This window comes from Slackia exigua ATCC 700122 (genome assembly GCF_000162875.1).
Taxonomy (GTDB): Bacteria; Actinomycetota; Coriobacteriia; order Coriobacteriales; family Eggerthellaceae; genus Slackia; species Slackia exigua.
The window spans coordinates 384,325-573,914 of the sequence record NZ_GG700630.1 but is presented as its reverse complement, the minus strand read 5'-3'; the positions used below and the strand labels follow the sequence as shown (position 1 = coordinate 573,914).

Below are 189,590 nucleotides of genomic sequence, written 5' to 3'. Positions count from 1 at the left end.
CGTTTCAGCCGAACCGGGCTCGCCTGAGCGTCTCCTTCGTTTCAGGGGGGGCGAGAGTTCTCGAGTGAAGGGGGAGGGGGGGGCGGATCGGCGATGCTCTCTGGCGACAAGCGCATATTCGATGCGGTCTTTCCCGGGCAAGAGTTTATGGAGGATGTCCATAAGCTCTTATAAGCGGTTTACCTGGCATGATATTCAGGTAGCGCAACGGATCGAAAGAAATTTCCCTCGATCCGAAACTTTCCATTGACGCGGCCCGGCCCGGCGCGTAACATAACCGTTCGCGCCGAGGGCGAGCCCCGAGGCGCGGGGAACCTTGAAAGCCGGATACTGTGACGCAAGCGAATTCATGGAATCCTAGACATTCGGACCACATTTCCGAAAACGAGACGGACCCGTCTCACGGGAGCCCGGCCCCTGAGGGGGCCGGCCCCGAAGATGAGAAGGGCCGGGTCGACGGGACGTCACGGAAGCGTCTTACCCGGGCTCTCGGGCCCGGGCTTCCGAACGGAGAGTTTGATCCTGGCTCAGGATGAACGCTGGCGGCGCGCCTAACACATGCAAGTCGAACGGTTAAGGCCCCCTTTAGGGGGCGCATAGAGTGGCGAACGGGTGAGTAACACGTGACCAACCCGCCCCCCCCACCGGGACAACCTCGGGAAACCGAGGCTAATACCGGATACGCCGGGGCCCCCGCATGGGGGCTCCGGGAAAGCCTTGGCGGGAGGGGACGGGGTCGCGGCCCATCAGGTAGACGGCGGGGCGAAGGCCCGCCGTGCCGACGACGGGTAGCCGGGCTGAGAGGCCGATCGGCCACATTGGGACTGAGACACGGCCCAGACTCCTACGGGAGGCAGCAGTGGGGAATATTGCGCAATGGGGGGAACCCTGACGCAGCGACGCCGCGTGCGGGAAGGAGGCCTTCGGGTCGTAAACCGCTTTCAGCAGGGAAGAAGCCTGACGGTACCTGCAGAAGAAGCCCCGGCTAACTACGTGCCAGCAGCCGCGGTAATACGTAGGGGGCGAGCGTTATCCGGATTCATTGGGCGTAAAGCGCGCGCAGGCGGCCCGCCAAGCGGCCTCGTCGAAGCCGGGGGCTCAACCCCCGGAAGCGACCCGAACTGGCGGGCTCGAGTGGGGCAGGGGAGGATGGAATTCCCGGTGTAGCGGTGAAATGCGCAGATATCGGGAGGAACACCGACGGCGAAGGCAGCCCTCTGGGCCTTCACTGACGCTGAGGCGCGAAAGCTGGGGGAGCGAACAGGATTAGATACCCTGGTAGTCCCAGCCGTAAACGATGGGCGCTAGGTGCGGGGGGACACGACCCTCCGTGCCGCAGCCAACGCATTAAGCGCCCCGCCTGGGGAGTACGGCCGCAAGGCTAAAACTCAAAGGAATTGACGGGGGCCCGCACAAGCAGCGGAGCATGTGGCTTAATTCGAAGCAACGCGAAGAACCTTACCAGGGCTTGACATGCGGGTGAAGCGGCGGAGACGCCGTGGCCGGAAGGAGCCCGCGCAGGTGGTGCATGGCTGTCGTCAGCTCGTGTCGTGAGATGTTGGGTTAAGTCCCGCAACGAGCGCAACCCCCGCCGCATGTTGCCAGCATTCAGTTGGGCACTCATGCGGGACCGCCGGCGCCAAGCCGGAGGAAGGCGGGGACGACGTCAAGTCATCATGCCCCATGCCCTGGGCCGCACACGTGCTACAATGGCCGGCACAGCGGGCAGCGGACCCGCGAGGGCGAGCGAATCCCTTAAAGCCGGCCCCAGTTCGGATCGGAGGCTGCAACCCGCCTCCGTGAAGCCGGAGTTGCTAGTAATCGCGGATCAGCACGCCGCGGTGAATGCGTTCCCGGGCCTTGTACACACCGCCCGTCACACCACCCGAGTCGTCTGCACCCGAAGCCGCCGGCCCAACCCGCAAGGGAGGCGTCGAAGGTGTGGAGGGTGAGGGGGGTGAAGTCGTAACAAGGTAGCCGTACCGGAAGGTGCGGCTGGATCACCTCCTTTCTAGGGAGACCTAGCGGATTCACACAGAGAACCGAGCCGCCCCCGCCCGCCGTCCCGCGGGCGGGGCGCGGCGGCCCGAGTCCGGGGCACCATCGCGAAGCGTCGCGGCATCCGGCCTCCAGGGGTCCCCCTGGGGGCACCTTGAAAGCCGCATAGCGTCGATTTCACTATGCGAAATCACCATCTCCATCAGATCCCGCGCCGCGAGGCGCGGTGACTGCGCGAGGGTGATCCGCATCGTAAGATCGCGAAGATGCAACAACCAACGCTTCATGAGACATGAAGCTCTATCCGTAACGAAGACTTACGTCAGTTACTGCATGTGGACCTTAATTTAGATATCCCTTCGGCGGATTCCGGGGAACCGGAAGATGTCGAGGGCGCACGGTGGATGCCTTGGCATCCGGAGCCGAAGAAGGACGTGGCAAGCTGCGATAAGCCGCGGGGAGGCGCAAACGGCCCTCGATCCGCGGATCTCCGAATGGGGGAAACCCGCCCGGGGCCATGCCCGGGCGCGCCCGCCCGAACGCATAGGGCGGGACGGGGCAACCGGGGGAACCGAAACATCCAAGTACCCCGAGGAAGAGAAATCAAACGAGAACGCGCGAGTAGCGGCGAGCGAAAGCGCGCGAGCCCAAACCGGCGGCGCCGTCGAGCCTCGACGCGCTGGCCCGCCGGGGTTGCGGGGCATGCGAGGGGAGGGGTCGAGCCCTCCCGGGAGGTTGCAAACCGCACGCGCAGCGGAACGGCATGGGAAGGCCGGCGATACCGGGTGAGAGCCCCGTACGCGAAGCGCATGCGGCCTCCCCGGCATGTCCCCGAGTAGGCCCGGGCACGTGAAACCCGGGCCGAAGCTGGGGGGACCGCCCTCCAAGGCTGAACACTCCCGGATGACCGATAGTGGACGAGTACCGTGAGGGAAAGGTGAAAAGCACCCCGAGAGGGGAGTGAAACAGCGCCTGAAACCGTGCGCCCACAAGCAGTCGGAGCGCCCCTTATGCAGGCGGCGTGACGGCGTGCCTTTTGTAGAATGAGCCTGCGAGTTGCGGCGCGCGGCGAGGCCAAGCGATTGGCGAGCCGCAGCGAAAGCGAGTCTGAACAGGGCGACCCTTCCAGTCGCGCGCCGCAGACGCGAAGCCGGGTGATCTACCCGCGGCCAGGCTGAAGCAGGGGTAAGACCCTGTGGAGGGCCGAACCCACTTCGGTTGAAAACGGAGGGGATGAGCCGCGGGTAGGGGTGAAAGGCCAATCAAACCCGGAGATATCTCGTTCTCCCCGAAATAGCTTTAGGGCTAGCCTCGGGAGGTGGATCGCGGAGGTAGGGCGCCGGACGGCCGAGGGGGCTTCACCGCCTACCGAAGCCGACCGAACTGCGAATGCCGCGACCTAGCACCCCGGGAGTCAGGCCGCGCGGGCTAAGCCGCGCGGCCGAGAGGGGAACAGCCCAGACCGCCCGCTAAGGCCCCCAATTCCGCGCTGAGTGGCAAAGGATGTGCGTTTGCCTAGACAACCAGGATGTTGGCTTAGAAGCAGCCATGCATTCAAAGAGTGCGTAACAGCTCACTGGTCGAGTGGACATGCGCCGACAATACACGGGGCTAAGCGCGGAGCCGAAGCGGCGGGGCCGCGCCGTAGAAGGCGCGGCCGGTAGGGGAGCGTTCCGCGCAGGGGCGAAGCCGCCGGGGCGACCGGCGGTGGACCGCGCGGAAGCGAGAATGCAGGCATGAGTAACGAGAGAGGGGCGGGAAACCCCTCCGCCGTAAGCGCGAGGTTTCCTGGGCGAGGCTAATCCCCCCAGGGTCAGTCGGGCGCTAAGGCGAGGCCGGAAGGCGTAGCCGATGCCCAGCAGGCGGACATTCCTGCACCGCCGCCGGACCGCTAGGACCGACGGGGCGACGAAGGAGGATAGGCGGGCGGGGTTCTGGACGTCCCCGTGAAAGCGCGTAGGGCGGGCCGCAGGCAAATCCGCGGCCCACGGAGCCTGAGACGCGAGACGAAGCCCTCGAGGCGAAGCCGCTCATTCCATGCTTCCGAGAACCCCTAGGCAGGGCCGGCGGCGCCCGTACCTAAACCGACACAGGTGCGCGGGTAGAGCATACCGAGGCGTTCGGGAGAACCATGGCCAAGGAACTCGGCAAAACCGCCCCGTAACTTCGGGAGAAGGGGCGCCGCCGGGGGTGGAGGGGCGAGCCCCCCGAGCCCGCGGCGGCCGCAGCGAATAGGCCCAGGCGACTGTTTACCAAAAACACAGGACTCTGCCAAGCCGCAAGGCGACGTATAGGGTCTGACGCCTGCCCGGTGCCGGAAGGTCACGCGGAAGGGTCAGCGAAAGCGAAGCCCCGAAGCCAAGCCCCGGTAAACGGCGGCCGTAACTATAACGGTCCTAAGGTAGCGAAATTCCTTGTCGGGTAAGTTCCGACCTGCACGAAAGGCGTAACGACCTGGGCGCTGTCTCGGCCATGGACCCGGTGAAATTGCATTATTCGTGAAGATGCGAATTACCCGCGGAAGGACGGAAAGACCCCGTGAACCTTCACTGCAGCTTGGCATTGGCCGACGGTTCGGTGCGTAGAGGATAGGCAGGAGCCCGCGAAGCGGGGGCGCAAGCCCCCGCGGAGGCGCCCTTGGAATACTGCCCCCATCGCTCCGGCGGCCTAACGCGCGGCCGCCATCCGGCGCGCGGACCGTGCCAGGCGGGCAGTTTGACTGGGGCGGTCGCCTCCCAAAAGGTAACGGAGGCGCGCGCAAGGTCCGCTCGGGACGGTCGGCAACCGTCCTGTGAGCGCAAGAGCACAAGCGGGCCTGACTGCGAGACCCACGAGTCGAGCAGGGACGAAAGTCGGCTCTAGTGATCCGGCGGCCCCACGTGGGAGGGCCGTCGCTCAACGGATAAAAGGTACTCCGGGGATAACAGGCTGATCTTGCCCAAGAGTCCACATCGACGGCAAGGTTTGGCACCTCGATGTCGGCTCATCGCATCCTGGGGCTGTAGTCGGTCCCAAGGGTATGGCTGTTCGCCATTCAAAGCGGTACGCGAGCTGGGTTCAGAACGTCGTGAGACAGTTCGGTCCCTATCCTCCGCGGGCGCAGGAGAACTGAGGGGAGCCGCCCCTAGTACGAGAGGACCGGGGCGGACGCACCTCTGGTGCACCGGTTGTCGACCGACGGCATCGCCGGGTGGCCACGTGCGGACGGGATAAGCGCTGAAGGCATCTAAGCGCGAAGCCTCCCCTAAGATGAGTTCTCCCTTCGGTAAGGACCCCGGCAGACCACCGGGTCGATAGGCCGCAGCTGCAAGCACGGCGACGTGCTCAGGCGAGCGGTACTAATAGTCCGAGCTCTTCCGAATCCCCGTCCCCGGAGGGGGCGGGCCCCATGCGCGGCGGGGCTTCCGTCTGCATGGAGCGCGGCATCTCCGCGCGTCGGCGCTATGCGGCCCTCAGGGTCGCCCGCACGGGCGCCCTGGACGAGCGCGGCCACGGAGGCGGGGATCACCCGGTCCCGTTCCGAACCCGGCAGTTAAGCCCGCCATCGCCCGACGTACTGCGGGGAAAGCCCGTGGGAGGCAGGGCCGCCGCGCTCGCCCAGCGCGCCCGCGCATGCGCCCCGGCGCACCGAAGGCCCCGCCATGCGCGGGGCCTTTCTCTTTCCCGTTTCGGATCGGCGCTTCTCTCTTCCTTATCGTTGCCGATTTTCCTGGCCCGTGCGCCCGCCGTTCTGGTTTAATCGTGCCGTCCCGGGCGGGGCGGCCCCTTCCCGCGCATGCCTTGCTATACTGTTTCGCGATATACGTATAGGATAGGATATGTGCATGTCTGATTCATCGCTTGAGAAGTCCCAGCTTGCCGAAACGGCGCTCTCGGACGAAACCGCTCTTGTCTCCCTTGTTGAAAACCTCTCCTCTTCCTCTCGCATGACGCGCCAAAGCAGCGCTTCGGCGCTTTCTCTCGTTGCCGATAAAGATGCAAGCCTGCTGAGCAGCCATATCTCCGCATTCGTCGATGCCCTTAACCGTCCCGAGGCGCAGACGCGCTGGGAGGTTCTCGATATCCTGACCAAGCTTGTCGCGTTTGATTCGCGTTCGTGCGCTACCGCGATCAACGGCGCCGAAGCCGCTCTCTTCGACGAGGGTTCAGGTCCCTTGCGTCTTGCCGCCATGCGTTTTCTCTGCAAGGTGGGGGGCACTACGGAGCTGAGGAGCCAGAAGGTCTGGCCGCTCGTGGACGAAGCCATCCAGTGCTACCACGGCGATGTCGAATTCCTGTCCATGCTCAATGGCGTCATTGAATTCGCAGGCGGAACGCTGGCTGACAACGTGCGTGAGGAACTTAAGGAACGCATGTCCTTCGACGCGTCGAACAGCAAGGGCTTGCTTCAGCGTCGCGCCCAGGAGATCCTCGACGCGCTCGGCTAGCCTTCGATGCGCCGCGAACCTCCCTTCCCCGCATGCGGGGAAGGGAGGTTTTTTTCTTGCTTCGATGTTTCATCGCTCCGCTCGTCCGCGACGCGCGGTCGCGCATAGATGCTTTTGCTAGAATCAACCTCCGTGTAGTGATGGTTTTCCGTCCGCTTAGCGAACGGCGTCGACGAGGGGGATTCGTGTGTTCGGCGTCGTCGCGCCCGCGCGGGCTTGGCATCGTGAAGAAGGTAGGCTGAACAATGGCACATGCATCCGTTCTCGACGTCAACGGCAAGGCGTATCGTTACTTTTCGTGCGATTCCCTTCCAGGTGCGGAGAAAATGCCGTATACGCTGCGGATCCTTATCGAAAACGTCCTGCGCAACGCTTCGTCCGATGAAGCTGCGCAACGTTTCGCCCAACGCATCGTCGATGCCGGCTTGGCGGGCGTGCAGGGCGGCGAGATCGAATATATGCCTGCTCGCGTGCTCCTCCAGGATTTCACGGGCGTCCCCGTCTTCGTCGATCTTGCGGCTATGCGCGAAGCGGCGGAAGAGCTCGGGGGGAGCGCTTCGTCTATCAATCCACAGATCCCTCTCGATCTGGTCATCGACCATTCCGTCATTGCCGATTGCGCCGGAACGCCCGATGCGTTCGAGGCGAACACCGAAATGGAGTTCAAGAGAAATGCCGAGCGTTATTCGTTTTTGAAATGGGCGCAGCGGTCGTTCGAGAACGTGCGCATCGTTCCTCCTGAAACGGGAATCTGCCATCAAATCAATGTCGAGCGCTTCGCTCAAGGCGTCATGACCACGGCGGACGATGAGCCGATCGCGTATTTCGATACGGTTGTCGGTACGGATAGCCATACGACGACGGCGAACGGTATCGGTGTGCTTTCCTGGGGCGTCGGAGGCATCGAAGCCGAAGCGGCCTGTCTCGGCCAGCCCGTCACGACGCTCGTTCCGAGGGTCGTGGGAATCCATCTTACAGGTCGGCTCGCTGCAGGCGTGTGCGCTATGGACGTTGCGCTTCGCTTTGCCGAGATCCTGCGCGCGAAAGGCGTGGTCGGTTCATTCGTCGAGTGCTTCGGCGACGGCGTATCCTCGCTTTCCGCCACGGCGCGAGCGTGCATTGCCAATATGACGCCCGAATACGGCAGCACTTGCACCTTCTTTCCTTTCGACGAGAAGACGCTTGCGTATCTGCGCGTGACCGGTCGAAGCGAGGATCAGGTGCATCTCGTCGAGGCTTATGCGAAGGCCCAGGGTCTGTGGGCAGACGATGCCGAGCGCGTGTACGGCGAAGTCATCGATATCGATCTCTCGCAGATTCCCCGCGCCGTCGCCGGGCCGAGCCGCCCGCATGACCGCATCGATTTCACGCAGGCGCGCGTCGCGTTCGAGGATGTCTGTCGCGATCGCGGCCTGGACCGCTCTGTGCGCGCCCACGTCGATATCGAGGGATGCGGCTACGATCTCGCGCATGGGGCTATCGCCATCGCCGCCGTGACGAGCTGCACGACGGCGACGGATCCGGCCATGATGGTCGCATGCGGCCTGCTCGCGCGCAACGCCGTGACGCGAGGCCTTGCGGCGAAGCCGTGGATCAAGCGGATTTTCGCGCCCGGCAGCCATGCGACGTCTCTTCTGCTCGAGCGCGCGGGGCTTTCGTCGAGCCTTTCCGCGCTTGGATTCGATCTTTGCGGCTTCGGATGCATGAGCTGCATCGGGAACTCAGGCCCCCTGAGCGCCGAGATGCATCGAATCTCCGCTGACATCGAGCTTTCGAGCGTTCTTTCGGGCAACCGGAACTTCGAGGGGCGCATTTCCCCGGATGTTTCGCAGAACTATCTCTGCTCTCCGGCAGCCGTCATCGCATACGCGCTTGCGGGCACGATGGACTTCGATTTCGAGACCCAGCCTCTTGGCGCAACGTCTGGCGGCGATCGGGTGTTCCTGCGCGACATCTGGCCGAGCGACGCCGAGATCGAATCCATCCTCGGCATGTACGTGAACGAAGCCCTGTTCGAAGAAGGCGGACAGGATTTGATGGAGGGTCCCGACGCTTGGAAGGCCCTCGGCGTCAGCGGGGGATCGACCTATGCTTGGGACGAACGCTCGACCTATGTTCGCCGCGTTCCGTATTTCGACGGCATGACGCGAGAGATCAAGGCCGTGCCGGGCGTGTCGCGTGCGCGAGCGCTCGCGGTGCTGGGCGACTTCATCACGACGGACCACATCTCTCCTGCGGGCAGCATCGCTTCGGACAGCCCCGCGGCCGCATACCTGTCCGCACGAGGCGTCAGCGAGGACATGTTCAACACCTACGGGTCGCGTCGCGGCAATCACGAGGTCATGGCGCGTGGCGGTTTCGGCAACGTGAAGCTTCTCAATATGCTTGCCGACGGGCGTCGAGGAGGATGGACGACCGATTTCACCGACGGGGCCGTCAAGCCGATCTTCGATGCCGCCTGCGACTATAGGGAGAACGGCGTCGATCTCGTCATCCTGGCGGGAAAGATGTACGGCAGCGGATCGAGTCGCGATTGGGCGGCCAAGGCTCCTCTGCTCCTAGGCGTCAAAGCGGTTTTCGCCGAGAGCTTCGAGCGCATCCATAGGTCCAATCTGATCGGGATGGGCATCATTCCTCTGCAGTTCGAAGAAGGGGAAGGCGTCGAGGCGCTCGGTCTCGACGGCAGCGAGGAATTCGATATCGAACCGATTGATTTCGGCGCCGGCGAGCCCGTCTTGCCGAATCCTCGCATCGTCGGCGTGACGGCTCGCCGCACCGACGGCACCGAGCTTCGCTTCAATGCCATCGTGCGTGTCGATACGCCGACCGAAGGCGCGTACATCGCTCATGGCGGCATTCTGAATTACGTGTTACGCTCTTTGACCGCCGTTTCATAGAAAGGACGTGTATGGCGCGCAACGATAATCCGCTCGACAGCTTCTTCCAGCAGATCTTCGCAGGGGTGCCGATGGGGGACGTGCGTTCCGACGATGCCGGGATTCCTCACGTCGATTTCTCCCAGACGGCCAACGTTTCCGACATCAAGGATCGTTTCGCGGCTATGAGCCGCAGGTCGCTCGTGGGAATCGCGGCGGTTGCCCTTATCGTGCTCGGCTGCGCCTACTGGTGGTTCCATCCCGCGCTCAATATCCACAACCCCGATATCTGGGCGCTTCTCTTCCCGCTGGCGATCGCGCTGTTCGTGCTGTTCCGCTCGGCGCGCGCGACCTACGAGAAAGGCGGTGGCAGCCATGAGCCTTCGCCGAGCAAGGCGAAGCTCTTCAAGGGGCTTGCCCTCATCCCTCTCGTCGTGCTTGCGGCGGGAATCGTCGGATGGCTGCTCTCCGCGTCGTTCTTCCCCGGCAACGCGAAGAAGTTCGCATCCATCCTGCCGACCGAGGAATACGAGTTCGCCGAGGATATCGCGCAGGTCAATTACGATGAAATCCCTGTTATCGACCGCGATTCCGCCGTGCTTCTCGGCAACCGCACGATGGGCTCCATCTCCGACCTCGTGAGCCAGTTCGAGATTTCGCCCATCTACAGCCAGATCAACTACAACGATCGTCCCGTGCGGGTGAGTCCGCTTGTCTATGCCGATCTCTTCAAATGGCTGCAGAATCGCGGCACCGGCATCCCCGCTTACGCGATCGTCGACATGACGACGCAGGATGCGCAGGTCGTGCGTTTGGATGAAGACAAAGGCATCAAGTACTCCGAAAGCGAGCCTCTGGCCCGCAACATCGATCGCTACGTGCAGCTCAAGTACCCTACGTATATGTTCGGCGAGAAATCGTTCGAAATCGATGACGAGGGGAATCCCTGGTGGATCTGCCCGGTGCGTACGTTCACGCTCGGCCTTTTCGGCGGCGAAACCGTTTCTCGCGCCGTGCTCGTGAACGCCGTGACGGGGGAGACGCAGGATCTGGCCGTCGACGAGGTGCCTGGGTGGGTCGACCGTGTGTATCCGTCCGACCTGCTCATTCGTCAGTACAACTGGCGCGGCGCCTACAGCAACGGCTGGTTCAACAGCTGGCTCGGCCAGAACGGCGTCGTGCAGACCACGCCGGGCATCAACGGAGCGGCAGGGTACAACTACATCGCGAAGGACGACGATGTCTGGCTGTATACGGGCGTGACGTCGGCGACGGGAGATAATTCCATCATCGGCTTCGTGCTCATCAATCAGCGCACGGCCGAAAGCCATTTCTATTCCGTTGCCGGCGCGACCGAGGAATCGGCGATGTCCTCGGCAGAGGGCCAGGTTCAGAACCTGCGCTATGCCGCAACGTTCCCTCTGCTCATCAACGTATCCGATAGACCGACGTACTTCATGGCGCTGAAAGACGGCGCGGGCCTGGTCAAGAAGTATGCCATGGTCGACATCGAGCGCTACCAGAACGTCGCCGTGGGCGACACGGTCGCCGAGACGCAGAAAACCTACGAGTCGCTGATCGCGGCCGATGGCGGGTCCGCCGACTCCGGCGCACCGGCCAAGACGTTCGAAGCGTCGGGCACCATCGCTACGGTCGCGCAGGCGGTGATAGAAGGGAATTCGCACTTCTACGTGACGCTCGAAGGGGATGACCATATCTACGACTTCCCGCTTCCGGCGCTCGTGCAGGTGGTCGGATACGGCGTGGGCGATCATATCTCGTTCTCGTATGTGGAAGGATCCCCGACATCTCCGGTGAGCGAGATCGCGGATGCGAAGCTCGCCGCGAGCGCATCGGCGTCCGGCGGCTCTGAGGGAGCGGGCGCACCTGCGAGCGGGGCGGCTTCGGGGTCCGTATCCGCATCGGAGAACGAACCGGCGGGAGGCGCGACCTCCGCTTCCGCATAATGGGAACCGTGCGGAAAGCATGGACGGCCTTCACTGCGGATGTTTTCCTTGACGGGCCATCCATGCAACACTAAAATGACCAGTTGCGTCCAATAGGGCGTGTGGACATACGTTTCCGCTACCGAAGACAGCAGGTACCTACGGGTTCAATTGCAAGAGCAGCCGGCCGAGGTGGTAAGCAAAGCGATTCTTTTGCGGCCCCTGAGTCTTCATGGCACAGGGGCCGTTTCCTTTTCGTTGTGCGAGGACGACCCCACCCACGCATGTGGCGGATGCGTTCGAGCAGAACGAGAAGGAGGTGAACAGCATATGCCGAACAAAAGCAATATCGAATCCGTTGCGAAGATCGTGGACGAGATCAAGGAGGCAAGCGCCCTCTGGATCGTCGATTACCGCGGCCTTACCGTGAAGGAGACCGAGACCCTTCGCCGTGCCGTGCGCGCAGCGGGCGGTCATGTGTCCGTGCATAAGAACACTCTTGTGAAGCTTGCGCTCAAGGAGACCGAGCAGCCTGCGATCGACGAATTCCTCGCCGGTCCTTCAGCTTTCGTCTTCGCAGGCGCCGATGCCGTCGCTGCGGCCAAGGCCGTCAAGGACTTCGCCAAGGACAACGAGAAGCTCGTCATCAAGGGCGGTGTCATGGATGGCAAGGCATGCTCTGCCGCTGACGTGGAGGCCATCGCCTCTCTTCCGTCTCGCGAGCAGCTCATGGGTCAGCTCGCCGGGCTTATCTCCGGCATGGCCCGCGGTCTCGCGGTTTCCATCGGCGGCGTTTCTCGCGGCCTCGCGGTCGTCACGTCTGCGGTCGCGGAGCAGAAGCCTGCCGCATAATCACGCCCATTCCGCGGTGCGCGGCATAGGGTGTGGATACATGAAATCGATTGCCGCCTGATGGCGGCCTTTGAAAGGAATAAGAACATGGCTAAGCTTACCAACGAAGAGATCCTCGAGGCTCTCAAGGAAATGACCCTTCTCGAGGCCTCTGAGCTCGTCAAGGCTATCGAAGAGACCTTCGGCGTCTCCGCCGCCGCTCCTGCGGCCGTGGCCGCCGCTCCTGCCGAGGGTGGCGCCGCTGCCGCCGAGCAGACCGAGTTCGACGTCGTTCTCGAGGGCTTCGGCGACAACAAGATCGCCGTCATCAAGGTCGTGCGCGAGATCACCGGCCTCGGCCTCAAGGAGGCCAAGGCCGCCGTCGAGGGCGCTCCTGCTCCGATCGTCGAAGCCGTCGACAAGGCCAAGGCCGAGGAAGTCAAGGAGAAGCTCGAGGCTGCCGGCGCCGCCGTCACCGTCAAGTAGGTTCGTTTCTTGCGGCAACGATGCCGCCTGAAATACGCAAAGGGAGGTCGGAGGCTTCATGCCTGCGGCCTCTCTTTCATATCGTCGCGTTCTGCGTATCGGAGGAAGCATGCCGAAGCATCATGGATCGACAGAGACCGTCGAAAAGACCAATGCCATGCGCATCCTCGATGCCGCAGGCGTATCGTACAGGGTGCATCCGTATGAGGAGAACCAGAGCCTGACCGGCGTCGAGGTGGCGCGCCTCATCGGGCATGATCCCGACAGCTTCTTCAAGACGCTCGTGACCCGGGCGAAGGACGGATCCTGCTTCGTCTTCATGGTCCCGGTCGCATGCGAGCTCGATTTGAAGAAGGCGGCACGTGCCGCAGGAGAAAAGAGCCTGTCCATGCTGAAAGCCCGGGATCTTCTTCCAACGACGGGATACGTGCATGGAGGATGCAGTCCGATCGGCATGAAGAAGGCGTTTCCGACGTTCATCGACGAGACGGCGGAGCTTTACGACGTCATCGCATGTTCCGCGGGGCGCATCGGCTGCGCCATGGACATTCGATTCGACGACCTGCGTCGCATGACGGGAGTCTCCGCGTACGACATCACGGCATGACGTCGTGCTCCTTCTTCGTCAAGCGATCGCGCACGGTGCTAAGGCGGTGAAAAAGGAGTAAAATAGTCACTTGCATTTGTTCGGGTGCTTTGCCATAATGTGCAAGCTGTTTTTCAGTTGTCCCCATAGTCTAGAGGTCAGGACGCGGCCCTTTCAAGGCTGAGACACGAGTTCGATTCTCGTTGGGGGCACCATCTTTCGCATTGCTCGAGCACTCCGTGCTCGAGTTTTTTTATATTCGGAAACGGTGCGCGGCGATCGTGCATCCGGACGATCCTGATGATCGGTGCGGCCTGTGTTCGGGACGCCCTGCGTGCAAGGAGGAGATTTGGCCGTCGAACGGGTGATTCTCACGCCGAACCGCATGAGGGCCGCAGAAATTCGCCGGTTCCATGCCGATGGTTCCCGCACGCCGTCGTTCGGCGTGAAGGTCACGACGCTTTCCTGTTGGATCAATGACCTCTGGAGCGTTTGGGGCGATGGCCGACGATTCACGGACGTGCGGCTCCGCCGCCTTCTCATCAAGCAGGCGATAGCGAAGGTTCCGGGCCTCGAGCCGACGGCGGGCGCGATCCGTCTCGTGGGGGAGGTCGTCGAAGGGGCCGCAGGCGTCGTTCGCCTTCCGTCCGATCGAAAGGCCGTTCCCGATGCCGGACCGGCGGAGCTTCAGGTGCTGGATTGCGCGCGCATCTTCGCCGAGCTCGCGGCGGCGCATGGGCTTATCGAGCGCGGCGACGCCATCGCGCATCTGGCCGAGTCCGTTCCCTCGCGATTTCAGGTGACCCTTATCGAGCCCGATCCTTTGTCCGGACCGGAGCGCTTTCTGCTGGAATCCCTCTCGACGTCGCTCGATATCCGACCGGCCGAGGCCGCGGTCGACCGGGCTGCTCCCGGTGTGGAGGCATGCTTCCTGCTTCCTGGAGGCGCCTATGCGCAGCCGCGCATCGTGGCCGATTTCATCTGCGAGAGGCTCGGTGCGACGCCTGCGATGCCTTCCGTTTCGTCTCGGGATGCGACGTGCGGGGCCTCGCGTGCGAACGCCTTCGTGACGAGCGTCGATCCGCTGCGCCTGTACGAGGCGACCCTTGATCGCCTTTCTCGGGAGGGGGTCGCATCGGCCGTCATCGCCGTCAAGCATGCGAAGGATACGAATTTCGGTCGAGCGCTTCTGTCTCTGCGTGCGTTCTTGTCAGAGCGGGGAAGCCTTGCGCTCGGGCGTTCGCGATGCCTGACGGACTTCCTTCTTTCTCCCTTCTCGGGCTATTCGCTGCGCGAGGCGTACGCGATCGACGCGGCGGTCAGAGCCGATCGTCTGATGACCGTCGATGCATGCATGGATCGCGTCATTGCGGGGCGCGAAGAGTCCCGCTACATGTCCGAGCTCGTCGAAGACCTGGATGCGGATATCCTGTGCGGGTATCTCGTCGAATCCGCCTCCCGCCACCGCGACGGGGATGAGGCGTATCGCCAGGAGCAGATATCCGCGATACGCGCCTGGCGGCAGTGCGCCGAGGCCGTACGCTTCGTAGGCGGATGCATCGAAGACGCGTTCGAGCTCTTCTCGGCGGCATCGATCGACGTTTCACGTGCGTCGGGACCCGATCCCCGCGTCGTCTACGCGCGCCAGGAGGACGCCGCGGGCTTTGAGCCGGGGCGCTTCGATGTCGTCGTGGCGTGCGATATGACGACATCGTCCTATCCGGTGAAAGATCCCTCCGATGCGGCCCGCACGCTGCTCGGCAAACTCGGCGTCGCCGGTTCCGAACCGCCCATCGATCGGCAGCGTCGGCGTTTCATGCGCGCGCTGCGCCTTGCGAAATCTTCGTTCGCGATCGAGCGTCCCCTCAACGACGAAGCCGCCGCCCCGGCGTATCCGTGTGCGGTTCTTCAAGAATACCTGGATGCCTGCAAGGATGCTCCCGACGATCGAATGGCGCGGCCCTTCGATCTGCCGGCCTCCTGCGCGGATGCGGCGCGATCGATCGGCGAAGATGCGCTCTATGAAAACGTCGTCTCCTCCGCCTCGCCCCAGAAGACGAAAACGACGATCGAGCTGCCTCGGCCGGGGGAGATAGCTCCGGCATCGCTTCCGCGTCTCGTGCTGCGCCATGCGCTTCCCGAAGGAGGATGCGCGCCCGTTTTCTCTCCGAGCCAGATAGAGCGGTATCTCGAATGCCCCTATCGGTGGTTCGTCGAGCGACGCGTGAATCCTCGGGGCATAGACGAAGGATTCGGACCGTTGGAGAAGGGCGACTTCGCCCATGCGATCTTGCACGATATGTATGCGCAGCTCATCTCCGAAGGCGTCTCCAAGGTGACGGACGCGGTGGTTCCGCACGCTCTCGACGTTCTGGACGCATGCTTCGACGCGCGTCTTTCGGCTCAGAGGGCCGTCGATGCGGTCGATGTCTTCTCGTCCCGCCTCATCGCGACGAGCGAGATGGAGCGTCGCGAGGTCGGCGAGCTTCGCGCCGCCTTGCATAGGCTTGTCCGGTTCGAGCCCTCGTTCCTTCCGCACGGCCGTCCCGTCATGCTCGAAAGGCGCATTTCCTTGGAAGACGGCGTCGCGTACGCCGGCGTGCGCATGCGCGGGACGATCGATCGCGTGGATGCGACCGATGCGGGTTGCGCGGTCGTCGTGGACTACAAGGGTTCCGCAACGTCGGCCCACGATTCGTTCTCTGCGGACGGGACCGTGCAGGGGAAGGTGCAGACGCTGATATACGCGCAGATGATCAGAAGGAGCCTCGGGCTCGACGTCGGCGCGGCGGTGTATCTGGGCTATCGGGATGCGCGCGTCGCAGGCGCGTTCGATGCCCGTCGTTTCGGCCCCGAGCATTTTCCGGGCATCAAGCCGAAGGGCGCCGCATGCGGCTCCGGCGGGCGCATGTCCTTCGAAGATCTGCTCGATGCGACGGAGGAACGCGTGGCCCGTGCGCTTTCCCGGATGCAGGCCGGCGACATAGCTCCCGCTCCCGTCGACTCCGCGGCCTGCGCATGGTGCGCCGCATCATCGTGTTCGCGGAGGAGGGGCTAGCATGAACAAGGATGCATTCAATCCGGATCAGCGTGTCTGCGTCGAAACGCTGGACGCGCCTTTGTTCGTCGCTGCGGGTGCGGGCAGCGGCAAGACGTTCACGCTGACCCAGCGCATCGCCTGGGCGCTGCTCGACGGGTCGGGTTCCGACGGCGGTCCCTTCGCGTCTTCCATCGACGAGATCATGGCCATCACCTTCACCGACAAGGCGGCGAGCGAGATCAAGGCGCGCGTCAAAAGCACGTTGCGCGCCGAGGGGCTTGCGGAAGAGTCCCTCAAGGTCGATTCCGCCTGGATATCCACCATTCATGGCGCCTGCGCCCGCGTCCTGCGCGAACACGCCTTGGAACTCGGCATCGATCCTGATTTCCAGATGGCTTCCGACGGCTTCGTCGCCGACGCGCTCGCCCAAGCGGTTGAAGAGGTGTTGATCGGTCACGAAGAAGGATCGGCCAACGGTTCGGTCGACGCGCTGTTCGCCGCATATCCGCCGCGCTCGACAGGGCATGGAGGTACGTCGGTCGAGGACATGCTGATGGATATCGCGCAGGCGGCGGCCGAGTCGCCTGCGGGTATGGATTCCGTCGTCGATGCGGGCGCGGGCCCTGCGCCGGTCGTGCTCGCCCAGCAGGCGCTCGACCTTGCCCGCACGATCGCGCCATCGCTTGCAGGGCTGAACGACAGCTCTTCGAAGCGTGAGTTCGAAGCCGCGTTGCACGGGTGCGAGCAGAAGCTCGACGAGCTGCTCTCTTCCTGGTCGGAAGGCGCCGACGAACGTTTTCTCGGCATCCTCGGGGCTTTTCCCATGCCGAAAAGGACGTTCGGGAAGGGCGACAACCCCTATGCCGCGCACGTGGGCGAATGGGCGCAGGAACTCGCCGAGATCTGCCTGAACGCCCTGCAGGCTTCGGCACGGATCCATTTCGCGACCTTGCGCGGCCTCGCATCCGACGTTCTCGCCGCATTCGAGCGCATCAAGCGCGAGGCCTGCGTTCTCGACAACACCGACCTCGTCACGAAGGCGCACCGCGCGCTTGAAGACCATCCGGCCATAGCTCGAGAATACGCGCATGCGTTCCGGCTCGTCATGATCGATGAGTTCCAGGATACCGACCAGATGGGCATCGACATGGTCATGCGCCTGTCGGACGGCGGCGCGCGCCTGTGCACGGTCGGCGACGCGCAGCAGAGCATCTACCGATTCCGCGGCGCGGATGTCGGCGTGTTCCGCGCGCACGAGGCGCGCATGCGTGCATTGGGAGATGCGGCGATGGTCCGCACCTTGGATACGAACTACCGCAGCAACGCCGATGTGCTCGCGTTCGTCGACTGCCTGTTTTCCGGGCGCGCGATGTTCGGAGCCTCGTTCATGTCTCTGCGCCCTGGACGGGACGAATCCCGCATCGATGCTCCGTATCGGGGAAGCGCGCCCCGCATCCAGGTCGTGCTGGTGCAGCGATCCAAGCCTCCGAAAGGCTCATCCATCGACTCCTCATGCAAGACCGCCGTCGCGGCGGACGCGATCGCGCGCCGGTTCGAGCGCCTGCGTGCCGAAGGGCATCGGGCGCGGGATATGGTCGTGCTGCTCGGCCGCATGACGAACGCCGATGCGTTCGCTCGCGCCCTGAGGGGGCGAGGATTCGAATGCGTCATCGCCGGGGGATCGTTGTTCGGCGAGGCGCCCGAGACCCGGGCCGTCGTGAGCCTCGTTCGGGCGATCGCGAATCCCAACGACGAGACCGCCCTGCTCGATACGCTCGAGAGCGATCTTTTCGCCGTGGGCGACGACGATATCCTTTCCCTGGTCACGGAATGCAGGGAAGACGGATCGATCGCGCGGCGCGCCCTTGCGCGGGGTTTCTGGGATCTTCTGGATCGCGAGCCGACAGTCGGGATATCGCAGGGACTCGCGCATGCGGCGTCCGTCCTGGACGCATGCTGCCGCATGGCCAGAACGTCGACGGTCGAGGACACCCTTCTGCATGCGCTTGCGGCTTCAGGCTGGCTGGCGCGCCTTGAAAGCCAAGGCGCCGAAGGCATCGCACGTGCGGGCAACGCGCTCAAGGCCGTGCGTTTCGCAGCTGGCCTCGCTGCCGAGCTCGGCTGCGGCATCGCCGGCGTGGCGTCTGCGATGCCCGATCGCATCGTCCGAGCCAAGGAGGCTCCGGGCGCGCTTTCGGCCGGAGAAGGCGATTTCGTGCGCATCATGACGGTTCATTCGAGCAAGGGGCTCGAGTTCCCCATAGTCGCGGTTGCGGAGATCGGCAAGGGCAAGGAGCCGACGAACGAGGCGTTCCTATCGACCCGCATCAAGGGAGTCACGTATGCAACCCTGCTGCCTCGAAGCGCGTTCCTGCCGAAGGAACTGAAGAAGAAGGCCGACGCGTTCGTGCTGCCCGAGGACGTCCGAGCCGACGTCGATCGGCTCGTGGCCTCGTCGGAAAGCCCCGCCTCCCGTCGCCGGGCGATCGTCGCGTACGAAACGGAGCAGGGGCGTCAAGAAGCACAGCGCCTCATGTACGTGGCGCTGACCCGTGCGAGCGAAGCCCTCGTCCTCGTCATGGACGTCGACGACAATGCCGCGCATGATATCCGGGCCTATGCATCCCTTGACGGCGCCATCAGGAATTCGATCATGGGATTCGGCGGCGATTCCCTCGCGGATTTCCCTTCGGGCGCCTCGACGCTGCCGTATGGAGGATCGGAGGATGCGGCGTTCGAGAGGATCGTCATCGGCGTGAACGACGAAGGGGGCGTCATCGTCGCGGGGGGAGACGGCGAAGCTTGCCGTTGGGGCGATGCCGACGCCGACGAAGGGGAGAAGCGTGTTTTCGCCATCCCCGAGGCCATGCCCTCGCGCATGCCCTCCGTTCCGTTCGGACCCGAAAGAGAAGGCTTCGAAAGCTATACCTCGCTTTCGTCCCTGGCCGGTGCGCTTGATGCGAACAAGGGAGGCGCGTCTGCGACGGCCCGCGAAGGCGTGCCTTCGTTCGACGAGGCATCGGAGGCGGGGATAGATCCTTTCGCGGACGATGCGGAAGAAGGCGCGTTCGGGCGCGCAGGCGCGGCGTTCGCGCTCGACGAGGATAGGGCGACCGACGTAGGCGCGGCATTCCATGCGCTTGCCCAGTGGTCGGTCGAGGAATTCGAATCAGGGCTCTCGTCCTGTCGCTGCGACGCTTCGCGTCGCGAAGGCCTTCCTCTGCCGCCGCCCGATCGCATCGCGGCGACGGCACAGGCCTTCGGCGTCTCGTCGAGCGCCGCGCCGCGCCTGGAGGCGGCCTGCCTCCGGTGGACAGGAAGCGCGTGCGCCCGGGAAGCGATCGCGTGGCCGAACCTGCATGCCGAATATCCGTTCTTCATCCCGATGGGCGCGTCTTCCGACGGATCTGAGGAATGGGTCCTGGAAGGGTCGATGGATCTGTTTTCGGGAGAGGAGGACGGATCGTGCGCGCGCATCGTCGATTACAAGACCGGCGGGCGCTTCGACGACGCGCCCGAGGATATCCTCGAAAGGCATCGCCTGCAGGCGACCTGCTATGCCTTCGCCGCGCTGTCATCCGGCTACGATCGCGTCGAGGCCACGTTCGTCTATGTCGAACAGTCGGATTGGCATCGAGACCGCGAACCGCGATGCGTCGTCTATTCCTTCGACGCGGCAGACCTCGACGGCATGCGCGACCTGCTCGAGGCCATCCATGCGAGGAGGGTCTGCCCATGACGGACGCCGAGCCTCGCCCAGCTGGCGATTCGCCTGCCGACTCCGCGCCAGAGGGCGCCGTCGAATACGATGCCGTCGTGCTGCCGGCCGTGCATAACAGCATGGTGGGCAACAAGGGGAAGAACACGAAGCCGGAGCTTCTCGTGCGACGCCGGCTGCGCGAAGAGGGGCTTGCCGGCTACCGTCTTCATTGGCGCGTTCCCGGGCATCCCGACATAGCCTATCCGGGCAAGAAGGTCGCGATCTTCGTCAACGGATGCTTCTGGCACCGATGCCCGCATTGCAACCCGTCGACGCCGAAATCGAATCAGGACTACTGGGTGCCGAAATTCAAGCGCAACGTCGAGCGGGATCGCGAGAACGTCGCCGCGCTCAAGGCCGATGGCTGGCGCGTGCACATCATCTGGGAATGCGAGTTGAAGAAGAAGGCGGTCGAGAACACCTTCGCCCGGTTGATTCCCCAGCTTCGAGAGGAACTGGGGAAGGGCGAGGGTGGGGCGCCGCAGGCTCAGGATGCTTCGTGAGAAGCCATGGGCCTACGGCTCGGCGTCCGTCAGCCTTCCCTGCGCGACGACAGGATCGCTTCGATCGATGCGATCTTCACGCAGCAGACGAAGACTTCGAGCGCGCGTTCAAGCTCCTCGAGGGGCGGAAGCGTCGGCGCGATACGGATGTTGCGATCGTCGGGATCGATGCCGCCCGGCCAGGTCGCGCCTGCTCCGGTCATGGTGACGCCGGCTTCTTTCGCAAGCGCCACGGTGCGTTTCGCCGTATGCGGCAGTCCGTCGAAGCTGACGAAGTATCCGCCGCTCGGATGCGTCCATGCGGCTCCCGTGTCGGCGAGTTCGCGATCGAGCACATGTGCGACCAGGTCGAACTTCGGTCGGATGATGGCCGCGTGCTTCGCCATATGCGCGGCGAGGCCATGCGCGCCATGCAGGAAGCGCACGTGGCGCAGCTGATTGAGCTTGTCGTATCCGACGGTCTCGCAGCCGACGCGCTCGATGACGTCGTCGAGGTTGCGCCTGCTCGCCGCGACGGCGGCGATGCCGGCTCCGGGCAGCGTGACCTTCGACGTGCTTGCGAATTTGAAATAGCGGTCGGGATGCCCCGCCTCTTCGCAGGCGCGCGCGATGTCGAGGACACGGGCCTGACGACCCTCGTCCTCGTAGAGGTGGTGGATGCAGTACGCGTTATCCCAGAAGATGCGGAAGTCAGGCGCCGCGCAGGGCATGGCGGCCAGACGCCTGACCGTATCGTCGGCATAGACGGCGCCGGTGGGGTTGGAGTACTTCGGCACGCACCAGATTCCTTTGACGGAGTCGTCTTCGGCGACGATGCGCTCGACCTCGTCCATGTCGGGGCCGTTTTCGGTCATGGGGACGACGACGGGCGCGAATCCGAGCCTCTCTACGATGCGGAAATGGCGATCGTAGCCGGGCACGGGGCAGATCCACCTGGGTTCAGGGAGCGTCTTCCAGGCAGGACGGCCGGCATATCCGTAGAGCATGCCGGCGACGACGAGGTCGTACATGATGTTGAGGCTCGAGTTCCCGAACACGAGCACGTCGGCCGGGTCATGGTCGAGCATCGATGCCATAAGGCGCTTCGCCTCGGGAATTCCTTCGAATCCTCCGTAGTTCGCGCAATCGGTGCCGTCTTCGGCGATGAGATCGTCCGCGGCGCCGATCGCATCGAGCATGGGCAGGCTGAGCGCGAGCTGCTCGCGCGAGGGCTTGCCGCGGGCCATATTGAGGGAAAGCCCCTTGGCCCGGTGCGTCGCATATTCGTCGCGCAGAGCGGCGAGGCGCTCCTCGAGCTCTTGGGATGAAAGGTCTGCGTAGGGCACGGCGGCATCTCCTTCGATTCGGCGCGCAGGCGCGCATTGCCTTTTGCCCCTGCACTTTAGCAAAATGGAGCAGGAGGGAGCGTCGCGATGCGCGCGATACTCTATAATCTGCCTTCTCCGTAAAGCGAAGGGAATCGCATATGATCGCACCGAACCAGCATGACCTCTGGGTCCTGCTTGCCATGGCCCTCTATTTCATCGTCGTCCTCGCGGTGGGATTCTTCTATATAAAGAGGTCGAATGCCGACAGCGACAGCTACTTCATCGGCGGCCGCGGGCTCGGCCCCTGGCTCACGGCGCTTTCGGCGGAAGCGTCCGACATGTCGGGCTGGCTCCTCATGGGCCTTCCCGGCGTCGCGTACTTCACCGGCGCATCCGATGCGGTCTGGACCGCCGTAGGCCTGGCTGCGGGAACGTATCTCAACTGGCGTTTCGTCGCTCGTCCTCTGCGGAAGTACTCGGAGGTCGCGGGGAATTCGATCACGCTTCCCGATTATTTCTCGAATCGGTTCCATGATTCCAGGAAGGTGCTCATGAGCACCGCCGCCGTCATCATCCTGGTGTTCTTCAGCGTCTATGCCGGCAGCTGCTTCGTCACCTTCGGCAAGCTCTTCACGACGCTGTTCGGCGTCGACTACACGACGATGATGATCATCGGCGCGCTCGTGGTCTTCGCCTACACCTTCATCGGCGGCTATCTCTCGGTCTGCACGACCGACCTCATCCAAGGCGCCATCATGGTCGTCGCGCTGGTCGTCATCTTCGTGGGAAGCGTCGCCATGGCCGGCGGCGTCGAGAACACCGTCGCGTTTCTGAGCTCGATACCGGGTTTCCTTTCGGGCACGACCACGGCATCGCCCGTGCTTGACGAAAACGGCGTGCAGAAGGTCGTCGACGGCATGCCGCAGTTCGGCGATGCGGTCGTCTACGGCGCCGGCGCGATCAGCATCGTAAGCGGCCTGTCGTGGGGTCTCGGGTATTTCGGCATGCCTCAGGTCCTCGTGCGCTTCATGAGCGCGCGCCATTCCGACGAGATCAAGAAGAGCCGCGTCATTGCGACCGTCTGGTGCGTCGTATCGCTCGCCTGCGCCGTATGCATCGGGCTCGTTGGGCGCGCCGCCATGCCCGATGCCCTGCTCACCGGAGCCCAGGCGGAAAACATCTTCGTCCTGCTCGCGCAGACCATGCTTCCGGCATTCCTCTGCGGGCTGGTGGTCTCGGGCATCTTCGCGGCGACCATGTCGTCGTCGTCGAGCTATCTGCTCATCGCCGGCTCGGCGATCGCGCGCAATCTGTTCAAGGGCGTCATCAAGAAGGATGCGACCGACCAGCAGACGATGTTCGTCGCGCGCCTTGCGCTCACGCTCATCCTGCTGTTCGGCATTCTGATCGCGCTCGACCAGAACTCCTCGATCTTCAAGGTGGTCTCGTACGCATGGGCGGGCTTCGGCGCGTCGTTCGGGCCCTTGGTGCTTTTGAGCCTCTATTGGAGAAGGACGAATGCGGCCGGCGCGTTCGCGGGCATGGTGGGGGGCGGATGCACGGTCGTGCTCTGGAACCTCCTCCTGTCGCCGCTCGGCGGCATCTTCGGAATCTACGAGCTCGTCCCTGGATTCATCGTCGCGACGGTCGCGATCGTGGCCGTCTCCCTTCTCACGGCTCCTCCGAGCGAGGATGTCGTGCATGAATTCGATACCTATATGGATGCCGACGTCTAGGCGTTTCGGACGGGGTTTTCCCGATGTGGGGAATTTATCGGCGAGCCGGTCGAGCCATCGCGGCGATTTTCAAAGCCTATTGCCGGAATCCCAGTTCGCGAGCCTTGCATCAGGTGTTGGAGATACGATACGCCCGGAGGCGTGTAAAGTGTTGACACGCTAGGGACCCTAGCGTAATATACTTTCGCTCACGAGTTCGAAAGCCCTTTTCGATTGCGTGAGCTGGCAGCTTGAAAAGTACACATGAAATCGAGCACCTTATGAAACTGGGCGTGTGCCCGAGCGGTTAATGGGGACGGGCTGTAAACCCGTTGGCTCTGCCTACCTAGGTTCGAATCCTAGCGCGCCCACCAGTTTTGCCCGTGTAGCTCAGTCGGTAGAGCACTTCGTTGGTAACGAAGAGGTCACCGGTTCAAGTCCGGTCGCGGGCTCCAGTCCTGCTTTTTCGAAATGCTCTGCATTTCGCATTCGGCGGTGTAGCTCAGTTGGTTAGAGCACACGGTTCATACCCGTGGCGTCACTGGTTCGAATCCAGTCACCGCTACCATTCAGATTGAACGCGCGCCCCTTTTCGGGGCGCGCGTGCGATATCACGTACTTTGGCATTCGAGCCGAACCTAGAGGAGGAATAATGGCAAAGGAGAAGTTCGAGCGTACCAAGCCGCACGTTAACATCGGTACCATCGGCCATGTCGACCACGGCAAGACCACCCTGACCGCGGCCATTTCCAAGACGCTGTCCGAGAACGATGGCTCTCACGGCACCGCGCATGCCGACTTCACCGCCTTCGAGATGATCGACAAGGCGCCTGAGGAGCGCGAGCGCGGCATCACCATCTCCATCGCTCACATCGAGTACGAAACCGACTCTCGTCACTATGCTCATGTCGACTGCCCCGGCCACGCCGACTACGTCAAGAACATGATCACGGGCGCTGCTCAGATGGACGGCGCGATCCTGGTCATCGCCGCCACGGACGGCCCGATGGCCCAGACCCGCGAGCACATCCTGCTCGCCCGTCAGGTCGGCGTTCCCTACATCATCGTCTTCCTGAACAAGTGCGACATGGTCGACGACGAAGAGCTCATCGAGCTCGTCGAGATGGAGACCCGAGAGCTGCTCAGCAGCTACGATTTCCCCGGCGATGATCTGCCCATCATCCGCGGCTCCGCGCTCAAGGCCCTTGAGGGCGACAAGGCGTGGCAGGAAAAGATCTGGGAGCTCATGGACGCCGTCGATTCCTACATCCCGACGCCTGAGCGCGATGTCGACAAGCCGTTCCTGATGGCTGTCGAGGACACCATGACCATCACCGGCCGCGGCACCGTCGCCACCGGCCGTGTCGAGCGCGGCACCCTCCACATGAACGATCCTCTGGAGATCGTCGGCATCCGCGAGACCCAGACCACGGTCTGCACCGGCATCGAGATGTTCCGCAAGCTTCTTGACACCGCCGAGGCCGGCGACAACATCGGCTGCCTGATGCGCGGCATCAAGCGCGAGGACATCGTCCGCGGCCAGGTTCTCTGCAAGCCCGGCACGGTTACCCCGCATACCGAATTCGAAGGCCAGGTCTACATCCTGACCAAGGAAGAGGGCGGCCGTCACACCCCGTTCTTCAACGGCTATCGTCCGCAGTTCTACTTCCGTACCACCGACGTTACCGGCGTCGCCCATCTGCCCGAGGGCACCGAGATGGTCATGCCTGGCGACAACGTCACGCTTCGTGGCGAGCTCATCCACCCGATCGCCATGGAGGAAGGCCTCCGCTTCGCCATCCGCGAAGGCGGCCGCACGGTCGGTTCCGGCCGCGTGACGAAGATCATCAAATAGACGATCTTTCAAAGAGGCGGGGCGTCTCGCTCGCCCCGCCTCTTTTCAGAGGCTGCTCGAAAGCGTGTACGTTTCAAAAGCCTCTATAATTGATTCTTAAAGGAGTATTCATGCGCACGTTGGTCACCTTGGCTTGCACTGAGTGCAAACGCCGCAATTACACGACCAAGAAGAACAAGCAGAATAATCCCGAACGCATCGAGATGATGAAGTACTGCAAGTGGTGCCGCAAGCACACGCTGCATCGCGAAACTCGTTAGGGTATACGATACAGGCCAGTAGCTCCAATGGTAGAGCGGCGGTCTCCAAAACCGCATGTTGTGGGTTCGAGTCCTACCTGGCCTGCCAGCTTGTTCAAGCAGCTTAGATGAGCTGCTTGTTTTGGGTTATGAGAGATTTAGCTCGATATGCATCGATTCCGATTTTACGAGCATGAGGATTAAAGAATGGCGAACAAGTCCAAAACGCAGAAAGCTAAGGCATCGGCCGCCCGCCAGGCCCGCAAGGCCGCACGGGACAACGCGCCCGAAGTCGTCGAGGCTCCTACCGCCGACCAGGCCGCTCCTTCCAAGCTCAAGGGTCTCTTCATCAAGAGCGAAGAGTCCAAGGAGGAGACTAAGAAGGCCGAGAAGGCTTCTGCAAAGCCCAAGAAACAGCGTTTCAAGTTCCTGAAGGATGTTCGTCTCGAGCTTAAGCGCGTGACGTGGCCCACCCGTCAGGAGGTCATCCGCTGGACCGGCGTCGTGCTCGGCGCCCTGGTCTTCTTCGGCGTATTCGTCGCCGTGCTCGACGCGGTGATCCAGCCCATCGTGGTCGCCATTTCCGGTTTGGGGGCGTAAGGAACATGTCTAAGAAGTGGTACGTCGTCCATACCTATTCCGGCTATGAAAACAAAGTGAAGCAGACCCTTGAGACCCGCATCGAGATGTACGGCCTTGAGGACAGCATCGTTGACATACAGATTCCCACCGAGACCGTGACCGAGATCAAAGAGGGCGGTCGCAGGGTGGAAAGCGAGAAGAAGGTCCTGCCGAGCTACGTGCTCGTCCGCATGGAGATGAACGACCGCAACTGGGCGGTCGTGCGCAACACGCCGGGCGTCACCGGGTTCGTCGGCCCGGAGAGCAGCACGCCGTCGCCCCTGACGCGCGCCGAGTTCAACAAGATCATGCATCGCAACGACGCATCCGCCGGCGTTGCGGTTCCGAAGAAGACCTCGACGTCCCTTGAGGTCGGCCAGACCGTGAAGGTCACGAGCGGCCCTCTCGCCGAATTCGACGGCATCGTTTCCGAGGTCTCTCCGGAAGCGGGCAAAGTCAAGGTCCTCGTGTCCATCTTCGGACGCGAAACTCCCGTGGAACTTTCCTTCGATCAGGTGGCTTCCATCTAGGAAGCCGCCTTTCGGCGTTTATAATGGCTCTTCGCGTTTCGTGCGCCTTAGTGGACAGGGCTTCTCGCGCGATGCGCTGGACGACATAGGTTACGGTACAAGGTAAGGAAAACCAAGCAATGGCTGAAAAGAAAGTCACTGGCTTCGTCAAGCTGCAGATTCCTGCTGGCGCGGCCAATCCGGCTCCTCCGGTCGGCCCGGCACTCGGTGCGCAGGGCGTCAACATCATGCAGTTCTGCCAGGCGTTCAACGCCGCCACGCAGGCTCAGTCCGGTACCATCATCCCGGTCGAGATCACGATCTACGAGGACAAGTCGTTCACGTTCGTGCTCAAGACCCCTCCCGCGGCCGTTCTGATCAAGGAAAAGCTCGGTATCCAGAAAGGCAGCGGCATCCCGCAGCTCAAGACCGTCGGCACGCTCTCGCTCGATCAGCTGCGCGAGATCGCCGAGATCAAGATGCCCGACCTGAATGCGAACGACATCGAAGCCGCCATGGAGGTCGTGGCCGGCACCGCCCGTTCCATGGGCGTGCGCATCGAAGGCCGCGAGATGAAGAAGGTCTATGTGCCTTCCCGCAAGCTCGCCGAAATGCTGAACGCGTAAATTCGTCTTCAACCCCGCCTGGGGTATGTGGAAGGGTTCGCATAAGCCCGCCATCACCACGAAAGGATTCTGAACGATGAAACTCACCAAGAGCCAGCGCGCCGCCGCCGAGAAGTTCGACGCCGCCACGCTGTACGCCCCCCTCGAGGCCTTCAAGATCGTCAAGGAGGTTTCTTCCGTCAAGTTCGACGAGACCGTCGAAGCCCACTTCCGTCTCGGCATCGACACCCGTCAGGCCAATCAGCAGCTTCGCGGCATGGTCGCTCTGCCCAACGGCTCCGGCAAGCAGGTCCGCGTGGCCGTGTTCGCCGAAGGCGCGCAGGCCGACGCCGCCCGCGAGGCCGGTGCCGACATCGTCGGTTCCGACGACCTCGTCGCCGACATCCAGGCCGGCACCATCGATTTCGATGCCGCCGTCGCAACGCCGAACATGATGGCCAAGGTCGGCCGTCTCGGCCGTATCCTCGGCCCCCGCGGCCTTATGCCGAACCCGAAGCTCGGCACCGTCACGATGGATGTCGCCACCGCCATCGCCGATCTCAAGGGCGGCAAGGTCGAGTACCGCGCCGACCGCTTCGGCATCGCGCACGTCATCCTCGGCAAGGTCAGCTTCGATGCTGAAAAGCTCGCCGAGAATTACGGCGCCGTCTATGACGAGATCGTCCGCATGAAGCCGTCCGCCGCCAAGGGCCGGTACCTCAAGTCCATCACCGTGAGCTCCACCATGGGCCCTGGCATCAAGATCGATCCTTCGGTCTCGCGCGGCTTCGCCGTTGCTGCCGAATAGCACGCGTAACCTTTCCGTGAAAAGCCCGTCTCGCTCGAGACGGGCTTTTTTCATAGCATGCTTCCGTCGAACGAAGGACGGGCATCGTGAACGAAGGATGTGCATCATGACCATCTATCTGAAGAAGCCCGCGCATATCGAAGCCATGAAGCGTTCGGGCGCGCTTTCCGCACGCGTCCTTCGCGAGGTCGGAGCACTCGTTCGTCCCGGCATATCAACATGGGAGCTCGATCGCTTCGTCGAGGACTTCATCCGCTCCCATGGCGGCACGCCGACGTTCAAAGGATACGGCGGCTTTCCCGCGAGCATCTGCGCTTCCGTGAACGATCAGGTCGTACATGGCATTCCGAGCAAAGACGTCATCTTGAGGGAGGGCGACATCGTCTCCATCGACACGGGCGCGACCGTGGACGGCTGGGCCGGCGACAATGCATGGACATTTCCGGTGGGGAAGGTCTCGCCTGAGGTCGAACGCCTGCTCGAGGTTACGGAGAAGAGCATGTGGGCGGGCATCGACGCGGCTCGGCCCGGCAATCGCATCGGGGATATCGGCCATGCGGTGCAGACCGTGGCCGAGAAGGCCGGCTTCGGCGTCGTGCGCGAGTACGTGGGGCACGGCATCGGACGGGACATGCACGAAGATCCGAACGTGCCGAACTACGGCAGGCCGCATACCGGCCTCGAGCTGCGCGCCGGCATGGTCATCGCCATCGAACCGATGATCACCATGGGAAACCGCCGCGTCCGGCAGATGCGCGACGGATGGCTGGTCTGCACGAGGGACGGCAAGCCGAGCGCTCATTTCGAGAAGACCGTGGCCATCACTGAGGACGGACCGGTCCTCGTGTCCGTCGAAGCGGATCATCGCAGGCCCGTGAACGACTGACGCTTCCGCGGTGCCGTATCTTCCGGGCAGGCTGCCGGTCGATCTCGGATCGCGGGGTGGGAGCGTGCGCGGATCGTGTTTCCGCATATCGGCGTCGAGGCTCGAAGCAACCGTCTCGCGTCATTGCGGGACGCGAGACGAATCAAGGACGGGCCAGCCCGATTCTGCAAAGAAGCCGATTGATGAGGCTTGAGAGCATGGCCGATTCAGGCACCTTGAGCGCGAGCGCTCCGCCGAACGTCACCGCAATCGCCACGATGCCTCCCGCGGCGATGACGACGAGCGCATGGGGAATGGAGCCGTCGAGCGGTGCCACGGTCGATTCGAGGACGCTCATGACGCCGAGCGCAGCTGCCGATCCGAGCGCTCCGAACACGAGCGAACGTGCGGTCGCGCCCAGCATGCTGCGGATGCCGATGCTGCCCATAGTGCTCTTCAGATAGACGAAGCAGGCGATGTCGATGACGACGTACTGGACCGTTTCGGCCAGCGCGATGGCGGCCATGCGCATGATCGGGTCGGCGATGAGCGCGCTCGAGCCGAACAAGAGCGTGAACGCGATGGATGCGACAGCCGAAGCCGCCATGATCGCGGCGTAGACGCCCATGCGTCTCAGGGCGGAAAACGCCTTCTGCAGATAGGTGCTCACGCCGTAGAGCGGCAGCGCGAGCGCGAGGAATGCAAGGTAGCTCGAAATCTGCAGGATGTTCTCGCTCGAGAACGCGCCGATGTGGTACAAGGTGACGAGCGGCGCCGCGAAGACCGCGAGATACATGGCGAAGGGAACCATGAAGAAGATGATCTGCGACGTGCCCGAGACGATGCCGCGTTTGAATCCTTCCAGATCGTCATGCGAGAACATCTCGGCGATCTCCGTGAACATGGCCGTCGTGATGGGGACGGTCAGAAACGAGTAGGGAAGCGTGTACCACAGGCGCGCGTAGGCGATGATGGACGGGCCGTTGTCGAAGGCGTTGTACGAGGCGGCGTTCTTGACCGATACGATGGCGAGCCCCATGACCATCACGATGGTGGCGGGCACGCCGATGGACAGCGTCTCGATGAGCGCGGGGTCCTTGAGATCGATATGCGGGCGGATGCGGATGCCGTTGCGCCTGAGCGCCGGGATCTGGATGGCCATCTGCACGAAGATGCCCAGCGGATTGCCGATGGCGATGATGAGCTTCGCGGCTTCGGGATCGCTCTGCGCGAAAAAGGCGTACAGCACGAACGTCGTCGTCACGATGACGTTGTTGAAGATGGGCGCCGCGCTGCTCCAGAGATAGTCGCGGGATGCGTTCAGAAGGCCGCTTACGATGGAGGACAGGCCGTAGAACAGGATCTGCATCGAGAAGAACCGGAAGAAGAAGATCGCATCGCCCATGGTCGACTGGTCGTTCAGGAAGCTCTGCGTGTAGATGAGCTGAGGCGCCAGGAAGGTGCAGACGAGCGCTACGATGCCGAGGACGACGAACGTGATGCTCAGCAGATTGCTCGCGTAATCGTTGCCGCCCTTCTCCCCGAGGCGTTCTTTGACCGATACGTACACGGGCAGAAACGCGGTCACCAGCATGCCGCCGATGACCATCTCGTAGAGCATCTCCGGCAGGTTGTTGGCCACCTGATAGGAGCTCGCGAGCATCGTCGAACCGAGCGCGAAGGCCATGGCCCATGTGCGCAGGAAGCCCGTGATGCGGGAGATGATGACGAAGAAGCTGATGAGCGCTGCAGCGCCGCCGATGTTGACGGATGCCGCCGAAGGCTCGTCGGAGGGCGCGCCTTCGCGCCGTATGGAATTACGCATGGGGGGCATATCGCGCTTTCCGTATTGGGTATAATGCGAAAGTTATGTGCATGATAGCTTCTGGAGCGCCGCATGGAAACGAGGCGAAATGAACATCCTGATTATCCGCAATAGCGCGAATCCCGATGCCTTCGCCGCGTCCGACGCGCTCTGCCGATACCTGGATTCCCGCGGCATCGCGCATGCCGAGACCGAAAGCCTTCCTCTTTCCATCGAGTCGCTCTCCGAAGAGCGCCGCGCGCTTTCGGTGCCCGCCTTCGACATGGTGGTGTCTCTCGGCGGCGACGGCACGATGCTTCATTCCGCGCGCCTGGTCGGCGAATCCAAGGTTCCGATCCTCGGCATCAACTTCGGCCATCTCGGCTTTCTCGTCGATTCCCCGGCCGACGGGGTCGAGGCCATCGTCGCCGCCGCGATCGCGGGAGACGTCGAGCGCGAGGAGCGCGCGAGCCTGACCATCGAGCTCACGACCGCCGAAGGGGTGCGTCTCGCCCCTCGCTTCGCCCTGAACGAGCTCGCGGTCACGCGTGGAGCTCTCGGACGCGTCATCAGCTTCGATGTAGCGATCTCGGGTACGCATCTCATGGAGCTGCGCGGCGACGGCCTCATCGTGTCGACGGCCACCGGCTCGACCGGCTACGCCCTCTCGGCAGGCGGGCCTCTCGTGGCGCCCGACTTCCGCGGGCTGATCGTGGTGCCTCTCGTCCCGCATACGCTCCAGTCCCGTACGGTCGTGACCGATCCGGACGACGTGGTGCATATCGATCTGACGCGCAACCCGGAAAGCCGCGAGGCGAGCCTTTTCGTCGATGGGGAGCTCATCACGCCCGATGAGCCGATCGAACACGCGACCATCCGCCGCACGCCGACGCCGACGGTGCTCCTTCGCTACAAGCGCGAGAACTTCTATCGCGAAATCGCCGGCACATTCTTCGGCACGAAAGACCAGAGGGGATAGGCAAGGATCCATGGCAAAGCACATCTTCGTGACCGGCGGCGTCGTCTCGTCGCTCGGCAAAGGCATCACGGCCGCATCTCTCGGCCACCTTCTCAAGGCGCGCGGGTATCGCGTGACCATGCAGAAGATGGATCCCTACCTGAATGTCGATCCGGGCACGATGAGCCCGTTCCAGCATGGCGAGGTGTTCGTCACCGACGACGGCCAGGAGACGGATCTCGATCTCGGGCATTACGAGCGCTTCATCGACGAGAGCCTGACCCGCGACTCCAATTTCACCCAGGGTTCCATCTATCAGAGCCTGATCGCCAAGGAACGTCGCGGCGATTTCCTCGGCGGCACGGTTCAGGTCATCCCCCATGTCACGAACGCCATCAAGGAGCGTTTGCGCCGCATTGCCGACCAGTCGGGCGCCGACATCGTCATCTCCGAGATCGGCGGCACGATAGGCGATATCGAAAGTCAGCCGTTCATCGAGGCCGCGCGCCAGTTCAAGAAGGAAATGCCGACGGGAGACGTCGTCTTCGCGCATGTCACGCTCGTGCCCTACATCGCGGCCGCCCACGAGGTGAAGACCAAGCCGACGCAGCACAGCGTCAAGGAGCTCCGCTCGCTCGGCGTCCAGCCCGACTTCATCGTCTGCCGTTCCGATCATGACATTCCAAGCGATGTGCGTGACAAGATCGCTCTGTTCTGCGACGTGGCGCCCACCGATGTGTTCTCATGCATCGATGCATCGAGCATCTATGCGGTTCCTCTCGCGCTGCATGACCAGGAATTCGATGTGCGCGTGCTCGCCCGGCTGGGCCTTGAGGCCCACGCCATCGATCTGACGCCGCTTTCCTTGTTCCTCGAGGCGCAGCGGAGCTGCGAGAAGGACGTCGCCATCGCCGTGGTGGGCAAGTACGTGAGCCTTCCGGATGCCTATCTTTCCATCACGGAGGCGCTCAAGCATGCGGGCGTGGCCGACGGCACCAGGGTCGACGTGCGTTTCGTGGACGCCGAGCAGGTCGATGGCGATTCGGCCGACCGTCTTCTGTCCGATTGCGACGGCATCCTCGTTCCCGGCGGCTTCGGCCACCGCGCGTTCGAGGGAAAGATCGCGGCCATCACGTATGCGCGCGAGCACGGCGTTCCCTTCTTCGGCATCTGCCTAGGCCTGCAGGCTGCGGTCTGCGAATTCGCGCGCAATGTCGCGGGTCTTGCGGGGGCGACGTCGTCCGAGTTCGACACGTCGGCCGCCCATCAGGTCATTTCCATCATGCCCGATCAGCTTGACGTTGTGGACAAGGGCGCGACGATGCGCCTGGGCGCCTATCCGTGCAAGCTCGTCGAAGGCACGCGTGCGCGCGAGGCCTACGGCTCCGAGATCGTCTACGAGCGCCACCGCCATCGCTTCGAGGTGTCGAACGCGTATCGCGACCGCCTGAAGGATGCGGGCCTCGTCATCTCGGGCGTGTCGCCCGACGATCGCCTCGTCGAGATGATCGAGCTGCCCGACCATCCGTGGTTCGTCGCCAGCCAGGCCCATCCGGAGTTCAAGAGCCGTCCGACCCGCCCCCATCCGCTCTTCGCCTCGTTCGTGGCGGCTTCCCTCGCGTACCGCGAGGCTCGCTAGGCCCGACGTGCCGCGCGATGTGAAAAGAAGGACCGTCGACGAAGAGGGGAGCGCTCTGTGCGCCCCCCTTCTTTCGTCAGTGCGCGACTTCCTCTCGTTTCTCTCGATAGAGAAGGGATCGTCGGATCTCACGGTTCGGTCGTACGCCGCCGATCTCGAGGATTACGTCGCCTTTCTCGATTCCGAAGGCGTGCATGCCGCGCGCGACGTGACGCGCGATGCGCTCGCATCTTACGTCGCCGACCTGTCGGGGCGCGGATATGCTGCGGCGAGCATCGAGCGGCATGTCTCGGCCTTGAAGGGGTTCCATGCGTTCCTCGTGCGCGACGGCCTGGTCGCGTCCGATCCCGCGTGTGCGCTTCCTCTGCCCGGCGTTCCCGCCCGACTTCCCGACGTGCTTTCGATCGATCAGGTGAATACGCTGCTCGATCAGGAGTTCCGTGAAGGTCCGCTCGGCGTGCGGAATGCGTGCGCCCTCGAGCTCCTCTACGGCTGCGGCCTGCGCGCAAGCGAGCTTTCCGGTCTCGATGCGGGCGACGCGTTCTTGGACGAGGGAATACTGCGCATCGTCGGCAAGGGATCGCGCGAGCGCATCGTGCCCATCGGAGGCAGCGCGGCGCGCTGCCTCGCATCGTATCTCGAGGATGCCCGGCCTCTCCTGCGTTCGCCGCGACGCCTGACGCCTGCGGTCATGCTCAACGCCCGCGGCGGACGGCTTTCGCGCCAGTCCATCCACTCGATCGTGCGCGAGGCGGGGCACGTCATCGGCATCAAGGATCTGCACCCCCATACCTTGCGCCACTCGTTCGCCACGCATCTGCTCGAAGGAGGCGCCGACCTCCGCGCGATCCAGGAGATGCTCGGGCATTCAGATATTTCCACGACGCAGATCTACACGCATGTCGACCGCACGCACGTGCGCGAGGAATACCTGAGCGCCCACCCTCGCGCCAAGGCCGCGTTCTGATCCCGTCCATCCATCCGCGGCGATCGGCAGACCTGCGTCGGTGACGGCACGCCGTCGCGCCTTCGGGTTCGGCGGCGTGCGCGCCACACATTCTTCATCGCGTGCTCCGCTTCCTCTCACGGACCATATCTAGGTCCTATCTTCCTTCGACCCCCTATATCTTCCCGGGGCTTGGCTCGGTATGTCTTCGCGCAGGTCGGCGTGGACTGAAAAGGGGAGAGCATGACATCAAGGTGGGGGATTTTCTTTGCGATGTGGGAGAAAGTGGGATAGAATGTGACCACTCGATTGAATGCATGCGACAGGGAGAAGGAGGCAGGGTCCCATGACCGCTTTGTTCGGCGAATACCGCCACAAAGTCGATGCCAAGGGCCGTCTGACGCTTCCATCGCCGTTTCGCAAGGCATTGACCGAGGAAACCCAGCTCGTCGTGGTCCCCAGCACCAAGAACGAGTTCTTGTCGGTCTACACCGCCGAAGGCTTCGAGACATGGGTCGACGCCCTGTTCGAAAAGCGCGGCGGCTTCAATCCGAGCGACAGGATGCATGTCCTCGCGCGCACGAAGCTGAATGCCAGCGCCGTGTCGAGCTCCATGGACAGCGTCGGTCGCATCAACCTCGCGTCCAAGCAGCGCGAGCTTGCCGGCCTTGACAAGGACGTCGTGCTCATCGGCAACACCGACCACTTCGAAATCTGGGATGCGAAGCGTTGGGACGAGTTCCAGAGCAGCATCGACCTCGATGCGCTGCTCTTCTCATAAGTCCCTGGCGTGAGCGGCATGACAGACGAATACCGGCACACACCGGTCCTGCTCGCCGAGTGCCTCGAAGGACTCGCACTCAAACCACGGCACATCTTCGTGGACGCAACGCTCGGCGGCGCAGGACATTCTTGCGAAGCGGCTGGACGCTTGGGCGCAGACGGCCTCCTGATCGGCATCGATCAGGACGACGCGGCGCTCGCGGCCGCAGGCGAGCGCCTCCGTGCGCTCCCTGAGAAAAAGCGTCCGCGCATCAAGCTTCTCAAAGGCAACTTTGGTGATCTCGACGAGCTGTTGGTACGGGCCCAGGTGCCGGGGATCGATGGGATTCTCTTCGACCTCGGCGTCTCCTCCCCGCAGCTTGACGTCGCCTCCAGGGGGTTCTCCTTCAGGGAGGATGCTCCTCTCGACATGAGAATGGATCCGGGCAGACAAACCCGAAACGCAGCAGAGCTCGTCAACAGCGCAACCGAATCAGAGCTCGCTCGGATCATCTTCGAGAATTCCGACGAGAAATGGGCACGCAGAATCGCGCAATTCATCGTGGCGGCGCGAGAGGATGCTCCTATCGAGACGACAGGACAGCTCGTCGAGATCATCAAAGCGGCGATCCCCGCTTCGGCGCGTCGGCGCGGGGGACATCCGGCGAAACGGACGTTCCAGGCGCTTCGCATCGAAGTCAACTCCGAGCTCGATGCGCTCAAGAGGGGACTCGAGGCAGCGGTCAGGTGGTTGAACCCCCAAGGCCGCATCGCGGTCATCAGCTATCACTCGCTCGAGGACCGCATCGTCAAGAATCTGTTCGCGGACCTGTCTCGGACGTGCATCTGCCCGCCCGACCTGCCGGTCTGCGTATGCGGTGCCGATCCGGTGCTCAAGGTCATGACGCGCAAGCCCCTTCTTCCTGCAGAAGGGGAGATAGAGGGCAATCCGCGAGCGCGCAGCGCGAAGCTGCGGATCGCGTGCAGGAAGTAGAAGCGTACGCGGGGCGATGAATCAGGGAAGGAGGGGTTCGAGCATGGGCGAAAGGGAATACGCACGCATGGGCGGCCGGCCGTATGGCCGCGCGGTCTCGTATGCACGCGGGTATTACACGCACGGCGCCGAGGCCCCGGACTTCGATCGCGCATACCGTCCCCGTGTCGACGTCGTGCCCGGCCGCCGCATGCGGCCCGATATCGTCACGCTCCCCTCGAGCGTCATCGCCTCCGTGGTCATCGTTCTCGTCGCCGCCGCGATCGTCGCGGCGTTCGCCATGGTGCGCGTGACGCTCACCGCGGAAAGCGTCAGCATGTCCATGGAAGCGGATTCCGTCGCCGCGCAGATCGATTCCGCGCGCACGCTCGGCAACGACCTCGAGGTCCAGCAGAGCCGGCTTGCCAACGCGACTATCATCCGTTCGCAGGCATCGCGCCTCGGCATGGCCGCTCCCGCCGCCACGAGCGTCGTGACGCTCGACGACGATGTCGTCTCCACCGATTCCGACGGCAATCTCTCCCTTTCCGGAAGCATCGAAGCCATCGCAGCCCGGGGGTAGCCTCTATGGGCCTGGAATTGCTTTTCGACGACGGCGCGCCGTCCCTGTCGCGCCGAAACTTCGTGCTCGCCGCTTTCGGCGGCATCGCGGCGTTGTGGTCGGGACGCCTTTTGTATCTCCAAGTCGCGAAAGCGGATGAGTATTCCCGGATGGCAGAGGCGTCGCGCACGGTATCCTACGACGTGCCCGCCCGTCGTGGAACGATCTACGACCGCAACGGCAATGTGCTCGCGACGAGCGTCGACGCGACCACCGTCTACGTGAATCCCCGCGAGGTTTCCGATCCCCAAGGCGTCGCTGCGGCGCTCGCCGATGCCTTCGACGGCACGCAGGACGATTATCGCGAGCTTGTGACGCAGGATTCCACCTTCGTCTACGTCAAGCGCAAAGCCGATGCCGATGCGGCGAAGGCTTTGCGGAGCCAGGGCCTTTCCGGCGTTCACTTCATCGGAGACACCAAGCGCATCTACCCGTATGGCTCGACGGCCGGCCAGGTCGTCGGTTTCACGAACATCGACGGCGAAGGCGTGTCGGGACTCGAGCTTTTCTACGACGACATCCTGCGCGGAGAGAACGGACGCATGTCCTACGAGATCGGAGCCGACGGCACGTCGATTCCCGACGGCAGCAAGGTTGAGAACGAGGCCGTCGACGGCGAGGACATCATCATATCGATAGATATCGATATGCAGGCTTTCGTCGAGGAGAAGCTGCGCGGCCAGGTCAGGAACCAGGGCGGCACCGACGGAAACGCGATTCTGCTCGATTCGTCGAACGGCGAGATCATCGCCGTCGCCTCCACGCCGTACTTCAATCCTTCGGATACCTCGAAGGTGGAGGAGGGCGCGACGTCGGTGAAATCGATCACGAACGCTTTCGAACCCGGGTCGGTGTTCAAGACCGTGTCCGCCACCGCCATCCTCGAAGCGGGCACGATGACGCCCGATACCGTGGTCTACTGCCCGACGAGCATCGCGGCGGACGAGTACCGCGTCTCGGATATGCATGATCGCCCGGAGACCGATATGACGCTGCGTCAGATCATCCAGAATTCCTCCAACGTCGGCATATCGCGCTCCGTGGAGGATTACCTGGGCTTCGACAGGCTGTACGAGAAGATCAAGGCGTACGGCATGACCGAAGCGACGGGAGCGGATTATCCCGGAGAAGCGGCGGGGTATCATACCGCCTCGTCGGAGTGGTCGAAGATCCAGGCGTACAACGTGACGTTCGGGCAGGGCATCACCGTGACCCCCCTGCAGATCGCGCGCTTCTACGGCGCTTTGCGCAACGGCGGCGTCGCCTGCACGCCCCACTTCCTGATCGCGAAACCCCAGACCGACGAAACGCCCGCCTACGCGAGCGCGCGCATCATCGAGAACATCGCCGCGATTCCCGACATGGTGAGCATGCTCAAGACCGTCGTCGAGGAGGGAACCGGCGTCGACGCCGCCATAGACGGTTTCTCGGTCGCGGGCAAGACGGGTACGGCGGAATACGCCGTCGAGGGCGGAGGCTACGAGAAGTACGCCGCGAACAAGGACTTCTGCGGCTTTCTTCCCGACTCCAGCTCGCCTTTGGTGTGCTTCGTGGAGGTCGACCACGTTTACGACGATTCGCCGGCCACGCCGCTGTTCCACGATATAATGTCGTTCGCCATCGACCGGTACCGGGTCGTCGAGTAAACGCAGCGCACGCCCGAAGGCCAGGTCGACCAGTGAGGTGTCAATGGATTTTTCAATCGAAACAGCGGTGAGGAGGATCGGCGCGCGCATCGTCGTCGAGCCTTCGTCCCCGCTTTCGCGCGTCTCTTCGATCACATGGGATTCCCGTGCGGTCGAGCAGGGAGGCGCCTTTCTTGCGTTGAAGGGCGCCCGCGTCGACGGGCACGATTTCGCCGGCGCGGCCATCGCCGCCGGCGCGGCCCTCGTCATCGTGACGGACGATCTGCCGGAGCAGGCGCTCGCCTTTGCACGCGAGGCGGGCTGCTGCATTGCGCGCGTGCCCGACGCGCAGCAGGCCTTGTCCGCGCTCGCCTCGGCCTGGCGCGAGGAACTATCCGCCCATGTCGTGGGCGTGACGGGGTCGGTGGGCAAGACCACGACGCGCGGACTTGCGGCGCAGGTCCTTTCCGCCCGCTTCAAAACCGAATCCACCAAGGGCAATTTCAACAACGAGCTCGGCCTTCCTCTCACGGTCCTGACCGCACCCAAGGACTGCGAGGCCCTTGTCGTCGAGATGGGCATGGACGGCAGGGGCCAGATCGCCCGCCTTGCCGCCGTCGCACGGCCCGAGCGCGCGATCATCACGAACGTGGGGACCGCGCATCTCGAATACCTCGGCACGCGCGAGAACATCGCCCGCGCAAAGGCCGAGATAGCCGAAGCCCTGCCCGACGGCGAAGGGGTCGCATTCCTCGCGGCGGACGGCGAATTCACCGATTTCATCATCGAGCACGCGCGCCTGGCCGAACGCGGCATCCGCGTCGTGCGCTTCGGCGGCGAAGGGCACGCATCCGACGTCTATGCGACCGAGGTGGCGTTCGACGCTGAAGGTCGTCCGACGTTCGTGCTGCATGCGCAGGGCGAATCCTGCGCATGCGCGCTTAAGCTGCGCGGTGCGCATAATGTGCAGAACGCCTGCGGCGCAGCTGCGATCGGGCTTTCGTACGGGATGTCCCTTCCCGATGTCTGCCATGCGCTCGCGGGCGCGCAGGCCCAGGCGGGCCGTCAGGCGCTGCTGCGCATGCCGGAAGGCTACCGCCTGCTCGACGACGCTTATAATGCGAGCCCCGAAAGCATGGCGGCGTCGCTTTCGGTCCTGTCCTCGTTTTCGACGTCGGGATCGCGCATCGCGGTGCTCGGCGACATGGGGGAGCTCGGATCCGCTTCCGACGCGGGGCACGATTCCGTGGGGCGTGCGGTCGCAGGGGCAAAGATCGATGCGCTCATCTGCGTCGGTCCGAAATCCCGCCGCATCGCGCACGCAGCGCGCGCGGCTGGGATGGATCCGGCCCGCATCCAAGAGGTCGACGACGCGGGTGCCGCCCGTGAGGCGCTTTCGCGCATCGTGCGCGCCGACGACGTCGTGCTGGCGAAGGCCTCTCACTGCATGGGATTGAGCAAGCTTGCCGAAGGAGCTGTCGACTGATGCTCTTCAACCATTTCTCGTCATATCCGACCTTCCAGGTCTTTCTCGGGTTCATCGTGGCCGCGGCGCTCACGATGGTCATCATGCCCGCGTGGATCAAGCTGCTGAAGCGGACCCATGTCGGCCAGCAGGTCCGCGCCGACGGTCCTGAAAGCCACCTGGTGAAGCAGGGCACGCCCACGATGGGCGGCGTCATCATGCTCGTCGCGGTCATCATCACGACGCTGCTCGTCGCCACTCCGTCCCTAGAGCTCGCATCCGCGCTCGTCGCGACGATTCTCATCGGGGCGCTCGGCCTGTTCGACGACGCATCGAAGGTCGTGCACGAACGCTCCCTCGGATTGACGCCCAAAGGCAAGCTCATCGGTCAATTCACGGTGTCCATCCTCTTCACGCTCGTCGTCGTCAACGTATGCCACATCGCGCCCACGGTGCAGATTCCGTTTCTGCCCGTCATCGACCTCGGCGTTCTGACGACGACGCTGCCCATCGCGGGTGGCATCGACATTCCCTGGCTCTATGCGGTCTTCTGCGCGATCCTTTTGGCCGGCATGAGCAACGCGGTCAACCTGACCGACGGGCTCGACGGCCTGGCGGCGGGCACGGTCATGGTGTCCATGCTCGTCATGGGAGCCATCGCCTACGCATCCGACATCCTGCCTCTCGCGGTGTTCGGCGCCACGATCGCGGGCGCCTGCGTCGGGTTCCTCTGGTTCAACGCCTATCCCGCCGACATCTTCATGGGCGACACCGGATCCCTCGCGCTCGGCATGGCGCTCGGCTGCATCGCCATGATCACGAAGACCGAGATCGTATCCCTCATCATCGGCGGCCTCTTCGTCGCCGAGGCCCTTTCGGTCGTCATACAGGTGCTGCATTACCGTCGCACGCACACGCGCATCTTCCTGATGGCGCCTTTGCACCACCACTTCGAGAAGAAGGGATGGAGCGAGGTCAAGGTGGTTATCCGTTTCTGGATCATCTCCGCCGTGCTCGCGGGCATCGGGTTCTCGATCTTCTTCATCCAACCGTTCGTCTCGTAGCAGGGAGCGAAAGGTGCGTGCATGGCAGGATCATGCGCATCGTCCTCGCGTCGCGAGGCACAGCGGAGACAGGGCATCATCCCGTGCGCGTCGCATGCGAACGGCGCGGATGGGCGAGGAGGTATGAGCATGGACGGCCGATACATCGAAGGACGCAAGGCGGCGCCCGCCGATCTGGGCGACGTCTTGGTGCTCGGCTTCGGCAAGAGCGGACGGGCGGTCTGCACATACTGCCTCGATCGTCTGGGAGGCCGCGTCAAGAGCCTGACGGTCGCCGCGGGCGATCGGGACGACGACGCGATGCCCTTCGCGAACGCCTGCATGGAGCGCGGCGCACGCGTCGTTTTCGACACGTTCACCTTCGATGAGCGCTACGACATCTGCATCGCCAGCCCCGGCATATCCCAGTTCTCCCGCTTCTACGAGAATGCGCAGGCCGCATCCTCCGAGATCGTGAGCGAGGTCGAATTCGCGTGGCGCGAAAGCCGCTCCGATTCCCGCTGGGTCGCCATCACGGGCACGAACGGCAAGACCACCACGACGACGCTCACCAAGCTCATCGTCGACGAGGCGGGGCTTTCTGCGGTCGCCGTCGGAAACATCGGCGACACCTGCATCGAGGCCGTCGCGGCCGATGCGGCCGACGTGTTCGTGACCGAGGCGAGCTCGTTCCAGCTCGCGTCCACCGTCCTCTTCGCACCCGATGCCGCCGTGCTTCTGAACATCACGCCCGATCATCTGTACTGGCATATGACCTTCGAGGCGTACGTGGCGGCGAAGAAGCGCGTATACGCCAATCTCGCGGCGACGGCAGGCGTGCTCGCCATCGACGCCGTGACCGACGTCTCGCGCGCCTGCGTGAAGGAGCTGGCATCCGATCCCGCGCGCGGCTTCTCGTACGTGCCGCTCGGATGCGCCGCCGGTCTCGGAAGCAGCATGAAGGATGCGTGCGGTTCGGAGAACGCCACCTTCGTGCATGACGGCATGCTGCGCATCTGCCTCGGCGACGAGGCGATCGATCTCGTGAGCATCGACGAACTCGGCATCAAAGGCGATCACAACGCCTCGAACGCGCTGGCCGCTTCGTGCGCCGCGCTCGCGCTCGGCATCGAGCCCGAGACGATCCGTCGAGCCCTGCGCGCCTTCTCTCCTCTCGAGCATCGCATGGAACCCTGCGGCGCCGTCGCCGGCGTCGCATGCGTGAACGATTCCAAAGCGACCAACGTCGATGCGACGTTGAAGGCGTTCGCATCGTTTCGCGGTCCGTCGTCGCTCTTCCTTCTGGGAGGGCATGACAAGGGCACCGACCTCTCGCCGCTCGTCGAGGCGGCTAAGGACGGCTGCAAGGCGGTCGTGTGCTTCGGTGCCGCCGGCCGCCGGTTCTACGATGCGTTCGACGGCTCGGGGGTCAGGCGTGTGCTTGTCGAGCATATGGAAGACGCGTTCGATGCGGCGCTCGGGCTTGCGGTTCCGGGCGATACCGTCGTGCTTTCGCCCGCGTGCTCCTCGTTCGACGAATTCGACTCCTTCGAGCATCGCGGTCGCGTGTTCAAGCAGCTCGTCGCATTCCGCGCGGGACGGGGATAGCGGCATATGGCACGAATGGTCTACGATATCGATCGCGATTCCCGACGCGATGCCGACGCCCGCGGCGTGCCGGCGTCGGTCATGGCGCCGCGTCTCCTGCTCATCGCCGTGGCATTGCTGTTGACGATGCTCGGGCTCGTCATGGTGTTCTCCGCCTCCACGGTCGAATCCATCAGTCAAGGCAAGGGCATCTTCTCGTACGTGGGCAAGCAGGCCTTCTTCGCTATCACGGGCGTCGGCATCGCCGTCGTCCTCGCACGCGTTCCGTATCATGTCTGGCTCGGCCGCGCGACCGACGTCGTGTGGGTCGTGGCGCTGCTATCCCTGTTCGCGGTCGCCGTCGCCGGCAAGGTCATCTACGGCGCGAAACGATGGCTCATCATAGGGCCCATCAGCATCCAGCCTTCCGAGTTCGTGAAGATCGCCTACGTCCTGCTCGCCGTGCGCATCATGGTGCAGTGGCGCGACGGGACGCTTCGAGGGAAGGGACTGGCGCTCTCGATCGCCGTCGGCCTGCTTCTGCCCATCCTCATCCTGTATCGCACGCAATCCGACCTCGGCTCCACGATGATCATCGCCGTCGGCATCCTGGCGGTGCTCTGGTTCGGCGAGATTCCCCTGCGCTACTTCCTCGGCGTCGTCGTTCTTATCGTCTGCGCCGGCGTTTTCACGTTGACCGTGGGATACCGCTCGGACCGCATTTCCGTTTGGCTCGACCCGTGGAACGACGGGCAGGGCGGCTACGGCACGGGGTTCCAGATGATCCGTTCGTTCTACGCGTTCTCGTCGGGCGGGCTGTTCGGTCTGGGTTTGGGGAATTCGCATGAGAAGTTCCTCTACCTGCCTGAAGCGGAGACCGACTTCATCTATTCGATCATCGGCGAGGAGCTCGGCTTCATAGGCGCCTTCGCGGTCATCGTGCTGTTCCTGGCGTTTCTGTACGCGGGCTTGCGGATCGCCGACGGCGCGCCGGACGAGTTCGGCCGCCTTATGGCGTCGAGCCTCACGGTCATGCTCGTGTTCCAGGCATTTCTGAACATGGCCTGCGCCACGGGCATCCTGCCCACGACGGGAAAGCCGCTGCCGTTCATCTCGTCGGGCGGCTCGTCGCTCTGGTCGTCGTTCATCGTGGTCGGACTGCTGCTTTCGATATCGCATGGTTCGAACGTCCTGACGCCGCACGAACGCCGTCGCAACGACTTCAACGTGGTCGCCGTCGACCGCGGCGCGCGAGGCGGATCGGCGCGCCCGTCGCGCATGGCGGGCGGTGCGGCCGACGAGCCCCGTCGTCGTTTGCGGAATGCAAGCGACGCGCCTCGGTCCTCGCGCATGGCGGGCGGCGCGACGCTTGCGTCCCCGCGCAGGACGCCTTCGGATATCGGGCTTGCCGGCGGGCATAGGCCGCGCCGTGCGGGACGCGAAGGCTTTAGGGAATTCGAGGAAGGGGGACGCAGATGAGGATCGTTCTTACAGGCGGCGGCACCGCGGGGCACATCAACCCGGCGCTCGCGCTTGCCGAGCGCCTCGAAGCCGACGGGCACGAGGTCTGCTACGCGGGCACGCCCGCAGGCGTCGAAGCGCGCCTCGTGCCGCAGGCGGGCATCGCGTTCTTCCCCTTCGAGGGGGCAGGGTTCGATCGGGAGCGTCCCTGGACGATCGCATCGTCGACCGTGAAGCTCTACGCTTCGAGCCTGAGGGCCCGTTCGTGGATGAAGAAGATGCGGCCCGACGTCGTCGTCTGCTTCGGAGGCTATGTATCCATCCCGGTCGGATTCGCCGCATCGCGCCTCGGCATCCCCGTGGTCGTGCACGAGCAGAACTCGGTCATGGGCATGGCGAACCGATTCCTTGCGAAGCGCGCGCGCAAGGTCGCGCTCACCTATGCCGTGACGGAAAAGGACGTGAGGCCGGGGACGGCGGTCGTGACGGGCAATCCGGTCAGATCGAGCGTGGTCACGTCGACGCGCGCCCAGGGCCGAGAGATGCTCGGCGTGCCCGAGGATGCGACGCTGCTCGTCGTGTTCGGCGGCAGCCTCGGCGCCCAGCACGTCAACGAGGCGGTCTGCCGCCTGAAAGAGCGGCTCCTCGCCGTCGACGGCCTCTTCGTCGTCCACGTCGCGGGCACGGGCAATTATGAGGAGACGGCGTGCGCCCTGGATCTGGACGATGCCGAGAAGGAGCGCTGGAAGCTCTTCGCCTACCAGGACCGCATGCCCGAGGTGCTCGCCGCGGCCGATGCGGTGCTGTCCCGCGCGGGCGCGACGTCCCTGGCCGAGATCGCGGCCATCGGCGTCCCCGCGCTTCTCGTCCCGTTCCCGTACGCCGCGGAGGACCATCAGACCATCAATGCGCGCTCGTATGTGGAAAGCGGCGCGGCGCGCATGATCGCGGATGCGGACATCGACGGCGAGGAATTCGCGGCCCGTCTGCTCGAGCTCGTCTGCGACGAAGGGTTGCGCGCCTCCATGCGCGAGGCGGCGCGCGGGGCGGGTGCGCGGAATGCAGCCCTCGCGCTCGCGAACGTGGTATATTCCGTCGTTGGCGTTTCGGGCGCCGCGTCCTGACGGTCGCGTCCGTCGTCTATCGTTGGTTTGGCTCTAGGGAGATATTCATGAATGCAGGTTCGAATGTGCGACGCGTCCATTTCGTCGGCGTCGGCGGGGTGGGCATGAGCGGCATCGCGCGCGTCGCCGCCGATTTCGGCATGGCGGTTTCCGGATCCGACATGGCGACGTCCGCGTACACCGACCAGCTCGTCGCTGCGGGCATCCGCGTGTTCGTCGGCCACGATGCCGCCAACGTCGATCCCGCATGCGACGTCGTCGTGGCGTCGACCGCTGTTCCCGACACGAATCCTGAAGTCATGCGCGCCCGCGAGCTCGGGATTCCCGTTTGGCAGCGCGCGCATATGCTCGCCGAGCTCGGACGCGGCAAGAAGACCCTGGCGGCCGCCGGGACGCACGGGAAGACGACGACGTCCTCGATGCTCGCCGGAGCCGTCGATGCGCTCGGGCTCGATCCGACGTTCATCGTCGGCGGCATGGTCGACGCCTATCGCACGAACGCGAAATCAGGGACGGGAGACTATTACGTCGTCGAGGCCGACGAGAGCGACGGATCGTTCTTGAACCTTTCGCCCTACGTCGCGCTCGTCACCAATGTCGAGGCCGACCATCTCGACCACTACGTGGGCGGCATCGACGAGATCCGCGCGACGTTCAAGACGTTCATGGCATCGGTTCCCGCCGACGGCGCCCTCGTCGTCTGCGGCGAGGACCCATCGCTTGCGGAGCTTGCGGAATCGACCGGGCGCCGCGTCGTGTCCTACGGCTTTTCCCCGGCATGCGACGTGCGCGTGTCCGACTACGCCACGCACGGCGTCTCCAGCACGTTCACGCTGAGCTTTCCCGACGGCACCGTCGTCGAGAGCGGCTTGGCCAAGAATCCCGGTCGCCATAACGCCTTGAATGCGGCGGGCGTGCTCGGCGTCATCTGGGCGCTCGGCCTCGACGTCGCATCCGCGTCCGCGGGCATCGCGTCCTATTCGGGCGTGCGTCGCCGCTTCGATCTCAAAGGCGAAGCGGCAGGCGTCGCGGTCGTCGACGACTATGCGCATCACCCGACGGAGATCGCCGCGACGCTTGCTGCCGCGACGAGCCTCGATTTCAATCGCGTGCATGTCATCTTCCAGCCGCATCGCTATTCACGCACCGCATCCCTCGCCGACGAATTCGGTCCGGCGTTCGCGGGTGTCGATTCCCTTACGGTTCTCGGCGTCTATGCGGCGGGCGAGGATCCTATCGAAGGGGTGAGCGGCAGGCTCGTCGCCGATTCCGTCCGCGCGTGCGGCTCGGTTTCCGACGTGTCCTACATCGAGGATTTCGACGAGGCGATCCGTTCCGTCGTCGATCGGGCCCGGGAGGGCGACCTCGTCATCACGATGGGCGCGGGCAGCGTCACGAAGCTCGGCCCCGGCATCGTCGACGCGCTCTCGGCGCGCTAGGGGCTTCGCATGGCGTCCCTTCTCGGCCTGCCGCCTTCGTTTTCGGGATTCGTGCTTGAAAACGAGCCTATGAGCAGGCATACGACCTATCGCATCGGCGGGCCGGCGCGCGCGTACGTTCGCGCCGATTCCCTTCGCTCGCTCGTCGACGTCATCGACGCCTGCCGCATCCGCGGCCTCGGGTGGTTCGTTGCGGGGCGGGGAAGCAACCTGCTCGTGTCGGACGAGGGATTCGACGGCGTCGTGATCTCGCTCGGCGCCGAGTTCTCGTCGTGCGCCGTCTACGACGATCCCGACATCGTCGTGGCAGGCGCCGCATGCCCGCTTTCAGGCGTCGTGCGCAAGGCGTTCGAAGCCGGACGGTCGGGTATGGAATTCGCCGTCGGCACGCCCGGATCGATCGGCGGCGCGCTTCGCATGAATGCGGGAACGCGCAACGAATCCATCGGGATGCGCGTGAAGTCGGTGGTCTCGTATCGCCCCGGCGCGGGTCTCAAGCGATACGGCGCCTCGGACATATCCTGGGGGTATCGGTCCTGTTCGCTTCCGTCTGACGAGATCGTCTTGGAGTGCGAGCTTCTGACGAAGCCTGGGGATGCGATGATCAAGGCGCGCATGGAGGGGGCCATGGCGCGGCGCCGCAAGACGCAGCCGCTCACGTTCGCTTCGTGCGGCAGCGTGTTCAAGAATCCCGAAGGCGAATCGGTCGGCCGCCTGATCGAAGGCGTGGGCCTCAAGGGCCGGCGATGCGGCGATGCGCAGATATCGGATCTTCATGCCAATTTCATCGTGAACCTGGGGCATGCGCATGCTTCCGACGTCGTTTCGCTTATGCTTGACGTTCAAAACGCCGTACGCGTCGAATACGGCATCGACCTTGAACCGGAGGTTCGCTTCCTTGGATTCGCGTAGGAGCATATCCGACCGATCGTCCGTGCGAAGCGGGCGTTCCTCATCGCGACGCCCCCAGGCCGCCTCCCGTTCGACCCGTCCCCCACGCAGGGCGGCCTCGTCTCCGTTCGGCGCTCCGAGCAGCGGGTCCGAGCGCCTGCATGCCGCCCGTGCGGCACGGGAGGGCTCCGGCCTGACGTCGATGCGCGTCGGCGATATACGCCGCAACGACCGCATCCGTCGCGATCAGGAGCGCCGGCGCGGCGTCGCACGTCGCGTCGTGGCCGTTCTCGTCGCAATCGCGGTATTCCTCGTCGCGGGCGCGGCGGCCTATTCCTCGAATCTTTTCGCCATCGAGGACGTTTCGGTCGAGGGGGTCGAGCATCTGACCTCCGAGGAGATGAGCCGGCTTGCGGCCATTCCTGCGGACACGACGCTTCTGCGCGTCGACACGGGCAAGATCGAGGCGAACATCCTGCGGGATGCATGGATCAAGAAGGCGAAGGTCTCGCGCGGATTCCCGAACACCCTCGTCATTTCCGCGACCGAACGTCCGATAGCGGCGACGGTCGAGGTTCTGTCCGAAGACGGATCGACAAGCGAGCTGTGGGCCATCGCCGACGACGGCACGTGGCTGTGCAGGATTCCCGACCAGGACAGCGCCGAGGGACGGGCCATGAGCCCCGCCATCTACGACGATGCCGCGCATGCGCTCGCCATCACCGACGTCGCCTACGGCCTGCGCCCTGAAGTCGGGTCGACCTGCACCGATGCGAGCGTCAACAACGCGCTTGCCATCGTCTCCGGCATGACGACCGAACTTAAGGACCAGGTGAAGCAGATATCCGCCTCGTCCTCGGACAACGCGACGCTCACGCTCGATTCCAACGTGGAGATCGCCTTCGGCGCTGCGGAGGACATTCGCGACAAGGAACGCGTCTGCCTGCAGATCCTTAAGGACAACGAAGGATCGGTCGCCTATATCAACGTGCGTGTGGCGAGCAGCCCCACCTGGCGTTCCGTTTGATCGCAGCGCATTCCGCGTATGTGCCTTTGGCGCATCGGCGCATCTGATATGCCTGCTCGCGCTTGCATTGTCGATCTCTTCGTGTAAAGTGAACCTGCTATGCTTCGTTTGAATGGGGCAGCGCACGAACATAAAGCGTTTCATCGAGGCTCGACGGTACGTATTCGGTTTTCTGGAGGAGACTATGTCTAATTCTATGGGTTCGGAGCACCTCGCCGTAATCAAGGTCGTGGGCGTCGGCGGCGGCGGAACCAACGCGGTCAATCGCATGGTCGATGCCGGAATCAAAGGCGTCGAGTTCATCGCCGTCAACACCGACAAGCAGGCGCTCCTCCTTTCCAATGCCGATAAGACCATCCATATCGGCGAAGAGCTGACCCGCGGTCTCGGTGCGGGCGCGAATCCCGAGATCGGCTGTCAGGCCGCCGAGGAATCCCGGGCGGAAATCGCCGACGCGCTCGCGGCCGCCGACATGGTCTTCGTGACCGCCGGCGAAGGCGGCGGCACCGGCACCGGCGCCGCGCCCGTCGTCGCCGAAATCGCGCGCGAGCAGATCGGCGCGTTGACGGTCGGCGTCGTGACCAAGCCGTTCAGCTTCGAAGGGCGTCTTCGCCGCAACCAGGCCGAACAGGGTTGCGATCTGCTTGCGCAGAAGGTCGACACGCTCATCGTCATTCCGAACGACCGCCTTCTCGAGGTCGTCGACAAGAAGACCTCCATGCTCGACGCCTTCCGCCTCGCCGACGACACGCTGCGCCAGGGCATCCAGGGCGTGACCGACCTCATTACCATTCCCGGCCTGATCAACCTTGACTTCGCCGACATCCGCACGGTCATGAAGGATGCGGGCACGGCCATGATGGGCATCGGCTTCGGCTCGGGCGAGAACCGCGCCGTCGAAGCCGCGACCGAGGCCATCAACTCCAATCTCCTCGAAGCCTCCATCGCCGGGGCGAGCCGCGTGCTCTTCTCCATCGCCGGCGGCCCCGACCTCACGCTCGCCGAGGTCGATGCGGCTGCGCGCGCCATGGAATCCGTCGTCGACGAGGATGCCAACATCATCTACGGCCAGATCGTGGACGAGAGCCTGGGCGATCAGATCCGCATCACCATCATCGCGACCGGTTTCGCGCGCACGAACCAGTCGGCCATCGACTTCGAAAGCGCCCGCAGCGACCTATTCGCCTCCACCGCCGCTGCGAAGCCCGCCGCCAAGCAGAGCTCTCTGCGCGACACCTATACCTCGAATTCCAGCCATCCGACGTCTCCCGCCGCCTCGTCGGCGTCCGCGTCGAGCCGCGTGACCGACGAGGACTACATCCCCGACTTCCTCCGCCGCCGCTAAGCGGGCGCCGAGGACCGAGATCGATGCATGCAGCCCCGAGCCCTTCCTTGCCGCTTCCGCGGCTCGCATGGGGCCGGGGCTTTTCCGTGCCCGCGCTCCTCGACGAGGACCTCTTCGCCGTCACAGGCGTGCGCATCGCCTTCACGTGCCGTGACGGCGGCGTGAGCGCGCCCCCGTACGCGGGCCTGAACCTCGGGTCGCATGTCGGGGACGATGCGCGGGATGTCGCCGCGAACCGCGCGCGTCTGATGGCGGCGTTCGGTTGCCAGGACGCTCGCCTGGTCGTGCCGCATCAGGTGCACGGCGATGCCGTCGTCTCCCTTGACGACGCCGCATCGTGCGAGGCAGCTATCGCCCAGGCGCGCGAGGCCGCCGATGCGCTCATCGTGCGCGATGCCCGCATCGCAGCGCTTCTCTGCTTCGCCGATTGCGTGCCTGTGATCATCGTCGCGCCCGACGGCAGCTTCGCCGTCGTGCATGCGGGGTGGCGCGGCGTCATGAGCCGCATCGTCGTCAAGGCCGCCTTCGACCTTGTCGGAGGCGATGCCTCGCGCCTATCGGGATGCAATGCGTATATCGGGCCGCATATAGGGACATGCTGCTTCGAGGTCGACGAGGAGCTGGCAGCGCGTTTCGCCGCGACGTTCGGCGACGGCTGCGTGCGAGAAACGCGCCATGTGGATATGGCCCGCGCCCTTGCGGCGGACCTCTCGAAGGCAGGCATGGACGAGAGGCGCATCTGCGATGCGGGCCTGTGCACCTACGAAGACGAGCGATTCTATTCATACCGACGCGAAGGCGGGACGTGCGGGCGCCAAGGCGCCTTCGCCTGCCGCATGAAGGACCGAAGGTGATTCCCATGGCATTGAAGGATCGATACGACGCGATACGGACCCAGGTGGCCGATGCGTGCGCCGCGTCGGGAAGGGATGCGTCCGCCGTGCGCATCATCGGCGTGTCGAAGACCGTGGACGTCGATGCGGTTGCCGAAGCCGTTGCGGCCGGCATCCACGATTTCGGCGAGAACCGTCCCGATGAACTCGCGCGCAAGCACGATGCGTTTCCTTCCGAGCGATGGCACTTCATCGGCAATATACAGTCTCGCCATCTCAAGGACGTGGTGGGGCGCGCGTGCCTCATCCATTCCCTGTATCGGCCGAGCCATGCCGACAAGATCGATCGTCTCGCGGACGCGGCCGGCATCGTCCAGGACGTGCTCATCGAGGTGAACGATGGGGAAGAGAACAAGCAGGGCCTTTCCGCATCCGAGCTCCCCGCTATGATCGAGCACTGCTTCGGGCTTGCGCACGTGCGCGTCCGCGGACTCATGATGATGGCGCCGAAGGATTCGCCCGAGGAAGCGGATGCGTCGTTCGCGCGCCTTGCGTGCATCCGCGAGGAGATGCGTCAACGCTTCGGCGCCCAGGGCTTGACGCTTGACCTCGATGAGCTTTCAATGGGAATGAGCGACGACTATCTTCAGGCCATCCCCTATGGGTCTACTATGGTAAGGATAGGCCGCGCGATCTTCAGCGATACGTATGGACTTTGCGGCTGAGACAGGAAAGACAGGAAAGACATGGCGTTCAGATTCCCGAATATCGATGAGGTGAAGGATCGACTCGGCCTGCCCTCCCCGCACAACGTCCCGGCTGCGCGCTCGTCTCGCCGCGCATCATCGCGCGATGCGGACGATGAGTTCGAGCGCGAAGACTACGGCGAATACGCGTACGACGATTCCGCCGACTATGCCCAACCCGGATACGTGCGACCCGCTGACAAGGTTGCTGCCGCAGGCCGCATGCCCGCGCTCGTGACCTCTCGCGACATCCGCGTCCGTCGTCGCGCGTCCGCATACGACGACGCATCGGCCGATGCCGCGCCCGCCCGCTCTTCGGCCGGGCTCGAGAATCTGTTCTCGTCGACCGCCGAGCCCCGCACGTCCGTCTCGGCTGCGGCCCCCGAGGCGTCGCTTGCGCCGCGCGTGCGCACCATGGTCGTGGTTCGTCCCGAGACCTACGACGATGCGGAGCGCGTCGCCACGGCGCTCAAGATGCGCAGCGTCGTCGTGCTCGCGTGCGCGGCCGCTCCGGATGCCTTGATGAAGCGCGTGCTCGATTTCTCGTTCGGCGCCGCGAGCGCCTTAGGGGCGCAGGTCGACGTCATCGCTCCGCGCGTCTTCGCGCTCAATGCCGGCGCCGCTCTGAGCGATGCCGAAAAGGAACAGCTACACGAACAGGGAATTCTATAATGCATACGATTCAGTACCTGATTGTCTCCATCGTCGACGTCTACTCGTTCATCCTGTTCGTCTATATCATCATGTCATGGATTCCGATGAAGTCGGGCTTCATCGCCGACGTGGATGCGGCGCTCGGCCGCATATGCGATCCGTATCTCGGTATCTTCCGTCGCGTCATCCCGCCCATCGGCATGGTGGACGTTTCGCCCATCCTTGCATTCGTTGTATTACAATTGGTTGCCAGGCTGGTCGTAGCCATCTTGTAGGTCCTCGATCGCGAGGTCGGATTCGCATACGTTAAGGAGCTGTAATGGCCATCACTTCCGAAGAAATCCAAAACCAGATCTTCACGGTCAACCGCAAGGGCTACGATCGCGACGAGGTCGATGTCTTCCTCGAGCATGTGGCTGACGAGATCGATGGCCTGAATGCCGAGATCCGTCGTCTGACCGAGCAGGTCCGTTCCATGCGCGACGCCGATGCCGGCTCCATTGACGACGAAGCGCCCATCGATCTCGATGCCGCCTTCGCCGAGCCTGCGATCGTCGCGGAGCCCGATGCCGAACCTGCTCCCGCCGCGCCTCTGACCGAGGATGAGAAGGACGCGCGCATCGCCGAGCTCGAATCCAAGCTTGCCGCGAAGTCGAGCGATGCGTCCGTCATCGCCGAGGCGCTTCTGACCGCGCAGCGCTCCGCCAAGGAGGTCACCGACAAGGCCGAAGCGGATTCCCGCAAGATCCATAAGGACGCCGAGGCCGATGCGGCCGACATCATCGAGCGCGCCAACGTGGAGCGCGCCAAGATCGAAACGGCGATTTCCGACCTCGAGCTTTCGCATAAGGCCACGTGCGAATCCTACGCCGAGAGCCTGCGCGCCTTCATCGACGATGCGAACAAGAAGCTTGCGGATATCAACGAGGAGCTCACGCGCAAGAAGCCGGTGCGCACCCAGATGCATTACGCGTCTGCCGCCGCCGCACCCGCGCCGACCGGCGCCGTGGCAGCGTCGAGCGTCATCCCCGGCGCGCATGCCAAGCCGGCGGCCCGCAATGCCGCTCCGGGCGCGACGCAGGTCGTCGAGCGCGATCTGAGCGGTTACGGCGATGCGTCCGATGCGTTCGACCTAGGCGATCTCGACTAAAGACTGAAGGCGGCATGCGGCAGGCATGCGCCCCGAATGAAGAAAGGCTCCCGATCGGGAGCCTTTCTTCATATGCCGTAGCGGGCCTGTAAGCCGGGTTCTGTCTTTGAAGACGGCCATTTATCTAGGGCGCCGAAGCGCCTCGAGCAGGCTACCCGCATGCACGGAGAGACGACCGTATCGCATGCCTATTCGCCCTTGCTTCGGATGGGGTTTACCAAGCCGCACCGTTACCGATGCGCTGGTGCGCTCTTACCGCACCTTCTCAGCTTTTCTCCTGCCGACGTCGAGACGCCGCATCCCGAAGGGATCGCAGGGGAGTTTCCTTTTCTGCAGCACTTTCCGTCGGGTTTCCCCGCCCGGCCGTTAGCCGGCATCCTGTCTCTTGAAGCCCGGACTTTCCTCACGCGCCGAAAAGGCGCCCGCGACCGTCCGGCCCGCATAGCCAGCGTATTGTATCATGCGCTTGCAAGGCGCCGGGCAAACGGCTCGGACGTCATGCAAGAATCAATCGAGGCGGCGAGGTTCGGGAGGTTGCGGTGGAACAGCGGCACGGAGGCGGATGCGTCCGCATCGCATCGTCGGGCGGTGTCGGATCTTCGGGCGGCATCTGCGCCGTCGTCGGATCGGCGGCCTTCGACGAGGCGTTTTTCTCCCGCCATCGGTTCGACTACGTCGTTGCGGCGGATGCGGGGTTCGCTTCGCTTATGCGTGCGGGAATCCGCCCCGATGCCGTGGTGGGCGATTTCGATTCCCTCGGATTCGCCCCCGATGTTCCCGATGCCGTCGTCCATCCCGCGCGCAAGGACGAAAGCGACCTGTTCCTTGCCTGCGAACAGGCGCTGGCGCATGGATGCGGGACCATCGCGCTGCTCGGTGCGCTCGGAGGCCGGCTCGACCAGACCTATGCGACCCTTCAGACGCTCGTGCGGCTTTCCCATCGGGGCATCAGGTCTTTCGCCGCAGGAGACGGCGAATGCGTGGCCGTCCTTACGGGAGGCGCGTTCGACGAACTGTTCCTGCCTGCTTCCTTGAACGGGGGATTCTCGGTCTTTTCCGCTTCGGACCGCTCGTTCGGCGTGGACGAGGAAGGGGCGTCGTATGCGCTTTCGTCGGCAACGCTGTCGAACGACGTTCCGCTCGGGTTGTCCAACGAATGCGCAGGCGCTCCCATCCGCATATCCGTATCCGAGGGCGATCTGCTTGTTTTTCTCCCGTCCTCGACGACCTTCGACGTATAATCCCGCGCATGGGGAGCTTGCGCGAGCAGGCTGAGAGGGGGCTTTTCGCGTCCCGACCCGTGGAACCTGTTGGATAATGCCATCGAAGGGAGAACCATGGCCATAGAGGCTGAACTTGCACGCATGCTTGAAGGCGTGCGCGCGCACGGACCGCTCGTCCACTGTATCACCAATTACGTGACGGTCGAAAGCTGCGCGAACGCCGTTCTGGCGATCGGCGCGAGCCCGATCATGACCGACGAGGCGGAAGATGTCGAGGATATCGTCTCCATCTGCGGCGCGCTCGATCTTAACATCGGCACGTTGAATGCCCGTACGATAGAATCCATGAGGATCGCAGGACGCAAGGCGACCGAGGCGGGCACGCCGATCGTGCTCGATCCCGTCGGCGCCGGCGCGTCCCGGCTGCGTACCGCGACGGCTTCCGGCCTGCTCGACGACCTGGGAATCAGCGTCGTGCGGGGAAACATGAGCGAAGTCAAGGCGCTTGCCGGCGCATCGACGTCCACCAAGGGCGTCGATGCGAATCCCCTCGATGCCGTCACAGAGGACACGCTGGCCGAAGCGGCCGCGTTCGCGTGCGACTTCGCGCGCCGCGCCGGGTGCGTCGTCGCCATCACGGGCGCGATCGATGTCGTGGCGGACGAGGCGCGCGCGTTCGCCGTGTTCAACGGCAGTCCGCTCCAAGGCCGCATCACGGGCGCCGGATGCATGCTGTCGGCCGTCTGCGGAGCCTACGCGGCCGACCATAGGGACGACACCCTCGTCGCGACTCTCGCCGCCGTCGTCCATATGGGCATCGCCGGCCAGGTGGCGTCCGAGCGCATGGGCGAGAAGGACGGGACGGGCAGCTTCCATACCTATCTCATGGATGCCCTGTCGACGCTCGACGGTGCCGCGATGCGCGATCGCGCGTTCGTGCGGGAGATCGCCCGTGGATAGTCCGCGCGCCTACATCGCCGCGCATCCCGAATGCCTGCTGCTCTACGGCGTGACCGATAGCGCCTGGCTCGAGGGGCGCTCGCTTGCCGCATGCGTATCCGATGCGGTGGCCGGCGGCACGACGTTCGTGCAGCTTCGCGAGAAGAAGATGGCGACCGATGCGCTCGTCGCGTTCGCGCGGGAGGTGCATGCGGCATGCCCGGATGTGCCGTTCGTGATCGACGACGACGTCGACGCCGCCGCGCGATCGGGCGCGGACGGCGTGCATGTGGGCCAGGAGGACGCCGCGTGCGCTTCGGCGCGCGCACGCCTCGGGGACGATGCCATCGTGGGGGTGTCGGTCCAGACCGTTGCGCAAGCCCTGCGCGCCGAGCGCGACGGCGCGGACTATCTCGGCGTCGGCGCCATCTTCAAAACGGCAACGAAGGCCGAGGCGGCGGACGTCTCTCTTGAAACCTTGCGCGCTATCTGCGATGCGGTCGATATTCCCGTCGTCGCCATAGGCGGCTTGAACGAACGGACCGTCGATGTGCTCGCCGAAACGGGCGTGCAGGGCGCAGCCGTCGTTTCGGCTCTGTTCTCGGCGGACGACGTTCGCGGGGCCGCGCAGCGTCTGTCGGAAAGGCTCCATCATGTCCTATAGCGTACCTACCGTGCTGACCATCGCGGGCTCGGACAGCTCGGGCGGCGCGGGCGTCCAGGCCGACCTCAAGACCATCGAGTCGTTCGGTCTGTTCGGCCAATCCGCCATCACATCGCTCACCGCGCAGAACACCCTGGGCGTGAACGCCGTCTTCGACGCCTCGCCCGAGTTCGTCGAAGCCCAGATCGATGCCGTTTTCGATGATATGGTCCCCGATGCCGTCAAGATAGGCATGATATCGTCGTCGGCCATCGCCGAAGCCGTGGCGCGCGCGCTTCGCCGACGTGCTGCCCGGCATATCGTCGTCGACCCTGTCATGGTCGCGACGAGCGGCGCCGATCTCATGCGGGATGGCGCCGTCCGGGCCGTCGTCGGCGACCTCTTTCCTCTGGCGGAGGTCATCACGCCGAATCTGTCGGAGGCCCGCGCGCTCTGCGGGTTCGACATCGTCGATGCGGCAGGCATGGAACGCGCCGCTCGCATGCTTGCAGGCATGACATCGGGCGCCGTGCTCGTGAAAGGCGGTCATCTCGACGAAAGCGCCGATGACTGCCTTGTGTTCGATGGCCGGACGTGCTGGCTGCGCGGGACGCGCGTCGATACCGGCAACACCCACGGAACGGGATGCACGCTTTCGAGCGCCATCGCCTGCGGGCTTGCATCGGGGAAATCCGCGATCGATTCCGTGCGCGTCGCGAAGGCCTATGTGGCCGGCGCTCTTTCGAGCGGCTTTTCCATGGGGAAGGGGTCGGGTCCGCTCGACCATATGTGGCGTTTGCGCGAGGCGCTCGCTTCGCTGTGACCGCAGGGCGGCCGGCATGCTTCGGCATCCGCGGCCGGACGTATGGGGCCGCGATGGACGAATCGCATCCCGGAGAGCACGGAGTGCCGCAGGGAATCCGTGCTCTGGATGCCGTTCGGATCATCGCGGCCTTTTCGCGTGCGGCACGAATCAGGGGTGTGCCATGGTAGGTGGGCGCAGGAAGCCGCAGGGCGGGGGATCGCCGCCCGGTGAGTTTCTCGGCAGATGCCCGCAAGGTTCCAGCAAGGTTTCTGCATGATGTGCTGTGGATAACTTTCTCTGAAATATGCACGGAATAAGAGCTCAAAGCGTGAATGGGATGAATTCTGCAAGAAAAGAAATGCATGTCGATGCGAACGATGAGGGAACGGGGGATGTTCAAGGCAAGCATGCGGACAATGGTGCGGGCTAGAGCCCCATGGGGCGCGGACGTGCATGAAAAGCCGCTGCGTCGGCGCATGCGCCGGGCATCCGGGTCGTTCGTATGCATGTCGGAAATGTGCGTTGGGAATAAAAAACCACCGCCGAAGCGGTGGTGCGTCGTTGGTAGCCTGGAGGAGATTCGAACTCCCGATCTCCGCCTTGAGAGGGCGGCGTCCTAAACCGCTAGACGACCAGGCCATGTATGTTGTGGCGCTTAGTAAATGGCTGGGGTGGAAGGAGTCGAACCCTCACATACGGCACCAGAAACCGCTGTCCTGCCATTAGACGACACCCCAATGTGCGAGTCGCATGTCTAAGCGCGAGTACGTATATTACTGGCGGCATCGTGCTTCGTCAAGCATGAATTCTAAAAATTCAGCCGCATAGGGCGCTTATCGTCGCCAGGCGCTTGCACGTGAATCCAGGAACGAGAGGAGGGCGTCCCGCTCGTTGGGAATACGGTCGTCCATGACTTCGTCGAGGGCTGCCCGAAGCGCGGCCCCGACACCGGGACCGCAAGGAATTCCGCAGGCCATAACGTCGTTCCCGTCTATCTGCAAGTCGGCGATCCGAAATGCGCTCCGATCCTTCAGCACATCTTCGAGGACGGATTCGACCTCATCGGCCTGCGCGCCCCGGTCCCGGTGATCGGGTGCGTGGGCGGCCGCATCCGCTCTTTTGACGTCGAGCAGCTCGCGAAAGAGGGTCACGTCGCCGCCCATGCGGTTGAGCATGCGCCGCACGCCTCGCGGCGTCGCGGGGACGATGTCCTGATGCAGCGCGACAAGCGTGCAGATGGCGTCGATGTCCGTCGCCTTGAGCCGAAGACGCTGGAGCGCCTTTCTCGCGATGGCTTCCCCGGCCTGCGGATGCCCTTTCGCGTGACCGATGCCCTCGTCGTCGACGGTGAAGACGCTCGGTTTCCCGATGTCATGGAAAAACGCGGCGTAGCGGGTGATGCGTCGGGCCGGAGCGGCGCCGACGGCATGCGCGCTGTGCTCGAGCACGTCGTAGATGTGATAGGGCGTGCGCTGGTCGAAGCCCTTCATGGGCAGCGCTTCAGGGATGAATACGCCGATCACGTCGATCCATTCGATGATGGCGTTGCAGGCATGGTCTCCGAGGAGCATGCGGGAGAACTCGTTTTCGATACGTTCGGCCGCAACGCCTCCGATGAGCGGCGCGAGCCGACGCATGGCCGATTCCGTGCGGTCGTCCACGGCGAATCCGAAACGCGAGGCGAATCGAACGGCGCGCAGGATGCGGAGGGGATCTTCCCGAAAGCGCTTCATCGGATCGCCCACGGTTCTGATGATGCCGCCTTTCAGGTCGGAGCATCCGTCGTACGGATCGAGAAGGCCGCGTTCGGGATGATACGCGAGCGCATTGAACGTGAAATCCCGTCGAGCGAGGTCGAGTTCGATCGAATCGACGAAGGACACGCTCGCGGGATGGCGCGCGTCTTCGTAAGGACCGTCGATGCGATATGTCGTGACCTCGACGATGCGCCTGCCCGTATTGACCGACACCGTTCCGTGCGCGGTTCCCGTTTCGTAGACGCGCATGCCGGCATCGACGCATACGCGTGCGACGTCCTGCCAGCGCGCCGATGTCGCCACGTCGACATCGTGGGCGTCGTCGCCTGCAAGCGCATCGCGCACGTAGCCGCCGACGACCCATGCCGATGCTCCGGTTCCTTCCAGAAGATCGAGAAGGGTTTCGACATCGGTGGAAAGGGATATGCGCGCGTTGGTGTCCATGAACCGATTCTAGTGGAAGCGTTGTGGAAATCCGAGCGATTTCAGCGAAAGATTTCGACGCTCGCGCATGAGATCGGGGCGGATGTCTTTTCATGCCGGCATTCCCATGCTTCGGAAATAAAATGTTACCTAGAAGGTGATAGATATTCGGCAACGCATGAATCGATATCTATGAAATAAAACATTAAAGCTGATGAGAGATGTATGAAACCATGCGTTGCCCGTACGTTCTTAGGGGAGGACCATGAGGAACTATCTGAAAGCTTCGGCATGCAACGGACGAAGACCCAAGGGCGCAGGCGCGCGTCGCCGTCATCCGCGGCCGAGGCTTATGCGCTCGATGATTTCCGAGCGTGACGTCCCCCGCGTGCTCATCGCGCCGACGGGCTTCGGGAAGACGACGCTCGCCGTCGAATACGCCGACGAGATCTTCGGATTCCGTTCGACCCATTGGATCGATGCCCGCGATACGCTTTTCATCCGCGACCTCGATGCGCAGACGGTGCTGCCGACGTTGCTCGAATACGGGGAAGAGGGATCGCTCGTCGTGTTCGACGATGTGCCGTATCTCGACGACGTTCGCGCCGAGTCGTTCTCCGAAGTCGTCGACGGCCTTATCGAGGCGGGTTGGGAGGTCGTCGTCGTGACCGAGCCGTCGTTCGAATCGGTGCTCGACCGCCATGCAGGATGCGTCGTCGTGGATTCCACGGATTTCCTGCTCGACGACGGGGAGCTGGCCTCGGTCGCCGCCGAGCGCGCCGTCGATCTGAAACCCGGCGCGGCCGGTTCGTTCGAGCCCGTCCGCGTGTGCGCTCTCGCATGGGGCGAGCCCGAGGACGAAGGGCGCTTTCTCGACGGGCTGACATCGGGGCTGCCTCACGATATCCAGCTCGCGCTCTTCGTCATGCTGGTCGCGCGCGAAGGGTCGTCCGAAGAGCTTTTCCATTTCGCGCGGGCGCTGAAGAAGGACACGCGTCGATTCATCGAAACGTACTATCCTTTCGTAGGCATCGATTCGGTCAATGAGGCCTTTTGCACGACGCCGCTTTCGATACCGCAGATCAAAAGGATCTTCTTCGCTTCGCTTGATTCCATCGTCTCGATCTCGGCTTTCTCGAGCGCCGACTCTCTCGTCATGAAGCTTGCGAAGCTGCTGTTCACCAAAGGGGAATTCTCGCGCGCCTGCGCTCTTGTGGGCGAGTTCGCCACCCGCTCCCGACGTCTTTCCTGGCTTGAGTCGAATCTCGAGGTCCTGTTGCATGCCGGGCAGCCCGGCCCTGTGCTCGAACTGGTCGAAGGGTTCTCGTCGACGAAGGCGCCGCTTCCTTCGGACGTGGCCACCGGCGCCATGCTTGCTTCTATCATGTTGGACGATTCCAAGGGCGCGTTGAGGATGGCTGCGCGCATCAGGGGAGACGCAGCGTGCGACGTATGGAGGCGTTGCCTCGCCGCGCTCGCGACGATGCGGTTCGGCAGCGAACGTCAGCGCATGGACGCACGCTCCTTCATCGAGAAGCACATGGACGAGCACTCGTTCGACCTCATGGCGAACGACGAAGGCATGCTGTCGGTTTCCCGCGCGATGCCCGCCGTCATGCGCGCGGCGTCTCTAGGCGAAGACGATATCGAAGGCGCGATCGCGCAGCTCGAGGATTGCGGAGATCGCATATGCGAAAGCAGGATCGGGATGCTCGTGCTCACGCGGCTCGTTGCCGATGCGGCGGCGGTCTGCGTCGACGATCCGACATGCGTGGAATGCGCCGCATGCGCCGACGATGCTTTCGAACGCGGCGTATCCGCCCTGCGCGGCCGACGCCGCCGCTTGGCGGTGCCCGATTCGGCCGAGGCGCTGCTGTACGGGGCCTTGGCGAAGCATGCGGATATGCGTGGCGTCTCCTTTCCGGATGACGATATCGAACGCAAGGGGCGCTGCGAGATCATGCTCCTTTCGCTTGCCGTTCAGAAGCGCCGTCTCGAAGAGCGTCGCGCGGAGCGTCGCAAGCACAGGGAACGCGTTCTGGTCGGAGAGGTCCGCGCTGCGAACGCGCATGTCATCGAACGTGTGGAACCTCTGTACATCCGCCTCTTCGGCGGCATGTCGATCACGCGCGGAGACGAAGCGATCGGACCCGAGAGGTTCGCGAAGCGCAAGGCGCGCACCCTGCTGGCCATTCTTGCCCTGAATAGAGGCCGGGAAGTTCCCCGTGCGAAGCTGCTCGACGCCCTGTGGCCCGGGTGCGACGAACGGCGTGCGCTGAACAACTTCTACTCGCTCTGGTCGGTGCTCAGGCGGGCGCTGGCGCTCGAATCGGGGGAGTGCCCGTACGTGGCGAAGCAGCATATGGGCTGCATGCTCGATATGCGATACGCGCGCTGCGACGTCGAAGAGCTTGACGAGCTCTGCAACGTGTTCAAGTACGAGCAGGTCGATCTTGAATCCTGGATCGGGGCGTATCGTCGTATCTGCGATGCGTATGCCGGGGACATCATGCCGTCGGAGACGGAGAGCGCCTATATCTCGATGTGCCGGGAGCGCTGTCGCTGCCGCATCACCGATGCGCTCGCGACGGGCGCGGACCGGCTCGTCGACGCCGACGAGCCGAAGGCCGCCTTATGGCTCGCCCAGACGGCCTTCGATCGCGACGATCGTCGGGAGGATCTCCATCAGACGTTGATGCGTGCGCAGATCGCCAACGGCCGGTTCGACGCCGCGACGGAGACCTATCACCATCTCTGCACCTATCTTCGCGATGATATGGGGCTTTCGCCGTCCGATGCGTCGCGCGGCCTGTATCAGCGCGTACTCGTGTGCGATGATGATGATTCTTTCCCTCGCCGCTTTCCGGGTGCCAAGGCGTGATGCACGCCCTGTGGTAAAGTTAACGCGATTTTCGTGCAGCCGCAGACGACGTGCGCCATGCGGCCGGCTTCCTATGACAGTGAAGAGGTTCAGATGGGACTGCTTACCAAGCTCCTTACGCTCGGCGAAGGCCGTCAGCTCAAGAAGTACCAGGCTATGGCCGCGCGTATCGGCGAGCTCGAGCCGCGCATGCAGGAGCTTTCAGACGAGGAGCTTTCCGCCCTCACGGCCGGCTATCGCGAACGCTTCGATGCGGGCGAAAGCCTGGACGACCTGCTTCCCGAGGCATTCGCGACGGTGCGCGAGGGAAGCGTTCGCTCGCTCGGCCTTCGGCACTTCGACGTGCAGCTCATCGGCGGCATGGCCCTGCACGAGGGTCAGATCGCCGAAATGAAGACCGGCGAAGGCAAGACGCTCGTGTCCACGCTCGCCGGCTATCTCAACGCCATCTCGGGCAAGGGCGTGCACATCGTCACGGTCAACGACTACCTCGCGCGCCGCGACAGCGAATGGATGGGCCGGGTGTACCGCGAGCTGGGCATGAGCGTCGGCCTCGTGCAGAACGGCATGCGTCCCGCCGCGCGCATCCCCGCCTATCGGGCAGACGTCACCTACGGCACGAACGCCGAATTCGGCTTCGACTACCTGCGCGACAACATGGTCACGCGCGCCGAGCGCCGCGTGCAGCGAGGGCATAGCTTCGCCATCGTCGACGAGGTCGACTCCATCCTCATCGACGAGGCGCGGACCCCGCTCATCATCTCCGGCGCTGGCACGAAGGCGGCGGAGACGTATCGCAGCTTCGCGCGTGCGATGCGCGGCCTCGTTCCCGACATCGACTTCGAGATCGACGAGGGCAAACGCACCATCATAGCGACCGAGGTCGGCCTTGCGAAAATCGAATCCCGCCTCGGCATCGACGACATCTATTCCGATCCGTCCGCACAGCTCGCGAATCATCTGCAGCAAGCGTTGAAGGCGCAGTTCCTCTTCCATCGGGACAAGGAATACGTGGTTTCCGACGGGCAGGTCAAGATCGTCGACGAGTTCACCGGCCGCATCATGGAAGGACGCCGCTATTCGGAAGGCCTGCATCAGGCCATCGAGGCGAAGGAGGGCGTGCGCATCCGCGAGGAGAACCAGACGCTCGCCACGATCACGTTGCAGAACTACTTCCGCCTCTACGAGAAGCTTTCGGGCATGACCGGCACCGCCATGACCGAGGACGCGGAGTTCCGCGAAATCTACAAGCTGCCCGTCGTGGCCATCCCTTCGAACAAGCCCGTCGCGCGCAAAGACGAGGACGACCTCGTCTACCGCACGATAGACGCGAAGTTCAACGCCGTTGCCGACGAGGTCGAAGAGCGCCATCGCGCGGGGCAGCCGTGCCTCGTGGGCACCGTGTCCATCGAAAGCTCGGAGCGCCTCTCGCGCATCCTCGACAAGCGCGGCGTCGCGCACGAGACCTTGAACGCCAAGAATCACGAGCGGGAAGCCCATATCGTCGCGCAGGCGGGCCGCGCGGGCGCGGTCACCATCGCCACGAACATGGCGGGCCGCGGCACCGACATCCTTCTGGGCGGCAACCCCGAGGTCCTCATGGAAGACGTCCTCTCCCAGCGCGGCATCTCCCTGGAAGAGGCGACCGACGTCCAGCGCGCCGAGGCCCTCGAGGTCGCGAAGGGCATCACCAAGGAAGAGCACGAACAGGTCCTTCGTGCAGGAGGCCTCGCCGTCATCGGCACCGAGCGCCACGAGTCCCGCCGAATCGACAATCAGCTGCGCGGCCGTGCCGGCCGTCAGGGCGATCCCGGTTTGACCCAGTTCTACCTGTCGCTCGAAGACGATCTGATGCGCCGATTCGGCGGCGACCGCATGGACAAGGTCGCGGCCGTGATGTCGCGCACGGAAATCCCCGAGGACATGCCCATACAGGCCGGCATCGTCTCGAAAGCGATCGAAAGCGCCCAGCACCAGGTCGAAGCGCTCCATTTCAGCGCGCGCAAGACCGTTCTCGAATACGACGACGTCATGAACCTGCAACGCACCGCCATCTACGAGGAGCGCAACGCGATTCTCGACGGCAAGGATCTTTCCTCGCGCATCGAGACGATCTTCGTCGACGCCATCACCGACCTCATCGAATCGTGCTGTCCCGAGCGCTCGGCGAGCGACGACTGGGATCTCAGGGCCATAAACGCCTGGGTCAGGAACATGACAGGACTTGAAGACTTCGATGCGTCCTCGATCGATCACGACGACAGCGCCGACGCTTTGGGCGATGCGATTCTGGACTATCTGCTGGGCGTGTACCGCAGCAAGGAGGCCGCGCTCGGAGAAGACGCGCTCAAGAAGCTCGGCAGCCAGGTCATGCTCAATATCATCGACGTCCGCTGGATGGCGCACCTGCAGGAGATGGACTACCTGCGCACCGGCATCGGGCTGCGCGCGCTCGGCCAGCGCGATCCGCTGACCGAATACAAAGACGAGGCCCACTCCGCGTTCGCCGCCTTGACCGCCGGCATGTACGAGGATTTCATGCGCACGATCCTGCGCCTGCAGATCGCGGCGCCCGAAGAGGCGCAGGCCGTCGAGGCGCCCGAGACAGACGTCCTCGAAGGACGCAACGTCAGCTACACGTCTCCCGAACAGACCTTGAGCGAATCGTCGATATCGCGCGATGCGGTCCGCCAGGCCGCTTCGGGCCGTCCTCCCGCGCCGGCGCCCCAGAAGGCCAAGACGTATCGCAAGGCCGACGAGGATCCCTATGCGAACGTCGGGCGCAACGACCCCTGCCCGTGCGGGAGCGGCAAGAAGTTCAAGAAATGCCACGGCGCGAATCGGTAGGCGCGTAGATGTCGGACGAAACCATCCCCACGCTCGATGAGCTCGCCGAGCGCCTCGCGGCCGCACGCGGCTATCTGCATATCGAAGAGAACGAGCGGCGCCTGCACGACCTCGACGCCGTCATTTCGCAGCCGGGATTCTGGGACGATGCGCAGGCGGCCCAGGCGACTTCCAAGCGCGCGAGCGACATTCGCTCGACCCTCGATGAATATCGCGCGGCCTGCGCGACGCTTGAGGACGCGCGGGCCGCTCTCGAGCTCATCGAAGAGGACGATGCGTTCGCCGTCGAATTCGACGAGCTGCGCGCAGGCCTGTCCAGCGCGCTCGATCGCATGGAGGTCGAATCCTGGTTCACCGATCCTTCCGACGCATGCGATGCCATCGTGTCCGTCAATCCGGGTTCCGGCGGGCTTGAAGCCCAGGACTGGACCGACATGCTCTATCGCATGTACGTGCGCTACGCCGAGAAGAAGGGCTGGAAGGTCAAGCTCCTCGACGTGGTGCCCGGCGAAGTCATCGGCCTCGATCGCGCGGTCGTGCAGATCGAAGGAAAGAACGCCTTCGGCATGCTGCGCAGCGAGCACGGCGTGCATCGGCTCGTGCGCATCTCCCCGACCGACGACAAGAAACGCCGTCAGACGACCTTCGCCGGCGTCGAGGTGCTCCCCGTCGTCGAAGACGACATCGAAGTCGAGATCAATCCTTCGGACGTACGCGTCGACGTATACCGTTCGAGCGGCCCCGGCGGCCAGTGCGTCAATACGACCGACTCGGCAGTCCGTCTCACGCACCTGCCGACCGGAATCGTCGTGACCTGCCAGAACGAGAAGAGCCAGCTGCAGAACAAGGAATCGGCATTCAAGGTCCTGCGTGCGAAGCTCTACGAGCTCGAGCGGCAGAAGCGCGAGGATGAGATGGACGCCCTGCGCGGCGAGAAACGCGACAACAGCTTCGGCAGCCAGATACGCAACTATGTGCTGTATCCTTATCAGTTGGTGAAGGACGTGAGGAGCGGCGTCGAGACGGGCAACGTCGACGCGGTCCTCGATGGCCAGATCGATGAATTCGTCATCGGCTATCATCGGTGGCGCGTCTCCCAATAGGAGACGGCGATGGGCTCCATTGAAAGGAAAGAACGAGTGGACCTGCGAGAATTGAAGGATAAGGCCGTCGACGTCCGCATCGACGTCATCGAGATGCTCTCCAAGGCCGGAAGCGGGCATCCGGGCGGATCGCTTTCGAGCGCCGACATCCTGACGGCCCTGTACTTCGGCGGCATTCTCGAGCACGATCCTGGGAATCCCACGCTGGAACGACGCGATCGCTTCGTTCTGTCGAAGGGCCATGCGGCTCCCGTGCTGTACGCGACGCTTGCCGAGTCGGGGTATTTCCCCGCCGAGGAGCTGGCCACCCTCCGAAAGCTCGGCAGCAGGCTCCAGGGGCACCCCGACCGCCTCAAGCTTCCCGGCGTGGAGGTTTCGACGGGCTCTCTCGGCCAAGGGCTTTCCATCGCGTGCGGTCTTGCGTGCGGCCTGTTCCTCTCCGGTTCCGCCTCGAGCGTCTTCGCGCTTCTCGGCGACGGCGAATGCCAGGAGGGTCAGGTTTGGGAAGCGGCCATGTTCGCCGCCCATCGCAGGCTCGACAATCTGGTCGCGATCGTGGATCGTAACCGTCTGCAGATCGACGGGCGCGTGGCCGATGTCTGCGACCTTGATGACCTGGGGGATAAGTTCCGTTCGTTCGGCTGGCAGGTCTTCGCCTGCGACGGCAACGACATGGAGGCCGTCGTCGACACGCTTGCCTGCGCCAAAGAGACGCATTCGGGGAAGCCGAAGGTCATCGTGGCGGAAACCACGAAGGGCAAGGGCGTTTCGTTCATGGAAAACCAAGCCGGCTGGCACGGCAAGGCGCCGAATGCCGAGCAGGCGCAGCTCGCCGTCGCCGAGCTTTCCCTCGAGGAGGAATAGACATGGCAGAAAAGCGCGCGACCCGTGCGGCATACGGCGAGACGCTCATAGAGCTCGCCGGGGAAGGGGTTCCCGTCGTCGCGGTCGACGCCGACCTTTCCGGGTCCACGACCACGGGGAAGTTCAAGGTCGCGTATCCGGACCGTCATTTCAACGCAGGCATCGCCGAGCAGGACATGATCGGCATCGCCTCGGGTCTCTCGTTGACGGGCAACGTCGCCTTCACCGGATCGTTCGCCGTCTTCGGCACCGGCCGCGTGTACGACCAGATCCGCAACACCGTATGCTATTCGAAGCTCGATGTGAAGGTCGCGCCGACGCATGCGGGCATCTCCGTCGGGCCCGACGGAGGCAGCCATCAGATGATCGAGGACATCGCGCTCATGCGCGTTCTGCCCAATATGCGCGTTCTCGTCCCCGCCGACTACACGGCCGCCAAAGCGGCCATCCGCCTCGCCGCACGTACGCCGGGTCCGGTGTACGTGCGCATGGGTCGCGCATCCGTTCCATGCGTGTACGACGACGGCGTTCAGCTTGAAATGGGTCGTGCCTATGTGCTGCGCGAAGGCACAGACGTCACGATCGTCGCCGCAGGCGTGGAGATAGACGAGGCCATGAAGGCCGCTGACGCCCTTGCGGGCCAGGGCGTGTCCGCGGAGGTCGTGGACGCCTTCTGCATCAAGCCCCTCGATGCCGGAACCATTCTCGCCTCCGTGGCGAAGACCGGCTGCATCGTGACCGCCGAAGAGCATTCCGTCATCGGGGGCCTCGGCGGGGCGGTAAGCGAGCTTCTCGCCGAGGCGCATCCCGCGCCTCTCGAGCGCGTCGGCATGCGCGACTGCTTCGGCACCTCGGGCGAATTCGAAGAGCTGCTCGCATACTTCCATCTTGACGCCCCCTCCATCGTCGAGGCCGCGCTCAAGGTCATCGCGCGCAAGGAAGCGAAGGAGCATATCGCCGGTTCGCGGGCGTGATGCGCCCGTCTTGCGCGCGGCAGTCCCGCGTTTTCGTCGGATGCGGATTCTGTGGCCGCTTGACGTGCGGTTTGCTTGAGTTGATACAATATGGGCCGGTAGTCCAGTACACACTGATTGAACGGAGCATTCTGTGGCTAATCCAAACGACGCGCGGCCGCGCGTTCGGCGGGCAACGGGGGCCATTCCTCGTTCCCATGCCGCTCGCGACGCTTCCGCGCCCGATGGGCACGATGCGGTCGACCAGGGAACGGGCGTCATGCCTCCCGTCGGCGCAACGGCCCGTCGCTCCCAGGTTCGCGGCGCCCATGCGACGCCCGACCTCTCCACGTCCCTTCCGACCCTGAACGTCGAAGACGTCCAGCAGCCTCTCGGCGCGCCGGTCGTCACCTTCGACCACGTCACCATGGTGTATCAGGCCCAGCCGAACAAGCCGAGCCTGCACGACATCTCGGTGAAGATCTATCCAGGCGAGTTCATCTTCCTGGTCGGGCATTCGGGTTCGGGCAAATCGACGTTCATCCGTCTGATCACGCGCGAGCTTCAACCCACCGACGGGAAGATCTACATCGACAAGATCGATCTGACCCGCATGCGCAGCGGCCAGGTGCCCAAGCTGCGCCGCAATATCGGCTGCGTCTTCCAGGACTTCAAGCTTCTGCCGAACAAGACCGTCTTCGAGAACGTCGCGTTCGCGCTCGAGGCGATCGGCAAGAGCCGTCACGTCATCAAGACGCAGGTTCCCGAGGTCTTGAGGCTCGTCGGCCTTCAGGACAAGCTCAACAAGTATCCCGACCAGCTCTCAGGCGGCGAGCAGCAGCGTGTCTCCATCGCGCGCGCCATCGTCAACCGTCCGCCGCTTCTGGTGTGCGACGAGCCTACGGGCAATCTCGATCCGCAGACCTCGCGCGGCATCATGGATCTTCTCGTGCGCATCAACAAGACCGGCACCACGGTGCTCGTAGCCACGCATGACCGCGAGATGGTGGACAACATGCGCAGGCGCGTCATCGCCCTTGACGGCGGCCAGCTCACGCGCGACCAGAGCAGGGGGGTGTACGGCTTCGATGTCTAGTCTGTTCTATTTCTTCAAGGAATCCCTGACCGGATTCTCCCGCAACCTCAGCACGACGCTGGGGTCGATCATTACGATTTTCCTGTCTCTGCTGATCATCGGTGTATTCCTGGTTGGCGGCGGAATCGTCGACAACATCGTCAACTCGGTCGAGGACAAGGTTTCCGTCACGGCGTACGTTTCCGACGATGCGAATCAGAACGACATCAACGCCGTCATGAAGACCATCGAAGGCATCTCGGGCGTCCAGAGCGTCGGCTTCACGACCAAGGACGAAGCCATGGAGAACTTCAGCAATTCCATGAGCTCGAATCCCGAGATCGTCGAGCAGCTCGACGGCATGAATCCGCTGCCGGCCTCCATCGATATCGAGCTGTCCGACGCGCAGCAGGTTGAAAGCGTGGTCGGCGCCATCGCATCGAACGCGTCCTTCAAGGAGATCTGCGACAGTCCCGACGATCCGTCCGACAGCCTGAAATACGGCGGTCAGGAGACCATCGAACGCCTGTTCAGCGTTACGAATTACGTGCGCTACATCGGCGTCGCGCTCATCGCGCTGCTCGTCTTCATCGCGCTCGTCTTCATCAACAACACGATTCGTCTGGCCATTCTCGCCCGCAGCCGGGAGATCTCCATCATGCGGCTCGTGGGCGCTTCCAACGGCTTCATTCGCGGGCCCTTCCTGATGGAAGGCGCTCTCCATGCGCTTATCGGCGCCGGTCTGGCCATCGTCTTCCTGGAGATCCTGCGCCGCGTCGCGCTTCCCCAGGTCTCCACGGCCCTCATGTGGCTGCCCATCGCTCTGTCTTCGGTGACCTATGCGCGCATCTATCTCACGCTGGTCGTCGCCGGCTTGATCATCGCGGCTGTGGGCTCCATGTTCGCGATGCGTCGCTACCTCAAGGTGTAGCGGGCGTTTCGGACGGGACGCATGGGCTCTCTGAAACATAGCAAGCATGTCTCCGATCAGGAGCGGCGCGACGTCAGGATCTTGAAGGCGCTTTTCGTCCTCGTCCTGGCGTTCGCGCTTTTCGCGCTCGGGTTCCTCGTGCGCGGGTACGACCCCCTGATGGAGAGGCTGGGCGTGAATTCCGTTTCCGTGCCGGCCCCGGTCGCATCCAACGCGTCCATGCAGGTTTCCGATGTGGCGAACCATCTGTCGGAAGTCATGAGCATCATCTCCTCCGACAGCGTCGATTCGTACGACGAATCGAGCGCGACGAACGCCGTGCTGGGAGCGTTCTTGGAGTCGACGGGCGATTCCTATGCGCGCTATTACGATGCCGATCGCTACTCGGCTTACGTCGATTCGTCTTCGTCCGATTATCCCGGAGTCGGCGTATTCTTCTCCGAATACAACGGCAAGGCGTACGCGCTCGACGTGTTCGAAGGCTCGTCCGCCGCCGAAGCGGGGGTGAAGCCCGGCGATTTCGTCGTGGCGATCGACGGGGATTCCTCCCAGGACTGGTCCGCGACCGAAGCCATCAACGCGGTGCAGCGCGAGTCCGGCTCGACCGTCGTCATACGCTGGCGACATGCCGAGAGCCTCGATTCGACGGGCGGCGAAGAGTTCACGACCACGTTGACGACGGGAAACTACGAGGAACCAAACGTCACGACGCAGCTGACGAACAAGGTCGGCTACATCTCGCTCAAGCAGTTCACCTCTAATTCCGATGCCCTCGTGCGCGAGGCCATCTCCGAGCTGACCGACGAAGGCGCGCGCTCTTTCGTGCTCGACCTGCGCGACAATCCGGGCGGATATCTTTCGAAGTCGGTCGATGTCGCCTCGCTGTTCATCAAGAGCGGCACGGTCGTCGAGATCGATACGCTGACTACCTCCACGACGCGCGAGGTGTCGGGCGACCTTGCCACGGAAGCTCCGCTCGTAGTGCTGGTGAACGGCAATACCGCCGGTTCGGCCGAAGCCCTCGCCGCCGCCCTTCGTGATCTCGATCGCGCGGCTATCGTGGGGACGACGACGATGGGGAAGGGGTCGGTGCAGGTCACGCGTCCCCTCTCGTTCGGCGGTGCCCTGCGCTACACGGCGGCGCGCTACGTGTCTCCCAGCGGGTATGCCATCGACGGCGTCGGCGTCTCGCCCGACGCGTCCGTCGCGATGGATAGCGACTCCTCGACGGACCGTCAGAAGGAAGTCGCCGTCGAAACCGCGCAATCCCTCATCAAGAACTAGTCTCGCCATGCCCCATCCTCGTACCCGCCGCCTTCGAACGAGAAGGACGGCTCGAGTCCTGCCGGAAGGCGTGCTCGAGGTCATGCCGTCCGGGTATGGTTTCGTGAAGACCGCGGAAGGCGAGTTCTTCATTCCCGAATCAGCCATGAAATCAGCCTTCGACGGCGATGTCGTCGCTGTTTCCCGAGCATCCGGTGGAGATGGGAATCGTCGGGCGCGGCGTACGGATCGACCGCAAGGACGCGTCGCGCGCGTGGTGACGCGTGCGCATGCGTCGATCGTGGGACGCTACGAAATCGCCGAGCCGTATGGAGTCGTCGTTCCTGAAGATCCGCGCATCAGGCATGATATCTTCACGCTGCGCAGGGATGCGTCGACGGCGCGCGAGGGCGATATCGTACGCGTGCGCATCACCGCCTATCCGGAAGCGGGACAGCCTGCATTCGGCAGCATCGAAGAGGTCGTGGGACACGAGGGCGATGCGGGCATCGATGTCGATCTCATCGTCGCGCGCCATACGCTTGCGACGTGCTTTTCCGATGATGCGCTCGCGCAGGCGGCATCCGCAGAGGCGGGCATCGATCGCGCGCTTCGAGACGAAGGGTATCGCGACCTGCGGCATCGCATCACGTTCACCATCGATCCTTCGGACGCCCGCGATTTCGATGACGCATTGTCGTTCGACGAGGTCGACGGGTTGCTGCGCGTCGGCGTGCACATCGCCGACGTTTCCCGCTATGTTTCCTGGGCGACGCCGCTCGATTTCGAAGCGCGGGCACGGGCGACGAGCGTGTATCTTGTCGATCGCGTGCTCCCCATGCTTCCTGAGAAGCTGTCGAACGACATATGCTCGTTGAAACCGAATGTCGCCCGTCGTGCCGTGACGGTCGACCTGTATTACTCGCATGCGCTCGAGCTTGTGCGGGTGGACGCCTATCCTGCCGTCATCGAGTCGAAGGCGCGATTCGTCTATGAGGATGTCCAAGCTTGTCTGGAATCGATGCGCGCCCTCGGATCGTCGGATCTCGAAGGGCGGGAAACGCCGCGGTATGCATGCTCGGCCGACGAGCTTTCGGGCTCTTGCACGCTCGACGGCGCTCTTCGGTCGGCTTTGGGGTCATCCGTTGCAGGCGACGATATGCACGGCATACGCGCCATCGCAGCACGTCTCGAATCCCTTCATCGGATCGCGCGGGCGCTTAGGGCGCGTCGTGCGCGTGCGGGAGGCATCGATTTCGACCGCGAAGAGACGAAGGTGCGTCTCGACGATCAGGGACGCCCCCTTTCAGTCGATCTTCGACGGAGAAACGACGCGACCTCTCTTGTGGAAGAGGCGATGATCTCGGCGAACGAAGCGGTTGCTCGCATCATGCGCGATGCCGGCGCTGCGTGCATCTACCGTGTGCACGAGGCGCCCGACTCGGGCGACTTGATCGATATCGTTCCCATCTTGGATGAATTCGGCTACGACGATGCGGTTTCCCTTTCCGCGTTCGCCATGGGATCTCCCAAGGCAGTGCAGGCGGTCCTTGCGCGGGCGCACGGCCGTCCCGAAGGTTCGCTCGTCTCCATGTTGGTGCTTCGGGCCATGAAACAGGCGCGGTATGCGCCGGAATGCCAGCCTCATTTCGGTCTTGCGAGCGCGGCCTACCTGCATTTCACGAGTCCTATCAGACGCTATCCCGATCTTATGGCGCACCGCCTGCTGAAAGCCGTGCTGCGGGGACGCGACGGCACGACGTCTGCGCAAGAGGCGGCGCTGCCGGACATAGCCGACCATGCCTCTCGGCAAGAGAAGGTCGCGGAGACGGCGGCACGGGAATCGCAGGAGCTCAAGATGTACGAGCTCCTTTCAGAACATATCGGCGAGCCGTTCGACGGCATGGTTTCGGGCGTTTCGACATCGGGGTTCTACGTGCGCATCGAAATGGGTGCGGAGGGATTCGTGCCGATGCGCGATCTAGGAGAATTCTTCCATCTCGATTCAGCGCGTCGCATGCTTTCAGGGGTCGAGAGCGGTGATGTCGTGCGGCTGGGAGATGCAGTGCGCATTCGCGTCGTCGCCGTCTTTCCCTATGCGCGCACGGCAACCTTCGCTCTTGCATCGAACAGGCGGGCTTCACGGCATTCGCGTGCTTCCTGGAGACCTCGATGAGGCTCGCGTCGATGCACGCGTAGTCGCTATAATAGGAAAGTTACCGCTGCAATGCGCTCCGAGGCGGGGCCGGTATGCGAGAGGAGGATGCACGCATGTCTCGTGAGAAGAAGCCGATCGCGAAGAATCGCAGGGCGTTCCATGACTATGAGATCATCGAGACGTTCGAGGCGGGCATCGTCCTTTCCGGGACCGAGGTCTGTTCGCTTCGAGAAAACAACTGCCAGCTCACCGATACGTTCGCGCTTATCCGGCATGGCGAGGCATGGCTGCATGGCCTGCATATTCCGCCGTATTCGCATGGCAACATCGCGAATCGCGAGCCGGATCGCGTGCGCAAGCTTCTGCTGCATCGTCGTCAGATCCGCTATCTCGAGCAGAAGACGAGGGATGCAGGCATGGCCATCGTGCCGATCAGCGTGTACTTCGACGCGAATGGCCGTGTCAAGGTCGAAATCGCCGTTGCGCGCGGCAAGAAGCTCTATGACAAGCGCGCCGCGATGGCAGAGCGCGATTCCAAGCGGGAAATCGAGCGTGCGATGAAGGTGCGCTCGCGGTAAGGGGGATGCATGTCGTTGTTCAAGAGGAAGGCCAAGAGCACCGCGCGCTCGGTTCTATCAGGCATGAAGAGCTCGAATGCCGCGTCTCGCGCATCGTCTGCGAAAGGTGGCGGCAAGGACGAGGAACTTGAAGCGCTGAAGGCCCAGCTCGAGGAAGAACGTGAGAAACGCCTGCGTGCCGAATGGCGCATCATGTACGATGCCGGCTGCGACGGCGAGTGCGAGGAATGCGCATACTACGATGTCTGCGACGGCGACTTCGTGGATGAGGAAGAATTCATATCTGAACAGCCGAAGACCGAGAAGCCGGAGGTCGAGAAGCCGAAAGCGGGCACGCCTCAGGTCGAGGAGTCGGAGGTTGCGACTGCGCAGCAGTCCGAGGATGGAGGCGCATCCAATGTCGAGGATTCGGCTGCGGATGCGGTCGTCGATCCTGAGGAAGAGGCGCTTTGCGAGCAGGAGCGCGCGCTGTACGCGGAGGCGGCGGCATACTATGCGGCCGGCTGCGACGGCGACTGCGACACCTGCGCGTATTACGACTACTGCCCGGCCGAGGAAGAAGATCCCGATACGGAGGAGCTTGCATTCGGCGTGACGCAGGGAGACGTGAAGAGCTTCGCGAAGGGCGGCATGGACCTCGCACGCGAGACCGCTGCCACGATGAAGGACCTCAAAGAGGCATCGGACGAATTCCGCGATCTCGTTGACGTTCGCCAGTGGTTCAAGTAAGATAGCTCGCCCCTCGCGTTGACGAGCGGCGTGCCCCTTGATAGGGTGGATGCCAGGCACCTACATAATCGAACGGCTGAACGCCGTCGAACCCTTCGGGCGGGAAGCGCGGGTGCGCCGCGCCCGAAGCCTCATATTGGGGGCGACCGGTTTCGACATGGCAGTTTTGAACCGAAGAGCAGGCCGTGGTCTCCTCGCCACGATAAACAGGGGTACCGTCAAGTTAATTGGCAACAAGAACTACTCTGGGCAGTACGCCCTTGCTGCTTAATTTATAGCAGCTCGTCAACCCGGGCCTTTCCCCATCCCGGCGCGACGTCATTCCGGGGAACGCTCGCACGTCACGTGACCGGTATGGTCGTGCGCTAAGACGGAACCGGTATGGACGCATCAAGCCCGTCTGCAGGCGTGATGCGTTCGAGATCGAATGCAGACTAAGCTTGTAGAGCCTCGGGGATGAGCTGGTATGGACCGGAGTTCGACTCTCCGCGCCTCCACCACGCGTTCGCAGCCTGCCATCTGGATAATCCCAGGTGGCAGGCTGTTTTCAGTTTGTTGTGATTACAACGGAACGGTGAAAATCGTTCAAAATTGATCGTAAATCGTCACGACATCGGCCAATGCATGTCCGATGCATACAGCGGCGATGTTCGATATGAGCCGTTGCATTCGCAGTAAAGATTCAAGGCATAATAGATTAGTTCACGAATGTTTTGTTTCAGAAAGGGGTGGTCGCGATGAACAGTGCGATTGTATATGTGCACGGGAGGGGCGGCTCTCCAAAGGAAGCTGATCGATATAGGCAGCTCTTTAGACATGCATACGATGTCATAGGCTTTGATTACGCATCGGCGTATCCATGGGAAGCGCAGCTCGAGTTCCCTGCATATTTCAGTTCGCTCCATTCCCGATACAGCAAGGTCCTTCTTATCACTCAGAGCATAGGCGCTTACTTCTCTTTGGTCTCGTTATCCGAGATGCCGATCGAAAAAGCGATGATCATCTCGCCAATCGTGGATATGGAGAAGTTGATCCTTGCAATGATGGAGCGAGCGGGCGTGACGGAGGACGAGCTTCATGCCCGAAGCGAGATAAAAACGCCGTCCGGCGAGCGGCTGTCATGGACCTATCTCACGTTCGCCAGGGAACATCCGATCACCTGGGGTATTCCTACCAGCATTCTTTATGCGGAGAACGATGCTATAACCAGCCTGGATGCCATAACGGATTTTGCGCGTACGACGAGCTCGGAGCTTACCGTCATGCCTGATGGCGAGCATTGGTTCCATACGGAAGACCAGATGAGGTTCTTGGACGACTGGATAACGAGAAGCATCCCCGCGTCTATTCCTCGGCCCGCGGCCAGACGCGCCAGGCTATGAAGGTAAGGCCGGCTATGGGGATGATGCCTCCCGTCCAATTGCTGTCGGACGCCGCGATCATGAGTCCCGCCTTCACGCAGAGAACGGCCGTCACCGCAAGACAGACCGCCGCGATGATTTTGTCGCGCAGCGCATGCGCAGGCTTCGCCGGCTCCTGCATTTCGATTTCGGCTTCCGTTGCCTCGTCGTCCGAGCTTCGCGTATCAGCGTCTATTTCGTCCGCCGCGACCCTTGCCGTCGTATCCGACGTCGCGCGATGTATGCGGACTGCGTTCGTACGCATGCGTATCCTGCCTTCCATCCCTGCACTATTGCCGGTAATACGAGAGGAAATCGCCGATCTGCTCCATGGCTTCGCTTAAGACCTCGATGCGGGGCAGGTAGACGATGCGGAAGTGATCGGGCTCGTGCCAGTTGAATCCTCCGCCGTGCACGATGAGGATCTTCTTCTCCTTCAGCAGGTCGAGCGCGAACCGCTCGTCGTTTTCGATCGCGAATTTCTTCACATCGAGCTTGGGGAAGATATAGAAGGCGGCCTTCGGCTTCACCACGCTGATGCCGGGAATGTCCTTGAGGGCATTGTAGACGTATTCGCGCTGCTCGTAGATGCGCCCGCCGGGCACGATGTAATCGTTGACGCTTTGGTGTCCGCCGAGGGCCGTCTGCACGATGGACTGCGCGGGGACGTTCGAGCAGAGGCGCATGTTGGACAGCATATTGAGGCCCAGGATATAGTCCTCGGCCAGGCGCTTGTTGCCCGAAAGGATCATCCAGCCGATGCGGTAGCCGGCGATCATATGGGATTTCGAGAGCCCGCTGAACGTGATGCAGAACAGGTCGGGGGCGAGCGAAGCGATGCTCACGTGCTCTTCGCCATCCATGACCAAGCGGTCGTAGATTTCATCGGAGAAGATCATGAGCCGGTGCTCGCGCGCGATGTCGACGATTTCCTGCAGGACTTCTCGAGGATAGAGCGCGCCGGTCGGGTTGTTCGGGTTGATGATGACGATCGCTTTGGTGCGGGTTGTGATCTTGGCGCGCATGTCGTCGATGTCCGGATACCAGTCGGCCTGCTCATCGCAGATATAGTGTACGGGGGTTCCGCCCGCGAGCGTGGCGCATGCGGTCCACAGGGGGTAATCAGGCGAGGGAATGAGGATTTCGTCGCCCGAATCGAGCAAGGCCTGCATGCAGAGGTTGATGAGCTCGCTGACGCCGTTGCCGGTGTAGATGTCGTTCATGGTGACGTTCGGAAGCTTCTTGAGCTGGGAATACTGCATGATAGCCTTGCGGGCCGAGAACAGTCCGCGGCTATCGGAATATCCTTCGCAATCGGGAAGCTGGCGCGCCATGTCGTACACGACCTCGTCGGGTGTGTGGAATCCGAACGGGGCGGGATTGCCGATGTTGAGCTTCAGGACATGCGTGCCGGCCTCCTCCATGCGGCTCGCCTCGTCGACGACGGGTCCGCGCACGTCGTAGAGCACGTTGTCGAGCTTGGAGGACTTCCTGAAGAGACGCCGCGCGCCTTCGGCTTCGGCGGTCGCCGAGGGAGCGGATTTCGTATCGGGGGATAGGCGAGAGGCTGGTCGTACGGTTTTCGTGCGGCCGTTGGCATGCGAGATTCCGGGTGTTTCGGCTCTGTGCGTTGGGGCGGGCGTCGGCATACTTGAAGAAGACTCCTTTGCCGACGCCTCCGTCGTTCCGCGCAGAAGCCAGTCTTGCGTGACGCCGAGCGCTTCCGCGAGGAAGGAAAGCGTTTCGGCACGAGGGGTGGTCTTTCCGCTCAAATATTGGCTGAGCTGGCTTTTTCCGAGTTTGCGGCCCTGTATCTGCGCCGTGCGCACAAGGTCGACCTGCTTGAATCGCGCGGCCGCCATCGCCTCGCGCAGGCGGGATGCGAAGGTTTCTTCCATGAGCGTATCCTTCCGTAGTTCAGTGATTAAATTGAACTAGCACGGAAGAATACCATGATTCATTGAACTTGAACCGCATTCGGTGCGTTTCGTTCGTTTTAAGTTCAAATATACAGGGTTTCTGAACTATAAAGGGGATAATGCGAACGCATTCGACGTGCCATGCGCTTCGCTTCATGTCGCATGCGGAAGGGAGGGGGATCGTCGCTGAATCGGATCTCTTCTTCCCGCGCGCGTGGTATGGTGTTTCAGGATTCATCGCCGCGCGAGGAGGCTTCATGCAAGAGCAGATTTCGACTCTTTCACCAGAAGACGTCCGAACACTTTCGAAGAAACCCTATGCGGTTTGGTGGTATGCATTTCCCATCGTCCAGGTTGCGTTGCTGTTCTGCTTCTTTTTCCTGATGGGCGCCAATGACGATGACGGGCCGTACGACCTTATCATCATCCTGTATCTTGCGTCTGCGTTGATCAATGCCATTTGGGCGTTCGTGCATACGTCCCCTGCGTATGAGGAATACCTCATGAGGTCCCTTGTCATCGTGCGGTATGCGACGGTGCCGTTTTATCTGGGATTCTTCATGTTCGGAGTGTTTGCGAGCATTGTGCTCGCATTTTTCACCGGCCCCTTCGGCGCCCTGTTCTTCATGCTCGTGGACTATCTGATCCTTCTTTCGTTCGTTCCTTGGGGACTCGCGTATTTCATCTGCCTTCGGCGGTCGGGCCAGATGGGCGTCATCATGATGCTTGTGAACATCGCCCTTCAGTTCTGCTTCGTGCTCGACGTCATCGACACGATCGCCGTCGTGTCGGTTTGGAAGCGCAGGCTCATTCCCGCGAGCATCGCCGTCATCGTCTTCATGACCATGGTGATTGGCGCCTTCCTCTGCATGGTCATGCTGGGGTAGGACGCCCGAAGGCGGTTTCGTGCCTCGGCCTATGCGGAGATGGGGTCGCGCGGGCTTCGGAGGACATGCCGGGGATGCGGGCATGAGGACAGCTGCATGCGCTATCGATTCCGCACGCCTGTCATCTCTGGGCTCTCGTCAGTCGTCCAGCTCTCTCGCCAAGGCTTCTGCGGCTTTGCGGGCTTGCGACCAGGCGAGGTAAAGGGCGAGAACCGCAAACCCGAAGACGAAGATGCCGAATGCGGCTCCCATAAGGAAATTTGCCAGCAGATATGCCTGCTCGAATCCTACGAGCTGCACTTCGGCGATGGTGCGCACGGCAGAGAGGGCGCAGGAGAAGACGACTGCGGATCCGGCGGAATAGGCGAGGGTGAATCCGAGCGGAAACGAGGCGTTATGGCCGAACTTCGATCCGCAATAGACCCCCTTTGCCTGCTGGGTATTCGCCACGACGATGCATGCGATGGCTATGCATGCGAAGAGCGCCGATACGACCGCGCTCAAGGCGGCTTTCACCTCTTCGGTCATGATGTCGAGATGATGGACGTCCATGAGCTGCACGTACGACATCAGATAGAACGCGATGACCATGATGCCTGCGATGAGGAACCAGAAAGGTTTCTTGAACGCGCGATCTCCCTCGGTTTCCTCGCACTCGTCGGCGGGCTTCATGTAATCGTTCCAGGTTTTCATCAAACTAGTCATGAGATTTCCCCTCGATCCAGAACAGGTCGTTCAACGTGCACCCAAGCGCACGGCAGATGGCTATGCAGAGATTCAACGTCGGGTTGTAGCCGCCCGCCTCGATGAGCCCTATGGTCTGCCTCGTGGCGCCTACGGCCGCGGCAAGATCGCCTTGCGACATGTCGCGCGCCGCACGGGCGGCTTTCATGCGAAGGTTCTTCTGCCCTTCCATATGCCCGCCTTTCGTCTGTAAGATATATCGTGCATTACTGTGCAGTATGCGATATACATTGCATAGTGTCAAATATATATTGCAAAAAGAATGAAATAGAAGGAATTATTCTTTTGCTCGGCGTGAAGACCGATGATGCGCGCAGCGCGTGGGGCGTGTTGCTTCCAAGCGCTAGGCATTGCGCACGTACGCTTCGAGCGCTATGTGCCGCGCGCACGCATATCCGTCGGGCGCCATGGGGCGTTGTGCATTTCGCGTCTGCATGCGATGCGTCGCATGCGGTAGGGCATTGCGGCGCATCCATTCTGCCGGGGGAGTGGTATCGTTGGACCGAACATCTGGTTCGCATCGAATGCATCGCAGTCGTTTTCGCATGACAGAAGGAGCGCGAACATGCCGAAGGAGCATCCGTCCATCGATCAATGGCTCGCAGAAGCGAAGGCCGACCCAAGCGCCGCGCAGTGCGGCATGTACCTGACGCACAACGGCGTCGTGCGCGTCACGCCTAAGCGTCAGGTGCGCGAAGGCGTCGAAGGTCTGGGAGAGGTGTCGCAGGTCGATTTCAGCTACGATGCGGCGGGCGTGGATGCCGCCGTTGCCGAAGCGCTCACCTGGCCAGGCGTCTACTACGTGCGCGTGTGGCTCAACGAAGGAGTGCTCAAGGTGGGCGATTCCATCATGTACGTGCTCATCGGCGCCGACATTCGTCCGCACTGCGTGGATGCTCTGCAGAAGCTCGTCGGAAAGATCAAGAACGACCTTGTTGTGGAACGGGAGATCTACGCGTAAAGAAGTGTGCTCGTATTTCCCGGTCCTCGTTTTCGGGGATCGCCATCGCCCGCGTGTTCGCCGCGCGCGGCTCGTGAATCGACGTCGAGGGTGCGAGGCGAGCGGATGCCCGAGGAGAGCGTACGTTCGCCGCATGCGTCGTATGAATCGACGGCTTGGAAACCCCTCGTTCACGTTCGTATGCCATAATGCGAAAACTCATGTTCAGACGAGGGAAGAAGAGACCGATGCTTGAGAAGAGAGAAACGGGCCAGGCCGAATCCGCGGCCGCTACGGCCGCCGTCGAAGAGGCGCGCCTCCAGGAATCCGGAGGCGGGGCGATCGGACCGAACGGGTTCGCGCTGCTGCCCATAATCGTGTTCCTGGTGCTCTATCTGGGGTCGGGCGTGTACTTCGAATACGTCAGGCCCATTGACGGGCAGATGGGCTTCTACGTGATCTCGGTCGTCGTGGCGTTCATGGTCGCCCTGACCGTGGCGCTCGTGCAGAACAGGTCGCTTTCCTTCGATGAGAAGATCCGCCATTGCGCGCGCGGCATCGGGGACGAGAACATCGTCATCATGCTGTTCATCTTCCTGTTCGCCGGAGTGTTCAGCGGTTTGGCAAGTGCGGCCGGCGGTGCGGAGAGCACGGCGAACATGATGCTTTCGGTCATTCCGTCGAACTTCGCCATTCCGGGGCTCTTCCTTATCGCGGCCATCATCTCGCTTGCGATGGGGACGAGCACGGGCACGGTGTCGGTCTTGGCCCCCATCGCCGTCGCCGTGTCGGCGAATGCCGATCTGAACCTTGCATTTTGCGTGGCGAGCGTCATCGGTGGCGCCATGTTCGGCGACAACCTCTCGTTCATCTCCGACACGACGATCGCATCCACGAAAACCCAGGGTGCGGCCATGAAGGATAAGTTCTACGAGAACGCGAAGATCGCCATTCCCGTCGCACTCGTTTCCATGGTCGTCATCGCCGTCGTCGCATCTTCTTCGGCGCCTGCGTCTGTGGGCACCTACGAGTTCAACCCGGTGCTCGCCGTACCGTACTTCGTCGTGCTCATCCTCGCCATGACCGGCATGAACGTGCTTCTGGTGTTGACGATCGGCATTCTGCTCATGCTGCTGACGGGCGTTGCCGCCGGCACGCTTTCCTTCGTGAGCGCGTTCACGTCCATGGGTACCGGCGCGACCGGCATGTTCGAAACCATGATCGTGACCATCCTGGTCGCGGCCATCGGCTCGCTCATGCGTCAGCACGGCGGGTTCGCGGCCATCCTGCAGTTCATCCATAAGCACTTCCATGGACGCAAGGGCGGCATGGCGGGCATCGGCCTGCTGGTCTTCCTGCTGGACGTCGCGGCGGCGAACAACACGGTCGCCATCGTGATGGCAGGTTCGGTCGCCAAGCAGATCAGCGAGGAATACGACGTTTCTCCGCGCGAGGCGGCATCGCTGCTCGATACGTGGTCGTGCATCGGTCAGGGCATCATCCCGTACGGCGCTCAGCTTCTGATCGGAGCAGGCATCGCGGGCATCTCGTCGGTGTCCATCATCCCGTTTCTGTTCTATCCGATGCTGCTTGCGGTGGGTATGGTCGCCTACATCCTGACCGACGGCCTGAAATTCGGGCGCGGAAAAGCGGCTGCTTCGAGCGCGACCCGCGCGTAACCGCGCCGCCATGGCACGAGGCGGCGCCTCGGATATACGTGACGATCGGCTCGAGCATGCACAGGCATGCGCCCGTGCATGCGGCCTTGATCTGCATATGCGCGTCGAGGGCTTGACGCTTTCGCGCGACGGGGTCGATGTGCGCGGCGATTTTTCACGCATGCGTCCTCGCGTGCGAGCAGGCGTTCTTTCCAAGGAGCTGCTTGTGCGCGCCTGCCGCGTCAAAGGGGCATCCGCGCCTATCGCCATGGATTGCACGGCCGGTCTGGGCGAGGATTCGTTTCTGCTGGCGGCTTCCGGTTTCTCGGTCATGCTCCTCGAGCGGAACCCTGTGGTGGCAGCCCTGCTCGCCGATGCGATGGAACGTGCACGGAAGGATCCTGAGCTTGCAGGGATCGTCGCACGCATGACCCTTGTCCAAGGCGATGCGCTCGATGCTTTGGACCAGGCGATGCATGATGGCCGGCAGCCCGACGTGGTCTATCTGGACCCGATGTTTCCCGAGAAGCGCAAAGATGCCGTAGCCAAGAAGAAGCTTCAGCTGATCCAGCGGCTCGAAGCTCCCTGCGACGACGAATCGGCGCTCCTTGACGCCGCCTTGACGGCGGGTCCACGCAAGGTCGTCGTGAAGCGTCCGCTCAAAGGGCCGTTCCTCGCGGGCAGGAAGCCTTCCTATGGCCTGCGAGGCAAGACGATCCGCTACGATTGCTACGTTCGGGCGCGATAGGCCCTACACATACGTTACGGTCTCTTCAAGGGGCTTGCGCTCGTCGTGCAGTCTGGATGGTTTCGCGTCCGGGGCTGCGTAGCCGATCGGCATGAGCAGCACGGGCACGATGGATTCAGGCAGATCGAACGCTTCGTTCGCCTGGGAATTGGGAAAGAGATTGACCCAGCAGGTGCCGAGCCCCGCCTCGGTGGCCGCAAGCATTATGTGCGTGGCCACGATGCTCGCATCCTGCTGCCCGGCATGGATTCCTTCCTCAAGCGGGTTCTTCCAGTCCTCGTCTGCATCGTAGGCGATCAGGAGCACGACCGGGGCGCCGAACCGGCATCGTGTGAGGCCGTCCACCTTTTCAAGCGCCTCCGCGCTGTTCAAGACATAGATGCGTTGGGGTTGGAGGTTCTTCGCGGTCGGCGCGATGTTTCCTGCCTCAAGGACGGCGGAAAGCTTTTCAGGCTCGACAGGAGCGTCCGAGAACTTCCTGACGGAATACCGTTGCGCGGCGAGCTTCATGAATTCCATTGCCTGCTCCTTTCGCTCATGCGGCAGGTACCTTCGTAGGCTGCCTTTCTTGCTCTATGCGGCTTTTTCACTCTGTCCATTCTAACGTCGATTATCCGTTCGGGAGGCATCGGTTCTTTCGGTCCGTCTCCGTATTCCGCTCTGCGCAGAACGGAATCGTCGCTTCTCCCTTGGGGCCGAAAGGCGTTCGTCCTCATGCGGTTTTTGAGCCTTCAGGGGCTCTGTGCGTAGAGTGCCGTGTGACATGGTGCATGCGAGAAGGTCCCGCATGCATGCGGCGTTGACTCGATCTACGGAGGAGGGGCATCAAGAAGAAGTTCGCCTTGATTGCTGCGGGAGCGCTGCTGGGCGACCTGATGGCGCTTTCGTTTGCGGCGTGCGGCGGATCCTCGTCGCGTGATAGGATATCGGCCCGAGTCGATCGCGTTTCTTTCCGTGTGCGTGTGGGAAGGTGTTTCGTGCGATCGGCGGCAGGAAGGATCGAGGGGGGGTCATGTGCTCGAGGAGCTGCATTTGATTCGCGTACGATATCTGGGTTGGGGACTATTGCTTGCCTGGGTGTTCTGCACGTTCTATACCGATGTCGCACTGAATGCCATGGGATCGCTCGCCCCCGCCGTCCTCGCTGAATCCAACAGGGGATCGGCGCTCTCTGTGCTTCCCGTGCTGTCGGCGATCGCTGCGCTTGCGGCTCTCGTGTTCGTGGAGCGACGCCTCGGTGCCGTCGTAGATCATCCGGCCGTGCTTTGGGTATCCGCTGCAATGGCATGCGCATCGACGCCGCTTCTGTTTTTGGGACAGTCGCTCGCGCCGGTCGCGTACGGGGTCGGGGCCATAGGATCAGGTATGGGAAGCGCGGTTCTCTGGGTCGGCTGGGGCATTCGGTATGCGGGGTTGTCTCAAGAAGATGTTGAGCTGCATGCGCCGGCTTCGGCGTTGGCGGCGGCCGTGGTCATCCTTGTCACTTCATCTATGTCGGGCGTCGTGGGCATCGCATTCGTCGCGCTTCTTCCGGTCGCGTCCGTTGCCATGCTGCAGCGTTCTCTGTCAGGCGCTGCACGCATGCAGGTTCTCGAAGGCTCCGATGCCATACATGCTTCCGACGCCGCTGCGGCGCATGACAGGCTCTTGTCGAAGCCTGTGCGTGTGTCGAAGCTTTTCGGGCGCAACGGCTGGGGCGTGCTGCTCGCATGCCTCTTCGCCTGCGTCGCCGGCGGATTCTGGGCGCAGCCGGCCGATGATGCGTCAGGGCTCCAAATCGTCATGATCGCGGCGGCCGTGCTGATGCTTGTCGTGGGCATGGTTTCGGTGTCGGGCCCGCGGCGGATATCGGTTTCGTTCGTGTTCCGGTGGATATGCCCGCTTCTCGTAACGGCCTTCGCGGCGCTCGCCGTATACGGCGATTCGTTCGGTCCCTATATCGCCAACGGCATCTCGCTCGCCGCCCGTTTCGCGTTCTGCACGATAACCCAGATGTACTTCGCGCGCTTCGCCGCGCGCGGGCTTTCCACGGCGACGCAGTCGTATGGATGGGGATGGATCTGCGTGCATGCGGGCGATCTGCTGGGCGTCATTGCGTTGCTTTGGTTTTCGCCGCTCGTGGCTGCAGATGAGCGTGCGCTCGCGACGTTTGCGATCGCAAGCATCGTGGCACTGGTCTTCTGCACCATGCTCGTGCTCGGCGACGATTCGTGTTTCAAGGTTCCGAGCTCGGCTTCCGAGGGGGCGACGTTCGTGCAGGGTGCGGGTTCTCTTGATGCCGCTTCGTCGGCCGTCTATGGCGGAGAAGGACCGTGCAGCGCAAGTGCCGACCTTTCGGCCGATGCAGGCACGGTCGCCGTGGCGACGGGCGTGACCGGCGCATCCTCATCCGAGCATCGGCTCGCGGAGCTTTCGGCGGAATTCGGCCTGACCCAGCGCGAGACCGAGGTGTTCGTCCTGCTCATGCGCGGCCGATCGGTGCCCTATATCCGCGACGAGCTTTCCATCTCGCGCGATACCGTGGCGACGCATGTCAAGCATATCTACGTGAAGGCCGACGTCCATTCCCGTCAAGAGCTGCTCGACCTGGCGCTCTGATGCAGAAGGGATCGAGCGGGCGCGATGACGGCGGCCATGCATACCTCTTTTGCATCATATAGGCGCGTGGTTCTTCGGGTTTCGCCTCACCGCAAGATGACGGGCTGCATGCGACGAATCGCATCCCGCTTCCTGATGAGAACGAGATGCGATTCGTCATGCGAGAAAAGCACGCAGGCGCCGTGCAGGAGGGATGCGCGTCGCCTGCTTCGCCCGCAGAGGGACGGTTCGTTAAGCGATGCCGCAGGCATGCTTGGCGGCGATGCGGGCGAAGCAGCCGCAGCGTCCTGCATTGACGCCGGTGAATTCGCTCGGATAGCCGTGCGGATAGAAGCCCCCCTGGTCGTTGCCGCAGACGTAGAGCCCTTCGATGACCGTGCCGTCCTGACGCAGCGCACGGCTGTCGGTGTCGGTCACGATGCCGTTTATGGTCACGAGGAAATTGCCTGTCGTGCGGATGGCGTAGAAGGGAGCCGTATCGACGGTGCTGCAGCGATAGGCCGCCTTGCCGTAATCGACGTCGCCTGAAGCCATGACCTCGTTGTAGCGCTCGACGGTGGCGAGGAAGGCCTTCTGGTCCGCTTCATCGGAGAACATGGTCTTCGCGAGTTCCTCGAGCGTGTCGCATTTCTTGAGCGTGCCATCGTCGAGGCGCGGCTGCATCCAGAAACTGTCGAGATGATCCTTGCTCATGGCTTCGAGATCGTACACGTCGGCGTTGAACGCGCTGCCGTCGGGGGCGGGAGCCAGGCGCGAGCATCCTCCGGTGTCGAAGCGCTGGATGTCTTCCCAATACGTGCCGTCGAACACCTGCCAGCTGAATCCCTTGGGTTGGCGCGTGCCTTGGGCGTAGATCTCGGGATAGGTGGAATCCTCGTTCATGAAGCGCTCGCCGTGCACGTTCACGCGCAGGAAGGGTTGGCTTGCGGGAAGGAAGAGCGGCATGCCCATGTCGGGACCGATCTGCTCGGTGTCATCGGTGATGCCGCGGTTCCAGACCATGGCGCCTGCGCCTTCTTCCAGGTATGCGCCCGCCCAGAGCGCCATGCGGATGCCGTCGCCGGATTCCGTGGTGGCCGCGGTGCTGGTGCAGTACTTAAGGGCGTCGGGACACAGATCCTCGACCATTTCGCGGTTCGCGCCGTAGCCGCCGGTGCAGACGATGACTCCCTTCGCCGCGTTGTACTGGCGGTACTGGTCTTTGTTGAAACGTGCGAGAACGCCCGTGACCTTGCCTGATTCGTCCTGGACGAGCTGCTCGCCCGTGGTCAGGAAATCGATCGTGCCTCCTGCTTCGAGGAAGAGATCGCGCATGACCTCGAGGTGCTGGTACGCGCCGTAATTGGGGCCTTGCGGATTGAAGTCGCCCATGACCGGATTGGTGCACATCGCAGGGTAGTAGGCTTCAGGGTCGTCGGGTGCATGCCATTCGAAGGGAAAGGTCATGCCGGCAGGGGTTTCGGTGTCTTCGAGCCAATCCATGAACTCGCCCGACTTGTCGCACCAGGTGCGCCAGAGCGCCATGTTCACGTCGCCGGTCTGGGTTTTGCGCACGTGGTTCATGAGCATGGGGATGTCGGGGGTGTGCTCGCCCGCATGGCGCGATCCGATTGCGCCCACCGCCTCGCGAGCCGAGGCGACCTGTTGGCCCTTTTCGATGATGACGACCTTGAAACCCTGCTGCTGGGCGGTCATGGCGCCCATGAGGCCGGCATTGCCGGCTCCCACCACCACGAGGTCGTAATCAACGGTTTCCGCGATGTCGGCGATGGGTTCGGGAGCGTCGCGCCATGACGCGGCCTTGGTTTCCTTCTCGTCTTCGCTCGCCTGCTTCGGCGCGCAGCCGGCAAGGCTGGCGGCGCCGGCCGCTCCGATGGCGGCGACGCCGCCGAACTTGAACAGATCGCGCCGGCTTATGGATGTCTTCATGCGTTTCCCTCCTCGCGCATCGGGCTTCTTTGGATTCCGATGCGCATCCGATCATGCCGTGCCTCTCCTTGAGGCGCACGGCTTCAACGCATTCGACGATAGGCATGGACTCGGCTGCCTGCATCGCGCGCATTCGGGTATTTTTCTCTACCCGAAAATAGGTGATGGCATCTGAACAGGGTATTCTCTTCGGCCGCGGCGATGTCGATTGCGATCAGGAATGCCGCGACGGAAAGCGCGCATGCGATGCGTCCCCTTCAGCATGTCGTCCGTGAGCGCACTGGCCATGACGAGCCTCTCGCGAGTGCCCAGGGTCTTCATCGTATCGTGCACGGCATGGGCGGTTTAGGACGCGTAGGCGCGCGTACGGCGGTATTGTGAGCCGAGAACGATTGCTCGCCTCGCGCGCGGAGCGCCTATAATGAATGCGGTTCCATCGCGCACGGCCGAGCTTCGCATTGCGCCTTGCGCATCCGATCGACCTTCTCCAGCCGAAAGGAGCTTCATGGCCGTTGAATCCATCAATTACCAGTGTCCCTCGTGCGGGGGCACGATGCGCTACGACGGCGCATCCGGCAGGCTCGTATGCGATTTCTGCGGGACGGCGCATCTTCCGTCCGACATAGAGGCGATCTACGCCGCGCGGCAGGCATCGGCCGACGCGTCTGCCGAAGAGGCCTCGCGCCGTGCCGAGGCGGGGACTCTGAGCGAATACGAGCAGATGGCTTCTGGATCGGGCGCAGCCGTTGCGTTGACCGACGAAGTCATCGCCGAGGCCGTCAATGCGCAGGGCACCGACGGCGCAGACGATCCCATCGCCTCGTTTCTTTCGCGCGCCTCATGGAACGAATCGGAGCGCGCGGGACTTCGATCGTTCACCTGCTCATCGTGCGGGGCAAGTCTGACCTGCGACGCGACCACGGCGGTTTCCGAGTGCCCGTACTGCGGCAATACCGCGGTCGTGCCAGGCACGTTCGTCGAGACGGCGCGTCCCGACCTGGTCGTCCCGTTCAAGGTCGACAAGGCTGCGGCGACCGCGGCGCTTACCGCCCATTACAAGGGGAAACGGTTCCTTCCGAAAGACTTCGCCGACGCCAATCGCATCGAGCACATCCAAGGTGTCTACGTACCGTTCTGGCTGTACGATGGGACGGCCGAGGGAAGCGAGACCTTCGAAGCGCGCAACGTTCGCACACATCGTTCCGGGGACGAGGAGATAACCGAGACCGACATCTATTCCGTCTATCGCGCCGGAGAAGTCGGCTTTACGCACGTTCCTGCCGATGCGTCGGCGAAGATGCCTAACGGCCACATGGATGCCATCGAACCGTTCGACTACGGATCCCTCGTGCCGTTCTCGCTCGCCTACATGCCAGGATACCTGGCCGAACGTTTCGACGAGGATGCGGAGGCGTGCGCATCGCGCGTGCATGGACGCATGCGTCAGTCGCTCGAAGACGAGCTGCGCGCATCCGTGCGCGGCTATGACGAGGTGCGGTCGGGGTCCTTGGATGCGCAGGTGCGCATGGAATCGGTCTCCCAGGCGCTCTTCCCGGTCTGGATGCTGCATACGCGTTGGCAGGACGGAGATTACCTTTTCGCCATGAACGGCCAGACCGGACGCCTCGTGGGCGATCTGCCCGTGTCATGGGGAAAGGTCGTGCTTTGGTTCTTCGGGCTTTTCGCCGTGCTCTGCATGGTTCTGTCAGGGCTTGATTTCGGGTTCCTCCAGTTCGACGACACGCTTGCGAGCATGCTCGTGGACATAGGGCTTCCTATCGTGGGGGCGGCGTCCATCTGCGCGGTGTTCTACTCGCAGATGAAGACCGCGCGCGAACGGAGCGAAGCGCACGAATACATAGATGCGGACGGGCTCGAGCTTTCCGCATCGCAGGACACGTTCATCGAGACGAGGCGGTCGAGCAGACATCTTGACTGACGGCATGGTGTGTCCGTGAAACCGGCTTCTATCGGAAGCCTTATGAAAAAGGAGGAATGACATGGGACTTCTGAAGGCAGGCGCTGGGGCGTTGGGCGGCGTGCTCGCCGATACCTGGCGCGAGTTCTTCTATTGCGATTCGCTCCCCCCCGATGTGCTGGCGGCGAAAGGCGTCAAGCGGATATCCGATCGCGGGCGCAGCTCCAATACCAAGGGCGAGAGCAATATCATCTCCGACGGTTCGATCATCGCGGTCAACGAAGGCCAGTTCATGATCATCGTCGAGCAGGGAGCCATCGTAGATGCCTGCGGCGAGGCGGGTCAGTTCGTTTTCGACAAATCGACCGAACCGTCGCTCTTCTTCGGGCAGGACGGTCTGGGCGATCGCTTCCTGAAGACCTTCGAGCGCATCGGCTCGCGTTTCACCTTCGGCGGCGATACCGGCAAAGACCAGCGCGTCTACTTCTTCAATAAGAAGGAGATCGTGGGCAACAAGTACGGCACCGCTTCTCCCGTGCCGTTCCGCGTGGTCGATGCCAATATCGGCCTTGACGTGGATATATCGGTGCGCTGCAACGGCGAGTATTCGTATCGCATCGTGGATCCGATGCTTTTCTACAAGAACGTATGCGGCAACGTCGAGGAGCCCTATACGCGCGACAACATCGATTCCCAGCTCAAGAGCGAGCTTTTGACGGCTTTGCAGCCGGCGTTCGCACGCATCTCCGCCATGGGCGTCCGTTACAGCGCGGTTCCGGCCCATACGGAAGAGCTCTCCGCGGCTTTGAACGAGGTCCTATCCGAGAAGTGGTCCGACCTGCGCGGCATCGAAGTCGCTTCGTTCGGCGTGAACACGATCGCGGCATCGCCCGAAGACGAGGCCATGATCAAGGAGCTGCAGAAGGCCGCGGTCATGCGCGATCCGACGATGGCGGCCGCGAACATCGCGGCGGCGCAGAGCGATGCCATGCGCATGGCGGCTTCCAATGAGAACGGCGCCATGATGGGCTTCATGGGCATGGGCATGGCGAACGCTATCGGTGGCATGAACCCCCAGGGCCTCTACGGCCAAGGCGGCGGGCAGCCGAACGTTCCGCAGAGCCAGTACGCCCAGGCGCCTGGCGGCGGATTCGGCGCGGTTGCAGGCGCGGCAACGGCAGTAGGGAGCTGGACCTGCGATTGCGGAACGCAGAACACCGGCAAGTTCTGCAGCAACTGCGGAAAGCCCAAGCCCGAACCTGCAGCGGCGAATGGTTGGACCTGCGGTTGCGGCACGCAGAATACCGGAAAGTTCTGCAGCAACTGCGGCGCTCAGAAGCCCGAGACGCCCGGCACCTGGTCGTGCCCGACGTGCGGTACCCAGAACACGGGCGGCTTCTGCGGCAATTGCGGCGGCCCGCGTCCGTGAACCGAAGGCGGCGGCATGCCGCTTTTCGCCGGCTTCCTCTGGGGAGGCTGGTCGTAGAGAAGGCGCGGCCCCGAGCGGTGGATGCTCGGGGCCGCGTTCATTCTTACGACGTAAGGCGTCTGCTCATGTCGATGAGGTCTTCGATCATGGCATCGGGAAGCTCGCCGTCGAGGCGGACGGATACCCAGTTCTTCTTGTTCATGTGGTATGCGGGCATGACGTCTGAGGACATGCGGAGCACGAGCGCATCGTCGGGATCGACCTTCACGTTCAGGATGAAGACAGGCTCGGTGCCTTCAAGGCCTAGGCGGTCGGGCGGCACATCCATGACCACGCCGTACCATCTGCGATTCGCATCGTTTCGCAGCACGGCGTAGTTCGGCCATTTCGTCCACATGCGTTCGGGTTCGGTTCCGTAGGCTTCTTTCACGTATGCGAATAGCTCCGACGGCTTCATGATCGCATCCTCGGAATTTTCGACCTAGTGCTCGTGATGGCAGCCGCCGGCTCCGTGGGTGTGGCCTTTGATGATATGAGGGAGGTCTCCCGAGAGGTATTTCTTGACGGCTTCGTCGGCATCGCCCGAAATGGACGTATAGATTTCGACGTCCTTCTTCTGCATGCCCTCGATGGCGGGCATGCCGATGCCGCCGCAGATGACGGTCGTCACCCCAAGGCCGAGCATCGTTGCGATCTTGCGCGCATGTCCTTCGCCTTCGTCTTCGATGACGCGCGAAGCCGTGATCGCACCGTTTTCGACATCGTAGATCTTGTACTGGGCTGCATGGCCGAAATGCTGGTCGATGTTTCCGTTGTCGTAGGGGATGGCGATGGTCTCCGTCATGAGCGCTCCTTTATCCGTTCGTTTGATGACGTCGTCATACTAACGCATCGATTTACGCCACTCGCTGCGGGGAAGCGCGCGGTGCACGTGAGGAGTTTCAACGGGCTTTTCTGCGTGCTTTCGGGCGTGTAATCCGATGCCATGAAAACGGCGATGCGTCAAGGAGGCGCATCGCCGTTTATAAAGCGAATCGGAGGGATGTTACGAGGTCGCGCTACGTGCGTCACTCATGGCGTTCGGCTTCCTGCTTCTTGCGGTATTCGGCGAGCAGCTGGTTATAGGTGGCGCCGTTGCGTTTGATAAAGTGCGTGATGACCGCCGTGACGATTGCCAGAATCACCAAGAATGTCACGGCGAAGCTGGCCCACGCCCAGGGGTTGTCCGTCGGAAGCCACGTCCCGACGTACGCGCAGCCGGCCAGCACCGCGAAATAGGTGAGGCCGAAGCCCGCAAGGCGCGTCGGATAGCCCATGCGGATGTTCAGACGGAAGTTGAACCAGAGCTGTTGGAGCAGGCCGCCTGCAACGCCGGCGGCGATGATGGTCAGGCACATGATTTCGCCCTGGTTTATTCCATCGAACGCGCAACCGATGGCTATGAGGAGGACGAGCATGATGACGGCAATGCCGCTTCCGGAGAAGAATCCCCGTGCGATCAGGCTCTTCGTGGTCAAAGGGGTGGATGTGTCGAAGACCTGCAGGTCTTCAGGATCGGTGTGTTTCGAGGTATCGTACGGCTTCATGGCAAGGTCCTTTCTAGGCGAGCGCACCGAGCTTGCGGCGAATATCAGGGGCGTAGCTTCGCGTCACGACGACGCGAGATCCTCCGTCGAGCTCGAGGATGAGACGGCTGTTCGGTTCGGGAACGATCGAGACCACCTTGTCGAAGTTGACGAGGACCTGGCGCGAGATGCGCATGAACTCGGTGCCTTCGAGCGCCTGTTCGAGCTCGTAGAGACGCAGCGGGGATTCGAGAGTCGTTCCATCCATGGTCCTGATGAATGCGCGCCGCTCGGTCGTTTCCACATAGAGAACCTGGTCGAGCGGGATGATCTTCTGCGAGATATCGCCATTCGGGGCATAGCCCACGAGACGTCCCGTAGCGGCGCGCAAGGCCTCGACGAGCCGCGAGGCGCGCGGATCGCCAGGAGAGGAGACGATGGTCACCTCGATTTCGCGCCGTCCAGGCTCTTCTTTCAGCGTGATGTTCATCATCTGATCCTTCGCTTCGATGCATGTGCAGTGCTCGGACGTCCTTGCGGGCATGAATATACCAAGGTACGGTATCGGGAATGAGCGCAGGATTCTGAGTTGCATGAACGTATGCGCGACCCGCACCGAGATGCGTGCGGGGATATCTGAGTTGCATGGGAAAGGTTCGTTTCTCAACGAAGCTTCAGTCGGGCTGCCGATGCGGCCGGCTGTCGCTTGGAGCATTCGTCTATTCGTCTAACAATCTATCTAGATGCTGCATGATGTGCTACAATACGTATTGCAAATGCAATACGGAAAGGCGTGCATATGGAAGCTATGGCGGAACATAAGTTGCCGATCGCAATGAGGCTTCCTCGTCATGAAGTTGAGGTAGTGAGCGAGTATGCTCGCAAGAACGGCCTTACGAAAACGGACGCATTCCTGTATTTCCTGCGTCAGGGAATGGCCAATGAGCAGTCTGATGCATATGGGAAACGCTTTGACGAGGTGGAACGACTGCTTGGCGAAATATTGCATAAGGTAGACGTGAGCTATCCGACGGATGTCGATTCGATTGCACGTACGGTTTCCTTCGAGGCACGAAATTTCCCAGCTATCCAGAGAATAATTCTGTTTGGATCGTTTGCCCGAGGTGAAGCAGGTTCTGAAAGCGATATAGACCTTCGCTTGATTCTCGATCGCTCGCATCCATTCAGTCTGTACGATCTCGTACGTTTTCAGAAGGCTGTCGGGCAGGCAACAGGACGTGAAGTAGATGCCATAACAGCAGATGACATAAAGAATGAGAACTTGGCGCGCGCCATCGACATGGAGGGTATAACGATTTATGAGCGCTAGGAAAAACGACCTTCTTCGTGTTCAGGAAATGTACGATGTGGTCACGCAAACGTTAGTTCAGCTTGAAGAGCTGAATATAACGAAGGATCAATTCGTGTCGCCTCGAACTACTACGGATGAACTTATCGCAGAAGGCTTTGCCAATAGGGTATTGCGCGTTACAGAGGAAGGTGGAGGATTGCCTGAGCTATTCGGGGGCTACGGATTCGAGTTGCGTGAGATGAGCGGTTTGCGCAACCGTCTTGCGCACGCCTATGGAACAGTTGACATGGGTATTGTTTGGGATGTGCTCGAGATTGAGTTTCCGAAACTTGCTGAAGGGTGCAAACGGTATTGCGACGAACGGGGAATCGACTTGATGCCAACATGGAAATAGACCTCGCCTGAAACGGGTTCCGCATTGCAAGACGCTGGCTTCGAATTTCGAGGCCAGCGTTTTTTCGGTGAGAGTTACATTGCCGTTCAGCGTGTATCCTGTTCCCTCCGCACGGCCGCTTATAAACGAGCACAGTAGATGCTGCGCATAGTTCGATAAGATGGCTGCATTGAAGCGCGATGCCTGATGGGAATGTGAGATCGCGTCGTGCAAGGAAGCCGGTCTCGTTTCGAGGGAGCGGGCAGGCGAAGAGAGCGAAGGAAGCCTGGATATTCGAGGTCTTCGCCCAGGGTGTTGAAAGGGAGGCGTTCCATGACCGGAACATTGAAGAGGGTTCTTGCGCTCTGCGCTCTGGCAATGGCTGCGCTCATCGTATGCGCTGCCGTGCCTGCGAATGCGATGGCGATAGACGATGATGACACGGTGTATGTGACTCCGCATGGGAAGGTCTACCATCTGTATAAGGATTGCACCGGTCTGAACAAAGCATCATCCATCAAAGAAACGGTATATGGAAAAGTAGGAAATAGGCATCTGTGCGAAATATGCGCGAAGCGGCACGGGGGCGGCTCGTCGCACTCGCATTCGTCAGGCTGGCAGTCATCAGGCGGATCCTGGTGGTATCAGTATTCCGATGGAAGCTACCCATGGGATTGCTGGGAGAAGATCGGCGGATCTTGGTATCACTTCGATGAGGATGGCTGGATGGATACGGGTTGGCTTCGTAGCGACGGCGAATGGTATTACCTCTCGGATTCAGGCGCCATGAGGACCGGCTGGCAGAAAATCGGCGGATCCTGGTACCACTTTGCAGGATCTGGAGCGATGGATACCGGCTGGGAGAAAATCGGTGGAGCGTGGTACCGCTTCGAGGGGTCTGGTGCCATGGATACGGGTTGGCTCCGTAACGGTGGCGAATGGTATTACCTCTCGACCTCCGGCGAGATGACGGTCGGTTGGGAGAAGATACGTGGCACCTGGTATCACTTCGATAGCGACGGCTGCATGGAAACCGGTTGGCTCCGCAGCGGCGGCGAGTGGTATCACATGAGCGGATCAGGCGCTATGCACACGGGCTGGCAGTCCATCGGAAAGCACTGGTACTGCTTTGCCAAGAGCGGCGCCATGTATTCGGACACGTGGGTCGGGAATTACTATCTGGGTTCTTCGGGGGCCATGCTTACGGATTGCCAGACTCCTGACGGAAATTACGTCGATGAAAACGGGAAAAAGATAGTAAAGAAGCCAAAGGAGCCTGTGGAGCCGACAGACCCGAAGGAGCCGACGGAATCGGCGGCGCCGGAAGTGCCGGCCGCGGCATGAGTTTCGTTTCACCTCGTGCATGACGCAAGGCGAGGGCATTCGACTCATGTAGGCCGACGGATATTTCGCACGATGGGACGCGCGAGCGATGCAGCGCGTCCCTAGCAAACCAATATGAGATTCATTGCAAAGCTCAAGGAAGAGTATCGCGCTTTCGTATCCGGCCTCTTTCTATGAAGTATTATGGGGCTAACTTAGAGACTTCGATTTCTAGGCAACTGCGCGCGAGGTGAGCAGCTTGAAGAAGAGCACGTGGGACAGGTATGCGCCTATCTACGAGAGGGCGATGCATTCGGACGAATCGGCCTACGAATCCATGTATGCCCGTATTTCCGAGGTCGTGCGGGGTAAGGAAGTGCTCGAACTCGCGACAGGTCCGGGTCTTCTTGCGAAGCATGTCGTTTTCTCGACCAAGCGCATGGTCGCCACGGATTATTCGGAAGGGATGATCCGGGAGGCGAAGAAGGGAGAGGTTCCTGGCAATCTCACGTTCGAAGTCGCCGATGCGACCGATCTTCCGTACGAGGATGCTTCCTTCGACGTCGTCATCATAGCGAACGCGCTTCACGTCATGCCGAATCCGGAACGCGCCCTCTCGGAAGCCCGACGCGTTCTGCGTGATAACGGCCTGCTCATCGCCCCTAATTTCGTCAGCCATGACGATACGGTCGTCAGTCGGATTTGGTCTTGGGTGCTGAAGCGTGCCGGCATCGGCTTTGATCATCAGTGGACGCCCGATGAGTACGTTGCGTTCCTGTCCGACCAGGGGTGGCGCGTCGTCCATAGGCAAGAGCTCAAAGCGAGGATCGCGCTTCTGTACGTTGAGTGCGCCCGAATCCGCTGATCGTTTCCGTCACCTTTCCGTATGCGGGAAACTGCGGCGTGGCGTTCGTTCGGATCGCACCGCCGCCGGCCGATCTATCGGTTCGTCTTCTCTGGCTTCTTCCGGTGGATCATGAAGTCGGGAAGGTCGGTGAAGCCGACGCTTTCGTACAGTCTTCGTCCTGCCGCGGACGTCTCCAGATAGATCTTATCGATGCCACGATCGATCGCCTGGTCAACGAGCCATTCGATCATGGCCCGTCCAGCGCCTCGATGTTGGGATTCCGGACGCGTGTAGACGTTCATCAGGAACGCGCATCTTCCGCTCGGATTATCGGGCGAAGGCAGCTCGGTCTGCAGGCACATGCCCGCGCATCCGACGATCACGCCGTCAAGACGTGCGAAGCAGGCTACATGGCCGCTCCTGGGGATTTCCCGCTCGTAATAGGCGCGGTTTTCAGCTTCCAGCTGCGTCATGTCAGCGTCGGCGGGCAGCGAGAACACCTCGCGCAGCGTTTCTATGCGCCACGCCGCTAGCTCGTCGATCCTGTCGATTCCTGCTTCTTCTATTGAAATCATGCGATCGTTCTCCTATTTCTGCGGCGCACGCGTTTCAACCGTTCCGATCGAGCCGTTCGGCATGCGGTGCCCATTTGGCCGATCGGCCTTCCGACGTGCATTCCTTACGCTTTCAGGACGACGGGAAGCGCTTCTTTGTCGGGCTTCCCGTTCGCGTTCAACGGAATCTCCGCCATACGGACGAAGAACTCCGGAATCATGAACGACGCGAGCTTGCGCGCAAGGCGTCGCTTGAGCTCCGAGAGTCGCATGTCCTGCGTGGCCGGGACTATATAGGCCGTCATATAGGAAAGGTCCGACTCATCGCGGCTGTCGCAGACCACCGCATGGACGATTTCGGGATCGGCGACGAGCACGTTTTCGACCTCGGAGCATTCGATGCGGCGTCCGTCGATCATCACCTGGGAGTCTTTGCGGTGCAGAAAGGCAATATCTCCATCGGGCAGAACATAGCCCAGATCGCCGCTCCGATACATGCGCGTACCGTTCACGTCGAAGAAATTCGCCTGCTCGGGATGATTGCCCAGATAGCCGCGCGAAACGCCCGCGCCCGAGATGCAGATCTCGCCCACCTGGCCTGCGGGGACGGGCTTGAGATCCTTGTCGAGGATCGCGATGTCGTCGCAGGCGACCGGCGTTCCGATCGGATACGTTCCGTCGGAAAGCGGGCTGCCGCCGTTCACGCGATAGTAGGCGGCGCAGCACGTCGTTTCGGAGGGGCCGTACGTGTTGTAGACAAGTGCATGGTCCAGGAGCTTGTCGCAGTACGAGGCGCGCAGCACGTCGCCGCCGCTTACGTAGAGGCGGACGCGTGACGGAATGCGGCCTGAATGATTGATGTCGGAGATTAGATAGGGGAAGCCGTCGACGATCGTGACGCCTTCATCCTCGATGTAGTCGATGAGCGCTTCGGTTGAAGCCTTTGCCCGTTCGGGCGCGATCGCGAGCGTCGCACCGCTGAGCAGGGCGGAGAACACCTCTTCGACGAAGATGTCGAACGAGCAGACGGAATGCTGGAGCATGACGTCGCCGGCGCCGATGCCGAATTCGCGTTCGAATGCATTGATATAGCTTACGACGTTGCGGTTTTCCACGGAGACGCCTTTGGGCGTGCCGGTCGTGCCCGAGGTGTAGAGCACGTAGGCGAGGTCGTCGGGACGCGCGACGCACGCCGCGTCAGAGGCACTTGCCGGTTCGCAGCCGTTCTCCACGAAGATGCGACGTGCGCTCTGGAAGAGGTCGTCGTAGGCGCGCTGGGTGATGACCGCATCGACGTCCGCCTCGGTGAGCATGAATCTGATGCGGTCGATGGGAAACGAGGGTTCTGCCGGCACATAGGCGGCTCCGCGTTTGAGCACGGCGAGCATAGAGGCGATCATTTCGATGCCGTGATCCATGACGATGCCTACGAAGCGGGAGTTATCGGGAAGCTGTGAAGCGATCGAACCGGCGAACGCGTCGAGCTCCGCATACGTCATGCTGCGGCGTTCGTCCTTCGTGGCGATTGCATCGGGCGTGGCGCGCACCTGTTGCACGAATGCCTGGTAGATGGTTTCTTCGATCATGCGACGCTCTCTTTCGGTCCGTGACGATCGGTCTGTGTCGTCGAAGTGCCTTTCGGTATCATAGGGTACCTACGGAGCGGCCCGCGCACCCCGATGGGCTTGAGCACGATATCAGCGTCATGCATGGTGAAAGGATGGAGCCGATCTGATGAAATACGTGGATCCGTGCGATCGCACGGTGTTTTCCGGGACGGGAGGGCTTCAAGCTCCGATCATCTACGTGATCGATCTTCCATATCATCCGTTCGAGGTGGGCGCGGCGGCTCGAGACTGCGTGTCGACCATCGTCAAGGTTCCCGTCAACGAATGGGATGACAGCTTGACGCCGTGGGTCGCACCGGGTCTTTATCATGGAGATGCCGATTTCAAAGGGGAGGCGGCCGTTACGCTCGAAGAGCTGCTTGACGAGGCCGTTCCCGCTATCGAGCGTGCAGAAGGCCTTGCCCCGGCGAAGCGTGCGATATGCGGCTATTCCCTTGGAGGCCTGTTTGCGCTCTATGCGTTCGTGCACTCGGATCGTTTCAGTGCCTGCGGGTGCCTTTCGGGTTCGGTCTGGTACGAGGGATGGGTTGACCACCTGCGATCGCTCGACTTCACTGCAGCGGGGCGGTATGCGTTTCTTTCCATCGGTTCGAAAGAGAAGCACGCGCGTGAATCGATTCTGCATACCGTGCAGGACAACATGGAGGCCTGCGCTGAAATTCTACGTTCTCAAGGCTGCGAGGCGGATTTCGTCGTCGGACCCGGCGGTCATTTCGACCACGCCCAGGAACGGTTCGCAGCCGGGTTCAAAGCGCTCGATGCGTTTTTGAACAGGTAGGTTGATAGCTTGGCCGCGACAAGCGACTCTTTTGCGCGAAGTTTGCTCGAACCGAAGACTCTCTCATCGTTGCGCATATGTATTCCGGTACGCGCCGGGCGTCATGCCGACGTGACGCTTAAACGCCTTGGCGAAGCTGGCGGCATCCCCGTAGCCGACCATCTCGCCGATTTCCGCGGCGCTGAGGTCTGTGTCGGCGAGCAGCCCTTTCGCGGCTTTCATCCTCATACCGCGTACGTATTCTCCAAGAGGTATGCCCGCATCACGCTTGAACATCTCGCTTAGGGTCGTATGTCCCTTATGAGCGATCGCGCAGAGCTGTTCGAGCGTCGGCGGATTCGGCATGGAGAGTTCGACTATCTTCATGATGTCGGCAGCTGTCGCGGTTGTGCGTCTCTTATGTGACCTATCAGCTGCATCGCGGTCATCCTCAATGATTTTGTTCAGATAGCATGTCGCCTCGAGCACCTTCGCCTCTAGGAGCGGCAGGGCTCCTGGCCCGAGCATGCTCGTGGCCGTCAGACTGTTCAGAATCCTGTCGATCTGGATACTGGAAGGCATGACCCCGTGCGACATCACTTTTTCGCCAAGGCCCCTGAAATCATCGGGGAATCGTTTTTCGATCTCGCCGAAGTATGCGGGCAGAAGGCAGAGGGAGGTGCTCTTGAACCTTTCGCCGGGATTCATGGGCATCGTGAACCGTTCTTCGGATTGCGCGAACGCTACGGAGGACCTTTCGCCGCGTCTTTTCCGGGCATCTTTCGGGACTCCCGCCAAGGAATCACGGGAGCAGACGCAGAGGCATGCATGCTCGGGAAGGTCTTCTTCTATACGCAGAGGCTCCCTGACGTCTATCTCATGTATGACGAGGATGCAGCTCGGGTTCACTTCGAAGGCGAGCAGATATCCCGCGCACGATTCGTTCATCACGCGCGCGAACAGGCTGCGATCCTTGCAGGTTACGCTCGCGGGACCCACCTGCTCGAGTTGGGGAACGTAGAATTTGTCGAGTGAGCGAGAAAGGGCCGCACAGGCCATTGTCATTCCGTCCGTTCCGTTGTCGATGCATCCCCTGTTGAATCGCAAGCGACTGACAAGGGGTAACGTTGCGTAATTAGCTCCATCTAACTTGCAGCATACCATGATTTCGGATGCGGGTCGGATTGCCATCCGTCTCATGCGGCGTTGCAGGACAGAGGGAGGCAGATCGACGACGGGGCGGGGGAATCGCGCAACCAGGCCCATATTGGATTGTCGCGGGAATCGCAGGAGATCCTTACCTCTCTTACGATGCCGCCCCGTCTGTCGCAGGACGGATGAACGTACGAGAGGAGCGGTCGATGGAAGACAGACAGGTAATCGAAAGCGGCGAATCGAAACGGCTCGCGATGAAGGACGTAATCACGCTCGTTATCTTCAATGTTGCCATACTCATCGTCATGGTGGTCGTGAAAATGCTGATCACGGTATTGGCCACACCTGCGTTCAACTACTTGGCGTACGTAGGCGTCATGGCCTTGTTCTGCGCGCCTCTCTTCGTCGTCATGTCCAATCGTGTTGCGAAGACGGGCGTGTACTTCGTGACCGCGCTCCTTGCCGGCCTCATGATGGCGGCGTTCGGATCTGCCTGGTTTCTTGCCGTCATGATTGCCGTCGGCGCTCTATGCGAGGCGGCCATGATGGGGAAGGAAACGTATCGCTCTCCTGTCCGAAACGGCATCGGATATGCTCTGTACTGGGCTCTCTATGCGCTCGGCAGCGCGATTCCCCTGTTCTTCTTCAAGGATCAATATATCGCATCCTTGCAGGGATCCTATACGCAGGAGGGGATTGACATCCTCCTGAGCTTTTACGGCTCGCCGAGCATGCTCGCACTCATAACGCTCATAACCGTCGTATTGGCGGTCGTGGGGTTCGTGGGCGGCTATGCGCTTTATACGAGGCACATCAAGAAGGCGAAGCTGGCATGACGGAATCGGTGGCGTCGAGCGGGGTGGACAGGGCGGATCCTCGCACGCATCTCGTCACCCTTCTGGTTGCAACCGTGTTCTGGGCAGTGTATTCGCCTCAGCTGATTCATTATCTTGCAGTTCTGTGCGCTGCGTATCTTTTCGCAAACGGCATGGCGCGGCATGCGCTCGGGTTCGCGGCCGTCTATGTGGCGCTCACGTTGATTGCAGGGGCATCGGCGTTCGTCATGCCCCTTCTCTACGTCATACTCAATACATTCGCGCGAGCCGTTCCATTGATGATGCTTGCGGCGGCGCTCGTGGCGAGCAATCCCAGCAGGGTGATGGCCGCCGTGCAGAAGATCGGGGTTCCTAGGACGGGGCTTGCGATGATATGTCTGCTCGTCAGGTTCTTCCCGGTCATGGGGGAAGAGATGAAAAAGATCAGGGAAGGCCAGCTTGCGAGGGGGATTCTGCCGAAACGCCGTGACATGCTAGCTCACCCGATAACCGCATACCAATGCTTCTTCGTGCCTCTTATCATACGTTGCCTGCGGCTCTCGTCCGATCTCGGCGCCTCTTCCGAACTGAGGGGCCTTGCAAGCCAGGAGAGAAGATCTTGCCTGCACGGCATAGGGTTTTCGGTATGGGATGCGGCGCTCGTCTTCCCTATGTTCGTTCTGGGCGCGGCGCCCCTGTTGCTGTCGGTCGGTGCCTAGGAGACGGATACGACGATGATAGAATTGAAGAACATGAGCTTCTCCTATGGCGCAGACGACGCGCATCGTGCGATAGACGGAATATCCCTGCAGGTGCCCGATGGCACCTGCACGATTCTTTGCGGCAGATCCGGATCGGGGAAAAGCACGGTGATGCGTGTGGTCGAGGGTCTTGCGCCGGGGTTCTTCCCGGGAAGACGGGAGGGCAGCGTGCATGTTGCCGGCAAGGACCCTCATGCGATGAGCCCGAGCGAGAAGGCTCGCCTTATCGGAGGCGTGTTCCAAGATCCGCGTAGCCAGTTCTTCATGTCGCTTGTGCGCGATGAGATAGTCTTCGCAGCCGAGAATGTGGGATGCGATGAGGATTGGGCGCGTCGGCGGCTGGCCTCTTCGGCGGAAACCTTCGGGGTGGCCGATCTGTTGGATAGGCGCGTAGATGAGCTTTCGAGTGGACAGAAACAACGGGTGGCAATCGCCGCCGCCTCCTTTCTTGCGCCTTCCGCCCTGGTACTCGACGAACCTACATCCAACCTCGATGAGAGCGGCATAGGGGCGCTCGTCGCTTCCGTCGGTAGGCTCAAAGATCAAGGGATTGCGATACTGATCTGCGATCATCGTCTGCACGAATACCTTCCGATCGCCGATCGGTACGTGCACATTTCCGAAGGGCGTGTGGCTCACGAATGGACGGGAGAAGAGTTCTCGGCGTTGTCGTGCGCCACTCTTCGCGAATGGGGCTTGCGCCATCCCGGCATAGGCCTTCCCGTCGTTTCATCGCCGGGGATCGTCGGAGTCGACAGGCGCCCGACTGCCCTTTTGCCCGAGGTTGTTGGAACCCACGGGCTTTCCCTGCATTCGCTGACCGTTGCGTACGACAAGTCGGAGCCCTGCGTGACCGATGTCTCTCTTGCCATTCCGCGGGCAACGGTCTGCGGAGTCTTGGGCAAAAACGGGGTGGGCAAGACGACCCTGGCAAAGGTTATCTGCGGCCTTCGGAAACAGACAAGCGGCGTGGTGGAGATCGGCGGCAATATTCTGGACATGGCGCGACGAAGGGCCTGTTGCTACATGGTCATGCAGGATCCCGACTACCAGCTGTATGCAGAGAGCGTGGCCTGCGAGTTGGCTATGGGGAGGAACGGGCGCCTTTCCGAAAGCATCGTGACGGAGGCTCTGGAGGCGTTCGGCATCGAAGGGCTGGCGCAGCGTCACCCCGCATCGCTTTCGGGCGGCGAGAAGCAGCGCGTGACGCTTGCGGCGGCGTACTGCGCGGATAGCGAGATAGTCCTGCTTGATGAACCGACGAGTGGGCTTGATGCCGACGGGCTCGTAGCGGTGTCATCGTGGGTTCGCAAGCTTGCAGAGCGAGGCAAAACCGTGCTCGTGGTCACGCACGACCGCCTGCTCTGCCGGCTTTCATGCGATGAGACGCTGAGAATCGAAAGGCGATGCGCTCATCTTTCAACATGAGGCGTCCGGCTCTGGGAACGATTGCATCTTGGGATGCCGCGCTGCGCTCTAGCGAGGAGATAGACCTAAGCAAGACACTTCGAATCTATGCTTTAAGATAATGCATATGTAAAAAAGTTTTAAATGCATCAATAATAATTGAACAGGTAAATTAATAGGATTTTATTCCTATTAGGTAATATGTCATAAAAATAATATTGCAGATGCACAAAAAAGGCGTATACTTACGAAGCATAAGCGGGATGCAAGGAATCCGGCTTCGAACCTTCGGTCGGACGTCCCTGAAGAACGAGCGGGATTTCACGCATCGCGCAGGTCATGTTGGTGTTTGTGTCTGTTTGGTAGGATGGGCGCACATCAGTGGGCCCAGACTGGAAGGAGATTCGAATGGCAAAGATCGTCAACTCCTGGAACGATTGGGATCCGCTGAAGCGCGTTATCGTCGGCCGTTGCGACAACTCGATGATTCCTCCCGAGGAACCTGCAACCTCCGAGAAGGTGCCGGTCGATTCTGAGATGCGCGGCATGTGGGGCCTTCGTCCCCTCGCCACCGTCGAGCGCGGCAATGAATGCCTCGATAACCTCGTCAAGATCCTCGAAAGCCGCGGCGTAATCGTCGACCGTCCCACTCCTCTGCAGTGGAATCAGGCCATCGGCACTCCCGACTTCCGCAACGATTCCATGATGACCTGCATGCCGCCCCGCGACATCCTGCTCACCATCGGCAACGAAATCATGGCCTCCGCCAACTCCTTCCGTTGCCGCTACTTCGAGTATCTGGCGTATTGGCCGCTCATGAAGCAGTACTTCGATGAGGATTCCGAGTTCAAATGGACCCAGGCCCCTCGTCCTCGCCTGACCGACGCCTCCTACAAGCACAATTATTATGACGAGAAGATCACCCTCGAAGAGCGCCTGGTCCGTACGGCCAACAAAGACTTCGTCACCACTGAAGTCGAGCCGATGTGGGACGCCGCCGATGTTATGCGCATGGGCAAGGACCTCTTCATCCAGCATGGCCTGACTACCAACCGCACCGCCATGGAATGGTTCCAGCGCTATTATCCCGAGTTCCGCGTCCATGCCGTGAACTTCCCCGGCGACCCCTATCCGATCCACATCGACGCCACCTTCGTGCCGCTGCGTCCGGGCCTGATCATCAATAATCCGGTTCGCCCGCTGCCCAAGGAGCAGCGTGCTATCTTCGAAGCCAACGATTGGGAGATCGTCGACGCGGCGCAGCCTGCTCATACCGAGCCGCCCGCGCTGTGCTACAGCTCCGTGTGGCTGTCCATGAACTGCCTGGTTCTCGATCCCAAGACCGTCATCGTCGAGGCTTCCGAGGTCTATCAGCAGGAGCAGATGGACAAGCTGGGCATGAATGTCATCCCGTGCGACCTGCGCGACGCATATCCCTTCGGCGGCGGCCTGCATTGCTCCACCGCAGACGTCTACCGCGAGGGCACCTGCGAGGATTACTTCCCCAACAGGGTCAAGGATCCCACGCTTGTTCGTCCCGAGATGTGGAACGACTAGTCGCTTGTCAGCCTAGCGCAGCAGTGGATGGTGCATGAACCATCCTGAAACCCATGAGAGGGGGCTCGGTTTTCTTCAACGAAAGCTGAGCCCTCTTGTTCTTTCTGCATCGACGTCGCGCGTGCGTACGTGCGACGGGCAGCAAGCTAAAACGAGCAGAGAGAAAAGAAGCAGCGCAACGCCTCGCGAGCTCACGGCGCATGGGGACGCGCGATTGAGTTGCCTCATCGCGGCGCGTTGCGCTGAACTTGAGCTTTAAGCTTGCAAGCCTGCGTGTTCGGGCGCAGGCCGGCACGCTTCACCGAATTCTTACCATTCTTTTTCAAGGAGGGGATTATGGAGGACCGAACCGTGCAGCCCGCGTCTGCCTCTGAGCACGGCGATTACCAGATGAATCGGAAGTGGGGCACGATAGCGATGCTGCTGTCGGCGACCGGTATGGGTCTTGTCCCGTTGTTGTCGCGCGCGGCTACGCGCGTGGACTTCTTCGACGGAACCGCAGGACTGAATGCCGGCGATAGCGTGGGTGCGTTCATGGCGACCGGGCGCATGACCATGGGTATCGTCTTCTTCGTGATTCTGATGCTGGCCACGCGCAAGACCGGGGTGTTCAAGAAGCTGAAGCTGACGCCCGCGATCGCGCTGGGCGGACTGATGATCGGTCTGTCGCTTGCGTGTTACGTCACGTCTACGCTTATGACGTCGGTGGCGAACGCGGTGCTGTTCATCTATACGGGTCCTGTCTTCTGCGTGATTCTTGCGCGAATCTTCCGCAAAGAACCCATGCATGCGTTGCAATGGATCTGCTTGGCCGCGGTATTCGTAGGCATGCTGTTCGCCGAGGGCCTGATGGGCTTCGGCGATGGTGGCTTCCGCGTGGATTTCAGTCTTGAGATGTCGACGGCGGAATTCCCGCAGAAGGGCCTAGGGGATATCTTCGGCCTGCTGTCGGGCGTGTTCTACGGCGCGAGCATGTTCTTCAACGGCTATCGCAAGGACGCCGACACCACGGCGCGCGGCGTGTGGAACTTCATATTCGCCGCGGTGGGAGCCGGCACGTTGACGCTGGTGATGAATTTCCTCGGTACGTCGGGCATCACGGCGCCCACATGGGCGTTGGGCCTGAACCTCACCACGGCGAACTGGATCAGCGCCGTCGTGTTCTGGATCGTGTGCGGGCCGGTTGCCTTGGGCCTGCTGCTTGCCGCGGGGCGTAACCTGCCGGCAGCCGATTATTCCACGATCGCATACTGGGAAGTTCCCGTGGCGCTGTTCATCGGACTGGTCATTTTCGGCGAGGCGTTCACCGTCAACACCATCATCGGCACCATTCTGATCGTCGGCGGCGGCGCCATTCCTGCCGTGAAGGGCATGACGGCAGCGCGCAAACAGTCGAAGGAAAGTGCCGAGGGAGGCGAAGGCGATGACCGGAGGAACGACAATGCATACGCCGCTGCAGGAGTTCAGTCAAACTGAGCAGCAGCGCACGCTTAAACGTGTGACATTCTCCTCCTTTTTAGGGAATTTCATCGAGTGGTTCGACTATGCGAGCTATTCGTATCTGGCCACGGTCATCGCGGTCGCGTTCTTTCCCGATGTCGACAAGGCCGTAGCCACGATGTATGCGTTCGCTGTGTTCGCGCTTGCGTTCCTGGTGCGACCTATCGGTGCGGTGTTCTGGGGGAACATGGGCGATAAGAAAGGTCGTAAGTGGGCTCTTTCCATTTCGATCCTGGTGATGAGCGGAGCAACCTTCATAATCGGCTGCCTTCCCGTCTATGCCTTGGCGGGAATGGCGGCTCCTGTCCTGCTGCTGCTGTGCCGTATCGTGCAGAGCTTCTCGGCTTCCGGAGAATATGCCGGGGCCGCCACGTTCATCGCCGAATATGCGCCGCGGCAGCACCGGGGATTCTATTGCTCCATGGTGCCGGCATCCACTGCGGGCGGCTTGCTGGTCGGATCCTTGTTCGCTACGGCCATGTTCGCGGTATGGGGCGCCTCGTCCGACTTCGTGGTGACGGTGGGCTGGCGCATCCCGTTCTGGCTGGCAGGTCCGTTGGGGCTGATCACGCACTATATCCGTACGCATTTGGAGGATTCTCCCGTGTACGAGGCCATGCAGCGCCAGATCAGCCAGCAAGGAGACGAAAGCATCCAGCATCCTATTCGCACGCTACTGAGTCGGTATCCCCGCAAGGTGCTCATCTGCTTCGGCGCATGCATGCTCAATGCGGTCGGCTTCTACATGGTGCTGACGTATATACCGAACTACCTCGAGGTGACGCTTTCGTTCGATCCGGCCATGGCATCGACCATCACCACCATCGTGCTCGTGGTCTATATAGGTCTCATCTTCGTATCGGGTCGTGTATCCGATCGCGTGGGACGCAGGCGCATGCTCATCATCGCATGCGTGGGATTCGTCGCGTTCACGGTGCCTGCGTTCCATCTGCTCGGAACGTGCCAGTTCGGGGTTGTGCTGGTGACGGAGCTGGTCATGTGTATGATCTTGACCGTCAATGACGGCACGTTGTCAAGCTATCTGACCGAGACGTTTCCTACCGCAGTGCGCTACTCGGGGTTCGCGTTCAGCTTCAATCTGGCGAACGCCCTGTTCGGCGGGTCGGCATCGTACATATCGTTCTGGCTGATCAACGCTACGGGAGATGCGATCGCACCGGCGTACTACATGATAGCGATCGGGCTTATCGCGTTGGTTGCCATGATCGCGTCGCACGAGCACACCGGAAAGGATTTGAACGACGTGAAGTGATGATGTGCCCGATATGGGCGGGTGCAAGGCCTTGCTCGCGACGGATGCGCTTAAGCGTGCCCTGTGACGTTCGGCGTCAGAGGGCACGCTTGTTCGTTTCTTGGGTCGGAGCTTTCGCATGCCAAGAACCTCGAAATGGTGCAGCAGAGATGCCGTCGTATGCGAATCTGCGTATCCCTGCTTTAAAATCCATGGCGTTCATGCATCGTTTCCTTCAGTGCATTTGAGCACTATAGTTATTGCTTGAACAGGTACAATAGGCAATTATTCAGAACGTGCCCGGAAGTGGGCGACCTTGGAGAGGGGCGGCGGTCGTGGCAGGCAAGCATCGGACGGTGAAAGCTCAGTTGACACGATCGTCATTGGTGGTGGCAGCGGCGATCATCTTGCGCGAGCAAGGTCCGTCGTCGGTGACGTATCGGCACGTGGCCGGAAAGGCGGGCGCGGCGTCGTCGTCGGTCGGATATTACTTCGATTCCATCGATGATCTGCTGCGCGAAGCGGCCGAATACAATGTGCGCATGTGGGCGCGGCGCGCAGAGAAGGCAGCCGATGCGGCCGAGGATCTGACGCGCGAGGAAGCGCGTGCCCAGGTGGTCGAGCTGCTGCTGCAGGCATGCCTGCCGGAAGATTTGGTAGTGCCTGTCGCCCATTACGAGCAGTTGATGACCGCGGCGGAATCCAGCGTGGTCACCACGGCGTACAGACGTGGACGCGAGCGGTTGGACGATGCGATATCGCGCATTCTGCGGTGCGCCGGTCTGTCGAAGGTGAATCCGCGTATCGTGGCCGCCGTGGTGGACGGCGCCGCGGTCGCGGGCATTTCAGAGGGACATCCCGTGCGCGAAGCCGCACACACCATGCTTTCCGAGGCGATAGGCGTCATGGGCGAAGCCCAACAGGACGAGGACTAGGCCGGCGCTGCTCGACGGTGGAGCATATGGAGCGGTAGGACGCAGCGCAAGAACGACTCGGTTGTTGTTTGCATTTGCAATGCCCGTCGTTCAAGTGTTCCAGGTTCGCCATGGATGTTTCAAACATATTCAAAACAATGCTTGCTCGTCACGCAGCGTGATGCGCTTTCCTGATCCATGAAGGAGGTGATATCCATGCTGAATGAAGAGGAAGAGAAGCTCTTCACCACCGGAGAGATCGCCGAGAAATGCGGCGTGTCCGTGCGGACCGTGCAGTACTATGACGAGAAGGGCCTCGTTCGTCCAACCGAGCGCACCGAAGGGGGCAGGCGTCTGTACGATGACGCTTCGCTTGATCGCATGCGCATGGTCTGCCTGCTGAAGGCTCTGGGATTGAGCCTGCGGGCCATCCAGGGCATTCTCGAGAATCCCGAAGACAACGCTGCGTTGTTGTGTGTGCTTGAGGAACAGGAGAAGTTGCTGGATGCCGAGCTCGGCGAACGTCGGAGCATGCTGGAAGGCGTGCGCGCGGCCATAGCGGGAATCCGAAAAAATGGCCGTCTTCCGAAGGACGTCGTCATGAGCATGGAATCCATCATGGAAAGCAGGAAATCGAAGCTCAGCAAGACCAAGCGTCGCATGATCGTCGAGGGCATCGTGGTCGATATCGTCGAGATAGGCACGCTTGTCTACGGCATCGTGACAGGGCAGTGGCTACCGTTCATCTGCTCGATGGTGCTTGTCGTGATGATCTGCTCTGAGCTGGTTCGAGCGTATCATCAGGATTCGCGGTATGTCTGCCCGCGCTGTCATGCGGTGTTCCAACCCCCGTTGAAGAGCTTCTTCACGTTGGCGCACACGCCGAAGGCGCGTAAGCTCATATGTCCGAGCTGCGGCGAGAAGGGTTGGTGTGCCGAGGTGTCGGCCGATCGGAGCGACGCGGCGGCATCTCGCATTGCTTGATAACGGTTGTACTCGTGTCGTGGCCTGGAGGATTTTCCAGGGCATGATTCTGCATTCCATGAGCATGCTGTTCTCTAGGCGCTTTTTCATTAACTTCGGGGCACTTAACGCAACGCTGGATAAATATATAAAGTTTGAATAAAGTTGGACTCCTTTTTCAATTGAAATTGCATATTTCCGTTGATAGCTTGTAGATGCTGTGTTCGTTAGGTTTGATAGGGGGAACAAATGACGGACATCATCGACAGGTCTCGAAATCTATACGATGTAAGCAGACGTAATTTTATGAAGATCGGTGCCGCCACGGCAGCCCTGGCTGCCGGCTCATCTCTCGTTTCCTGTTCGCGGGGAAGTGACGAGTCGACAACGCAAGAAGCTTCTGATGGAGAAGATGAGGGGATTTGGGTTACCGCCGCTTGCTGGCATAACTGTGGCGGTCGTTGCTTGAACAAGGTTTTGGTTAAAGATGGTGTGGTCATTCGCCAGAAGACCGATGACACCCATGAGGATTCTCCTGATTGGCCCCAACAACGTGGATGCCTTCGTGGGCGTGCTCAACGTAAGCAGATCTTTTCAGAAGATCGCTTGAAGTATCCCATGAAGCGCGTTCATTGGAGTCCGGATGATTCTCATGGCGAATTGCGTGGGATTGACGAGTGGGAGCGCATTTCTTGGGATGAAGCGCTGGATTATGTCGCTGATGGTCTCAAGCGGGCGAAAACGGATTATGGCAATAGGTCCATTCTCGTTTCGGGCGGTTGGAATAGCGCTGGATCTGAAATGTCTCGTACTCTCGGCTTATTCGGCGGTTACTGCGAACGTTGGGATACCAATTCTTTCGGCGCGTGGGGGAAGACACCTTTCATGTGCGGTTTTCATCATGGCGGAAAGTGGGATCAGACTGTCAATGATCGCTATGACCTACGCAAATGCGAAACCGTCATCATGATGTCCATGAATCCTGCTTGGAGCTCCATGGGCAGTCAGACCTGGAATTATTGGCAGGCAAAGAAATCGGGTGCGCAATTCTATTGCATAGATCCTTTTTACAACGATACGTATTCTCTTCTCGATGCGGAATGGTTTCCGATTCGCCCTGCTACCGACACAGCGCTCCTTCTGGCTGTTGCTTACGCAATGCTCGAGCAGGACGAAGAGATGGACCTGATCGATTGGGATTTTCTTGATCGTTGCACAGTAGGCTTCGATGCAAAGCATATGCCTTCCGACGCTACGTCAAAAATGAATTTCCGCGATTATATCGAAGGAAAAACCGATGGCGAGCCGAAGACTCCTGAATGGGCCGAACAGATTTGCGGGATTGCGGCAGACAAAATATATGAACTTGCAAGGCTCATGGGAAAAAGCAATAAGGTTGCGTTCATGTGTGGCATGGCTTCAGGGCGCGTTCATAACGTTCAGAATCTTCCGCAGCTGGTCATGACCATAGGCACTATGGGCGGTCATATGGGCAAAAGCGGGCACATGACCGGATCCACGATGCATGCTACTTCAGGCAATGGGGGCGATGCCCTCATTAATGCTGGTATAAACGGTCTCGAAGATATTCCCAATCCGGTTGATGACGCCATTAACGCTAACGAAATCTACGATGCAATCATCGACGGAACGTATACCTGGACGGGATCAGGTCATTTTGCAAGTCCTCTGCAGTATCAGCCTGGCGAAAAACGTGATATCGATATTCATGTCATATATCACCCCTCTGGCGCCGATTTGCAGACCTCTGATGGCATCAAGAAAGGTATTGAGGCGCATCGCAAGGTTGACATGGTGGTTTCGCATGGTCAGTTCTACACCACCAACGTTCGCTATTCCGATATCGTTCTGCCTGTCGTTACTGAGTGGGAGAAAGACTGGGGCTTTACTGGAGGCACGCTCGTTCATTCTTCGAATCGAGAGATGCTCGTTCATTACACCAAGGTAGTCGATCCTCTTTTTGAATGCAGGTCAGATGCTGAAATTGCCTTTGAAGTCGGAAAGCGGCTTGGTTTGGATGAAAAGGAGCTGATGCCGCTCAGTAGCGGGCAGATGCTCTACAATACGCTCTCCTCAATGACGGTCATTGACTCAGATGGCAAAACATCTGTGCCTGCCGTTGCCCTCACTGCAGAGGATATCGAAACCATGGGTGCAAAAGGCGATCCGGTTGATGGCAAGCTCTCCTATCACGAGTTTAAGGATCGTGGCGTATATCAGGTTAAACGTGAGCAAGGCGACAATTACGGATATATAGCATTCGAAGATTTTCGAAACGATCCCGGGGCGAATCCGCTGGATACCCCTTCAGGCAAGCTTGAGATATATTGCCAACAACTTGCGGACGCATGCAATCAGATGGGTTGGAGCGTTATCGATCCCATTCCGACGTATCGGCATGTCGAAAATGGTTATGAGGACACTTTTTCGGACTGGAGTTCGCAAACCAAAGGCGACTATCCATTCCAGATGATCACCCCGCATTATCTGCGTCGTGCGCATAGTGTGTTCGATAATGTCGGTTGGCTGCGTGAAGCATGGGTGAACCCCGTCTTTCTGAATGCTGGCGATGCTCAAGGGCTCGCTATTGAAGATGGCGACACCGTTCTCATGACGACGGCTTTTGGGCAAAGCATTCGAAGGGCGACCCTTACCGAGCGTCTTCGTCCCGGGGTGGTCGCTCTGCCGCATGGAGCGTGGGTAAATGTAGATGAAGAAACTGGAATCGACCATGCTGGTGCCGATAATTATCTGGGGGGACAGGTCCCGAACGCCATGGGAATATCAGGATTCAATAGCGTAATTTGCAATGTTGAGAAATATGCCGGAACACAGCTGGGTGTTGACGTGGATGAACCTGCTCGTGTTCCGTTAAAGGATGGTGAGTAACGATGGCCGATTCCACTGCAGCTAAAAAAGGAGTGCTGGTCAACGAGAATCCTATGGGGTTTTATTTCGATCAGCAAGCATGCATAGGATGCCGGACGTGTCAGATCGCCTGCAAGGATAAAAACAACCTTGACGTAGGTATGTTGTTTCGAGAAGTAAAGAGCTATGAGACGGGTGTATTCCCAAATGCTCGAACGTTTCATCTTTCCATGACGTGCAATAACTGCGCTAATCCGGCTTGTGTGGCGGTTTGTCCGGTCGGCGCTATGTACATAGACGAAGAGGATGGAACCACTCAGCATGATGACGAGATGTGTATAGGGTGTCAGATGTGCATAAACGCATGTCCCTATGGCGTACCGAAATTCGACGATGGATTGAGCATATCGCGTAAATGCGATTCCTGCATTATCCTGCGCGCAAAAGGAGAACAGCCAGCATGCGTTTCTTCGTGCATCATGCGTGCTCTCGAGTTTGGTCCAATAGACCGGATAACAGCAGCGCATCCCGATGCAGTAGACCGGATTGCCGTTCTGCCGGAATCATCCCAGACGATGCCCTCTCTGCGTATCGCCCCACGAAAGGCGGCGCTTGAAACAGAGTGTCGTCAGATTACTCTGTAGAGTACGGAGAGGTGTCATTCATCTTTCATTCGCATCGTTGACCCTTGCCATCAGACGGGAGGGTCAACGATTGTTTTGGCGGGAGGATCACGTGGAGGTATGTTTGGAATCGGTTGTCTCCTTGCAGAAACTGCGGGAATTCCTCTATTCCTTCGTTTCTCGGGGATTAGCAAAAGAACCAGATGAGACATTCTGTGCGGTGGCTTCTTCTTCCGAGTTGCTTTGGGCTTTCGAGGAGTTCTTCAATGACGATCGCGCGAATAAAGCATGTGGTGCGCTTTCGTCTATGGTTGATAGGCCCGATGCCATAGAGGTTTTACGACTTCAGTTTACAAGGACGCTGATTGGTCCTGACAAGCTTCCAGCTTCGCCGTGGGAATCATCTTTCGACACCAAGGAACACTTGGTGTTTCAAAAAACGACGCTTGATGTGCGCGGTTTCTTTCGTTCGGAAGGCTATGTTTCCGCAGGATATCCTCATGAGCCCGATGATCATATTGCAACAGAGCTATCATTCATGGCGGTGCTTGCCGGGAAAACACGAGCTGCTTTCGATGCGGAAAATACGGTCGAGGGAGAACGCTTGCTTCGAAAGCAAAGTCGATTCATCAAAGATCATCTTTTGCGATGGATCGGATTGTATGCGGCTGGACTTGAGGCATCATCTGAAGGCACTGAGTTTTATGCTCAGCTCGTAAGGCTTGCAGATTGGGTTGTCGATCGAGATGCGTGCGTTCTCGAAGAATGCCTCAACCTGCGAAATCGGTCGTAGGACGATTCGGATAGCCTTGATTTACAGGTGATGCTCTTCGCAGGCGTCGGCATCCAATCGATATCCCACACCCCAGACGGTCTCGATGATACGAGGATCCGTCGGGTCATCCTCTACCTTGGAACGAAGTTTTTTCATAAAGACGGTAATCGTTGTGGTTTCGCCCACGAACTCCTTGCCCCAGCCTGCTTCAGTGAGCTGGTTTTTTGAAAAAACCACTCCTGGATGCTCCATAAGGGTTCGAATGATTGAAAATTCCTTTCGGGTAAGTTTTATATGACTTCCATCTTTGGTGAATCGGTGCTGCTCGTTGTCAAGGGACAGTCGACCGACGGTGATCACGCTATTTTTTGATTTGCCCTCTGATTCGACCGCGGATTTTATCATTGCCGCTCTTCTGAGATGAGCATCCACATGCAACATGAGTTCTCGCGCATCGAAGGGCTTGGTCATATAGTCGTCGCCGCCCGCTGCAAATCCAGCGCATTTATCTACGATATCACTTTTTGCCGAAAGAAACACTATAGGCATCGTGGCGCCCATTTCTCGTATCTTCCTGCATGTTGAGAAACCGTCCATTTTGGGCATCATCACGTCAAGGATTATCAAATCGGGTGGTATTGCGGCTACCGATTTAAGCGCATCTGCCCCATTCGCTTCATAACGAAATTCAAGGTCTTCATCAGTGACAAGGTCTTCCACTAATTTGCGTATGCTAGCCTCGTCGTCCACAAGCATGATGGTCGTCATAGCTAGAACTCCTCTTCGTCATCGATATCGCGCGAAACTGCAGCAATGGTCGGTATTCTTACCGTAAATGTGCTGCCTTGCTTTGGCGTCGATTGTACGGAAACGCTGCCCTCATGGAGCCGAACGAGTTCTTTAACCACGGCGAGTCCCAATCCTGTTCCCCTGATGTGATGACTGACTGGCATTCTTCGAGCCTGTTCATATGCTTCGAAAATACTATCCTGATCTTTAGGGTCAATGCCAATACCGTTATCGACAACGTCAATCACGATTTCATTCTCGTTTTCGTCCAGCCAAGCATGGACATCGACAGACCCGCCTTCATGGGTGTATTTGATGGCATTGTCTGCCAGATTGTCGATGACGCGACGCATCTTTTCCCAATCGGCCATTGCAATGGGAACGTTTGCATCTGCATGAGAGACGAGTTCAATGTTTTTGTTTGCGGCAAGGGGACGCAGGGTTTTTTCAACAAATTTCAGAAGCTCAACGAAGTCGATAGGTCCAAGCTCGAGCGTGTTCTTTCCCGCTTCGGCTTTGGACAGCGTGAGGATATTGTTTACTAAATTGAGCAGCACGTTTGCACTTGTCTCAATTTGAATTACTGAATCCAGGTCGCGCTCGCAAATCCCTTCAGAATTCTTAAGACGACGCGCATAGGCCATGACAGACGTTAAAGGAGTGCGCAACTCGTGGCTGACGATTGCAAAGAACTCATTTTTATAAGCTGATTCTTCGCTTAACTTATCGTAAGCGTGTTTCAGCTCGTCGCTTTGGTGTGCGAGTTTTTCATTGAGCTTCTGGAGTTCGCATGTTTGGTTTTCGACCTCTTCCGACAGATTGCAGTAAAGCCGTTGAAGTTGTCGAGCCATATTGTCGAAGCTGCGCGTGAAGTCTTCTATCTCGTCGGCAGGAATATCGGATTCTTCGGATACCTTTTGGCGCGATTTCTTGATTCTTGGCAATCGGTATTCGAAGTTGCCTTGACTGATTCGTTCTGCAGCTTGGTCGAGATCGTCGATCGGCCGAAGCACGAATTTCGTAATCGCTATGTACATGCCGAGGCTGACGAACGTAACCATAATCAGCAGGATTATCACTTGCTGGATTGATGAAAGGAAAATACCTTGAGAATAGATCTGCATGGGTTCGATGATGGACATTATTCCACCGACATCGCCGAGCTGCATGCCTTCTTTTTCGAATCCGAATTGATCGAGTTCGCCAGCGGGTTCGCCATGGCATTCAAGACACGTTTGAGTCACGTAGAGCGGTTCGGCATAGCGAAACATACGCTCTCCAGATATCTTATCGGTTACAACGCCATAATATGCCTTACGATCAGGATCTTCAGCAAAGGCATCGAAGGCTGTCTGCTCGAATTCATCAGGAGTCGATCGTTTGAGGCGCGGTGATTCTTGAACAAAATGTATGACATAGTCGGTATTTTCCGTAAAAAGAGTACTGACGGATTTTGCTGCAACCACGCATACGAGTGCTTTGCTTCTAAACGTTCCATCATCGTTGCGGTTTATCTGGTCTTGATTATTGTCTACAAAATCCCAAGTTGCGCGCATTTCTTCGGCGAGAACCTGAGCCTTTTCTAAAGCCTCGTTCTCTGCCTGTCGTTGCTGTATCGCCGTGCTCAGAAATGCATCTGCAATCATGACGACGGCGATGATTGTGCCGATGACGATCGCCATCCTGAGCCGAATGCTATGACGAAAACGCTTTTTCAATTGACGAGTTTTATCATCGGTAGAGTCCATCGTCATTCTTTCATTGGCTTGGAGAGCTGCGAGAAGAATTGCATCTCGATTGCATTTGGCGACGATCGCAGCAAAAAAGTAATCCCCTGTCAATAGGTTTGTCAACAGAAGAGGGTCGAGATTCCGGGTTGGGAAGAGCCCTCTTTCGCGCGGATGCCGTTCATGAATAAAGACGCACCGCATCATTGCAGAGCTTTTTCATGTCAATTGTCTAATCATTATGTCGTGAAACGTCATTTTGATTTTCTGGGTTAGAGCCGAGGTGACCTTCCTCTTCAGAGCGAGTCTCGAGGAAGATTATTTCGCTGCCTTTGAATATCATCGAATCTATATGGTTGTACATAAAGTTGACTTCATCTAAGGCGTTGTGCTGTCGTTCGGAAACTTTACGTACCGGGTTGTCTACCGTGATTTGCTCAACGAGCCTATGCCTTCGGTTTTCGAGGCTAGCCTTTCCAGCTTCCATCATCCTGACGGGATTGACTCTGGCAAGGTTTGATCCGGCATTATCAAGTAGTCCGCGGACAACGCCAGCGCCTTCGCGTGATGCTTGGGTAGGTTCTGCAAGCGCGATAGGTGAACCTCCGACATTCCTTGCCTTCTCCTCTAATATCATATGAGCTTTGTCTCTTGCATCGCTAAACGTATCGGTCAAACACCGGAGGTCTTCCTTTTCAGAGTCGATCCTCTTCTCAGAGAAGTCATCGTCGTAGCGCATTTCAAGTTGGCCAACCAAGGCAATAAGTTGGAATGCTGCTGCAGAGCGGTTTTCCATTTCGCATAGCTTGTCGAAATATTTGAGCACGTCCTCTTGGCTAGCCTTCTTCCGTTCTCGTATTTCGAGGTAGAGATCATTCATTGAATCAATCTGAAAATGCCAGAGCGTGGTAGCGTCCTTCAATGACTGCTCGATTCCGTTTAGGGCAGCTTGTTTCTTCTCTGGGCTGGACGCGTATTCTTCGAATCGATTTGAGTATCTTTTAAGCATATCAAAGGAACTCTGAAGCTTAGCGTTGCGTTCTCGTTGAAGCTCGCGCGTTATCGCCTCAATTCCGCTTTCGATTCCTTCGAGTTGTTCCGATATTTGAGCCATATATGCTGCGCCTACAGCGACGGCTGCACCCTGCATTGCAAGATTGGCGATCGCGGTAGGTTGCAAGCCAGCTTTCTGTATTCCGGCCATGCTTGTGAATTTGCCGTTTTGCTGGATCGAAAGAAGATTGCGCCCGTCGCATTTTCGAACGCAAAGATCTTTCCATCCCGCTCCTTTCGGAAAGGTCACTATTGCCATATCGTACTGTCCTGCAGCGTCTGCACCAGCTGCAGCCAAGGGAATGAGTCGATCGATAAATCCAGCCATATCGTTGTTTAAGGTATGGGAAATCTTGTGGGCTGCCCTCCTTTCGGCAAGAGTGAGATCATCGTTCTTGGCAACAGATAACGTGGCTTCGTCTGTTTTAGCCATTTCGGTTTGAGGCTCAACTTCATGATCGCCATCGCCGTTCTTCTTGAATATGTCGAGAAAACTCATTGGGGCACCTCCTCTTTCCTAAGGTAGAGGACTGGAATTAGCATGCAGAATTCTATCAATTCTAAGAGTTTCCAATTGCAGAGAATGTTGATTTGAGTGATGGCTCGACAGTGCATCTGCGCATATTTACGACAGAAAGGGGGCGTATTTCATTGACGATAAGGACGCTTTCGGAACGTCTTGAGGTTTATGCGACGATGACTGACGAGTCAGGAGACGCGTCAGCCGTTTGAAACTCGAATGGAAATATTAGGTCGTGCGTCAGTCCCGAATCAATTCGCCGAGCATTTTCGAATAGCCCTTCGGATCCCTGGAGAGCTTTTCGCAATGCCCGCATCCCGGCCAGAGCTTCGTTGTTGCATGGGGATAGACGCGAGGAATGGTTTTCAAGGCTTTCTTACGGTCGAAGTCTTTGTCTCCATATGCGAACGTGCATATTCGCTGCGCACTCTCCGAAAGCGTGGGCAGCTCGACGAAGGAGCAGTCGTGGGCGATGCATCTTATGCTTTCTTCGTCCATCTCGATGAAATGCTTCGCGAGCTTCGGCGCCGCCGATTCTCCGAACGCATCGACCATCTTACGTCTGCAGAGCTCAGGGTCGCTTTGGGCTTTCCCATGCTTCTTCAAGAGCTGCGAGAGAACGATACGATAGAGCATTTTCGCATTCGTGAAGAAGCTCGTTCCCTCGAAGAACAGATACTCGAAGTGGATGTCGTCGTATTTCAAAAGATGCAGAAGGACGACGCCTCCCAACGAGGCTCCGAAACCGAGCTTCAGGTTGGATGCGTCGTGCGACGTTAAGTACGAGTGGATTTCTTCTGCTTCGTGTGCAGCACCTCTGTAGGTTGCTTCGAGCGCAACGCCGTGCGCCGCAAGGTCGGGCGTGAGATATCGGTATTCATTTCCGAGGTTGTTCGCGATGAACGTCTTCATATCGTCCGCCGAGGAAAGCATGGGGTGGATCAAGAGAATAGCATCGTGCTTCGTGTCATTCCAGTCATGCATGATCAAGACGATCACTCCCGTTGCGAAGGCGAATCGAAAAAGTTGGAAGCATGCAGTCCACTATACCAGCCTGCGACGGCAGATGTAACGTTTCAGTGGGTGCGATGGTGGGGTAGCCCTTGAATTACCTGCTATGATGCGGTGCATATCCGCCGCGTTTTCAGGAGAGGCATCGTGCCATGGCTTGCAACAGCAAAGCGAAAGTGAAAATCCTATACCTCTTGAAGATTCTGCAAGAAGAGACCGACGCTGCGCACGGCCTGACCATGGCGCAGATCATCGAAAAGCTGGCGGAATACGGCGTGTCTGCCGAACGCAAAAGCATCTACGACGACATCAAGGCGCTGCGCGAGTTCGACATAGACGTGAAGACGTATCGGCGCAATCCCGTCGAATACGCCATCGAGCGACGTGATTTCACGATCGACGAGCTCATGCTGATGGTCGATGCCATCCAGTCGTGCCGAGCCATCACGGACGGCCAGGCGAAGCTGCTCGTCACGAATATCAAACAGCTTGCGAGCAACCACGAGCAGGTGCTGCTCGATCGCAGGATTCACGTGGAGGGGCGTATCAAGTCGAAGATCGAAAGCGCGCTTTCCACGGTCGATGCCGTCCATGAGGCCATCCGCCTGCGCTGCAAGATGGATTTCGCCTATCGCAAGATCGGCGTGGACGGCAAGCCGTACGAGACGAGGGGCGGCAAGAAGCACGAGGTGACGCCGGTGGGTGTTTCCTACGATGACGGTTTCTATTACCTTACTGCATGGAATGAAAGCCACGGGAATCTGACCGAGTACCGCATCGACCGCATGGCGCGCGTGCGCGTGCTCGAGGATGCGCCGGCAACACGCAATGACGAAATCGCTCGCTACCGCCACAACGATTCCAAGGGAGTCATGTTCGGCCGCTTCAACGGCGCCGAGGTTGTGGCGGAGCTTGCCGTCGATGAAGGCAAGGTCGAGATCGTGACCGACCGCTTCGGCAAGGCCGCGGTGTTTCTCAAGGCGGGAAAGTCCGAGGCGCGTGTTCGCGTGAAGATTTGCAAGAGCCAGCAGTTCTTCGGATGGATCGCGTCCATGGGCAAGACGGTGCGCATCGTGGGGCCGAAGAGCCTTGCCGAGGAGTACCGCGACTACCTGCGTTCCTTGCTGGAGGAGTAAGTCATGCTGTGCTGCGGGCGTATTTTCGCAGTGCTGTGCCTTGGGGAGTGCCTCGTGGCGAAAACGATGTTGCGGACGGTGTTTCGCGGCATCGCGCCTGTGGCATCTCGTGACGAAAAGCGAATACCTGTCCCTATTCATGGACAGGCTCGAGTGCTTGAATAGGTATCCTGCGACAATAAAGGGAAAATTGCGGCGCTCGCCGAGTACCAGCGAACGCCATGGGTAGTGGCGGGATCTTTGTGGGCGAGAAGGGGGCGAAGGGACGGATGTCGCACTCGTGGGGCTCGCCTGTCGTGAAGGGATGGAGGACAGGGATGCTGTTCGGCAACGATAAGAAGAAAGAGAATGCTTCCGGAATATTCGTCGGACCTCGTGGGATGACGACGAATGTGTCCGGGAATGTCGCGATCGTGCGCGGTTCGAACGGGCATGACGGCATGTATACCCGTGCCGGCAATACGATCGTCGGACCCCATGGTCGGCTTTACAATATAGTTGGAAGCGGGCCATCAGCCACGATTGTCGGGCCTCATGGAAAACTCTACAACGTCATAGAAAACGGATCGATGACGACGATTGCAAGCTCCAGCGGGATGCATACCGTTATTCACAACAACGGTGGCGGCGGATTCGTGGTCTAGCGCTTCGGCCTGCGGTAGGAGATCATCCGAGTCGATTCGATTGTTCAAAGTACGCATGCACGACAGGGGTGTCGTTGAGTTGGTTTTGCGTTTCTGCTTGTCGTGTGTAAGCATGAGTCCGCGTTTCTAGATTGGAACCGAAAAGGACGCATATGTTGTTGAAGATGGGCTTTCGGGAGGCGTTGCCGTATGCTCGATGAAGATGATTCCTGCGAAAGAAGGTGCTTCTTTCCTGAGGAGTTTGAGCGTGTTTCTGAGCGACTTTCGCCGCAAGCTCGAAGCCTGTGGGCTAAAACGGGAAGGGGAGAACAGTCTCATCTCTGGGAACCCCTCTATGTGCATATGGGTGATTCGGGCGAGATCGCTCGTCTTTTGTGGAGCAAATGGCTTCCTCGCACTGTAAAGAAGCTGATTGCTCAAGATCTGAGTGATTCTGCAGCCGAATCGCTCGTTGCCTGGATGGCAAGCGTCCATGATATCGGCAAAGCTACACCGGCTTTCCAATATAAAGTAACTGACAGGGCCGAATCGGTTCGAGAGACGGGTCTTGAGATACCTGCTGGAATCGATAGCAAATCGCATGCTTTTATGGGACAGGTGATCTTAGAAGACTGGCTTTTCGACCGCGCATGGTCGCATCCCAATATCTTCTCGTGCGTGGTTGGCGGCCACCACGGCGCCCCTCCAGATAGCAGCACTATTCTCGATAACCTTAGGGACAGCCTGCTTCCCAAAGAAGTATTGGGCGAATCGACATGGACGACGGTTCAGATCGAGTTGCTTGATTACGCATTCGTTCTTTCAGGGGCTTTTGGGCATGAGGGAGAACTCAAAGAGTTGGAGCTTCCGCAACATACCCAAGTTTTGCTTACTGCTCTTGTTATCATGTCGGACTGGATTGCCTCGAATGCCGACTTGCTTCCTTTAGTTTCCGGAATTGCATCTACGGCTGATTTTCGTGCGCGAGCAAGGGAGGCTTGGGAACGGCTTGCCCTCCCAGCTGCTTGGGTTCCATCTTTGCACGGGGAGCCTGCAGAAGCGCGTTTCCATGCGCGGTTCGACAATATTCCTGAAGCTGCGCGACTAAGGCCCGCACAGATTTTGGCGGTCGAAGCGGCTGAGAGCCTCGAAGATCCTGGTCTTATCATCATCGAAGCACCGATGGGTAACGGCAAGACGGAAGCATCGCTGCTGTGCGCCGAAATTCTTGCAGAGAAGTTTGGAAGCGGAGGTATCGCCTATTTGCTGCCGACCATGGCGACTTCGAATGCGATGTTCTCTCGGGTCGAAAACTGGTTGAGCCATATGGCTGATGCTGATGGGTCCAGTCGCCAGTCGATGCAGCTGCTTCATAGCAAATCGGCGCTTAACAAGGATTTCGCTAGTCTTAGAACATGGAATCATACATGGATGGGCGATGAACGAAATCAGCAAAGAAGCAAGAATCCCAATGATGAAAGTATTATCGCGCATCAATGGTTCGGAGGCAGGAAGCGTGGTCTGCTTGCGTCGTTCGTGGTTGGTACGGTTGATCAGCTTCTGATGGCCGCACTGAAAGCGAAGCATGTCCAGCTGCGCCATTTAGGGCTGGCTGGGAAGGTTGTGGTTATCGACGAAGTCCATGCCTACGATGCCTATATGAGCGTATACCTCGATCGTGTGATGACTTGGCTCGGCGCTTATAGAGTGCCGACGGTGCTGCTCTCGGCTACTTTGCCGCCGCAACGGCGCAAGCAGTTGATTCGTGCGTATCGAGGGAAAGATGCGCGGTCAACAGGCAGGCCTTCGAAAAGAAGGCTTATCGACCCGCCACGTCGGGCGACGGGGGAGCCCGCTTACCCTCTCGTTACTGTAAGTGGGCGCGATTTGGACTCGGAAAGATATTGTGACTGTGAGGTTGCGAGTCGAGGAACCGATGTCGAGATATCGTTTCTTTTGGACGGGGATGACGATTTACTTGCGACGTTGCGTGACAGGTTGTCCGATGGGGGTTGTGCTTGCGTCTTGCGAGATACGGTTTCGCGGGCTCAAGAAACATACGAGTTTCTTAAAACTGCAATGGATGCCGAGGTGCGACTTGTGCACTCTCGTTTCATTGCGGCAGATCGCTTGAGCAACGATGCCGAGCTTCTGAAATTGCTTGGACCTAATGCGTCCAGGCGGCCTCGGTCGCTAGTTGTTGTCGGTACTCAGGTTATTGAGCAGTCGCTCGACATAGATTTCGATTTTATGATTACCGATATAGCTCCTATCGACTTGCTGCTGCAGCGCATGGGACGTTTGCATAGGCACCAGCGTGGCGAAGGACAGTCTGAGCGCTCAGCGAAACTAAGGACGGCGCAGTGTTTCATAACGGGGTCGAAAGATTGGTCGGTCGAACCTCCTGAGTTCGATAAGGGCATCATAGCTGTGTACCATCCTGCACTTTTGCTTCGGACGATTTTGGCGTTAAAGGTTAGATGCGATGGCGCGGGGGGTTCTAGAATCAATCTTCCGCATGATATTGCGGGGCTTGTGGAGACGGTATACGAAGGGCTGGAGCCCGGTTCGAACGATTTCCTACTTGACGGATTGAAAGACGACGCTTGGCGTGATGCATTGCTTGGGGCGCAGGATGATCTGCGTCAATATCGTATGAGTCAAGAGAGCAAAGCGAGTAATTGGCTTTTGGGTAAAGAGCGCACTAAGCCTGGGAAGGTATTTGACCTCGTCGGTTGGCTGGGAAACAGGTTTTCCCTATCCGACGAGGAAACGGGTCGTGCCGCCGTTCGGGACAGCCAAGAATCACTCGAAGTGGTTGCGCTGCATTGCGATGCTGGGAACCTATCTGTCTTTCCTTGGGTGGCGCTGCAGGAGGGAGTAGAGGAAAAATATACAGCGTTGGGCGATGGAACGACGGCACCTGACGACTGTGCGGCCTGTCTTGCGGCTACGTGCACGGTGCCTCTTCCACCTCTTCTTACCAAGCCTTGGCGGATAGCAGGGATTGTCAGCGCCCTTGAATCGGCGACGAATGTATCTGGGTGGCAAGAATCTCGATGGCTCAAAGGTCAGCTCCCGCTTGTTTTTGATCGGAATGGAGTTGCGGTCGTCGATTGCGAAAGGGAGCGATATCATCTCGGTTATTCAAGGGAGCTGGGGCTAAGGTTGCTTGAAATAGAGCATAAGGAGGTTGAGCAGTGAGTGAGAATGTCCATTTTAACCTGGTAGATGAGCCTTGGATTCGCGTTCGAGATATGAGGGGAATCTCGCGCGAACTTTCACTTTGGGATTTATTTACTTGTGCGGGAGAGTTGAAATGCCTGGCGAATGATTTGCCTACCCAGGACATTGCGATTCTCAGACTGTTGCTCGCGATATTGCAGCGTTCCCTTTCTCCCAGCCTCGATGAAGACGATGACCCTGCGGAGGTATGGGCCAAACTATGGGAGGCCGATACTCTGCCGGTCGAAGAGATACACAGCTATTTGGAGAAATGGCGTCATCGTTTTGATTTGCTCGATAATAATGAACCGTTTATGCAGATAGCAGGGTTGGTACGGAGTAACGATGCGATCAAAGACGAGGATGGCGAACCATACCTTAAGCGCGTCATTGCGGATGTGCCGAGCCGTCGGAACAGGCGACTTTTTTCAGTTCGAATGGGCGAGGGAATTAATAGACTATCTTATGCGGAAGCTGCTCGCTGGCTCATCCATGTGCATTCTTTTGATACCGGTGGTCCCAAGAATGCTGCGAAGGGAGACTCCTCTGACGTAATAAAAAAGGAGGGTAGGTCGTATCCAGGTGGAACGGGATGGTTGGGCCGCATAGGGTGCTTATATTTTGAAGGATCGACTATAAAAGAGACCTTAATCCTAAATTTTGTACCACTGTATCGCAACGAGATCGATTCTCTTTTTCCCGAAAATGATCTCCCTATCTGGGAGCGCAGGCAGAGGTGCGTTTCCGATGGGCATGAGCCACGGGTCCTTCCCGACGGGAGGGCCGATCTGTATACATGGCAATCTCGCTGGGTCAACTTTTCTCATGAAGATGGCATGATAACCAACGTTGTGCTGTCGGCTGGAGATCTGCTGTCCGTCGAAGCTGCTGAGCTCTACACGGTGGAAAACATGACTAGTTGGAAAGAGGGAACCTCAAAGAGTAAGCCTTCTGCGCCGAAATTGATTCCGATGCATTTTGATTCCGACAAGGCGCTATGGCGTGGACTGAATGCAATCTTTGCGCAAAATTGCAGTAATAAGAATCCGGCTTGCCATCTATCCGGTACCGCAGTGTGGTTGAGGCATCTCTCGAGCAATAATGGAGGAAGGGCTATTAGCAAAGAATACTTATTGAATGTACATGCCGTTGATTTTAAATACGACGACAGCCAATCATCCTCGTATCATTCCATGGTTGACGATAAGCTCGAGATGAGTTCCTATTTGCTGTCGCCCGAAGGTGCTCCTCTGGTTAACTTCGCCTGTGGGTGTGTTGAAAAGACGAAAGAGGCTGTTAAGACGCTTGGTGATCTTGCGGTAAATCTGTATTTGGCGTCGGGCGGAGATAGCGCAAGCTCGTCGGGAGTTCGCGAAGCGGCGGAGTCTAGAGCATTCTTTGAAATCGATCGTTTATTTCGGGTTTGGTTTTCAGCATTGGGATCTCAGACAAATGCAGAAGCGGCGCGTGCTGGATGGTATGCGCAATTGCGCGATGTTTTGATGAGGCTCGCTCAAGAACTGATTGGCGAAGCTGGTCCTGCGGCAGTGCGAGGATCGCAATTGAAGAACAAAAAAGATTGGATGACGGCAGGAAAAGCCGAGGCACGGTTCTATGCGACGCTCGATTGCATTTTGTCTTGTGGAAGCAAAGAGGAGAAAGTAAAGGAGGGATGAGTAATGCAGGAGACGAGGGAAGTAGCGAGTAACGAGATTCGAAACTTTGTTTCTGGCAAGGTCTGTAGGCTTCAGACAAGCTACCTTTCTGCATCTGACAAATCCACAGGTGCACGACGGCTCTCAGCATTGCGACATGCTATTGCCAAGGAGCCAGGTTCGTCGGCGGATATATGGGATATCGAGATTGGTGGGCTTCGGGCTGATCTTGTTGGCAAGGATGATCGTCCCTCAAGCGCGGAGCGGGCCGTACATGGCGCATTAACGTTGTATGCATTCCATCAACAGTCGAAGAGCAATCCTATGCATGTTTCCGGCAGAGAACATGGCCTTGGCTTCGCTATGCGAGATTTGATCCAGCAAGATAAGAATCATTATCGTAATCGAGCTGAAGAAGAGCTGCCTCGCCGCTTCGCCGCTCTGGTAACTGCTGAATCGATGCCAGAGATGCTGCATTATCTTCGACAACTGATTCAGCAGCTTAGATCTGCCGGAATTCCGCTCGACTACGGCTTGCTGGCAGCCGACCTTTATAGGTTGCAAAATCCCTATCAGGCCGATTCCGTTCGACGAAAGTGGGGACGTGAATTCGCATATCGTAGGAAACCAGCGTCGGCAGAAGACAATCAGAGCTAATCGACAGCCATCGTCAAGAAAGGTGTCATCATGAGCAACAATCCTCTTTATATTGATATCCACATTCTTCAATCCGTGCCGCCTAGCAACATCAATCGCGATGATACGGGCAGTCCGAAAACGGCTAAGTTCGGCGGGGTGACTCGCGCTCGCATCTCGAGTCAAGCATGGAAGAAAGCGACGCGTGATTTGTTTCCGGACTATCTTGACGAGGATGAACTCGCGTACAGAACCAAGCATGTGGTCGGCCTCATCTCTGATGCAATCCGAGAAAGAATGCCTGAAGTTAGTGAAGGTGACGCAATCGAAAAGGCAAAGGAGGTTTTGGTCGCGCTAGGCTTCAAGCTTAAGAAAGAGGAAAACGAGTACCTTAACGAGTATCTTATCTTCATTGGCACGCTGCAGATCGGCAAGCTTGCAGAGCTCGCCATTCAAGCGTTGAGAGATGGGGAAAAAGTTGACAAAAAGGAAGCTAAGAAGATTCTTGACGTAAAGAGGTCTCCAGCCTTAAATGCTGTCGATATCGCCATGTTCGGACGTATGGTCGCCGATGCTCCTGATCTGAACGTCGATGCTTCCGTTCAAGTCGCTCATGCGATCAGCGTATCCAGTGCAGAAACGGAATTCGATTATTTTACGGCGCTCGATGACAAGGCTCCTGAGGATAATGCCGGCGCAGCCATGATCGAGACAACTGAGTTCACATCGGCGATGTTCTATCGTTACGCAAATGTGGACGTCTTTCATTTATGCGAAAATCTAGGCTCTCCTGATGCGGCGACTAAAGGCATAAACGCCTTCTTGCAATCATTCGTCAAGTCTATGCCGACGGGAAAGCAAAACTCTTTCGCCAATAGGACCTTGCCTTCAGCTGTCGTTATCCAGCTGCGTGATTCGCAACCGGTTAGTTTGGTGAACTCCTTCGAACGACCCGTGGTTGCCCTGAGGGATAAAAGCCAGCTTACGAATGCAGCCGAAGCGCTTGTTGCTCAAGAGAAAGCCCTCGACGAGGCGTTTGGTGTGACTCCGCAGCATACATTTGTGGTTGCTGCATCGCCTGACGCCTCTGTGTTGAAAGAGCTTGCTGATGGTGATCCGATGGGGTTGGATGACGCCGTCGATCAAATCGTCGCTTTCTGCAGTGACTACTTGTCCGAATGCGGCTTCCGTGACGAAGAGCGTGAGCAAAATGACAGTCTTACTGCTTAAGTTGGCAGCACCGTTGCAGTCATGGGGCGCAAGCAGCCGTTTTACCGAGCGGACCACTCGTCATGAGCCTTCGAAAAGCGGGGTGATAGGTTTGCTTGCGGCCGCGCTCGGTCGTCGGCGAGAGGATTCTGTCGACGACCTTGCTGCCCTGCGGTTCGCGGTGCGTATCGATCAGCCGGGCAGTTTCATGCGCGATTTCCAAACTGAACACACACGGAAATGGGATTCTGATACAAGGAGGTTTGTTTTCAACGAAAGCCTCTCCCTGTCTAAGCGTGATTATCTCTCGGATGCTGTCTTTGTGGCTGCTCTTGAGGGGGATGAAGACTTGCTTGCCGAATGTGCAGAAGCCCTTCACCATCCTGCGTTCCCGTTGTTTTTAGGACGGCGTTCGTGTCCGCCTTCAACTCAAGTGTACCTTGGCTTGGTGGATGGCCCTATGATGGAGGCACTTGCGGACATCCCCTGGCAGGCAACCGAGCGACATTGGAACTATGCCTATCGGTTCAGGGGTGATAAACCGAAGGAAACGGTTGAACTGAAGGTTGTGTACGAGGCTACTGAAGAGCAGGCCGCATGCACTTTGAGCGAAACGGTTCGTGATGTGCCTCTGAGCTTTTCTCAACTTAAACGCGAATACGGATGGCGAACGGAAACAACCATACGTATGGCGGTGAAGAATTCATTCTGGTCTTCCGACGACGGACGACCAGCCAGTACTTCGATAGCTTCCGAACATGATCCGTTCGCGATCTTGGAAGAAGGATCCGAATGACGTATCTCACACGTTTTCCTATAAACAAAACTCGGAGAGATGCACGTAGATTGCTTGCATCCCCCTATCAGATGCATGCGGCCATTGCCGGTAGCTTTCCTGTGATTCATTGTTTGGATTCCGGCAAGAAGAGGGTCCTTTGGCGTGTCGATGCTTCCGAGGATGGTTCGGCACGACTCTATATCGTGAGTCCCGACAAGCCGAGTTTGGTTGGATTGGATGAGCAAATCGGCTGGCCTGACTTGCCTCAGCAATGGGAGACGAGAAGCTACGATACGTTTCTTTCTCGTATCGAGATAGGGCAAGAGTATGCGTTTCGGCTGTTCGCAAATCCAGTTTTGAGTCGAAGCACGAGAGGAGGGCGCACTGTTCCTCGAAACGAAAAGGGGAAACCGAAGCGGATAGGTCATTTAACCGTCCTGCAGCAGGCAGCATGGCTTATCGGGAAAGATGCTTATCTCGGTTCTGGCTTAGAGGTTCCCGAGCTGTTTGCGCATCAAGAATGGAATCGAGCTCAGCGAAACGGATTTGAGGTTCTTACGAATCTCGATGGTACCGCACGGCTTATTGTTTCTCATTCAGGTAAACAGAAGTTGCGGAGCGGGCGAGAATCATGCCCCATAACTTTGAGCACGGCTCAGTTCGATGGATTCTTGCGCGTTTCAGATCCCGATCTCTTGCGCTCGGCCCTCGTGAATGGCATTGGGCATGCGAAGGGGTTTGGTTGCGGTCTCTTGACCCTTGCGCCTATGGTGGTTAGATAAGTCATGACGTGCATTCCCGGTATCCAGAAGCCAGATTTGCATGCACTTCCTACCATCAAGGAGCGCATAACGTTTCTTTACGTTGAGCACTGCCTTATCAATCGGCAGGATGGTGCGGTAACTATTACCGATACACGGGGAACCGCTTATGTGCCCGCAGCATCTCTGGGTGTTTTGATGCTTGGCCCAGGAACGAATGTTTCGCATCGGGCCATGGAATTATTGGGTGATGCGGGTGCAAGCATTGTCTGGGTAGGGGAGCGAGGCGTGAGGTATTACGCTCATGGCAGGCCGCTCACTCATTCGTCTCACTTGGTTGTTAGACAGGCTGAACTCGTCTCCAATAAGCGGAAACGCTTAGCTGTGGCTCGCGCGATGTATCAGATGCGTTTTCCCGGTGAGAATGTATCTCATTTGACCATGCAGCAGTTGCGCGGTCGTGAAGGATCGCGCATTCGTTCGCTCTATCGCAGGTTATCTGAGGAATTTAAGGTTCCTTGGAAGGGCAGGGAATACAATCCAGATGACTTCGAGGATGCAACGTCCATCAACCAGGCTCTTTCTGCTGCCCATGTTTGTCTGTACGGTGCGGTGCATAGCGTGATCGTTGCTCTAGGATGTTCGCCTGCGCTAGGGTTCGTCCATATGGGGCACGAGAGGTCATTCGTTTACGACATCGCCGATCTATATAAAGCAGAGGTCACCATTCCCATCGCATTTCAAGTGGCTTCAGAAGTCGAGGGAGACGTTGGAGCGACTACCAGGAGAAGGGTTCGCGATGCGTTCCTAGACGGAAGGATTATGGAACGGGTGGCGAGAGATGTAAGAAGGCTGCTTCTCAATAGTGACGATTCGGTCAATGGGCTGGATGAGATTGATTTCGACACAATGCTGTTATGGGATGAGCGTGATTCTGCAGTACGCTTTGGCGTTTCGTATGGTCGGGAATACGATGCACCGATAACGGTCGAAGTCGAGAACAATGGCAGTCTGGTTGGAGTTTAAGAATGGTTGTCATTACGCTCGAGAAATGCCCTCTTGCATTGCGAGGGGATTTGACCAAGTGGCTTCAAGAAATAAGCATGGGGGTGTATGTCGGGCAAGTTAGTGCTCGCGTGCGCGATAGACTATGGGAGCGCGTGTGCAAGGAATGCAAGAGCGGCCGAGCAACGATGGTCTATTCGGTTCGCAATGAGCAGCGACATGACTTTCGTATTCACAACACTACATGGGAGCCCATTGATTTTGACGGCCTAAAGCTCATGATGAGGCCGAGTTCTGCAAGGACGAAGTCGCTGGGGAAGAAGCGCCTGAGATGGAGCGAGGCATCCCGCTTCTCGAAGAAAAAAGGCAGAAAGCCAAATAGAGATTTCGAACTGCCAAGTGAATATGTGGTCGTCGATATTGAGACGACGGGTCTTAACCCTAACAAGGACGAGATAATCGAGCTTGCCGCCATTCGAGTGCGCGGAGGAAGAGAAACCGATGCTTTTCAATGCCTGGTTCGTTGCGGGGGAGAGCTGTCCGACGCAATCGCCAAATTGACCGGGTTGAGCCATAGCAGACTGATGGCCGAGGGCCTGATACTAGAAAATGCGCTCATGAATTTTTTAGAATTCGTGAGCGACGATCTAATTGTTGCCCACAATGCCGAATTCGATATCGGGTTCATTCAGTCTGCTTGTGAAGAGCTTGATTGGGATGATTTTGACAATGATTATCTTGATACGCTTGCATTGGCTAGGAAGAAGTTGCCGCAAATATCGGATCATCGGCTGAGTTCTTTAGCTGAACGCCTGCACCTTGAAAATAGACAACCTCACAGGGCACTTTCCGATTGTAGATTGACGCATTGCCTTCTTGTTAAACTGAATGAAAACTGATTTAGTATTAACGATGGGCTATATTGAACTGGGATGATTTAGTGTGCTCCCCGCATGCGCGGGGATGATCCCCCACGCCGTTCGTCTCCCCCGCGGGGGAGTCCACGTGCTCCCCGCATGCGCGGGGATGATCCCCCCCGGCGGGCCAACGGGAGCCGACGCAATGCGTGCTCCCCGCATGCGCGGGGATGATCCCGGAGCGCGCGAGGGCAGAGAGGATCGCCCGCGGTGCTCCCCGCATGCGCGGGGATGATCCCTCGTCGTAGACGTGTACAGGAGAACTTTCGATGTGCTCCCCGCATGCGCGGGGATGATCCCACCGGATGGTTCGCGACCGAACTGCCGAACCCGTGCTCCCCGCATGCGCGGGGATGATCCGTATGTATCGGCGTTGCTGCCAAGCCCCCTCCTTGTGCTCCCCGCATGCGCGGGGATGATCCCGGCTACGATGCGACAATCAAGCGCGTGCGCAAGTGCTCCCCGCATGCGCGGGGATGATCCCGTCATGAAGTACGTATGGCGCTACCGGATGAAGTGCTCCCCGCATGCGCGGGGATGATCCCATCCAAGCGGAGCTTTCGGAAGCATCGCCTTCGTGCTCCCCGCATGCGCGGGGATGATCCTTTGTCCTGCGCGGCGCCGAGGTCGGGGTCTCCGTGCTCCCCGCATGCGCGGGGATGATCCTGGATATAATGGCACTGAGACCTGGGCGAATAAAGTGCTCCCCGCATGCGCGGGGATGATCCTACGCAAGAGCAAAGGTGTGATGCAACGCGCCGGTGCTCCCCGCATGCGCGGGGATGATCCCTACCAGCCTCCCGCATGCTTCGACCAGACGACGTGCTCCCCGCATGCGCGGGGATGATCCCTGATAAGGTCGAACATCTTCTCGCCCGATTCGGGTGCTCCCCGCATGCGCGGGGATGATCCCCGGATGTGGAGGTCGATCATGAGCAGGGGTAGGTGCTCCCCGCATGCGCGGGGATGATCCCAACACCATGAACCAGACCGGCGGCTATACCTAGTGCTCCCCGCATGCGCGGGGATGATCCCTGTCGCAGATGCGCGAATCCATGGCCGAGCTTGTGCTCCCCGCATGCGCGGGGATGATCCCTACCCTCGTATGCCTCTTCGCCGACAACGGCGGTGCTCCCCGCATACGCGGGGATGACCCCAGGTACGGGCATTTCTCGGCGAGGGCCTTGACGTCGACGCCTTCGAGCGTCCCGTCGTCGGCGAGCTTCGCCCCGGTCATGTCGATATGGGCCATCGCGGCCTGCGCGTCTACGCATCCGCCCGTGAGCAGCTCGTGCTCCACGGCCCATCTCTTCGCCTCGTCGGCGTGGCGGGCAATGACGGCCTCGAGGTCGTCGGCGGCCTTGGCAGCGGCGCCTTTCGCGTCCCCGTCGTTCCCTGCGGGGGTCTGCGGCGCGATGGCGCGCAGCGACTCCATGATCGGGGTGAGCTGCTTGCCCATCTGCTCGCTCACGATGCGCGCGATCTGCTGCTCCTGGCTGGGCTGCCCCGCCCCTTTGCTGCTGCCCTTGGGCCGATCCCTGGCCCTCGCCTTCTCCGTGCATGCCTGCTCCTGTCTCGTCGAGTTTGTTTCGGGCTTCACTGCCCGCTGGCGTCGTCGCTCTGCGCTCGCGGCCCGCGCGATGTCCGTGGGCCTCTGCGCTCGGCCCGTGCGATGATGAGATGATGCTGCGCGCGTCACCCGGGCACGAAAAAGCCCCGCCGGAGCGGGGCCTGGATGATCGCTATTCGGTTGGATTGCTTATGAGGCTATTCGGTTAGATTTCTAAGCCTTGGTCCGCATTCGGAGCGGAGCAGCCCGATCTCCTTCTTGAGCTCTTCCGGGGCGTCGGGTAGCGGATCGAGGTTCTCGTCGAAGAATGCGGAAAACACATAATCGGCTCCATGCTTCTCAAGAAGCTTGCGGAAGAATGGAGCTTCCGGCAAGATTCGCGATATTACGAGAGCCTCCTTCTCAATTCTTCCATGACATATGGTATGAACTGGGATTTTCCTATCTCGCCATTATACGCCAGCTCTACGCACACGGCCAGGCCTTCTGGGTGCAGGGTCGATGGGTCTCCTGTTACGGTAGCCTCCTGTTTTGGATGAAGAGACGCGGATTCGATGGCCCTGTCCAATTTCAGTCTCGATTTTTCCGCAGCAAACCTATCGGTGTTCATCTTCCTGAGCGCGGTGCACCCCGCATGCGCGGGGATGGTTTTCTGTCAAGGATAGCCGTCGACGTATCGGAGGATCCGAGCCTGACTTATGGCGAAGCAGCAAGTTATACTGCGCACTCGATATGGCGCAATGGATTCGATGAAGCTCTTCATAACGGAAGGCTTTCTCGGATAAAGCCCATGCGTCTGGAGAGAGACAAATAGAGCCGAACTCGTGTCGCGATGGCGTCACAAGTTCGGCTTCATGAATTAATTGTACCGCATCGGGGTGTGGCGGAGCGGAGATGGGTGTGCTGTAAAGAAGTCTGCCCAAACCTCACGCGATAGGATGGTCGATATCCACGCGCTTAGTCTCCTTAGGCAGATAGCGACGGGTGTTGAAGGCGGAAAGCGCAATCGTCGTGCCGTTGTGGAGCAGCGAGCCCAGCGTCGGTTTGATCGCTCCGATGATTCCGAGTGCGATAAGCAGCGTGTTCACCGCGATTGCCGTGTTATAGCCGTGTCGCATGCGCTTATCGAGCATGCGTGAGAGCCTCCGCAACTCCACGAGCGATTCCAAATCATCGGAGAGCAGGGCGATATCGGCGGCCTCGCGTGCTATGGAGCTTCCCGCCTTCATCGCGATGCTCACGTGCGAGACGGAAAGCGCAGGAGAGTCGTTGACTCCATCTCCCACCATGCACACTTTGCGTCCGGCATTCTGCAGTTCCTGGATGATCGTATACTTGTCCTCGGGGAGCAGATCCGCACGGTATTCGGTGATTCCGCATTCCCGCGCGATGCGCTCGGCGCTCTTGCGGTTGTCTCCAGTGAGCATGATCACGTGTTCGAAACCCTCTTCGTGGAGCTCCTCGATTACGCGCCTGGCGGTTCTCTTCAGCGGGTCCTTGATGTAGATGACGCCGCGCAGCCGGCGGTCGACCGACAGAAACAGCGGCGACATCCCCGCGGCGTGCGCGTGTATCTCATCGAGCTCATCTGCTGTGACGGCGACCTGCTCCTGTTCGATGACGAAGCGTTCGCTGCCGAGCACGACGCGCTTGCCCCGCAGCGAGCTTACGATGCCGTGCGCGACGATATATTCGACGCCCGCATGCTCCTCACGATGCTCGAGGCCCTCTTCGAATGCCTTGTTGACCACGGCGCGCGCCAGCGGATGCGGAAAGTGCTCTTCCAGGCAGGCGGCGAGCCTCAATGCCTCGTCTCTGCTCCATCCGCCATACGCCACAACGCTTTCCACCTCGGGGGCGGACGTCGTGAGCGTCCCGGTCTTGTCGAAGACGATGGTGTCGGCCTCGGCCATATGATCGAAGTAGCGCGATCCCTTCACCACGAAACCGTGTTGCGCGCTTTCGCGTTGCGCCGCCATGACCGCGATGGAGCCGGTAAGCCTCAGGGCGCACGAGTAGTCGACCATGAGCGCTCCCGACACCTTGGACAGGTTGCGCGTCACGAGCGCGACGGTGCCGGCCAGGAGGAAATTCCACGGCACGAGCGCGTCGGCCATCTGTTCGACATGACGCTGATCGGACGACTTGAGCGATTCGGACTGCTCGACCATCGTGATGATATTGCGCAGCTTGCTAGCATGAGGGTCGTCTTCCACCCGCACGAAGATCTCGCCCTCTTCAAGCGCGGTTCCCGCATAGACCGTGTCGCCGACCTCGCGGGTGACGGCGAGCGGCTCGCCGGTAAGCGAGCTTTGGTTGACTGCGGCGGTGCCCCGTATGACGGTGCCGTCGACGGGAATCTGCTCTCCAAGGCGTACGACGATGACATCGCCGATATGCAGGTCCGCAATCTCGACATCGCGCTCGTCGCCCGATTCGAAGGCGCGCCGCGCCTTGCTCGGAATCGTGAGCAGGGAACGGATCAGACCGCTTTCACTGCGTCGATGCGTGTAGTTTTCGAGCGCATCATCGGCATTGAGAAGGAGCATGATGTTCGAGGACGTGTCGGGTTTGCCCTGCAGAAGCCCCAAGGTGATTGCGGCCGCATCAAGCACGGGAACATCCAAACGCTTGTTCAGAAGCGACTTAAGTCCCAGCGTCCAGAAGGGAAGTGCGCTGACGATGGTCCAAACGAGCCGTAGGGGGCGGGGGAGGAGGATGCGCCTGAGAAGCTGTAGGACAAGCATCGTCGCAACGCTGCTGATGAGGTGGCGGGGACGCGGTGCCAAGGCGACGGAATCCGCAGGTTCCCACTGCTTTATCTCGGAATAGGAGAGGGCGTCCATCTTCTCGATGACGCGTCTGCGCGCATCGCGCAATTCCCGCTTCGTGGCAGCGCGGTATGTTATCGCGAGATATCCCGCTTTGGGGTAGGCATCTGCACGTTTTACGGAATCGAGCTGGCTGAACAGCTCCTCAAAAGCGACGGCATCCGTCTCGGGAATCTTGCCGCGCAGGTCGAATCGGATGCGTCCTGGAGTCTCATGTGCGATGAGGTACCGCATGACGCACGCTATTTCTTCGCCGCGTGTTTCGTCGCTGTCTTGGGGGTCGCGGTCGACGTGGTAGACGGCTCTTCTTCCGAGCTTGCCTTGTCGGAGGAAACGTCGTCGGAGGGGACGTCATCGCCGTTTCTGGCGTACTCGGCCTCTGCCATCAGGTCGTCGAACTCCGCCTTGGCCTCATCGACCAGCGTGCTGGCAGTCTCCCTCACTTGCATGCCGCCTACCAGCGCATCCACGTAGAGCTGCTTCGCGGGCTTGCTCTTGAGCACCTTGAGGCCCGCTGTTCCGACCAAGACGCCGATGCCGACAAGCCATGCAGGATGCATAGTGTCCTCCTAACCTTGCCGTGCGTTTTGCTCCGCAGTTAGATAGTTAGTATAAACTAACTATCTTTTAAAGCCAGACTCGTCCCAACGCGATTGCCTGTTCAATGAGATCAACCTGTGTGAGGCCAGGAAACACACTGCGGCATTCCTTTTCGTGGTCGTTATGGCTGGTACCACCCGATTAGTACTTGACGCGACGCGCATTCCGCAATGTAGTGTACGTAGCTGCAATGATCCAGAGACAGTAAAGGATGGGTGCCATGCGCGGAACATTCACCTACCACAACCCCACGAAGCTCTATTTCGGCGAGGATGCCCTCGACGGCCTTAAGGTCGAGCTCGAAGCCTACGGCGGCAATGTCGTCGTGGTTTACGGCGTCGGCTCCATCAAGCGAAACGGCGTTTACGACCAGGTCATGTCTCTTTTGCGCGCAGCAGGCAAGACCGTGGCCGAAATCAGCGGCGTCATGGCGAACCCGACGGTCGAGAAACTGCGTGAAGGCGTCGCGATCGCTCGTGCCGCGCGGGCCGATATGCTTCTGGCCGTCGGCGGAGGTTCGGTGTGCGATTATTCCAAGGCCGTAGCTGCGTCGATCAACTGCGACGACGACCCGTGGGAGAAATACTTCGTGCGCTCCGAGGATGTAGACTGCGAAATCGTCCCCGTTGGCTGCGTGCTTACCATGGCGGGAACCGGGTCGGAGATGAACGCCAACGCCGTCATCACCGATCCTGAGGCGAAGATCAAGGTCGAATATGGCTTCGGCGTCGAGGGCATGCCGCGTTTCGCCATCCTGAATCCGCAGTTCACGCTGAGCCTGCCTCACAGGCAGGTCGTTGCGGGCATCTATGATTCGTTCAACCACATCTGCGAGCAGTATTTCAGCGACTTCGACAACAGTGCGAGCGACTATCTTGCCGAGGGACTGATGCGCTGCATTGTCGACAACGGCCGCGTCGCTGCGAAGAACGATCGGGATTACGAGGCGCGCAGTAACCTTATGTGGGCTTCTACCTGGGCTTTGAACACGTTGCTCTCGCGCGGTAAGACAACCGACTGGATGGTGCATATGATCGGTCATGCGGTCGGCGGCGTGACCGATGCGACCCATGGCATGACGCTTTCAGCCGTGAGCCTGCCGTATTACCGCTTCATCATGGAGGCCGGCCTGCCGAAATTCGTGCGTTTCGCCACGCAGGTCTGGTGTGTCGATGCGGCGGGAAAGACCGATCGCGAGGTTGCCGAGGAAGGTTTGGGCGCTATGGAAGCTTGGATGCACGAACTGGGTCTTGCCATGAGTTTGTCCGAGCTGGGCGCCACCGAGGACGATCTTGACGACATCGTCAACGGAACCTTCCTTCTGAAGGGCGGCTATAAGGCCTTGACCAAGGACGACGTCCGTCGAATCCTCAAAGAGAGCATGTAGGTCTCGATAGGATAGAAGGGGAGCGCTGCTCCGCTTGGTCTCAAGCTGCCTGTCATAGCGTTTCCTTCTTCGGGCTATATTGGATGCTTTTCACTCTTAACCTGATGTCGATCAAGGCGTTCCCCATAAGGAAAGGAGAAGAACGTGCGGGAAACCATCGAAGCGGCTTACATATATGCATTTCCCCTGGTGCTGATGGATGCGACGCAGGCTTCCGCAACGAATACGGAAGAAGCCGTACCCGGCAAAGCTCCCATGAATCAGTTCATGCACGGTGCAGCGCTGGCCAATGCGCAGTTCAAAAATGTGGTAAGTCCCAATGTGGATACCGTCTATTCACAGGTGTGGTACGACCTGAGCGACGAGCCGATCGTCTATGTGCTTCCGGAAACAGACCGCTTCTGCAAGGTGCAGGTGCTTGATGCCTGGACGAACACCGCTGCCGTTCTTGATCGGGCCGGAACCTATGCCATCACGCTCTCTACCTGGAGCGGCGACCTGCCGGACGATGTGATCCGCATCGATGTGCCTACCGCCATGGCGTGGTCCATTACCAGAACGGTGCTTTCCGGCAAGGTGGATCTTCCGAATGTGCATGCCGTTCAGGCGAAGATGCTTCTCAGGCCGCTTTCCGCCTATCTGGGAGGAGGGACGTATCGGCCCCCGAAGGGGAGCTATCGGAAAGAGAACGACTGCGTTCCCATCGACAAGGTTCTTTCCCTGGATCCCGTCACGTTCTTTAAAAAGGCGAATGCGCTGATGGAGAAGAATCCGCCGTCCGCCGTCGATGCGGGAATGCTGGAAAAGCTCGCGGCGGTCCACGTGGGTCCCGGTATGGAATTCGACGCGTCTGTTCTGACCGGCGATATTCAGGCAGGTTGGCAGGAGATGTTGAAAGGCCTCCGGCCGAAGCTTGCGGCAGAGGGCATGAGGTTTTCGAACCGGCTGGGGCAGTGGAGCTATTTCGGCGCGCCGATCGGAGATTTCGGCACGGAATACGCCTATCGTGCGCTGGTTGCGATCGCGGGGCTTGGGGCGAACACCGTGGAGGTCGCGCTGTATCCCAGGACGGAGAAGGATGCTGACGAGAATGCTTTGACGGGCGAGAAGTCATACATGCTTCACTTCGAAAGCTATCCGCAGGTCCTTGACGGCGGCTTCTGGTCGATCACCGCATATGGCGACGATGATTTCCTGATCGACAATCCGATCGACCGCTACTGCATCAACGATCGTTCCGGTCTGAAGGTGAATGACGATGGATCTGCGGATGTGATCCTGTCGAAGGACGCGCCGGCGGATGCGACGAACTGGCTCCCGGTCGGCGACGGCGGTTTCCATCTGTATATGCGCATCTATTCGCCGAACATGGATGCGATCAAGACCTGGACCGCGCCGGTCATCAAGCCGCTGTTTCCAAGGAGGTTGCCACATGGGTGAGACGGTCGATTTCCGAACTCTCTGCTGCGCGCCCTATCCAGGCGGCGTTGAACCTGCCATCGCAGCTGGAATGGTCGAGCGGGAGCTTGCCGTCGAAGACGGCATGGTGCACTACTGGACGACTTCATCTCCCGATCAAGTGCGGCCCTGGATGGTCTTCCTACCAGGGCTTTCGGCCGATCATACCCTGTTCAACCCTCAGTTTGCCCACTTCGCGCAGAGGTGGAACCTCGTCGTGTGGGACGCGCCCAGCCACGGGCTCTCGCGTCCGTGGAGCAGAAGGCTCGACCTCGACGAGATGGCCGAGGTCCTTCGTGCGATCCTCGGAGCCTGCGGGGCGTCAAGCCCCGTGCTTGTCGGGCAATCGCTCGGCGGCTATGTCGCGCAGGCCTTCATCGATCTTCATCCTGGATGCGCGGCCGCATTCGTCTCGGTGGATTCGTCACCTATGCAACGTCGCTATTACAAAAGGTGGCACCTGGCCATCTTAAGGCATATGGAAGGCTTGTGCCTGCTGTGGGGGACGGGTCGTTTCCTGCGCGACCAGATGGCGAAGGCGTGCTCGACCACCGAGCATGGCCGGCGCAATATGCTGGCCCAGATAGAACGTTACTCTCGTCACGAGCTCTGCGCGCTGCTCGGAGACGGCTTTCGAGCGCTCTCCGACGCTGTGGCAAAAAATCGCGCGTATCGCATCGACTGCCCGCTCATGATCGTGTGCGGGTCCAAGGATGCGGCGGGCTTCGTCAAGACCTACGATAAGGAGTGGTCGAGGGAGACCGGTGTACCCATCACCTGGGTTGAGGGCGCGGGGCACAACGCCAACGTCGACGACCCTGCCTTCGTCAACGCTGCTATCGATCGGTTTCTGGAGTCGGTGCTCTTTTAGGTGCACTCCTGTTTTGTTGATATGTCCTGCATCTCATAGATCTTGCGGATTTTGCCGAGCCGCTCTGCCGAGTCGCAATCTTCGCAGTTTCTGGAATAGCGAACTCAGCACACCATATGGATTGCGGTTGTAGCCGCTCCTCGTATCGCGAAACCGTCTCTAAACCGAAATTCATCGGGAATCCGACGTCTGCTCTCTCCTCGAGCATTCGGTAGCGGAGGGCCCTTGGCTACCGTTTTAGGCATATGCGATTCGGAAGTAATCGAGCGTGGCTTTGAATTGGTCTTGCGCCGAAAGGCATGTGTCAGCGAGATACCCCTTCTCGTTATCCCATTCAACAAGCCCGCGATAGTAAAAGGACTTCATGTCGTCGGCGATGATAAACGGTACCACGTAGTTCATGAGACATTCTTTGAACATCACGAGCCTGCCTACACGGCCGTTGCCATCTTGGAAGGGATGGATGCGCTCGAAGCGCACATGAAAGCCGATGATGTCTTCGAAGGTGTGTCTCGCGCGAGGGTCATACGTTTTCAAGAGCGCCTTCATCTCTTTGGCGACGTTTTCCGGAAGAGCGGTCTTCCGGCCGCCGACCTCGTTCGGCAGGCGCTTGTATTCCCCGACGGAGAACCAATCTTTCGTGGAATCTGTTGTTCCGGCTTTCAGGATGCGATGGAGCTCTTTGATCATGGCTTCAGAAAGAGGGTCTTGCGCATGGTTGATAAGGTAGTCGACGGCGCGGAAGTGATTCCGGGTTTCCACGATGTCGTCCACGCGCACGGACTCGCCTTCGGTGCCGATCGTCGCGGTTTCGAAGATCATGCGCGTCTGGTCGAGGGAGAGTCTGCTTCCCTCGATGCGGTTGGAGCTGTAGGTTAGCTCGACCTGGATCTTGTGATAGATGCCGCCTTTGAATTTCGACGTCTTTTCTTCGCGAAGACGTGTGAGCAACGGGCTCGTTGCGGATGCTTTTGCATTCGAGCGAGTAGGCTTTGCCGCGTCAGCAGGGATGCTCCAGGTTTTTCCCATAAGGAATGCGCCTGGCACGCGGCCTTGGGCGCAGTAATTGCGAACGCTTCTTTCGGACACTTCCCAAAGCTCGGCAATCTCAGCAGCGGAAAGAAATCCCATCGGGGTCCACCCCCCTTATCGGCAAGAACCTGATTGGATTATTCTAGCAGAAATGGAAAGTTATTGCCGTTATCGGCAAAAATATTGTTATCACTCAATTGTTTCATGACCTGTCTCCGTGCAGGCGGCAGAGTGAATGAACAGGCATTCCTCTCATTCTTCTATCGGCTAAACCGGGTAGTCGTCATGCAGTCAGCGGTGGTCCCAAGGCGACAGTCGCTCTGCTCTAGCGATTCAGGAATTCAGAGGCGCTGCGGGCCCAGCTGCGATTGACGTAGAACGGTTGGTCCTCGGCTATCGGGCTGTGGTGAAGCTCGCCTGCGAACAGGTCGTAGGCCTCTTTCGGGATGCTTGCCGTGAGCCCCGGCCCTTCATCCGCCATCAGTTCGAACAGGAGATCTCTGCCATCAGTCCCGAGGAGCCGGACAGCGTAGTCCGCGCTATCGGAACAGTATTTGAGTCCTAGCGACCGAGTTCACGTTGAATAGTCCTGAAACGAAGGGGAGCGAAGGAGAATGGAATACCCGTCTGTCTGTTTTTCGCAATCAGATCACTGCAGAGCGGTGAGAGCACAAAACTAAAGTTTGTCTTTCTCATCTGGCTTTCGAGGGTTTCTTTTCCGGAAGCTCAGCGTACATGCCATCCAGAAGTTCCTGAATTAGAGCCTTATCATCAAAGCTGTCGAATACATGCATCAGGGTCTTCGAGCCTTCATACGGATAACGCAGTTCGGAATCTGCAAGCAGTCTGTCTGATGTCGGCGTTCTCTTTAAAAACAGTTCGTTATTGCCAATGTCGCCTATCAGCTTGCCGTTAAAATATACAAGGTATCCGCCCATCATAGGCTTTATGGCAATATCGCCGGATTCAGAGAAACTATCGCGAACATATTCGTTGAATTCGTTCACCTTGGTTGTTCCCTCCATCAAATTTGAATTTGTATGGCTTAGCTGACATCATCTTAGCAGGCGTTTCTCGTCAAGTGTTGAGATGGCATATTCGCCCAATCGGACTCAACGCTTGGCAGCGAGAAAGCCCGTGGATCATTCATCGACCGGATCGCCGTACTCGCACGACATGGCGTTGAGGTTGACGACCCACTGCTTTCCGTACTTGCGGGCGTCCGTGCCCGAAACTATCTTACCGTACGTAATGGCCTTGCGCAGTGTGGACTCGCTGACGTCCGAGAACGACATGAGGTCGTCGAAGAGCGTTGCCATCTCCGATCCGATGTTCCACAGCTCATCGCAGAAAAGGTCCAGCTCGTCGTTCCAGACGATGCCGCATCCGCCTTGATTTACCTCCACACTGCCGAAGAGCACCTCGTCCTCCAGCGCTGCGAAAGCTGGGAGGCGCCGTATAAGCGGGGCCGTGTCGTAGATCTTCGTGGTGCAGTTGGCGAACTGCACGCTCAACCTCAGACCAGGTAAGACGGAGACTTCCTTCACCTTGTGAAACTTCATGAATGACCCTCTTAACACTCTGCAAGTGTTGGAATTATCCCTATTTGCGACAGCATCACGGTAACGTGATGCTGTCGAGAGGACGCAGCGCGTAAAGAAAAGCTCCCCGCCTTGTAGGAGAGGAGCCTATTGCAAAAGATGAAACTAGATGCTACTACTTACCACTAGATGCTAAAAGAGCGCGCGAGCTGGGCTGCTCCCACTCGCATTGAACATTTGATGATGTAGTGAGCTGAAGTTGCCGTAATGACTTCAGCCTTGTTCCAGTTTACACAGTTCGTATCAGATTGGTACTCATTTGGTACTCGGTTGCTACAATAATGTATTCGCTCTCAGGTGATTCTTATTGTTCTGACGTTGGCTGGCTGATTCCGTTCGGCCGCAACCATGGTTTTGAATTATCAATCGCAATCAAAACCATGGTTGAGAATGTTGTGTAATCCGCAGAAATGCTGAAATGAATTGCCGAGGCAATCTCATCACTGGAATTATCGCTAGCTGGATGGTATCCTATTCTATGTAAAAGCCGACTTGGGTGGACTAAAGCTGGGTCCCCGAATGGGGGTAGGCACTTTTGAAGTTGCTTAGAATTCCCTTGCTCCTGGGGTCGGCTTTAGTCTTTTATCTCTTCTTCAGTTCCGAGCGCATGCTGTCAACTACTCTCGTAGGATTTTTAATTAGCTCTTGGAGCATAAGGTCAATGGCTTGCTGGGAATATCCCCAGCTTGGTTGCTCTCCCGGAAGGGAGAAATTATACGAGTATGCCTCATTGCCCTTCATTTCATAGAAATCAACGAATACTCCGAAGTGAAAAGTATTGAACTCTTTCTCTTCTCCGGAGACATAGATGGAAATACCCTCTTTTTTGAGTTTCCCCTTAATAAATTTCACTGCTGCCTTTGTGCGGTATTTGTACTTATTTATCGGGTCAGTGAGAGTATGCAGAATTGTTGCGGCGGTGTCGGATTCGCTTGCGATTCGAACTGAGAAATCCGCATCTTTCTTTTTTGTGAGCCTCAGTTCTGTCGAGTAGGGAACCGCACCTGCAATTCCCTCTGCCGCAATGCTGGTTCCGAGAGTCAGCATTTTCTCGACTATCTGCTTGGGATAACGTGCCCTAATCGTATCGAGGTTGATTATTCCGCGTCGGACGGAGAGCGCAAGGTAATTCTCGGGGATCTTATCGCTGATTTCGATGCCGTGAAAGGCTCTGAGCTTTTCGTCATATTTTTCGACGCAGTACTGGAGAATTGGCCCGTAAAAGAGCTCATACTCGTCTGTAACATAGTGAGTGCTAGTATTCCGTAGCTCGACTATGATTTCCAGATTGCGGCGAAGGGGGTCTTCGATGTTAGTGAACACTTTCTTGATGCAATCTGTTAGGGAAAGCGATCTGTTGCTGTTTGGATAAAAAACGGCTTCTTCATCCAATGTTTTCGAAATATGAGCTTTCAGCATCAGTTCCCATGCATTGCAGAGAAAGAAACAGCAGCCTTCTGCGTGGTATCGGATAGTCGGCCTATTGTAAAGCTCGATGGCCAGCAAAAAGGCCTCTTGAGATTTTTCGATCAGGCGTTCGTTTACGCTGAGGTTATCGTTCATTTACCTATCCGTTCCCTTAGTTTTGCTACCTGCTTGTGCGGCTCATCTAGAGTGGCTTTTCCGGTTAGAACACTTTCGGTTTTGCCGTCGCGGTTCTTTCGGCTTACGATGCGGTCGGAGGCTTCTGGTTCTTCATGCTCGGGGCGGTTGGCGAGGCCGTGTGGGTTGGCGTCGAAATCTACTGCCTGTACAAGACCGTGACCGTCGAGCGTTGGGAGATGTGGGGCAAGGATGCCACGGTCGGGCATGCCGTGTTCGTGATCTGCGCGCAGATCCTGATTTTCTTCGTTGCGCTCAATTTCCTGCGCGTGGAGCTCGGTGATGCGAGCATGTTCAAGTTCTGGATCTTCACGCAGGTCATCATCGTATGCGCGCCGAGTCTGTTCTGGCGCGAGCGCAATACGCGTTTGGGGAGCTGCTGGCAGCTCGTCGTCACGCTCGTGCTCGTGTGCGTCATGTCGTTCAATCCGCTGGGCAATATGTGGAGCCTCATCAGCCCGTACTTCGCGTTCGAGAACAACCCGTGGTATTACGTCATGGGAGCGGGCGTGCTCGCCTTCGCCGCGTACGACGTCGTCGTCTACGCCAGGCTGCCCAAAAAGCCCGCCCGTCTGGAGAACGGAAAGAAGCCCGTTTTCTAGCACGTTGTTCCGCAGGCCTTGAGCATCCCGACGCCGCAATGCCCTGCGATCCCGCCGAGAAAAGCGATCGAGAAAAGCGATCCCGCCGGGGTCGCTTTTTTCTGGAACAGGGTCCTTCCTGTGATAAGTTAGGAAAATCTAATAAAAAGGCGGCAATGCCATCAGATGCGAAGGAGGCGCGACGTGGGAATCTCATCACCGTTTTCTCGACTGGTGAACTGGCCTATCGTCTTCGGCATGGCATGCGTTATGCTCTGCGAGGGCTTCGATTTGATTATCTACAGCAGTCTGATTCCGCCTCTGATCGGCGATGCCGATATGGGCGTCGATAAGGCCGCTGCCGGTTTCATCGGAAGCATGACCTTTTTGGGTATGTTCTTCGGCGGTATTTCGGCAGGTGCCGTGAAACGCAGGCTCGGCTACGTTCGCACGATTGCCTTCGGCGTCATCTGGTTCAGCCTGGCTGTCGCAGCGGCGACGTTCGCTCCCTCGGGTGCGGTGCTCGGCGCTCTGCGCGCGCTGGCGGGGTTGGGGCTGGGGGTCGTGCTTCCCGTTGCGATGTCGCTTGCGCGCGCCTATTCGACGCGTCGTATGTCCGCCCTGGTCATCAGCATCGTTATGACGGGGATACCGTTCGGGGGTCTTATGGCGGCGTTTCTGTGCGCCGCGCTCCTCTCGGTCTTCGGATGGCGGCCCCTCATGTTCGTCGCCGGCTTGATCGGACTCGTTCTGCTCGCGTTCATCATGCCGTTCGTGGCGAAGCAGGTGGAGCAATCGCCGCGCCTGTCTCGAACCGCGCGATCGAACGGACATCCGACGGCCCCGGTGCGTTTCGAGGGTCGCGCGCTCTTCCGCCTGTGCCTGCTGGCGTTGACCACGTTTCTGTTCCTTATGGCCTACTACGGTATCAGCACCTGGCTCGCCCAGCTCATGCGCGAATTCAATCTGCCTTTGGAGAACTCGCTGCAAATGATGGTCGTCCTGAACTTCGGATGCGTGCTCGGTTCGCTCGTGACGGCCTGGCTTGCAACGAAGGTTTCTGCGAAGGGCGTGGCCATGACGAGCGCCGCCCTTGCGACTCTCTGTCTTCTGGGGGTTGCTGCGCGTCCCGAGGGGAGCGTTGCGCTGGTGGTTCTGGTGTTCTTTGCCGGCGTGGGCGCCATCAGCGCCCAGAACTTGACGAATGCGCTCGTTTCGAATGCCTTCCCCGAGGAGTCCCGTTCTGCGGCGCTCGGATTCACGCTCGGGTTCGGTCGTTTGGGGGCCGTTGCGTCGCCAGCTGCAGGCGGGCTTATTTTGCAGCTCGGTCTTGATCCCGCTTACGTTCTGGCGATGCTCGCCTGCGCCGATATGCTGGGGGCTGCCGCGTTGCTCTTGTATGCGCCCTATAGGGTGAAGTCGCAGGCGGCGCGTCCTTCGTTTTCGGACGGGGCAGCTTAGTTCCGTTGCCTTTCGCGCGTTTTATTCAACTTAGAAGATATTTGCGGCAATTTTTCCTTTGACACACTCGCTTTTTGTATATAGTTAGCAACGGTTAACTTGATTAGTTAAAGCTAACTTCGAAAGGAGAAGCACGTGGCCTTCATCTCGATCGCGGAAGTCGACGAAGAAGCTTCCCTTGAGGAGTGTTGGGGCGCGCTTCCCGAGTGGAAGGTGAACCAGTACAAGAAGGCCTCCAGTGCACGTTTTCGGAGCGCTTCGAGCACTGGGTACTTGCTGGCTCTTGTTTTGGCCGAGCGGGCCTCTTCCCGCAAGCTCGATATAGTGCGCGGGCCGCAGGGGAAGCCCGCGTTCGCGAGCGAGCCGAACATCCAGTTCAGCATCGCCCACTCCGGCGATTATGCGGTCTGCGCACTCGGCGAGGGGCCTGTCGGAATCGATATCGAGAATGCGTCGCGTGACTTTTCGGGCATCGCCTCCCACGTGCTTTCGGCGGGCGAGCGTGCGGTGCGCGGTCGCCTCGCCCCTGCGCATAGGAACCGCTTCGCGTGCGCTATCTGGACGTTGAAGGAGGCGCTCGGGAAATATCGGGGTTGCGGGTTGGGCTACGACCTGAAGGCGGTCTCCTTCGATCTGGAAGGTCGTGTTCCGGTTCTTTCGGACGGCTGCAAAGGGCCGTCGTTTCGAACCTTTGCAGTGGGAAGGGACTACCTGCTTTCCGTCTGCACGGCGGAAGACGAGTCGATTTCCTGGGAGTTCACATCTTCCAAGGAGCTTTTGGAAACAGGGAGAAGGAGGTCGCTGTGGTAACGAAAAGGCTGACACGGGAAGAAGCGGCCCCGTGTGCGCGCTTGATCTTCGGTACCGCCCTGGGAAGGGGCTACTATCCGACCGAGGAGTTCCTTCGTCGCGAGCTCGAACGGGGAATCAGCGAGGACGATTGCTTTCTCGCCACCGATGACGGCGAGGCGGTAGGGGTCGTGTGGTTTCAGCGTCGGGGCGCTTTCCGTTCGTTTCCCTATCTGCATCTGATCGTGGTCAGGGAGGACTGTCAGGGCAGGGGTTTCGGTCGCGCGCTCATGGACTTTTTCGAGAACGAGATCCTGGAAGACGACGGCAGGCGGCTCGTCTGCACCAACGCCTTCCTTTTGGTGAACAAGGACAACGACTTCGCCCGGTCCATGTACGAGAAGCGCGGTTACCGCGAGGTGACCGAGCTTGACGGGCTGTTCAGGCGCAAGGCTACGGAGGTGCTCATGGTCAAACGGGTTGTCCGGCAGTAGCGGTGTTCGGTAGCGATGCGCAAGGAAGGGGTATGCATGGGGGAGTTCGACGGAAAGACGGTGCTCGTGACCGGCGGTGCCAGCGGAATCGGGAGCTTTGCCGCTGCGGCCTTCGCCGAACGCGGCGCGTGGGTCTGCATCGCGGGCAGGAGGGAGGATCGGCTTGCCGAGACGCTCGGCGCTTTGCGTTTTGAGGGTGGCGCCGGCATGTACGCGGTTTGCGACGTTTCGGACGAAGGCGAGGTTTCGCGCATGATGGCCGAGGTGCTCGATCGCTTCGGTCGGGTCGACATCGTGGTCAACTCAGCGGGGACGAGCGGGCAGTTCGCCGTCGGCAATGCCGAAGCGGGTTTCGACGAATGGCGCCGCGAGGTGGACGTGAACCTCAACGGGTGCGCCTACGTGTGCGGCGCTGCAATCCCCTCCATGCTCGAGCGAGGGTGGGGGCGTATCGTCAACATCGCCTCGGTGAACGCGTTTTTGGCGTCCAAGACCGTCCCGCGGCATCCCTACAACGCTTCGAAGGCGGGAGTATGCGGCTTGACCAGGGGGATATCCTCGACGTACGCCTCGGCAGGCATCACGGTGAACGCGCTGTGCCCAGGTCTTTTCGAGACCGAGATGACGCAGGGCTTCTTCTCCAACTCCTTCGCCCTGTCCACATTCAATCGGCAGATTCCAGCGGGCAGGCCGGGGCGCCCCGATGAGATAGTCGGTCCTATTCTGTTCCTTGCAAGCGAGTCGGCGTCGTACGTAACGGGCCAGTGCATCGCCGTGGACGGTGGAATGGCAACGGGAAGCTTTATTTAGGAGCCTTTCGTGATCAAACTGTTCTGCATCCCCGGAGGGGCGGCGTCTGCTACGGCCTATTTGCCTTGGGTGAAACTGCTCGACAAGGACGTCAAGCTGTGCTTGCTTGAAATTCCGGGCAGGGGCCTTCGGCGCAAAGAGGAGTCGCGCGCGCATATGGCCGAGGTCGCCGACGATCTGTTCTCGAACCTACAATCGCAGCTTAAGGATGGAGAGGACTACATGGTCCTCGGGTACTGCTTCGGTGCGGTGGCCGGTTACGAGCTGTACCGTCGCATTGCGGAGTCGGGCACGAAGCTGCCATCGCGCATGTTCTTCTGTGCGAGCGACCCGCCTGACGGAAACACGTACAAGACCTCTATCTTCACCGACCGAGCCCGCGAGGACGAGCTGAAGGAGACGCTTACGCGCTACTTCCATCCCTCCCTGTTCGAAGGCCCCGAAGACCTTGCGGCTTTCGCCGGGAAGTACACGCAGCTGTGCTACGAAAGCTACGAACGCGCTGGGCGGGTAGTCGCGGTTCGTCCCGAAGAGATATTTGCGGACTATGCAGGCAACGAGGAGCGCTACTTCGAAAAGTCGAAGGCGCTCGAGTTCGCCAACCATACGATGGACCTGCTCGATATCGATCAGAAGATCGTGCAGGAATACCAGAATTCTCCGCAGGACTACTTCCGCATCGAGGCGCCCGTGACCGTGTTCGCGGGAGACCGCGATACCATGACCACGCTCGAGGCAGTGAGCGGCTGGAGTCGAATGGCGGGCGGGGAATTCGATCTGCGCGTGATCGACGGAGGGCACCTTATCCTGATCGACGGATATCAGAACTGCATTCCGATCATCAACGACCTTGCCCGCGCTCGGGAAGCGAGCCGGGCATGAAGCTGATCTGCTTCCCCCATGCGGGCGGGATGTCGGGGTACTATGCCTTCCTCAAACGCGCCCCCCTTGCGGGAATCGATTCCGTCGACCTCGTCGAGTACCCCGGAAGGGGGTCGCGCGCGGCGCAGGAGGGCTATCGGGACTTCCAGGACTGCGTCGAGCGCGTGAGCGCTCGTTTGGCCGATGAGGGGCTCGAGGACGGATGCTATGTCCTGTTCGGCCACAGCATGGGAGCATTCGTGGCCTACGAGGTCGCTTGCCTTTTGCAGGAGCGTTACGGGCTGCGGCCGCTCCATGTGTTCGTCTCCGGTCAGAAGCCTCCGTGCCGCGTGGTGCCCGAACACTACGCCCAGTGCGAGTCGGACGGGATCGACTTCCTTAAGCGCCTTGGAGGCGTTCCCGAGCTCATCCTAGAAGACGAGGGCATCGCGCGCTACTTCATCGGGCTGTGCGCGAAGGATCTGCGGATACTGCAGACGTACAGTCCCCGTCCGCCCGATTCCGCGAATCGCCCGCTTGTTGGCAGCGTTATCTGCGGGGACGACGATCTTGAGGTGTCGCTTGATGAATTGGAGGACTGGCGGGGCTACTTCGCGGTACCGCCGCAGGTAAAAGTGATGCATGGAAACCATTTCTACCTGCGCGAACGGGAGGAAGAACTCGTCGCTTTCATGAACGAGCGTTTGCGCGCGAGCGCTGCGGCAGGGCTTCGCAGGGGAGCGTAGGGGTATTCGAACGGCGTTTTTCAAACGGAAAGAGGGTTCGATGGCACGAAGCGTTATTGCGGGTATGGGGATGTACCTTCCCGAACAGGTGCTTTCAAGCGAAGAAGTCGAGCGGCGCGCGGGATACGAGCGCTTCGGCCTCAAAACCGGGCTGGTGAAGATGCTCACGGGCTGTGCGAGCCGCCATTACGCGGCGGAGGGGGAGCATTGCTCCGACATAGCCGCTCGAGCGGGGCGAGAGGCGCTTGCGGATGCCGGCATCGTTCCTGCGGACATCGATGCCGTGCTCTTCTGCTCCATCACGCAGGATTTTGCCGAGCCGGCGACCGTGAACGTCGTCATGGACAAGCTCGATATCAGAAACGCCTACTCGTTCGACATCAAGAACGCCTGCAATGCGTTTCTGAGCGGCCTCGACGTGGCCGACAGCCTCATAAAATCCGACAAGGCCGAGCATGTCCTCGTGGTTTCGGGCGAGGCGCTTTCGCGCTGGACGAAGTTCGATTACGAGGACAAAGACGAGCTCTTGCAACGTGCGCCGGCTGCCCTGAGCGTCGGCGACGGGGGCGGGGCGTTCGTGGTGAGCCGCAACGATGCCAAGGATGGGCGCGGCATCGTGGCCTCGCTGTTCCGCACCGTGCCGGAGGTTTGGAACAACAATGTTATCTGGGGCGGCGGGGTCGTCTACCCGAAGGCGGGCGACAAGCTCTACATCCCGGGGACCACGAAGGCCCTGATCGATATGCATCAGGATGTTTCACGAGCTTACATCCCGCCGGTGCTCGAGGAAAGCGGGTGGGGCGTCGACGATATCGACTGCATCGTGGTGAGCCAGGTTGCCAAGTGGATCACGAAGAACATCCGGGCGATCGTAGGCGTGGAGAAGGAGGTGATGCCGGAAATCGTCGAGAGCGTCGGCAACGTCGGCGCGGCGAACATACCGATTATGGCTTGCGAAGCCCGTAGGCTCGGCATTTTGAAGCGGGGAAGTAGAACCTTGATGCTCGGCGGCGCCGTAGGGGCGAACATGGGCGTTCTGTCAGCGGTAATGTAGTGGATTTCGACGGGAGGATGCGATGATAACGCTGGAAACGATGTACGAGGACGCCTACGGAGGATTCTCCCCTGACTATCCTCTAGTCGAATACTATGTCGACGATGAGAAGCAGCTCATGTACGCGCGGGATTACCGGGTAAAGACGAAGGCCGTCGCCGCGTTTCTGGAAGAGCGGCTTGCCGGTGTGGAGCGGGGCCGCTGGGTCGGTCTGAAGTACGCGACCCATCCTTTGTGGATGACCGTATTCTACGGTCTTGAGATGATCGGCTACAAGGTGATGCTCCTTGACGAAGGGGCCACGCCGCTCTATGTGAAGAACGTGGTCGAATTGGGTAAACTCGCCGCCATCGTCGGGGTCCAGGGAGAGGAGTACCCGATTTTGAACATCCCCTTCGAGGAGGCGACGGCTGTGCAGGACGGAGAGCCCTCGTCGGTTGCGTGGGAGGACACGATGTGCCTGTGCACGTCGGGAACCACGGGAAGCGCCAAGGCGGTCGTCTTCAAGGCGGGCACGTTCACGCGCCTTCAGCGCACGGTGCGCTCCACGGTGTTCGGAAGCCCCTTCACTACGAGAAGCGCCGAGAGCCTTTCGCTCGAGCAGATGCGCGTCATGATGACGTTGCCGATGCGCCATGTGTTCGGTTTCGAGGTCCCGCATATCTTCGGTGGGTACGGCTGCACGCTCGTGTTCCCGAAGAACCCCGGAATCCTCGAAATGGTACGCACCATTCGCGAGGAGCGCATTTGGAGCACGTACGGCGTCCCGGCGCTCTGGAAGGTCATCTTCAACGTGTATCGAAACCAGGCAGGCGAGGTGAGCAAGGAGAGCTTCCGGGAGTTCTTCGGCGAGCAGTTCCGCCACGGGCTCATCGGCGGTGCGAAGGTCGACGAGGAGCTGCGCGCTTTCATCGCCTCGATCGATTTCAATATGGGCAATGCCTACGGTTCGACGGAGACCGGCGGCTGCATTACGCTCGGATTCCTCAACGACGTCCGCTCTATCGAAGGACCCGCCAGCTATTCCGGGCAGCTGTTCAACGCCCATAGGCCCGGCGTTATCGCGGAAGACGGCTCATGGCAGCCGCAGGGAATCGGGGAGTTGGCGGTCACGGGCAAGAACATCGCCGACGGGTTCGTGGATGCCGGGGAGTTCGTCTCGCGGCAGGAGACGGCTGGCGAGCTGTACCACACGGGCGATATTTTCCAGATAGAAGGCGAGGACTTTTACTACCTGGGTCGCGTCGACAACATGATTCTTACGGACGCGGGCGAGAACATCTACGTCGAGGAGCTTGAGGAGGATTTCGCGATTCTGCGCGACCGCGCCGAACAGTACTGCGCCGTCGGTTTCGAAGGGAGACCCGCTCTCGTTTTAGCAGGCGCTCTGAGCGAAGTGGACGAGCTAATCGAGGAGTTGTGCGCGGTCAACGGGGCCCTGCCTCACTACAAGCGCGTCGAAGCGGCGTTCGTATCGGCCTCCCCTTTGCCGCTCACCTCGAAGAAGGAAGTCGACCGTAAAGCCGTCGCCGCGCTGCTCGCTGCTGCGGAGGGTGCGGATACGGCATTCGAGCGGTACGGGCTGAGGAAGGGAGGTGCGCGCGCATGAGCACGGTAAACGAGACGCAGATCAAGGAGACGATCCGGACGACGCTCGAGCAGATGCTCTCGGACGGGGGCGCCGAATTCGACGACGACGCACTGTTCTACGAGGACGTGGGAGCCGACAGTATCGCCATCGTCCAGGTGTTCCTCACGTGCCAGGAGACGTTCGACGTTACGCTGGCCGACGAGTTGAACCTAATGGAGCCCATATCCGTGAACTCTCTGACCGCGCTCATCGAGCGCAAGCTCGCCGAGCGGGCGTAAGGGGATTCCCATGGAACGGGAATGGGAAACGGAGACGCTTGTGGGATTGCTCGAGCGCACGGCGGCCTCGTTCGGCGAAAGGACGGCGGTCGTCGATCGATTCGAGCGCATGACCTATGCCGAGCTGCTCGATGCATCGAAGCGGATAGCGGGCTTTTTCTTCGCGCACAGCATCGAGAAGGGCGACCGGGTCATCGTGCAGATGCCGAATTCGGTGATGTTCGAGGTGGTGTGCTTCGCGCTGTTCTCGCTCGGGGCGCTTCCCGTGTTCATTTTGCCGATGCATCGCGAGCACGTCATCGAGGCGCTCTGCGAAGCGTCGCAACCGAAGGCCTACGTCACGTCGCAAGACTCGCTCGACCGGGAATGCTATGCCATCGGCGCTCGCATGCTCGAGCGCTGCGGAAGCCTCGAGCGGCTGTTCACCGATGTGCAGCTGCGCAATGAGCTTTCGAGCGGTCGTGTCGTGGAGTGCGATATCGAGTCTCCGAAGCCAGGTGATGTCGCCTTCCTCTCGCTTTCGGGGGGAACGACCGGCATACCGAAGCTTATCGGGCGCACGAACGGGGCGTACAGCTACAACGCGCTCATCACCGCGCGCCATTGCCGCATGGATGCGGACAGCGTGATGCTCACGGCGATTCCCGCTGCTCACAATTTCGCGCTGGGCACTCCCGGCATGATCGGAACGGTGCTGGTCGGCGGCAAGAACGTCATGTGCGAGTACCCCAGTCCCCTCGAGATTCTCGACTGGATCGGACGGGAGCAGGTGACCATCGCGAGCTTCGTGCCCACGGTGTCGAGTTTGTGCGTCCGCTACCGCAGCATCGATGCGAGCGACGATATCGGCTCGTTGCAATACTTCCTTGTAGGCGGGTCGGTGTTCTCGCCCGTTCAGGCCCGCGAGGCCGAAGCCGCATTCGAAGCGCGCTTGGTTCAGGTATACGGCATGGCGGAGGGCATGACGTTTCTTACGGACCTCGACGCTCCCGACGACGTCCGCTATGGGTCCCAGGGACGGCCTCGTTCGCCTGAGGACGTCTTCCGCATCGTCGACGAGGATTTCGCCGATGTCGAGGACGGAGTCGAGGGCGAGGTGATCGTGAAGGGTCCCTATACCATCAAGCGCTACTTCGGCGACGTGCCGGCGAACGAGTCGAGCTTCAGGGACGGGTTCTACCGGCCCGGCGACAAGGGCCTGCGCCTTCCTTCGGGCGACATCCGCATTACCGGGCGCGTGCACGAGCAGATCAATCGCGCGGGAGAGAAGATCATGCCCTCGGAGGTGGAGGACGTGCTGATGGGAATGGATGCCGTTTCCGAGTGCGCTGTCGTCGGCGTTGCGGACGAGGTGCTCGGAACGGCGATATGCGCGTTCTATATCGGCGAGCGGGATATCGAGCTTGTCGAGGCTGCCGCGTATATGCGCAGCCGTCATATGGAGGACTGCTGCATTCCCGACCAGCTGCAGCGGCTCGACAGCTGGCCGCTCACTGCAGTGGGGAAGATTGATCGCGAGGGGCTGAAGGAGGCGGCGGTCCATGGTGGGAAGTGAGGTTCGTCCGCAGCTGACCGACTTGCAGAAGTCCTACCTGGTGGGGCGGGAGCTGAAGCGCTCGCTCGGCGGGGTCGCGTGCCATACGTACCTGGAGTTCGACGGCGCGGACGTTGACGGCGCGCGTTTGCGACGGGCGTGGAAGCGCCTTACGGCGCGCCATGCGATGACGCGTGCTCGAGTGGACAAAGACGGAGATCTTCGCATCGGTTCGGATGCAGGGAACAATACGTTCTGGCTGATCGATGCGCGGGAGCACGATGACGAGAACGTGCGCGGGTTGCTCGACGATTGCAGGAAGAACTTCTCGCACCGCATCATGGACCTTTCGCGCGGTCAGGGTTGCGGGCTCGTGCTCGTGCTGCTACCCGCTGGACGTTCGAGGATGTGCTTCGATGTCGACCTCGTGCTTTGCGACGTTAACGGCTTCCAGGAGCTGTTGGGCGAACTCGCGCGGATCTACGAGGATCCTGATTGCGCGCTCCCGCCTCTCATCTGGGGAGGCGCTCCCTCCGTGCGAGATTTCAACGTTGTGGAAGTCGATTCTCTGGTCCCCTCGTTCGCTTTTGGAAAGAATGCCGCAGGACTGAGCGGATGCCGCTACCGCTCCCTTGACGAGCGTTTCGATGAGGCGAGTCGCGAACGTTTGCAGGCGCTCTTCGAGGGTGCGGGCAGCGATCTGTTCTGCGGTATGCTCGCTTGCTTGGCGAAAACCGCTGCGTCCGGCAATCGCGACGGATTCGTTGCGAACATCCCCTGGTTCGCGCCGGCTCCTGACGGAGAGGATCCCGTGCGCGATCTGACCGAGCTTGTCTGGCTTTCGGTCGAACGTACGGCCGAGAGGGATGCGGTCGCACTCGCACGCGAGATACGCGCCGGCTTTCTCGAGCAGCGCGCATCGGCTCGGCCGACTCGGTACGCATGCTCGGATTCCCTGGTGCCGCTCGTGTACTCGTTCAATCAGAACGGTACGTTTATCGGCGATACGTTTCGCGCTGCCTTCGGGGATTTGACCTACATGATCTCGCAGACCCCGAACGTCTGTCTTGACGCGCAGTTCTTCCTTTTGAACGACGGGCTTCTGACAAGCTGGGTGTTTCCGCAGGAAATGGAGGGCGCCGGCGAAATCGAGGCCTGGTTCGAACGTTTTTCGAAGCTCGTGCACGAGCTGTTGGCGCGCCCGGCAGCAGGGGCGGGTGCAGGTGCCGCGGCGGCGGTATGCGAGGGGCGCGAATCTGGAGAGGAGAGGCGATGAACGCTTTGGAGGAACGGGTTAAGGCTGTGTTCGAGGAGGTCTTCCGCGTGGAGGATCCCGATGTGAACGCAACGTTCTCCGAATTGGGCGGAAAATCGATCGATGCCATGAAGCTTCAGATCGAGATGCGCAAACGGTTCGGCGTGAAAGTGGATTTCCGCACCCTCTACGAGCGGGGGAGCGCAGCCGCGCTTGCCGCATACCTAACTGAGCAGGGTGTGGAGTAATGCTGGGTGAATCGATCGAGCGTATCGCGTTCACGCCCTTGCAGGAAAGCTATGCTCTGCAGCGGCAGAGCCGCACGGATCAGGGTCCTGCTCCCGATCGGGAGCTTTACGAGCTGTTCTGCTCAAGCTTCGATGCCGGGCGTTTCGAGTGCGCTTTGGAAGAGCTTTGCCGGACGCATCCTATGCTCACGGCTGTCTTCTCGGTCGATGAGGGCTTCCAGCAGGTGGGGACAAAGGGCGCCGTTCCTATTGTCTACCACGATGTCGAAGGGAGCCACGATAAGTCATCGGAGCAGGTGGAGAACCTGAAACAGAAGGTGTTCTCGGAGCGCGCCCCGCAGGAGACGGCGCTGCAGGCGGTACATGTCGTGCGTTTTTCCGACGGCAGCGCGTCGATTCTCACGTTGACCGATGGTATCGGCATGGACGGTGAAAGCCAGCACATCATGGTGCGCGACCTGGGAATGTTATACCAGGGCGACCAAGTCGAGGAGGAATGCCCGTTCGGGCGATTCGTCGACTACCTGAATACGGCGCACGATGCTGCCGAGACCGAACGCGCGCGGGGGTTCTGGAAAGGTGCCGTTCCTGTGGAGGCGGAGGGGTTCGCGCTGACCCGCTGTGCGCCTCCGATTCAATCTGCGGAAACGGTGCGTATCGCACATGCGATCGGGTGGGATGAGCGAGCGCGCTTCGAAGAGGTCGCGCGCGGGCGCGGCCTCACGTCCTTCGCGCTCCTGCTCTCCCTGTATTTGCGCGTGCTCGACCGATACAGCGAGGCTCCGTCGTTTTTGCTCTTGATGCCGCGTTCGCTGCGCCCCTACGAGCTCGAGGGCATCGAGAACACCGTGGGCATGTGTGCCGACTTCTTCGTGTACCCGTGGCAGGCTGCAAACGGCCCTGAGACGCTCGGCGAAACGGCCGATCGGGTGCAGGGGACGCTTTGGGACCTGCAGGACCATGCGGCGCTGTCCGGGCCCGATACCGTGCGGCTTTTGCAGGAGCGCAAAGGAGCTCCGATTGCGTTACCGTGGTCCTTCACGGCCGTTCTGCCAGGAGGGGAGAGTGCATCGTTTGCGCCCTTCTCGCTGAAATCGGTCCGTGTCGAAACGGCGTCGTTGGACGTCGAGACCCTGGTTCTCGGCGGCGAGGACGGCTTCGACATTCTTACGACCTATCGCCCCGACCGCGTTGACGGCGATTTGCTTGAGCGCGTGATTCGTCGTTTTTTCGACCTGGTGCGCTCGGTATGCGACGATGCGGGTGTCCTTGACGTCGAAGAGCTCGGCTTGGGTTCTGACGAGCAGGCCGTCGTGGATTCTGCGAACGGGGACGAGTCGGATGCGGGGCCTGCGCTTGCCGACCTTCTGCTGGAATCGGTGCGCGCGCACTGGGACGAACCCGCGATTATCGCCGAAGGACGCGCGCATTCGTACGGCGAGGTGTGGGCCTGTGCCGCTCAAATCGCTGAGGACCTGCTCGCCTGGAAGCGCGATGCCTGCGGTCTGCGTATCGGCATCCTCATGGAGAAGGGGCTTCGACAGATCGAGGTCGCTTTAGGCGTCGTATTCGCGGGAATCGCCTACATGCCCATCGAAGCCACGCTGCCTGTGGACGGAATCGCGTGGTGCATCGAGCACGCGCAGGTGAACCTTATCGTTGCGGACAGGTCCCTGCAGGAGAAAGTCGCATCGATAGGCGTGCCGGTGATCGATGGGAACAGATGGGACGGATCGCTCGGGTCCTCGATCGCCGAGGCGTGGGCAGCCAAGGCTTCGACTTGGAGTCCCGCAGTGCTGAACGACCCCGATGGTGCGGCTGTGATCATCAATACTTCGGGCACGACGGGATATCCGAAAAGCGTTCTTCTGGGAGAGGCCGGTATCGTCAACTGCCTCGTACATTCACGTGAGCGCTTTGCGCTCGATTCGGGTGTTTCGTGGCGGGCGCTTGCGGTTACGAGTTTTTGCCACGATATGTCGCTGTTCGACTACCTTGGGATGCTCGCCCTCGGCGGTAGTACTGTGGTGCCGGACTCCCAGCGCGTGCGCGATCAGAGATACCTTGCGTCGCTCATCTGCGATTACGGCGTGAATTTCTGGAATTCGGTGCCCGCGCTGTTCGAGATGGCCCTCGCTTCCGAATCGTCCGAGGCCAAGCGCGCGTTGGGGCATCTCAAGCGCGTTGTGCTCGGCGGGGATTGGATTCGGCTCGCAACCGCCGAAGCTGCGCTCTCGCTTTCGGACGAGGTGCGGGCGTTCAGCGTCGGCGGTCCGACCGAGACCACTATCTGGAACATCTCGCATCCTATCGAGCGGGAGGATATCGAGCGAGGGTTCGTTCCGTACGGCCGTCCGTTTCCCAATGCGAAGTACCACCTGCTCGACGGTCGCCTGCGCGAATGCCCCCTTGGCGTTGCGGGGACGATGTTCATCGAGGGCGTCGGGGTCGCGACGGGCTACGCGGGCGATCCCGAGCAGACTGCGCTTCGCTTCCGCACGGTGCGCCGTGCCAGGATGTTCGAAAGCGGGGATCGGGGGGTGCGCCTGCCCGACGGAAGCATCCGCTTTATGGGGCGCGCCGACAATCAGGTGAAAGTGCACGGGAAGCGGATCGAGCTCGGAGGGATCGAGCGGCGGGTCACCGAGCTTTCCAGTATCGAGGCAAGCTGTTGCGTGCTCCATCGCGAGACGGGGCGCATCGCGCTGTTCTACGTCGGATCTCCCGCGCCGGCCGAGGTGCGCTCTGTGCTCGAGAGCAGGCTTATCGACTACATGGTTCCCGCGTACATCGTCGCCCTCGAAGCGCTGCCGCTTACGTATAACGGCAAACCCGATCGAAAGGCGCTCGCGGAGTGGAAGGTCGGCGTCGGGCGCGGGCAATCTGAAGAAGCTTGTTGCCGCGCTGCGACCGAAGGGGCCCTCGTGGAGGAGCAGGTGTGCTCTCTGTTGGCGGAGACCCTGCATCTCGATCGCGTCGCGCCCGACGACAACTACTACTTCATCGGCGGAGATTCGGTTGCCGCCATGCAGTTCATCTCAAAGCTCTATCGGAGCATGGGCGTGGAACTCGAAGTGTACGACGTGCTGAACAATCCGATCGTAGCGGACTGGATTCCGCTTGTTGAGGAACGGCTCGCCGCCCGAAACGAGGATTCGGGCGATGATTTCGTCCTCGCGACCTGCCGCGCGCACCTTCCCGACAAGGATATCGGCGATGCCACGAGCCTTGTCGAGATGGGCGGAAACGAGCAGGACGCCCTCGCCCTTGCCTCCGCGTTCGGCTTGACGTGGTTCGAGGTGCTTGCGCTTCCCTGGCCCGATTGCTGGCGTCGTGCGCGGGACGCCCATGAGGCACGACGATGATGGAAAAGGATTACACGAACGATCAGGGAGTCGTTGTTCAGATGGTGACGTTTTTGTGCGACGAGGAGCGCATCTCCTCAGACCGGCAGTTCTTTTACGAGATGCTCCCGTACGTTTCCCCGAAGATCGTTAGCGTCGATAAGGACGACCGTGGCATTGCGGTAGCGTGCCGCGCGTGCGATGAGGGCGAGGTGCGGGCTCAGATCGAAATCCTCTACGGCATGGTCGAAGGGGGAGGGCTCAAGGGCAGGGAGGTGCCCGTGAAGACGCTCGAGGATTACTCTGGAGTGCCCGTGGCGAATGAGGAATCGATCTTCGAGCAGCTGCTCGCGCGCGGCGATGTCCGCGAGATGGCGCACGGCTCCTATGCGTACAGCGGCCTCTTCCTGAAGGCGCTCCAGTACTTCGATGCCAAGATCGAGGACTACGGGCGTGCGACTTTCCCGAGCATCTGCGAGCACGATTTCCCGGTGCTCCATCCGATTTCCCGGTACGAGCAGGGTGGGTACTTCGAGAACTTCCCCCACTACATGATGTTCCAAACCTCCCTGAAGAACGACATCCAGGTGCTCGATCGCTTCGCCCGCGAAGGCGTCGGCGACGGATCGGTGTTCGAACAGACCCGTACCCCCGAAAACGTCCTGCGCCATGCCGCCTGCGTCCCGGTCTACGAGATGCTCGAAGGCGCCACGGTTCCAAGCGACGCCCCGCTTGAATTCCTCGTGTCGGGCACGTGCTTTCGCAACGAAGGCGCGAACGTGTTCGAGCTTGCGCGCATCAACGAGTTCCATATGAAGGAGTACGTGTTCGTCGGGTCCCCCGAGCAGTGCAGCGAGCGCATGGTGAAGGCGAAGCTGCTGTGGGATTTCTGGCGCGAGACGTTCTCCGCGAACACGAAGCTCGATACCGCGAACGACTCGTTTTTCGCGTCGAACTACAAGAAGCTCAAGTTCTTCCAGGTGCTCGGCGACTCGAAACGCGAGTTCAAATGGAAGATCCCGGCGCATTCTTCGTATATATCGTGCGGATCGATGAACTTCCATCGCACCCATTTCTCGAAGCCCTTCTCCATTCGCAACGAGGCGCGCGACTACTGCTACACGTCGTGCTTCGCGTTCGGCGTCGAACGGCTCGCGTTCGCCCTGCTCTCCCAGAAAGGGCTCGATGTGGATGCCTGGGACGACCCTACGCGCGCCGAGCTCGCACGCTACGTTGAACTGTAACCGGAAAGGATGGCAACCGTGATCGCAAGCGCCGAAACGATAGCGCGCGCAACCAGGCACCATTGCAGTTGCTGCATCATGCCCGAGACGCCCGGCCATGTCGTGCTCGACGACGAGGGCGTGTGCAATATCTGCAAGCGTCGCCGCGAGCTGGTGTCGCAGCGCACCGACTTCGCAAGTTTCGACGAGGAGCAGCGCCTGAACCTTTTGAAGAAGAAGGTGAACCGATTCAGAACCGAGGGGCCCTACGACTGCGTGTGCAGCGTTTCAGGGGGCAAGGACAGTATCATGACGCTCTACCTTGCCAAAAACGTGCTCGGGCTACGGCCGCTTGCCGTAATGATCGACAGCGGGTTCGCGCTTCCCGAGATGCCCGAGAACCTGGCCCATGCGACCGACGTGCTCGGCGTCGACAGCATGATTTTCAAGACCTCGGACATCCAGGACCTGTTCAGATTGTTCTTGAAGTCCAAGAAGCGCGTGTACTACTGCCGTTTGTGTCACGCGATTCTCGACTGGAATATTCACGAGATAGCCCAGCGTTTCGGCGTGAAGCTGATTCTCGGCGGTTACACGAAAGGACAGCAGTACATCAAGAGCAACGAGCTGTTCTGGATTTACGAGGTCTCGGACCGGAACGTCGTCGAGGTCCTTGCCGACTATCCGCAGTACCGCGAGTTGTCCGACCTCGTGAAGAACCAGACGGCTTTCTTTCATCGTCGCTACCCCGAAATCGCGCAGATCTCCCCGTTCAAGTACGTGAGGTGGGACGAGGACGAGATCGTGGATCTGCTGACGCGCGAGCTAGGATTCAAGCGCTCTGCTCGCAGTTGGCCAGTCAACTCGTCGAACTGCCTGTTCAACCATGTTGCCCAGTACCTGGTCGAGAAGGATTTCGGCTACGCGCAACACGAGGTGGAGCTTTCCGAGCTCGTGCGCGACGGGGAAATGACCCGACAGCGGGCTCTGCAGATCTGCAGCAGCCCCATTCTGCAGGACGCCATCGGCGAGTCGCTCGAAAAGCTCGGGTTGACCATACAAGACCTAGAAGGAGAACGAAACGATGCTTGATGAGATTATTGGCCTGTTGCGCGAGAATGTGGACGAACTCGAAGACGTGACCCTTGATGCGGACACCTCGCTTATCGCTTCTGGCTACATGGATTCCTACGAGGTAGTGACCTTGCTTATGAAACTCGAGCAGGCCTTCTCAATCTCGATCGATCTGGACGATCTGAGCCTTGAGGACTTCGAGACCCCTGGCAGGATCGTTTCGATGGTCGAGGGAAAGCGGGGCAACTGATGCGCGAGAAAAGCAAGGGCGACGGCGGGAACGCAGGGCTTTCCCGTCTGCTCGAAATCGCGATGATGAAGAAGGGGCCGATGGTGGTGGCCATCGTGTTCTCGGTCGCCTCGGCTGCGGCCTCGTTCGTCCCTTACGCGGCCATCTACCTGGTCATCAGGGAGGTGCTTTCCGTATACCCGGATGTTTCGGCGCTCGATGCGCAGGCGGTGCTGCTCTACGCCGCTCTGGCGCTTGCGGGGGTGTTCGCGAACATCGTGCTGTACATGGTGTCGGTCGCGCTGTCGCACATTGCTGCGTACGGCACGTTGTACCAGCTCAAGGTCAACTTCCTCGAGCACTTGGCGACGCTGCCCCTCGGGTTCTTCTTCTGCACCGGCACGGGGCGTCTGCGCGAGGTCATGGACGACCAGATCGAGAGCCTGGAAGGGTTCATCGCCCATGATCTGGCCAACATGGTGTCGGCCTGCGTGGCCCCGCTGCTCATGATCGCGGTGGTCCTCGCCTTCGATTGGCGCTTCGGCCTGGTGTCGCTGCTCGGCATCGTCATCGCGTTCGTGCTGTACGGAGCGACGTCGGCCGGCGCCCAGAAGAAGCAGATGATAGAGGAGTACCGCTCTGCCCTCGAGGACATGGGGAACGCGTCGACCGAGTATGTGCGCGGCATCGGCGTCATCAAGGCGTTCCAGCAGACGGCGGAATCGTTCGGGCGCCTGAAAGGATCCATTAACCGCTACACGAGCGCGGTCATCCCGTATTCGTTGAGCCAGGAGAACATGACGGCTTCGTTGACCACGGCGTTCTCGTCGATTTATCTGCTGTTGATTCCGGCGGGCATCCTCATCGGGGCCCATGCGGAGGACTACCGGGTTTTCGCGGCCTCGTTCATCTTCTATTTGATATTCGTTCCCGTTATCGGAAGCGTGCTCATGCGCTTGATCTACGCCATGGCGAACGCGCAGCAGTTCGTAAGCGCTGCGGAGCGCATGGACGCCATTCTCGCCGAGAAATCCCTTCCCGAAGGCGTGCAGAATGCTCCGCAAAGTTTCGATGTGACGTTCGACCATGTGAGTTTCTCTTACGAAGGCCCCGAGGGTTCCCGTGCGCTTTCGGACATCACGTTCACGGCTCCCGAGAAGCAGGTGACTGCCATCGTCGGCGCTTCCGGCGGCGGCAAGAGCACTATCGCGAGCCTCATTCCCCGTTTCTACGATGTGGACGAGGGTTCGGTGCGCATCGGCGGCGTCGATGTGCGCGACCTGAAAGGCGACGACCTCATGAAGACGGTCGGGTTCGTGTTCCAGGACACGTTCCTGTTCGGGCAGAGCATTCTCGAGAACATCCGCATGGGGCGCAAGGATGCGACGCGCGAGGAGGTGGTTGCTGCCGCGAAGGCCGCCCAGTGCGACGAGTTCGTCCGGGCTTTGCCGCAGGGCTACGACACGGTGTACGGTTCGGGCGGCGCGAAGCTTTCCGGCGGACAGGTCCAGCGGCTCGCCATAGCCCGCGCCCTTGCCAAGAACTCGCCCGTCCTCGTGCTCGACGAGGCGACCGCGTTCGCCGATGCGGAGAACGAGCACCTAATCCAGGCTGCGCTCGGCGAGCTTATGAAGGACAAGACGGTCATCATGATCGCCCATCGCCTCTCGACCGTTCGCAATGCGGACAACATTCTGGTCATGGATAAGGGCTCGATTGTGGAACAGGGAACGTTCGACCAGCTCATGGATTCGAAGGGACGCTTCTACGATCTATGGAATCACTATAGCGCCTCGATGACCTGGAAGCTGAAAGGAGGGGAGGGAGCATGATCATGAAGAAGCTTCAGGACCTGTTCCAAATATCCGACGCTGCGACGGCCGATCTCGGACGGGGCATTCTCGCCTGCACGCTCACGAACGTGGTGACGCTTCTGTCCGTGCTCGTGGTCGTGCTCGTATTCCAGGAGATTCTCGCGCCCCTCGACGGCGGAGAGGTTTCCTGGGAGCGTCTGTGGATGCTCTTCGGAGCGGGGCTGGTCATCATGGTCCTTTCCTATTTCTGCTCGCGCAACGACTACCGGAAAACCTACGTCAGCTGCTATACGGCGGCCGAGGACAGCCGCCTGCGCATCGCCGAGACCGTCCGCCACTTCCCGATGAGCGTGTTCAACGAGAAGAGCCTCGCCGAGTTGACGGGGAGCCTCATGGGCGATTGTGCCAACATAGAGCATGCGTTGAGCCATATCGTTCCGCCGCTCGTCGCCGACTGCATCTCCATGGCGATCGTGTGCGTCGGCATCGCGTTCTTCGATTGGAGGATGGCGCTCGCCATATTCTGCACGTTGCCGTTGGCACTGCTCATCGTGATCGTAAGCCGCAGGGCGCAGCAGCGGGCGAGTGCGCGGCAGGTGGCGGCGAAAGCGGCCGCTTCCGAGAAGACGCAGGAGTACCTTGAGGGCATCAGGGTCATCAAGGAATGCCGCCTCGGGGGCGAAAAGGCGTCCGAGCTTAAGAGCGCGCTCGCCGAGCTGCGCGATGCTTCGGTGAAGATGGAGCTGAAGACCGGCGTGGTCATATCGGTCGCTCAGTTCGTGCTGCAGGCGGGCATCGGCATCACGGTGTTCGTAGGCGCGCGCCTGTTCATCGGCGGCGATATGGAACTGCTCCCGTTCTTGCTGTCGTGCGCGGTCGTGTGCCGGGTGTACGGCCCCATCCTCTCCATTCTCACGCTGCTGCCCATGCTGTTCCATACCATCGCCTCGACGAAGCGCATCAGGGAGCTGTTCGCCATCCCGCGCATGGAAGGCGAGGCGATCGAAATCGAGCGCTTCGACATCCGTTTCGACAACGCGTCGTTCTCCTATGGAAACGACGAGGTCCTCAGCGGGATCGACCTCGAGATTCCCGAGCGGAAGGTGACGGCGATCGTCGGCCCTTCCGGAAGCGGAAAGAGCACGCTTCTGCGCCTGATCGCCCGGTTCTGGGACGTCGATGCAGGCGCGGTGCGCATCGGCGGCATCGACGTGCGCTCGGTCGATTCCGAGCACCTTATGAACTACCTGTCCTTCGTGTTCCAAGACGTCGTCCTTTTCGACGACACCGTGATGAACAACATTCGCATCGGGAACTCCCAAGCGACGGACGAGCAGGTCATGGTCGCTGCTCGCGCGGCGTGCTGCGACGGGTTCGTGCGCGCGCTGCCCGACGGTTACGACACGCTGCTCGGTGAGAACGGCAGCACGCTTTCCGGCGGCGAGCGGCAGCGCATATCCATCGCGCGCGCCATGCTCAAGGACTCCCCGGTCATCCTGCTCGATGAGGCCACGGCTGCGCTCGATCCCGCCAGCGAGTACGAAGTCCATCGGGCGCTGTCGCGGTTGGTCGCGGGAAGGACGGTGCTCGTTGTCGCGCACAAGCTGAGCACGGTAACCGATGCCGACCAGATTATCGTGCTCGATCGGGGGCGGGTGGACGACATTGGGACGCACGACGAGCTTATGGGCAGAAACGGCCTGTACGCACGGCTTTTCACCATTCAGGAGAAAAGCCGCGCGTGGGTCGCATGATGAATCGATTGTAAGGAGAAGAACATGTCCGATCAAATGGGGAAAACGAACGTTAAGAAATCGAAGCAGCTCGTTTCGGCAGGCGTGTTCATCGCGCTGTATTTCGTGGTGTTCGCGGTCATCGGGACCGTGTGCATGCCCGTGCCGCCGCTCTACCTTGCCATGACGAGCATCATCGCGCTCGTGGGGGCGCCGGTGTACCTCATGCTCGTGGCGAAGGCTCCCTTGCACGGGCCGATTTTCATCGCGGCTGTGCTGCCGAGTCTATTCTTGCTGCTCATGGGCAATATCTGGATCGTGGTCCCGTTCGGGGCCCTGTTCGGTATCATCGCCGAGGTCATCGCCGGGAGCGGCGGGTTCAAGAGCAAGGGGCGCAATGCGATAAGCTATTTGTTCTTCGCCCTGAACCTCATCGGCGGCTTTCTGCCGATCTGGGTCATGCGGGACTATTTCTTCGCCGACACGCTGAGCCGCGGCATGAGCCAGGAGTTCGTTGACGCGCTCGCTTCCATCACGCCGATCTGGGTTCTGCTCGTCATGATCGTTGCAACCGTGGCCTGCGGATTTGTCGGCGTGCTTATCAGCGAGAGAATGTTCAAGAAGCACTTCCAGAAAGCCGGCATCGTCTCGTGAGCCTGCCGATCGCCAGATTCGACCCGAGAACGAAGTTCGCGCTGCTGCTCGGTGTGAACTTCCTGCTCCTTGCGAGCCATTCCCTTGTGCTCGAGGTCATGCTGTTCTTGTACTGCGAGGTCGTAAGCCTCGTGTCGAGGCGGGCTAAGAACGCGGTGCGGTACCTGGTCGTCTTTCTGGTCATGCTTCTTGTCGACAGGTTGATGGCCCCGCAGCTTTCGGGGATGGCTTTCGCTCTCGTGTCGTTTTTGGCACTCACCTTGCGCAAGTTCATGCCCTGCTGGATTCTGGGGAAGTGGATTCTCGACACCACGGAGGTGAGCGAGTTCGTGGCCGCCATGCGCAAGCTGCGGCTCCCGCAGTCGGTGGTGATTCCGCTGTCCGTGACGTTTCGCTACTTCCCGACGATTCGCGAGGAGTGGGATTCTATTCGCGCGGCCATGAAAATGCGCGGTATCCGCGTCTCGCTCGAGCATATCATGGTCCCGCTCATATTCTCGGCGGTGAACGTCGCCGAAGAACTTTCCGCAGCGGCCCTGTGCCGTGGGCTCGATGCGCCGGGCGAGCATACCTCGTACGTGGAGGTGGCGTTCGGGCTTGCGGATTACCTGGCAATCGGCGTGCTCGCGTCGTACGGCGTCGCGGTCGCCGTCCTCAAAGGATGCGGGGTGCTATGATCAAGATCGAGAACGTCACGTATACCTACCCGGAGGCGGTCGCACCCGCCTTGAAGGAGGTGTCGCTGTCCGTGGCGGACGGCGAGTGCGTGCTGCTCTGCGGAAAGAGCGGGTGCGGTAAGTCGAGCGTAATCAGGCTGATCAACGGCATGATCCCTAATTTCTACGAAGGCGAGCTCACAGGATCGGTGCTCCACGACGGTCGGCTCGTGTCCGAGCTTCCCCTGTATGCGATAGCCGAGAAGACCGGCACGGTGTTCCAGAACCCGCGCACACAGTTCTACACCGTGAACACAACGAGCGAGATAGCGTTCGGGTGCGAGAACCTGGGCATGCCGCGCGAGAGAATCGTTGAACGGGTGCAAAGGACGGTCGAGGACCTGGAAATCGAGGACCTGATGGATCGGAGCATCTTCGAGCTTTCGGGCGGGGAGAAGCAGATCGTCGCCTTTGCCAGCGTGTACGCGATGAGGCCGAGCGTGTACGTGCTCGACGAGCCCTCCGCGAACCTCGACATGTCCGCTGTCGAGCGGTTGAGGCGCATCCTGGCTCTGCTCAAGCGCCAGGGGGCGACGATCGTGATTGCGGAGCACAGGCTGTTCTACCTGCGCGACCTGTTCGATAGGGCGGTTTGCATGGAGGACGGGCGGGTGCGCGCCGAGTACACGCAAAGCGAGCTCGCAGCGTTCGATGCCGCCGAGCGCGAACGCATGGGCTTGCGATTCCTCTCGCTTGCCGAGGCGCCCGTTCGTGCGTCCAACAGCGACGTCACTGCGGCGGTGCGTGCGGGTGCGGTGCCAGGCGAGCGCCTGGTGCTCTCGCGCCTTGAGGGGTTCCGCGGCAAGCAGCGGGTGCTCTGCGTGGAGAATGAAACGTTTGAGGCCGGGCGGATCCATGCCGTCGTAGGGCCTAACGGGGCCGGGAAATCGACGTTTGCAGCCGCGCTGTGCGCGACGCTTAAGAAGGCGTCTGCGGATTGTTCGCTTGACGGCGAGCGCCTGTCCGCCCGCAGGCGCCTGAAGCTGAGCTACCTGGTCATGCAGGAGGTAGGGCACCAGATCTTTTCCGATAGCGTCGAGACGGAGGTGACGCTCGGCTCGCGCGAAGCCGACGAGGCGGCACGGGCCCGAAAGCTGGAGCATGTGCTCGACGACCTCGATCTTTCAGGATTGGAGCAGCGCCACCCCATGACGCTTTCAGGCGGACAGAAGCAGCGGGTCATTATAGCCTCGGCCTGCTTCAGCGGCAAAAGGGTCCTGCTGTTCGACGAGCCGACGAGCGGTCTGGACTACGCCCATATGCTGCAAACGGCGCGGATTTTGCGGCGCCTGCGCGATGCAGGCGCCTTCATCTTCGTTATCACGCACGACTACGAGCTCATCGCCGAAGTTTGCGATGAGGTGGTGCACCTGAAGGACGGTGCGATACGGGAACGCTACGATATGGACGAGGCGGGCGTTGCCAAGCTCAAGCGCTTCTTCGGGATGTAAAGCTGCTCGCTGCCGACGAGGGCTACACGTTTGCGGCGCTGGCCGCTGCCGCGACGAAGCTGCTTTCGACGAAGCTCTGATCGACCATGCTCCATGTCCCGTTCGTCTTCGTGTACTCGATGTCGAAACTCTCGCTTCCCAGGGGGAAGTCGGGGCTCTCGATCGTTTTCTGCATGACCCCGAAGAGTAGCGTGAACAGCTTCTCTTCGGAAGCGTTCTCGATGTCTACATTCTCCAGTTCGGTATCAAGAGTCTCATCGAGCAGTTTCTCGGCTTCATCATCGAGTCGGGGTGTGGTGAACGTGACTTTTGCGACGGCCGTATCGCTTTTCACCTCGATGAAATCGATTTCGAGCTTGCACTTCTTCGAGAAGGCTTCAGCGTAGGCGTCGATATCCATGCCTATCTTCTCGAATTCGACCATCTGGGAATCGGTTCTGAAACTGGCGGCGAGCGCTTCCTTGGAAACGCTGGTTCCGACGATGCTCTCAATATCCGCCCTGATGAGGTCTTCGTCCGAGGGTGCAGCTACGACGGTCTCCTGCTTTTCGGAGGACTGGGAAGCACCTGTCCGCTTCCCGAGCACGCTGCCAGCCCGATTGCCGCAATCATGCAGGCGCAGATCGCAAGGATGACCGTAAAACGCGTTTTCTGAAGGTCTACGTTGTGGTGTTCCCTATAGCGGCACTCTTACGGCCGCCATATAATCGTTCCAGCCAAACAAAGTCGCCCAATCGGCCATCTCCTTCTTTGTTTGGCGACATCCTGGGAGATGGTCGTTCGGGCGATGCAGGATGTCAGGAGCGGATATGGTGGAAGCCCGCCTTGATCTCGCTGTGCTCGTCAACGGTCTCGATGAGCGGCAGTTCGCTGAGCTATGGGACGTAGCGCAATCGCGGAAGCGCTTCGAGAAGTACGGGGCCAGAACCATCGAGGGGCTGCTCGACAAGTGGGGGCATGCGCCTGTTTGCCCGGACTGCGGATCGGTCCGGCCGAGGCTCGACGGGAAGGCCCCCAACGGGGCCAGGAGGTACCGGTGCCGCGAATGCGGATGCAGGTTCAGCGCGCTGACCGGCACGATTTTCGCCGACGCGAAGCTGCCGTTGCACAAGATCATGCGAATAGCCGAGGTGATGTGCCACAGCGCCTCCCTCAGGCTCATGGAGCTCGTCGCGGAGGTGAGCCACGGAACGGCGTTCCTATGGCGCCACAAGGTGTTCTCGACGGTAGACTCCTGGCAGGAGAAGGTCGTGTTCTCCGGGCGAGTGTGGATCGACGCGATGTACTTCAACGACACCGACCTGCTCCACGATCTCGGGAGAAAGCCCAGGCGCGGGCTCTCAAAGGACCTGATTTGCGTGGTCGTCGCCATAGACGCATTCAAGAACGTGCTGGCGGTCGTCAGCGAGAACGGCAAGCCGTCCACCGGGAGGGTCAACGCCGCGCTGGAAACGCACATCAGGCCCGGCTCGACCATCGTTCATGATCGCCTCCCATCGTCGCATTTGCAGCAGCACACTTTTTTATTATACGGGCCTTGAAACTCCCGCATTCAGCCAGGGAAATTCTGTCAATGACAAAAGCGTCCCATCCGCGCGCGGAGCCCTGCCGCCGTGGGGCGCCCTGTCGACACGTGGCGCCCCACCTGCGCGCCATCGTCGCTTCTCTCTCTCGCAGCAAACGACAACGTTATGCGAGTGCTTCTCCGCCTGAGCACGGATCGCGTCCCAAAAGTTGGTGTAACGGCCGTTTCGCTAGCGGGATGATTTCGTGAAGGAAACGGCCATCGCCTAGAATCGTCAATTGTCGAGATTGATGGATTCACAAGAAAGGCGATGACCGCAATGGAAAGTTTAGAGCAGATGGGCGCCGTCGCGCCCGGGATTCCGAGATTCGACGACGGGATGGTCAACCTGCGGGAGCTAATAAGGTTGATGGCCGAGGCGCTCGTCAACGAGATCATGGACGCGCAGGCCGACGAAGCGTGCGCGGAGGGCAACCAGCGCAACGGCTACCGCGAGCGGACGCTCGTGACGAGCGTCGGGCCGATAACCCTGCGGATACCGAAGCTCCGCGTGGGCAGCTACTTCCCCGAGGACCTGCTCGTGCGCTACTTCCGCGTCGACCGGGCCGTGATCGCGGCCGTCTCCGAGATGGTCACGAACGGCGTGAGCACGCGCAAGGTCGAGAAGGCGGCGCACGCGATGGGCATCGGCCGCATGAGCGCCAGCCAGGTCTCGAGGATCTGCGAGTCGCTCGACGCCGTCGTGGAGGACCTGCAGACCCGCGTTTTCGGGGAGCTGCGGTTCCCGTACCTATGGCTCGACGCGACCTACCTCAAGTGCCGCGACGCCGGGCATGCGAGCCCGACCGCGCTCGTCACCGCGATCGCCTGCGGCGACGACGGCTACCGCCGCCTCGTCGGCCTGGACGCCATCGACACCGAGTCGTACCTAGGGTGGAGGGGCTTCCTGCAATCGCTTCGCTCCCGCGGCGTCGACGGTGTCGTGTGCGTCACGAGCGACGCCCACGAAGGGCTCAGGAAGGCGATAGAGGAGGTCTTCCCCGGCGCCGCCTGGCAGCGCTGCATCGTTCACTTGGAGAGAAACGCGACGTCATGCGCGAAGAGCCAGCGCCACAAGGCCGCCATAGGCTCCATACTGCACGCCGTCTTCGCCGAGAAGGACCCCGCGCTCGTGCGCGAGCTGTACCACCTGGCCTGCGAGAAGATCGCCGGTTTCAACGCGAAGGCCGCCGAGCTCCTGGAAGAGGCGGAGGCCGACGCGCTCGCGTACCTCGACTTCCCCCACGGGCACCACCGCCGCCTTCGCGCCAACAACGTGCAGGAGCGCGTGAACCGCGAGGTCAAGCGCCGCAGCCGCGTCGTCCAGGTCTTCCCGTCGAGGAAATCGCTCATCAGGATGCTCGGCGCCGTGCTCTCCGAGAAGGACGAGGACTGGTCGACGCGCAGGCGGTTCACGGCAACGTCCATATCTGAAGCGTACGAGGAACCGGAACGCAGGAAACCGGCGCCCAAGCCCACCTACAAGGGCACGGCGGCCGAGCATGCGGCCAGGATAATCGCGCTGGTCCTGTCGGGCAACGTTGACTCTATCGGGAAGGCGGCATAACATGGCACGACAGTAACCGGGCTCTCGGTTCTAGGTGATAGCTCGATTCGCTCGGGCGGGCTGAAGCCCGCGCCTCGCAAATCGAGTGGCTACACCAACATTCGGCACGCTACCGACTGCGAAAGCGTGGTCATGTTGCACGTGGCCGATTTCTCTTTTGAATTGGCTTCTGCAAGGGTTCCATAATTTCCCAGAGAACAAACGATCAGGTCCGCGAAGGTGAGAATCGGCAAGCTTGGCCCAATCTCATACATCCAAATCGTCGAAAACCGTGCGTTCCGCGTCGATTTACTACTGACGTTGGAAAGTGCAATTTGATGGCATGATTTGCGCTCGTTTCGCGATTCGAGGTTTCAAGCCAGGTTGCACGGCGTCTCTTCAGCTTTGTGGCATCAGCGCGGGTAGGCTGCATAGCGTCTTCCATCAAGCCGGAGAAACATCACCTGCTAGCCCATTCTTCTCTGCATCAACGAAGGGGTCGACCCCGTATCCCATCACCTTCCATGCGCCCGGTTCCCAATCAGCAGCCGGAGCGGTTCCCTCCAGCCGAGAGAGGCGGATCGCCGCGGTCCACGATCCGTTCGAAGTGCGGAGCCTTATCTTTGCGCTGGCGACCGCGGCGGCGGGCCTGATAATTTCCTCTATCTTGTACCCCTCGATCGGATGGGGAGAATAGAGTTCTCTCGCTTCACCGGCCTGCGCGCCTGGCGTCTTGTTCGCGAAATTGGGGAAGAACGACCCCAGCACCCCGTAGTTCTTCGCCTTCCAGGCCTCGAGGAATCCCGCGCAGTCTCTGACGAGCTCTTCGTCTGGGCCTGCGGGATGCTCGAGATCCACACGGTGCTTCTCCCAGTTCTCGAGCCTCCTGTCATTTTCGGCGTTGCGCTTCTGCATATCCGAGAGGCCCTTGAGCACTTGAACGATATTACGAGGGTCTTCGTCTTCAGCCTCTCGTTTCCTAACCTCGGCATCGACCCAGTCTCCGACGGCGAAGAGCATGCACCACGCTTTTGAGGCAACCACGTCGTTGTCATAGTCGGTGACCATCCCGTGCATGATTCCGTGACGGTAGACTTCGCAAACCGGTTCATCTATCCTCGCGTGGATTGATTTCGTGAAGGCCTTCTGGATGGACGGGAGCCCATCCCACACAGTCGCGACGCAGTCTCCCGCATTGAGCTCTTCTGACTCCCTCGCATGGAGGCCCTTCCTCCCTTCGGATCGGAAGGCGTCGTTTACGAATCCGTCCATCACGGTGACCGTCACGAGGACCGAGCTGTAGTAGCGCCCCCGGAGGTAGTCTTGTTCGGCCTTCTCCAGGAGCGGTATGCGCGGGCGCATGTCGGGAAAGCGGTTCAGCCTGGTGATCATTCGATGCAGAACCTCTTCCTCCTTGAGGTATTCGATGAGCTCTCGCTCGGCTTCCCCGGGAGTGGGCTTGCTGACGACCGCGCGCATCCTTTCGAGGTTCAGCGCGTCTGAGAAGGCCCAGTTTCTATCGCCCAACAGACGGTAGAAGCCATCGACGAGCGAGACGAGGCTGTCGAGCTCTTCTCGGACTTCCCGCGCACTCTTCCTCGCCTCGTCGTTCCTGAGCAGCCTTCCGAGCCATTCGAGTCCCGACGCGCTGCGTTTTAGTTCCTTGATGGAGGGGAGGTCGTTGACTGATTCGCGCTTGCCCGAGTTTTCGTGGTTTTCTCTTGTCATCAATACTTCATCTCGAATCTGTTTTGCTGGCTCACGACGCAAGTCAAAGTATGACGAATGCTTTTCGCCAAGCCAGATAATCGAACGGAAACGCCTCGGTTTCTGCCCTTCGCCGTTCTCTGGGCATCGTTTAGAATGATTCAATACCGAATTATAATTCAACAGCAAGAGGAATTGAGGGGTAGGGCATGCAGGTTCTCAAGGAAGAGGTGCGCGAGCGCATACTTGCCGCCGCCGTCCAGGTGTTCTATGAGAAGGACTTCCGCAGTGCGAAAATGCAGGACATCGCGAAGCTCGCCGACGTATCAGCCAGCCTGCTGTACTCGTACTTCGAGAACAAAGAGAAGCTATTCGAGGGTGTCGTTTCGTCCGCTCCCTTCGACTTCGACCGAATTGCACGTGAAGAAGAACTTATCATTGCAGATACGCCCTCTGAGAGGTACCAGACTGCCGCCGAGGGACCCCTGCTCAACATGCTGGCCCATCACAAGTTGCTGGTTATCCTAATTGACAAGAGCCAGGGTACCGCCTACGAGCATGCGAAGGACGATTTCGTCGAGAGCATCGAGCGGCATATCCGATACATGATGAACAAGCGTGCAGTTCTGCGCTACCCGGACTTGCTCGCCCACGTGCTCGCAAGCAACTTCGTAGAGAGCCTGATGGAGGTAGCCCGCCACTACAGCAGCGAGAATGAAGCTCGTGAGATGCTTGCGCTCATCGCCCAGTGCTATTACGAAGGGGTGAACTCCCTGTGACAGAACTTTCTGCCACCCTATTCGAGTACTCTGACATTCAATATTGAATTCTGATTCTATAATGATATAGTTAGTCAAGTCGAACTGAGATAGGCCTCAATCTACTTACAATATCGAATCTTTATTTAATATTGAAGGAGACATTCTATGAAGGACAAGAGGGAGTTGGCCAGGGAGATGACGGCGAAAAGTCGGCTCTCTAATGCCATGCTTCTGACCAGGGCGGTCCTTGGGCTCGTGCCCATGGTTCTCGTGATCTACCTCGTCCATTTGTTTTTGGAGGGCACCCTCTCGCCCTCGGCAATAGCCTGCGCCGCTGCGGCGATGGCGGCATGCGTGGCGGGGAAGGCGGTATGCATGTACGCGGCAACATGGAAGGCTCATCAGGCTGCATACTCGTGCCTGACGGACATCCGCCTGCGCATCGTGCGCCATCTGAAAAAGCTCCCTCTCGGCTTCTTTCAGATCAGAAGGCCGGGAGATCTCGCGAACATCATGCGCAACGACGTGGAGCAGGTAGAGGTGTACCTTGCCCACGGGCTTCCCGAATCAGCCTCGGCCACCCTATTTCCCGCCGCCGCGTTCGTCCTCATGCTCGCAGTGGACTGGCGGCTCGCTCTGTGCATGTTGGCAGGCCTGCCTCTCATGTGGCTCGTGAAGAAGGCGGCGGCCCCCGCTTGGGCGAGGGGCTTCGAGATAGTGGCCCAGTACGCCTCCCGTATGCAGAACAGCCTTATGGAATACGTTGCCAACATAGCGGTCGTCAAGGCATTCGGAAAGGAAGAGCGCAAGACGGAGGAGACAATCAGAGCAGCGCGCGATTACGTGAGTTGGGCGACGAGCTCGATGAACGACGTCTCGGTCCCCATGGCGCTCATCGCCCTGTTCATGGAGTCCGGAACGGTGCTCGTGCTGATCGTGGGAACATGGCTCCTCTCCACAGGCGGCATATCCATCGAACATCTCATCTTGTCCATGGTGCTCTCCACGGCCTTCACTTCCTCGGTGGCCAAGACGGCGACTCTGCAGCACTACCGTTTCATGTTCGACCAGGCGATGACGGGCATCGAATCGGTGCTGGGCGTTGAGACCGCAGACCCCATCAAGGACTCTGAGGAACCTCGCATGGGAGATATCGAGCTGAACGGAGTCTCGTTCTCCTACCCGCAGAGCGAGGAGGACGGCAGCGAGAGGAAGCGTGCCCTCGATTCGATCGACCTCGTGTTCCGCAAGGGAAGCACCAACGCGCTCGTAGGCTCCTCGGGATGCGGGAAGAGCACGCTCGCGAGTCTGATCATGGGATTCTGGCAACCTAGCAGCGGACACATCACGGTGGGTGGACGAGACCTGTCCCGCCTTTCCGAAAGGCAGGTGTCGGGCCTCTTCTCCATAGTCCAGCAGGACGTGTTCCTTTTCAACCAGAGTATCGAGGAGAACATCCTCATCGGCCGGCCGGGCGCAACGCATGAAGAGGTCGTCGAGGCGGCCCAAAGGGCGCGTATCCACGACTTCATCTCCGGGCTCCCGCACGGCTACGCGACGGTCCCCGGCGAGGGCGGCGTCCAGCTCTCGGGCGGCGAGCGCCAGCGCATCTCGATCGCCCGGGTGATGCTGAAAGACGCCCCCGTCATCATCCTCGACGAGGCGACGGCCGCAGTCGATGCCGAGAACGAGACCCTCATACAGGAGGCGATAGACGACCTGTCCCGCGACAAGACCGTCGTGAGCATAGCCCACCACCTGAACGCCATTAGAGGGGCAGATCAGATCATGGTGATGAGGGAAGGCCGTGTGGCCGGGTCCGGAACCCACGAAGAGCTCATGCGCGCCTGCCCCCTCTATCAGGAGATGGTCGCCAAGCAAAAGCAGGTGGACAACTGGGATATCAGGGAGGCCGCATCATGGTAAGGGAGATCCTGGAGAGGATGACCTCCTCTGGCCGACGTATGATGGTCGCAAGCATCGTCGCGTTCACGATCTATACGCTATCCAGCGTGGCGATGGCCTTCGTCGTCCTCGCAGCCATTCATTCGGTCCTGAACGGACCGGCCGACCTCGCTCCCTACTGGGTGGCGCTTGTCTGCCTTCTCCTCGTCAAGGGAGCGAGCGGCATCGTTGCCGACAAGCAGAAGCACTGCGCGGGTTTCGACCTTGTGCTGGAGATCAGGACTGCCGTCGTCAGGCGGCTGAAGTCGCTCTCCCTCGGCTTCTACACGGGGGAGCGCCTGGGCGAGATCGGAGACATCGTCCACAAGGACATCGATAGCATGGAGATGGTGGTGGGACATCTCTGGACGAGGATGGCAGCCGACTTCATCGTCGCGGCGATCCTGCTCGCGGCCGCGATCATCGTCGATCAGCGCATGGCGCTGCTCATGGTCTCGATCCTGCCCATCGCACTGGCCCTTCTTGCAGCAGGTCTGAGGAAGGCCCAGACCCTCGAGGGCAGATGTGGGGATGACGCGGCGGACATGACGAGCCTGTTCGTCGAGTACGTGAAGGGCGTCCCGCTGCTGAAGGCCTTTGCCGAAAGCGAGATCCTCGACCGCAGGCTCGAGGCGACGGTGGCGAGCTTCGGCGAGAGCAGCAAGGCGGCGTCGCGGAACAGGGCGCTGGTTCTGTCCGCCTACAGCTTCGTGGCGGACCTCGCCTTCGTGGTCATGGCGGCGGGCGGCGCCCTGCTCGTGCAGAATGGCTCCCTTCCCCTGTTCGTCTTCATCGGCTTCATCGTCGCGAGCGTGGAGTTCTACAAGCCGTTCTTCGCCATGGAGTCGCATTGGATGAACTACCTCAAGGTGAAGGACAGCTTCCGCAGGATAGAGAAGATTATCCACGCGCCCTCCGTCCCCGAGCCCGATGAGCCGCGCGTGCCTTCGTCGCACTCGATCGGGTTCGACCGGGCGCGCTTCTCCTACGGAAGGGACTCGTTCGAGCTGTCCGAGGCGACGTTCACGGTCCCCGAGCGCACCATGACGGCACTCGTGGGCGAGTCCGGATCGGGCAAGAGCACTCTGGCCAACCTCCTGCTGAGGTTCTGGGACGTGGATGCAGGAAGCGTGAGCGTCGGCGGTGTGGACGTGAGGGACATCCCCTACGACGACCTCCTGGCCTCCATCAGCGTCGTCATGCAGGACGTGCGCCTGTTCGCTGACACCATCGAGGGGAACATTCGCATCGGCAGGGCGGATGCGACGCATGGGGAAGTGGTGGAGGCGGCCAAGAAGGCGTGCATCCACGAGTTCGTGATGTCGCTCCCGCAGGGCTATGCGACGCCCATCGGGGAGAACGGCGTGGGCCTCTCGGGCGGCCAGAAGCAGAGGCTGTCCGTCGCGCGGGCGTTCCTGAAGGACGCCCCCATCCTCGTGCTCGACGAGATGACGAGCAACGTGGACCCGGTCAACGAGGTGCTCATGCAAAGGGCCGTCTCTGCGCTCGCGCAGAACCGGACGGTGCTCGTGGTGGCGCACCATCTGAGCACCATTCGCTCTGCCGACCAGATAATCGTGATGCAGCAGGGGAAGATCGTGCAGAAGGGCACCCACGAACAGCTCCTCGAGGAGGGCGCTGGCTACTATCGTACCCTCTGGGAGCAAGGGAGCAAAACGGAGGGTCGAGCATGAACTCCTCCGCGTCCATCGCTCTCGACAAGGTGACGTTCCAATACGCGGGGAAGGAGGGTGACGCGATCCGCAGCGTCGACCTGGACATCCATGAAGGCGAGTTCGTACTCCTGACGGGGAGGAGCGGATGCGGGAAAACCACGGTCGCACGGCTCATAAACGGGCTTATCCCCCATTTCTATGCGGGTGAGCTGGAAGGAGCGGCAAGAGTCGGCGGAACGGACACACGCGAGCTCGATATCGGAGACATCGGAAGGCTGGTCGGCTCGGTCTTCCAGGACCCCCGCAGCCAGTTCTTCATGACCGATGCCACGAGCGAGGTGGCGTTCGGCTGCGTGAACGCGGGGCTGCCGCGGGCCGAGGTTCTGGAGCGGGTCGAGGATGCGTTTCGGCGCATGGGAATCCAGCATCTTCGGGGCAGGAGCGTGTTCGGCCTCTCGAGCGGAGAGATGCAGATGGTGGCCATCGCCTCCTGCTACGCGATGGGGCCTTCCGTGTACGTCTTCGACGAACCGTCCGCGAACCTCGACATGGAGGCCGTGGCCACGCTCAGGAAGGCGATGTCCGAGCTGAAGCGCGAGGGGAAGACCGTCGTCGTTTTAGAGCATCGCCTCTTTTACCTGTCCGGCCTCATCGACCGCATGGTCGTCATCGAGGACGGTGGCGTGTCGCGCGTGTACGACGCCGACGACGCGATGCTCCTCGACGATGCCTCGCTTGCCCGCATGGGCCTCAGGAGCCTGAGACCCGAGTCGGCACTGCAGGCCAGGACCGTCCGCGATCGAGCCTTCTCGAAACCCGAGGGGACGGCGCTTGAGGTGAAAGGCCTCAGGTTCTCGTACGCTTCGCGCCGCACGGCGGGAAGCGCGGAGGGAGCCTCGCGCGGCTCCTGCGCCCTCGGCCCTTTGAGCTTCTCCGCGCAGTACGGCGAGGTGATCGGGGTCGTAGGGGAGAACGGTGCGGGGAAGACGACCTTGTCGCGTCTGTGCTGCGGGCTCGAAAAGGAGGTCGCGGGCACCGTCTCCGTCGACGGCGAGGTCCTTTCGCCCAAGGGGCGGCTGGGGCGGGTTCGGCTGATCATGCAGGATCCCGACTGCCAGCTTTTCAGCGACAGCGTTCTGGGGGAGCTTTCAGTGGGCGGGCGGAGGGATACCGGGGCCTGCGAACGAGCTCTCAAGGAACTTGGGCTCTGGGATATGAGGGAGGCGCACCCCGCAACGCTTTCGCGCGGGCAGAAGCAGCGCCTCGCGATAGCGTGCGCCCTCGTCGACGAGGCCTCGGCTTATTTCTTCGATGAGCCGACGAGCGGTCTGGACAGGGATAATATGGAGAAGGTCGCTTCTGCAATCCGCTCCCTCGCGCGAGCCGACGGCGCCGTGCTCGTCGTCTCGCACGATTTCGAGTTCCTTCTTTTCGCGTGCGATCGCATTCTTCATCTGAAGGACGGGCTCATCGTCGACGACTTCGCGCTCGATGGCTCGACACGAGAGAGGCTGTCGGAGTCGCTTTGGAAGGGAGGTGCGCAATGGAACCTTCCCGCAGATGCCTAGATCCGCGCACGGCCTTGCTCTCAACCTGCCTTTTGGGGGTTGCGGCAATGCTCTCCAACCGACCGGAGGCAGCTCACGCGGCATGCACTATCGGGGCGGCGTGCGCTCTTGCGGCCGGAGCGTGGCGGCCGTGCGCCGTCCTGTCCGGCGCTTACGTTCTTATCGCTGTTGTCATGGCCCTTGTCGAGGGAGCCGGCGGAACGACGCTGTCGGTTGCCGTAACCATGCTGAGCTACATGGCGCAGAAGTTCGTGGTGCTGGCCCTGCTGGGAATATCTTTGTCGAAATTCGCTTCGATGCAGGGCCTCCTTGCCGCGCTGCAATCCATGGGCGCCCCGCGGGTAGTTCTCATCCCGTGCATGGTCGTCCTGAGGTTCTTCCCCACTATACGGAAGGACGCCGCTCGTCTCATGGAGAGCCTGAGGACGCGTCGTGTCGCGGTCACCAGGGGATATTCGCTCATCCACCCCGTCCTCATATGCGAGCTCCTGGTGGTTCCGCTCCTCATGAGGAGCGCGAGGGTATCCGACGAGCTGGCGGCATCCGCGCTCACCCGTGGTCTGGGCGGCCCTGCGCAACCGACGGTGCTGCATTCTCTGTCTTTCGGAGTGAGGGACGCTGCAGCGGCTGTCTTGGCCCTCCTAGCAACCGGAATGCTCATGTGGCTCCAGTTCGGACCGCGATGACGTAATCCCGGACGCGGCCCGCTCCGTCGGGAACGCGCCTGTCTTAAAAGTGAAACGAAAGGAAGGACCTGTCATGAAAAAAAGCGGAATCTCGGCCATAGGACCCCGCGATCTGGTATCCATCGGAGTGTTCGGGGCGCTGTCCCTCTTCATCTTCTTCGTGGTGGGAAGCATTGCGGGCCTCACTGTCGTGGGGACGGTCGCCAACATACCCATAGTCTGCTTCTTCACGTCGATAGTCTATCTGCTCCTTGCCGCAAAGGTTAAGAAGTCCGGAACCTTTCTCATCATGGGGATCATAAACGTGCTGCCCGGTCTGATGGCGGCGAACGTCTTCGGTATCCTGGGCGGTATAGCGGGATGGGCCGTTGCGGAGGCAGTCGCCACGCGCGTTGGGTACGCGAACAGGAAGGGCCTCGTTGCAGCCTATGTCACCGGCTGCACGTTGCAGTCGGCGCTTTTCACCCTTCCCATGTATCTTTCAGCTGCACAATATCTCTCCGAGCGTCAGGAGATCCTGCGGCTCACCGACGAGGCGATGGTGCAGTTCGTTGCATTGTTCACAGGCCCCATGTACGTAGGGATGGTCGTCCTTACGGTGGCGACGAGCCTGATGGGCGCCCTCGTTTCCCTGAGGGTCATGAAAAAGCACTTCGAGAAGGCGGGGATCGTCTAGCAAGGATCCCTCCCAATCGGAAAATGCCGGGGTGTATATGTGCAGGTGAAATAGCATGAAAGAAGCCCCCGAAATCGACGATTCCAGGGGCTTCCAAAATTTTTTGCTCATCCTCGTTCGCGGGCGGCTTGTACTTGACTTGCCAATAGATGGGACGGATGCTAAACGCCCAGCTCATAGGCCTATCTATTCCCACTCGATCGTTGCATTGCCCGTTTTGATGTAGTCAGTAGGGAGGTTGAGCTGGGACTTCCTCCATTCTCTTATTGCGAAAGCCGTGTAGTCACCCCGTAGCCAGCGGTGACTACATGCTCTGAAGTCACCTGGGGAGAGTATTTTCACCCGACCGAAGAGTGACATGGTTGAACTGCGGAAACGATGTTCTGTTGTGCGCAGCTGAATACATAAGCGAAAGAAATGTCGACGGAGTGCGACGCTTCCCGACCCAAGAGTGACGATTTCCGAGTGAAGAGTAACGGCTCTGAGCTGGGCAATGTAAATCAGTACTTTCCGAATGACTACATGCATATAGTTCCATGATGCAGACGCTTCTATCGACACGAATGGATGAAAGCCAAATTCGTATGTCCGGTCACAACAACCTCTTGCCACCCGCATATGCCCCTCAGAGGCCGATTCTTCTCCCAATCATACGGACGGCGTTCATGGCGTCCTCGACTGAAACTGCGGCAGCATACGGGTTCAAGCGCGTGTACGCGCTCCATATGCGGGCGATCTCGTTGGAGCCTTCTATCTCCCGGCTTACGAGCTCATAGTGCTTCATCATGTCCGAGGAGCCGCGATGTTCCGATGTCCGCCGAACGGCCTCACACAGGGTTCCCCAATCGATTGCCGGCTCGTACAGCCTCACGAGTGTAGCAATGTCATACAGGTCGCGGGCACGTGTGGTAGCAGCCCCGCGCTTCACCACTGCCTCGAACTTCTCTGCGATACACGTCTCGAGCGGATACGACAGCAGGTGGATTGGCTTCTCACCGAACAACGTGGGGAACTCGTATGCGACCTCCCTGGGTGTTATAACGTCGCCCGTGGTGACGTCGACTTTCAAAGGCGTCCGCATACGGCCGAACTCGGCGACCAGATGCGCACGCAGCCCGCCGTAGTCGTCGTCCTCGCGGATGGGCTCCACTCGTTCGAACGCAAAAGCAATCCCATCATGCAAATCGACCGAGCAGATCTCCTGCATGGCGGCCGAGACTGTCTCCTCGTTCAGTGTCATAGCCCTGACAGTCGCATCCAGATCCATGGTGGTGCGCTGTGCCACGCCCATCATTGAAAAGAGAAGCAGTCCTCCTTTAATCACGAACCGCTCTCTGTAGTGCGTCCCCTCCAGCCTCATGAGGAAGCGCTCGAAGAAATAGCGCTGCATGACCTCTTGGGCGGAAAGCCCGTGCTCCTTTGCCAGGCTCCTCGCCTTGCCTCTCAGGCTTGCATCATTGCTGATTGTCATGACAGCACCTCCAAATACGTCTGAAGATCTGCAGTCACACCCATCGCCTTCGCGTAGCGCATCAGCTGGGGCAGGTCTTTTTCGGAAGAGGTAAAGTACGAGTTCATGGCCTGCCCAAGGAGCTGAGTATCCGCTTCGCCGCGCTTGCGCGCGAGCACGAGATCGCAGATGCTGCGCCCGCGGTCATGAAGCGATAGCGGCGTGCCCGTGGGGGACGTGCCTTGCACCACGCCTAGGCCGTAGAGCTCCCCGTTCTCATGCGATACAAGGCAGTTGGGGAATTCCCCCACCAGGCCGTCCTCCTTGTACCCTCGGGGAAGCGAGACCTCGTACGTCCCTGGCACGATATCAGTCATACCATGGAGGTAGAGCGAGCTGCTGCAGCGGAAGACCGCCTTCGGCCATCGCAGCGAGATGACGGCGAAGTCGTCCAGTGGCGTTTCTGCGAGCGCGAAGACCCCACGGCTCTCTTTGACTGCCAAGCCTTGGGAGACGAGCAGCTGCAGCATGCTCGACGAGAAGCCAGCCTCTCGTGCCTGCTTGGTGGTGACTCGGCCGGCGTTCCCGCGTATGAGCTCGATGAGGTCGTTCTTCTTCGTGCTTCCTCCAATGGTAAGATATACGTGAATGTCACATATAATTTCGTATATATTACTATAATCTCATATGCGTGTCATGTTTTGGCATCTAATCGCTTCTCTTTGCAAAGAGTCGCAAAGCGTCACCCTCGCGCAGCCGAGTGAAGAATATTCCCGCAAATTAGCACCCATAAAAACAAGCCCCGAAATCCGAAGAATCCAGGGCCTCGCGCGTTTGTCACTCCCCGAAAGTCCCGGTGGCTTTGCCCAAGTGAGGGCACTGGTTGCAAGACAGCGCGACTAGACGTGAGAGATGAGACCGGATGAGATGAACTATTCCCACTCAGTAGATGCATTTAGACAGGGAATTTTTTGCACTCACATTACCGCAGGTCAGAGGGGGTAAGAAAACGGCTCCTTTCTCGTTGGTGCCTCGGCTGCTACAAAACTGCTACAAATCGTCCCCGCGCTTGTAGCGGGCGCCGAACCCCGCCACAAGCACCGGCTAGAAGACTGCCGACACGATATCGACCGCCTGCCTCTTCGAGTCCATGTTCACGTGCGTGTAGATGTCCATGGAGATCTGGGAGCTGTAGTGCCCGGCGAGCTCCTGCATCACCTTGGGATGCACGCCCTGGATGGCGAGCAGGGTCAGATACGTATGCCTGAACTCGTGCAGGCACCATCCGTCGAGGCCGTACTTGGCGCGGTTCTCGGTCCACCAGCGGCTGAGGCTGGTGGGCAGGATGCGGGTGCCGCAGTTGTCCGTGATGACGGGGCTGTCGTCGGTCTGCTTGATGTAGCCCTCCTCCGGCTTACGCCACTGGTTTGTGCGGGCGTAGCGCTTGAACTGGGCCTCCTTGTGGTCCTTGAGGATCTGGACCGTCTTGTCGGAGAGCGGCAGCACGCGCGTGCCGGCTTTGGTCTTGGTGAGCTGTATCGTTTTCTCGGACACGGATCGCCGCTACTTCCGTGCATGATTCGAAGACCGAGAGAAACGAGAAGAACAGCATGGCGAACGCAACCAACTACACCGACGAATACAGGCTCGAATGCGCCGACTACGTCATCTCGTCGGGCAGGCCCGCGACCGAGGTCGCGAAGGAGCTCGGGGTCCACGACAAGACGCTGCAGCGCTGGGTGAAGCTGCGGCGCGAGCAGCTGGACGGCAAGGCCCCCGGCGACCCGGAATCCGACGAGGTGAGGCGGCTGCGCAAGCGCGTCCGCGAGCTCGAGCAGGAGAACGAGTTCCTAAAAAAAGCGAGCGCCTTCTTCGCCGCGAACCAAGCAAGGTAGACAGGTACCGCCTGATGAGGGCGGAGAAGGACAGCTACCCCGTGAAGATGATGGCGAGAGTGCTGGAGGTGTCGAGGTCGGGCTTCTACAGCTGGCTGGCCAAGGGCGAGCCGGACGACCCGTGGGCCGGGCTGAGGGCCGAGGTGAAGCGCGTGTGGCTGGAATCGGACCGCACCTTCGGCGCCAGGTTCGTGCTGGCGTTCCTGCCCGAGGAGTTCGCCGGCACGACGCTGTACCGCGTGAGGAAATGCATGAAGGAGCTGGGCATACGGGGGAATCGCCCCGAACTCCAAGAAGAGGGCCATGATCCCCGACGAGGACGCTCCGGCCAGGCCCGATTTGATAAAGCGCGACTTCACGAGCCCGCTGCCCACCTGCAAGCTCGTGGGCGACATCACCTACCTCAGGACCAGGGAGGGCTGGCTCTACCTGGCCACCGTGATAGACCTGTGCACGAGGATGGTGGTCGGCTGGGCGATGTCGGAGCGCATGACCGCAGGCATCGTGGTCGAGGCGCTCGAACGCGCCTGGCGGCGCGGCTACGTCGCCGGCAACGCGATCTTCCATTCCGACCGCGGGTCGCAGTACACCAGCAGGATCCTGGCCCGCTGGGCCGACGAGCACGACGTGAGGCTCTCGGTCGGGCGCACCGGCAGCTGCCATGGCAACGCGGTCGCGGAGTCGTTCTTCGGCACGCTGAAGAACGAGATGTACAGCCTGCGCACGTGGGCGACGCGCGAGGATGCGCGCAACGGCGTGATCGACTACATCGAGCGCCGATACAGCCGCAACCGCCCCCACTCCACGATCGGCTACCAGGTCCCCGCGAAGGCGATGGACGCCTTCTTCGAGAGGACGAAGCCGGCTGCGGAAAGCGCCGTCGACCGGCACGGATGCGAGGGGAAGATGGCAGCTTAGAAAGGGAGCGGCGTTTTGTGTCCGAAATCTTGACACAGCTCAGTTGTGCTGGTGCGCCATGCCTCGCCTTTCTCCCGATTTCGATAACGACCTGGACAGCCGTCATTGTACGGGAGGGGCGAGGCGTGCGCGCAGCGCCAAGGGTCCTCCACCCGCATAGCGGGTGGTTTTCTGGCTCTCGCGCTTCGCGCAGAGGCCAGGGTTGTGGACCCTTAAAGAAAGCCCCGCACATGTGCGGGGCAAACTGTCCAAGGGCAGCACACGGGACGCGTTTTCTGGCACCGCTGCTGAGCAAGCGACCGATCGCATAAAAAAGCATAAAAAGGGACTGTCCCCATTTATGCAGAATCCGACCAGGAGAGACTCTCTTCTGGTCGGATTTTTGGAGGAGGCTGAAGTTGGACGGTTGGCTACGCGGTAATCGTGTCGGCAGCCACGAAACCGCTGGCGGCGGCGAAGCCCTGCGCGGTGCCGCCGATGATGTGCATCGGGTAGTTCGTGTGGTACATGGACCCGTTGTCCGAACCGACGGCGTACAGGCCGGAAATGGGCTCGCCGGTCTCGTCGCTGAGCACCTGCATCTTGTCGTTGGTCAGCGGGCCTCCCTCGGTGCCGTACGCGGACGGGACGATCTTCGCCGCATAGTATGGAGCCTCGAGAACGGGGATGACGAACTCGCCGGTCAGACCGAAACGGGGGTCGGGCTCGCCGTCGGCGATGGCGTTGTAGTGCTCGACCGACGCCTTCAGCGCATCGGCGGGAACGCCCATCTTCTCTGCAAGTTCGTCCAAAGTCTGGGCGGACACGATGGAATCGTACGACTCGATTTCCTGCATCAGGTCGCCTTCGGTCATACCGGTAACGTAGTCGACCTGGCCCATCTCGGCAAAAGCGTTCACGTAGGGCGCGTCGGCCACAGCCCACGCCGTCTTTTGGTTGCGCACGGAAAGGTTGCGGAAGGCCGTCCGGCTGGTTACGGTTTCGGCCTCGTTAAGGAAGCGCTCACCCTTTTCGTTCACCGAAAGCGTTGCGTCCCAGCAGAATACCATGTTCGCGATGTCATTGAACCCTGTTGCCCCTTCTACGGCGCCGAAGGTGTACATCATGGCGGACTGCCCGTGCATCCTGCCGCCAGCGGAAAGGCCCATGTTCACGCCCGTGCCCATGCGGCCGCCCATGCCCACGATGACGATCTCGCCCTCGTCGGCGCCAACGTACTGCTTCATCATGTCGGGGTTGTCGGCAAAGCCGCCCGTCGCCAGCACCACGGCCTTGGCGTTCACCTGGATGGTGCCCTCGCCGCCCTCGGCCAAAAGCCCGGTCACGGTGCCGTCCTGTATCACGAGCTCGGACGCAGTGACGCCAGTGCGCAGCTCAAGGTTCGGCATGGTGTCGCCGTAGTCCCACAGCGGCTGAAGCATGCCCTCGCCCATGTGCAGGAAGTTCCCCTCGTCGTCGAAGCACACGCTGCCCCAGTAGGTGTCCTCGCTGATGGGGCTGTACTGTAGCTTCGCGCCATGGTCGATGGCCCAGTCGGTAGCGGGGCCGCTGTTCGCCAGATACATGGACAGCACGTCGGGCGACGCTCCCCACGACTGGAACTCCATGTAGTCGTGATACAGCTGGTCGAGCTTCAGGTCCAGCCCCTGCTCGCGCATGGCGTAGCCGCCGATGGTGGCAATGCCCTCCGTAATGGCCGATGTGCCCCCTCGAACCAGGTACTGCTCCAGCCACAGCACGTTGGCCCCGTTCTCGGCGGCGCGCACGGCTGCATAGGTTCCCGCGGTGCCGGAGCCCACGACCACCACGTCGACGTCCACGGTCTCGACGATGTTGGCGGCGGGCGCCGAGCACCCTGCAAGCGCGGCGAAGGCCCCTGCGCCGGCCACGCCGGCTGCTGCCAGGAAGTTTCTGCGGGTCATGTCCATAATGGGTCCTTTCTTCGATAGAACAAAAAAGAATGCCCGGTTCGCCGAACTGAGCCGGGCACAGGTTTCGGCATGCCTTACTGCTGGGCGACGTGCTTGCCGGCCAGGTAGCCGTAGGTGAGCGCCGCGCCGTGGCTTGCGCCGGACAGGCTGAAGGGGTAGTCGTCCACGAAGCGGCCGCCCTGCGTGTTGCCCACAGCGTACAGGCCAGCAATGGGACGCAGGTCGTCGTCGAGCACCTGGGCGTTGTCGTTCGTGACCAGGCCGCCCATGGTCACCAGAAGGCGCATGCAGCTGACGTCGTCAACGGAGGTGTGCTTCAGCGTGTCGTAGGTGATGGCCTTGAACGGAGGCGTGGCAATGGCGTGCATTTTCTCGGCCGCCTTGCCGAAGTCGTCGTCGTGGCCCTTCGCGCACAGCTCGTTGTAGCGCTCCACGCTGACCACGAACTCCTGCGCATCCTCGCCGGTAAATCCCAGCTGAGCGGCCAGGTCTTCCAGCGTGTCCGCTTCAGCCGAGAACATTTCGCCGTCGCTGCGGATGTAGCCCAGCATCGTTTCCACTGGGTAGTAATCTTCAGCCGTGGCGTCCACAATCTGGAACACCTTGCTGCCCGGCTGGTTTACCATCACCTTGGCGATGTTGGTCATGCTCAGATCCTCGTTGCAGAAGCGCTGGCCGCGCTCGTTCAGCTCGAGGAAGAACTCGGCGCCGAACTGGAAGATGTGCGCCATGACGGCGTGGGGCGCCACGTCCACGTGACCGCCCGCGGCAATGCCCAAGCGCTGGCCGTCGCCCATGCTGGCGTGGTTGCCGTTCATGTCCATGGCCTCGTGCGAGAACAGGTACTTGTCCTTGTTGGCGTACACCCAGGGCGCGTACTGCTTCAGCATGTCGTCGTTGAAGCTATAGTCGCCGGTTGCCAGCACCACGCCCTTGGCGGCCACGTAGCGCGTGTACGACCCGTCGGCCAGATTCTGGCACACGGCGCCGGTCACGCGGCCGTCGGCCACGTCCAGCTGCACCACGGGCGAATCGAAGAAGGTCTGCGCGTTGCCTGTGTCCAGGGCCTTCTGGATATTCGCCTCGAGGATGGGACGATGCGTCTCGTTGCCGCCGCCCACGCAGCAGCAGCCGGAGAAGTTGCGCTCGTGGTCGATGCCGAAGCGGTACGGCGCGGCCATGGCGTCGGCGTACAGGTAAATCTGCTCGGGGTCTTCGGGGTATTCGTCTTCCGGGCCCACCATCAGCAGGCCGTCGTAGGCGCCCACGTACCACTCGAAGGCCTCGCCGCAGTTGGCCAGCCACTTGTTGATGACGCGATAGTCGCCGCGGTGCGCCATCTGGATCATGAGCTCGTTGGCGATCGCGGCGGGATCGATGTCCTCCACGCCCAGCTGGCGGGCGGTATCGCAGTTGAACGCAGCGAACATGCTGGAGCGGCAGTTGGGCACGCTGGTCTTTTCCACGCCGACCACCTTCGCGCCGGACTCGGCAGCCGCACGCAGCGCCGCCACGCCCGAAACGCCCAGGCCGCACACCACCACGTCGCAGTCCACCGTGTCGGCAATCAGGCTCTCGTCAATGGTATCAGGCCCTTCGACGGCGGCCTCCTTGCTTTCCTCTTCGGTTCTCTGCTTCGGGCTGCAGCCAGCCAGCGCTGCGCCTGCCGCCAGGACGCCCGCAGCGGCCCCAAGACCCAGAAAGCCCCTGCGCGTCATCTTGTTCGCAGTCATGGTTTCCTCCTCCATGTGCTGTGCCCCGCATTGCCGAGGGCGTTTGACTGAGAAGGATTCTAGGGGCGTTAAGACCGCCGAAAAAAGACGCGAAACGTACGCTATTGCAGAAAATTGCCGTACATACGAATCGGGTGCAGGCGTTTTATCTGGGGTTTTGCAATAAGGTTGTGAAAGCCCCGCCGAAGCCCAAACCTAGTCTGAGGCCTAGGCGTCCGCTGCGTCCTCGACCAGCGAGATAAGCTCCTGACGCGAGTGCACCCCGCATTTGGCGTAGACTTTCTGCAAATAGGACTTTACCGTGTTCTCGCTGAGCACCAGCTTCTCGGCAATGAACGGAACGCTCCGGCCGGTTGCGGCAAGCTCGAACACGTCTTGCTCCCTGGGCGTGAGCCCTGCGATCTGTGCGACCGATCGAATCTTCTCCTCGAAGCGCAAAGGGCCGGCATCGTCGCTTGCTGCGGCGGGCTGCTTGGGGCTGACCAGCTGGTCGACGCCGCGGTCGCCCATAAGCCAGATGGTCGCCAACGCGAACACCAGGGCAAGGCCCGCGATAAAGGTGCGGTCGGCAACGTTCAGCCCCAAAAGCGCGAAGGCCACAAGGACGATGGCCCCGGACGAAAGCATGACGCCCATGACGCCGAACACTCGCAGGGGCGCAAACACCCGGGACTTGGCAACCAGCACCGCCACGTAATAGGCCAGGTTGTTCATGAGCGCATATGCGACGCTCGACAGCAGGTAGGCCTGGTATACAAGCCGATCGGACAGAAGCAGCAGGACCAGCGAGGCCACGATGAGGCTTGAAATGAGCTTCACAGCGGAAGACACGTTGGTGTCGCTGGTGAACAGCGACAGGTACGCCAGAAGCGCAAACGCAACGATGGAGGTGATTTCCGGGTACATGGGGCTTGCGACGCCCTGCATTGCCGTGATGTTTTGCGTGATGGCGGTCGAAAGGCCCGCCAAGAAGAGCCCGCAGAGCGTTCCCCAAAGAATCTTGGGGTCCACGCCAAGCTCGGCGCTTTGCGGCTCCGTTTCGGACGAGCCCAGCGTCTCGTCCAGATATTTGATGCAGAACAGCGCGGCGAGCAGCGTTATAACGCACGCGAACGGCCATGCGTCGATCGCGTTCAGGGCCAGGGAACCCACCGTGAAGATTGCGAGCCCCGCGACGATGGCCAGCGCAAGCTCGATCGAGGAAACCTCGAGCAGCAGCTCCAGCAGGAAAAAGAGCAGAAACGCGTTACCAATGGAATAGGCGCAGAAGCTTGCCAGGGAAAGCGCGGGCGCGGTCCAAAGCGCCAGAAGCCCCAGCGCCGCCACAAAGGCGAACAGATAGAAGGCGGCTTTGTGCGCACGAAGCGAAAGCGGTCGCCCGCCGAACAGCGCGAACGCAATGGAGACAACGGCCAGCATGGCGACGAACAATATCGAAGGATACAGGCCTGGAAGATACGGCACGCCGCCCATGAACGAGATCATGGCCAGGCTGGAAAGGTCGAGAAGGGACAATGCGCACGCGGCAACGCCGATTCGACCCAAGGATTCCTTCGATAGTGAGAGGGATTTCATAATGCTTCCGACCGCCGCTCCAACGTTGTGCAAAGTTTGCTCCGTTGCAAGTCTAGCTGGAATCGAACGCGTCCGCACAACAAAAAGGCGGGACAGAGGGAAACGTTCCCTTAGCCCCACGGGAACGATGATTGCCCTTTGGGGAATCGAGCAGAGCTTTGCTCAATCGGGATTCCCGCGCGCCCTTTGACAAGAATAGAGCTCCGGTGTGTCGGGCCTGGCGGCTTTGGGCCTCCCGTGTGTCGGGCTTGGCAAGAAAGCGGGCTTCGTGTGTTTGAGCTGTGTCAAGATTTCGGACACAAAACGCCGCTCCCTTTCTAAGCTGCCATCTTCCCCTCGCATCCGTGCCGGTCGACGGCGCTTTCCGCAGCCGGCTTCGTCCTCTCGAAGAAGGCGTCCATCGCCTTCGCGGGGACCTGGTAGCCGATCGTGGAGTGGGGGCGGTTGCGGCTGTATCGGCGCTCGATGTAGTCGATCACGCCGTTGCGCGCATCCTCGCGCGTCGCCCACGTGCGCAGGCTGTACATCTCGTTCTTCAGCGTGCCGAAGAACGACTCCGCGACCGCGTTGCCATGGCAGCTGCCGGTGCGCCCGACCGAGAGCCTCACGTCGTGCTCGTCGGCCCAGCGGGCCAGGATCC

At 60.4% G+C, this 189,590-nt stretch carries 159 protein-coding genes, 7 tRNA genes, 4 rRNA genes, 2 other RNA genes, 2 pseudogenes, 1 CRISPR repeat array and 1 other annotated feature (1 of these 176 running past the window's edge); of the genes and pseudogenes, 133 read left to right on the top strand and 41 right to left on the bottom strand.

Translation table 11 applies throughout. From position 1 onward, the window contains the following. The 14 genes from HMPREF0762_RS09090 to HMPREF0762_RS02485 form a co-directional block, all read left to right on the top strand. Nucleotides 1-38, top strand: a 16S ribosomal RNA gene (locus tag HMPREF0762_RS09090); it begins 1,408 nt to the left of the window's first position. 466 nt (nt 39-504) lie between these two features. Continuing rightward, a 16S ribosomal RNA gene (locus HMPREF0762_RS02550) occupies nt 505-2,011 on the top strand. A gap of 364 nt (nt 2,012-2,375) precedes the next feature. Next, nucleotides 2,376-5,360, top strand: a 23S ribosomal RNA gene (locus HMPREF0762_RS02540). 119 nt (nt 5,361-5,479) lie between these two features. Then, a 5S ribosomal RNA gene (gene rrf, locus HMPREF0762_RS02535) occupies nt 5,480-5,594 on the top strand. Together the 16S, 23S and 5S rRNA genes form the textbook arrangement of a ribosomal RNA operon. Nucleotides 5,595-5,822: 228 nt before the next feature. Then, entirely contained in the window at nt 5,823-6,425 is a 603-nt protein-coding gene (locus HMPREF0762_RS02530; RefSeq protein WP_040619219.1) for a hypothetical protein, read from the top strand. Between the two features lie 245 nt (nt 6,426-6,670). Continuing rightward, on the top strand, nt 6,671-9,322 hold the full coding sequence (gene acnA / locus HMPREF0762_RS02525) for an aconitate hydratase AcnA (protein WP_006361823.1): 2,652 nt from the start codon (nt 6,671-6,673) through the stop codon (nt 9,320-9,322). 11 nt (nt 9,323-9,333) lie between these two features. Further along, nucleotides 9,334-11,268 (top strand): hypothetical protein, encoded by a 1,935-nt coding sequence (locus tag HMPREF0762_RS02520; protein ID WP_006361822.1) that lies wholly within the window; start codon nt 9,334-9,336, stop codon nt 11,266-11,268. A gap of 103 nt (nt 11,269-11,371) precedes the next feature. Further along, nucleotides 11,372-11,509 (top strand) — a sequence feature (ribosomal protein L10 leader region). 68 nt (nt 11,510-11,577) lie between these two features. Next, nucleotides 11,578-12,099, top strand: a complete 522-nt coding sequence (gene rplJ, locus HMPREF0762_RS02515; protein WP_006361821.1) for a 50S ribosomal protein L10 — start codon at nt 11,578-11,580, stop codon at nt 12,097-12,099. Between the two features lie 87 nt (nt 12,100-12,186). Next, nucleotides 12,187-12,564, top strand: coding sequence for a 50S ribosomal protein L7/L12 (gene rplL, locus HMPREF0762_RS02510; RefSeq protein ID WP_009079096.1), 378 nt, complete (start codon nt 12,187-12,189; stop codon nt 12,562-12,564). A 109-nt stretch (nt 12,565-12,673) separates the two neighbouring features. Continuing rightward, a complete protein-coding gene (ybaK, locus tag HMPREF0762_RS02505) occupies nt 12,674-13,171 on the top strand; it encodes a Cys-tRNA(Pro) deacylase (RefSeq protein ID WP_006361819.1) in 498 nt (165 codons plus the stop codon). Nucleotides 13,172-13,290: 119 nt separating this feature from the next. Next, a tRNA-Glu gene (locus HMPREF0762_RS02500) sits at nt 13,291-13,365 on the top strand. A 134-nt stretch (nt 13,366-13,499) separates the two neighbouring features. Beyond that, on the top strand, nt 13,500-16,208 hold the full coding sequence (locus HMPREF0762_RS02495; RefSeq protein ID WP_040618843.1) for a PD-(D/E)XK nuclease family protein: 2,709 nt from the start codon (nt 13,500-13,502) through the stop codon (nt 16,206-16,208). A 1-nt stretch (nt 16,209) separates the two neighbouring features. Beyond that, a complete protein-coding gene (locus HMPREF0762_RS02490) occupies nt 16,210-19,929 on the top strand; it encodes a UvrD-helicase domain-containing protein (protein WP_006361817.1) in 3,720 nt (1,239 codons plus the stop codon). Then, a complete protein-coding gene (locus HMPREF0762_RS02485) occupies nt 19,926-20,453 on the top strand; it encodes a very short patch repair endonuclease (RefSeq protein ID WP_006361816.1) in 528 nt (175 codons plus the stop codon). Before HMPREF0762_RS02490 ends, HMPREF0762_RS02485 begins: the two co-directional genes overlap by 4 nt. A 29-nt stretch (nt 20,454-20,482) precedes the next feature. On the opposite strand, the gene HMPREF0762_RS02480 is transcribed toward HMPREF0762_RS02485, so the two are convergent. After that, nucleotides 20,483-21,778, bottom strand: a complete 1,296-nt coding sequence (locus HMPREF0762_RS02480) for an aminotransferase class I/II-fold pyridoxal phosphate-dependent enzyme (protein ID WP_006361815.1) — start codon at nt 21,776-21,778, stop codon at nt 20,483-20,485. A gap of 140 nt (nt 21,779-21,918) precedes the next feature. On the opposite strand from HMPREF0762_RS02480, the gene HMPREF0762_RS02475 reads away from it, so the two are divergent. From HMPREF0762_RS02475 to map, 12 genes are all read left to right on the top strand, one after another. Beyond that, on the top strand, nt 21,919-23,496 hold the full coding sequence (locus tag HMPREF0762_RS02475) for a sodium/proline symporter (RefSeq protein WP_006361814.1): 1,578 nt from the start codon (nt 21,919-21,921) through the stop codon (nt 23,494-23,496). Between the two features lie 268 nt (nt 23,497-23,764). Then, nucleotides 23,765-23,849 (top strand) — tRNA-Tyr (locus HMPREF0762_RS02470). Between the two features lie 5 nt (nt 23,850-23,854). Next, nucleotides 23,855-23,930 (top strand) — tRNA-Thr (locus HMPREF0762_RS02465). 36 nt (nt 23,931-23,966) lie between these two features. After that, nucleotides 23,967-24,043 (top strand) — tRNA-Met (locus HMPREF0762_RS02460). An 84-nt stretch (nt 24,044-24,127) separates the two neighbouring features. Beyond that, the gene (gene tuf, locus HMPREF0762_RS02455) at nt 24,128-25,330 is read left to right on the top strand and encodes an elongation factor Tu (protein ID WP_006361813.1); all 1,203 of its coding nucleotides are present in this window, start codon (nt 24,128-24,130) and stop codon (nt 25,328-25,330) included. Nucleotides 25,331-25,440: 110 nt separating this feature from the next. Next, nucleotides 25,441-25,590 carry a 50S ribosomal protein L33 gene (gene rpmG / locus HMPREF0762_RS02450; RefSeq protein ID WP_006361812.1) on the top strand — a complete coding sequence of 50 codons (150 nt, stop codon included), beginning with the start codon at nt 25,441-25,443 and terminating at the stop codon, nt 25,588-25,590. A gap of 12 nt (nt 25,591-25,602) precedes the next feature. Continuing rightward, nucleotides 25,603-25,678 (top strand) — tRNA-Trp (locus HMPREF0762_RS02445). 98 nt (nt 25,679-25,776) lie between these two features. Next, the gene (gene secE, locus HMPREF0762_RS02440) at nt 25,777-26,169 is read left to right on the top strand and encodes a preprotein translocase subunit SecE (RefSeq protein ID WP_006361811.1); all 393 of its coding nucleotides are present in this window, start codon (nt 25,777-25,779) and stop codon (nt 26,167-26,169) included. A 5-nt stretch (nt 26,170-26,174) separates the two neighbouring features. Beyond that, on the top strand, nt 26,175-26,720 hold the full coding sequence (gene nusG, locus HMPREF0762_RS02435) for a transcription termination/antitermination protein NusG (RefSeq protein ID WP_006361810.1): 546 nt from the start codon (nt 26,175-26,177) through the stop codon (nt 26,718-26,720). Nucleotides 26,721-26,839: 119 nt separating this feature from the next. Continuing rightward, entirely contained in the window at nt 26,840-27,325 is a 486-nt protein-coding gene (rplK, locus tag HMPREF0762_RS02430; protein ID WP_006361809.1) for a 50S ribosomal protein L11, read from the top strand. A gap of 76 nt (nt 27,326-27,401) precedes the next feature. Then, a complete protein-coding gene (gene rplA, locus HMPREF0762_RS02425; RefSeq protein WP_006361808.1) occupies nt 27,402-28,112 on the top strand; it encodes a 50S ribosomal protein L1 in 711 nt (236 codons plus the stop codon). A 106-nt stretch (nt 28,113-28,218) separates the two neighbouring features. Continuing rightward, nucleotides 28,219-28,998, top strand: coding sequence for a type I methionyl aminopeptidase (map, locus tag HMPREF0762_RS02420; RefSeq protein WP_009079008.1), 780 nt, complete (start codon nt 28,219-28,221; stop codon nt 28,996-28,998). 142 nt (nt 28,999-29,140) lie between these two features. Here the strand turns inward: map and murJ are convergent, their stop codons facing one another. Further along, entirely contained in the window at nt 29,141-30,811 is a 1,671-nt protein-coding gene (murJ, locus tag HMPREF0762_RS02415) for a murein biosynthesis integral membrane protein MurJ (RefSeq protein ID WP_006361806.1), read from the bottom strand. A gap of 79 nt (nt 30,812-30,890) precedes the next feature. Between murJ and HMPREF0762_RS02410 the strand changes: the two genes are divergently transcribed. The 21 genes from HMPREF0762_RS02410 (at nt 30,891) to HMPREF0762_RS02310 (ending at nt 53,071) form a co-directional block, all read left to right on the top strand. Continuing rightward, complete coding sequence (locus tag HMPREF0762_RS02410; protein ID WP_006361805.1) at nt 30,891-31,760, top strand: NAD(+)/NADH kinase; 870 nt, start codon at nt 30,891-30,893, stop codon at nt 31,758-31,760. Between the two features lie 10 nt (nt 31,761-31,770). Then, on the top strand, nt 31,771-33,378 hold the full coding sequence (locus tag HMPREF0762_RS02405) for a CTP synthase (RefSeq protein ID WP_006361804.1): 1,608 nt from the start codon (nt 31,771-31,773) through the stop codon (nt 33,376-33,378). 19 nt (nt 33,379-33,397) lie between these two features. After that, complete coding sequence (locus HMPREF0762_RS02400) at nt 33,398-34,345, top strand: site-specific tyrosine recombinase (protein ID WP_006361803.1); 948 nt, start codon at nt 33,398-33,400, stop codon at nt 34,343-34,345. Nucleotides 34,346-34,670: 325 nt separating this feature from the next. Then, nucleotides 34,671-35,105, top strand: a complete 435-nt coding sequence (locus HMPREF0762_RS02395) for a division/cell wall cluster transcriptional repressor MraZ (RefSeq protein ID WP_006361802.1) — start codon at nt 34,671-34,673, stop codon at nt 35,103-35,105. 18 nt (nt 35,106-35,123) lie between these two features. Next, nucleotides 35,124-36,080 carry a 16S rRNA (cytosine(1402)-N(4))-methyltransferase RsmH gene (gene rsmH, locus HMPREF0762_RS02390; protein ID WP_006361801.1) on the top strand — a complete coding sequence of 319 codons (957 nt, stop codon included), beginning with the start codon at nt 35,124-35,126 and terminating at the stop codon, nt 36,078-36,080. 43 nt (nt 36,081-36,123) lie between these two features. Further along, complete coding sequence (locus HMPREF0762_RS02385) at nt 36,124-36,642, top strand: FtsB/FtsL family cell division protein (protein WP_006361800.1); 519 nt, start codon at nt 36,124-36,126, stop codon at nt 36,640-36,642. 5 nt (nt 36,643-36,647) lie between these two features. Further along, complete coding sequence (locus HMPREF0762_RS02380) at nt 36,648-38,327, top strand: peptidoglycan D,D-transpeptidase FtsI family protein (protein ID WP_006361799.1); 1,680 nt, start codon at nt 36,648-36,650, stop codon at nt 38,325-38,327. A gap of 43 nt (nt 38,328-38,370) precedes the next feature. Beyond that, nucleotides 38,371-39,792: a UDP-N-acetylmuramoyl-tripeptide--D-alanyl-D-alanine ligase gene (locus tag HMPREF0762_RS02375; protein WP_006361798.1), complete on the top strand. Its 1,422-nt coding sequence runs from the start codon at nt 38,371-38,373 to the stop codon at nt 39,790-39,792. Then, nucleotides 39,792-40,835: a phospho-N-acetylmuramoyl-pentapeptide-transferase gene (gene mraY / locus HMPREF0762_RS02370; RefSeq protein ID WP_006361797.1), complete on the top strand. Its 1,044-nt coding sequence runs from the start codon at nt 39,792-39,794 to the stop codon at nt 40,833-40,835. Before HMPREF0762_RS02375 ends, mraY begins: the two co-directional genes overlap by 1 nt. Before the next feature lie 123 nt (nt 40,836-40,958). Then, nucleotides 40,959-42,422 (top strand): UDP-N-acetylmuramoyl-L-alanine--D-glutamate ligase, encoded by a 1,464-nt coding sequence (gene murD / locus HMPREF0762_RS02365; RefSeq protein ID WP_006361796.1) that lies wholly within the window; start codon nt 40,959-40,961, stop codon nt 42,420-42,422. A gap of 6 nt (nt 42,423-42,428) precedes the next feature. Continuing rightward, nucleotides 42,429-43,880: an FtsW/RodA/SpoVE family cell cycle protein gene (locus HMPREF0762_RS02360; RefSeq protein ID WP_245935479.1), complete on the top strand. Its 1,452-nt coding sequence runs from the start codon at nt 42,429-42,431 to the stop codon at nt 43,878-43,880. After that, a complete protein-coding gene (murG, locus tag HMPREF0762_RS02355) occupies nt 43,877-44,986 on the top strand; it encodes an undecaprenyldiphospho-muramoylpentapeptide beta-N-acetylglucosaminyltransferase (RefSeq protein ID WP_006361794.1) in 1,110 nt (369 codons plus the stop codon). Before HMPREF0762_RS02360 ends, murG begins: the two co-directional genes overlap by 4 nt. Before the next feature lie 47 nt (nt 44,987-45,033). Further along, nucleotides 45,034-46,425 carry a UDP-N-acetylmuramate--L-alanine ligase gene (gene murC, locus HMPREF0762_RS02350; protein WP_006361793.1) on the top strand — a complete coding sequence of 464 codons (1,392 nt, stop codon included), beginning with the start codon at nt 45,034-45,036 and terminating at the stop codon, nt 46,423-46,425. 9 nt (nt 46,426-46,434) lie between these two features. Next, a complete protein-coding gene (murB, locus tag HMPREF0762_RS02345) occupies nt 46,435-47,337 on the top strand; it encodes a UDP-N-acetylmuramate dehydrogenase (protein ID WP_006361792.1) in 903 nt (300 codons plus the stop codon). After that, nucleotides 47,324-48,343 carry a cell division protein FtsQ/DivIB gene (locus HMPREF0762_RS02340; RefSeq protein ID WP_245935478.1) on the top strand — a complete coding sequence of 340 codons (1,020 nt, stop codon included), beginning with the start codon at nt 47,324-47,326 and terminating at the stop codon, nt 48,341-48,343. Before murB ends, HMPREF0762_RS02340 begins: the two co-directional genes overlap by 14 nt. Nucleotides 48,344-48,527: 184 nt before the next feature. Next, nucleotides 48,528-49,688 (top strand): cell division protein FtsZ, encoded by a 1,161-nt coding sequence (ftsZ, locus tag HMPREF0762_RS02335; RefSeq protein WP_009078849.1) that lies wholly within the window; start codon nt 48,528-48,530, stop codon nt 49,686-49,688. Nucleotides 49,689-49,774: 86 nt separating this feature from the next. Continuing rightward, the gene (locus HMPREF0762_RS02330) at nt 49,775-50,542 is read left to right on the top strand and encodes a polyphenol oxidase family protein (protein ID WP_245935477.1); all 768 of its coding nucleotides are present in this window, start codon (nt 49,775-49,777) and stop codon (nt 50,540-50,542) included. Between the two features lie 5 nt (nt 50,543-50,547). Beyond that, complete coding sequence (locus HMPREF0762_RS02325; protein ID WP_006361788.1) at nt 50,548-51,246, top strand: YggS family pyridoxal phosphate-dependent enzyme; 699 nt, start codon at nt 50,548-50,550, stop codon at nt 51,244-51,246. 21 nt (nt 51,247-51,267) lie between these two features. Beyond that, the gene (locus tag HMPREF0762_RS02320) at nt 51,268-51,939 is read left to right on the top strand and encodes a cell division protein SepF (protein WP_006361787.1); all 672 of its coding nucleotides are present in this window, start codon (nt 51,268-51,270) and stop codon (nt 51,937-51,939) included. Continuing rightward, nucleotides 51,939-52,196, top strand: coding sequence for a YggT family protein (locus HMPREF0762_RS02315; protein WP_006361786.1), 258 nt, complete (start codon nt 51,939-51,941; stop codon nt 52,194-52,196). Before HMPREF0762_RS02320 ends, HMPREF0762_RS02315 begins: the two co-directional genes overlap by 1 nt. Nucleotides 52,197-52,240: 44 nt before the next feature. Then, nucleotides 52,241-53,071 carry a DivIVA domain-containing protein gene (locus HMPREF0762_RS02310; protein WP_006361785.1) on the top strand — a complete coding sequence of 277 codons (831 nt, stop codon included), beginning with the start codon at nt 52,241-52,243 and terminating at the stop codon, nt 53,069-53,071. A gap of 74 nt (nt 53,072-53,145) precedes the next feature. Here the strand turns inward: HMPREF0762_RS02310 and rnpB are convergent. Then, an RNA gene (gene rnpB, locus HMPREF0762_RS08980) (RNase P RNA component class A) lies at nt 53,146-53,515 on the bottom strand. 95 nt (nt 53,516-53,610) lie between these two features. On the opposite strand from rnpB, the gene HMPREF0762_RS02305 reads away from it, so the two are divergent. The 4 genes from HMPREF0762_RS02305 (at nt 53,611) to thiD (ending at nt 56,699) form a co-directional block, all read left to right on the top strand. Beyond that, nucleotides 53,611-54,312, top strand: a complete 702-nt coding sequence (locus HMPREF0762_RS02305; protein WP_006361783.1) for a thiamine diphosphokinase — start codon at nt 53,611-53,613, stop codon at nt 54,310-54,312. A 96-nt stretch (nt 54,313-54,408) separates the two neighbouring features. Next, nucleotides 54,409-55,254, top strand: a complete 846-nt coding sequence (gene thiM, locus HMPREF0762_RS02300; RefSeq protein WP_006361781.1) for a hydroxyethylthiazole kinase — start codon at nt 54,409-54,411, stop codon at nt 55,252-55,254. Continuing rightward, entirely contained in the window at nt 55,247-55,897 is a 651-nt protein-coding gene (gene thiE / locus HMPREF0762_RS02295) for a thiamine phosphate synthase (protein ID WP_006361780.1), read from the top strand. Before thiM ends, thiE begins: the two co-directional genes overlap by 8 nt. Next, nucleotides 55,887-56,699: a bifunctional hydroxymethylpyrimidine kinase/phosphomethylpyrimidine kinase gene (gene thiD, locus HMPREF0762_RS02290; RefSeq protein ID WP_006361779.1), complete on the top strand. Its 813-nt coding sequence runs from the start codon at nt 55,887-55,889 to the stop codon at nt 56,697-56,699. Before thiE ends, thiD begins: the two co-directional genes overlap by 11 nt. A 544-nt stretch (nt 56,700-57,243) precedes the next feature. On the opposite strand, the gene HMPREF0762_RS02285 is transcribed toward thiD, so the two are convergent. From HMPREF0762_RS02285 to HMPREF0762_RS02275, 3 genes are all read right to left on the bottom strand, one after another. Beyond that, nucleotides 57,244-57,320, bottom strand: a tRNA-Glu gene (locus HMPREF0762_RS02285). Between the two features lie 24 nt (nt 57,321-57,344). Then, a tRNA-Gln gene (locus tag HMPREF0762_RS02280) sits at nt 57,345-57,418 on the bottom strand. Between the two features lie 96 nt (nt 57,419-57,514). Beyond that, on the bottom strand, nt 57,515-58,882 hold the full coding sequence (locus HMPREF0762_RS02275) for a CCA tRNA nucleotidyltransferase (protein ID WP_006361776.1): 1,368 nt from the start codon (nt 58,880-58,882) through the stop codon (nt 57,515-57,517). A 244-nt stretch (nt 58,883-59,126) separates the two neighbouring features. Between HMPREF0762_RS02275 and HMPREF0762_RS02270 the strand changes: the two genes are divergently transcribed. The 13 genes from HMPREF0762_RS02270 (at nt 59,127) to HMPREF0762_RS02210 (ending at nt 75,625) form a co-directional block, all read left to right on the top strand. Then, nucleotides 59,127-61,742 carry a BTAD domain-containing putative transcriptional regulator gene (locus HMPREF0762_RS02270; protein ID WP_248676484.1) on the top strand — a complete coding sequence of 872 codons (2,616 nt, stop codon included), beginning with the start codon at nt 59,127-59,129 and terminating at the stop codon, nt 61,740-61,742. 93 nt (nt 61,743-61,835) lie between these two features. Further along, a complete protein-coding gene (secA, locus tag HMPREF0762_RS02265; RefSeq protein ID WP_040618835.1) occupies nt 61,836-64,589 on the top strand; it encodes a preprotein translocase subunit SecA in 2,754 nt (917 codons plus the stop codon). 8 nt (nt 64,590-64,597) lie between these two features. Beyond that, nucleotides 64,598-65,692 (top strand): peptide chain release factor 2, encoded by a 1,095-nt coding sequence (prfB, locus tag HMPREF0762_RS02260; RefSeq protein ID WP_006361771.1) that lies wholly within the window; start codon nt 64,598-64,600, stop codon nt 65,690-65,692. Nucleotides 65,693-65,728: 36 nt separating this feature from the next. Beyond that, a complete protein-coding gene (locus HMPREF0762_RS02255) occupies nt 65,729-66,556 on the top strand; it encodes a transketolase (protein WP_211204455.1) in 828 nt (275 codons plus the stop codon). A 2-nt stretch (nt 66,557-66,558) separates the two neighbouring features. Continuing rightward, nucleotides 66,559-67,530: a transketolase family protein gene (locus tag HMPREF0762_RS02250; RefSeq protein ID WP_006361769.1), complete on the top strand. Its 972-nt coding sequence runs from the start codon at nt 66,559-66,561 to the stop codon at nt 67,528-67,530. Between the two features lie 133 nt (nt 67,531-67,663). Continuing rightward, complete coding sequence (gene ftsE, locus HMPREF0762_RS02245) at nt 67,664-68,605, top strand: cell division ATP-binding protein FtsE (RefSeq protein ID WP_009078991.1); 942 nt, start codon at nt 67,664-67,666, stop codon at nt 68,603-68,605. Continuing rightward, on the top strand, nt 68,598-69,515 hold the full coding sequence (gene ftsX, locus HMPREF0762_RS02240; protein WP_006361767.1) for a permease-like cell division protein FtsX: 918 nt from the start codon (nt 68,598-68,600) through the stop codon (nt 69,513-69,515). Before ftsE ends, ftsX begins: the two co-directional genes overlap by 8 nt. A 21-nt stretch (nt 69,516-69,536) precedes the next feature. After that, the gene (locus HMPREF0762_RS02235) at nt 69,537-70,799 is read left to right on the top strand and encodes a S41 family peptidase (protein ID WP_006361766.1); all 1,263 of its coding nucleotides are present in this window, start codon (nt 69,537-69,539) and stop codon (nt 70,797-70,799) included. Nucleotides 70,800-70,806: 7 nt separating this feature from the next. Beyond that, nucleotides 70,807-72,954, top strand: coding sequence for a ribonuclease R family protein (locus HMPREF0762_RS02230; protein ID WP_281269782.1), 2,148 nt, complete (start codon nt 70,807-70,809; stop codon nt 72,952-72,954). A 95-nt stretch (nt 72,955-73,049) separates the two neighbouring features. Continuing rightward, nucleotides 73,050-73,514 (top strand): SsrA-binding protein SmpB, encoded by a 465-nt coding sequence (smpB, locus tag HMPREF0762_RS02225; protein WP_009079111.1) that lies wholly within the window; start codon nt 73,050-73,052, stop codon nt 73,512-73,514. 9 nt (nt 73,515-73,523) lie between these two features. Then, the gene (locus tag HMPREF0762_RS02220) at nt 73,524-74,243 is read left to right on the top strand and encodes a hypothetical protein (protein WP_006361763.1); all 720 of its coding nucleotides are present in this window, start codon (nt 73,524-73,526) and stop codon (nt 74,241-74,243) included. A 138-nt stretch (nt 74,244-74,381) separates the two neighbouring features. Then, nucleotides 74,382-74,743: a transfer-messenger RNA gene (ssrA, locus tag HMPREF0762_RS09080) on the top strand. Between the two features lie 237 nt (nt 74,744-74,980). After that, complete coding sequence (locus tag HMPREF0762_RS02210; protein WP_040618832.1) at nt 74,981-75,625, top strand: alpha/beta hydrolase; 645 nt, start codon at nt 74,981-74,983, stop codon at nt 75,623-75,625. Here the strand turns inward: HMPREF0762_RS02210 and HMPREF0762_RS02205 are convergent. After that, on the bottom strand, nt 75,588-75,908 hold the full coding sequence (locus tag HMPREF0762_RS02205) for a hypothetical protein (RefSeq protein WP_115314194.1): 321 nt from the start codon (nt 75,906-75,908) through the stop codon (nt 75,588-75,590). The two genes, HMPREF0762_RS02210 and HMPREF0762_RS02205, sit on opposite strands and share 38 nt — an antisense overlap. A gap of 25 nt (nt 75,909-75,933) precedes the next feature. After that, nucleotides 75,934-77,541, bottom strand: a complete 1,608-nt coding sequence (locus HMPREF0762_RS02200; protein ID WP_006361759.1) for an aminotransferase class I/II-fold pyridoxal phosphate-dependent enzyme — start codon at nt 77,539-77,541, stop codon at nt 75,934-75,936. Between the two features lie 278 nt (nt 77,542-77,819). On the opposite strand from HMPREF0762_RS02200, the gene HMPREF0762_RS02190 reads away from it, so the two are divergent. Next, entirely contained in the window at nt 77,820-78,449 is a 630-nt protein-coding gene (locus tag HMPREF0762_RS02190) for a hypothetical protein (protein ID WP_245935476.1), read from the top strand. 138 nt (nt 78,450-78,587) lie between these two features. Here HMPREF0762_RS02190 and HMPREF0762_RS02185 read toward each other — a convergent pair whose 3' ends face one another. Together HMPREF0762_RS02185 and HMPREF0762_RS02180 are read right to left on the bottom strand one after the other, a co-directional pair. Beyond that, a complete protein-coding gene (locus HMPREF0762_RS02185) occupies nt 78,588-79,154 on the bottom strand; it encodes a hypothetical protein (protein ID WP_006361757.1) in 567 nt (188 codons plus the stop codon). Beyond that, nucleotides 79,147-79,365 (bottom strand): helix-turn-helix transcriptional regulator, encoded by a 219-nt coding sequence (locus HMPREF0762_RS02180; protein ID WP_006361756.1) that lies wholly within the window; start codon nt 79,363-79,365, stop codon nt 79,147-79,149. Before HMPREF0762_RS02180 ends, HMPREF0762_RS02185 begins: the two co-directional genes overlap by 8 nt. A gap of 393 nt (nt 79,366-79,758) precedes the next feature. Between HMPREF0762_RS02180 and HMPREF0762_RS02170 the strand changes: the two genes are divergently transcribed. The 3 genes from HMPREF0762_RS02170 to HMPREF0762_RS02160 all read left to right on the top strand — a co-directional run bounded on the left by HMPREF0762_RS02170 (nt 79,759) and on the right by HMPREF0762_RS02160 (nt 82,539). Next, on the top strand, nt 79,759-80,154 hold the full coding sequence (locus HMPREF0762_RS02170; RefSeq protein ID WP_006361754.1) for a molybdenum cofactor biosynthesis protein MoaE: 396 nt from the start codon (nt 79,759-79,761) through the stop codon (nt 80,152-80,154). Between the two features lie 227 nt (nt 80,155-80,381). Then, nucleotides 80,382-81,812: a Na+/H+ antiporter NhaC family protein gene (locus HMPREF0762_RS02165; protein ID WP_040618828.1), complete on the top strand. Its 1,431-nt coding sequence runs from the start codon at nt 80,382-80,384 to the stop codon at nt 81,810-81,812. A gap of 10 nt (nt 81,813-81,822) precedes the next feature. Next, nucleotides 81,823-82,539 carry a class I SAM-dependent methyltransferase gene (locus tag HMPREF0762_RS02160; protein WP_040618827.1) on the top strand — a complete coding sequence of 239 codons (717 nt, stop codon included), beginning with the start codon at nt 81,823-81,825 and terminating at the stop codon, nt 82,537-82,539. Nucleotides 82,540-82,542: 3 nt separating this feature from the next. On the opposite strand, the gene HMPREF0762_RS02155 is transcribed toward HMPREF0762_RS02160, so the two are convergent. Then, nucleotides 82,543-83,058: a nitroreductase family protein gene (locus HMPREF0762_RS02155; protein WP_006361750.1), complete on the bottom strand. Its 516-nt coding sequence runs from the start codon at nt 83,056-83,058 to the stop codon at nt 82,543-82,545. Nucleotides 83,059-83,571: 513 nt separating this feature from the next. On the opposite strand from HMPREF0762_RS02155, the gene HMPREF0762_RS02150 reads away from it, so the two are divergent. Next, on the top strand, nt 83,572-85,137 hold the full coding sequence (locus HMPREF0762_RS02150) for a helix-turn-helix transcriptional regulator (RefSeq protein WP_147286821.1): 1,566 nt from the start codon (nt 83,572-83,574) through the stop codon (nt 85,135-85,137). Nucleotides 85,138-85,368: 231 nt separating this feature from the next. Here HMPREF0762_RS02150 and HMPREF0762_RS02145 read toward each other — a convergent pair whose 3' ends face one another. Continuing rightward, nucleotides 85,369-87,066, bottom strand: a complete 1,698-nt coding sequence (locus HMPREF0762_RS02145; protein ID WP_006361746.1) for an FAD-dependent oxidoreductase — start codon at nt 87,064-87,066, stop codon at nt 85,369-85,371. A gap of 505 nt (nt 87,067-87,571) precedes the next feature. Here HMPREF0762_RS02145 and HMPREF0762_RS02140 point away from each other — a divergent pair. Continuing rightward, nucleotides 87,572-89,005, top strand: a complete 1,434-nt coding sequence (locus HMPREF0762_RS02140) for a TFIIB-type zinc ribbon-containing protein (protein ID WP_006361742.1) — start codon at nt 87,572-87,574, stop codon at nt 89,003-89,005. A 61-nt stretch (nt 89,006-89,066) separates the two neighbouring features. Beyond that, nucleotides 89,067-90,413, top strand: coding sequence for an SPFH domain-containing protein (locus HMPREF0762_RS02135; protein WP_006361741.1), 1,347 nt, complete (start codon nt 89,067-89,069; stop codon nt 90,411-90,413). Nucleotides 90,414-90,516: 103 nt separating this feature from the next. Here HMPREF0762_RS02135 and HMPREF0762_RS02130 read toward each other — a convergent pair whose 3' ends face one another. The 4 genes from HMPREF0762_RS02130 to HMPREF0762_RS02115 all read right to left on the bottom strand — a co-directional run bounded on the left by HMPREF0762_RS02130 (nt 90,517) and on the right by HMPREF0762_RS02115 (nt 92,471). Next, nucleotides 90,517-90,870: an MmcQ/YjbR family DNA-binding protein gene (locus HMPREF0762_RS02130; protein WP_006361740.1), complete on the bottom strand. Its 354-nt coding sequence runs from the start codon at nt 90,868-90,870 to the stop codon at nt 90,517-90,519. 24 nt (nt 90,871-90,894) lie between these two features. Then, nucleotides 90,895-91,257 carry a NifB/NifX family molybdenum-iron cluster-binding protein gene (locus HMPREF0762_RS02125; RefSeq protein ID WP_006361739.1) on the bottom strand — a complete coding sequence of 121 codons (363 nt, stop codon included), beginning with the start codon at nt 91,255-91,257 and terminating at the stop codon, nt 90,895-90,897. Between the two features lie 223 nt (nt 91,258-91,480). Continuing rightward, entirely contained in the window at nt 91,481-91,999 is a 519-nt protein-coding gene (locus HMPREF0762_RS02120) for a hypothetical protein (protein ID WP_006361737.1), read from the bottom strand. Between the two features lie 13 nt (nt 92,000-92,012). Continuing rightward, complete coding sequence (locus HMPREF0762_RS02115) at nt 92,013-92,471, bottom strand: LytTR family DNA-binding domain-containing protein (protein WP_245935475.1); 459 nt, start codon at nt 92,469-92,471, stop codon at nt 92,013-92,015. Between the two features lie 306 nt (nt 92,472-92,777). Between HMPREF0762_RS02115 and HMPREF0762_RS09075 the strand changes: the two genes are divergently transcribed. The 4 genes from HMPREF0762_RS09075 (at nt 92,778) to HMPREF0762_RS02095 (ending at nt 95,851) form a co-directional block, all read left to right on the top strand. Then, a complete protein-coding gene (locus HMPREF0762_RS09075; RefSeq protein WP_006361735.1) occupies nt 92,778-93,308 on the top strand; it encodes a nucleotidyltransferase family protein in 531 nt (176 codons plus the stop codon). Next, a complete protein-coding gene (locus HMPREF0762_RS02105) occupies nt 93,298-93,684 on the top strand; it encodes a HepT-like ribonuclease domain-containing protein (protein WP_006361734.1) in 387 nt (128 codons plus the stop codon). Before HMPREF0762_RS09075 ends, HMPREF0762_RS02105 begins: the two co-directional genes overlap by 11 nt. A gap of 312 nt (nt 93,685-93,996) precedes the next feature. Beyond that, the gene (locus tag HMPREF0762_RS02100) at nt 93,997-95,007 is read left to right on the top strand and encodes an N-acetylmuramoyl-L-alanine amidase family protein (RefSeq protein ID WP_006361733.1); all 1,011 of its coding nucleotides are present in this window, start codon (nt 93,997-93,999) and stop codon (nt 95,005-95,007) included. Between the two features lie 229 nt (nt 95,008-95,236). Beyond that, nucleotides 95,237-95,851 carry a class I SAM-dependent methyltransferase gene (locus tag HMPREF0762_RS02095; protein WP_006361732.1) on the top strand — a complete coding sequence of 205 codons (615 nt, stop codon included), beginning with the start codon at nt 95,237-95,239 and terminating at the stop codon, nt 95,849-95,851. 74 nt (nt 95,852-95,925) lie between these two features. Here the strand turns inward: HMPREF0762_RS02095 and HMPREF0762_RS02090 are convergent, their stop codons facing one another. Continuing rightward, the gene (locus HMPREF0762_RS02090; RefSeq protein ID WP_006361731.1) at nt 95,926-96,408 is read right to left on the bottom strand and encodes a GNAT family N-acetyltransferase; all 483 of its coding nucleotides are present in this window, start codon (nt 96,406-96,408) and stop codon (nt 95,926-95,928) included. 104 nt (nt 96,409-96,512) lie between these two features. Continuing rightward, nucleotides 96,513-97,973 (bottom strand): amino acid adenylation domain-containing protein, encoded by a 1,461-nt coding sequence (locus HMPREF0762_RS02085; protein ID WP_006361730.1) that lies wholly within the window; start codon nt 97,971-97,973, stop codon nt 96,513-96,515. Nucleotides 97,974-98,121: 148 nt separating this feature from the next. Here HMPREF0762_RS02085 and HMPREF0762_RS02080 point away from each other — a divergent pair, with 148 nt between their 5' ends. After that, entirely contained in the window at nt 98,122-98,793 is a 672-nt protein-coding gene (locus HMPREF0762_RS02080) for an alpha/beta hydrolase-fold protein (protein ID WP_006361728.1), read from the top strand. A 63-nt stretch (nt 98,794-98,856) separates the two neighbouring features. Here HMPREF0762_RS02080 and HMPREF0762_RS09310 read toward each other — a convergent pair whose 3' ends face one another. After that, entirely contained in the window at nt 98,857-99,486 is a 630-nt protein-coding gene (locus tag HMPREF0762_RS09310) for a helix-turn-helix transcriptional regulator (RefSeq protein WP_006361727.1), read from the bottom strand. A 647-nt stretch (nt 99,487-100,133) separates the two neighbouring features. Between HMPREF0762_RS09310 and HMPREF0762_RS02070 the strand changes: the two genes are divergently transcribed. From HMPREF0762_RS02070 to HMPREF0762_RS09065, 11 genes are all read left to right on the top strand, one after another. Then, a complete protein-coding gene (locus HMPREF0762_RS02070) occupies nt 100,134-100,763 on the top strand; it encodes an MptD family putative ECF transporter S component (protein ID WP_084779343.1) in 630 nt (209 codons plus the stop codon). Continuing rightward, entirely contained in the window at nt 100,760-101,461 is a 702-nt protein-coding gene (locus HMPREF0762_RS02065; protein ID WP_006361724.1) for an energy-coupling factor transporter transmembrane component T family protein, read from the top strand. The genes HMPREF0762_RS02070 and HMPREF0762_RS02065 overlap by 4 nt, the downstream gene beginning before the upstream one ends. A gap of 15 nt (nt 101,462-101,476) precedes the next feature. Then, the gene (locus HMPREF0762_RS02060) at nt 101,477-102,931 is read left to right on the top strand and encodes an ABC transporter ATP-binding protein (protein WP_006361723.1); all 1,455 of its coding nucleotides are present in this window, start codon (nt 101,477-101,479) and stop codon (nt 102,929-102,931) included. A 387-nt stretch (nt 102,932-103,318) separates the two neighbouring features. Continuing rightward, nucleotides 103,319-104,467, top strand: a complete 1,149-nt coding sequence (locus HMPREF0762_RS02055) for a serine/threonine protein kinase (RefSeq protein WP_006361722.1) — start codon at nt 103,319-103,321, stop codon at nt 104,465-104,467. Nucleotides 104,468-104,803: 336 nt separating this feature from the next. Continuing rightward, complete coding sequence (locus HMPREF0762_RS02050; protein WP_040618821.1) at nt 104,804-105,943, top strand: DMT family transporter; 1,140 nt, start codon at nt 104,804-104,806, stop codon at nt 105,941-105,943. Further along, nucleotides 105,909-107,240: an MFS transporter gene (locus HMPREF0762_RS02045; protein ID WP_006361719.1), complete on the top strand. Its 1,332-nt coding sequence runs from the start codon at nt 105,909-105,911 to the stop codon at nt 107,238-107,240. The genes HMPREF0762_RS02050 and HMPREF0762_RS02045 overlap by 35 nt, the downstream gene beginning before the upstream one ends. 314 nt (nt 107,241-107,554) lie before the next feature. Next, nucleotides 107,555-108,154 (top strand): TetR/AcrR family transcriptional regulator, encoded by a 600-nt coding sequence (locus HMPREF0762_RS02040; protein WP_040618820.1) that lies wholly within the window; start codon nt 107,555-107,557, stop codon nt 108,152-108,154. A gap of 195 nt (nt 108,155-108,349) precedes the next feature. Then, nucleotides 108,350-109,117: a MerR family transcriptional regulator gene (locus HMPREF0762_RS02035; protein WP_040618817.1), complete on the top strand. Its 768-nt coding sequence runs from the start codon at nt 108,350-108,352 to the stop codon at nt 109,115-109,117. Nucleotides 109,118-109,345: 228 nt separating this feature from the next. Beyond that, a complete protein-coding gene (locus HMPREF0762_RS02030; RefSeq protein WP_050759670.1) occupies nt 109,346-112,006 on the top strand; it encodes a molybdopterin-dependent oxidoreductase in 2,661 nt (886 codons plus the stop codon). A gap of 2 nt (nt 112,007-112,008) precedes the next feature. After that, on the top strand, nt 112,009-112,629 hold the full coding sequence (locus HMPREF0762_RS09070) for a 4Fe-4S dicluster domain-containing protein (protein ID WP_006361713.1): 621 nt from the start codon (nt 112,009-112,011) through the stop codon (nt 112,627-112,629). A gap of 103 nt (nt 112,630-112,732) precedes the next feature. After that, nucleotides 112,733-113,401 (top strand): TorD/DmsD family molecular chaperone, encoded by a 669-nt coding sequence (locus tag HMPREF0762_RS09065; protein WP_147286820.1) that lies wholly within the window; start codon nt 112,733-112,735, stop codon nt 113,399-113,401. 21 nt (nt 113,402-113,422) lie between these two features. Here HMPREF0762_RS09065 and HMPREF0762_RS02020 read toward each other — a convergent pair whose 3' ends face one another. The 4 genes from HMPREF0762_RS02020 to HMPREF0762_RS02005 form a co-directional block, all read right to left on the bottom strand. Continuing rightward, entirely contained in the window at nt 113,423-114,151 is a 729-nt protein-coding gene (locus tag HMPREF0762_RS02020; RefSeq protein WP_006361711.1) for a response regulator transcription factor, read from the bottom strand. A gap of 2 nt (nt 114,152-114,153) precedes the next feature. Beyond that, the gene (locus tag HMPREF0762_RS02015) at nt 114,154-115,920 is read right to left on the bottom strand and encodes an ATP-binding protein (RefSeq protein WP_115314269.1); all 1,767 of its coding nucleotides are present in this window, start codon (nt 115,918-115,920) and stop codon (nt 114,154-114,156) included. 211 nt (nt 115,921-116,131) lie between these two features. Further along, nucleotides 116,132-117,451: a hypothetical protein gene (locus HMPREF0762_RS02010; RefSeq protein ID WP_006361709.1), complete on the bottom strand. Its 1,320-nt coding sequence runs from the start codon at nt 117,449-117,451 to the stop codon at nt 116,132-116,134. Between the two features lie 261 nt (nt 117,452-117,712). Next, nucleotides 117,713-118,384 carry an alpha/beta hydrolase gene (locus HMPREF0762_RS02005; protein WP_211204454.1) on the bottom strand — a complete coding sequence of 224 codons (672 nt, stop codon included), beginning with the start codon at nt 118,382-118,384 and terminating at the stop codon, nt 117,713-117,715. Nucleotides 118,385-118,635: 251 nt separating this feature from the next. On the opposite strand from HMPREF0762_RS02005, the gene HMPREF0762_RS02000 reads away from it, so the two are divergent. The 10 genes from HMPREF0762_RS02000 (at nt 118,636) to cas2e (ending at nt 130,410) form a co-directional block, all read left to right on the top strand. After that, the gene (locus tag HMPREF0762_RS02000; RefSeq protein WP_006361707.1) at nt 118,636-119,619 is read left to right on the top strand and encodes a helix-turn-helix transcriptional regulator; all 984 of its coding nucleotides are present in this window, start codon (nt 118,636-118,638) and stop codon (nt 119,617-119,619) included. 317 nt (nt 119,620-119,936) lie between these two features. Next, nucleotides 119,937-120,263, top strand: coding sequence for a hypothetical protein (locus HMPREF0762_RS01995; protein ID WP_040618815.1), 327 nt, complete (start codon nt 119,937-119,939; stop codon nt 120,261-120,263). Between the two features lie 189 nt (nt 120,264-120,452). Then, nucleotides 120,453-123,446: a CRISPR-associated helicase/endonuclease Cas3 gene (locus HMPREF0762_RS01990; RefSeq protein WP_050759669.1), complete on the top strand. Its 2,994-nt coding sequence runs from the start codon at nt 120,453-120,455 to the stop codon at nt 123,444-123,446. Then, on the top strand, nt 123,443-125,143 hold the full coding sequence (gene casA, locus HMPREF0762_RS01985) for a type I-E CRISPR-associated protein Cse1/CasA (protein ID WP_040618813.1): 1,701 nt from the start codon (nt 123,443-123,445) through the stop codon (nt 125,141-125,143). Before HMPREF0762_RS01990 ends, casA begins: the two co-directional genes overlap by 4 nt. 3 nt (nt 125,144-125,146) lie before the next feature. Continuing rightward, nucleotides 125,147-125,779, top strand: coding sequence for a type I-E CRISPR-associated protein Cse2/CasB (gene casB, locus HMPREF0762_RS09060; protein WP_084779341.1), 633 nt, complete (start codon nt 125,147-125,149; stop codon nt 125,777-125,779). Nucleotides 125,780-125,809: 30 nt separating this feature from the next. Beyond that, nucleotides 125,810-126,988: a type I-E CRISPR-associated protein Cas7/Cse4/CasC gene (gene cas7e, locus HMPREF0762_RS01975; RefSeq protein WP_040618809.1), complete on the top strand. Its 1,179-nt coding sequence runs from the start codon at nt 125,810-125,812 to the stop codon at nt 126,986-126,988. Then, a complete protein-coding gene (gene cas5e / locus HMPREF0762_RS09055) occupies nt 126,969-127,763 on the top strand; it encodes a type I-E CRISPR-associated protein Cas5/CasD (protein ID WP_084779340.1) in 795 nt (264 codons plus the stop codon). The genes cas7e and cas5e overlap by 20 nt, the downstream gene beginning before the upstream one ends. After that, nucleotides 127,760-128,527: a type I-E CRISPR-associated protein Cas6/Cse3/CasE gene (cas6e, locus tag HMPREF0762_RS09050; protein WP_006361700.1), complete on the top strand. Its 768-nt coding sequence runs from the start codon at nt 127,760-127,762 to the stop codon at nt 128,525-128,527. Before cas5e ends, cas6e begins: the two co-directional genes overlap by 4 nt. Before the next feature lie 3 nt (nt 128,528-128,530). Then, nucleotides 128,531-129,532, top strand: coding sequence for a type I-E CRISPR-associated endonuclease Cas1e (gene cas1e, locus HMPREF0762_RS01965; protein WP_006361699.1), 1,002 nt, complete (start codon nt 128,531-128,533; stop codon nt 129,530-129,532). A 2-nt stretch (nt 129,533-129,534) separates the two neighbouring features. Beyond that, nucleotides 129,535-130,410 carry a type I-E CRISPR-associated endoribonuclease Cas2e gene (cas2e, locus tag HMPREF0762_RS01960; RefSeq protein ID WP_006361698.1) on the top strand — a complete coding sequence of 292 codons (876 nt, stop codon included), beginning with the start codon at nt 129,535-129,537 and terminating at the stop codon, nt 130,408-130,410. A 43-nt stretch (nt 130,411-130,453) separates the two neighbouring features. Then, nucleotides 130,454-131,584: direct repeats of the CRISPR family, unit length 28 nt; unit sequence GTGCTCCCCGCATGCGCGGGGATGATCC. Between the two features lie 611 nt (nt 131,585-132,195). On the opposite strand, the gene HMPREF0762_RS09430 is transcribed toward cas2e, so the two are convergent. The 3 genes from HMPREF0762_RS09430 to HMPREF0762_RS01945 form a co-directional block, all read right to left on the bottom strand. Further along, nucleotides 132,196-132,318, bottom strand: coding sequence for a hypothetical protein (locus HMPREF0762_RS09430; RefSeq protein WP_009078896.1), 123 nt, complete (start codon nt 132,316-132,318; stop codon nt 132,196-132,198). Between the two features lie 606 nt (nt 132,319-132,924). Further along, nucleotides 132,925-135,063 carry a heavy metal translocating P-type ATPase gene (locus HMPREF0762_RS01950; protein ID WP_006361692.1) on the bottom strand — a complete coding sequence of 713 codons (2,139 nt, stop codon included), beginning with the start codon at nt 135,061-135,063 and terminating at the stop codon, nt 132,925-132,927. Nucleotides 135,064-135,071: 8 nt separating this feature from the next. Continuing rightward, on the bottom strand, nt 135,072-135,389 hold the full coding sequence (locus HMPREF0762_RS01945; protein WP_006361691.1) for a DUF6110 family protein: 318 nt from the start codon (nt 135,387-135,389) through the stop codon (nt 135,072-135,074). 260 nt (nt 135,390-135,649) lie between these two features. Between HMPREF0762_RS01945 and HMPREF0762_RS01940 the strand changes: the two genes are divergently transcribed. The 3 genes from HMPREF0762_RS01940 (at nt 135,650) to HMPREF0762_RS01930 (ending at nt 139,145) form a co-directional block, all read left to right on the top strand. Beyond that, nucleotides 135,650-136,816, top strand: coding sequence for an iron-containing alcohol dehydrogenase (locus tag HMPREF0762_RS01940; RefSeq protein WP_040618803.1), 1,167 nt, complete (start codon nt 135,650-135,652; stop codon nt 136,814-136,816). Between the two features lie 144 nt (nt 136,817-136,960). After that, nucleotides 136,961-138,256 carry a DUF1254 domain-containing protein gene (locus HMPREF0762_RS01935; RefSeq protein WP_006361689.1) on the top strand — a complete coding sequence of 432 codons (1,296 nt, stop codon included), beginning with the start codon at nt 136,961-136,963 and terminating at the stop codon, nt 138,254-138,256. After that, a complete protein-coding gene (locus tag HMPREF0762_RS01930; RefSeq protein WP_115314189.1) occupies nt 138,249-139,145 on the top strand; it encodes an alpha/beta fold hydrolase in 897 nt (298 codons plus the stop codon). The genes HMPREF0762_RS01935 and HMPREF0762_RS01930 overlap by 8 nt, the downstream gene beginning before the upstream one ends. A gap of 237 nt (nt 139,146-139,382) precedes the next feature. Here the strand turns inward: HMPREF0762_RS01930 and HMPREF0762_RS01925 are convergent, their stop codons facing one another. From HMPREF0762_RS01925 to HMPREF0762_RS01910, 5 genes are all read right to left on the bottom strand, one after another. After that, complete coding sequence (locus HMPREF0762_RS01925) at nt 139,383-140,096, bottom strand: Fic family protein (RefSeq protein ID WP_245935474.1); 714 nt, start codon at nt 140,094-140,096, stop codon at nt 139,383-139,385. Nucleotides 140,097-140,502: 406 nt separating this feature from the next. Further along, a complete protein-coding gene (locus HMPREF0762_RS09190) occupies nt 140,503-140,658 on the bottom strand; it encodes a hypothetical protein (RefSeq protein ID WP_006361686.1) in 156 nt (51 codons plus the stop codon). A 211-nt stretch (nt 140,659-140,869) separates the two neighbouring features. Further along, complete coding sequence (locus HMPREF0762_RS01920) at nt 140,870-141,184, bottom strand: TfoX/Sxy family protein (protein ID WP_009079055.1); 315 nt, start codon at nt 141,182-141,184, stop codon at nt 140,870-140,872. A gap of 135 nt (nt 141,185-141,319) precedes the next feature. Beyond that, on the bottom strand, nt 141,320-141,739 hold the full coding sequence (locus HMPREF0762_RS01915) for a DUF2442 domain-containing protein (protein ID WP_006361684.1): 420 nt from the start codon (nt 141,737-141,739) through the stop codon (nt 141,320-141,322). 621 nt (nt 141,740-142,360) lie between these two features. Beyond that, nucleotides 142,361-143,341, bottom strand: a complete 981-nt coding sequence (locus HMPREF0762_RS01910) for a DUF3644 domain-containing protein (RefSeq protein WP_006361682.1) — start codon at nt 143,339-143,341, stop codon at nt 142,361-142,363. A gap of 134 nt (nt 143,342-143,475) precedes the next feature. Here HMPREF0762_RS01910 and HMPREF0762_RS01905 point away from each other — a divergent pair, with 134 nt between their 5' ends. The 22 genes from HMPREF0762_RS01905 (at nt 143,476) to HMPREF0762_RS01800 (ending at nt 167,320) form a co-directional block, all read left to right on the top strand. Continuing rightward, nucleotides 143,476-143,982, top strand: a complete 507-nt coding sequence (locus HMPREF0762_RS01905; RefSeq protein WP_006361680.1) for a hypothetical protein — start codon at nt 143,476-143,478, stop codon at nt 143,980-143,982. 183 nt (nt 143,983-144,165) lie between these two features. Further along, nucleotides 144,166-145,422 (top strand): MFS transporter, encoded by a 1,257-nt coding sequence (locus HMPREF0762_RS01900; protein WP_040618800.1) that lies wholly within the window; start codon nt 144,166-144,168, stop codon nt 145,420-145,422. Nucleotides 145,423-145,557: 135 nt separating this feature from the next. Further along, complete coding sequence (locus HMPREF0762_RS08950; RefSeq protein WP_006361677.1) at nt 145,558-146,232, top strand: 4'-phosphopantetheinyl transferase family protein; 675 nt, start codon at nt 145,558-145,560, stop codon at nt 146,230-146,232. Then, nucleotides 146,226-146,705, top strand: a complete 480-nt coding sequence (locus HMPREF0762_RS01890) for a GNAT family N-acetyltransferase (RefSeq protein WP_006361676.1) — start codon at nt 146,226-146,228, stop codon at nt 146,703-146,705. The genes HMPREF0762_RS08950 and HMPREF0762_RS01890 overlap by 7 nt, the downstream gene beginning before the upstream one ends. 36 nt (nt 146,706-146,741) lie before the next feature. Continuing rightward, a complete protein-coding gene (locus tag HMPREF0762_RS01885; RefSeq protein WP_040618798.1) occupies nt 146,742-147,515 on the top strand; it encodes an SDR family NAD(P)-dependent oxidoreductase in 774 nt (257 codons plus the stop codon). 9 nt (nt 147,516-147,524) lie between these two features. After that, a complete protein-coding gene (locus HMPREF0762_RS08945; protein WP_006361674.1) occupies nt 147,525-148,397 on the top strand; it encodes a thioesterase II family protein in 873 nt (290 codons plus the stop codon). Further along, complete coding sequence (locus HMPREF0762_RS01875) at nt 148,394-149,122, top strand: thioesterase II family protein (RefSeq protein WP_006361673.1); 729 nt, start codon at nt 148,394-148,396, stop codon at nt 149,120-149,122. The genes HMPREF0762_RS08945 and HMPREF0762_RS01875 overlap by 4 nt, the downstream gene beginning before the upstream one ends. 40 nt (nt 149,123-149,162) lie before the next feature. Beyond that, nucleotides 149,163-150,176, top strand: coding sequence for a 3-oxoacyl-ACP synthase III family protein (locus HMPREF0762_RS01870; RefSeq protein ID WP_040618796.1), 1,014 nt, complete (start codon nt 149,163-149,165; stop codon nt 150,174-150,176). 22 nt (nt 150,177-150,198) lie between these two features. After that, on the top strand, nt 150,199-151,785 hold the full coding sequence (locus HMPREF0762_RS01865; RefSeq protein WP_006361671.1) for an AMP-binding protein: 1,587 nt from the start codon (nt 150,199-150,201) through the stop codon (nt 151,783-151,785). Beyond that, complete coding sequence (locus HMPREF0762_RS01860) at nt 151,782-152,045, top strand: acyl carrier protein (protein WP_006361670.1); 264 nt, start codon at nt 151,782-151,784, stop codon at nt 152,043-152,045. The genes HMPREF0762_RS01865 and HMPREF0762_RS01860 overlap by 4 nt, the downstream gene beginning before the upstream one ends. A gap of 10 nt (nt 152,046-152,055) precedes the next feature. After that, entirely contained in the window at nt 152,056-153,600 is a 1,545-nt protein-coding gene (locus HMPREF0762_RS01855; RefSeq protein ID WP_006361669.1) for a 2,3-dihydroxybenzoate-AMP ligase, read from the top strand. Beyond that, entirely contained in the window at nt 153,587-154,855 is a 1,269-nt protein-coding gene (locus HMPREF0762_RS01850; RefSeq protein ID WP_006361668.1) for a condensation domain-containing protein, read from the top strand. Before HMPREF0762_RS01855 ends, HMPREF0762_RS01850 begins: the two co-directional genes overlap by 14 nt. Further along, on the top strand, nt 154,852-155,082 hold the full coding sequence (locus HMPREF0762_RS01845; RefSeq protein ID WP_006361667.1) for an acyl carrier protein: 231 nt from the start codon (nt 154,852-154,854) through the stop codon (nt 155,080-155,082). Before HMPREF0762_RS01850 ends, HMPREF0762_RS01845 begins: the two co-directional genes overlap by 4 nt. Continuing rightward, complete coding sequence (locus tag HMPREF0762_RS01840; protein WP_006361666.1) at nt 155,082-158,447, top strand: AMP-binding protein; 3,366 nt, start codon at nt 155,082-155,084, stop codon at nt 158,445-158,447. The genes HMPREF0762_RS01845 and HMPREF0762_RS01840 overlap by 1 nt, the downstream gene beginning before the upstream one ends. Further along, on the top strand, nt 158,444-159,670 hold the full coding sequence (locus HMPREF0762_RS01835) for an aminoacyl--tRNA ligase-related protein (protein ID WP_006361665.1): 1,227 nt from the start codon (nt 158,444-158,446) through the stop codon (nt 159,668-159,670). The genes HMPREF0762_RS01840 and HMPREF0762_RS01835 overlap by 4 nt, the downstream gene beginning before the upstream one ends. Before the next feature lie 18 nt (nt 159,671-159,688). Beyond that, complete coding sequence (locus HMPREF0762_RS01830; RefSeq protein WP_211204453.1) at nt 159,689-160,741, top strand: adenine nucleotide alpha hydrolase family protein; 1,053 nt, start codon at nt 159,689-159,691, stop codon at nt 160,739-160,741. Continuing rightward, nucleotides 160,734-160,973, top strand: coding sequence for an acyl carrier protein (locus tag HMPREF0762_RS01825; RefSeq protein ID WP_006361663.1), 240 nt, complete (start codon nt 160,734-160,736; stop codon nt 160,971-160,973). Before HMPREF0762_RS01830 ends, HMPREF0762_RS01825 begins: the two co-directional genes overlap by 8 nt. Continuing rightward, entirely contained in the window at nt 160,973-162,784 is a 1,812-nt protein-coding gene (locus HMPREF0762_RS01820) for an ABC transporter ATP-binding protein (RefSeq protein WP_006361662.1), read from the top strand. The genes HMPREF0762_RS01825 and HMPREF0762_RS01820 overlap by 1 nt, the downstream gene beginning before the upstream one ends. Then, entirely contained in the window at nt 162,781-164,520 is a 1,740-nt protein-coding gene (locus HMPREF0762_RS01815; RefSeq protein ID WP_006361661.1) for an ABC transporter ATP-binding protein, read from the top strand. The genes HMPREF0762_RS01820 and HMPREF0762_RS01815 overlap by 4 nt, the downstream gene beginning before the upstream one ends. 24 nt (nt 164,521-164,544) lie before the next feature. Then, complete coding sequence (locus HMPREF0762_RS01810; RefSeq protein WP_006361660.1) at nt 164,545-165,153, top strand: MptD family putative ECF transporter S component; 609 nt, start codon at nt 164,545-164,547, stop codon at nt 165,151-165,153. Beyond that, nucleotides 165,150-165,830: an energy-coupling factor transporter transmembrane component T gene (locus tag HMPREF0762_RS01805; RefSeq protein ID WP_006361659.1), complete on the top strand. Its 681-nt coding sequence runs from the start codon at nt 165,150-165,152 to the stop codon at nt 165,828-165,830. The genes HMPREF0762_RS01810 and HMPREF0762_RS01805 overlap by 4 nt, the downstream gene beginning before the upstream one ends. After that, nucleotides 165,827-167,320, top strand: coding sequence for an ABC transporter ATP-binding protein (locus tag HMPREF0762_RS01800; protein WP_006361658.1), 1,494 nt, complete (start codon nt 165,827-165,829; stop codon nt 167,318-167,320). Before HMPREF0762_RS01805 ends, HMPREF0762_RS01800 begins: the two co-directional genes overlap by 4 nt. Before the next feature lie 22 nt (nt 167,321-167,342). Here the strand turns inward: HMPREF0762_RS01800 and HMPREF0762_RS01795 are convergent, their stop codons facing one another. Continuing rightward, complete coding sequence (locus HMPREF0762_RS01795) at nt 167,343-167,720, bottom strand: hypothetical protein (protein WP_147286819.1); 378 nt, start codon at nt 167,718-167,720, stop codon at nt 167,343-167,345. 409 nt (nt 167,721-168,129) lie between these two features. Here HMPREF0762_RS01795 and HMPREF0762_RS01790 point away from each other — a divergent pair, with 409 nt between their 5' ends. Together HMPREF0762_RS01790 and HMPREF0762_RS01785 are read left to right on the top strand one after the other, a co-directional pair. Further along, nucleotides 168,130-168,861 carry an IS1/IS1595 family N-terminal zinc-binding domain-containing protein gene (locus HMPREF0762_RS01790; RefSeq protein ID WP_006361655.1) on the top strand — a complete coding sequence of 244 codons (732 nt, stop codon included), beginning with the start codon at nt 168,130-168,132 and terminating at the stop codon, nt 168,859-168,861. Nucleotides 168,862-169,164: 303 nt separating this feature from the next. Continuing rightward, a complete protein-coding gene (locus HMPREF0762_RS01785; protein ID WP_115314188.1) occupies nt 169,165-170,451 on the top strand; it encodes an IS256 family transposase in 1,287 nt (428 codons plus the stop codon). Between the two features lie 423 nt (nt 170,452-170,874). On the opposite strand, the gene HMPREF0762_RS01780 is transcribed toward HMPREF0762_RS01785, so the two are convergent. Further along, on the bottom strand, nt 170,875-172,158 hold the full coding sequence (locus tag HMPREF0762_RS01780; RefSeq protein ID WP_006361653.1) for a hypothetical protein: 1,284 nt from the start codon (nt 172,156-172,158) through the stop codon (nt 170,875-170,877). A 188-nt stretch (nt 172,159-172,346) separates the two neighbouring features. On the opposite strand from HMPREF0762_RS01780, the gene HMPREF0762_RS01775 reads away from it, so the two are divergent. The 6 genes from HMPREF0762_RS01775 (at nt 172,347) to HMPREF0762_RS01750 (ending at nt 179,448) form a co-directional block, all read left to right on the top strand. Then, a complete protein-coding gene (locus HMPREF0762_RS01775) occupies nt 172,347-172,916 on the top strand; it encodes a TetR/AcrR family transcriptional regulator (protein WP_006361652.1) in 570 nt (189 codons plus the stop codon). A gap of 147 nt (nt 172,917-173,063) precedes the next feature. Further along, nucleotides 173,064-174,824: an ABC transporter ATP-binding protein gene (locus HMPREF0762_RS01770; protein ID WP_006361651.1), complete on the top strand. Its 1,761-nt coding sequence runs from the start codon at nt 173,064-173,066 to the stop codon at nt 174,822-174,824. Beyond that, nucleotides 174,818-176,536, top strand: coding sequence for an ABC transporter ATP-binding protein (locus tag HMPREF0762_RS01765; RefSeq protein WP_006361650.1), 1,719 nt, complete (start codon nt 174,818-174,820; stop codon nt 176,534-176,536). The genes HMPREF0762_RS01770 and HMPREF0762_RS01765 overlap by 7 nt, the downstream gene beginning before the upstream one ends. Continuing rightward, the gene (locus HMPREF0762_RS01760; RefSeq protein WP_006361648.1) at nt 176,533-178,086 is read left to right on the top strand and encodes an ABC transporter ATP-binding protein; all 1,554 of its coding nucleotides are present in this window, start codon (nt 176,533-176,535) and stop codon (nt 178,084-178,086) included. The genes HMPREF0762_RS01765 and HMPREF0762_RS01760 overlap by 4 nt, the downstream gene beginning before the upstream one ends. Then, nucleotides 178,062-178,772, top strand: coding sequence for an energy-coupling factor transporter transmembrane component T (locus HMPREF0762_RS01755; RefSeq protein WP_040618793.1), 711 nt, complete (start codon nt 178,062-178,064; stop codon nt 178,770-178,772). Before HMPREF0762_RS01760 ends, HMPREF0762_RS01755 begins: the two co-directional genes overlap by 25 nt. A gap of 73 nt (nt 178,773-178,845) precedes the next feature. Next, nucleotides 178,846-179,448 (top strand): MptD family putative ECF transporter S component, encoded by a 603-nt coding sequence (locus HMPREF0762_RS01750; protein ID WP_006361646.1) that lies wholly within the window; start codon nt 178,846-178,848, stop codon nt 179,446-179,448. A 625-nt stretch (nt 179,449-180,073) separates the two neighbouring features. Here HMPREF0762_RS01750 and HMPREF0762_RS01745 read toward each other — a convergent pair. The 4 genes and pseudogenes from HMPREF0762_RS01745 to HMPREF0762_RS01735 form a co-directional block, all read right to left on the bottom strand. Beyond that, a complete protein-coding gene (locus tag HMPREF0762_RS01745) occupies nt 180,074-180,919 on the bottom strand; it encodes a nucleotidyl transferase AbiEii/AbiGii toxin family protein (protein WP_006361645.1) in 846 nt (281 codons plus the stop codon). Beyond that, nucleotides 180,916-181,263: a hypothetical protein gene (locus HMPREF0762_RS01740; protein ID WP_248676481.1), complete on the bottom strand. Its 348-nt coding sequence runs from the start codon at nt 181,261-181,263 to the stop codon at nt 180,916-180,918. The genes HMPREF0762_RS01745 and HMPREF0762_RS01740 overlap by 4 nt, the downstream gene beginning before the upstream one ends. A gap of 111 nt (nt 181,264-181,374) precedes the next feature. Next, nucleotides 181,375-181,500: pseudogene (locus tag HMPREF0762_RS09475) on the bottom strand (type IV toxin-antitoxin system AbiEi family antitoxin domain-containing protein); the annotation flags it as partial. A gap of 502 nt (nt 181,501-182,002) precedes the next feature. Beyond that, nucleotides 182,003-182,452 carry a tyrosine-type recombinase/integrase gene (locus HMPREF0762_RS01735; RefSeq protein ID WP_006361642.1) on the bottom strand — a complete coding sequence of 150 codons (450 nt, stop codon included), beginning with the start codon at nt 182,450-182,452 and terminating at the stop codon, nt 182,003-182,005. A 56-nt stretch (nt 182,453-182,508) separates the two neighbouring features. On the opposite strand from HMPREF0762_RS01735, the gene HMPREF0762_RS01730 reads away from it, so the two are divergent. The 3 genes and pseudogenes from HMPREF0762_RS01730 (at nt 182,509) to HMPREF0762_RS01725 (ending at nt 183,711) form a co-directional block, all read left to right on the top strand. Further along, entirely contained in the window at nt 182,509-182,793 is a 285-nt protein-coding gene (locus tag HMPREF0762_RS01730) for a transposase (protein ID WP_040618790.1), read from the top strand. Between the two features lie 14 nt (nt 182,794-182,807). After that, a pseudogene (locus HMPREF0762_RS09470) lies at nt 182,808-183,062 on the top strand (IS3 family transposase); the annotation flags it as partial. A 34-nt stretch (nt 183,063-183,096) separates the two neighbouring features. Next, nucleotides 183,097-183,711, top strand: a complete 615-nt coding sequence (locus tag HMPREF0762_RS01725) for an IS3 family transposase (protein ID WP_006361633.1) — start codon at nt 183,097-183,099, stop codon at nt 183,709-183,711. 410 nt (nt 183,712-184,121) lie between these two features. Here HMPREF0762_RS01725 and HMPREF0762_RS01720 read toward each other — a convergent pair whose 3' ends face one another. From HMPREF0762_RS01720 to HMPREF0762_RS01705, 4 genes are all read right to left on the bottom strand, one after another. Next, nucleotides 184,122-185,633 carry an FAD-dependent oxidoreductase gene (locus tag HMPREF0762_RS01720; protein ID WP_245935473.1) on the bottom strand — a complete coding sequence of 504 codons (1,512 nt, stop codon included), beginning with the start codon at nt 185,631-185,633 and terminating at the stop codon, nt 184,122-184,124. An 83-nt stretch (nt 185,634-185,716) separates the two neighbouring features. Further along, complete coding sequence (locus HMPREF0762_RS01715; protein ID WP_245935472.1) at nt 185,717-187,375, bottom strand: FAD-dependent oxidoreductase; 1,659 nt, start codon at nt 187,373-187,375, stop codon at nt 185,717-185,719. Nucleotides 187,376-187,582: 207 nt separating this feature from the next. Then, the gene (locus HMPREF0762_RS01710; protein WP_245935471.1) at nt 187,583-188,920 is read right to left on the bottom strand and encodes a helix-turn-helix transcriptional regulator; all 1,338 of its coding nucleotides are present in this window, start codon (nt 188,918-188,920) and stop codon (nt 187,583-187,585) included. 347 nt (nt 188,921-189,267) lie between these two features. Then, nucleotides 189,268-189,590 (bottom strand): integrase core domain-containing protein (locus HMPREF0762_RS01705; RefSeq protein ID WP_006361628.1); only part of this gene is annotated, 323 nt, incomplete at its 5' end.

Bases quoted from the DNA above. Each gene is read 5' to 3' on its own strand.
- HMPREF0762_RS02530 (WP_040619219.1), top strand. From the start codon at position 5,823: ATGTCTGATTCATCGCTTGAGAAGTCCCAGCTTGCCGAAACGGCGCTC.
- acnA (WP_006361823.1), top strand. From the start codon at position 6,671: ATGGCACATGCATCCGTTCTCGACGTCAACGGCAAGGCGTATCGTTAC.
- HMPREF0762_RS02520 (WP_006361822.1), top strand. From the start codon at position 9,334: ATGGCGCGCAACGATAATCCGCTCGACAGCTTCTTCCAGCAGATCTTC.
- rplJ (WP_006361821.1), top strand. From the start codon at position 11,578: ATGCCGAACAAAAGCAATATCGAATCCGTTGCGAAGATCGTGGACGAG.
- rplL (WP_009079096.1), top strand. From the start codon at position 12,187: ATGGCTAAGCTTACCAACGAAGAGATCCTCGAGGCTCTCAAGGAAATG.
- ybaK (WP_006361819.1), top strand. From the start codon at position 12,674: ATGCCGAAGCATCATGGATCGACAGAGACCGTCGAAAAGACCAATGCC.
- HMPREF0762_RS02490 (WP_006361817.1), top strand. From the start codon at position 16,210: ATGAACAAGGATGCATTCAATCCGGATCAGCGTGTCTGCGTCGAAACG.
- HMPREF0762_RS02485 (WP_006361816.1), top strand. From the start codon at position 19,926: ATGACGGACGCCGAGCCTCGCCCAGCTGGCGATTCGCCTGCCGACTCC.
- HMPREF0762_RS02475 (WP_006361814.1), top strand. From the start codon at position 21,919: ATGATCGCACCGAACCAGCATGACCTCTGGGTCCTGCTTGCCATGGCC.
- tuf (WP_006361813.1), top strand. From the start codon at position 24,128: ATGGCAAAGGAGAAGTTCGAGCGTACCAAGCCGCACGTTAACATCGGT.
- rpmG (WP_006361812.1), top strand. From the start codon at position 25,441: ATGCGCACGTTGGTCACCTTGGCTTGCACTGAGTGCAAACGCCGCAAT.
- secE (WP_006361811.1), top strand. From the start codon at position 25,777: ATGGCGAACAAGTCCAAAACGCAGAAAGCTAAGGCATCGGCCGCCCGC.
- nusG (WP_006361810.1), top strand. From the start codon at position 26,175: ATGTCTAAGAAGTGGTACGTCGTCCATACCTATTCCGGCTATGAAAAC.
- rplK (WP_006361809.1), top strand. From the start codon at position 26,840: ATGGCTGAAAAGAAAGTCACTGGCTTCGTCAAGCTGCAGATTCCTGCT.
- rplA (WP_006361808.1), top strand. From the start codon at position 27,402: ATGAAACTCACCAAGAGCCAGCGCGCCGCCGCCGAGAAGTTCGACGCC.
- map (WP_009079008.1), top strand. From the start codon at position 28,219: ATGACCATCTATCTGAAGAAGCCCGCGCATATCGAAGCCATGAAGCGT.
- murJ (WP_006361806.1), bottom strand. From the start codon at position 30,811: ATGCCCCCCATGCGTAATTCCATACGGCGCGAAGGCGCGCCCTCCGAC.
- HMPREF0762_RS02410 (WP_006361805.1), top strand. From the start codon at position 30,891: ATGAACATCCTGATTATCCGCAATAGCGCGAATCCCGATGCCTTCGCC.
- HMPREF0762_RS02405 (WP_006361804.1), top strand. From the start codon at position 31,771: ATGGCAAAGCACATCTTCGTGACCGGCGGCGTCGTCTCGTCGCTCGGC.
- HMPREF0762_RS02395 (WP_006361802.1), top strand. From the start codon at position 34,671: ATGACCGCTTTGTTCGGCGAATACCGCCACAAAGTCGATGCCAAGGGC.
- rsmH (WP_006361801.1), top strand. From the start codon at position 35,124: ATGACAGACGAATACCGGCACACACCGGTCCTGCTCGCCGAGTGCCTC.
- HMPREF0762_RS02385 (WP_006361800.1), top strand. From the start codon at position 36,124: ATGGGCGAAAGGGAATACGCACGCATGGGCGGCCGGCCGTATGGCCGC.
- HMPREF0762_RS02380 (WP_006361799.1), top strand. From the start codon at position 36,648: ATGGGCCTGGAATTGCTTTTCGACGACGGCGCGCCGTCCCTGTCGCGC.
- HMPREF0762_RS02375 (WP_006361798.1), top strand. From the start codon at position 38,371: ATGGATTTTTCAATCGAAACAGCGGTGAGGAGGATCGGCGCGCGCATC.
- mraY (WP_006361797.1), top strand. From the start codon at position 39,792: ATGCTCTTCAACCATTTCTCGTCATATCCGACCTTCCAGGTCTTTCTC.
- murD (WP_006361796.1), top strand. From the start codon at position 40,959: ATGAGCATGGACGGCCGATACATCGAAGGACGCAAGGCGGCGCCCGCC.
- HMPREF0762_RS02360 (WP_245935479.1), top strand. From the start codon at position 42,429: ATGGCACGAATGGTCTACGATATCGATCGCGATTCCCGACGCGATGCC.
- murG (WP_006361794.1), top strand. From the start codon at position 43,877: ATGAGGATCGTTCTTACAGGCGGCGGCACCGCGGGGCACATCAACCCG.
- murC (WP_006361793.1), top strand. From the start codon at position 45,034: ATGAATGCAGGTTCGAATGTGCGACGCGTCCATTTCGTCGGCGTCGGC.
- murB (WP_006361792.1), top strand. From the start codon at position 46,435: ATGGCGTCCCTTCTCGGCCTGCCGCCTTCGTTTTCGGGATTCGTGCTT.
- ftsZ (WP_009078849.1), top strand. From the start codon at position 48,528: ATGTCTAATTCTATGGGTTCGGAGCACCTCGCCGTAATCAAGGTCGTG.
- HMPREF0762_RS02325 (WP_006361788.1), top strand. From the start codon at position 50,548: ATGGCATTGAAGGATCGATACGACGCGATACGGACCCAGGTGGCCGAT.
- HMPREF0762_RS02320 (WP_006361787.1), top strand. From the start codon at position 51,268: ATGGCGTTCAGATTCCCGAATATCGATGAGGTGAAGGATCGACTCGGC.
- HMPREF0762_RS02315 (WP_006361786.1), top strand. From the start codon at position 51,939: ATGCATACGATTCAGTACCTGATTGTCTCCATCGTCGACGTCTACTCG.
- HMPREF0762_RS02310 (WP_006361785.1), top strand. From the start codon at position 52,241: ATGGCCATCACTTCCGAAGAAATCCAAAACCAGATCTTCACGGTCAAC.
- thiM (WP_006361781.1), top strand. From the start codon at position 54,409: ATGGCCATAGAGGCTGAACTTGCACGCATGCTTGAAGGCGTGCGCGCG.
- thiD (WP_006361779.1), top strand. From the start codon at position 55,887: ATGTCCTATAGCGTACCTACCGTGCTGACCATCGCGGGCTCGGACAGC.
- HMPREF0762_RS02275 (WP_006361776.1), bottom strand. From the start codon at position 58,882: ATGGACACCAACGCGCGCATATCCCTTTCCACCGATGTCGAAACCCTT.
- HMPREF0762_RS02270 (WP_248676484.1), top strand. From the start codon at position 59,127: ATGAGGAACTATCTGAAAGCTTCGGCATGCAACGGACGAAGACCCAAG.
- secA (WP_040618835.1), top strand. From the start codon at position 61,836: ATGGGACTGCTTACCAAGCTCCTTACGCTCGGCGAAGGCCGTCAGCTC.
- prfB (WP_006361771.1), top strand. From the start codon at position 64,598: ATGTCGGACGAAACCATCCCCACGCTCGATGAGCTCGCCGAGCGCCTC.
- HMPREF0762_RS02250 (WP_006361769.1), top strand. From the start codon at position 66,559: ATGGCAGAAAAGCGCGCGACCCGTGCGGCATACGGCGAGACGCTCATA.
- ftsX (WP_006361767.1), top strand. From the start codon at position 68,598: ATGTCTAGTCTGTTCTATTTCTTCAAGGAATCCCTGACCGGATTCTCC.
- HMPREF0762_RS02235 (WP_006361766.1), top strand. From the start codon at position 69,537: ATGGGCTCTCTGAAACATAGCAAGCATGTCTCCGATCAGGAGCGGCGC.
- HMPREF0762_RS02230 (WP_281269782.1), top strand. From the start codon at position 70,807: ATGCCCCATCCTCGTACCCGCCGCCTTCGAACGAGAAGGACGGCTCGA.
- smpB (WP_009079111.1), top strand. From the start codon at position 73,050: ATGTCTCGTGAGAAGAAGCCGATCGCGAAGAATCGCAGGGCGTTCCAT.
- HMPREF0762_RS02220 (WP_006361763.1), top strand. From the start codon at position 73,524: ATGTCGTTGTTCAAGAGGAAGGCCAAGAGCACCGCGCGCTCGGTTCTA.
- HMPREF0762_RS02210 (WP_040618832.1), top strand. From the start codon at position 74,981: ATGAACAGTGCGATTGTATATGTGCACGGGAGGGGCGGCTCTCCAAAG.
- HMPREF0762_RS02205 (WP_115314194.1), bottom strand. From the start codon at position 75,908: ATGCGTACGAACGCAGTCCGCATACATCGCGCGACGTCGGATACGACG.
- HMPREF0762_RS02200 (WP_006361759.1), bottom strand. From the start codon at position 77,541: ATGGAAGAAACCTTCGCATCCCGCCTGCGCGAGGCGATGGCGGCCGCG.
- HMPREF0762_RS02190 (WP_245935476.1), top strand. From the start codon at position 77,820: ATGCAAGAGCAGATTTCGACTCTTTCACCAGAAGACGTCCGAACACTT.
- HMPREF0762_RS02185 (WP_006361757.1), bottom strand. From the start codon at position 79,154: ATGACTAGTTTGATGAAAACCTGGAACGATTACATGAAGCCCGCCGAC.
- HMPREF0762_RS02180 (WP_006361756.1), bottom strand. From the start codon at position 79,365: ATGGAAGGGCAGAAGAACCTTCGCATGAAAGCCGCCCGTGCGGCGCGC.
- HMPREF0762_RS02170 (WP_006361754.1), top strand. From the start codon at position 79,759: ATGCCGAAGGAGCATCCGTCCATCGATCAATGGCTCGCAGAAGCGAAG.
- HMPREF0762_RS02165 (WP_040618828.1), top strand. From the start codon at position 80,382: ATGCTTGAGAAGAGAGAAACGGGCCAGGCCGAATCCGCGGCCGCTACG.
- HMPREF0762_RS02160 (WP_040618827.1), top strand. From the start codon at position 81,823: ATGGCACGAGGCGGCGCCTCGGATATACGTGACGATCGGCTCGAGCAT.
- HMPREF0762_RS02155 (WP_006361750.1), bottom strand. From the start codon at position 83,058: ATGGAATTCATGAAGCTCGCCGCGCAACGGTATTCCGTCAGGAAGTTC.
- HMPREF0762_RS02145 (WP_006361746.1), bottom strand. From the start codon at position 87,066: ATGAAGACATCCATAAGCCGGCGCGATCTGTTCAAGTTCGGCGGCGTC.
- HMPREF0762_RS02140 (WP_006361742.1), top strand. From the start codon at position 87,572: ATGGCCGTTGAATCCATCAATTACCAGTGTCCCTCGTGCGGGGGCACG.
- HMPREF0762_RS02135 (WP_006361741.1), top strand. From the start codon at position 89,067: ATGGGACTTCTGAAGGCAGGCGCTGGGGCGTTGGGCGGCGTGCTCGCC.
- HMPREF0762_RS02130 (WP_006361740.1), bottom strand. From the start codon at position 90,870: ATGAAGCCGTCGGAGCTATTCGCATACGTGAAAGAAGCCTACGGAACC.
- HMPREF0762_RS02125 (WP_006361739.1), bottom strand. From the start codon at position 91,257: ATGACGGAGACCATCGCCATCCCCTACGACAACGGAAACATCGACCAG.
- HMPREF0762_RS02120 (WP_006361737.1), bottom strand. From the start codon at position 91,999: ATGAAGCCGTACGATACCTCGAAACACACCGATCCTGAAGACCTGCAG.
- HMPREF0762_RS02115 (WP_245935475.1), bottom strand. From the start codon at position 92,471: ATGATGAACATCACGCTGAAAGAAGAGCCTGGACGGCGCGAAATCGAG.
- HMPREF0762_RS09075 (WP_006361735.1), top strand. From the start codon at position 92,778: ATGGAAGCTATGGCGGAACATAAGTTGCCGATCGCAATGAGGCTTCCT.
- HMPREF0762_RS02105 (WP_006361734.1), top strand. From the start codon at position 93,298: ATGAGCGCTAGGAAAAACGACCTTCTTCGTGTTCAGGAAATGTACGAT.
- HMPREF0762_RS02100 (WP_006361733.1), top strand. From the start codon at position 93,997: ATGACCGGAACATTGAAGAGGGTTCTTGCGCTCTGCGCTCTGGCAATG.
- HMPREF0762_RS02090 (WP_006361731.1), bottom strand. From the start codon at position 96,408: ATGATTTCAATAGAAGAAGCAGGAATCGACAGGATCGACGAGCTAGCG.
- HMPREF0762_RS02085 (WP_006361730.1), bottom strand. From the start codon at position 97,973: ATGATCGAAGAAACCATCTACCAGGCATTCGTGCAACAGGTGCGCGCC.
- HMPREF0762_RS02080 (WP_006361728.1), top strand. From the start codon at position 98,122: ATGAAATACGTGGATCCGTGCGATCGCACGGTGTTTTCCGGGACGGGA.
- HMPREF0762_RS09310 (WP_006361727.1), bottom strand. From the start codon at position 99,486: ATGCCCATGAATCCCGGCGAAAGGTTCAAGAGCACCTCCCTCTGCCTT.
- HMPREF0762_RS02070 (WP_084779343.1), top strand. From the start codon at position 100,134: ATGGAAGACAGACAGGTAATCGAAAGCGGCGAATCGAAACGGCTCGCG.
- HMPREF0762_RS02065 (WP_006361724.1), top strand. From the start codon at position 100,760: ATGACGGAATCGGTGGCGTCGAGCGGGGTGGACAGGGCGGATCCTCGC.
- HMPREF0762_RS02060 (WP_006361723.1), top strand. From the start codon at position 101,477: ATGATAGAATTGAAGAACATGAGCTTCTCCTATGGCGCAGACGACGCG.
- HMPREF0762_RS02055 (WP_006361722.1), top strand. From the start codon at position 103,319: ATGGCAAAGATCGTCAACTCCTGGAACGATTGGGATCCGCTGAAGCGC.
- HMPREF0762_RS02050 (WP_040618821.1), top strand. From the start codon at position 104,804: ATGGAGGACCGAACCGTGCAGCCCGCGTCTGCCTCTGAGCACGGCGAT.
- HMPREF0762_RS02045 (WP_006361719.1), top strand. From the start codon at position 105,909: ATGCATACGCCGCTGCAGGAGTTCAGTCAAACTGAGCAGCAGCGCACG.
- HMPREF0762_RS02035 (WP_040618817.1), top strand. From the start codon at position 108,350: ATGCTGAATGAAGAGGAAGAGAAGCTCTTCACCACCGGAGAGATCGCC.
- HMPREF0762_RS02030 (WP_050759670.1), top strand. From the start codon at position 109,346: ATGACGGACATCATCGACAGGTCTCGAAATCTATACGATGTAAGCAGA.
- HMPREF0762_RS09070 (WP_006361713.1), top strand. From the start codon at position 112,009: ATGGCCGATTCCACTGCAGCTAAAAAAGGAGTGCTGGTCAACGAGAAT.
- HMPREF0762_RS02020 (WP_006361711.1), bottom strand. From the start codon at position 114,151: ATGACGACCATCATGCTTGTGGACGACGAGGCTAGCATACGCAAATTA.
- HMPREF0762_RS02015 (WP_115314269.1), bottom strand. From the start codon at position 115,920: ATGGACTCTACCGATGATAAAACTCGTCAATTGAAAAAGCGTTTTCGT.
- HMPREF0762_RS02010 (WP_006361709.1), bottom strand. From the start codon at position 117,451: ATGAGTTTTCTCGACATATTCAAGAAGAACGGCGATGGCGATCATGAA.
- HMPREF0762_RS02005 (WP_211204454.1), bottom strand. From the start codon at position 118,384: ATGAAGACGTTCATCGCGAACAACCTCGGAAATGAATACCGATATCTC.
- HMPREF0762_RS02000 (WP_006361707.1), top strand. From the start codon at position 118,636: ATGGCTTGCAACAGCAAAGCGAAAGTGAAAATCCTATACCTCTTGAAG.
- HMPREF0762_RS01995 (WP_040618815.1), top strand. From the start codon at position 119,937: ATGCTGTTCGGCAACGATAAGAAGAAAGAGAATGCTTCCGGAATATTC.
- HMPREF0762_RS01990 (WP_050759669.1), top strand. From the start codon at position 120,453: ATGCTCGATGAAGATGATTCCTGCGAAAGAAGGTGCTTCTTTCCTGAG.
- casB (WP_084779341.1), top strand. From the start codon at position 125,147: ATGCAGGAGACGAGGGAAGTAGCGAGTAACGAGATTCGAAACTTTGTT.
- cas7e (WP_040618809.1), top strand. From the start codon at position 125,810: ATGAGCAACAATCCTCTTTATATTGATATCCACATTCTTCAATCCGTG.
- cas5e (WP_084779340.1), top strand. From the start codon at position 126,969: ATGACAGTCTTACTGCTTAAGTTGGCAGCACCGTTGCAGTCATGGGGC.
- cas6e (WP_006361700.1), top strand. From the start codon at position 127,760: ATGACGTATCTCACACGTTTTCCTATAAACAAAACTCGGAGAGATGCA.
- cas1e (WP_006361699.1), top strand. From the start codon at position 128,531: ATGACGTGCATTCCCGGTATCCAGAAGCCAGATTTGCATGCACTTCCT.
- cas2e (WP_006361698.1), top strand. From the start codon at position 129,535: ATGGTTGTCATTACGCTCGAGAAATGCCCTCTTGCATTGCGAGGGGAT.
- HMPREF0762_RS01950 (WP_006361692.1), bottom strand. From the start codon at position 135,063: ATGCGGTACCTCATCGCACATGAGACTCCAGGACGCATCCGATTCGAC.
- HMPREF0762_RS01945 (WP_006361691.1), bottom strand. From the start codon at position 135,389: ATGCATCCTGCATGGCTTGTCGGCATCGGCGTCTTGGTCGGAACAGCG.
- HMPREF0762_RS01940 (WP_040618803.1), top strand. From the start codon at position 135,650: ATGCGCGGAACATTCACCTACCACAACCCCACGAAGCTCTATTTCGGC.
- HMPREF0762_RS01930 (WP_115314189.1), top strand. From the start codon at position 138,249: ATGGGTGAGACGGTCGATTTCCGAACTCTCTGCTGCGCGCCCTATCCA.
- HMPREF0762_RS09190 (WP_006361686.1), bottom strand. From the start codon at position 140,658: ATGGCGGATGAAGGGCCGGGGCTCACGGCAAGCATCCCGAAAGAGGCC.
- HMPREF0762_RS01915 (WP_006361684.1), bottom strand. From the start codon at position 141,739: ATGAAGTTTCACAAGGTGAAGGAAGTCTCCGTCTTACCTGGTCTGAGG.
- HMPREF0762_RS01910 (WP_006361682.1), bottom strand. From the start codon at position 143,341: ATGAACGATAACCTCAGCGTAAACGAACGCCTGATCGAAAAATCTCAA.
- HMPREF0762_RS01905 (WP_006361680.1), top strand. From the start codon at position 143,476: ATGCTCGGGGCGGTTGGCGAGGCCGTGTGGGTTGGCGTCGAAATCTAC.
- HMPREF0762_RS01885 (WP_040618798.1), top strand. From the start codon at position 146,742: ATGGGGGAGTTCGACGGAAAGACGGTGCTCGTGACCGGCGGTGCCAGC.
- HMPREF0762_RS01875 (WP_006361673.1), top strand. From the start codon at position 148,394: ATGAAGCTGATCTGCTTCCCCCATGCGGGCGGGATGTCGGGGTACTAT.
- HMPREF0762_RS01870 (WP_040618796.1), top strand. From the start codon at position 149,163: ATGGCACGAAGCGTTATTGCGGGTATGGGGATGTACCTTCCCGAACAG.
- HMPREF0762_RS01865 (WP_006361671.1), top strand. From the start codon at position 150,199: ATGATAACGCTGGAAACGATGTACGAGGACGCCTACGGAGGATTCTCC.
- HMPREF0762_RS01860 (WP_006361670.1), top strand. From the start codon at position 151,782: ATGAGCACGGTAAACGAGACGCAGATCAAGGAGACGATCCGGACGACG.
- HMPREF0762_RS01855 (WP_006361669.1), top strand. From the start codon at position 152,056: ATGGAACGGGAATGGGAAACGGAGACGCTTGTGGGATTGCTCGAGCGC.
- HMPREF0762_RS01850 (WP_006361668.1), top strand. From the start codon at position 153,587: ATGGTGGGAAGTGAGGTTCGTCCGCAGCTGACCGACTTGCAGAAGTCC.
- HMPREF0762_RS01845 (WP_006361667.1), top strand. From the start codon at position 154,852: ATGAACGCTTTGGAGGAACGGGTTAAGGCTGTGTTCGAGGAGGTCTTC.
- HMPREF0762_RS01840 (WP_006361666.1), top strand. From the start codon at position 155,082: ATGCTGGGTGAATCGATCGAGCGTATCGCGTTCACGCCCTTGCAGGAA.
- HMPREF0762_RS01835 (WP_006361665.1), top strand. From the start codon at position 158,444: ATGATGGAAAAGGATTACACGAACGATCAGGGAGTCGTTGTTCAGATG.
- HMPREF0762_RS01825 (WP_006361663.1), top strand. From the start codon at position 160,734: ATGCTTGATGAGATTATTGGCCTGTTGCGCGAGAATGTGGACGAACTC.
- HMPREF0762_RS01820 (WP_006361662.1), top strand. From the start codon at position 160,973: ATGCGCGAGAAAAGCAAGGGCGACGGCGGGAACGCAGGGCTTTCCCGT.
- HMPREF0762_RS01815 (WP_006361661.1), top strand. From the start codon at position 162,781: ATGATCATGAAGAAGCTTCAGGACCTGTTCCAAATATCCGACGCTGCG.
- HMPREF0762_RS01810 (WP_006361660.1), top strand. From the start codon at position 164,545: ATGTCCGATCAAATGGGGAAAACGAACGTTAAGAAATCGAAGCAGCTC.
- HMPREF0762_RS01800 (WP_006361658.1), top strand. From the start codon at position 165,827: ATGATCAAGATCGAGAACGTCACGTATACCTACCCGGAGGCGGTCGCA.
- HMPREF0762_RS01795 (WP_147286819.1), bottom strand. From the start codon at position 167,720: ATGGATATCGACGCCTACGCTGAAGCCTTCTCGAAGAAGTGCAAGCTC.
- HMPREF0762_RS01790 (WP_006361655.1), top strand. From the start codon at position 168,130: ATGGTGGAAGCCCGCCTTGATCTCGCTGTGCTCGTCAACGGTCTCGAT.
- HMPREF0762_RS01785 (WP_115314188.1), top strand. From the start codon at position 169,165: ATGGAAAGTTTAGAGCAGATGGGCGCCGTCGCGCCCGGGATTCCGAGA.
- HMPREF0762_RS01780 (WP_006361653.1), bottom strand. From the start codon at position 172,158: ATGACAAGAGAAAACCACGAAAACTCGGGCAAGCGCGAATCAGTCAAC.
- HMPREF0762_RS01775 (WP_006361652.1), top strand. From the start codon at position 172,347: ATGCAGGTTCTCAAGGAAGAGGTGCGCGAGCGCATACTTGCCGCCGCC.
- HMPREF0762_RS01770 (WP_006361651.1), top strand. From the start codon at position 173,064: ATGAAGGACAAGAGGGAGTTGGCCAGGGAGATGACGGCGAAAAGTCGG.
- HMPREF0762_RS01765 (WP_006361650.1), top strand. From the start codon at position 174,818: ATGGTAAGGGAGATCCTGGAGAGGATGACCTCCTCTGGCCGACGTATG.
- HMPREF0762_RS01760 (WP_006361648.1), top strand. From the start codon at position 176,533: ATGAACTCCTCCGCGTCCATCGCTCTCGACAAGGTGACGTTCCAATAC.
- HMPREF0762_RS01755 (WP_040618793.1), top strand. From the start codon at position 178,062: ATGGAACCTTCCCGCAGATGCCTAGATCCGCGCACGGCCTTGCTCTCA.
- HMPREF0762_RS01750 (WP_006361646.1), top strand. From the start codon at position 178,846: ATGAAAAAAAGCGGAATCTCGGCCATAGGACCCCGCGATCTGGTATCC.
- HMPREF0762_RS01745 (WP_006361645.1), bottom strand. From the start codon at position 180,919: ATGACAATCAGCAATGATGCAAGCCTGAGAGGCAAGGCGAGGAGCCTG.
- HMPREF0762_RS01730 (WP_040618790.1), top strand. From the start codon at position 182,509: ATGGCGAACGCAACCAACTACACCGACGAATACAGGCTCGAATGCGCC.
- HMPREF0762_RS01725 (WP_006361633.1), top strand. From the start codon at position 183,097: ATGATCCCCGACGAGGACGCTCCGGCCAGGCCCGATTTGATAAAGCGC.
- HMPREF0762_RS01720 (WP_245935473.1), bottom strand. From the start codon at position 185,633: ATGACCCGCAGAAACTTCCTGGCAGCAGCCGGCGTGGCCGGCGCAGGG.
- HMPREF0762_RS01715 (WP_245935472.1), bottom strand. From the start codon at position 187,375: ATGACTGCGAACAAGATGACGCGCAGGGGCTTTCTGGGTCTTGGGGCC.